This is a genomic window from Fluctibacter corallii, from assembly GCF_025751585.1.
GTDB classification, from domain to species: Bacteria; Pseudomonadota; Gammaproteobacteria; order Enterobacterales; family Alteromonadaceae; genus Fluctibacter_A; species Fluctibacter_A corallii.
Genome location: NZ_JAOWKX010000002.1, coordinates 115343 through 279563, shown reverse-complemented (window position 1 = coordinate 279563; position 164221 = coordinate 115343). Strand labels below are relative to the sequence as shown.

At 44.1% G+C, this 164221-nt stretch carries 136 protein-coding genes, 1 tRNA gene and 1 other RNA gene (1 of these 138 only partly in view); 65 read left to right on the top strand and 73 right to left on the bottom strand.

Going from position 1 to position 164221, the window contains the following annotated elements:
* Window positions 1-124 precede the first annotated feature (124 nt).
* Both OE749_RS04765 and yccX read right to left on the bottom strand, forming a co-directional pair.
* Complete coding sequence (locus OE749_RS04765; protein WP_263711216.1) at window positions 125-1096, bottom strand: NAD(P)H-quinone oxidoreductase; 972 nt, start codon at window positions 1094-1096, stop codon at window positions 125-127.
* On the bottom strand, window positions 1096-1374 hold the full coding sequence (yccX, locus tag OE749_RS04760; protein WP_263711215.1) for an acylphosphatase: 279 nt from the start codon (window positions 1372-1374) through the stop codon (window positions 1096-1098). The genes OE749_RS04765 and yccX overlap by 1 nt, the downstream gene beginning before the upstream one ends.
* Window positions 1375-1428: 54 nt before the next feature.
* Here yccX and OE749_RS04755 point away from each other — a divergent pair, with 54 nt between their 5' ends.
* Window positions 1429-2616 (top strand): class I SAM-dependent rRNA methyltransferase, encoded by a 1188-nt coding sequence (locus OE749_RS04755; protein ID WP_263711214.1) that lies wholly within the window; start codon window positions 1429-1431, stop codon window positions 2614-2616.
* A 107-nt stretch (window positions 2617-2723) separates the two neighbouring features.
* Here OE749_RS04755 and OE749_RS04750 read toward each other — a convergent pair whose 3' ends face one another.
* From OE749_RS04750 to OE749_RS04720, 7 genes are all read right to left on the bottom strand, one after another.
* Window positions 2724-3959 carry a lipoprotein-releasing ABC transporter permease subunit gene (locus tag OE749_RS04750; RefSeq protein ID WP_263711213.1) on the bottom strand — a complete coding sequence of 412 codons (1236 nt, stop codon included), beginning with the start codon at window positions 3957-3959 and terminating at the stop codon, window positions 2724-2726.
* Entirely contained in the window at window positions 3956-4642 is a 687-nt protein-coding gene (gene lolD / locus OE749_RS04745) for a lipoprotein-releasing ABC transporter ATP-binding protein LolD (protein ID WP_263711212.1), read from the bottom strand. The genes OE749_RS04750 and lolD overlap by 4 nt, the downstream gene beginning before the upstream one ends.
* Window positions 4643-4665: 23 nt before the next feature.
* Window positions 4666-5727, bottom strand: a complete 1062-nt coding sequence (locus OE749_RS04740; RefSeq protein ID WP_263711211.1) for a CNNM domain-containing protein — start codon at window positions 5725-5727, stop codon at window positions 4666-4668.
* Window positions 5728-5732: 5 nt separating this feature from the next.
* On the bottom strand, window positions 5733-7793 hold the full coding sequence (locus OE749_RS04735) for an alpha/beta hydrolase family protein (protein WP_263711210.1): 2061 nt from the start codon (window positions 7791-7793) through the stop codon (window positions 5733-5735).
* 108 nt (window positions 7794-7901) lie between these two features.
* Window positions 7902-9275, bottom strand: coding sequence for a M14 family zinc carboxypeptidase (locus tag OE749_RS04730; RefSeq protein WP_263711209.1), 1374 nt, complete (start codon window positions 9273-9275; stop codon window positions 7902-7904).
* 3 nt (window positions 9276-9278) lie between these two features.
* The gene (locus tag OE749_RS04725) at window positions 9279-10595 is read right to left on the bottom strand and encodes a catalase family protein (protein WP_263711208.1); all 1317 of its coding nucleotides are present in this window, start codon (window positions 10593-10595) and stop codon (window positions 9279-9281) included.
* On the bottom strand, window positions 10595-12730 hold the full coding sequence (locus tag OE749_RS04720; RefSeq protein ID WP_263711207.1) for a di-heme-cytochrome C peroxidase: 2136 nt from the start codon (window positions 12728-12730) through the stop codon (window positions 10595-10597). Before OE749_RS04720 ends, OE749_RS04725 begins: the two co-directional genes overlap by 1 nt.
* Window positions 12731-13249: 519 nt before the next feature.
* Between OE749_RS04720 and OE749_RS04715 the strand changes: the two genes are divergently transcribed.
* Both OE749_RS04715 and OE749_RS04710 read left to right on the top strand, forming a co-directional pair.
* Window positions 13250-15145, top strand: coding sequence for a sensor domain-containing diguanylate cyclase (locus tag OE749_RS04715; RefSeq protein ID WP_263711206.1), 1896 nt, complete (start codon window positions 13250-13252; stop codon window positions 15143-15145).
* A gap of 229 nt (window positions 15146-15374) precedes the next feature.
* Window positions 15375-16610: a patatin-like phospholipase family protein gene (locus tag OE749_RS04710; protein ID WP_263711205.1), complete on the top strand. Its 1236-nt coding sequence runs from the start codon at window positions 15375-15377 to the stop codon at window positions 16608-16610.
* Window positions 16611-16760: 150 nt separating this feature from the next.
* Here OE749_RS04710 and OE749_RS04705 read toward each other — a convergent pair whose 3' ends face one another.
* From OE749_RS04705 to ftsH, 9 genes are all read right to left on the bottom strand, one after another.
* Window positions 16761-18362, bottom strand: coding sequence for a sensor domain-containing diguanylate cyclase (locus tag OE749_RS04705; RefSeq protein WP_263711204.1), 1602 nt, complete (start codon window positions 18360-18362; stop codon window positions 16761-16763).
* Between the two features lie 134 nt (window positions 18363-18496).
* A complete protein-coding gene (locus OE749_RS04700) occupies window positions 18497-18793 on the bottom strand; it encodes a DUF1244 domain-containing protein (RefSeq protein ID WP_263711203.1) in 297 nt (98 codons plus the stop codon).
* Between the two features lie 61 nt (window positions 18794-18854).
* Window positions 18855-20978, bottom strand: a complete 2124-nt coding sequence (gene pnp, locus OE749_RS04695) for a polyribonucleotide nucleotidyltransferase (protein WP_263711202.1) — start codon at window positions 20976-20978, stop codon at window positions 18855-18857.
* 278 nt (window positions 20979-21256) lie between these two features.
* A tRNA-Leu gene (locus tag OE749_RS04690) sits at window positions 21257-21342 on the bottom strand.
* 7 nt (window positions 21343-21349) lie between these two features.
* Complete coding sequence (gene secG, locus OE749_RS04685; protein ID WP_263711201.1) at window positions 21350-21682, bottom strand: preprotein translocase subunit SecG; 333 nt, start codon at window positions 21680-21682, stop codon at window positions 21350-21352.
* Window positions 21683-21706: 24 nt separating this feature from the next.
* A complete protein-coding gene (gene tpiA / locus OE749_RS04680; RefSeq protein ID WP_404828135.1) occupies window positions 21707-22462 on the bottom strand; it encodes a triose-phosphate isomerase in 756 nt (251 codons plus the stop codon).
* Between the two features lie 90 nt (window positions 22463-22552).
* Window positions 22553-23893: a phosphoglucosamine mutase gene (gene glmM, locus OE749_RS04675; RefSeq protein ID WP_263711199.1), complete on the bottom strand. Its 1341-nt coding sequence runs from the start codon at window positions 23891-23893 to the stop codon at window positions 22553-22555.
* 11 nt (window positions 23894-23904) lie between these two features.
* A complete protein-coding gene (folP, locus tag OE749_RS04670; RefSeq protein WP_263711198.1) occupies window positions 23905-24726 on the bottom strand; it encodes a dihydropteroate synthase in 822 nt (273 codons plus the stop codon).
* 94 nt (window positions 24727-24820) lie between these two features.
* Entirely contained in the window at window positions 24821-26758 is a 1938-nt protein-coding gene (gene ftsH / locus OE749_RS04665) for an ATP-dependent zinc metalloprotease FtsH (RefSeq protein WP_263711197.1), read from the bottom strand.
* A gap of 541 nt (window positions 26759-27299) precedes the next feature.
* On the opposite strand from ftsH, the gene yhbY reads away from it, so the two are divergent.
* Window positions 27300-27596 carry a ribosome assembly RNA-binding protein YhbY gene (yhbY, locus tag OE749_RS04660; RefSeq protein WP_263711196.1) on the top strand — a complete coding sequence of 99 codons (297 nt, stop codon included), beginning with the start codon at window positions 27300-27302 and terminating at the stop codon, window positions 27594-27596.
* Window positions 27597-27641: 45 nt separating this feature from the next.
* On the opposite strand, the gene OE749_RS04655 is transcribed toward yhbY, so the two are convergent.
* Complete coding sequence (locus OE749_RS04655; RefSeq protein ID WP_263711195.1) at window positions 27642-28124, bottom strand: FKBP-type peptidyl-prolyl cis-trans isomerase; 483 nt, start codon at window positions 28122-28124, stop codon at window positions 27642-27644.
* A gap of 78 nt (window positions 28125-28202) precedes the next feature.
* Window positions 28203-30593: a Lon protease family protein gene (locus tag OE749_RS04650; RefSeq protein ID WP_263711194.1), complete on the bottom strand. Its 2391-nt coding sequence runs from the start codon at window positions 30591-30593 to the stop codon at window positions 28203-28205.
* A 145-nt stretch (window positions 30594-30738) separates the two neighbouring features.
* Between OE749_RS04650 and OE749_RS04645 the strand changes: the two genes are divergently transcribed.
* Window positions 30739-31275 (top strand): SRPBCC family protein, encoded by a 537-nt coding sequence (locus tag OE749_RS04645; protein WP_263711193.1) that lies wholly within the window; start codon window positions 30739-30741, stop codon window positions 31273-31275.
* A gap of 14 nt (window positions 31276-31289) precedes the next feature.
* Here OE749_RS04645 and OE749_RS04640 read toward each other — a convergent pair whose 3' ends face one another.
* Window positions 31290-31769, bottom strand: a complete 480-nt coding sequence (locus tag OE749_RS04640; RefSeq protein ID WP_263711192.1) for a zinc ribbon-containing protein — start codon at window positions 31767-31769, stop codon at window positions 31290-31292.
* Between the two features lie 257 nt (window positions 31770-32026).
* Between OE749_RS04640 and leuS the strand changes: the two genes are divergently transcribed.
* The 14 genes from leuS (at window position 32027) to lipA (ending at window position 46008) form a co-directional block, all read left to right on the top strand.
* Window positions 32027-34630, top strand: a complete 2604-nt coding sequence (gene leuS / locus OE749_RS04635) for a leucine--tRNA ligase (RefSeq protein WP_263711191.1) — start codon at window positions 32027-32029, stop codon at window positions 34628-34630.
* A gap of 27 nt (window positions 34631-34657) precedes the next feature.
* Window positions 34658-35218: an LPS-assembly lipoprotein LptE gene (locus tag OE749_RS04630; protein ID WP_263711190.1), complete on the top strand. Its 561-nt coding sequence runs from the start codon at window positions 34658-34660 to the stop codon at window positions 35216-35218.
* A 19-nt stretch (window positions 35219-35237) separates the two neighbouring features.
* On the top strand, window positions 35238-36260 hold the full coding sequence (gene holA / locus OE749_RS04625; protein WP_263711189.1) for a DNA polymerase III subunit delta: 1023 nt from the start codon (window positions 35238-35240) through the stop codon (window positions 36258-36260).
* Entirely contained in the window at window positions 36260-36892 is a 633-nt protein-coding gene (gene nadD / locus OE749_RS04620) for a nicotinate-nucleotide adenylyltransferase (protein WP_263711188.1), read from the top strand. The genes holA and nadD overlap by 1 nt, the downstream gene beginning before the upstream one ends.
* 45 nt (window positions 36893-36937) lie before the next feature.
* Window positions 36938-37255 (top strand): ribosome silencing factor, encoded by a 318-nt coding sequence (rsfS, locus tag OE749_RS04615; protein WP_263711187.1) that lies wholly within the window; start codon window positions 36938-36940, stop codon window positions 37253-37255.
* Window positions 37256-37263: 8 nt separating this feature from the next.
* Window positions 37264-37734, top strand: coding sequence for a 23S rRNA (pseudouridine(1915)-N(3))-methyltransferase RlmH (rlmH, locus tag OE749_RS04610; RefSeq protein WP_263711186.1), 471 nt, complete (start codon window positions 37264-37266; stop codon window positions 37732-37734).
* 5 nt (window positions 37735-37739) lie between these two features.
* The gene (gene mrdA, locus OE749_RS04605) at window positions 37740-39644 is read left to right on the top strand and encodes a penicillin-binding protein 2 (RefSeq protein WP_263711185.1); all 1905 of its coding nucleotides are present in this window, start codon (window positions 37740-37742) and stop codon (window positions 39642-39644) included.
* Window position 39645: 1 nt separating this feature from the next.
* A complete protein-coding gene (rodA, locus tag OE749_RS04600) occupies window positions 39646-40764 on the top strand; it encodes a rod shape-determining protein RodA (RefSeq protein WP_263711184.1) in 1119 nt (372 codons plus the stop codon).
* 30 nt (window positions 40765-40794) lie between these two features.
* On the top strand, window positions 40795-41787 hold the full coding sequence (mltB, locus tag OE749_RS04595) for a lytic murein transglycosylase B (protein WP_263711183.1): 993 nt from the start codon (window positions 40795-40797) through the stop codon (window positions 41785-41787).
* Between the two features lie 11 nt (window positions 41788-41798).
* Complete coding sequence (locus OE749_RS04590) at window positions 41799-42629, top strand: septal ring lytic transglycosylase RlpA family protein (RefSeq protein ID WP_263711182.1); 831 nt, start codon at window positions 41799-41801, stop codon at window positions 42627-42629.
* A 296-nt stretch (window positions 42630-42925) separates the two neighbouring features.
* Window positions 42926-44095 (top strand): serine hydrolase, encoded by a 1170-nt coding sequence (locus tag OE749_RS04585; RefSeq protein WP_263711181.1) that lies wholly within the window; start codon window positions 42926-42928, stop codon window positions 44093-44095.
* A gap of 30 nt (window positions 44096-44125) precedes the next feature.
* Window positions 44126-44389: a DUF493 family protein YbeD gene (ybeD, locus tag OE749_RS04580; protein WP_263711180.1), complete on the top strand. Its 264-nt coding sequence runs from the start codon at window positions 44126-44128 to the stop codon at window positions 44387-44389.
* Between the two features lie 10 nt (window positions 44390-44399).
* Window positions 44400-45053, top strand: a complete 654-nt coding sequence (lipB, locus tag OE749_RS04575) for a lipoyl(octanoyl) transferase LipB (protein WP_263711179.1) — start codon at window positions 44400-44402, stop codon at window positions 45051-45053.
* Window positions 45046-46008 (top strand): lipoyl synthase, encoded by a 963-nt coding sequence (lipA, locus tag OE749_RS04570; RefSeq protein WP_263711178.1) that lies wholly within the window; start codon window positions 45046-45048, stop codon window positions 46006-46008. The genes lipB and lipA overlap by 8 nt, the downstream gene beginning before the upstream one ends.
* A 121-nt stretch (window positions 46009-46129) precedes the next feature.
* Here the strand turns inward: lipA and OE749_RS04565 are convergent, their stop codons facing one another.
* From OE749_RS04565 to clpS, 3 genes are all read right to left on the bottom strand, one after another.
* On the bottom strand, window positions 46130-46732 hold the full coding sequence (locus tag OE749_RS04565) for a M23 family metallopeptidase (protein ID WP_263711177.1): 603 nt from the start codon (window positions 46730-46732) through the stop codon (window positions 46130-46132).
* 183 nt (window positions 46733-46915) lie between these two features.
* Window positions 46916-49195: an ATP-dependent Clp protease ATP-binding subunit ClpA gene (gene clpA / locus OE749_RS04560; protein WP_263711176.1), complete on the bottom strand. Its 2280-nt coding sequence runs from the start codon at window positions 49193-49195 to the stop codon at window positions 46916-46918.
* 17 nt (window positions 49196-49212) lie between these two features.
* Complete coding sequence (gene clpS, locus OE749_RS04555) at window positions 49213-49533, bottom strand: ATP-dependent Clp protease adapter ClpS (protein WP_263711175.1); 321 nt, start codon at window positions 49531-49533, stop codon at window positions 49213-49215.
* A 203-nt stretch (window positions 49534-49736) separates the two neighbouring features.
* On the opposite strand from clpS, the gene cspD reads away from it, so the two are divergent.
* On the top strand, window positions 49737-49955 hold the full coding sequence (gene cspD, locus OE749_RS04550) for a cold shock domain-containing protein CspD (protein WP_263711174.1): 219 nt from the start codon (window positions 49737-49739) through the stop codon (window positions 49953-49955).
* Window positions 49956-50509: 554 nt separating this feature from the next.
* Here the strand turns inward: cspD and OE749_RS04545 are convergent.
* Window positions 50510-52741, bottom strand: a complete 2232-nt coding sequence (locus OE749_RS04545; protein WP_263711173.1) for an NADP-dependent isocitrate dehydrogenase — start codon at window positions 52739-52741, stop codon at window positions 50510-50512.
* Window positions 52742-53234: 493 nt separating this feature from the next.
* Here OE749_RS04545 and OE749_RS04540 point away from each other — a divergent pair, with 493 nt between their 5' ends.
* From OE749_RS04540 to OE749_RS04515, 6 genes are all read left to right on the top strand, one after another.
* Window positions 53235-53825: an rRNA large subunit pseudouridine synthase E gene (locus OE749_RS04540; protein ID WP_263711502.1), complete on the top strand. Its 591-nt coding sequence runs from the start codon at window positions 53235-53237 to the stop codon at window positions 53823-53825.
* Between the two features lie 149 nt (window positions 53826-53974).
* Window positions 53975-55093: a tRNA 2-thiouridine(34) synthase MnmA gene (gene mnmA, locus OE749_RS04535; RefSeq protein ID WP_263711172.1), complete on the top strand. Its 1119-nt coding sequence runs from the start codon at window positions 53975-53977 to the stop codon at window positions 55091-55093.
* A 2-nt stretch (window positions 55094-55095) separates the two neighbouring features.
* Window positions 55096-55713 carry a high frequency lysogenization protein HflD gene (gene hflD / locus OE749_RS04530; RefSeq protein ID WP_263711171.1) on the top strand — a complete coding sequence of 206 codons (618 nt, stop codon included), beginning with the start codon at window positions 55096-55098 and terminating at the stop codon, window positions 55711-55713.
* 27 nt (window positions 55714-55740) lie between these two features.
* The gene (gene purB, locus OE749_RS04525; RefSeq protein ID WP_263711170.1) at window positions 55741-57111 is read left to right on the top strand and encodes an adenylosuccinate lyase; all 1371 of its coding nucleotides are present in this window, start codon (window positions 55741-55743) and stop codon (window positions 57109-57111) included.
* Between the two features lie 293 nt (window positions 57112-57404).
* Complete coding sequence (locus OE749_RS04520) at window positions 57405-60539, top strand: efflux RND transporter permease subunit (protein ID WP_263711169.1); 3135 nt, start codon at window positions 57405-57407, stop codon at window positions 60537-60539.
* A 13-nt stretch (window positions 60540-60552) separates the two neighbouring features.
* Window positions 60553-61623: an efflux RND transporter periplasmic adaptor subunit gene (locus OE749_RS04515; protein WP_263711168.1), complete on the top strand. Its 1071-nt coding sequence runs from the start codon at window positions 60553-60555 to the stop codon at window positions 61621-61623.
* 89 nt (window positions 61624-61712) lie between these two features.
* Here the strand turns inward: OE749_RS04515 and OE749_RS04510 are convergent, their stop codons facing one another.
* The 5 genes from OE749_RS04510 to OE749_RS04490 form a co-directional block, all read right to left on the bottom strand.
* A complete protein-coding gene (locus tag OE749_RS04510) occupies window positions 61713-62372 on the bottom strand; it encodes a hypothetical protein (protein WP_263711167.1) in 660 nt (219 codons plus the stop codon).
* Between the two features lie 185 nt (window positions 62373-62557).
* Window positions 62558-63322, bottom strand: coding sequence for an SDR family oxidoreductase (locus OE749_RS04505; protein WP_263711166.1), 765 nt, complete (start codon window positions 63320-63322; stop codon window positions 62558-62560).
* Window positions 63323-63338: 16 nt separating this feature from the next.
* Window positions 63339-64100, bottom strand: coding sequence for an SDR family NAD(P)-dependent oxidoreductase (locus tag OE749_RS04500; protein WP_263711165.1), 762 nt, complete (start codon window positions 64098-64100; stop codon window positions 63339-63341).
* A 2-nt stretch (window positions 64101-64102) separates the two neighbouring features.
* The gene (locus OE749_RS04495) at window positions 64103-65104 is read right to left on the bottom strand and encodes an NADP-dependent oxidoreductase (RefSeq protein ID WP_263711164.1); all 1002 of its coding nucleotides are present in this window, start codon (window positions 65102-65104) and stop codon (window positions 64103-64105) included.
* A 15-nt stretch (window positions 65105-65119) separates the two neighbouring features.
* Window positions 65120-66922: an acyl-CoA dehydrogenase gene (locus tag OE749_RS04490; RefSeq protein WP_263711163.1), complete on the bottom strand. Its 1803-nt coding sequence runs from the start codon at window positions 66920-66922 to the stop codon at window positions 65120-65122.
* A 150-nt stretch (window positions 66923-67072) separates the two neighbouring features.
* On the opposite strand from OE749_RS04490, the gene OE749_RS04485 reads away from it, so the two are divergent.
* The 3 genes from OE749_RS04485 to OE749_RS04475 all read left to right on the top strand — a co-directional run bounded on the left by OE749_RS04485 (window position 67073) and on the right by OE749_RS04475 (window position 71134).
* Window positions 67073-68056 (top strand): GlxA family transcriptional regulator, encoded by a 984-nt coding sequence (locus OE749_RS04485; RefSeq protein ID WP_263711162.1) that lies wholly within the window; start codon window positions 67073-67075, stop codon window positions 68054-68056.
* Window positions 68057-68340: 284 nt separating this feature from the next.
* A complete protein-coding gene (locus tag OE749_RS04480) occupies window positions 68341-70509 on the top strand; it encodes a TonB-dependent receptor (RefSeq protein WP_263711161.1) in 2169 nt (722 codons plus the stop codon).
* Between the two features lie 346 nt (window positions 70510-70855).
* A complete protein-coding gene (locus OE749_RS04475) occupies window positions 70856-71134 on the top strand; it encodes an RNA recognition motif domain-containing protein (RefSeq protein WP_263711160.1) in 279 nt (92 codons plus the stop codon).
* 383 nt (window positions 71135-71517) lie between these two features.
* Here the strand turns inward: OE749_RS04475 and OE749_RS04470 are convergent, their stop codons facing one another.
* The 4 genes from OE749_RS04470 to OE749_RS04455 form a co-directional block, all read right to left on the bottom strand.
* Window positions 71518-74676 carry an efflux RND transporter permease subunit gene (locus OE749_RS04470; protein ID WP_263711159.1) on the bottom strand — a complete coding sequence of 1053 codons (3159 nt, stop codon included), beginning with the start codon at window positions 74674-74676 and terminating at the stop codon, window positions 71518-71520.
* Window positions 74676-75890 (bottom strand): efflux RND transporter periplasmic adaptor subunit, encoded by a 1215-nt coding sequence (locus OE749_RS04465; RefSeq protein ID WP_263711158.1) that lies wholly within the window; start codon window positions 75888-75890, stop codon window positions 74676-74678. Before OE749_RS04465 ends, OE749_RS04470 begins: the two co-directional genes overlap by 1 nt.
* 307 nt (window positions 75891-76197) lie before the next feature.
* Window positions 76198-77124: an electron transfer flavoprotein subunit alpha/FixB family protein gene (locus tag OE749_RS04460; RefSeq protein ID WP_263711157.1), complete on the bottom strand. Its 927-nt coding sequence runs from the start codon at window positions 77122-77124 to the stop codon at window positions 76198-76200.
* Window positions 77124-77873, bottom strand: coding sequence for an electron transfer flavoprotein subunit beta/FixA family protein (locus OE749_RS04455; protein ID WP_263711156.1), 750 nt, complete (start codon window positions 77871-77873; stop codon window positions 77124-77126). Before OE749_RS04455 ends, OE749_RS04460 begins: the two co-directional genes overlap by 1 nt.
* Before the next feature lie 247 nt (window positions 77874-78120).
* On the opposite strand from OE749_RS04455, the gene OE749_RS04450 reads away from it, so the two are divergent.
* The 5 genes from OE749_RS04450 (at window position 78121) to fldA (ending at window position 82110) form a co-directional block, all read left to right on the top strand.
* Window positions 78121-79755 (top strand): electron transfer flavoprotein-ubiquinone oxidoreductase, encoded by a 1635-nt coding sequence (locus OE749_RS04450; protein WP_263711501.1) that lies wholly within the window; start codon window positions 78121-78123, stop codon window positions 79753-79755.
* A gap of 114 nt (window positions 79756-79869) precedes the next feature.
* Window positions 79870-80268, top strand: coding sequence for an H-NS histone family protein (locus tag OE749_RS04445; protein ID WP_263711155.1), 399 nt, complete (start codon window positions 79870-79872; stop codon window positions 80266-80268).
* A 170-nt stretch (window positions 80269-80438) separates the two neighbouring features.
* Window positions 80439-81233: an alpha/beta fold hydrolase gene (locus OE749_RS04440; RefSeq protein ID WP_263711153.1), complete on the top strand. Its 795-nt coding sequence runs from the start codon at window positions 80439-80441 to the stop codon at window positions 81231-81233.
* Between the two features lie 84 nt (window positions 81234-81317).
* Complete coding sequence (locus OE749_RS04435) at window positions 81318-81542, top strand: DUF2788 domain-containing protein (RefSeq protein ID WP_263711152.1); 225 nt, start codon at window positions 81318-81320, stop codon at window positions 81540-81542.
* 43 nt (window positions 81543-81585) lie between these two features.
* Entirely contained in the window at window positions 81586-82110 is a 525-nt protein-coding gene (gene fldA / locus OE749_RS04430) for a flavodoxin FldA (protein WP_263711150.1), read from the top strand.
* A 70-nt stretch (window positions 82111-82180) separates the two neighbouring features.
* Here fldA and OE749_RS04425 read toward each other — a convergent pair whose 3' ends face one another.
* Window positions 82181-82684, bottom strand: a complete 504-nt coding sequence (locus tag OE749_RS04425; RefSeq protein WP_263711149.1) for a lactoylglutathione lyase family protein — start codon at window positions 82682-82684, stop codon at window positions 82181-82183.
* A 111-nt stretch (window positions 82685-82795) separates the two neighbouring features.
* Here OE749_RS04425 and OE749_RS04420 point away from each other — a divergent pair, with 111 nt between their 5' ends.
* Entirely contained in the window at window positions 82796-83689 is an 894-nt protein-coding gene (locus OE749_RS04420) for a LysR family transcriptional regulator (RefSeq protein ID WP_263711148.1), read from the top strand.
* Window positions 83690-83710: 21 nt separating this feature from the next.
* On the opposite strand, the gene OE749_RS04415 is transcribed toward OE749_RS04420, so the two are convergent.
* Complete coding sequence (locus OE749_RS04415; RefSeq protein ID WP_263711147.1) at window positions 83711-85717, bottom strand: methyl-accepting chemotaxis protein; 2007 nt, start codon at window positions 85715-85717, stop codon at window positions 83711-83713.
* A 268-nt stretch (window positions 85718-85985) separates the two neighbouring features.
* On the opposite strand from OE749_RS04415, the gene fur reads away from it, so the two are divergent.
* On the top strand, window positions 85986-86408 hold the full coding sequence (gene fur, locus OE749_RS04410) for a ferric iron uptake transcriptional regulator (RefSeq protein ID WP_318527864.1): 423 nt from the start codon (window positions 85986-85988) through the stop codon (window positions 86406-86408).
* Between the two features lie 135 nt (window positions 86409-86543).
* Here the strand turns inward: fur and alr are convergent, their stop codons facing one another.
* From alr to OE749_RS04385, 5 genes are all read right to left on the bottom strand, one after another.
* The gene (alr, locus tag OE749_RS04405) at window positions 86544-87644 is read right to left on the bottom strand and encodes an alanine racemase (protein ID WP_263711146.1); all 1101 of its coding nucleotides are present in this window, start codon (window positions 87642-87644) and stop codon (window positions 86544-86546) included.
* Window positions 87645-87677: 33 nt separating this feature from the next.
* Window positions 87678-88535 carry a D-amino acid aminotransferase gene (locus OE749_RS04400; RefSeq protein ID WP_263711144.1) on the bottom strand — a complete coding sequence of 286 codons (858 nt, stop codon included), beginning with the start codon at window positions 88533-88535 and terminating at the stop codon, window positions 87678-87680.
* 66 nt (window positions 88536-88601) lie between these two features.
* The gene (locus tag OE749_RS04395; protein ID WP_263711143.1) at window positions 88602-89564 is read right to left on the bottom strand and encodes a 5-oxoprolinase subunit C family protein; all 963 of its coding nucleotides are present in this window, start codon (window positions 89562-89564) and stop codon (window positions 88602-88604) included.
* Window positions 89557-90273: a 5-oxoprolinase subunit B family protein gene (locus OE749_RS04390; protein ID WP_263711142.1), complete on the bottom strand. Its 717-nt coding sequence runs from the start codon at window positions 90271-90273 to the stop codon at window positions 89557-89559. The genes OE749_RS04395 and OE749_RS04390 overlap by 8 nt, the downstream gene beginning before the upstream one ends.
* Before the next feature lie 5 nt (window positions 90274-90278).
* Window positions 90279-91001 carry a 5-oxoprolinase subunit PxpA gene (locus tag OE749_RS04385; protein WP_263711141.1) on the bottom strand — a complete coding sequence of 241 codons (723 nt, stop codon included), beginning with the start codon at window positions 90999-91001 and terminating at the stop codon, window positions 90279-90281.
* 34 nt (window positions 91002-91035) lie between these two features.
* Here OE749_RS04385 and OE749_RS04380 point away from each other — a divergent pair, with 34 nt between their 5' ends.
* From OE749_RS04380 to OE749_RS04350, 7 genes are all read left to right on the top strand, one after another.
* A complete protein-coding gene (locus OE749_RS04380) occupies window positions 91036-91920 on the top strand; it encodes a CvfB family protein (protein ID WP_263711140.1) in 885 nt (294 codons plus the stop codon).
* 9 nt (window positions 91921-91929) lie between these two features.
* On the top strand, window positions 91930-92328 hold the full coding sequence (locus tag OE749_RS04375; RefSeq protein ID WP_263711139.1) for an OsmC family protein: 399 nt from the start codon (window positions 91930-91932) through the stop codon (window positions 92326-92328).
* A gap of 294 nt (window positions 92329-92622) precedes the next feature.
* Entirely contained in the window at window positions 92623-93696 is a 1074-nt protein-coding gene (locus OE749_RS04370) for an efflux RND transporter periplasmic adaptor subunit (RefSeq protein WP_263711138.1), read from the top strand.
* 14 nt (window positions 93697-93710) lie between these two features.
* Entirely contained in the window at window positions 93711-97022 is a 3312-nt protein-coding gene (locus OE749_RS04365; protein WP_263711137.1) for an efflux RND transporter permease subunit, read from the top strand.
* Window positions 97015-100080 carry an efflux RND transporter permease subunit gene (locus OE749_RS04360; RefSeq protein WP_263711136.1) on the top strand — a complete coding sequence of 1022 codons (3066 nt, stop codon included), beginning with the start codon at window positions 97015-97017 and terminating at the stop codon, window positions 100078-100080. Before OE749_RS04365 ends, OE749_RS04360 begins: the two co-directional genes overlap by 8 nt.
* Window positions 100081-100251: 171 nt before the next feature.
* Complete coding sequence (locus tag OE749_RS04355; protein ID WP_263711134.1) at window positions 100252-100767, top strand: RNA methyltransferase; 516 nt, start codon at window positions 100252-100254, stop codon at window positions 100765-100767.
* Between the two features lie 244 nt (window positions 100768-101011).
* Window positions 101012-102187, top strand: a complete 1176-nt coding sequence (locus OE749_RS04350) for a hydroxymethylglutaryl-CoA reductase (protein ID WP_263711133.1) — start codon at window positions 101012-101014, stop codon at window positions 102185-102187.
* Window positions 102188-102252: 65 nt separating this feature from the next.
* Here OE749_RS04350 and OE749_RS04345 read toward each other — a convergent pair whose 3' ends face one another.
* On the bottom strand, window positions 102253-103167 hold the full coding sequence (locus tag OE749_RS04345; RefSeq protein ID WP_263711131.1) for an alpha/beta hydrolase: 915 nt from the start codon (window positions 103165-103167) through the stop codon (window positions 102253-102255).
* 167 nt (window positions 103168-103334) lie between these two features.
* Between OE749_RS04345 and OE749_RS04340 the strand changes: the two genes are divergently transcribed.
* From OE749_RS04340 to OE749_RS04325, 4 genes are read left to right on the top strand one after another with little or no spacing between them, the layout of a single operon-like run.
* A complete protein-coding gene (locus OE749_RS04340; RefSeq protein WP_263711130.1) occupies window positions 103335-104633 on the top strand; it encodes an efflux RND transporter periplasmic adaptor subunit in 1299 nt (432 codons plus the stop codon).
* A 29-nt stretch (window positions 104634-104662) separates the two neighbouring features.
* Window positions 104663-105364 (top strand): ABC transporter ATP-binding protein, encoded by a 702-nt coding sequence (locus OE749_RS04335; protein WP_263711129.1) that lies wholly within the window; start codon window positions 104663-104665, stop codon window positions 105362-105364.
* A gap of 10 nt (window positions 105365-105374) precedes the next feature.
* A complete protein-coding gene (locus OE749_RS04330) occupies window positions 105375-106691 on the top strand; it encodes an ABC transporter permease (protein ID WP_263711128.1) in 1317 nt (438 codons plus the stop codon).
* 6 nt (window positions 106692-106697) lie between these two features.
* A complete protein-coding gene (locus tag OE749_RS04325) occupies window positions 106698-107924 on the top strand; it encodes an ABC transporter permease (protein WP_263711127.1) in 1227 nt (408 codons plus the stop codon).
* Between the two features lie 650 nt (window positions 107925-108574).
* Here the strand turns inward: OE749_RS04325 and modC are convergent.
* The 9 genes from modC to OE749_RS04280 form a co-directional block, all read right to left on the bottom strand.
* Complete coding sequence (modC, locus tag OE749_RS04320; protein WP_263711126.1) at window positions 108575-109633, bottom strand: molybdenum ABC transporter ATP-binding protein; 1059 nt, start codon at window positions 109631-109633, stop codon at window positions 108575-108577.
* A complete protein-coding gene (gene modB / locus OE749_RS04315; protein ID WP_263711125.1) occupies window positions 109630-110340 on the bottom strand; it encodes a molybdate ABC transporter permease subunit in 711 nt (236 codons plus the stop codon). Before modB ends, modC begins: the two co-directional genes overlap by 4 nt.
* Entirely contained in the window at window positions 110337-111089 is a 753-nt protein-coding gene (gene modA, locus OE749_RS04310; RefSeq protein WP_263711124.1) for a molybdate ABC transporter substrate-binding protein, read from the bottom strand. Before modA ends, modB begins: the two co-directional genes overlap by 4 nt.
* 9 nt (window positions 111090-111098) lie before the next feature.
* On the bottom strand, window positions 111099-111761 hold the full coding sequence (locus OE749_RS04305; RefSeq protein ID WP_263711123.1) for an SDR family oxidoreductase: 663 nt from the start codon (window positions 111759-111761) through the stop codon (window positions 111099-111101).
* A gap of 27 nt (window positions 111762-111788) precedes the next feature.
* Window positions 111789-112550 (bottom strand): 3-deoxy-manno-octulosonate cytidylyltransferase, encoded by a 762-nt coding sequence (gene kdsB, locus OE749_RS04300; protein WP_263711122.1) that lies wholly within the window; start codon window positions 112548-112550, stop codon window positions 111789-111791.
* A gap of 1 nt (window position 112551) precedes the next feature.
* A complete protein-coding gene (locus OE749_RS04295; protein WP_263711121.1) occupies window positions 112552-112752 on the bottom strand; it encodes a Trm112 family protein in 201 nt (66 codons plus the stop codon).
* 8 nt (window positions 112753-112760) lie between these two features.
* Entirely contained in the window at window positions 112761-113771 is a 1011-nt protein-coding gene (lpxK, locus tag OE749_RS04290) for a tetraacyldisaccharide 4'-kinase (RefSeq protein WP_263711120.1), read from the bottom strand.
* Entirely contained in the window at window positions 113771-115525 is a 1755-nt protein-coding gene (gene msbA / locus OE749_RS04285) for a lipid A export permease/ATP-binding protein MsbA (RefSeq protein WP_263711119.1), read from the bottom strand. Before msbA ends, lpxK begins: the two co-directional genes overlap by 1 nt.
* Window positions 115526-115637: 112 nt before the next feature.
* The gene (locus OE749_RS04280; protein WP_263711118.1) at window positions 115638-117923 is read right to left on the bottom strand and encodes a DNA internalization-related competence protein ComEC/Rec2; all 2286 of its coding nucleotides are present in this window, start codon (window positions 117921-117923) and stop codon (window positions 115638-115640) included.
* 50 nt (window positions 117924-117973) lie between these two features.
* On the opposite strand from OE749_RS04280, the gene OE749_RS04275 reads away from it, so the two are divergent.
* Window positions 117974-118504, top strand: coding sequence for a DUF2062 domain-containing protein (locus tag OE749_RS04275; protein ID WP_263711499.1), 531 nt, complete (start codon window positions 117974-117976; stop codon window positions 118502-118504).
* A gap of 185 nt (window positions 118505-118689) precedes the next feature.
* Here the strand turns inward: OE749_RS04275 and OE749_RS04270 are convergent, their stop codons facing one another.
* The 4 genes from OE749_RS04270 to smc form a co-directional block, all read right to left on the bottom strand.
* Window positions 118690-119013 carry a DUF3392 domain-containing protein gene (locus OE749_RS04270; RefSeq protein WP_263711117.1) on the bottom strand — a complete coding sequence of 108 codons (324 nt, stop codon included), beginning with the start codon at window positions 119011-119013 and terminating at the stop codon, window positions 118690-118692.
* Between the two features lie 26 nt (window positions 119014-119039).
* The gene (gene ligA, locus OE749_RS04265; protein WP_263711116.1) at window positions 119040-121064 is read right to left on the bottom strand and encodes an NAD-dependent DNA ligase LigA; all 2025 of its coding nucleotides are present in this window, start codon (window positions 121062-121064) and stop codon (window positions 119040-119042) included.
* Window positions 121065-121202: 138 nt separating this feature from the next.
* Window positions 121203-122546, bottom strand: coding sequence for a cell division protein ZipA (gene zipA, locus OE749_RS04260; protein WP_263711115.1), 1344 nt, complete (start codon window positions 122544-122546; stop codon window positions 121203-121205).
* Window positions 122547-122567: 21 nt separating this feature from the next.
* Window positions 122568-126071 (bottom strand): chromosome segregation protein SMC, encoded by a 3504-nt coding sequence (gene smc / locus OE749_RS04255; protein ID WP_263711114.1) that lies wholly within the window; start codon window positions 126069-126071, stop codon window positions 122568-122570.
* Window positions 126072-126318: 247 nt separating this feature from the next.
* Here smc and cysZ point away from each other — a divergent pair, with 247 nt between their 5' ends.
* Complete coding sequence (gene cysZ / locus OE749_RS04250) at window positions 126319-127068, top strand: sulfate transporter CysZ (protein WP_263711112.1); 750 nt, start codon at window positions 126319-126321, stop codon at window positions 127066-127068.
* Here cysZ and OE749_RS04245 read toward each other — a convergent pair.
* The 3 genes from OE749_RS04245 to nlpI form a co-directional block, all read right to left on the bottom strand.
* Window positions 127036-128730 carry an EAL domain-containing protein gene (locus OE749_RS04245; protein ID WP_263711111.1) on the bottom strand — a complete coding sequence of 565 codons (1695 nt, stop codon included), beginning with the start codon at window positions 128728-128730 and terminating at the stop codon, window positions 127036-127038. The two genes, cysZ and OE749_RS04245, sit on opposite strands and share 33 nt — an antisense overlap.
* 169 nt (window positions 128731-128899) lie before the next feature.
* Complete coding sequence (locus OE749_RS04240; protein ID WP_263711110.1) at window positions 128900-130393, bottom strand: tetratricopeptide repeat protein; 1494 nt, start codon at window positions 130391-130393, stop codon at window positions 128900-128902.
* Complete coding sequence (gene nlpI / locus OE749_RS04235; protein ID WP_263711109.1) at window positions 130390-131292, bottom strand: lipoprotein NlpI; 903 nt, start codon at window positions 131290-131292, stop codon at window positions 130390-130392. Before nlpI ends, OE749_RS04240 begins: the two co-directional genes overlap by 4 nt.
* A 240-nt stretch (window positions 131293-131532) precedes the next feature.
* Between nlpI and cdd the strand changes: the two genes are divergently transcribed.
* From cdd to OE749_RS04215, 4 genes are all read left to right on the top strand, one after another.
* Complete coding sequence (gene cdd, locus OE749_RS04230) at window positions 131533-131922, top strand: cytidine deaminase (protein WP_404828125.1); 390 nt, start codon at window positions 131533-131535, stop codon at window positions 131920-131922.
* Between the two features lie 93 nt (window positions 131923-132015).
* A complete protein-coding gene (locus OE749_RS04225; RefSeq protein ID WP_263711108.1) occupies window positions 132016-133218 on the top strand; it encodes an adenylate/guanylate cyclase domain-containing protein in 1203 nt (400 codons plus the stop codon).
* A 4-nt stretch (window positions 133219-133222) separates the two neighbouring features.
* A complete protein-coding gene (locus tag OE749_RS04220; protein ID WP_263711107.1) occupies window positions 133223-134344 on the top strand; it encodes a cupin domain-containing protein in 1122 nt (373 codons plus the stop codon).
* A 45-nt stretch (window positions 134345-134389) separates the two neighbouring features.
* Window positions 134390-134848 carry a GNAT family N-acetyltransferase gene (locus OE749_RS04215; protein ID WP_263711106.1) on the top strand — a complete coding sequence of 153 codons (459 nt, stop codon included), beginning with the start codon at window positions 134390-134392 and terminating at the stop codon, window positions 134846-134848.
* A 62-nt stretch (window positions 134849-134910) separates the two neighbouring features.
* On the opposite strand, the gene OE749_RS04210 is transcribed toward OE749_RS04215, so the two are convergent.
* Together OE749_RS04210 and ydiJ are read right to left on the bottom strand one after the other, a co-directional pair.
* Window positions 134911-135318 carry a DUF4826 family protein gene (locus OE749_RS04210; protein ID WP_263711105.1) on the bottom strand — a complete coding sequence of 136 codons (408 nt, stop codon included), beginning with the start codon at window positions 135316-135318 and terminating at the stop codon, window positions 134911-134913.
* A gap of 15 nt (window positions 135319-135333) precedes the next feature.
* Window positions 135334-138375: a D-2-hydroxyglutarate dehydrogenase YdiJ gene (gene ydiJ / locus OE749_RS04205; RefSeq protein WP_263711497.1), complete on the bottom strand. Its 3042-nt coding sequence runs from the start codon at window positions 138373-138375 to the stop codon at window positions 135334-135336.
* A 168-nt stretch (window positions 138376-138543) separates the two neighbouring features.
* Between ydiJ and OE749_RS04200 the strand changes: the two genes are divergently transcribed.
* Complete coding sequence (locus tag OE749_RS04200; protein ID WP_263711104.1) at window positions 138544-138768, top strand: PGPGW domain-containing protein; 225 nt, start codon at window positions 138544-138546, stop codon at window positions 138766-138768.
* Between the two features lie 226 nt (window positions 138769-138994).
* Here the strand turns inward: OE749_RS04200 and ppsA are convergent, their stop codons facing one another.
* Window positions 138995-141370 carry a phosphoenolpyruvate synthase gene (gene ppsA, locus OE749_RS04195; protein ID WP_263711103.1) on the bottom strand — a complete coding sequence of 792 codons (2376 nt, stop codon included), beginning with the start codon at window positions 141368-141370 and terminating at the stop codon, window positions 138995-138997.
* Between the two features lie 225 nt (window positions 141371-141595).
* Between ppsA and ppsR the strand changes: the two genes are divergently transcribed.
* Window positions 141596-142408: a posphoenolpyruvate synthetase regulatory kinase/phosphorylase PpsR gene (ppsR, locus tag OE749_RS04190; protein ID WP_263711101.1), complete on the top strand. Its 813-nt coding sequence runs from the start codon at window positions 141596-141598 to the stop codon at window positions 142406-142408.
* 69 nt (window positions 142409-142477) lie between these two features.
* Here the strand turns inward: ppsR and OE749_RS04185 are convergent, their stop codons facing one another.
* From OE749_RS04185 to OE749_RS04175, 3 genes are all read right to left on the bottom strand, one after another.
* Window positions 142478-142969 carry a GAF domain-containing protein gene (locus OE749_RS04185; RefSeq protein WP_263711100.1) on the bottom strand — a complete coding sequence of 164 codons (492 nt, stop codon included), beginning with the start codon at window positions 142967-142969 and terminating at the stop codon, window positions 142478-142480.
* Between the two features lie 77 nt (window positions 142970-143046).
* On the bottom strand, window positions 143047-143385 hold the full coding sequence (locus tag OE749_RS04180; protein ID WP_263711099.1) for an RnfH family protein: 339 nt from the start codon (window positions 143383-143385) through the stop codon (window positions 143047-143049).
* Window positions 143382-143813: a type II toxin-antitoxin system RatA family toxin gene (locus tag OE749_RS04175; protein ID WP_263711098.1), complete on the bottom strand. Its 432-nt coding sequence runs from the start codon at window positions 143811-143813 to the stop codon at window positions 143382-143384. The genes OE749_RS04180 and OE749_RS04175 overlap by 4 nt, the downstream gene beginning before the upstream one ends.
* A gap of 121 nt (window positions 143814-143934) precedes the next feature.
* Between OE749_RS04175 and smpB the strand changes: the two genes are divergently transcribed.
* Window positions 143935-144414, top strand: coding sequence for an SsrA-binding protein SmpB (gene smpB, locus OE749_RS04170; protein ID WP_263711097.1), 480 nt, complete (start codon window positions 143935-143937; stop codon window positions 144412-144414).
* 54 nt (window positions 144415-144468) lie between these two features.
* Here the strand turns inward: smpB and OE749_RS04165 are convergent, their stop codons facing one another.
* Window positions 144469-145707 (bottom strand): NADH:flavin oxidoreductase/NADH oxidase family protein, encoded by a 1239-nt coding sequence (locus OE749_RS04165; RefSeq protein WP_263711096.1) that lies wholly within the window; start codon window positions 145705-145707, stop codon window positions 144469-144471.
* Window positions 145708-145812: 105 nt separating this feature from the next.
* Between OE749_RS04165 and OE749_RS04160 the strand changes: the two genes are divergently transcribed.
* Window positions 145813-146262 carry a MerR family transcriptional regulator gene (locus OE749_RS04160; RefSeq protein ID WP_263711095.1) on the top strand — a complete coding sequence of 150 codons (450 nt, stop codon included), beginning with the start codon at window positions 145813-145815 and terminating at the stop codon, window positions 146260-146262.
* A 12-nt stretch (window positions 146263-146274) separates the two neighbouring features.
* Here OE749_RS04160 and OE749_RS04155 read toward each other — a convergent pair whose 3' ends face one another.
* Window positions 146275-147420 (bottom strand): acyltransferase family protein, encoded by a 1146-nt coding sequence (locus OE749_RS04155; RefSeq protein WP_263711094.1) that lies wholly within the window; start codon window positions 147418-147420, stop codon window positions 146275-146277.
* A 508-nt stretch (window positions 147421-147928) separates the two neighbouring features.
* On the opposite strand from OE749_RS04155, the gene OE749_RS04150 reads away from it, so the two are divergent.
* Window positions 147929-148447 carry a DUF6538 domain-containing protein gene (locus OE749_RS04150; protein ID WP_263711093.1) on the top strand — a complete coding sequence of 173 codons (519 nt, stop codon included), beginning with the start codon at window positions 147929-147931 and terminating at the stop codon, window positions 148445-148447.
* 81 nt (window positions 148448-148528) lie between these two features.
* Window positions 148529-149674, top strand: a complete 1146-nt coding sequence (locus tag OE749_RS04145; protein ID WP_263711092.1) for a site-specific integrase — start codon at window positions 148529-148531, stop codon at window positions 149672-149674.
* 38 nt (window positions 149675-149712) lie between these two features.
* Here the strand turns inward: OE749_RS04145 and OE749_RS04140 are convergent, their stop codons facing one another.
* Window positions 149713-150279, bottom strand: coding sequence for a hypothetical protein (locus OE749_RS04140; RefSeq protein WP_263711091.1), 567 nt, complete (start codon window positions 150277-150279; stop codon window positions 149713-149715).
* Between the two features lie 269 nt (window positions 150280-150548).
* Here OE749_RS04140 and OE749_RS04135 point away from each other — a divergent pair, with 269 nt between their 5' ends.
* Window positions 150549-151211 carry a hypothetical protein gene (locus OE749_RS04135; protein WP_263711090.1) on the top strand — a complete coding sequence of 221 codons (663 nt, stop codon included), beginning with the start codon at window positions 150549-150551 and terminating at the stop codon, window positions 151209-151211.
* 280 nt (window positions 151212-151491) lie between these two features.
* Here OE749_RS04135 and OE749_RS04130 read toward each other — a convergent pair whose 3' ends face one another.
* The 3 genes from OE749_RS04130 to OE749_RS04120 all read right to left on the bottom strand — a co-directional run bounded on the left by OE749_RS04130 (window position 151492) and on the right by OE749_RS04120 (window position 156641).
* Window positions 151492-152457, bottom strand: a complete 966-nt coding sequence (locus OE749_RS04130) for an IS481 family transposase (protein WP_263711089.1) — start codon at window positions 152455-152457, stop codon at window positions 151492-151494.
* Between the two features lie 196 nt (window positions 152458-152653).
* A protein-coding gene (locus OE749_RS04125; protein WP_404828124.1) for an IS3 family transposase occupies window positions 152654-153741 on the bottom strand; the annotation gives its coding sequence in 2 pieces (ribosomal slippage) (window positions 152654-153471 and window positions 153471-153741; 1089 coding nt in all).
* A gap of 203 nt (window positions 153742-153944) precedes the next feature.
* On the bottom strand, window positions 153945-156641 hold the full coding sequence (locus OE749_RS04120; protein WP_263711087.1) for an ATP-dependent DNA helicase: 2697 nt from the start codon (window positions 156639-156641) through the stop codon (window positions 153945-153947).
* A gap of 228 nt (window positions 156642-156869) precedes the next feature.
* On the opposite strand from OE749_RS04120, the gene ssrA reads away from it, so the two are divergent.
* Window positions 156870-157232: a transfer-messenger RNA gene (ssrA, locus tag OE749_RS04115) on the top strand.
* Between the two features lie 48 nt (window positions 157233-157280).
* Here the strand turns inward: ssrA and OE749_RS04110 are convergent.
* Window positions 157281-157454: a hypothetical protein gene (locus tag OE749_RS04110; RefSeq protein ID WP_263711086.1), complete on the bottom strand. Its 174-nt coding sequence runs from the start codon at window positions 157452-157454 to the stop codon at window positions 157281-157283.
* A 158-nt stretch (window positions 157455-157612) separates the two neighbouring features.
* On the opposite strand from OE749_RS04110, the gene OE749_RS04105 reads away from it, so the two are divergent.
* The 3 genes from OE749_RS04105 to OE749_RS04095 all read left to right on the top strand — a co-directional run bounded on the left by OE749_RS04105 (window position 157613) and on the right by OE749_RS04095 (window position 161007).
* Window positions 157613-158446, top strand: coding sequence for a YkgB family protein (locus tag OE749_RS04105; protein WP_263711085.1), 834 nt, complete (start codon window positions 157613-157615; stop codon window positions 158444-158446).
* Between the two features lie 71 nt (window positions 158447-158517).
* A complete protein-coding gene (locus OE749_RS04100; protein WP_263711084.1) occupies window positions 158518-160041 on the top strand; it encodes a methyl-accepting chemotaxis protein in 1524 nt (507 codons plus the stop codon).
* 72 nt (window positions 160042-160113) lie between these two features.
* Window positions 160114-161007, top strand: a complete 894-nt coding sequence (locus OE749_RS04095; protein ID WP_263711083.1) for an NAD(P)-dependent oxidoreductase — start codon at window positions 160114-160116, stop codon at window positions 161005-161007.
* A gap of 82 nt (window positions 161008-161089) precedes the next feature.
* Here OE749_RS04095 and OE749_RS04090 read toward each other — a convergent pair whose 3' ends face one another.
* The gene (locus OE749_RS04090) at window positions 161090-161776 is read right to left on the bottom strand and encodes a hypothetical protein (protein ID WP_263711082.1); all 687 of its coding nucleotides are present in this window, start codon (window positions 161774-161776) and stop codon (window positions 161090-161092) included.
* A gap of 231 nt (window positions 161777-162007) precedes the next feature.
* Between OE749_RS04090 and OE749_RS04085 the strand changes: the two genes are divergently transcribed.
* Entirely contained in the window at window positions 162008-162721 is a 714-nt protein-coding gene (locus OE749_RS04085) for a transglutaminase-like domain-containing protein (protein WP_263711081.1), read from the top strand.
* Window positions 162722-162913: 192 nt separating this feature from the next.
* On the opposite strand, the gene OE749_RS04080 is transcribed toward OE749_RS04085, so the two are convergent.
* Window positions 162914-164221: the 3' portion of a putative bifunctional diguanylate cyclase/phosphodiesterase gene (locus tag OE749_RS04080; RefSeq protein ID WP_263711080.1), read on the bottom strand. It continues 477 nt past the right edge of the window; 1308 of the gene's 1785 nt are visible here — the last part of the coding sequence; its start codon lies off the right edge, out of view; it ends in the stop codon at window positions 162914-162916.

Sequence of the window (164221 nt, the reverse complement as noted above, 5' to 3'; positions counted from 1 at the left end):
CCACTATCTTCGCCGTGATGCTCTTCTCATGCCGAGTCAATTGCCCACCTCACCTTGCGCAAACGTACACTGAAGCTTCGATGTCGCACTTTGCGCTCCACTATCTTCGCCGTGAACGTTTGCACTACCACGTAACAATCAATTTTCCCATTGTGTCGTTGGATTCTAGGCGTTGGTGTGTGGTGGCAATATCTGTTGCTGGGTAAATGGCGTCAATGTTCGGCCTGACTTTGCCATTTTTTAATAAAGGCAGCACCATTAAACTGAAATCTTCAATCAACTCTGTTTTGTACTCATCACTTTGATTTCTAAGTGTTGAGCCTGTAATGGTCGCGCGTTTACCCAATAATAACGCCATGTCTAACGATGTATGTCGGCCAGCTAACATGGCCAAATACACAATATGCCCATCTTGATTAAGTACCTTGAGGTTTTTATTCAAATACTCTCCACCCACAAAATCAAGGACATGGTCAACGCCGCCAAGTTGCTCCCTCACAACCTCAACAAAATCTTCTTGCTCGTAGTTAATGAGAATATGTGCACCGTTTTCTTTGCAAATCGAAAGCTTATCTGCTGACGATGCTGTCACCGCGATATTCGCGCCAATCACGTTAGCAATTTGAATTGCGGCTAATCCCACACCACTTGCACCCGCGTGGATAAGAATATTGTCTCCTTGCTCTACATTCAAATGCCAAACGAGTGACTGAAATGCAGTTAAAAATACTTCGGCTACACCTGCCGCATCAGTGAATCCAAGGGAATCGGGCTTGCGCATCACGTGCGACGCATCAACCGCCACAAATTCGCCGTAGCCACCACCAGGCACTAAACCAAAAACTGGATCACCGATACTAAATTGAGTAACGTCATTGCCTATGTCTTCGATAACACCCGCCACTTCCAATCCAAGAATGTCACTTTCCCCTTCGGGTGACGGATATTTTCCCTGACGTTGGAGTGTATCGGCCCGGTTAACGCCAAATGCTTTCACTTGAATCAACACTTGATGATCTTTGATCTCAGGTTTTGCCATTTCAGCTATCGACATTGCTGAGGGAGCAGCGCCCTCTTCGTAGGAAATAAAACGCATCAGAGTACCTTAAATACTTGTTCTTGAATTGAACCACATTCGCTATCTTCTACAGATACCGAGGTAACTTGGCTGTCGGGCGAGCCTTTCAGTAACCATTGCATTAGCTGCATGACGTTTGATGACTCACCGCAGGCGAGTACTTCAACGGAGCCGTCTGCCACGTTTTTAGCATAGCCTACCAAAGCCAATTGACGAGCTTCTGCTTGCGTGTATTTTCTGAAAAATACGCCCTGCACCTTGCCCTTTACCGACGCTTTCTTGCAAATCTTCGCCATCTGCTCATTCCTTATGTACAATTCAGCCAATTTTATTTATGAGAACACAAAATTATGTCCGCCACGGTTATTTTGCAACCTAAACGCGAAAAATCCTTATTACGTAAACACCCTTGGGTATTTGAAAGTGCCATCAAGCAAATTAAAGGCAAACCTCGTAAAGGGGACACGGTTGATGTTGTGTCTAGCGATGGTACTTGGTTAGGTCGCGGCGCGTACTCTCCTGCCTCGCAGATTCAAGTCCGCATATGGACATTTGACCAATCTGAAGTGGTAGATAATGGATTTTTCTCCCGAAGAATTGCCACCGCACAGGCAGGCAGAGAACATTTAATCAACAAGCATAAATTAACTGGCTATCGGCTTGTTGCTGCTGAGTCTGACGGCTTACCCGGCGTGACGATAGACCGATACGACAATGTGCTAGTGTGCCAATTACTTTCTGCTGGTGCAGACAAGCACCGAAACAAAATAACATGGGCACTTAAAAAACACTTTCCAGAATGCGCCATTTACGAGCGAAGCGACGTAGCGGTGCGTAAAAAAGAAGGGTTAGAAGAGCTGACACAACTATTAGACGGTGAAGTTCCAGACGAAATCACCATTACGGAAAATGATGTCAAAATACTTGTAAATGTAAAAGAAGGCCACAAAACGGGCTTTTATTTAGACCAGCGAGACAACCGTTTTATCGCGGCAAGTTATGCAAAAGACAAAGAGGTATTGAATTGCTTCTGTTACACCGGCACTTTCGGTAGCTATGCCCTAAAAGCCGGCGCAAAATCTGTAACGAACCTTGATGTGTCTGATCTTGCACTTGAAACGGCTAAACGAAACGTAGAGATAAATCAGCTGGATTTGAGTCAATGCCACTTTGAAAACAAAGATGTATTTCAAGCACTGCGCGACTACAAAAAAGCGGGAAAGACATTTGATTTAATCATTCTAGATCCGCCTAAATTCGTTGACAGCAAAGCCTCTTTAAATCGAGCTTGTCGCGGGTACAAAGACATCAACATGTTAGCCATGCAAATTCTCACCCCTGGGGGTACGCTATGTACGTTTAGCTGTTCGGGATTAATGCCATCAGACTTATTTCAGAAAGTCGTTGCAGATGCCGCTCTGGATGCTGGCAAATCAGTACAATTTCTTGAGAGACTGGGCCAAGCGCCTGATCACCCTGTTTTGTCTACTTACCCAGAAGGGTTCTATTTGAAAGGATTAGTTTGCCGCGTTATATGACGTTTTCTTTTTATAGCAATTCGCCGCAATAGGGTTGCAACACTGATGTCCATTGCGCTTCAATCGCATAGTGGGGAGATAATCTCCTCACTATGTGTTGATAGACATCAATGATTTAATGCGGATGCAGGTTCGATTTTCGCAGCTCGTCTGGCTGGGTAAATCGTTGCTAATATCGTAAGTATCATGGCTATGGTAGCGGTAAACACCACTTCTTCGACTCTAACAACCGACGGCAGAAAGTTAATAAAGTAGATGTCACCAGACAGAATTTTAGCGCCAATCATCTCTTCGATTGCCACCGCAATATCAGATAAATTACTTGCCACGAGTACGCCTGATAGAACGCCGAACACCATTCCAACGATGCCGTTAATCAACCCCTGTATTACAAACACCATGGTGATCAGGGTGTTAGATGCCCCCATGGTTTTAAGCATGGCGATTTCACCTTGCTTTTCATTCACCGATAAAACTAACGTTGACACGATATTAAAACTGGCAACGGCAATCACCAATGTCAACGCAATGTACACCACCAGCCTCACTAGCTGAATATCTTGATATAGGTGTCCCTGCGTACGCGTCCAGTCAGACATATACAGATGTTGCATCACATTTTGCCCAAATTTTCGTGTTTTGAACTGTGCCATAAAAGGGTCATGGTAGCGGAGACGTATGCCGTGCGCACCCTGGGCAATTCCCATAACATCTGCCGCTTTCTTTAGGCGCATAAATGCCAAATGGTTGTCTAGTTCACCACCAATACTAATGATACCCGAAACCGTAAGCCAAACAGTTTTCGGCGGTTTTAACGACAGATCATCACTGGCTTGGGGTAACAACAACTTTACTCGCTCTCCAACTTCAATACCCAGCTTTTCACTCACACCTTCACCCAGGATGATGCCTTGTGCATCCGATTCAAAGCGCGCCCATACATCCTTTTCAATTAACGCGCTTAAGGCATTATTTTGCGAATATTCAGGGGATAATCCAACCACTTCAATCGCTTTTAAATCACGTTTAAACTGCAACATTCCCGTCGCTTTAGCGTAAGGTTCAACCGATACAACGGATGGATCTTGTAAAATTGAAGCCGTGAGCGATGACCAATCTTCTAACCCATCAGGCGATACCGCCCACAATTCACCATGAGGTATTACAGATAGAAGTCGATCTTTTAGCTCCTTTTCAAAGCCATTCATGAGAGATAGCAGCACAATCAATACAAAACATCCCAATCCTACCCCAATGGTTGAAGAGGCAGAGATAAAGGATGTAAAGCCTTTAAGTTGTTTACTATTTCGAAAACGCCAAGCGAGTAGCAGCGCGAGATTCATCGAGCTACCTCATCAAGTTTACCCTGATGAAGTAACAATGTGCGATCAAGCTTTGCTGCGAGCTGATTATCATGCGTTACCACGACAAAGCTAGTTTGCATAACCTCTCTTAATTCACTTAATAATGCATAAATACTTTCGCCCGTCTTGTGATCGAGGTTGCCTGTAGGCTCATCTGCCAGCACAATTTCCGGCTCGTTCACTAACGCACGCGCAATGGCAACGCGTTGTCGCTCCCCGCCACTTAACTGAGACGGCTTGTGGGAGATTCGATGTGATAACCCTACTTTTTCAAGCATGATTTCAGCGCGCGCTTTCGCATTTTCTGCACCCATTTTTCCAATCAGCAGCGGCATGGCAACATTCTCTAATGCAGAGAACTCCGGTAATAAATGATGAAGCTGATACACAAAACCCAGTGACTGATTGCGAAACTGCGCCTGCGCTTTAGCAGAAAAAGAAAAGATGTCTTTCCCTTTGAATAGCACGGTGCCTGAACTCGGTCTATCCAATGCGCCAAGTAAATGCAACAATGTACTTTTACCTGACCCTGAACTGCCTAAAATAGCCACTTGCTCCGACGCATGAATAGTAAATTCTACGTCGGTCAAAACAGAAGTCCTGTTATCGCCTTCCTGATAGTATTTGCTCAGACGTGAACAGGATAATAGAGGTAATTTCATTAAAAAATAGTTCTACTTAATATTTATGATGGCGTGTTACTTTGATTATTTTGACGCTCTTTTTCACGTTTACGCCACATAACACGTGCTAGTTTCTTCATGCTCACCGCTTTGTCTTTCTCGTCGACAATTTCTAGTCCAAGCATAGCTTCGAGCACATCTTCTAAGGTTAAGATACCCTCAAGCCCGCCGTACTCGTCTACTACAAGCATCATATGAGAACGACTTTCAAGGAACTTAGGCATTGACTCCGCCAGAGGCATTGAGCTTAGCAACGTCATCATATCTTTTCGATATTCTTTAACCTGACGCTGCGAGTTCCCTCTTGCCTGAGCAAGCAGAAGGTCAGATTTGATTACAAAGCCAGACACTTTCTCAGGATCATCTTCTTCATAAATAGGAATTCGAGTGAAGGGCTTATCGTCATATTTGTGAAAGAAGGTTTCAACCGTTGTCTCTTCGGAAATAGAAAATACAACGGTGCGATGTGTCATTGCATCACGAATACTCAATTCATTGAAATTAAGTAGGCTCGTTAACAGATCAGCTTCTTCTTGTGCAAGCTGACCTTCTTCTTTAGAAAGTTCAGTCATAGCCAGCATTTCAGTTCGGCTCATACCTTTAAGGGGGCTGTCACCTTTAAATCGACGAGTCAGGTACTCCGACATTATTACGAATGGATAAAGCACTCGTATTAAATAGTGTAAAAAGTACGCGGTGGCTGGTGCAAGTTGTCGCCAATAAGTTGCACCTAGTGTTTTTGGAATAATTTCAGAAAATACTAAAATTAATAAGGTCAGCACCGCCGACGCTAAACCAAGATATGCATCGCCGAAGACAACGGCCGCTTGCGCACCAGCGCCGGCAGCACCCATTGTGTGAGCAACAGTATTCAGGCTTAAAATGGCAGCCAACGGGCGGTTAATATCATCATATAAGCGCTCAAGAATGACACCCGAGCGCTTTCCACTTTGTTTTTGAACTGATATGTAAGCAGTAGACACACTTAATAAAACCGCTTCTGCAACGGAGCATAAAAATGAAAAGCCTAGCGCTATTACTACATACGTGATTAACAGGATCATGCCTGTTATTTACCTCTCTTGTTTTCGGATTTTTTTCCGTATTTTTCAAACCACCAGAGAATATACTCCACCTTAGCCATAAGGTGACTTGGTCGCTTGTAAATACCATGAGACGCGCCAGGTATTCTTACCATGGCAGTGTCAACGCCCTGAATTTTCAGCGCTTGATAATATTGTTCTGTTTCTGAGATAGGCGTCCGATAATCATTCTCTCCGGTTAACAACATGGTTGGCGTTTTTACATTGCCGACATAACTAATGGGCGAATGTTTCATATATTGCTCTGAATCTTCCCACGGCTTCTTTGTAAACCAATATTGATAGACATACGGGTAGAAATCAGCGGTAAGCACGAAACTGTACCAGTTTATCACTGGCTTAGCGACTACTGCAGCATTAAATCGATCAGTATGGCCAACAGTCCACGCGGTCAATACGCCACCGCCTGAGCCACCAGTAACATACAATTGATTGGCATCGACAATGCCTTTTTCAATCAGTGTATCAACACCCGACATTAAGTCATCATAATCTTGGCTCGGATAATTCTTATTAATCGTTTGAGCAAAGGCTTTTCCATAACTCGAGCTCCCTCTTGGATTCGTGTATAGAACAACATAGCCAGCCGCTGCAAACAACTGTACTTCCATCGAGAAGTGAGGACCATAGGCCGTCACTGGCCCACCGTGAATCTCTAAAATCAGTGGGTACTTCTTCCCCTTTTCATAATTCGGTGGGTAAGCGATCCAGCCTTGAATCTCTTTACCGTCAGCACGAGATTTATAAACAATTTCTTCAATCTTTGCTAGCCGCTTGTTAGCCAGCAAATCCTCATTAAGTTCGGTTAACACACGCACTTTGCCCTGATGAATCACGGCAACATCGGCAGGGCGTGACGGTGTCGAATAAGTAAATGCGGTAATACCACTTTTACCCAATGAAAATTCGGCATTGGTATAAGGTCTGCCATAGGACTTCCCACCAAGCGAATCAGTTAAAATAGTGCGCTTATCACCATCAATCAGTGATTGTCTTGCTAATACGGTTTTACCGTGATCATCATAACTAATCAAAATAAACTGACCATCTTGCGACCAAGCAAAATCAGAAATACTTCTGTCTAATCCATTAGAGACCAAGCGCACATCTTGGCCCTCAATACTCATCAGGTACAACTGCGTATTTTCATAATTGGTTTTGAAGTCATCATAGCCTAGATACGCTATATACTTGCCATCTGGTGACACTTTCGGCGCATAATCTGGCCCCACTCTGTCGGTGAGCGTGATTATTTCCAATGATTCCACATTGAGAGAATGAATATTGGGATCAAGCGGTTTCATTACCTCAGGCGCATGACGGTTGGCGGAAAAATAGATAAATTTTCCGTCGTTTGACCAACTCACCTCACCGCCATTGTCATAGTCATCATTAGTCAATTGTCGTGGCGTACCGCCTTGTGCAGAGAGGAGAAATAATTCCGAACTTCCTTTATTGCTATAACCCCCACTATCACTACGATAATAAACATCATCAATGAACTTAGCGGGCTCAGCCCATTCCGCGCCTTTCGGTTTCCCTTTCAGTGACACGGGTGGAGCGACTGGCTTTTCAATAAACATACTGAATGCCAATGACTTTCCATCAGGCGACCAAGATAAATTCGAGGGTGTGGAAGGAAGATGGCTAATGGCTGCTGATTTGAGCGTATCTAGCCAAAGCATATAAATTTGCGGCTTACCCGATTCCGTTGAAACATAAGCTAGCCTGTCACCAGAGGGAGATAACGCTAAAGAAAACGCGTTGTGCAGACCATTTGTTAAAGGACGCAAGTCAGATGTTCTGGTATCTACTTTCCATATATTTCCACGCTTTTTGTCGGCGTTAATATCCATAAAATGTCTTACAAAATAAACCGTTTTTCCATCAGGACTTACGGTCAAGTCAGACGCATATTCAAGGCCAAAAATATCCTGAGATTGCAAAATTGGGTATGGCGTATCTTGCAACTTATCATCCACTGCATAAGCACAAGGCGTGGCTAAGAGAATCAGCATTGCTGACATTACCGAATAACACCGCATCTTCATGTATAAAATCCCTCTAATGGTTTTAAGGCTGATTCGCTTCGTTCAATGATAAGTTTTGCCTTTACTTGTGTTTAGTAACAAATATCAAACGAACAGAGGTGTTATACTCTCTTGCAATGAATAGGGCCTGCCATGTAACACAACGTAACGAACAGTACATTCATCGCAAAGTAAAAAGTTCACCTGCTTTTTATGACGCTTAGGCAAATTGTTATCTTTATTCAATTGACTCAACGTCAATACAGGTAAGCACGTTTGTATCTCCATTACATTCTCGGGATCGTGAAAAAATAACACCCCGCGCAATAGAAACGAAAAGTAGACCGAATCACTTAGCGTAAATGGCTCGACGACATTGAATACCTGACCCGTTTGATACGCTAACTCGCTGGCTTGAATCGTAATAAAGCCAGCGAGATCACCTAAATCTCCCAGCTCGCGGATACAGCCCGTATTGTGGCGCTGGAAATCGATAGCCATATCGAGTGAGAACATTTTGCTACCCGCTTTAACCTTCACGCCTTTAATAAGCAAATCGGTCATGTGATCTTCAGCATTTTGTGGAAGATTCAAGTACGCCCGCGTCGAATACTGAGTACTTGTATTGTTCACCCACTTGAGTGTTTGAAACAGTAACCATACGTTTAAACGTCGAGCAAGTTCCCGTTTGTCAGACGTATCATGCGCTCCGCTTTCAATAAGAATACAGCTTGCACCTGATTGGGTCGCATAATCCCCAAAAGCAATCGGCGAGTATGTATCATCATATCGGCCCATACACTCTGGTATAAGGTTGGTTAGCCTGTTCACATAGTGGCTAATCAACGCCATGGCACGTTCTCGATGAGGAGGACACTGGCGCCCCGCATCCATCGGTGGCGCTAAAAAAGACAATATCGCGGGTTTTCCTCGTTTACCCGCCCCATAATAAGGGCTTTGATCATGCAAATTAAATGCATAATCTGGCGAAAACCGATTGAGAAGAGAATGAAGCAACCTCCCTTCTGGCGATTGAAGATTGCGGGCATCTCGATTGATATCAATGCCTTGCGCATTATATCTTGTATTAACTTCAGCGCCATCAGGGTTGAGCATAGGCAGAAAATGAAAGGTAACCTCGTCCAAACAGGCTTTTCTTTCATTCTCTGGCAGTGCATTAAGCATAAAAAGAAAATCAAATATGCTTGCCGTAGCGGTCGATTCATCACCATGCATTTGAGACCATGCAAACAAAGATGTATTGCCACTGCCAACCGTAACCAAATAAATCGAACGATCGCTAAACGACTGTCCAACCTCTTCTACTTGCACCCAAGACCAATTTTTTATCTCCGCTATATGTGTTTCAATATTAACATGACGGACACGCGGCAATGCAATGCGGTTGGCAAAATGACTTTCATACAACGCATCAAATGCTTGATACGAAAAGTCGTCGTGCATGGGCGCGTGTTTCATTTTTTAACTCTCGTTGTGTTTGGTATTCCATGTCCCTTCTGGGCATTGACTGGTAACGTCTTGGTCATCAGTTGGAGATAAGTGCTCATCAAAACACCGTGGCAGTGGCCAAGTCGGCTTTGTCTCATGAATAAATTCATGCTGGTCACATTCACCAGATTTATTCATACACCAATTGACAGGTTCAAAGCGCGTTACCTGATTCATTTTATGACGGAACGCTGAAACTGCGTTATACACCACCCTTCTCGCTCTATTCAGGCTACCTAGCGGTTCCCATTGTCCGACACCATGCCAAGGGTTCATCGACAGATTCTCACAGAATGTCATTTGCTCAGGACTTGAAAATGACTGCGGCGGAATATTCACTCGAGCAATTGGAATAAACGGCGACTTCTTTTCAGACCAAATGACTGTGGCATCGTCAATTGGCATATTTGCACCCGATTTCTTTTCCTGCACCATAAAATCAAAACACGCACCGCCATTGGCAAGCTGTTTTTGCATCACTTCGGTAAGAAAGTCTGCGTCTTTTTTATTCTCAGGTAATTCAAAGGTCATGCCCGGACAGGCTTTGGTTGAGAACTTCAATTCATTCTCGCCCAATCTGTAAGGCAGCATAGAAAAGTATTGTGGCTGTAACGGATTATCTATTTTTGGCGAGACAGTTTGTATTGCCCGATAGAATTCTTTCGGGTGAAACCTTAATGGGAACAAGCTAATAAAATATTTGGTGCGTTGTAGCTGCGACAAATACTTCATGTCTTCTGTGTAATCATAAATGTTTCGATTAAAAAATGCAGGAACATTCGTCATGACAAAGTCATGAGTAGTCGCCCCTTTGAGTTCAGGTGCAATCTTTTCACCTTCAAGCCCCAGAAGCTTGATGGCCATTCCGCGCGCATCGCCTTTTCCATCAGGCTGTACAATCATGTCTCCATTAGAAAAACGAATCCAAGCCTGGTATTCCTGTCCAGGGTCAGAAAACACGCTATGCTGAAATCGCTCAGGGATATCACCGTTTACTGAGAACGTGGCACGCACACAACCTGTTGCCTTAGCATGCGCGTCGCGTCGATATGGCAATCCATTAATGGCCGTTGCACGCTTGCTGAGTTCTTGCGCATAACGCATAGACTTTTTAATCTGCTCAACTTCGTTGTCGTCTATCTCCATCCCCAACGACTTGACACTAAAGTCGATGTATTCATCTATATTATGTGATTGTCCAGCCTCAGATTCATATGCCGTAGCACTTGATACTGCGAATGTTTGACCGATTAAAAGGCCCAATAGGGTCATGGTTTTTGCAAACTTCATTATCTATCACTCCCTGAACCCACCAAGGCTAAATTCTTTTTATATTGGTTGTACGCTTCTGGCGCAGAGTTATAACACGCATCATCCATCATTTTTTCAGGCAAACCTTCTTTATACAAAGACCAATTTTGCGGATCTCCCCCTAGCCTTTCAGTAAAGTCTGGATTGCCCATCACTTTCAGGTATTCCATCAAATCATAACGCTCACGCTCTGTTAATAGACGCCCGATGCGGCCTTTCATATCTACGTCTGTAAATAAATGCCCAGTATTATGATTACCCGCAATCGTGGTATCCGTTTTGAAAGCACCGGCGGTTTTTTTGGTGATATAACCCAATCGCTGAGGATTGTACTCACGATTTCCAACATAGAACGTGCTTGGGCGCGCGCGCAATGGGGAAAGTAAATCGTAAATGGTGGGAACAGAGCCATTATGCAAAAACGGTGGCGTTGCCCATACGCCATGCAAAGGGCGCGCTTTGTATGCTCGATGATTTTGAATTCTAAACGGCACATTGAGGCCATCATAAAGTGCAATTTCCTCACCCGCTTGTATGTTACGATTTTCATACATTTGCGGAATAAGCACATTCAGTAATAACTGAAGTCCGTCACCCGCATTGACTTTCGTGTCCTCACCCGTCAATTTTGACGCGTCATACAAGTTATCCATATAGTTATCGGCAAGTTTAGAGTCAGTGCCAATCACATCGGTTGAGATCCAAGGCACGGACCATATACGCTCTCTAAAATCTTGTCTGACCTTTTTCCCATCAACATCTGTCACTACACCATCGAGATCCCACTGATAGTTAACATTATGTTGCCCATCTGGATGTTGATCTGGTCCCGTTGCCAGCTCCCACTGGTAGGAATTACTCTCATGTGGGCCGTGGCAGAACTGACATTGATCAGCAAATAGCGTCTTTCCTCGTTTTGCACTTTCGATATTCACCTTACCCAAAATATCTTCAGGCCATTTGGGCGGCTTCAGTTTTCGCAACACGCCCTCTACACAAAACATACCATCGAGGTTGATCACTTCATCTTCAATATCTTCTGGTTTTCGAATGTTGCCGTTTTCATCCAATAATTTGACAGGTGCTAAAACGCCTAAGCTTTCACCAACATTTCGCGCCATTGCCTGATTGGTGAACCCTGTGTACTGCACCCAATCGAATCGCCAAATGTCCCAAAGGAAAGGATAGCTAGCTGGCGCATCAGCGACTTTGTAGTTTTCAGGTACATCAATGTCATACCCAAATACAACGTTGCCAATTCGGCCTACCGCATCGGTTCTGCCTCGCCCCTCTGTAACAGGGTATAACGAATGTGCGCCTGGCCCTTTTACGAAGTCCTTGATGTGGGTTAAGAAACCTGAAAATTCGTCACGCAATGTATCACGTTCATCTTCATTGTTGTCGCCAACAACCCGTGTGGCAAAGCGATCCCATTTGAATGGGTTGTAGTAGGTTTCAAAGGCTGCCGCAGCCAAGGTAACAATGAATTCTCCCTTACCTAGCGTAGGAACACTTTGCATAGACTGTCCGCCATCTACACGAAGCGCCGTCCCTTTGTAATGTAACTCGCCCGTATGACACATTGCACATCCCAAATCCAGATTCAGACGAGATTGATGATCATAATGATAGGTAAAACCTACCGGCAAATTACCCGGATTATGTTTCGTAGGTTGCTGACTTGGGGACATAATAAATCCCCACCCTCGCATGTTCTCTTCAGATGCCAATTGTTCTCGGGATAACGGTTGCTCAAGATTAACAAACCAGCTGTATTGCAAACCTAATAGTTCGGTTCCCTGCGGAGTATAGTAATAGCGTTGTCGGTCTTCATCTGTCCAGCCTTCATTAAGATAATGAACTTGATAGATATTTTCGTGCGTTATGTTAGGCGCTAATACACCCCTTAAAAAGAAGAATCCGCCAATAAATACAATAAGTAGCACGAAGACGACGCGTAGCCATTTAGGGCCAAGTGCGCACCATAAATTGTGAAGCGCTTTAATCAACCCTTTAACCCAGTTGAAAATACCTCTGATAAAGCGTCTTATGACATGAAATACTGCATCGAGTATATCGAGCATCAAATCGATCAGTCGCCTAAAAAATCCCATTTTGGTTCCTTTGCTTTATTGTTTTTCTGCTTGTCGCGCGTATTGGTTTTCGTCTCGTACCAGTATAACTTTAGCGTTCTTACGAACTTATTATCCGCTAATAACTCGAAACATGTTCCTCATTGGCCAGTAGCCAACCTAATTATAAACGTTACAATAAAATTAGTTGGCTTGCATTTAAAACAAGCGTAAGCATATGAATTTACTACCTTATTGATGAAATTAAATACATTCTTCGTCCTGCGTTCTTGAAATTACCGTTCTACCAATAGGTACTGATCTCTATACCAATTTAAAGGTGACCTCATGCTTCGCCCTCTCTCGCCAACACTTAATCAAACCATACGCAACTGAATCACCGTCTTGTGTATGCAAAAAAATACACGGTTTTGATGCTAATTGAGTGTAATTATAGTACGCTAAGGCGGCTACAAGGTTGGGAAGAAAAATAGCTGCACTCATACCCTTTAATTGAGTGAACAAAGCTGTTGGTATTCAAAAAACATAACAAGAATTAAGATGTTTGAATCAGAACTATCCATAGCAGCAACCTCTTGTCAAAAGAGAGTGCTGGAACGCTATACGTTTAATATGCTTAAAATCGCTTTACAATCTCTGCTATTGATCTGCTTGCTAATCGCAGGCAGCAATGCTTTGGCAGTAGATACGATTCCGGTTCAAGGAGATGAAAACGGTAAACGAATGACGGAGAAGTATCTGCTTTGGTATGATGCGAGTAGTCAAGTGAACGTTGACGAAGTCGCTAAAAAAACTAAAGAAGGGTTATTTATTCCGCTCAACTCAATGGGTTCAACTGGCCTAAAACCGGGTGCGATTTGGTCATGGTTCAAGCTAAAAAATGTGCAAGATTATCCTATCACATTGCACATTGAATACGTCGACCATCAGCTCATTGGTCTAGAAGCCTTTGAAATGCACGCTGAAAATGAGGGCTTCAACTTACTAGCGAATCTAGGCTTAGATCGGCCGTTTAGCGAGCGCTCATTACCCCACCACCGGTTTATATTTGAAGTGACACTTCTACCAAAAGAAACCCATGAATTCTTAGTTAAATTTAAATCAGATGGAATGGGTTTCGTATTTCCAGATATGCGCATTTGGACACCCTATAATTTAAGAGAATCTCAAACCGTAGAAACGAGTGGGTTCGCTTTTCTTATTGGGGGCTTCTTCCTAATGTCAATGTTTGCCTTTGCAGGCGGCATTGCCAGTAAAGAAAAAATCTTTTTTGCCTATAGCGTCTATGCACTATCAAAAATTGCCGTATGGGCGACCGTGATGGGCTTTACTCATCAGTTTGTTTTGCCAGATAAGTTCCATTGGAGCTATATGTCTATGAGCGGTGCAACCTCTATTTTATGCGGCTTGTTCTTCGCTCGCCTGTTTTTGCAGACAGCGAAATATACGCCTCGCCTTGACGCTATTTTGCTCTTTATGATGGGAAATGCGCTATTTTTGCTCACCTCTGCCATTTTCAAGCTCACTACACTGTCTGTGATTTCAATTACCCTTGCGCTACTGTTATATCCAGTCGTCTCTATTGCTGCGCTTGTTCGTTGGTATCAAGGTTCGAAAGAAGCAGCAGTGTTTGCTGCCGCATGGACATTTTTAGTCGCGGGGCTATTTGTTCAGGCACTTCGAGATTTGGGCTTTGTTGAGCACAATTTCTTTTATTACTACTGGCCGCCTTTTGCTTCATTTACCGAGATGGTAGTTATTTTGTTTGCGATGGGAATGAAAATAAACCGCCTTCATAAGCAGAAAGATGAAGCCGAGCTCAAATATACAATGCAACTTGAACGCTCTAAAAATGAACTAGAGGAGCTGGTTCTTGATCGAACCCGTGACTTGTTGAAAGCAAAATCAAAAGCTGAAGTCGAAGCCAGAACAGATTCACTCACAGGTACTCGTAATCGGCGTAGTTTCTTTGACGAATCATCTCGCCTATTGGCGGAATCTCGTAAGCGAAGCCATTCATTTAGTTTGCTCATGTTCGACATAGACAATTTTAAATCAATCAATGACACCTATGGGCATAAAATTGGCGACGATGCACTTAAACTGTTTGCAAAAACCATTCAGGCAAAAATTAGAGAGTCAGATATATTCGGCCGTCTCGGTGGCGAAGAGTTCTCTCTACTTGTGTGCGATACACCTGAAAACACCCAGTTGTTGGCGGAGCGACTTCGTGAAGAAGTGGCCAGATTACACATTGAAACCCCGCTTGGCCCAGTGAAATTCACGACCAGTATTGGTATTGCCCACGTTGAAAAAGGCATGGTCATTGATGAACTGCTCACCCTCGCGGACCGAGCTTTATATCAAGCGAAGCGCAACGGAAGAAACCGTGTTGTCGTCAGCACGGAAGAAGCTGACGAAACTGAACTAGGGTAATATTTAAATTATCGGTGGCGGGAAATACCCGCCATTAAAACATCGCATCACGCATCACGCATCACCTCAAAGCGTAATAAGCCATACCTTATGAATTGCATCTTTCATTGGGTTTTTCTCTCCCGATACGCAAAGCGCCGCCCTTCTACATTGCTATTTTAAGATATTGAATATCCTGATATTGACACGCATACTTACTAAATTATAGGAAGCTAACTGCGATCACATAGTGAAAACATCGACGTTTATACACCATCCTCGTGTTTGCGAGCTTGTGTCAGAAATTAACGACATGGCGAGAGATAAACGTTTTTCCGATGTCATCGACAAAGAGGGTAATCAGTACATTGATATTGTTATGGAAGGAGGCGGCGTTCTCGGCATAGCATTAGTGGGTTACACTTACGGCTTAGAAGAAGCAGGCATTCGATTTCGCTCCACTGGCGGAACATCCGCAGGGGCAATCAATGCGCTATTGTTGCAAGCATTGGGAACACCAAACGAACGTACTAGCGAGCGTATGTTAGACTACCTCGCAAATATGCCCATGACTAAATTTCAAGATGGCGGGTGGCCCGCAAAATTTTTTGTTAAAACGTTTTTACGGAAGAGTCGCCTCAAATGGGTCTCTTGGTTAGGTGTTGTGCCAAGTCTATTGTTTCATATTGGCTTTCATCCTGGCGAGCAATTCCATCGTTGGCTGACAAACATTCTCAAGGCCCACTCTGTTGATTCATGGCGATTCTTAAAATACCGTATGCGGCGCTTACCATCAGGTTTAGTTTACGCCCCTAAGGGTGAGGATTCGCAACCATTAACTGAAACAGAATTTTCTCCCAAACTAAAAATTGTCAGTGCCGAGCTTACTACCACAACCAAGGTGGTATTACCCGAGCGGGACGGTGCGCTTATTTATAAAGTCCTAGATGAAGCTAACCCAGCAGATTTCGCCAGAGCCTCTATGTCTGTACCCTTCTTTTTTAGGCCGTTTCGCGTAAAATCACTACCAAAGTCAGACGTTTCAATTAAAAAATGGCGGAAGTTAGGCTATTTGGGGAAAATTCCAGAAGAAGCCATTTTTGTAGATGGTGGCATTGTATCCAATTTTCCCGTTAATCTTTTTCACGTTAAGGCAGGCATACCTAAAATGCCAACGTTTGGAGTCAAGTTAGGCGTAGACAGGGACGCGCCGAGGAAAATTGAAGGGCCACTTTCTATCAGCGCAGCAATGATTAACGTAATGCGATTTGATTCCGATTCAGAATATATCCGCAACAATTCTGACTTTAAACAATTAGTCAAAGAGATTAATACTGGGCACCATTTCTGGCTCAACTTCGAGCTTTCTGAATCAGACAAACTAGACTTATTTATCAAAGGATTAGAAGCCGCGCGTGACTTTTTGCAAGAATTCAATTGGGACAAATATAAAATCAGCAGGAAGTTAGCAACGAGATATCAGTAAGACTCCATTCTTAACAATATCGCCACCTCAATATTCACATAAGCGAAAGCACTTCTCATCTCGCTTTAAACTACGGCAAATTTGGCAAATCCGTAGACATTTTCGCTTCGTTGTTGATATCAAGCAATCACTTTGGGTACGTAGAAAAATCTAACCACTCGCATTCACCACACAGTTTTTACCGCTACGCTTGGCTTCATACAGTGCGTTGTCCGCTCTATTAATTAAGCGTTCTTCCGCCAATTCCGCTTTATTGAGTGAGCTTGAGCAGGCTACACCTGCGCTAATGGTCACGCGTTTCAATGGGCTAAATTCGTGCACAATCGCAGCATCAAATACGCGTTTACACAGTGTATTGATCACGGTCATACCCTCATCAAGCGAGGTATCTTTCAGCAAAACAATAAATTCTTCGCCACCATAGCGCGCTAACACATCACTGACACGCTTGGTATTGTCCATCAAGATTTTTGAAATGGTTTTAAGCACCCGATCTCCTTCAAGGTGACCATAGTTATCGTTAAACAATTTGAAATAATCAATATCAATTAATGACACACAGAATGGAGAGTGTATGTGGTTGTTTTCTATGTATCGTGCCAGTTGATGATCAAAATACCTTCGGTTGTATAACTTGGTTAAACTATCACGCTCGCTAATTTCCGACAGTAGTTTATTTTTTTCTGAAATCAACCGTTCATTTTCTGCTACGTAAGCCATCAGGTGATTGAAGGAGCGACTTATTTCAGTGATCTCCTTCCCTTGTTCAGTGTCAAATCGCAATGAAAAATCCCCCGTTGAAACGATTTCTCGCATTTTTTCTTGCCAACGCTTAATGGGTCTTATCAATTTCACATGCACGAACCAATACAGCAATGCTGTACTAACAAATGCGAATAGTATGGCAATCAGTATAGACACATCAAAAAGAGAGTTCGCATAAGGCCATTTAGTAGCCTCGAATCTAACAAAGTAAGGCGTACGGTTATCGCGGGTATAGAGCACGTTCACCAAATACCCATCCATAGCATCTGGTGAAATGATTTCCTCGGTATTGAGCAATGAAAGCAGCCTTTCATATTCATGCTCTGATGGCCAAATAAACTCAAGATCGATGGCCGCCAAATCAGATAGCCTCACTTCATCCTGGTGCAGAATTTGACTGACAAAAAGCATGGTGCCTCTTGGAATCCCCACCCCAGTGCTGGGTAAGATAGAAGAAGCGGCAAACACAAAAGGTTTGTTTCCGACATAAATAATGCCTCGTCGTACAATATTGTCGAACTTATTGGCTTTGCGCTCGTCGGACTGAGTGATAATTTTATCTAGAAAAGGGTTATCTATATTAACAAAATAGGGAAACGCAACGGTATTAGTGCTTTCTCTGTCAAAACCTTCCCCCCATACTAGCTCTTTTTCCATATTGAATATGTAAACACCACTGAGGCGCAAGCTCTCGTATGTTTCGGGAATAAAATTGGTGTCGATATAGTCTTCAACTTTATCACTAACAAATGCATAACTGTCATCCCAAACGGCATAGTCGTACGTCATAACGGCAAGTTCATCTACTCGATTCTCGATTACGTTATGCACGCGCGCCAAGTCTTTTTCATTGGCCAGACGCTCGACAGCTTTTAGCTGCGGCAACGTCCATAGATAGCGAACCACCAAAATAACAAACAAAACAATGAGAACGAACATCATATGCACGAACACGACTTTATGTTCTACCGATACTTGGGTTTTCACTACTTAGCCTTTACGCAGTCACGACGTTTTAAAAGTATATGCGGAAACTATAATTTTTGTGGCTAAGTGATTCAGATAAAGGAAGGAATGCGCTACAAAGTAGGCGAGTATTGCAGCGCAGATGATTCAATAAGTTAAGATTTTTTTTGCTTTGCTTCAAATGCTGCCATTTGCTCGGGTGTCGCTGGTTTCTGGAATTTGTCTTTCCATTCACTGTACGGCATGCCATAAATCACTTCTCTGGCCTCTTCATATGACACGTCTTCTCCCCTTTCCTTTGCTTCTGCGGCATACCACTTACCTAAACAATTGCGGCAAAAGTCAGCGAGAATCATTAGGTCTATATTTTGCACGTCTTTATTATTATCAAGATGAGCAAGTAAGCGTCTAAATACAGCAGCTTCAATTTCTGTTTTTTTTGCGTTATCCATTATGTGTCTCCTTAAAAGAAAAAAGGGAGCGACTGCTCCCTTTTATAATACACCGAGGTGATTATTCACCTTGAGATTCTTCAGACTTCTCTTCTGCTTTTGGCTTTTCAAGTAGTTCTTTGATGCTCAAACGGACGCGGTTTTGACGGTCAATTTCCATTACTTTCACGTCAACCATTTGGCCTTCAGATAGGTAATCAGACACCTTATTCACACGCTCGTGAGAGATTTGAGAAATGTGTACCAAGCCTTCTTTACCCGGCAGAACTTCTACAAATGCACCAAAATCTACAATACGTGTTACTTTACCGTTGTAGGTTTTACCGACTTCGATTTCAGCCGTTACGCTTTCGATTTTCGCAATTGCAATTTCAGCTTTTGCTAATTCAGTTGCAAAAATCTTGATCGTACCGTCATCTTCAATTTCGATGTTTGTTTCTGATTCTTCAGTGATCTGACGAATCATAGCGCCACCTTTACCGATAACATCACGAATCTTGTCTTGGTCAATCTTCAACGTATAAATACGTGGTGCAAAGTCAGACAACTCTTCACGGTGAGTATTGATTGCCTGGTCCATTACGCCCAAGATATGCAAACGAGCTTCTTTTGCTTGTTTCAGCGCGATTTGCATGATTTCTTGCGTGATACCTTCAATTTTGATGTCCATTTGAAGCGCTGTGATACCGTTTGTTGTACCCGCTACTTTAAAGTCCATATCACCCAAGTGATCTTCATCACCCAGAATATCAGACAGAACAACAAAATTGTCATCGCTCTTCACCAAGCCCATTGCGATACCTGCAACAGATGCTTTGATTGGAACACCTGCATCCATCAGCGCAAGTGATGTACCACAAACAGACGCCATAGATGAAGAACCGTTAGATTCTGTGATCTCTGAAACAACACGCACAACATACGGGAATTCTTCCATAGACGGCATAACCGCTTGAATACCACGCTTAGCTAAGCGACCGTGACCAATTTCACGACGCTTAGGTGAGCCAATCATGCCCGTTTCACCTACACAGTATGGAGGGAAGTTGTAGTGCAACATGAAGCGGCTATTAGTTGTGCCACTGAGTTCATCAATCATTTGTGCGTCACGCTCTGTACCCAAGGTAGCAGCAACAAGTGCCTGCGTTTCACCACGAGTGAAAAGGGCAGAACCGTGTGTACGAGGAAGAATCCCTGTGGCTACGTCTAGCGCACGAATCATATCTGGTTCACGACCATCAATACGTGGCTCACCCGCTAGAATACGAGAACGCACAACGTCGCTTTCAAGATCGTGAAGTAAGTCCAATACTTCTTTTTCTTCTTGCTCTTCATTTTCAGCAAGAATCGCGTCTAACGCTTTTGACGTTGCCGCTTCTACTGCTTCTTTACGCGCCAGCTTATCAGATATTTGATATGCAGCTGTCATGTCTGCTTCAGCAAGGGCTTTAACTTTGTCCTTCAGCGTTGTATTTTCAGCTTCAGGTGACCAGTCCCACTTCTCAGTGCCAACCATTCCTGCAAATTCATTAACAGCATTAACAACAGCTTGGCTTTGCTCGTGACCGAACATAACCGCACCTAGCATAACGTCTTCGGAAAGCACTTCTGCTTCTGACTCTACCATCAGTACCGCGCTTTCAGTACCTGCAACAACCAAATCAAGTTGACTGGTTTCTTGCTCTGACGCACGTGTGTTAAGAAGATACTGGCCGTCTTTGTAACCTACACGCGCTGCGCCAATTGGGCCATTGAATGGAATGCCTGAAATAGCTAGTGCCGCAGACGTACCAATCATAGAAATAATGTCAGTTGGAATTTCTGGGTTTGCAGATACCACAGTAATAACAACTTGAACTTCGTTTTTGAATCCTTCAGGGAAAAGTGGGCGGATTGGACGGTCAATCAAGCGAGCGATAAGCGTCTCGCCCTCAGAAGGACGTCCTTCGCGCTTGAAGAAGCCACCAGGGATTTTACCCGCAGCGTATGCTTTTTCCTGATAATTTACTGTTAGAGGAAAGAAATCCTGATCAGGCTTTGCTTCTTTCTTGCCAACGACGGTAACAAGCACAGACGTGTCGTCCATACTTGCCATTACTGCTGCAGTCGCTTGACGTGCAATTACACCTGTTTCCAAAGTGACAGTATGCTGACCATACTGAAAAGTTTTAGTAATAGGAGTCACTATTTATCCTTTGATTTATTTAATAATCTTTTCGCTTTTAAACGCGGCGCATAGTATAGCGTCTCATGCTGAGGATAAACAGGGTTTTTGTTGGATTTTATCTTAAGAAAACGACACTTGGCGAATGCGGTAAGCGTGTAAAATCAAGCGAAACAACCAAGTTATTTTTATAGAACGATTGAAACAAAACAGGAAGTGTTAAAACCCCGCCGTTAAAACAGGCAAAACTGGGGAGTTCAGAACGAAAAAAGCGCCTTAATAGGCGCTTTTAAACAATTTGGTGCGGAAAGCGGGACTTGAACCCGCACGAGCTATGCTCACCACCCCCTCAAGATGGCGTGTCTACCAATTCCACCACTTCCGCGTATATATTAGTTAGGAACGTCTGACTCTTGCTGCTTTTCAGCTACTGGAACGTCAGCGTCTGCCGCAGATTGTTCAAGCTGCTCCCACTGATCAACCTTCTTTTCCGTTTCAGATGTTTGATTACCCAAAATCAAACTAATCACGAAAAACAACGTTGCTAAAATGGCTGTAGTACGTGTCATGAAGTTACCTGACCCGGTCGAACCAAACACCGTGTTTGAACCACCGCCACCAAATGACGCGCCCATGTCTGCACCTTTACCTTGTTGAATAAGCACCATGCCGATTAGCATCAAGGCTACAATTAGGTATACAACAATGAGTATTTCGTAAAACATACTATTCCTCTTCGCTTTTGCCGTTTATGCAATTTCTGCTGCTGAGCGACAAATGCTAATAAAACTTTGTGGGTCTAAACTTGCCCCACCAATTAAGCCGCCATCCACATCAGGCTGGCTAAATAATTCAGTCGCATTGTCAGCTTTAACACTGCCACCGTAAAGAATTCTTATTTTCTGCGCAACCTCTTTGTTACGCGTTGCTAAGAAGTCACGGATAAAACCATGTACTTCTTGCGCTTGCTCAGGGGAAGCAGTTTTTCCTGTTCCAATAGCCCAAATAGGTTCATACGCTATAGTTAACTGAGCAAATGCGTCTATTCCCACTTTACTCACGACCGCATTTAATTGTGCGCTGAGAAAATCGAATAAGTCGCCGGCGTCTCTTACATCTTCGGGTTCACCGATACATAAGATTGGATGTAAACCGTTTTTTAATGCTATGTCTACTTTGTCTGCCACAAGTCCATTGGACTCAAAATTATCGACACGACGTTCGGAGTGACCAACAATAACATATTCACATCCGGCATCTTTCAGAATATCTGCTGATACCTCGCCAGTGTGTGCACCAGAATCAAACTTGCTGATATTCTGCGCTCCCACTTTTACGCTTTCTTTGGATAGTTGCGTTAATAAAGGAAAAGGAGGACAAACAATGACTTCAACATTGTTAAAGTGTTGATTATCAAAAGCTTGACTCATTTCTGAAGCCAAGGCTTTGTTACCATTCATTTTCCAATTACCAGCAACGACTGGGCGACGTAACGTATTCATTATGTTTCCTTAGCCCCTCGAAAGCGGGCGAGATATTATCTAACCCATTGACAATATACAAGTAGTCAACAGCAAAATTTCTTAAAATTGTGTTTAACTGGTTACTTTGCGCACAACGTCAGCTATCGTTTCTGACCATTTTGATGAATCTTGCGGGTCATGCGCCTCTACCATCACGCGAATAAGAGGCTCAGTGCCACTCTTTCGCAGTAAAACTCGACCATTCTTACCCATCGCAGCTTCGGCTTCTTTCACTGCCGCCTTAACATCGGCATGTTGAAGAGGATCATCATTCGCTTCAAACCTAACATTTACGAGATTTTGAGGGAACATTTCCATCCCTTGACACAAGTCATAAAGGCTCATTTGTGAGCGCAACATGGCAGTAATAACCTGTAAGCCAGCAACAATACCATCTCCTGTAGACGTCACATTCAGGTTCAACACATGTCCTGAATTTTCACCTCCAATTGCCCAGTCTCGCTCTTGCAGCATTTCCATGACATAACGGTCCCCTACTTTACTTCTCGCAAATGGAATACCCAATTTACCAAGCGCTATTTCAAGGCCTAGGTTACTCATGAGGGTACCGACGACACCACCATTTAAGCGCCCTGACTTTAATGCATCACGGGCGATAACATAGACAATTTGATCTCCATCGATGATGTTGCCTTTCTCATCAACCATCATAATGCGATCACCGTCACCATCCAACGCGAAACCTAAGTCTGCATTGTGTTCAAGCACTGCATCGCGAATCGCTTTCATCGACGTTGCGCCGACTTTGTCGTTAATGTTGGTGCCATTAGGTGATGTACCAATTTCAATGACTTCAGCACCCAACTCACCTAATACGTTTGGCGCGATGTGATAGGTGGCACCGTGGGCACAATCGACAACAATCTTCATTCCTTTGAGAGATAAATCAGAGGGGAAAGTCCCCTTACAGAATTCAATATAGCGACCAGCAGCATCGTCAATTCGATAGGCTTTTCCAAGCTTATCAGAGGCGACACATGTCATGGGCTTATCCATTTGGCGCTCTATCGCTAACTCAATATCGTCGTCCAATTTAAAACCGTTGGCCGAGAAGAATTTAATGCCATTATCATAATAGGGGTTATGAGAGGCGCTTATGACTATACCGGCTTCTGAGCGAAAAGTTTTAGTCAGATAAGCAATGGCAGGTGTCGGCATTGGTCCCAACAAACCAATGTTAATACCCGCTGCTGACAATCCAGCCTCAAGCGCAGATTCGAGCATGTAGCCTGATATGCGCGTATCTTTGCCAATCAATACTTTATTCGTGCCCTGCCCTGCGAGTACTTTACCCGCAGCCCAGCCCAGCTTTGTAACAAACTCAGGATTAATTTGGCTTTCTCCGACTTTGCCGCGAATGCCATCAGTACCAAAATATTTTCTGTCACCCATGATTTTTTTCCTTATAGGGTTTGCATAGCAGTTACTACACTAACTGCATCAACAGTTTCTTTTACGTCATGAACTCGGATTACACTCGCACCATTTAACGCACACAGCGTTGCCCCTGCGATGCTACCAGCCAGTCTTTCATCGACATCACGCTGTGTAACCGCTCCTAACATAGACTTTCTCGACAACCCCACCAGTAACGGACATGCCAAACGGGAGAATTGCGCCAAGTGTTTTAGTATTTGATAATTGTCTTCTACTCGTTTTCCGAATCCAAATCCCGGATCCAGTAATATCGACTTATCGTTAATACCAGCTTTCACACACGCTTCAATGCGAGAGCGCAAGAAAAGCATGACATCTTCGACGACATTTTCATAAGACGGGGCGTTTTGCATAGTTCTCGGCTGGCCCTGCATATGCATCAAGCAAATCGGTACATTCGCTTCGGCTGCTGCACGTAAAGCACCTTCTTCCTGGAGTGCTCGCACATCATTAATTAACCCTGCACCGGCCTTGACTGCTTCTCGCATTACGTCAGCTTTACTGGTATCGATAGAAACGATCACATCTAGCGACGTGGTTATCTTTTCAATAACGGGAATAACACGATCAAGCTCTTGTTGCAGAGATACATCAGCTGCACCAGGACGAGTAGACTCTCCACCCACGTCGATAAACACCGCGCCTTCGCTCGCCATTTTTTCAGCATGTTTGATAGCCATATCTAGCTGCTTATAATGACCACCGTCTGAAAACGAATCTGGGGTAACGTTAAGAATACCCATCACTTTGGGCGTAGAAAGGTCGATAACTGTGTCTTTAAATTGCATGCAATGTCGTCGTTATTATTCTGACGAGAATTATATACAAAAAAAGGCCGAGTTAAATGCTTAACTCGGCCTTAGTTGAAACAAAATTAGTGTTTTAGCTCGTAACGTCACCAGGTTTTCCAATGCCCGGCTTTTTATCGTCCGGATCTTGGCTGACAGTCGCCCCGCCTGTTGGCTTATCGTTATCATTCTTCTTAGAATCATCCCAATCAGCCGGAGGTCTAACGTCTTTACGCTCCATTAAATCATCGATTTGCTTCGCATCAATGGTTTCGTACTTCATCAGTGCGTCTTTCATTGAATGAAGGATATCGATATTGTCTTTAAGAATGGTTTCAGCACGTTCGTAGTTACGATCAATTAATGATTTGATCTCTGCATCTATTGCTCGTGCAGTGTCGTCAGACATATGCTTGGCTTTAGACATGCTGCGGCCCAAGAATACTTCACCTTCCTCTTCTGCATAAAGCATTGGTCCCATCTTGGTAGATAAGCCCCACTGAGTTACCATTTTACGGGCAATATCCGTTGCTCGCTCAATGTCATTTGACGCACCCGTCGTGACCTTATCGTCACCATAAATAATTTGCTCAGCAATACGCCCGCCAAACAGGCTCGAAATCATGCTTTCCAAATGCTGTTTACTGTGGCTTACGCGATCTTGCTCTGGCAAATACATCGTAACACCAAGGGCGCGCCCACGTGGAATAATCGATACCTTGTAAACGGGGTCGTGCTCTGGCACTAAGCGACCAACGATAGCATGGCCAGCTTCGTGATAAGCGGTCATGGTTTTCTCGTCTTCAGACATCACCATAGACTTGCGCTCAGAGCCCATCATAATTTTGTCTTTTGCTTTATCGAATTCTTCCATCGACACCAAACGTTTGTTTGAGCGCGCAGCGAACAACGCGGCTTCATTAACTAAGTTAGCTAAATCTGCACCTGAGAACCCCGGCGTACCACGCGCAATAACAGATGGGTCAACGTTGTCAGCAACAGGTACTTTACGAATGTGCACCTTAAGAATTTGCTCACGTCCACGAATATCGGGTAGACCTACAACAACCTGACGATCAAAACGACCAGGGCGAAGCAATGCAGGGTCAAGTACATCAGGGCGGTTTGTCGCCGCAATTACGATAATACCTTCATGGCCTTCAAACCCGTCCATTTCTACTAGCATTTGGTTCAAGGTTTGCTCACGTTCATCATGACCACCACCTAAACCCGCGCCACGTTGGCGGCCTACGGCGTCAATTTCGTCGATGAAAATAATGCAAGGCGCAGACTTTTTGGCTTGCTCAAACATATCGCGTACACGCGATGCACCTACACCAACAAACATTTCCACGAAATCTGAACCAGAAATAGTGAAAAACGGCACTTTTGCTTCACCGGCGATCGCTTTAGCCAACAAGGTTTTACCTGTTCCTGGAGGACCTACCATCAGCACGCCTTTCGGAATTTTACCGCCAAGCTTTTGGAATTTGGTTGGGTCACGCAAGAAGTCTACCAATTCGACCACGTCTTCTTTTGCTTCGTCGCAGCCAGCGACATCAGCAAATGTCGTTTTAATTTGGTCTTCGCCTAATAGGCGCGCTTTACTCTTACCAAACGACATAGCACCGCGGCCGCCCCCGCCTTGCATTTGACGCATGAAGAATATCCACACACCAATAAGCAACAACATTGGGAACCAAGAGATAAAAATGGTTGCTAGCATTGACTGCTTTTCAGGCGGCTCACCCTTAATTTTTACGTTCTTGCTAACCAAATCTGATATTAGCTGATCGTCGAAATAAGGAATGTACGTGACAAAGGTGTCTCCGTTGGTTTTTACACCACGGATTTCACGTGCCTCGCTATCAATATGAACCTCTTTTACCATGCCTTGATTAGCTTGGTTCAAGAAGGTGGTATAATCCGTTGCTACTCGTGACGATTCACTCGGAGAAAAACTCTGAAAAACCGACATCAAAACAACGGCGATCACTAACCAAAGTATTAAATTTTTTGCCATGTCGCTCAACGCTGATAACCTCTATGTTTACAATTCTGTTCTAACTGATGGCTTGTCTAACAAGACTACTACAGTTTAAAGCCCGTCGCTACAAGATATACTTCTATTCAACGTGCTTTTAATCAATCTGAATTACGGATATTACTTATAGAAAACGTTCCCGTAACACTTTGATAAATTTATCAAACCCTTCACTATGCAAGGCTTTGACAGCAAAACTATGATTTGGTTTACGTGTTGTTGGTCACTCAAATTGCACCTCAACACTTTACTACAACAGACAAAGTGTATTCATTCGAACATTTTGTCTTTATTGATTGTTATGACTACATATGTTCCTCTACGGATTACGCGCCAAATTTGTTCACAACCATGCCATTACATCTACTTACCCCAAATGATGAAAAAGCACCTAACCCAAGCGGTTTACGTTCAATTGATTGCTTTTTTGTCATTTATTTACTAAGAAAATAGGCATATGTGCAAGATGGCGTTAGAATAGCGGTTTTCAACCTTAAACTTTTAATTATTTTGTAAGAAAAATTTCTGAATGAAGTTATCCAACAAACAAAAACAATACCTAAAGGGCCTAGCCCATTCGCTTAAGCCCGTTGTACAACTGGGTGGAAATGGTTTGACCGAAGGCGTTCTTGCTGAAATCGACAGTTCACTTGCACATCATGAGTTAATCAAGGTGAAAGTGCCGACTGACGACCGTGAAGAAAAAACCCTGATCATGGACGCCATCGTACGTGAAACAGGCGCAATCAAACTTCAGGTCATTGGTCATGTTCTCGTGATCTTCCGCCAAAGCGAAGACAAAAAAATCACCATCCCAAAACTGTAATGGCACCGAAAGGGGGAGCCATCCCCCTGCCCGCCATTTAATTCGTTAATGTTGATGACCACCCACGCCATGCGCGTGACCATGAGAAATCTCATCTTCTGAAGCCTCTCTTACGTCAGTGACTTCCAAATCGAAAATCAACGTTTGTCCTGCTAATGGGTGATTCAAATCGACTGTGGCCATAAACTTACCCATTTTCATAATTGTTACCTGACGCTGACCTTGATCAGTGTGAACAATTGCAGTCATGCCCGGTGCCCATTTCTCTGCGCCCGTTAAGTGCTTAACGGGAACACGTTGGCTTGCATCTTCGATACGTTGGCCAAAGGTCACTTCTGGCGCAAGCTCTCCCGTGACCTTATCTCCTTTTTCTTTCCCATCCAGCAAGCTTTCAATGCCTTCCATCATATTACTATGGCCATGCAAATACAGGGCGGGATGTGAATCGTAGCTTGATTCTAGCTCATTGCCTTCTAAGTCAGTTATTTTGTAATGGAACTGAACGACTGAATCTTTAGAAATTTTCATACATTACTCTGTTGCGCCTTTTGAGGGCATGTTATTAACGATACATTTCGATAGGATAATTTGAGCAACACCATGGTGTTACTCGTCATCATGCCCACCATTTACAATGGATGCGATACCATACAAGCGATTCACTGCCAAAGAATTGATACTTCCTTTCGGGTAACGGCCTTTACTATTAAGCTCTCCCGCTTCTTTTTCCATCAATAGAGACAAAGCTTCATCGACTGTTTCAACCGCATAAATATGAAACTTACCCAGTTTTACCGCCCGTATTACATCGCTATGAAGCATCAGGTTGATCTTATTGGATTTAGGGATAATCACACCTTGCTTGCCCGATAGCCCGCGGGTTTGACACAGGGTGAAAAAGCCTTCAATTTTCTCATTCACCCCTCCAACAGACTGCACTTCACCGTATTGGTTAATCGAACCAGTAATAGCCAAATCTTGTCTGGCTGGCAAATTGGTGATCGCAGAAATCAGCGCAGCCAATTCACCTAACGAAGCGCTATCACCATCAATGTGGCCGTAAGACTGCTCCAAAGCGATATTCGCCGACAACGTCAACGGAAAATACTGCGCGTACTTATGCCCCAAATACCCCGTTAGCAGCATAACGCCTTTTGAGTGAATAGGTTGCCCTAGCTCCACTTCTCGTTCGATATCTACAACACCATTGGAGCCAGCATACACCGTAGACGTAATCCGAGCAGGTGTACCAAACACAGAATCACCGACTTCAAGCACGGTTAACCCATTCACTGTGCCTACTGCCAATCCATCTGTTGCAATCAGCGTTTGGCCTTGTTTTATATCCTCAAGCAATGCTTGGCTTACGCGGCCTGTGCGATGGGTTTTAGCTTTCAACGCCTCCTCAATATGCAGCGCGTCAATTTCCAATGTTTGGTGCTGGCGACAAAAGAATACCGCTTCATTTAGCAATTCAAGTACATCTGAGAATCGCGCCGATAAATGATGTTTATCCTCGGCTAGACGAAGGCTGTATTCAACAAGTCGATACATGCCTTTGGGCGTAATCGCAGCAAAGCCCAATTCTCGCACTTTCGCACGAACTTTGCCGACAAAGTCCGTTAGGTTTTTGTTCGTGAGCGGTATAACATGATCAAAGTCCACCAGCACCCGGAACAGCTCGTCAAACTCTTCATCATAATCTTGCAAGGTGTAATACAAATCGCGCGAGCCGAGCAGTAAGACCTTAACTTTTAGTGGGATGGTATGGGGATTCAATGTAACGGAATTCACCATCCCAACTTCATGTTGCGGGGTTTCCATTTTCAGTTCATTAAACTTGAGCGCCAGCTTGAGTGACTCCCACACGAAAGGCTGCTCGATCATTTTATCTGCATCAAGCAATAAATAACCGCCATTCGCCTTGTGCAACGCACCTGGTCTTAGCATTCGGTAATTGGTAAATACAGAGCCTTGCACATTGGTATATTCAATGCGTCCAAACAAATTCTGATAGGTTGGATTAGGTTCATACACAACAGGTGCACCACTATTGAGTTCGTGGCTCACTACCATGTTTGGAAGGTATTGCTCTTCCAGAATGGCGCGCTTGTCTAATTCGTCTGTTTTTTCTTCTTTACTTTCTTCAGCAAGGATTTCAACGACAGTGTCAATCAAGTGTGGCTTGAGTTGATGTAAAAATTTAACGATACCCAAGTCAGATGCATATTTGTGCTCTAACTCTTTCAACAGTGGTCGAATGCCCTGCTCTGCGGTATCACGTTTTAATTGGCGTAAGCTTTCAGACGATGCTCGTTTCCACTGAGGTAACTCAATTAACGCTTCGCTCAATCGGCTTTCTAACGTATCAATTAAATCATAATAGTGTTTGCGCTGCTCGTCTGTCAGTTTTGCAAATTCTGCATCATTGATAGGTTTGTCGTTTACAATAGGAGAAAAGCTAATAGTGCCGCCTTCTTCAAACATCGCTACACCCTGACTTTGGGCGAAGAGCTCGACGTCATCTATCGCTTTATCGTAGCGTTGGTCGAATTCTCGCGTGATGGCGGCCTTTTTACGTTGGTAACCTGGATTATCAAATGCTGCTGGAAACGTGTCTAGCAGCTCATCAATGAGGGCTTCCATTTCCTTGTGTAATTTTTTGCTTTCGCCCGGCGGCAGTCTTAAAACAAAGGGCTCCCGCTCTTCTTCAAAATTATTAATGTAACACCAGTCATCGGGTGTCGGTACATTTTGCACATGTTTAGAAATGTACTCATGCACTAATGTATACCGCCCAGTGGCATGCTCTCCCATCACATACAAATTATAACCGTTGGCATTAATACCCAGTCCAAATTCAAGTGCGTCTCTTGCTCGCTCTTGTCCGATAAACGTCGCTGTTAGCGCATCATCGTTTTTTAATGCCTGATTAATTATTCTTCGGCTGGGTTTCGCAGACAGCTCTTCAAGTGTTAGCGCGTGGATATCGGTCATAGTAAGCACGTTTAGTATTTTTGCACAGTGAAACCCGATTGCGATGTTGTGTCAACCAAAGGACAATCGTTTGCCCAATAGTTGACCTTTTCTCAAAATCACTTTTATTCTTATAGCTACATAAAACAAATTGGACAATTAACAAATGCGTAAAAGCTGCGGCCTTTCACTGTGGATATCTGCGATTTTGCTAACTATGCTTCCCTTTGCACACGCAGAGGTCAAATGGACGCAGCCCCATGGCTTTAAAATCGTGAACAAAGCGGTTATAAACGCGCCACCAGAAACAGTGTGGTATGACTTTGTAAATAATATTGATGCATGGTGGCCGAAAGATCACAGTTGGTGGGGAGAGAAAGGAACATTTTCACTCACCCCAAAAGCCGGTGGCTGTTTTTGCGAAGTCAGCGGTGATAACTCAGCCGAGCACATGCGCGTTGTATTTGTAGCAAAAGAGACCCAACTTACGATGGTGGGAGGCTTAGGTCCTTTACAAGGGATGGGCATGTACGGTGCACTAAATTGGCAATTTAATCCGAAAGAAACAGGGACAGAAGTCACGTTGACTTATACTGTTCAGGGCGCAGATAAGAATGCGTTTGACAAACTTGCGCCGATTGTAGATGAGGTGCAAGGGATTCAATTAAGCGGTTTGATTAACTATACCTCAAAGGCACAGTGATATTGCGCCTATAACTAGTCAGAGAAACGGCTAAAATGGCTATGGCCGCACTGTGTACATGGTTGAATTGTTTCAGGAAAGTCGACAGGGTGTCGATGTCCGCACGCTAAACACACCAATTCACCTAACGCCACGATTTCGCCGACACTGTATTCACCATGGTGATCTAAGTCTTGTTTAAACTCAAACGCTTGTACGGCTGAGTGATCGGTCATGTCTGCGAGTAATTCGGAAAATTTATCTTTTAAGGAATGTACCCATATCGATTGATCAGCCTGCTTATTCAGTTGCTCAATGAAAGCTTGATAGTCGCGCATAAAAAACTGCTCCATAGTATCAATTTCATCTTTGCCCAATTGACCTGCGGCTTTAAAGTACGCTTTCGCGTCTTCCATCGCTTCAAATAATGACGAAGCGGTGCGATCAGCGGCTTGCTCAAAAGATGAATACACCTTTTCTACATAAATTTCGTATCGGGTCGGCTTTTTTGGCATTGCATCACCTTCATTATCACGTTTGTGCGCTCACTTCTTTTTAACGGCACCCATTAAGTATAGCGAATTTTCATTATTGAATTGGGCACTTTATTGGTGCAAATATAGCCAAAATCTGAATTCTACATTATCCATCGCTTTCTTTTCCCATCAAAAGCCGCAATTTCCTCATTCAGCTATTGTGGCTAATAGCCCGCCTGAGGTATTCTAAGCGGCTAATCATTTCAACCTACATTAACCAGCGGAAAGCGTTATAAATGGCTGATAATCAGTACAACCCGAAAGACATAGAACAGAGTGCTCAGCGCTACTGGGAAGAGAACGAATCATTTAAAGCAACAACAGATGAGAGCAAAGAAAAGTTCTACTGCCTCTCAATGTTCCCCTACCCCAGCGGCCGACTCCATATGGGACACGTTCGTAACTACACAATCGGAGATGTAATCAGCCGTTACCAGCGAATGCAAGGTAAAAACGTGCTTCAACCTATGGGTTGGGATGCATTTGGTCTACCTGCCGAGAATGCTGCTATCAATAATAATACAGCGCCAGCCAAGTGGACTTACTCGAATATTGAGTACATGAAAGGCCAACTTAAATCGCTGGGTTTTGGCTACGATTGGGATCGTGAAATTGCGACGTGTAAACCCGATTACTACAAATGGGAACAATGGTTCTTCACCCGCTTGTATGAAAAAGGCTTAGTTTATAAGAAAAATGCCACAGTAAATTGGGATCCTATTGACCAAACCGTATTGGCTAACGAACAGGTTATTGATGGTCGAGGTTGGCGTTCAGGCGCTATTGTTGAGCAAAAAGAAATTCCACAGTGGTTTATAAAAATCACCGACTACGCAGAGGAATTACTCAACGACCTAGAAACACTGGAAGAGTGGCCAGAGCAGGTTCGCGCCATGCAGAAAAATTGGATTGGCCGTTCAGAAGGTGCTGAAATTACCTTTGAACTGGTCGACGCTGCAGGTGATATTACGCACTTTGATGTGTACACTACGCGACCTGATACCTTGTTCGGTGTGACATACGTTGGCATTGCCGCAGGCCACCCCATCGCGCTTCATGCTGCCAAAGCGAATTCTGAACTTGCCGCGTTCATTGAAGAATGTAAGAACACAAAAGTTGCAGAAGCTGATTTGGCAACCATGGAGAAAAAAGGCTGTGCAACTGGCTTGTATGCCTTACACCCTCTTACAGGCGACAAAGTCCCCGTATGGGTCGCTAACTTTGTATTAATGGATTACGGCTCGGGCGCTGTCATGGCTGTGCCTGGTCACGATCAACGAGACTTTGAATTTGCGACAAAATATGCGTTGCCAATTAAGCAAGTGATTAAACCCACCGATTCTGCCGAAACAGAATGCGATTTGTCTGTGCAAGCATTCACCGAAAAAGGGGTGCTTGTCAATTCGGGCGAATTTGATGGGTTAACCTTCGAAGAAGCATTTAGTCGGATTGCTGACACGCTTGAAAAACAAGGAAAAGGCAAGAAAACGGTTAACTACCGCTTACGCGACTGGGGTGTTTCAAGGCAGCGCTATTGGGGTACGCCTATTCCTATGCTAAATCTTGAAAACGGCGAATCAGTACCAGTTCCAAGCGAAGAATTGCCAGTCAGATTACCAGAAGACGTTGTCATGGACGGTGTAACATCGCCGATCAAGGCCGATCCTGAATGGGCCAAAACACAATTCAATGGTGATCCTGCACTTCGTGAAACAGACACTTTTGATACCTTCATGGAGTCAAGCTGGTATTACGCACGTTATACCAGTGCCATGAGCGGCGACGCGATGCTAGATCCAACAGAAGCCAACTATTGGTTGCCTGTTGATCAATATATTGGTGGCATTGAACATGCTATTTTACATTTGTTGTACTCTCGCTTCTTCCACAAACTATTGCGTGACGAAGGCCTAGTACAAAGTAGTGAGCCATACAAACGCCTGTTATGTCAGGGGATGGTATTGGCGGATTCATACTTCCGTGAAGATGCCGCAGGCAAAAAATCGTGGTTCTCACCCGCAGATGTAGATGTTGAAAAAGACAGCAAAGGACGTGTGACTCGCGCCATTCTTAAATCAGATGGTCAACCGGTCGAACATGGCGGAATGACCAAAATGTCTAAGTCTAAAAACAACGGTATCGATCCGCAGCAGGTTATCGATGTTTACGGCGCAGATACGGTTCGTTTATTCACGATGTTTGCTGCGCCACCGGAGCAAACACTGGAATGGGTTGACTCGGGCGTTGAAGGCGCCAATCGCTTCTTGAGACGCGTTTGGAAGCTTGTTCAGGAGCATATCGAAGCAGGCGATGCGGATGAACTGAATACAGCAGAGCTTACTAATGATCAGAAAGCATTGCGTCGTGAAGTGCATAAAACTATTGCCAAAGTATCTGATGATATTGGTCGCAGACAAACTTTTAACACAGCGATTGCAGCGGTTATGGAGCTTTTGAATAAACTACAAAAAGCCCCGCAAACATCAGCGCAAGATGTTGCCATCATGCGTGAAGCAGTCAATGCACTATTGCTGCTACTGAACCCTATCACGCCACACATTTGCCATACATTATGGAAGGCCTTAGGCCACACAACGGACATTGAGCTTTCTGCGTGGCCAGTAGCCGATGAATCAGCGATGGTAGAAGATGAAAAATTGGTGATTGTTCAAGTAAATGGAAAAGTTCGCGCTAAAATCACAGTTGCAGCAGATGCTGCACAAGATAGCGTGGAAACATCTGCGCTTGAGCAACCAAATGTTCAGCAATTTGTTGAAGGTAAAACGGTGCGCAAAGTCATTTACGTGCCGGGTAAACTTGTCAACATTGTTGCTAACTAAATCATAACTGAAGGAGGCAGCCATTTTATGATGACGCACTACGCACGCCTGGTTTACACATTTCTGATCTTGTCGTTGCTAGCAGGATGTGGCTTTAAACTACGGGGTGAACAACCTCTTCCACATGGCATTAAACAAGCGTCTGTGGCTGCTCCTTTTGATCACTCCCCCATGCTTAGAGCGCTAAAAAAGCGCTTTAAGCTCTATCAAATTCCACTGGTTGAGTCGCAAGAAGAATTATCAAGTGACACCGTTCATATTCAACTCATCTCTGACCAGCTTGACAGAAGATTATTATCACTATTCTCTTCAGGGCAAGTGGCAGAGTATGAGCTTGTTTTTACTGTACAGTATGCGATTTCATTTTCTGAAAGAGAGCCGATGATACATTCAGTGGAAGTTACGCGAGAATATCAAGACGATCCCGATGCAGTATTAGCAAAATCACGCGAACTAGAACTGGTATTAAGTGAGATGCACCGTGAAGCATCAGACAGAATCATTCGCTTAATGACCAACCAGCGAGAACTAGCACCGTTGCGAGATTCACACGCATTAACGAACCAGCCTAGCGCTAATACACTCTAGACAAACTCTCGTTTTTGCCATGCAGATTTACCCTAATCGTTTACATTCACAACTGTCTCAAGGTCTCTCACCATTTTATTTAATATTTGGTGAAGAGCCGCAGCAAAAAATGCAAACGCTTCAAGCCATTCGAGACCAAGCGAAAAATGAAGGGTTCGATGAGCGACAAAGTCTGGCGGTTGATAATCAGTTTGATTGGCACACTTTATTAGAAGCAACACAGTCTTTATCTTTGTTTGCGTCAAAACAGCTAATAGAGCTTCACCTGCCTTCCGGCAAGCCCGGCACACAAGGCAGCAAGTTATTGACAGACATCGCTTCACAGGCGCTTAGTGACACAATATTAGTTATTCATGGCGATAAAGTCGGGCGTGATGTCACCAACAGCAAGTGGTTCAAAGCACTAGATAGTCGTGGGGTGTACGTTCCGTGTTATCCGCTTGAAGGGAAAGCACTGCACCAATGGCTTTCGCAAACGATACATGATGCTGGCCTTAAGGCCACGCAAGAGAGTATTCGCATGCTTGGAGAGCTGTGTGAAGGAAACTTACTCGCAGCAAAACAAGAAATAGACAAACTCGCTCTGCTATTTCCTGGCCAAACGATTGAAGTCGAAGCGCTAAATAGCGTAACCGTTGATCAATCCCGATTTAATGTTTTTCAACTTATTGATGTATTGCTCAGTGCAGATGCAAAAAAAGCCGTCAAAATGCTATATCGCCTCGAAAGTGAAGGTCTCGAACCGACTATTGTCCTGTGGGCTTTAACACGAGAATGGCAAACGTTGCGTCAGATAAAAGATGCCCAGCAACAAGGCCAACACGTTAACTGGAATCAATTTAAGATCTGGAAAAATCGACAAGCTATGTATCAACACGCACTCGCTAGAATGCAAGATACTCAATTAAGTCATATTCAACAAAAACTGGCTATTTTAGACAGTAAGTTCAAACAAGAATCGGTTTCACGCCCTTTTATTGAATTGGCTCACATTTGTTTGCTGTTTATGGGAATTCCGCTTGACGGAGTACCGCTAGAATAATGTCGAAAAACAAACTCGGTATTTTTGGCGGGACCTTTGATCCTCTTCACAATGGTCATCTTCTAGCCATAACAGAGACCATGAGTGAAGTGTCTTTGAGTGAGGTCACCCTTGTACCTTGCCACGTTCCCCCTCATAAAGCAGAGCCTACAGTGACGCCAGCCCACCGACTGGAAATGGTAACGCGTGTCTGTGAGCAAACATCGGGCTTATCGGTCAACGATTGGGAAATAACTCAGTCTACCCCTTCGTACACCGTGGAGACGTTATCTCATCTAACGTTGTTGCACCCGAACACCACCCTGTATTTTTTTATGGGAATGGATTCGCTGTACCAATTTACCACTTGGCACAAGTGGGAGCAGATTCTTGAGCTGGCGCATTTAATTGTATTTAATCGACGCAACTCCGCTGACGACGGTGTTATCCCAGCAGAACTGATTGACAAAATAGTGGCTACGCCCTTGCACCTAAATAACCAAACGCAAGGACTTATTTATATCAGCCAGAGTCAAATTCGAGATATATCATCGACCGATATACGCGCGCGTATTAAAATGGGGCAGCCGTGGCAGCAGCTTGTACCTAGCGCGGTAAGCGAGTACATTCAAGCTCATCATTTATATGCATAGATTTCTGATAAACTTTAGTAAAACATACCTAAATAAGGAGACCCTTTGGACCATCAGCAAATGAAGCAATTTGTCATCGACAAAATTGAAGATTTGAAAGGCAGAGACATCATTGATTTGAATGTTGAAGGTAAGTCAACTGTTACAGACACCATGCTTGTCTGTTCAGGCAATTCTAAACGCCACGTTTCATCAATTGCAGAGCATGTTGTTACCGAGCTTAAACAAGCAGGTCATCCCCCATTAAGTGTGGAAGGTCAAGATACCGGTGATTGGGTATTAGTTGATCTTGGCGATATTATCGTTCATGTGATGCAAGACGAAGCACGAGACTTTTACCAACTAGAAAAACTCTGGGGATAATCAGCGCTGTGCGAATTCAACTCATTGCCGTGGGAACGAAAATGCCAGGCTGGGTCGAAGAGGGTTTTAACGAATACCTTCGTCGCTTTCCCAGTGATATGCAACTGTACTTAACTGAGATACCTGCAGGTAAGCGGGGAAAAAACGCGGATATCAAACGGATATTACAAAAAGAAGGCGAGCTGACCTTAGCCGCTATCCCAAAAGGCAATCGGATTGTCACCCTTGAGGTCACTGGAAAACCTTGGGACACGCCCACGTTGGCAGCACAAATGACTAAATGGCAATTAGACGGCAGAGATGTCAGCCTATTGATCGGTGGACCTGAAGGATTAGCTCCTGAATGTATTGCTGCGTCTGAGCAACGTTGGTCTTTGTCGGCATTAACCTTGCCGCATCCACTTGTACGGGTTATTGTTGCAGAGAGCTTGTATCGAGGTTGGTCTATTAACAATAACCATCCATATCACCGAGAATAAAAATAATGAAGCGTGTTGCGATTAAAGATCATACGGCCGAAGCAAATTTGTTTGCTCGGCGAAGCGTCATTGCACTGGCCATCGTGTCTGTCATGATGATGATGCTAATCAGTAATCTTTACTATCTACAAGTTAAGCGACATGAAGATTACCAAACACGCTCCAACGGTAACCGTATTAAAGTACTTCCCGTAGCCCCTAATCGCGGCCTCATATACGATCGCAATGGCGTGCTTTTAGCTGAAAATAAACCGGTATTCAGTTTACAAATAACACTTGAAGAAGTGGACGAGCTAGACGCTACTGTTGCAGAGCTTGCAGAGTTACTGGATATTTCACAAGAGCAAATAGACGACTTTTACAGAGACATCAAGCGCCAAAGGCGTTTTAAACCCGTCGCCATTATAAATCGCCTCAATCCAATTCAAGTCGCCATTTTTTCAGCCAATCAACATCGATTTGATGGTGTAAGAATCGACGCGCGCCTCACTCGACATTACCCATACGGTGAAGCGTTAACCCATGTGTTGGGATACGTGGCTCGAATAAACAAGAAGGATTTGCAAAAGCTTTCAGTAGACGGCTTAGAAGCCAACTATGCAGCGACCCACGATATGGGTAAGCAAGGAGTTGAAAAGTACCATGAGTCGACATTACATGGCACTGTGGGTTATCAAGAAGTAGAGGTAAATAGCCAAGGGCGAATTATTAGAACACTCGATTTTCAACCCCCCGTTCCTGGGCAAGATATCGTGTTAAACCTCGATATCAACATGCAACTTGAAGCCCAAAAGGCATTGGAAGGCAAACGAGCAAGTGTGGTAGTGATTGATACGAATACGGGTGGAATCCTCACCCTATACAGTAATCCAAGCTACGACCCCAACTTATTTGTGCACGGAATAAGCAGTAAAAATTATCGCGAACTGTTGCAGTCTCCTGACCGCCCGCTGATCAACCGAGCGACGCAAGGTCAATACCCACCGGCCTCTACAGTAAAACCCTTTTTAGCCGTGCTTGGGTTAGAAGAAGGCGTGATAACCCCTGAAAGTCGCGTATTCGATAACGGCAAGTACAAACTGAAAAATGTAAACCATGTATGGCGTGAAATGACACCATGGGGACACGGCTGGACAGACGTTAAAAAAGCCATTGAGGTGTCATGTAACTTCTTCTTTTATGACCTCGCCTATCGAACAGGCATAGACAGAATCAGTGATAGCATGAGCGAATTCGGGTTTGGCGATTACACTGGTATCGATTTATATGAAGAGTCTGATGGGATTATGCCAAGCCGAGGATGGAAGCGTGCCTATAAAAACCAGCCATGGTATATCGGTGACACCATATTAATTGGGATTGGACAAAGTTACTGGACCGCGACGCCACTGCAATTGGCGCATGCGTTATCGACACTGGTTAATAAAGGAACACGTTACATTCCACAAATACGCCAAGGCAACATGACAGCAGAAGGTATCATGCAAGAACCGCCAAAAGAACTACGCCCAATTGTCGTTAAGAACGAACAAAACTGGGACGTAGTACTCGAGTCCATGCATGCCGTAATTCATGGCGAACAAGGCACCGCTAGACGTGCTTTTAAAGATGCGCACTATAACGCAGCGGGCAAAACCGGTACAGCGCAAGTTGTCGGTTATGCACAAGATGAAGAGTTTGACGCAGATAAAGTCACCGATCGCAATCGCGATAACGCCATGTACATTGGGTTTGCCCCATCAAAAAATCCTGAAATTGCCATTGCGGTTGCGGTAGAAAATGCCGGTGGCGGAAGCTCGGCTGCCGCCCCTGTTGCTAGACAGTTGATGGATTACTACTTTAAAGACCGAAAAGATTTGGTTAAAACCGACACACCAGAACAAGAAGAACAAGAAGAACAACTGAATTAGTATGCAGCGCACAAAAATCACCACAGATAAACGCAGCTTTTTAGAGCGTATTCATATAGACGGTCCACTGCTTGTCGGATTATTGGTATTGATGGCTGTGGGATTGGTCACTATTTACTCTGCTGGAGGCCAAGATATCGACCTCATTCACCGCCAGCTTGTGCGCTTAGGGGTTGCTGTAACGGTTATGTTTGCGATTGCTCAGGTACCCGTTCTCGCTTTCAAACGAATTTCACCCTACTTCTATGTTATTGGCATATTGATGCTGCTTGGCGTGCTATTTTTTGGCGTTATGGGTGGCGGCGCCAAACGCTGGCTCGATCTAGGGTTATTTCGCTTTCAGCCTTCAGAGATTATGAAACTCGCCGTGCCAATGATGGTGGCAGGATTTATTTCTCAACATAATTTACCCCCCAAAACACAGCATATTTTTATTGGTTTTATTCTGGTTGCCGTACCCACGCTATTGATTGCAAAACAACCTGATTTAGGTACCTCATTACTGATCGCTTCTTCAGGACTCTTTGTTTTATTTTTGGCCGGCATGCGCTGGAAGCTCATCATGATGATAGGGTTACTCGGGTCGGCATTTACCCCCATCATGTGGTTCTTTCTTATGAAGGAATACCAAAAACAGCGGGTACTCACGTTTCTAAACCCCGAGAGCGATCCACTAGGCTCTGGATACCATATCATACAATCTAAAATTGCCATTGGTTCTGGGGGATTAGAGGGCAAAGGATGGTTACAGGGAACGCAGTCGCAACTGGAATTTTTGCCTGAACGACATACTGACTTTATTTTTGCCGTATTCAGTGAAGAATTCGGCCTGTTAGGCGTAGTTACTCTGCTGGCAATATATGCATTCATTGTGATGCGGGGCATCATTATTGCCATGCGCGCACAAGAAGCGTATGCGAAGTTATTAGCAGGCAGCATCACCCTAACCTTTTTTGTTTATGTTTTCGTTAATATGGGAATGGTTTCAGGCATTTTGCCCGTTGTTGGTGTGCCGCTGCCGCTTGTGAGTTACGGTGGCACCTCTATGGTGACATTGTTGGCAGGATTTGGCATGCTAATGTCAATCAGTACTCAAAAGCGGCTACTTTCCCGAGAATAAAAGCCGTTTCTAACTTATTCAGGTGCGCTAATGCTTGTAAAATCTAGGGCGATATTTGCGTCTTTATTTGTGTCTTTTTCTACACTGTCCTCGGCAAATGCAATGGCTGCCCCTCTTTCTACAGAGGTAGTAGCGTTTGTTGATGAAATGGTCAGCAAACACAACGTCTCACGTGAACGTCTTATTTCAACGCTTGAAAAAGCCAATAAGAATGAGGATGTTCTTTCAGCTATTGCAAGACCATGGGAGGCCAAACCTTGGTATCAATACCGTCCTATTTTTATTACCGATGCGCGTATTGAAAAGGGACTAACCTTTTGGAAAGAGCATCAACCTTTACTGACCGAGATTGAAAAGAAAACCGGCGTCGATGCGGCGATTATTGTTGCTATTATTGGCGTTGAAACCTATTACGGCAAATTTAAAGGAAAATACTCGGTACTTGACGCACTCTATTCACTTGCGTTTCATTATCCCCCCCGAAGTAAGTTTTTTCGATCTGAGCTAGCCCAATTATTCTTATTGACCGAAGAAGAAGATTTATCCATTTTCGAGTTAAAAGGATCCTATGCGGGCGCGATGGGCTGGGGCCAGTTTATTTCTTCCAGTTACCGTCATTATGCCGTTGATCATAACGGTGATGGTAAGCGGGATCTCTTAAACTCACCAGAGGATGCCATTGCCAGTGTCGCAAACTATTTTGTAGAACATGGTTGGCAAGCTAACGCGCCAGTGGCATTTCCTGTCACAGCATTACCCGATGATCCAGCGCCATTATTACGCGATAATCTAAAATACAATCAGCAGTGGAAAGAGTTAAAAGCTAACGGAGTTGATGTTATCGCGCCTTATGCCATCGATGAAAATACCCCCGTAAAACTGTTCAAGTTCGAGCACAAATCTCACGAGGCGTATTGGCTAGGTCTTAAAAACTTTTATGTCATCACACGGTACAACCATAGCCCACTTTATGCCATGGCTGTGTATCAGTTAAGCGAAAAAATCAAAGCAAAAATGCAGTGAGCTAAGTCATCATGAAAGCAGTGTTGATAGTCTGTTTGGTATTATTTTTAACAGCGTGTGTCAGCTCAGGCCGTTACTCGCAGAGGGTCGACTCAAAACCTACACGTATCAGTAAAGACATTGACTTTACTGATGTTCAACCCGCATACGAACCCTATTATCAAGCAAGCTTGCGGCCCTATAAAGTGCTGGGCAAAGTCTATACACCAATGCTGTCAGGTAAAGGGTATTCGGCAACTGGAACGGCGTCTTGGTATGGTCAAAAGTTTCATGGCCACCTTACTGCAAATGGTGAAGTCTATGACATGTTCAAATTGTCAGCAGCACACACTACCTTACCTTTACCATCTGTCGTGCGCGTCACCAATTTAGAAAATGGCAAACAAGCTGTCGTTCGAGTCAATGACAGAGGGCCCTTTCACCATTCACGGATCATTGATTTATCTTACGCTGCAGCCATGAAACTAGGCATGCTCAGTACAGGAACAGCAAAGGTCAAAGTGGATATCATGCATGTTGATGAAACGGGGCAACTCACTGTCGGCAATCAGCCCGCTATCGCCCCACCATTAGCCTTACCAGACGATACCCACGAAGTGTCTGTACAATCGAATACTAACAAGTCTCTATATATTCAAGTCGCGGCATTATCGGATGCTAACAAAATTAAACAAATGGCACGCGGCATTGCGTCTTTATACCAAGTCCCCACATTAGTGCCTAAAGATGGCAACCTATTCCGTCTTCGACTGGGGCCATTCGCAGATGCAACGCACGCTGAATCTATCCTTTCAGAATTGAGAGACAATGGGTACGAAAACGCCTACAGCCTATATGAATAATGGCCTATTAAACTATTGTGACAACAGTAGGAATCTGCCGAGTTTTCATCGCAGATTCCTCCCCGTTAATCGATAGTTTCACCTTAAAGCACTTGTGTTTTCATCTCCCACCCCCACATTGAACGCTGTTTGATAAAACTTTCCTCGTGAAATTCTGTCCAACCAAGGTGATGAAGTTACCTAAGCGACGGTTTTTTGCGCGTTTTTGGTATACTTATCGAAGCAAACGCCGAGTAAAAATGCTATATTACGCGGCGTTTTTGAGAAAAATAATTACACAAATAAATGGTAGGGTAATGCAAAGAATTAAAACGTTACTTATTGCGCTAACTGCAACAGTCACCTCTACAGTGGCTTTTTCCTCTTCAGCAGCGGTTGTTATTCCTCCTCCACCGTCAGTGGCAGCAAAAGGTTTCATGCTCATCGACTACAACACGGGTAAGGTCATCGCTGAGCAAAATGCAGATATTCAGCTCGCTCCGGCTAGTTTAACCAAAATGATGACGAGCTATGTAATTGGCCAAGAAATTGAAATGGGCAATATCAAAGAAGAAGATATGGTAACCATTTCTGAAAATGCATGGGCGAAAAAGTTTCCTGACTCTTCAAAAATGTTTATTGAAGTAGGTAAGCAAGTGTCTGTGGCTGATTTGAATCGCGGTATTATTATTCAGTCAGGCAACGATGCCTGCGTTGCAATGGCCGAGCATATCGCTGGCAGTGAAGACGCATTTGCCAGCATGATGAATGAACACGCAGCATCATTGGGAATGACCTCAACCAATTTTGTTAACAGCCATGGTCTACATGACGCTGACCATTACACCACGCCTCGTGACATGGCGACACTGGCCATTGCTTTGATACGCGATGTGCCAGCCGAATATGATATCTACAAAGAGAAAGAGTTCACTTACAACAATATTAAGCAATACAACCGCAACAGTCTTTTGTGGGACAAAAGCCTAAATGTAGACGGTATCAAAACTGGGCATACGTCAGATGCCGGATACAGCTTAGTGTCGTCTGCCACACAAGGTGACATGCGTTTAATTGCTGTAGTGATGGGTGCAGATAGCGAGCGCGCGCGTAAAATAGAAAATAAAAAGCTGCTTAAATACGGTTTCCGTTTTTATGAGACAGTTACGCCATATAAAGCGGGTGATAGCTTTGTTGCACACAGAATTTTTATGGGTGACAAAGACACGGTTGAACTAGGTATCAATCAAGACACGCACCTAACCATTCCACGTGGTCAAGTTAAGAACTTGGAAGCGAATTTTGAGCTAGATAAAAAGCTAGAAGCACCTCTGGCAAAAGGTGAAGTGGTAGGTAAATTGTACCTACAACTTGACGGAGAAGACATTGCAGAATATCCGTTAGTCACTTTGCAAGAAGTGAGCGAAGGCGGGTTCTTTGACCGTGTTGTAGACTTTATGAAGCTACAGCTGGGTTTTGAGAGCTAATTAAGTAATTGTGTTATCGAGAGAGAGTTAATGGATACACGTTTTGACGAACTATTAGAATTTCCTTGTTTTCAAACGTTTAAGGTGATGGGTGTGGCTGATGAGAGCCTACCAGATCAAATTGTAAGCTGTTTACAGGAACACGCACCTGGCGATTACAACCCTACAGTGAAGCCAAGTTCGAAAGGAAATTATCACTCTGTCTCAATCAGCGTCAAAGTGACCAGTAAAGAGCATATGGAGCTTATTTACACTGAGTTAGCTAAAATCGAACTTGTACGATACGTGCTATAGATTCGACGTTTTGACCACTTCAAATACACTTATTATCAGGCAACTGGGTCGGCAGAGTTATATGCCGATCTGGAAAGCCATGCAGGCCTACACAGATACTCGACAAGCGTCCAACCCTGACGAAATCTGGCTTGTCGAACATGATCCTGTGTTCACGCAAGGCCAAGCAGGTAAAGAAGAGCACCTTTTGATGCCGGGAGACATTCCCGTAGTTCAGGTAGATAGAGGTGGACAAGTCACGTATCATGGCCCAGGCCAGCAGATGCTGTATATTCTTTTGAACATGAAACGCAGAAAAATCGGCGTCAGACAATTGGTCACGGCGCTAGAATCTTGTGTTGTGAATGTGCTAAAAGAGTACGACATAGAGGCATATCCCAAAGCCGATGCACCTGGCGTTTACGTTGACGAAAAGAAAATCTGCTCTGTTGGTTTAAGGATCCGTAGAGGGTGCTCATTCCATGGTCTTGCACTCAATGTGAATATGGATTTATCACCGTTTTTGCGGATTAATCCATGTGGCTATCAAGGGCTCGAAATGGTCGACTGCGCTACGCTGAGTGGACCAACCAGTTTAAATGAAGCAGGTATTAAACTAGTCGACCATCTATGCCTGTTACTTGGCATTACTGTGAAAGAATTTAGAGAAGGTTTCGATGACTAAGGCACGTACTCAAGCCGGCGTGAAGCTGCGCGACGAAGATAAAGTTCGACACATTCCCGTTACCATCATTCCCACTGAAAAAGAGGAAATGTTGCGTAAACCTGAGTGGATTAAAATCAAGCTGCCACGCACAACGGATAAAATTGAGCACATCAAACAAACGCTGCGCAAAAATAAATTACATTCAGTATGTGAAGAAGCCAGCTGCCCTAACCTGGCTGAGTGCTTTAACCATGGCACAGCAACATTCATGATACTGGGCGATGTATGTACAAGACGTTGCCCTTTCTGTGACGTTGCCCATGGTAAACCGCTGCCTCCTAGCGCAGAAGAACCAGAGAAGCTGGCTAAAACCATCGCAGAAATGAAGCTTAAGTACGTGGTTATTACCTCTGTGGATCGCGACGACTTGCGCGATGGCGGAGCACAGCACTTTGTCGACTGCATTAACGCAATACGTGAACACAGCCCTTCAACAAAAATTGAAGTTCTGGTTCCCGATTTCCGTGGCCGTATGGACAGAGCACTAGACATTTTCAAGCAAGGTGCGCCTGACGTATTCAACCATAACCTTGAAACTATCCCTCGATTGTATAGAGAGTGCCGCCCAGGAGCGAACTACAAATGGTCGTTGGAGTTGTTGCGCAAATTCAAAGAGCAGCACCCTGATATTCCAACCAAATCAGGATTAATGATGGGAATGGGCGAAGAAAACGAAGAAATCGCCGAAGTATTAAAAGACTTACGTGCCCATAATGTAGACATGTTGACGCTGGGTCAATACTTACAACCCAGTAAGCATCACTACCCTGTTAAACGCTATGTGCACCCTTCAGAATTTGACGCCTTGGGCGAAACAGCAAAAAGTCTCGGTTTCACCCATGCCGCTTGTGGCCCAATGGTAAGATCCAGTTACCATGCCGATAAACAAGCCGCAGGCGAAGAAGTAAAATAATTAAAAATCCCAGCTTTTGCTGGGATTTTTGTGTTGAGCATTGGCTTTTACTTTGGTCAAGATAGCGTCGTTTTATTTGTAAGTAGTACTCATCGTACCGCTCATTCAACCAGATTGACCGTTATCTTGCTTTGTACTCTACGCCCGCTTGAAGGCCACATTTATGTGAATCCGTGTTTTTAAACGTAACCGGTATGGTTTGCCCACATGGCATCTGATTATAATGGGGCGGTAAATTTGGCCCACATTGCTGCACGTCGAAGTGTAAGTGCGGTCCGCCACTTTGCCCCGTATTACCACTTAATCCGATAACATCTCCCGCATTGACGTTGTCGCCTTCGTTAACGAGTGCGCCATTGTGAGTAAGATGGAAGTATCTCGCGACAGTTCCGTCATCGTGTTGAATGAAAATATAGTTTTCTTCGAGATCTCGGTTGTTTCCGTCTTCAAACTTTTCTCGGACACTTACCACCTTACCATTTCTTGCCGCAAGCACCTTTGTGCCAATCGGCATTTCAAAATCAATGGCATAGGTTCCCACGCCATTGTTGGCGCGACGATAATGCTCTGTCGCAGCGTAAACGGTATAGCTTGTATCTGCCTCGTAGGGCAATATATATAATGATTCTTCCTCAGAGGGGAACACGTCACAATCGATTGTTGGCTTGGCGCATGCACTCAAGGATACAGACAAACATAGAGCGAAAACATACTGTTTTTTCATAGATTTTTTCCTTCAAAGACGATAAGTCGTCAACCATGTAGGAAAGGTTTAAATTCCTTATAGCCGCAATAGGAAAAAATGGTTCTGCCCGATGTAAATACAAAAACGCCTTACGAATTCGCAAGGCGTTTTTTAGCTTTATGCTGTTGGGTAAAAAAGGCGAGTACCCATTAAAAATGACTGTTAGGCTTCACTCGCTTCACGTGTAGCGCCTTTCGCATCACCTTCACAGTCAAACACTAATTTATCGTCTTTCAAGCTTATTTTCACGCTACCGCCATTAATTAGTTTGCCGAATAGTAGTTCGTTTGCTAGCTCTTTCTTCACCTGCTCTTGAATGACTCTTGCCATTGGACGTGCGCCCATTGCTTTGTCGTAGCCTTTGTCCGCAAGCCAAGCACGTGCATCATTACTCAGTTCAAGCGAGACACCTTTCTTATCGAGTTGTACCTGAAGTTCGATAATAAATTTATCAACCACTTGCAGGATCACGTCAGTATCAAGGTGGTTAAACCAAATAATACCATCTAACCGGTTTCTGAATTCCGGTGTGAACACCTTGTTAATTTCAGATAAGGCATCGTGACTATGGTCTTGTTGCTTAAAACCTATAGACTTACGAATCGTCTCTTGAACACCTGCGTTTGTTGTCATCACCAACACGACATTTCGGAAGTCGACTTTTCTGCCGTTGTTGTCTGTTAACGTGCCATGATCCATGACCTGCAACAAAATATTGTAAATGTCGCTATGGGCTTTCTCGATCTCATCCAATAAAACAACTGAATACGGATGCTTTATCACAGCATCTGTAAGCAAGCCGCCCTGATCGAATCCCACGTATCCCGGAGGCGCACCAATTAGGCGACTGACCGCATGGCGCTCCATGTATTCAGACATATCGAAACGGATTAATTCCACTCCCATAATTTTCGCTAATTGCTGTGTAACCTCGGTTTTACCCACGCCAGTTGGGCCGGCAAACATGAAATTTCCGATCGGTTTGGTTTCGTTGCCAAGACCCGAACGCGACAATCGAATGGCATCTGCCAACGTGTCAATTGCATCATCTTGCCCAAACACCACCATCTTAAGATCGCGATTTAGATTCTTGAGCACTTCTTTATCTGATGCTGATACGGATTTCTCAGGAATACGCGCAATCTTTGAGATAATGTGCTCAATATCGCCTACGCCAATCGTTTTCTTCCGTTTGGATTCAGGTAGCAAACGTTGACTGGCTCCAGCCTCATCAATTACATCAATAGCCTTATCGGGAAGATGCCTTTCGCTGATATATTTAGCTGACAGCTCTGCTGCTGCCCTAAGCGCCTTTTGAGTAAAACGAATACTATGGTGTTCCTCATAACGGGATTTTAGCCCCATTAAAATCTTAGTGGTATCATCCACCGACGGCTCAAGTACATCGACTTTTTGGAATCGACGCGCTAGGGCGCGATCTTTCTCAAAAATCCCCTGATATTCCTGATACGTTGTTGAACCAATACACCGTAACTCCCCGCTACTCAGTTTTGGCTTGAGTAAATTAGACGCATCCATCACGCCTCCCGATGCAGCGCCTGCACCGATGATGGTATGAATTTCGTCAATGAAAAGAATCGCATGAGGATCTTTACTTAGCTCTTTGAGAATACCTTTCAAGCGCTTTTCAAAATCGCCACGGTATTTAGTGCCTGCAAGTAAGCCACCCAAATCTAACGAATATACCGTTGCATCAGCAATCACCTCAGGCACCTGCTCGCTCACAATCTTATAGGCTAATCCTTCTGCAATCGCAGTTTTCCCCACTCCAGCTTCGCCCACCAGCAATGGGTTATTCTTGCGTCTGCGACACAAAATCTGAATAGTGCGCTCTAGTTCCAAATCTCGACCAATCAGAGGATCGATTTTTCCCTCTTTTGCCACAGCATTAAGATTCGTAGAATACTTTGCTAATACTGAGGCGCTCTCTTCCGTTTCACCGCCCTCTTCGTCTGATTCAATGTGGCTGGCTTCATCATCTTCATTCTTGGTTACGCCGTGGGAAATGAAGTTCACTACATCTAAGCGAGTGACATCGGCTTTCTTAAGGATGTAAACCGCTTGCGATTCTTGCTCGCTAAAAATCGCCACAAGCACATTTGCGCCGGTGACTTCATCTTTGCCAGAAGATTGTACGTGAAATACGGCACGTTGCAGTACACGCTGAAACCCGAGTGTTGGTTGAGTTTCTCTTTCATTGGCCTGCTCTTCCATAATGAGTGGCGTGGTGTCTTTAACGAACGCGAGGAGCTCGGCTTTAATAGTGTCAATGTTCGCGCCACAGGCCTTCAATGCTTCTTTAGCGGAAGCATTGTCGAGCAACGCCAACAGCAGATGCTCAACCGTCATAAATTCATGGCGGTGCTCTCTGGCAAATATAAACGCCTCATTGAGGGTTTGCTCTAAATCTTTATTCAACATACGCGAACCTCTGCCTGTTATGCCTGTTCCATCGAACACATCAATGGGTGTTGATGCTTTTTGGCATATTGATTTACTTGCATCACTTTTGTCTCTGCAATTTCAGCGGTATAAATGCCACATACAGCCTTGCCTCGGTAATGAACCGTCAACATGAGCTGATTCGCCTTTTCTGCATCCATATTGAAAAAGCGCATTAACACTTCTACAACGAAATCCATTGGGGTGTAATCATCATTATTGAGTAATACTTTGTACATAGATGGAGGCTGAATTTTTTGTTTCAAATCCTCCAGCTGCTTTTGATGATCGATACTAATTGTGTTTTCTTTACTCATACAAAAATAATAGTGCCGTTGTAGTAAAAAACGATTAATTTTTTACAATTTGTATAAATATGCAAATTTGCCTTGACATAGCATGTCTAAAATATCTACATTTTGTATTATGACATTTAGCTAGTACAGTAATTGTCATCTGTCCTACGAAGTATTGTGGGGACAATGAAGTGTGAGTTCAAGGGAAAAGAGGAAGCAGATGTATGGCTGTTGGTAAAGTCAAATGGTTTAACAACGCTAAAGGGTTCGGTTTTATTATCCCTGACGACGGTGGTGAAGATATCTTCGCTCATTATTCTACCATTCAAATGGAAGGATACCGTTCGTTGAAGGCCGGTCAGGAAGTGACATTCGATGTGCAACAAGGTCCGAAAGGACTTCATGCAGAAAACATCGATATCAGCAATGAAGCTGAAAGATGATATAAAAGATAATTCGTTATCTTAATTCCGAACTTAAAAGCAGACCTTTTGGTCTGCTTTTTTTGTTCTAGTTCCGTCGAAAAAATTTACACTCGTTACAGAATATTTCTAGTTTTAATTGGTAACCATTTTTTACCTTATTGAATTATAGTCAGTTTTAATGTCGATTTTTTTTACACTTATATTTCACTCAAGCCTCCTTTAAATTGTCAGCTTTTTTAACACTCTTTATTTTTTCTTCATTATAAACTTAACGTTTTAGGTAATTTAGTGTCTGTACTCATTCCAACTAATCTTAATATTTATTGCTGCGCCCAGAAGCAGCGTGAGCGATTTTTAAATCGAAACATATAGAAAGATTGCCCGAGAACAGAATAACCGCTCAGAATCGCATCAGAGATGCCTGAGCGGAATATGACTTTCAGTCAATCGACGCTTGAAGAACGGTATTATCAGGTAGAAAAGAAATCTTGATGAATAAAGACAGCGAGAAAGTCATAACCAGAATCAAAAACGCCCAGCAATAGCTGGGCGCAAATCAATCAATACCGTCTTTAGCGAGCGGCATTTAGCGCTGCATTCAAGGTATCGCTTGGACACATTGCCTTTGATACTTTTTCAACTTCTGGCATGTAGTAGCCGCCAATATCGATCGGTTGTGACTGTGTCGCATCGATCTCAGCCAAAATTTTAGCTTCATTATCAGCCAATGATTTAAACAATGGCGCGAATTTGTCTGCCAACGCTTTATCTTCGCTTTGTGCTGCCAATGCTTCAGCCCAGTACATCGCCAAATAAAAATGACTACCACGGTTGTCTAATTCACCCGCTTTACGCAGAGGCGACTTACGATTATTCAGCAACTTCTCGGTTGCTTGGTCCAATGCGACTGACAACACCTTCGCTTTTTTATTGTCTTGCTTAATCGCGAGATCTTCGAAAGATACTGCCAATGCGAGGAATTCACCCAACGAATCCCAACGTAAATGTCCTTCTTCTACAAACTGTTGCACGTGCTTAGGTGCTGAACCACCTGCGCCAGTTTCAAACAGGCCACCGCCCGCCATCAGAGGCACAATAGACAACATCTTAGCACTCGTTCCAAGTTCTAAAATAGGGAACAAGTCGGTCAGATAATCACGAAGTACGTTACCCGTTACCGAAATGGTATCCAATCCACGAATCGCACGCTCCATTGAGTAGCGAATCGCACGAACAGGCGACATAATTTGGATATCTAAGCCAGATGTATCGTGATCTTGAAGGTATTTGTTCACTTTTTCGATAAGCTGTCTGTCGTGCGCTCGCTCATCATCTAACCAAAATACCGCTGGCATACCAGATTGACGAGAGCGCGTAACCGCAAGCTTCACCCAATCTTGAACTGGCGCGTCTTTCGTCTGACACATACGCCAGATATCACCTTCTTCAACGTTGTGCTCAATCAGTACATTTTCATCCTGATCGATAATGCGCATCACGCCATCACCCGTCATTTCGAACGTTTTATCGTGTGAACCGTATTCTTCTGCTTTTTGCGCCATTAGACCAACATTTGGCACAGTGCCCATCGTTGTTGGATCAAATGCACCATGGGTTTTACAGAAGTTAATCACTTCTTGGTAAATGGTTGCGTACGTACTCTCTGGAATCACAGCTTTCGTGTCGTGAAGCTTTCCATCTGGTCCCCACATCTGACCTGAGCTACGAATCATCGCTGGCATTGACGCGTCAACGATAACATCAGACGGAACGTGCAGGTTAGAAATCCCTTTATCAGAGTTCACCATCGCAATGGGTGGGCGATCTTGATAAACCGCATTGATATCCTTTTGAATCTCAGCACGTTGCGACTCTGGCAATTGCTGAATCTTGTCGTAAACACTGCCCAAGCCATTATTTGGATTTACACCAAGCTCTTCGAACAAGTCTCCGTACTTGTCGAACAATTCTTTATAGAATACTTTCACGCAGTGACCGAATACGATTGGGTGAGACACTTTCATCATCGTGGCTTTTACGTGAAGCGAAAACAGCACACCTGTGTTTTTCGCATCTTCAATTTGCTCTTCGAAGAACTTACATAACGCGTTCTTGCTCATGAACATGCCGTCAATCACTTCGCCAGCAAGCAGGTCAACACGCGGTTTCAGTACTTTTTTGTTACCTTGCTTATCTTCAAATTCAATTCTTACATGACCGTCTTTTGCCACTGTGACAGACTTTTCACCCGAGTAAAAGTCACCGCCTCGCATGTGTGCAACGTGAGATCGAGAGGCTTGACTCCACTCTCCCATTGAATGCGGGTGTTTCTTTGCGTAGTTCTTTACTGCTGTTGGCGCACGACGGTCAGAGTTGCCTTCGCGTAGCACTGGGTTTACCGCACTTCCTAGCACCTTGCCATATCGAGCTTTAATTTCTTTCTCTTCATCAGACTTTGGCTCTTCAGGATATTCAGGGACGTTGAATCCTTTTGCATTCAATTCTTTGATCGCCGCCTTTAATTGCGGAATAGACGCACTGATATTCGGTAGCTTGATGATGTTGGTATCTGGATTTTGGGTCAACTCCCCTAATTCCATTAACGCGTCACCAATGCGCTGTTCCTCAGTTAGATGCTCAGGGAAATTTGCCAAAATTCTACCTGCCAAAGAGATATCGCTAAGTTCTACGTCGATATCTGCCGCAGAAGCAAACGTTTTAATGATGGGTAGAAGTGAATATGTAGCCAAAGCGGGAGCTTCGTCTGTTTTCGTATAGATAATCTTTGACTTAGATGTAGTCATTGTATACCTCGAGTTTTTTGGCAATTTACAGCCTGATTATTCTGTATCTAATTCTTTGTATTTGCGCACCGTGTTTACTACGGGAAAGCAAAAATAGGATACTCAACATGTGTCGTTGAAAATTTTTAGCTATTCAGTATAGGCTAGCTCTGTACAACAACTATCTGGTCGTACTTGTTGACTGAGCATCGCATTGTTGTTTAGTCGGCTAAAAAAACGATGAGCATGATATATGGGCATTAATGCTAAGTACAAGTCTCGCTTGCATAATTACCGTCACTTATCAGAAAATAGACGCAGCACTCGCGTTGTAAAATGTACAGCTTAATTGACATGAAACCCATATGGCTGTTGAACATCAACACCACGCTACTTTTAACTCGACCTTGTGAAAACAAATGCAATGAAACCCAATGCGGATAAAAAACGTGGTTCACCAACTACTCAGGCCAGAAAATCGGCAGCCAAGCGACCGAGCGCGCAAACACATCGCATGAGCAGTCGCCACACTAAGCGCTCTACAAACGCGCCTACGCGCATTGTTTTATTTAATAAACCCTATGACGTGCTAACGCAGTTTACCGATCAGGAAGGGCGAGAAACATTAAAATCTTACATTCCGATTAAAGACATATACGCTGCAGGCAGATTAGACAGGGACAGTGAAGGCTTATTAGTGTTAACAAACGACGGTAAGTTGCAACACAGGTTGGCGGATCCCAAAAATAAAACCAGCAAAACCTATTGGGTTCAGGTTGAAGGTGACATCAGCGACGAAGCCATAATAGCACTTCGTAATGGCGTCGAGCTCAAAGACGGAATGACTGCACCAGCGCAAGTGGAACGTATTAACGAACCCTCGCTGTGGCCACGCAATCCGCCCGTTAGATTCAGAAAAAATATTCCAACCTCTTGGTTAAGCATGACAATTACGGAAGGTAGAAATCGGCAGGTACGTCGTATGACAGCACATGTTGGTTTCCCTACTCTTCGCTTGGTTCGCTATCGAATTGGTAATTGGACTATTGATGGGATCCCGAATGGTCAGTACGTGGATATTTCTGCACCGAGCAAAAAAATCTAATTACTGTTTTTCACGCTTTCCAATTCGAACACGCGCAAGGATGCGAAGAAAACAGTTTAAAGATGATTTAAAGGCTTGACTCTGGTAGACTTCGCCCCCAATTTTATAAGCCTTCTAACTTACATTTTAGAACTCATTTACAGGTAGATATGTCCGACTTCGAAAATGCGAAAGCAAATGCAGATACAAAAGTTATCGTAGGTATGTCTGGCGGCGTTGATTCGTCAGTATCCGCTTACCTTCTTCAACAACAAGGCTATCAGGTTGAAGGCCTTTTCATGAAAAACTGGGAAGAAGACGATAACGATGAGTATTGTGCCGCTGCGGAAGATCTCGCTGACGCACAGGCTGTCGCTGACAAGTTAGGCATGACCCTACACACCATTAACTTTGCTGCAGAATATTGGGACAATGTATTCGAGTATTTCTTAGAGGAATACAAAGCAGGCCGCACGCCTAACCCTGATATTATGTGTAACAAGGAAATAAAGTTTAAGGCGTTTTTAGAATTTGCTGCCGAGGATCTCGGTGCAGATTACATTGCCACAGGCCATTATGTGCGCAGAGCATACCGCAATGGTGAGTGGAAGATGCTACGTGGCCTTGATGGTAATAAAGACCAAAGCTATTTCCTATATACACTCGGTAAAGAGCATGTTGCTAAAACCTTATTTCCTGTAGGTGAGTTAGAAAAACCTGAAGTGCGTCGTATCGCTGAAGAACAAAATCTCATTACTCACGATAAGAAAGACAGTACGGGTATCTGTTTTATTGGTGAACGGAAGTTTAAAGACTTTTTGTCACGTTACCTTCCAGCTCAACCCGGTGAAATTGAAACTGCTGAAGGTGAAGTTATCGGTCAACACGAAGGCCTTATGTACCATACATTAGGCCAACGAAAAGGCTTGCACATTGGTGGCATGCGCGATTTTGGCGATGAACCATGGTATGTCGTCGATAAAGACGTCGCTAGAAATGTGCTAATCGTCGGACAAGGCGCTGACCACCCGAGATTGTATTCAAAAGGGTTGGTAGCCAACCAGCTTCATTGGGTAAGCAGAACGCCTTTAACATCGCCTCTCAGATGCGCAGTGAAAACCCGTTATCGCCAGCATGACATTGCATGCGAGCTAGTTCCCATTAATGACGATAGCGTTGAAGTGCGTTTTGATGAACCACAAAAAGCCGTTACACCGGGCCAATCCGCTGTGTTCTATCTTAACGATGAATGCTTAGGAGGCGGTATCATAGAGAGTTATATTCGTTAATTATGTATAGTCAAGAACAGGAAAAGGTTGTCGCTCTTGCGGGGGTTTGTCAGGCTGCTGCTTTGGTACAGCATATCGCTCGTACAGGTGGAGCAGAAGATCAGGATTTCGAAGCGAGTATTAATAGTATTATTGTCACCGATCCTGACAACACCGTCAGTGTGTTTGGTGGAATTTCTGGTATCCAGTTAGGTCTCAAAACATTAATTTCGCAACTAGATAATTCCCAAAATAATAAAAATGCTGAGATTACGCGTTACATTGCCAGCATTCTTGGTCTGGAACGTAAACTTTCGGGAAACCGAAACGTCATGAATGAGCTTGGCGAGCGCATAAATCAGATAAAGCGCCAAACTCAACATCTGGATCTATTTGACCATCAAATGATTAATAATCTTGCCAGTGTGTACGGCGATGTTATCAGTCCCGCTGGGCCAAAAATTCAGGTAGCGGGTAATCCTGCCCACCTAAAGCAAATGGCGAATCAACACAAAGTTAGAGCATTGTTGCTTGCAGGTGTGAGAGCTGCCGTTCTATGGCGACAATTAGGTGGAAAACGAAGACATATTTTATTTACGCGAAGAAAGATTCTATCCACAGCGCAAGCCTTGCTGCGCTAAAATAACAATGTGCATTAGGAGCCAAGCATGCAATTATCCGCATTAACTGCGATCTCACCAGTTGACGGACGTTACGGCAGTAAAACCTCAGAGTTGAAAGGCATTTTCAGCGAATTTGGGTTATTGAAATATCGCGTACAGGTTGAAGTACGCTGGTTGCAAAAGTTGGCGAACACCGCAGAGATTCAAGAAGTTCCCGCATTCGATAACAATGCGAACGCACTGCTTGATCACATCGTCGAAAGCTTCAGTGAAGAAGATGCCGCGCGTATTAAAGACATTGAACGCACCACCAATCACGACGTGAAAGCCGTTGAGTATTTTCTAAAAGAAAAAGTTCAAAGTAATGTACAGCTTCATGCCGTAAGCGAATTTATTCATTTTGCATGTACCTCAGAAGATATCAACAACTTGTCTCACGGCCTTATGCTTCTGAATGCGCGTAACGACGTAATCCTGCCTTATTGCGACAAACTTATCAGTGAGCTTGGTCGATTAGCACAAGACTATAAAACAGTTCCCATGATGGCGCGTACACATGGTCAGCCTGCTTCACCCACTACCATGGGAAAAGAGATGGCCAATGTGATGATTCGACTCAAGCGTCAGCGTGAGCAAATCGCAAACGTTGAATTGTTGGGTAAAATCAATGGCGCAGTGGGCAACTATAATGCGCATTTATCAGCCTACCCGGATGTTGACTGGCACCAATTTTCTGAAACCTTTGTGACCAGTTTAGGGTTAACATGGAATCCCTACACAACGCAGATTGAGCCCCACGATTACATTGCTGAATTATTTGATGCCATTGCACGATTCAATACCATTTTGATTGATTTTGACCGTGACGTGTGGGGTTATATCGCGTTAGGCCACTTTAAACAAAAAACAATTGCTGGCGAAATTGGCTCTTCTACTATGCCTCACAAAGTTAACCCTATCGACTTTGAAAATTCAGAAGGCAATTTAGGTATCGCAAATGCATTGTTTAATCATCTTGCTGCTAAACTCCCTATTTCACGTTGGCAGCGTGATTTAACTGATTCAACGGTGCTGCGCAACTTAGGCGTGGGCATCGGCTATTCTGTCATAGCTTATCAGGCAACATTGAAAGGCATCAGTAAGCTTCAAGTAAATGAACAAAGCTTGCTAGATGAACTAAACGACAATTGGGAATTGCTGGCAGAGCCGATTCAAACGGTAATGCGTCGCTACGGCATTGAAAAGCCGTATGAAAAATTGAAAGAGCTCACTCGCGGCAAAAAAGTCAATCAGGACATTATTGCTGAATTTATCGACCAACTCGCGTTACCCGATTCAGCTAAGGCACAACTTAAAGCAATGACACCAGCCAATTATATTGGTCGAGCCATTGCTTTTGTTGATGAGATTAACTAACCAAGCTGAATTTACCGTCATCTGCACGCTCTCATGCTAGGAGAGTGTGCATTTTCGCAACCCATTGAATTTACACTATTTTAACGTCTCTAACTTTAACGCATGTAAGCGTATTTTTCTCCGGTTAATTATCTAACCCACCGATTCGTGCTAAATGTAAACAAATATGAATTACGTGCTATTGAGCGTAAAAAAGCCCCTTATAAACGTAAGTGATTAGCGCCGATGTCATTCATCGCATAGCATCCAACCATATCCATCTGCTGGCTCCCGGCCAATATGAGAGACAAGGAATGAACTTAACTCGCGCTTCGATTAAAAATCCAGCGGCGATTGTTGTTATTGCGATATTGTTGCTGCTATTTGGCATCATCTCGCTGTTTAAACTCCCGATACAACTGACGCCCGATATTGAGCAACCACAAATTTCTATTGGAACGGGCTGGCGCGCAGCGGCTCCTGAAGAAATTGAATCGGTGATCATTGAGCCCATCGAAAATGTAGTCAAAAATACGCGTGGCGTGACAGACGTCACCACCACGATCAATCGTGGTTTTGGTAACATCACGCTGACATTTGATGTGGGCACCGACATGCAACAAGCAATGCTTGATGTGCTTAATAACCTAAATCAAGCACCGCCTCTGCCTCTTGATGCTTTCGAACCTTCTGTATCTGCTGGCGGCGGACGTGGAGGCCCCAACGCAGCGTCACTTTTAGTGCGTCCCATTCCAGGTAGTGATTTAGATTCACTCGAAAACCACCAGAAACTTATCGAAGATGTCATTGAGCCTCGCTTGGCACGTATTCAAGGTGTTGGCCGAGTTAATCTCAATAGTCAGCGCCCTAGGGAACTTAGAATTACCTTCGATCCCTATCGTGCCGCTGCTCTTGGCATCACCATGGGTCAGATTGCAAACACGGTATCAAGGGCAACCGATGTATCAGGTGGTTTCGCTAACGTAGGGCGACGCCAATATACCGTTAGATTTGCAGGTCAATACGATGTATCAAACCTTCAGGACATGATCATTGCATACAGCGGTGAGCGTCCTGTGTACTTACGCGACATTGCGACTGTTGAAGATACACTGGTAGACCGCTTTGGATTTACGCTCAGAAATGGTGCTCCTGCCTACTACATCACTCTGACCAGAGCAAACGATGCAAACACTGTAGCTTTGTTAGATGACGTAAACCGAGCCATAAAAGAATTAAACGAAGGGCCACTGGCAGATGCTGGCCTCATGCTAGATTTGAGCTTTGATTCTTCAGTTCATATCCGAAACGCACTGACCTTAGTTAAAAGTAACCTTGGTTTAGGCGTTATGCTTGCACTTGCCATTTTGTGGTTCTTTTTGCGCGGTCTAAAAGCCACTCTCATTATCGGCATGACTATTCCGCTTTCGGTCATGGTGGCATTTCTGGCACTTAGCGTACTAGACCGAAGTTTAAACGTGATTTCTTTGGCAGGCTTAGCCTTTGCTGTCGGCTTGGTACTTGATGCTGCCATCATCGTACAAGAAAACATAGTAAGACTTAGGAGCGAAGGGGTAGATAATCGAAAAGCCGTATTAAAAGGTGCTGGTCAAGTCACAGGTGCGCTATTTGCGTCAACAGCTACAAGCGTCGCGATATTTTTGCCTATTCTTTTTATGGAAGGCATCGAAGGCCAATTGTTTTCAGATTTGGCGTTAACCCTGAGTGTAGCCGTAGTGGCATCGATGGTGACAGCAATTACTATTCTGCCCGTCGCCAGTTATGTTGTACTCAAACATGTTCCAAACACTGATCCATTTTCAACATATTGGTTTAGGTTAACCGCCTTTATATCAAAGCTTACTAGCACACCAACACGCCGTGTGGGTTGGATAGCAGGCTTACTGACCGCATCCTTTGCTATTACTTGGTTATTACTGCCAAGAACAGATTTTATGCCCCGCGCACCCACTGATGGTTTCTTCTTTTCATTAAATTTACCGCCTGGCGGTAATATTCATTTTCTTGATGAAGAATTAGCCCAACGCGTTAAGTCTCGCATCGAACCTTACCTCAGTGGCGAGAAACAGCCGAAAATCAAAAGTTATAACTTCTACAGTTATGGGCCGGGTTCAACAGGTGGATTCATCTATTCCGACGATCCTACTCGCGTTGAGGAACTCATGGATGTTGCACGAAATGATTTCCTTGCGGGGTTACCCGATACACAAGTGTTCTTGTTCCGAGGCTCAATGATCAATGTAAGTGGTAACAACGGACGTTCTGTTAACTTAAATATTCAGGGGCCAGACATGAACGTGTTGATGGCCGCAGCCAAAAAAGGCATCGCAGCAGTTCAAGAACACATGCCCAATACCTCGGCACAACCATCGCCAGCACTGGATATGGCTGAGCCTGAAATTCAACTTAGGCCAGATGATCGTCGTATTGCACAAGCCGGTTTAACACGGTTAGACGTCGCTAATGCTGTTCGCGCATTTACAGGAGGCATGTTCATCACAGAGTACTTCGATGGTAATGACCGAATGAATGTGATTCTACGTGCTGATGCATGGCAGTCTCCTGAACAGCTGGGTGCTACCCCAATTCACACACCATTAGCAGGCATTCAACCCCTAAGTGAACTCACCGAAGTAGTAAGAACGGTTGGACCAACGCAACTACGACGAATTGATGGGCAACGAACGGTCAGCCTGATTGTCAGACCGCCAGAAACCATGTCGCTAGAGGAAGCCATGGAGCATCTTGATGCGCATGTGATCCCTGTAATTCAACAGGAACTCACCGGCCAATCCAGTATCAATGTGGCTGGCAATGCAAATAAAATGAACGATGCCATTACAGATATGATCACCAATTTTATGTTAGCCGTTGTCATACTCTTTTTACTGATGACCGCTTTGTTCAAGTCAGCCAAAGACAGTCTGCTCGTACTCACGGTAATGCCTCTTGCCCTTGGAGGTGGTGTGCTAGCGCTTTGGGTACTCAACCTATTTACTTTCCAGTCGCTTGATTTGCTGACCATGATTGGTTTTATTATTTTGCTCGGGCTTGTGGTTAACAATGCCATTTTATTAGTGGACCAAACCCGTGTTGCTGAACGAGAAGGGTTGCATCGAAGCGATGCTGTTGCCCAAGCGGTGCGACTGCGTGCCAGACCCGTTTATATGAGCACCCTCACCTCTTTATTTGGCATGTTGCCCCTGATGATCGTGCCGGGTGTTGGCGCCGAAATATATCGAGGCCTCGCCACAGTCATTGTTGGAGGAATGGGCATCAGCGCACTGTTTACGTTGGTTTACCTGCCCGCATGGCTTCGCATGGGAGAAAATAAGAAATCCTTGCAACACGTAGCTGGCATACCAGACCCCGCACTGGCAACCGCGAGCCCAGCATCTTCACAAAACGTTGTAAATTTAACCAAGTAATAGGACGAATCACGTGAAAAAAACAACCCTATTTCAGAGCTTATTCCTGTCAGGATTGCTCATGCTTAGTGCCAGCACTGTGGCTCAGCAAGCTGGTGTTGATTCACGTCCCGTAGAAGTACAGGAAGTGAAGCAAACACTCTTTTCGCCCACTGTGGATATTGTGGGTACGGTTTATAGTCGACATAATGTAAAACTTACAGCAGGCGTCAATGGACGTATTGATTATGTGGCCGAGCCTGGCAGCATCGTGCATAAAGGCGATGCGGTAGCCCGAATTGATCCGTTGCCGCTCACTCTGCAAAAAGCTGAGCAGCAAGCGGAAATCAAGCGCGCACAAATAAACATACGCTATCTAGAGCGCGAAGTTAATCGGCTCACGGCGCTGCGCCAAACCAATGCCGCCTCTGCGTTTCAGCTTGACCAAACCCAATCACAATTTGAACTCGCCAAAGCCGATTATGACATTGCCACCCTAAGGCTAAAGCAAATTGACGACCAATTGACTCGAACTACGGTTGTCGCGCCCTTTACCGGTGTGGTCACCGAGCGCTTGAGAGAAGCGGGAGCAGACGTTAACCGCAGTGAGATTCTGGTAAACTTTCTAGACACAGAAAACCTTGAAGCACGAATGTTTGTGCCCGTTAAGTACATTCCATTTATCCGTCACCACAATACGATTCTTGTTACCAGCGATCTAGGGCAAGTGAATGCGACGGTCAAAGCGATTATTCCTGCCGCCGATACGCGTTCACAGTCTTTTGAATTACGCGTGTCATTGCCTGTAGAAGCAAATAGTACGTGGACAGCCGGACAGTTAGTCAGAGCCAGCCTTCCCGTACAAGCACCACAAGAGCAGCTCACAGTCCATCGAGACGCATTAATTCTTCGCCAAGATGGCACGTATGTGATCATTATTGACAGCGAGAACAAAGCTCACCGTCTAAAAGTCACTGTAGGTGAAGGAATGGGCGAATACGTAAGCATCACTGACACAACACTTCAGGTCGGTGATCGCGTCGCAACACGAGGAGCCGAGCGGTTACAAGAAGGGCAAACTGTCACGATTGCTAACCAAGTGTAACCATAGGCCACCCTTTCCAGAGGCGGAGTGTCGCCTCTGGGTATCGGCACTCTTGATCACCTGCTACGCGTAATTGCTTCGCGCCTACTTTACGCAAGGCATTGATTTTCAGAACGCAGTATTGTGCTAACGATTTCTTGCTCCCACTTTTCTCGCTCAATCTCATCACTATTGGTTGATAACGGATTCATAAAGCCATGGTGAGCGTCGACGCATTCACTATACATACCTTGCTGAGTAAATTGCGCCTTTAGCGCATGTTCATCAAAATGAGATTCACGAGCTAACACAATACGCATTGTTACATCTCGCCCAATGCTAAATGTTCTGATTAGCTCAGGATAATGACGAAGTTGCCCAGGATAAAACAGCGTGATGCTTTTCAACATGGACATAGCGTTAGGCTGTTTTCGAGTATGCTGATATTGGTGAGATTGAGTCAAGGCAAGAAATGCACTACTCGCCCCTGCACTAAAACCAATAACATGAGAAATTCGCTTTTTTGCCACTTTGTCTTGTAAACGCCCAATATAGCTATCGATTCCTCCCACATGCTTAAAATGGGTATAAGCAGCCGCCTCTTCTGTGAAAGAGATCGCGCTATCGTAAGGAGAAACATATTCTACCTGTTGACGTGTTTGTTTATATAACCAACTGATAAACCTGTGAAATGACGATGTTGCGCCAAAAATATCACTGCATACCAGAATGCACCTGTCATTGAATGGCAAAGTTAAGTTTTTTTTCATTACTGAAAACTATACATATTACGTGCTTGTTGCATTTCGATTGTGCGATGTTTCCAATCACACAGTTCACTATTTTACATAATGTCACGTAAAATTTTGCGGTGATATATGTAAACACGTCTGCAAAGCCAACGCTTGCAGACGTTTACATTGTTAAGCCCATAAAAAGTTACAGGAGTGCGGGTTTAGGCCAACATGCCGCCATCGACAATAACACTTGCGCCCGTCGTGTAGCTAGACGCATCTGAAACCAAATACAATACGGTACCCGCCATTTCATCTGGGTCGGCAACCCGTCCCAACGGAATGACTTTTAGGGCCTTATTGAGTATGGCTTCATTTTGAGTTAACGCTGAAGCAAACTTGGTGTCAGTTAACCCTGGCAGAAGAGCATTAACGCGTATATTTAATGGGCCGCATTCTTTAGCAAAGGCTTTGGTCATACTAATCACTGCCGCTTTCGTCACTGAGTATATGCCTTGCATATCGCCGGGCGTTACCCCATTCACAGACGCCGTATTTAAAATCACACCACCGCCATTGTCTTTCATTAGCTTTCCAGCTTCGACCGACATGAAGAAATAGCCGCGAATATTTACATCAACGGTTTTCTGGTAAGCAGCGAGATCGGTATCAAGAATGTGACCAAAAAACGGATTGGCGGCAGCATTGTTCACTAATATATCCAAGCGTCCATGTTGAGCTCGGATGGTCTCAAATGTGTGTTGAATTTGCTCCATTTCTCCCACATGGCAAGCTAGCGCTTCAGCGCTTCCACCGCTGTCTCGAATACTGCTTGCAACTGCTTCACACCCTTCTACTTTTCGGCTAGACACTATCACATGAGCGCCATACTGTGCCAATAAACGTGCAATCGACTCGCCAATACCGCGGCTTGCACCCGTGACTAATGCAATTTTGCCACTTAAATCAAAAAGATTGTTGTTCATAACTCTTCCAACTGGCTTACGCCGTTAAACCGCCGTCTAGCACCACAGAGTGACCCGTCATAAAACTCGACTCATCTGTGCACAACCAAGCTATCGCGCCAGACACTTCATGGGGTTCCCCCAACCGCTTAAAGGCATTGGCACGAATAATTTGCTGCTGATTTTTTTCCGGTAACCGAGACAACGTGCGAGTCACCATCGGCGTATTCACAAAACTAGGGCACACCGCATTGATACGAATATTCGCTTTAGCGTACTCCAATGCTGTGGACTTCGTTAGCCCGATTACCGCATGCTTTGACGCACAATAGGCAGAAATCATTGGCGACCCTTTGATCCCCGCAACCGATGCTAAATTAATAATATGGCCTTGCTGACGCGGCAACATATTGGCAAGTAACGCTTTCATACATAACCATACCCCTTTTACATTCACTGCATAGTTAATATCTAATGCCTCATCGGGTAATTCATGCATAGCGGCTGGAAAATGGTCGATACCCGCGTTATTTAAGCCGACATCGATATCTCCATAACGCTCAATAGCGCCTTGGTAGAAGGTCGTTACAGACTCTGAATTGGTGACATCAAGTGGGATAAAAGCAGCCTCAGCGCCCATCGCAACAATATGCGAAGCGAGTTTTTCCCCTGCTTCTGCATTTAGGTCGCCAATCACCACCTTTGCTCCGCGCTCTGCCACTAACTGCGCAGTGTCAGCGCCAATGCCTGACGCGCCTCCCGTGATAACAATATGTTTGTCTTGTAATGGTAAGTGCATGACTATGAATCCACTTTCAACACTAGTTTGCCAAAGTTTTCTCCTTCAAACAGCATCATGAGTGTTTCAGGAAATGTCTCTAACCCTTCTACAACATGTTCTTTCGCTTTCAATTTACCTTGCGCTATCCAACCCGCCATCTCTTGGGCAGCTTTACCGTAATGTTTAGCATTATCAAATACGACGATGCCTTCCATACGCGCTCGGTTTACGAGTAATGACAAATAGTTGGAAGGCCCTTTTACTTCTGTTGTGTTGTTATATTGACTAATTGCACCACAAATAACGATACGGGCGCGTAAATTAATGCGTGTTAATACGTCATCTAAAATATCTCCACCAACATTGTCAAAGTACACATCCACACCGTCTGGACAGGTTGATTTTAGGCCATCTTTTACGCTTTCATTTTTGTAATCTATTGCAGCATCAAAGCCTAATTCGTTAATCAGGTAATCACACTTTTCTTTACCGCCCGCAATACCTACTACGCGACACCCTTTGATTTTTGCGATTTGTCCCACGACAGAACCCACAGCCCCCGCCGCGCCAGATACAACAACCGTCTCCCCGTCTTTGGGCTGACCCGTTTCCAGCAGGCCAAAATACGCTGTCATGCCAGGCATGCCAAGTACGCCTAAATAGCGAGGCAGTGGCGCAAGATCTGGGTCAACTTTATGAAGGCCTTGCGTAGAGATTTTTGCCACCGCTTGCACACCTAATTGGCCGTATACATAGTCTCCCGCACTGAAGTTTGGATCTGTCGATTCAATCACTTTGCCCACACCACCTGCGCGCATAACTTCACCAATTTGAACCGGCTCGATGTAAGACTTTCCTTCATTCATCCATCCGCGCATGGCTGGATCCAATGAAATGTACTCAACGTTAACAAGTACTTCGTTATCTCCCAATCCTTCAACTTCAGTTTCAGCATACTCCCAGTTTTCACGAGTGGGTTTACCGACTGGGCGAGAAGCAAGAAGATATTGTCTGTTTTTCATCATGTTTTCCTTAATTTAAAACCATTCCTGCTGCATGTCTGCGCAGCAAGAGTCGAAGTGTGTCAGAATGTTAAGATCACGCTTAATCAGCGGTAGCTCCCAACGAATGAAATATTTAGCCGCTTGAAGCTTGCCTTGGTAAAAGTGCAAATCATCTTCACTGGTTGCCCTTGTCAGTGCATTTGCAGCCGTATTCGCCTGTCGAATCCACATCCAACTCACAAGTAACGTTGAGAATACATTCAGCATACAGGATGCATTCGCCAGCGATGCGGGCAAGCGCGTGTCGCCTAACCCTTTAGCAGCATTGGGTAAAATTGAAACAAATTGAGCCAAATATGGTGATACGGCATGCACTAACGCCTTTACATCATCCGACGAGACTTTGGCAAAATCGGCCTCTATGCGTGCTTGCAATAACCCTAGCCCCATTCCTCTGTTTTGCCATAATTTTCGAGTTAATAAATCCAGCGCCTGAATACCGTTGGTTCCCTCATGGATCGGGTTAAGGCGATTGTCTCGCCAACATTGCTCAACGGGGTATTCACGCGTGTAACCGGCACCACCAAGCACTTGAATGGCGAGATCATTTGCTTTCACTCCAAACTCAGAGGGCCAGGCTTTGATAGCGGGCGTAAGCAAATCTAATAGTTCAGTACTTTCTTTACGTGCATTTTTGTCTTCAAGTGTGTGAATATCATCAACTAACCTTGCACCATAAAAACACAGCGCCATTGCACCTTCTACGTAGGCTTTTTGCGCCAACAACATTCGCTTCACGTCGCCATGTTCAATGATAGGCACTTGCGGATCAGACGGTGCTATATTTGGTGCAGCACGCCCTTGTAGCCGATCTTTAGCATAAGCCAGCGAATATTGATAACCTCGATAACCAATCATCGCAGCGCCAAACCCAACACCTAATCTTGCTTCATTCATCATCTGAAACATGTATTTTAGGCCGACATTTTCCTCGCCGATAAGATATCCCAAACAATCGTCATTGTCGCCAAAACTCAGTGCCGTAGATGTGGTTCCGCGATAGCCTAACTTATGAATTAAACCCGCCAGCGCCACATCGTTTTTATCCGCAAGTTCGTTATTACTATCAAGCCGATATTTCGGTACGGCAAACAACGAAATCCCTTTTACGCCATCAGGCGCACCGTCAATTTTCGCTAGAACTAAGTGAATAATGTTTTCGCTCAACTCATGCTCGCCTGCCGAAATATAGAGTTTGCTCCCTTTGATCCGATACGTGCCATCATCTTGCTTGACCGCGCGCGTTTTAATATCTGCCAGCGAGGAGCCTGCATGCGGCTCAGTTAATGCCATCGTACCGGTATACGTCCCCTCCAACATACGTGGTAAAAATGCGGATTTAACAGCATCGCTGGCAAATGTACGGATCACGTTCGCAGCTGCGACAGTCAGAAATGGATATGCAGTGGTACTTGGGTTGGCTGCCATAAAATAGCCTGCACATGCAGTCATTACGGTTTCGGGAAGTTGCATTCCTCCCTCCTCATAGTCATAACGACCAGCAATAAAACCCGCTTCGTTGTACGCATCTACGGCTGATTTAACTGCATCCAGCATCGTCACTGATTGTCCATTAAACTCAGGCTCAGCTTTATCGGCAAGTGTGTTGTGAGGAGCAAACTTGTCAGTCGCGATGCGTTCTGCTGTGTCTAGCACGGCGTTGAAGGTATCACGTGAATGTTCGAAAAACCGTGCTCTTTGACATAACGTTTCGGTGTCTAAACACTCATATAGTTGAAAATCTAATTCTTTGCGTTTAATTAACGGTAAATCCATCTTGCGTACCTAACGTGACCTTTGCATTTAGCTTCGCATACCCGTACTCTTCACATAATTGTCATTTACGACATATTTATGGTCATATTCGCCAACTATCATTATTGCGAATAATCATCTAATCAAGTTATCAATAAAGGATGGATTTTTGTGCACACAGTCACGATTCTTGGATTTGATCAGGCCTATGCGAGCGCCATCACGGGCGCACTAGACCTCTTTTCTCTCACAGGCGTGACGTGGGAGCGCATGCAACACGCTGCGATAAGCCCTAAATTTAACGTTCAGCTTGCCTCGAAAGGCGGCTTGCCTATTAAGTGTATCAATGGCATTACCCTTGAAAGTCACATTGCAATTGAAGACGTTATGCAAACCGACGTGTTGTTAATTCCGACCATTGGTGGCCATATTGATAATGTATTGTCAGAAAACAAACGCTTAATGCAATATATTCGCCATCACTATTTGGCTGGCGCAGACATCGCCAGCAATTGCAGCGGCGCATTCTTTCTTGCCGAAGCGGGTTTGCTGACCGACAAAGAGGCAACAACCCACTGGGGCTACGCCGATGTGTTTCGCTCTCGCTATCCAGACGTTAATTTGCTGGAAGAACAAATGATCACGCAAAGCGATAGGTTATTTTGCTCAGGTGGCGGCATGGCATGGTTTGACCTAGCTCTGCTACTGATTGAGCGCTACTGCGGCTATCAGGTTGCATCGCAAGTTGCTAAGTCTCACATATTAGAAATCTCACGCGGCACACAAGCGGCTTATGCCCACATACGCAGCAAAAAATTTCATCAAGATGAAGAAATTTTGCAAGCACAAGAGTACATCGAGGCCCATTACAGTCATGCGCTTCCACTATCGTTACTACCAGAAAAACTCAATTTAGCACCAAGAACGTTTTTGCGAAGGTTTAAACAAGCGACACGCACAACGCCCTCTGACTATTTAAAGACGGTACGTTTAGAAGCTGCCAAGAAATTACTTGAGTTTTCATCCGATTCTACAGAACTCATTGTTAATCAAGTTGGCTACGAAGATGCGAGTTCATTCATCAGGTTATTTAAGCGCCACACTGGCTTATCGCCAGGCCAATATAGAAAAAAGTTTCAACGATTAGCACGCTAATTTGTTAAGCAACTGTGATGACCGACCGTGTACCGTGTAATCATTTTGTAAAATTTCGCATAGAACATAAAAATTACCCATTAAAATAGCTGCATATCGTCAATTTCTTGTTATCATAGAGGCTTGAATTGGTTGACATTAACGGACTAATCTTTGCTCCCCTTAGATTTTTGAACAAACTGTTACAAAGCAGTGTGACAAAAATGCTAACTCGGGATAGCAAGGGATTGTTGCCCCATTCATATTTGGAAAACACACACAATTAGTCACTTACTGGTGAACACATGAAACAACTCAATAAAGCAGTGCTAGCAGTTTGCATTCAATCAGCACTTATGAGCAACGTTGCATTCGCACAAGAAGACAACGCCAACGAACAACCATCAGGCCTTGAAACCATTACCGTTACAGCGCAAAAACGCAGTCAAACGATTGCCGAAGTGCCTGCACAAGTCAGCGCAATTACCGGTGAAGCAGTCAAAGATTACATGGGTGCGGCTGAGAACATCCGCGCGTTAGCAGGCCGTGTACCGAGCTTACAAATTGAATCATCTAATGGCCGCCAATCTCCACGTTTTTACATTCGTGGTTTAGGAAATACCGACTTTGATGTAAATGCTAATCAGCCCGTGTCTATGGTGCTAGATGAAGTGTCACTAGAAAATGCAGTACTGAAAAGTATTCCTATTTTCGACCTAGAGCGCGTTGAAGTGTTAAATGGCCCTCAAGGCACCTTGTTTGGCCGCAACACACCAGCGGGTATCGTTAAAATCGACACTGCAAAACCTGAGTTTGACGATTACGGTTACGTCTCAGGCGGTTTTGGTAAACGTGATACATGGTTTGTTGAGTCAGCCTATAACACAGAGCTATCTGAAAACTTTGCTGCGCGTGTATCATTAAAGTACCAAGAGCGTGATGCTTGGATTGATAACATCGCAAGAAACGAAGAAGTCGGTGGTTTTGAAGAATTAGCATACCGTCTTCAGCTACTTGGTGACTTTGACGATACGCGTGTATTGCTGAAGCTTCACGGCTTCGATCAAGATGGTGATATGCCGCAAGTATTCTACGGAAATGCACTGGAAAGTGAAAAAGAAGGGCTACCTGATGGATTTAACCCTGCCATCATTTCTCATAACAGCGCTTCAGGTTTCGAACTTGATCACATTGGTGGATCATTAAAAGTCGAACATGACTTTGGAATGTTTGATTTTACCTCTATTACAGGTTACGACGAACTAGAGAGCTTCAGTTTTGCAGATATCGATGGTTCGCCAATTCAAATCTTAGCGACCGGAGATGGCTTATCTGATCACTATCAGATTAATCAGGAATTCCGCATTTCTAAATCATTGGACAACGTTTTCTTCCAAGTTGGACTGTACTTCTTCGATGAAGACATAACCGTAGACAGTAACGTTTTTGACGGTACAGACGCCACGGTGGCGTTTACACAAACTGACCAACGCACAATTTCTCGCGCTGTATTCGGCCAGGTTGAAGTGGAAGCCAGCGATGACCTAGCGATTACTGCAGGGTTACGTTACACCGAAGACGATAAACAACTTGATATTCGTGAAGGTGGTACCAACAACATTCTGCATGAAATCAACAAAGATGATAATTATGTAAATTGGGATTTGTCTGCCAGATACACTATCGATGATAACTTCACTACATTTGCGCGTGTAGCAACTTCATCACGTGGCCCTGTTACTATTGGGCGTTTTGGTTTCCCAAGCTCAGCAGAAACAGAAACGCTCACGTCTTACGAGGTAGGTTTGAAAAGTGAATTGCTCGACCGCAGTGTGCGTTGGAACATCACCGCCTACACCTACGATATTGAAGATCATCAGCTAACGGCTACAGGTGGTGAGGCAAATACCAACTCATTGCTGAATGCAGACAATACGAGTGGTCATGGTATTGAAACAGACATTGAAGCTATCATCACAGACGAGCTTCGTGTATCGGCCAATTTAAGCTACAACCATACGGAAATTGAAGACGATACGCTTGGTGCAGAGCTCTGTGGCTCAACGCCCAAATGTAAGAGATTGGACCCTCCATTAAACCCAGATCAAGTTGATCCTGTTAAAATAGTATCGGTAGATGGCAATCCTCTCCCTCGCGCACCAGAATGGTTAGGTAACGTAAATATCAGCTATGAAATTCCATTCAATGACGGCTATATGTATGCCCAAACAGATTGGAACTACCGTAGCGACTCAAACATTTTCCTATATGAGGCTGTTGAATTTGTAGCAGAAGCGCGCTGGATTGGCGGTGTAAGAGCTGGCTATAAAAATGATGACGGGTTTGATGTTGCGATCGTTGGCCGTAACATCACTGATGAAATCGTTGTTGACGGTGCACTTGACTTCCTAAACTTAACGGCGTTCGTTAACGAGCCACGTTATTGGGGAATTGAAGCACGTTACGCGTTCTAATCACGCATCGTCATTTACTCGGTAAAATGAAAAGCACCTTCGGGTGCTTTTTTCTGTTGTGCTTTACACCCCATCATTACTGTCAATAGTTCGCGAAATTTACTGGCGTTTACGGCTTTTTCTTACACAATCCCCGCATATAAAAGGCGTTTTCCTTTTGTTGATTATGGTTGTAAAAAAAATTTAAAGTAAAAATTGCAATATTCTATTGCTTGAACAAGTTTTATACTTCAAACTATCATGGATTCTGTGAGATGCATTGGCGTGTCTCACACGACTTCGGGGTTGATTCTGGCTGTTGGCTTCCCGTTGGCGTAGATTGACAACAGCCTTGAGAAACTTTGAAATGAAACTATATGTAGGAAACCTGTCATACCAGATGACAGATGCCGATTTGGAATCCACGTTTGCAGCATTTGGCGCGGTAAATTCAGCCAAAATCATCATGGACCGTGAAACAAATCGCTCTAAAGGCTTCGGCTTTGTAGAGTTTGATGCTAAGGAAGAAGCAGAGTCTGCAATCGAAAATCTGAACGGTAAAGAAGTTTCCGGTCGATCTATCGTTGTAAACGAAGCGCGCCCACCGAAACCTAGAACTAATCAAGGTGGCAGAGGCCGTTTCTAACCCACTACCTGATTCTATTTAAAAGGCTCCTTTATGGGGCCTTTTACGATTCAGCGACTGGTCAAAATCAAATTCACTAGCTGGTCTTCTCGCTGGCGTTTACGTTACTCACCTCTAATCCAGTACTGTCTTAACACGCTAATCCTTTTCAACTATGCACAACCAAAGCCTCCCGATGCTTTTCCTTGGTTCTTTATACACCCCATACACTTGCTCTGAATCGTGGTTTCATCCTATCAGACAACCACGAAAACGTTACAAACCTGAAATGTGAGATACGTTAGCACCCGACAAAATTCGGGTACAAAAAAAGCTGACGGTACTTTAGGGCGTCGTCAGCTTAGTTGGTTTCAAATATGGGAGTTTGGCTACTCCCTAATTTATTAACGTACCAATTCAGGGTCTTCGGTTGTTGTCACTGGCGGTTGCGGTTTTTTACGAGAAAATACCTTACGGATATCATCCAGAATCACATACAACGAAGGCACCAATAACAGCGTGATCACCGTCGCAAACAATATACCAAACGCTAGCGATATCGCCATAGGAATCACTATTTGCGCCTGTAAGCTGCGTTCAAATATAATCGGCAACAACCCCATAAATGTAGTCAAAGACGTCAAGACAATCGCTCTGAAGCGCTGTGTACCTGCTTGAATGGCTGCATCAACGGTATTTAACCCTTCACGTCGAGCACGGTTAACAAAATCCACCATTATCAAGCTGTCATTCACCACAACGCCTGTTAGGGCAATGATGCCGCAAATGGAAAGTACGCTGACGGCATGCCCAAGCAACAAGTGCCCCACGATAGCTCCCACAATACCAAACGGGATAACAGACATGATAATAATAGGCTGCGAATACGACTTTAAAGGAATCGCCATCAACGCGTAAATAGCAAATAAGGCAAACACAAAGCCTTGTGCGAGGCTAACAAGTGCCTCCCCTTGCTCACGTGACGCGCCCTCAAGACGAAAACTCACTTTGGGATAGGTTTCCAGTAATGTTGGAATAAAATTATCCCTCACATTTGTCGCTACTTCATTCGGATCCACTCTTCCCTTATCGGCTTTCGCTGATACTGTAATTGAACGGTTCCCATCGACACGGATAATAGAACCATACCCTTCAGCCATTTCTAGCTCGGCCACTTCAGAAAACGGTATATCCTGACCAGACTGCGTTCGAATGCGCATTTCTTCTAGGTGGCCAATTGAAGATCGTTCGTCTTTTGGATAGCGCACCATCACTTTTACTTCTTCATCGCCGCGCTGAATACGCTGTGCTTCGGCACCGTAAAATCCATAACGTACCTGACGCGCTAGCGCATCTAAGCTTAGCCCCAAAGCCTCCGCTTCAGGTTTAATGTGTAAGCGGACTTCATCGCTTCCTCCACTAAACGAGTCATTAATATCAGCGATACCGTCAAATTCGTGCAAGTGACGCTTCAACTCATCGGTTGCCAGCCTTAATTGTTGCAAATTCTCACTGCTAAACTCGAACGTCAGATCTGCACCGCCGCCCGGACCACCGCCTGGCGCACCGATGTCTACAGACTTCACACCGGGAATCTCGGGCATCATCTCACGCCATTTATCCTGTATGGCGAAGGCGTCAATGTCGCGAGTCTCGCCTTTAGTCAATTCAGTAAACACTTGCCCCGACAGATTGCCGTTATCGAAGGCAATAGAATGCTTAACAACAGGCCCTCCATGATTTTCTTCCATAAATGCATTCATGTCATTCAACGACTGCATAAGCTGTTCTAATGCTGCATCCCGCTGCGCGATAGACGAGCCAGGTTCCATCTCTACCGTTCCCATCATAAAGTCGTTAGGAATGTTTGGGAAAAAGACAAATCTGACCAATCCACCGCCAAACAATCCAACGGTAAGAATCATCATGGCCAGAAAAGAAGCCAATGTGGTATAACGGTTACGTATCGCTTTCGTGACAAAAGGTTGGTACTTCTTACGAATGAAGGTTTTGATCCCCTCACTAAACAGATCTCTAAACCTTTGAAACTTGTTCGCTTTCTCTGGGTTATATGGCCTGTCTTTCATGTGTGCTAAGTGAGCAGGCAATATCAGTTTGGATTCAATCAGTGAAAAAATTAAACAAATTATTACAACCCAACCGATGGTTTTCCAAATCACGCCAAATGTACCTGGTACCATCAACATCGGGGTGAATGCCGCAATAGTCGTAAGCACACCGAAGGTTGCAGGCATGGCCACTTTTTTTACGCCGGCTATTACATTATCGATATTGTGGCCTTTTTGATCGATCTCAGTATATGCGGACTCCCCCATAATAATGGCATCATCAACCACAATACCTAGCACTAATATAAAGCCAAAGAGACTTATCATATTAATAGAGAGGTTAAAGAACTCTAAAGGCATGAACAGGAGTGTACCTAAGAAGCACACCGGTAGCCCTACCATTACCCAAGCGGCCAAACGAAACTTCAAAAACAACGATAAAACCAAAAATACCAGCAGTGCACCAAAAAACATGTTGCTGAGCATCATGTTCAATCTATCTGCTAAATAAAAAGAGCTGTCTCCCCACGTATCGGCCTGAATATTCGGTGGCATGCTTGCTTTACGTTTGTCTAAAAACGTATTCACCGCGTCTGAAATATCTAGCGCATTTTGGTCACCAACAGATTGAATACGAATATTCATAGCAGGCTTGCCATCAAAAATGGCAAAACTATTTTCTTCAACAAAACCATCTCGTATTGTAGCGATATCGCCCAGTAGTAAACGCGTTCCGTCTTGCCTCGACACCAGTACGAGATTTTCAAAATCAAACCCAGTATACGCCTGCCCTTTCGCACGCAATAGAATATCGCCGCTATCGGAACGTATCGAACCACCAGGTAGATCAATAGATGAACGTCGCACGGCGTTGACCAATTCGTCGAAGGTTAAATTGTACTCTTGCAGCTTAACTTCAGAGATTTCAATCGCCACCTCGTAATCACGCGCCCCCAACACCTGTACCGCTGACACACCAGGCAAATTAGCGATTTCGTCACGTAAGTCTTTCGCGTATTCCTTAAGCTCTCGCTCCGAAGCATCGCCATACACAGAGACCCAAAGCACATCTTGGGTAGCCTTTTGGCGATATATCACGGGCTTTTCTGTGTTATTTGGAAACGTAGGAATAGCATCAACCTGAACCTTGACTTCATCAAGCACAATCTGAGGATCATAATCATCTTCAACCTCAATGTTGACTCTCGCCATACCCTCTGTAGCGGTTGATGTGACTTTCTTGATGCCCTCCAAGTTCTCAATGGCTTCTTCAATTTTAATAATAACGCCTTCTTCCACTTCCTGTGGCGCCGCCCCTAAATAAGGCACGCGAACGACAATATTATTCAACTCAAACGTCGGGAATACCTGTTTTTGAATTGATGCCGCACCAAATAATCCACCAATGATTAAGATCCACATCAGTAAGTTGGCAGCGACGCTATTTCTGGCAAACCAAGCAATTAAGCCTTTGTGGGTGTCGATTTTACTCATTAGCGCTCTCCTGAGACAGCTAACTCCGTCTCTGTCGCTTCGTCCGTTGACTCATTCTGCTCAGCATCATCTTCGGGCAAACGTACTACCATGCCATTATACGGGTTTGGAATAGCGCTCGTGGTGACAAGCTCGCCGCTGTCTAAGCCCGATACAATATAATGATACTTTTCGTCTGAACGCTGAATAGTCACGTTTCTTAGTTCGATTTCTCGGTTGTCAGTGACCACTAATACAGTTCCATCTAATCTCACCACTTCGCGGGGTAATACCACAACATCGGTGCCTTTATTTCCACCTATTGACGCTTGAACAAAACGCCCAAAATTCAGAACATTCCCTTCAGCACCCGCTTTTCTGAGATAAGGGTCTTCAACCGTTGCAACGACATAAAGTACACGACGCTGTTCATCTAGCACTCCTTCGCTTCGAGCCAACTTCGCCGTCCATGCAGCATCACGGCCGGCGACGCGCGTTGTCAGTGTCACTTCTGTCTGGTTGTTGTTTACCAAGTTTAGGTCCAGATAAGCCAAATCTTTGTCGGTCAGTGGCAACCTCACTTCAGCCAGCTCAGTACCGAAAATACTACCCAGTTGGCTTCCTGCAGTCACAAACTGACCTAAATCAACCAACTTCGATTTGACTAACCCATCGTAAGGTGCACGAATCGTTGTTCTCTCAAGATTACGTTTTGCTCGCTCCAATTGTGCTTCAGCGGCGCGAACGTTGGCCATTTCTTTCGCCAACTGCGGCTTACGTAAGCCCAATTCAGGCGCAGGACTGCTCTTCACACTGCGCCACTCTTCTTCTGCGACCTTGCCTCGTGCCTGCTCTTCTTCAAGTGCCGCTTTCGCTCTGGCAAGTTCAGCCTCAGCAGCCTTTAAATCTGTGGTGTAATCTGACTGCTCAAGCTGCACCAATACATCACCTTTACGAAACATGCCACCTTCGATAAAGGTATCCGACACTTCGACCACTTTTCCGCCGACTTGTGTGCTTAATGTGGTCGCCACTTTGGGTTTTACTGTTCCCTGAGAGTTAACGGTATAGGTTAAGTCTTGTTTCTCAACAGGCGTGGCTTGAACAAGAAATGCTTTTTCTTCAACGTCTTTCTTTTCGGGAGGCGCTTTGGACGAAATCATGACAGCAGCTATGACGGCCGCAATTGCCACGATAAGTAGCGGGATTCCCCCTCTTTTTAGTGCGTTACTCATTAGTTGTTCCTTGAACGTAAACGTATTCCAATTCTATTCTACTACTGAATTAACCAGGTATAACATATGACAAATGTTAGATTTTGTTACGTATCCCTCAGTGCCCGTCATACACGGAATATCTAGATGCGCATTCCAATCAATTAAAGTACAAAATAAGACAAAACCAGAAGCCGGAGAACAGGCAAATTATAAGCTGTCGAATGAGATTTCAAGAAAAGAAAAAGACAATCAGATATGCAACAGAAAAAACGCTCACCTGAACAGTGAGCGTCGATTTGTGTTAAGAAATGTTATGACAAAATTATTAAAGTGAAGACTCTAATTCAGGCAGCACCTCAAATAGATCGCCCACCAAGCCATAATCTGCAACCTGGAAAATAGGCGCTTCTTCATCTTTGTTAATTGCCACAATGATCTTTGAATCTTTCATCCCAGCAAGATGCTGAATGGCACCCGAAATTCCAACAGCAATGTAGAGTTGAGGTGCGACAATTTTACCCGTTTGTCCTACTTGCATATCATTCGGCACAAATCCGGCATCTACAGCTGCACGTGATGCGCCAATCGCAGCACCTAATTTGTCTGCAATCCCTTCAAGTAATTTGAAGTTTTCACCATTTTGCATGCCACGGCCACCCGAGATAATCACGTCTGCAGCAGTCAGTTCTGGACGCTCCGATTCTGTCAACGACTCGCTAACAAAGGCAGATTTCTCGGCTAGCTTTACCGTTTCAACGTTCTCGATAGGTGCACTACCTTCAGCGCTTGCTGCATCAAACGCCGCCGCACGCACAGTCACCACTTTTATTGCATCTGATGTTTTCACTGTCGCAATTGCATTGCCCGCGTAAATCGGTCTTACAAATGTGTCGTCACTTTCTACATCAATGATGTCAGATATTTGTGCAACATCTAAAAGTGCAGCCACGCGCGGCATGAAGTTCTTACCCGTTGTCGTCGCAGCAGCAAGAATATGCGAGTATGCTTTGCCAAGTTCCAGCACCAAATCAGCGATATTTTCCGCCAATTGGTGCGCGTAAGCATTGTTGTCAGCAACAATCACTTTTGCCACGCCAGAGATTTTTGCAGCGTCTTGTGCAATGTCACCAACATTTTCGCCAGCAACAAGAAGGTGAATATCTCCTCCCATTTTTTGCGCAGCGGTGATCAATTTGCTGGTTTCAGACTTTAAGTGCTGATTATCGTGTTCTGCGTATACAAGAATCGCCATTAGATCACCTTCGCTTCATTTTTTAACTTTTCAACCAACTCAGCAACATCCGCCACTTTAATACCACCTTCACGCTGTGGTGGAGGCGTCACTTTAATCACAGAAACATGCGACGTTAAATCGACACCAAAATCTGCTGCACTTTTTACGTCTAACGGCTTACGCTTGGCTTTCATAATATTCGGAAGTGAGGCGTAACGCGGCTCATTTAAGCGTAAATCAGTCGTGACAACCGCTGGAAGCGTCAGTTGCACGGTTTGCAAACCACCGTCAATTTCACGGGTAACATTCACCTTGCCGTCATCAACATTCACTTCTGACGCAAACGTGCCCTGAGGCATGCCCGTCAAAGCGGCTAGCATTTGACCAGTCTGGTTGTTGTCTGAGTCAATTGACTGCTTACCTAAAATCACCAACTCTGGTGATTCTTCTTCAACCACCTTTTGTAAAAGTTTGGCGATTTGAAGCGAGTCAAGCTGTGCGTCAGTGTCAATTTGGATACCGCGATCAGCACCCAGTGCTAATGCAGTTCGAATTTGCTCCTGACAGGCTTTGTCACCAATAGACACCACAACTATTTCAGTTGCAACGCCCTTTTCCTTCAATCTAACCGCTTCTTCCACTGCAATTTCGCAAAATGGATTGATAGACATTTTTGTATTCGTAAGGTCAACCGCCGAATTGTCAGGTTTTACTCTCACCTTAACGTTGTAATCGATGGCGCGTTTAACCGGCACAAGTATTTTCATTTTCACCTCTATGCTTAGGCGTTTTACAATATAATACCGAGACACAATCATAAACTGCCTGATATGTCTCAGGTAGGGTAATACGGTTTTACCGCTCGGGTGGCGTCAATGTACTTATAGTTGACGTGAGCGTCAACCAACACTACCCTTTTGACCTTCATTAAATTTACTTATTTTTGACAATGGTCAAAATTTCTTTAACTAATAGTTTACTATAACAAAGGAGAAACCAGTGGAACGCGAATCTATGGAATTTGATGTCGTCATAGTCGGAGCAGGACCTGCTGGGCTCTCAACAGCTATTCGACTCATGCAGCTTGCCAACGAAAAACAACAAGAGCTGATGATATGCGTTGTTGAAAAAGGCTCAGAAGTCGGTGCACATATTCTATCTGGTGCAGTATTTGAACCAAAGGCGTTAAACGAGCTCATTCCAGATTGGAAAGAAAAAAATGCGCCGCTCAATACCAAAGTGTCAGAAGACCATATTTATCTGCTAAATGACGACACGCGCGCCCAGAAGCTTCCTAATGCCATCACCCCAAAAACCATGCACAATGAAGGCAACTACATTGTGAGTATGGGCAATGTTTGTCGCTGGCTTGCTGAGCAAGCAGAACAACTGGGGGTTGAGATATTTCCAGGCTTCCCCGCCGCTTCATTGATTGAAAACGAAGATGGCAGTATTGGCGGAGTCATTACAGGTGATATGGGTATTGGGGCTAATGGTGAACAAAAAGATTCCTATATGCCCGGCATGGAGTTACGTGCCAAACAAACTATTTTTGCCGAAGGTTGCCGTGGCCATTTAGGTAAACAACTTATCGAGAAATTTGGCTTGGATGAAGGCAAGTCACCTCAACATTATGGCATTGGCTTCAAAGAGATTTGGGATATCGATCCTGAAAAGCATCATGAAGGCCTAGTCGTTCACTCTGGTGGCTGGCCACTTACTGACTGTAATGGCGGTAGTTATCTCTACCACGCTGAAAACAATCAAGTCTTTGTTGGGCTAATTATCGATTTAAATTACGACAATCCACACCTAAGTCCATTTGACGAATTTCAGCGAATGAAACACCACCCAGTGTTTAAACAATACCTCGAAGGCGGAAAGCGCGTTTCTTATGGTGCACGAGCAATCACTAAAGGTGGATTTAATTCCCTTCCCAAGATGACCTTCCCTGGCGGTATGTTAGTGGGTTGTAATGCGGGTACGTTGAATTTCGCGAAAATTAAAGGCAACCATACGGCAATGAAGACAGGCATGCTAGCGGCTGAAACCCTCTTTACAGCCCTGTCGGAAGAGCGTGCTGAGGGTAAAGATTTAACAGAATTTGAGGAAGCATTTAAGGCATCTTGGGTTTATGATGAACTTTATCATTCCAGAAATTTTGGTCCTGCGATGCACAAGTTTGGGAGCTTTTGGGGAGGTGTATTTAACACAGTTGAGCAAAATTTCTTTGGCGGAAATATGTTTGTTAATCTTCAAGACAACCACAAAGATTATGCGCAATTAAAGGACGCATCGTCATGTGAAATGATTGCATATCCAAAACCTGACGGTGTGTTAAGTTTTGATAAACTGTCTTCCGTATTTCTATCAAATACGAATCACGAAGAAGATCAGCCTTCTCATTTAAAATTAAATAATCCCGATATACCCATTAACGTAAATCTTCCTAAATACGCTGAACCCGCGCAAAGGTATTGCCCTGCTGGCGTATACGAAGTAGTGGAAGATGAACAAGGAAATAAAGTTTTTCAAATTAATAGTCAGAACTGTGTTCACTGCAAAACCTGTGATATTAAAGACCCGAGTCAAAATATCACTTGGGTCACACCTGAAGGTACAGGTGGGCCAAATTATCCAAATATGTAGGTATTGATTTGTAAATTAATTAAGAAAAAGCGGCATTAGTCGCTTTTTTTTTGATTAAATTAAGTTAAACTCCAATTTAGATTTGCAAACCACATTATATTTTAGGTACCAAGAATGAACGAGTTTTTATCTATTTTAACTCACGGAAGACGTCTTCAAGGCGCAGTTAAGGATTTATCTTTAGAAGAATTGACAGAAGTTGCAGATAAATTAAATAAAATTATCGAAACGCGCCGCGTTAAAGAAGAGGAACTTAGAAAGGTTGAAAAAGAAAAGCTCGATAAGATAGATGCGATTTGTAAGCAATTAGAAGAAGCAGGGCTAGCACTTGAAGATCTTCAATCAACTGATGTCGCGAAAAAGCTAAGAAAAACCGGTTCAAAACGCCCTGTTAAATATATTCTTCGTGATAAAGACGGCTCTGAGCATACTTGGACGGGCATTGGTAGAATGCCGAAAGTCTTTTCTCAAGCATTGGCCGACGGAAAAGATTTAGACGATTTCTTACTATAATCACTAAATCAAGATAAAGGTCACTCATGTGGCCTTTACTCTTTACCCAATTCTATTTCCTACTACATAACCATATAGCCATCACGCTGAAATGGGCTTTTTCTTACCTTGACTTGAAATGCGTAGTTTCGCCCCAATACTTTTAGCAAAATTATTCGTAATGGCGTTGTATGACTTTACACTATCAAATTTCACATTTTCCTGCAGATGAAGCCCATGCAGACGGCCAATCTCGCGCTCCACTCGTGTTGATCCACGGTTTGTTTGGAAGCTTAGAAAACCTAGCTCTAGTGAGACGTGAATTTGAATCAGAACGCAGTGTTATTTCTATTGATTTACCCGATCATGGTAAATCTACGCACTCGAATACGTTTTCATTTTCTGATTACGCTAAGCAGATCGTGGAATTGCTAGATTCATTGTCATTCGATTCTTACATCCTCTTAGGTCATTCACTCGGAGGGAAAGTCGCAATGCAAGTCGCTTTAGAAGGCGCAATAAAAATAGAAAGATTAATTGTGGCTGATATTGCCCCTGTCGCCTATGAAGCAAGACATCAATCGGTTTTTCAAGGTTTAAATAACGTTGATTTGACATCTATCAATACACGATCAGACGCCGATGCTATGCTAGCCGAGTGCATATCAGAAACGGGCGTCAGACAATTTCTATTAAAAAGCCTTTATCAAGAGAACGGACAATGGCAATGGCGATTTAATTTACCCATGCTAGAGCGTAACTATGATACGCTGTCCGGAGCATTGCCTGTTAAGGGCACATTTGATAACCCAGTACTTTTTGTCAAAGGAGGACGATCAGATTACATTAAACCAGCGTATAAAGAGCGAATTCTCGCATTGTTTCCAAATAGTCAGGCAAAAGTGATTGGAAGCGCAGGACACTGGTTACATGCAGAAAAACCAGCAGCCTTCAATCATATTGTCAGAAATTTTATTAATGACTAACGTGTGCGAATAAGAGTCATTAGCATTCGATTAATGACTGATATGTGATATAGTTCGCGCCGTTTCACACTTCGATGAACTAAAATGCTAAATGAATATTACGAGCAAATTGAAGCAATCATCTTAAATTTGGCCCTTGCAGGCCTGTTTGTCTTGATGGGATTTGCGATCCACGATGTGCTGAAAAAGAACGATGTTCCTATGTTCGGTCGCGCAATTGCGTATCTAGTACTCTTTTTAGGTGCGGCCGGCTTTATTGCCAAAGGGCTCATTCAAGTCTTCTGGCAGTCTAGCGGAGTAACCGGATAATTAGGTTATTTCTTTGATTTATAAACTTGAGGTGTCTTAAAAAATGGCAAGTGTAGGTCTGTTCTTCGGAAGCGACACTGGCAACACCGAGCATGTTGCCAAAATGATCCAAAAAGAGCTGGGTAAAAACCTGATTGAGGTTCACGACATCGCCAAGAGCAGTAAAGAGCAAATTGCAGACTTTGACCTGCTAATCTTTGGTATTCCCACCTGGTATTATGGTGAGGCTCAATGTGATTGGGACGATTTCTTTCCTGAATTGGAAGAAATCGATTTTGCAGATAAGTTAGTGGCTATTTTCGGTTGCGGAGATCAAGAAGATTACGCAGAATATTTTCTTGATGCGATGGGCATGATCAGAGATATTGTTGAACCTAAAGGTGCAATTTTAATCGGTCAATGGCCAACAGAAAGCTACGATTTTGAAGCATCAAAAGGCATGGCTGACGAAAATCATTTCGTGGGTTTGGGCATTGATGAAGACCGTCAACCTGAACTAACAGATAGCCGTGTTAAAGCTTGGTGTAAGCAGCTCCACGAAGAGATGTGCTTAGCCGAATTAGCTTAAGCTTAGGTAGTATTGAGCACAAAAAGGAGCCGATGGCTCCTTTTTCAGTTTTATACTCTTTAGAAGCGATTTAATACGCGCCCGCACTGTAGATTAATTCGTAGCTGTGGCTATAAATTTCTACGATATTACCGAAAGGATCTTCCATATAAATCATTCTGTAGGGCTTTTCACCTGGGTAATAATAACGAGGTTTCTCCATACGTCGCTTGCCCCCCGCTGCGACTATTTTCTCGGCTAACCCTTCAACATCTGGGTCCTGCACACAGAAATGAAAGACACCCGTTTTCCAGTATTCAAAATTATTGTCTGGGGTTTGCTGATTCGGGAACTGAAATATCTCTACGCCTACTCTGTCACCTGTTGAAAGATGCGCGATCTTAAAACTTCCCCAACCTTTGCCGAAAACATCAGTGCACATTTCTCCTATTGCAGAATCGTCCTCTTCTATCGTCGTTGGCTCCATTATAAGGTACCACCCCATAACGCCAGTGTAGAATTTGACTGCTTCTTCAAGATCGGGAACAGAAATACCAATATGCGAGAAGGTTCTCGGATAAACAGACTTTGTCATTTCGCCTCCAGTGATTACATGAATATGAATGAATGTTCAACCAATACAGTTTACGCCAGCCAAATAATTACGTTAAATTATCATTAATAATCACTTAAATAATAAATTATTATGATAAATCCGATATTTCTCAAAACGTTTTGCGTCTTGTACCGAAACACACATTTCACTCAAACCGCTCAGGTATTACATATGACGCAACCTGGCGTAAGCCAGCACATACACAAGCTTGAAGAGCAACTCAGCGCACAACTTTTCATTCGTAAAGGCAAGCACATCATCGCTACGGAAGCAGCAAAAACGCTCTATGAGCACGCAATAGCTATTTTAGATACCCTAGAATCGCTACCATCCGAAATTAAAAAGGATAGCCCATATGAAGGAGAAGTCAGTATTATGTCGCCTGGCGGAGTAGGATTATTGCTTTATGAAAGATTGCTCCATGAGCAAAGGACTCATCCACAGCTATCGATTCAATTTCGTTTTGCTCCCAACACCGACACAGAACGTGCTATCAGCCAACGAAAAGCAGATATTGGTATAGTGACACTGCGCCCAACTTTAGCAGACATCACCAGTTTAAAAATTGGAAACGATCCTCTTTTGCTCGTGTTGCCATCAAAATACAAAGAGCCTACTTGGACGGCAATCGAACAGCTCGGCTTTATCAATCACCCCGATGGTGAATTGCATGGAACGTCACTACTAGCAGAAAACTATTCAGAATTTACGAGCATCTCCTCAATAAAGCAGAGCGGCTTTTCAAATCAAATTAGTTTGATTCTTGATCCCGTTAGTTTAGGGTTAGGATTCACTGTACTTCCTAAGTCAGCGGTACTGGCTTACCGAAATCAGGCATCAATATCAGCGTTTAGCTTAGAAAATCCCGTTTTAGAACCGATTTTCTTGATTCACAATACAGTGGCGCCCCTGACAAAACGCGCTAAATTTATCTCAGACGTGATTAAAAACAAAATTGTTGATGTGTCAGAAAGTGTAGGGTAAGAAAAAATACTTCTAACAATGCTACACCGTAAATTTAGATACAGACTCTCGCATTTGATGCATCATTTTATCTACGTGATGTGTTGCTTCGTTAGACTGTTGAGTGTAAGTGGCATTCTGTTTTGCTAGCTGTACAATTTGAGCTAACTCACGTGTAACTTCATCAAGTAAGCGATCTTGTGTTTCGGTGTCTGTCACTATGTGCTGGTTAACCTCAAACAGTTTATCAATAATTGATTGAATATCTGCCACTTGTTCGTTCACCTGCGTGATTAATGCAACGCTCTCTTGGCTTTGTTTTGCTCCCTCATTAATTGCATGAACTGCTTGTTCAGAATCTTTTTGCAAAGCCGCAATCATCGTCTCGATTTCTTCCGTAGAATCATGTGTTCGGTTTGCTAACGTTCTAACCTCATCTGCAACAACAGCAAAGCCCCTTCCCTGCTCTCCCGCCCTTGCAGCTTCGATGGCTGCATTTAATGCGAGTAGATTCGTTTGCTCTGCGATCGTTTTAATCACATCTAGAATACTGCCAATCTTAATACTGTTATCTGCTAAACGCTGCATAATTTCTGACGACGTATCTGAGTGCTTGGCAACCAAGCTAATTTGCTGACGGCTCTTGGTCACAAGTTGGCTAGCCGAAGACGATTGCGCTCTCACATTGTCAAGCTGCTCCATCGCAAAACGAATTTGCTCAAGGGTAGACTGGCTGGTTTCTTTTACTGTTTGTGTATTATTTGACGCGACATTCACCTTATCACGCTGCATATCGACTTGCTGAAGGGTTTTCTCACCCAGTTGAGCACTTTCTTTGGTAGCACTTTCAAGTTGATCAGCTTGAACCCGCATTTGTCCGACAACAGCATGGAGACTTTGAGAAAGTTGGTTAACGTTTTGCGCAAGGACAGAAAACTCATCTTGGCCTTGCGTGTCAGCAAGGTGCGTTAGATCGCCATTACTAATAATACTTAGGCTATTTTGAATTTTAGTTAACGGGCGCGAGATAATTCTGGCAACCAAGGTCGCGCTAACAGCAATAAAAATAAACGCCACAATCATCACGAAAACAGAAGTAAGAATATTGCTCTCGACTACCTCTAATATATCCCGTTGTCCGGCTTTCGCATCTTCGTTCACCTGTTCAAAAATGGCTGAGAACACATCAATGGCTTGTATCTGTGCATCTTCTGCTGCTTCCATTTGCTGTTGGGCTTCTTGTAGCAATGCAATTTTGTTACTTTGTAATGCAAAGAGCCCTGATTCAGACATCACCATAGACTGAACATTCGCAAATTGTTCGTTAAACATATCAACCACGCCATCGGTGTCTACTTCTTCCGCAAGACGATTGAGATAGTCTTTATCGACAGCAACATTACTCAACACAAATTCAATGTCTCCTTTTATCGTGTCACTCAACTCAGGATCTGTTACCGACACATATTCTTTTACTGAATTAAGCATGGGCAGTAACTTGTTGTCGATATTGGTGCCAGTGCCGATTAAGGTATCGAGCTGAGGCGAGTCGCTTTCTATGTATGACAAATCCATCATCAACGCACTCGCTTCATCAGTACCTCTGAGTATCTGTTGAGCAAGCGCGTCTATTTGGGAGTCTAGATTGAGTTGTTCCTTTCGGGTCTGATACATTTTTTCGCTAAGTGAAAGATAGGTATTTGATTGACTGACACCCTTCTCAAATTGTTGCCGGTTTACCACCAACGAAGCAACACCAGCAATGTATCCTTGGAGTTTATCAGAGAGCGTACCAAAGGCTGCGTGACTCTCATTCACGCCCTCAAGCGATTGTTTGTAATATCCGCTGGTGGATTCCTTCGCCAATGTGAGCAGTGTATTTTGAACCTCTAACATCCTCTCTTGGATGGGCATCTTTTCGTTTACAACCACTTCTGCTGATTGCTTAATTTCATTCAATCCAAAATATGAAATTACATTTGTGAAAAGTAACAAACAGCCTAGAGCCACAAAGCCCAATACCAACTTGGTAACTACATTCAATTGCATGTCCAGAATCGCTTATTTTTTCTTTTATATCGTCAAAGGGTAAATAATATTTAAGGTCAATCGCGTCCTTATTGACAGCTCAAATACCATTTTTTTACATTTATTACACTAGTGTAACAGCTGGTACGATGACTTGGCTACGTATAAATCCTAAAAAGACGAAATAACTATCAACAAGTACAGTTTTTAACGAGTTGGAAGATAAACGCTTTTAAAACTCATTTACTCCCCTATAATAGTGCCAATATTTAGCAGACCAGAATGCATAATGGATCAGAACAAAGAACTAAAGAAAGCAGGCCTCAAAGTCACATTGCCACGCCTAAAGATCTTAGAAATACTTCAAGAGCCAGAAAATCAGCATATTAGCGCCGAAGACGTGTACAAAATCCTGATCGAGCAAGGCGAAGAGATTGGTCTGGCAACAGTTTATCGTGTTCTTAACCAATTCGACGATGCCGGCATTCTGAACCGCCACCACTTTGAAGGCGGTAAGTCTGTATTTGAAATTAGCCACAAAAAACATCACGACCATTTAGTATGCTTAAAATGCGGCAAAGTGATCGAGTTTGAAGATCCCGTTATCGAGCAACGCCAAGAAGAGATTGCCAAAGCAAACAATATGAAACTTACGCACCATAGCTTATACCTGTATGGCGAATGTACAGACGGTTCATGTGACGAAAATTAGTGAAATATACGCTATTTCGGATTTATCATAATCCGAGATATTCTTCTTAAAAAAACGGTGTCAACAGACACCGTTTTTTATTTCGATATTGTAATTAAGCCCTGAAGCGGTCGTACCGATATTCGAACGTGTTATTCAGCCCAAAAATGTTTTTGGCGTTCTCGTTGGCATGCGCGTCACTAATTCATAACTACTCGAGTCTGACCAGTGTGCAACTTCGTTGGCATTCAGATTTTGCCCCCATAACTCAACCTCATCACCAATATTTATCTCTTTGAGGTCTGTCACATCGGCCGTTATCATGTCCATGGAAACACGTCCTGCGAGTTTAGCACGCTGACCATTGATAAGGATCGGTGTACCTGATTTGGCATTTCTTGGGTACCCATCGCCGTATCCTGCGGCAATAGTCGCAATTCGGGAATGTCGCTGCGCCTGCCAAGTATTGCCATACCCTACATATTCTCCAGGTTCGATATCTCTCACTGCTATAACGCTTGATTGGAATGTCATCACGGGCTTTAACTGATCAGCGATGGCATGGGTACCATTAAACGGAGATAGTCCGTACAGCATGATACCTGGCCTAACAAAATCCCCGCAGCTTTGTGGTATCGACATCAGCGCAGCAGAATTAGCTAAACTGGTTGAAAAGATAGCGTCTGGCGATGCTTCATGAATGTCTTGTTTCACCGCCATAAAGCGATGTAATTGGCGAGCATTTAATTCATTTTTTATTTCATCGGCACTGGCAAAATGCGTCATTAATGTACTCACCGTCACATGTGGAATAGCCGACAAACGCGCCCAAAGCGCAAGGGCATGTTTAGGCATTACGCCTAATCTATGCATACCTGTGTCTATTTTTAGCCAAATATGTATAGGCTGGCATAACGTCACCGCTTCGAGGTGAGCAACTTGAGTTTCGCAATGCACAACGACGTCAATACCGAGCGTCTCACAGGTGGTGTACTCATCAGCGCTAAAACATCCTTCGAGGAGTAATAGCGGTACATCAATGCCTTCTTCACGAATATGTCTGGCTTCCTCTAAACAAGATACAGCAAAGCGCGCAACTTCCGACTGAAGCGTTCGAGCAACCTCGACACTGCCATGACCATATGCATCCGCTTTAATTGCTGCAACGATTTGACTATCTGGCGCAGTCGCTTTGACCAGTTGGCAGTTATGTTTTAACGCGTTTAAATCGATACGGATTTGAGTAGGGCGACTCATGAAAATAAGGTTCTCTGTTTCACTGGTTGTACATCAATAGTCGAACTGGTGTGCCAAATATAATCGCTGCACCACTTTTGCCAAGTCCCCCGGCACGCCTTTCCCAACTGGGTTGCCATCAATGCTTGTCACTGGTGCAACCCCTTTGCTTGAACTAGTCAGCCATACCTCATCGGCATCGAGCAATTCATCAAGCAAGACAACCCGTTCCTGAATTTCGAAGATACCTTCTTTATTCAACATATCGAGTAAAATCTGACGCGTAATGCCCGGTAGTAGCTGATTATTCAGTTCAGGCGTGGAAATCACATCATTTTTAACGATAAACACATTGCACGCAGCCGCTTCCGTCACTTCATTCTTGCCATTGTATAGCACCACTTCATTGGCGCCCTCATCTTGACTAGACTGGAAATGCAACACATGCCCCAGCAATGACGTAGATTTAATATTGCACCGTTTCCAGCGCAGATCTTCGGCAGTCGTGATTGCCAACCCTTTTCCAGAACATTGATCAATGGGTTGTTGTGGGGGAATTTCAAACGCGTAAGCAAACACCGTCGGTTTGGTATTTTTGGGAAAACCATGAAAACGCTTAACATCCTCACCACGGCTCACATGAATATAAATTCCTGCATTTTCATACTTATTTTGACTCAGCAATGTCGTGGCAATGTCTCGCCAATCACGCTCTGCCATCGGCAGGCTTAGCGCAATTTCGCGCAAACTGTTTTGAAGACGGGCAATATGCGGACCAAATCCCACTAATTTCCCTTGGTAGGAGGGGATCACTTCATAAACTCCATCACCGAACAGAAAGCCTCTGTCCATTGGCGATATTTTCGCATTTTCAGCCGGAATAAACTCACCGTTGAGATATACAATTCCCATACATGTCCTGTTAGCCGATTTGACTCAGCAGTCGATAAGTAAAGTGCATTAAAAATTATGTTTATCTTACTCTGGTATGGGCAATAGGTGAATGTTTCTTTGTGCAAAAGCACGTAAATTGAGTAAGTTATGCGCATTCTCAATCGAGATAGGAGAAAACACTACCAAATCACCAGGACGGCATTGAGCCAACTTGTCTACATCATGACTAAACACGCTACCCAATTTAGGGTATCCCCCTATCGTCTGATACTCTGCCATCATCACAATAGGTTGGCCATTCGGTGGAATCTGCACTGCACCACGGGTTATTCCTTCGGATACCAGCCCCCGTTTATCCCATCCGATTTGTGCGCCTTGTAACCTCACGCCCATTCGGTTTGCATCAGGCGTGACAGTATAGGTTGAGGCGTAGAATGTAGCACGCGACACGGGGGAGAATTCATGAGCCTGAAACCCCTCTACCACTCTCAATGTAATCGGTGCAGATGTAAGTGATGTAGACGTTAGCGATTCTTCGTGCAAAGGCATCCGATACAGTCTGCGAACACTGCCTACTTGCGCCGATAACGGAAGCTTATCCCCGGCTTTTAACAGGCTTCCGACACTATCTACTCCCCCCAGTTTCTCTCGCTGCGATGTGGTTGGGCTGCCAAATATAGCGGGTACATCAAATCCTTCTGATACCGCCAAATAGGCTCGCATGCCCAACGTTGGGCATGCAATGTCAACTCGGCTTCCAGCGTCAAGTTGCACCGTTCGATTCATCGCCACAGCAGTGTGATCTTTATGTATGTCAGACATAGCACCTGTCACTGCAATAAAACACGTTTTGTGGGCAATAAAAGACAGCGAACCAAATAAAATCTCAATGCCTGCTGAATTAGCATCGTTGGAACAAAGCCTATTAGCAAGATTAAAGGCAGTTTGATCTGACGCTCCAGCAGCGGTTATCCCCATAGACGCAACACGTTCTCTCTGTGCTCCGACAATTAATGCTTGGCCTGAAACCGATATTATCTCAATCACGCTCCACCTCTGCACATTGCGCTTCGTAGGTAAGCAGATCGATAGCCGTAAAGCTCACGCTGTCGCCTACCCTAAAGCGATTTGGCTGCGGCGATGTGGCACAAAATAATGGCACCGCGGTACGACCAATCAAATTCCAGCCGCCGGGAGACGACGATGGATAAATAGCAGTTTGTGACTCTGCTATTGCAAGGGCTCCCGCTGGTACATGTTTTCGTGGCGAATCTAAACGTGGTACGCGCAAAGCGTCAGGCAAGGTTCCTAAGAAGCCAAATCCTGGCGCAAAGCCAAGGGCGAATACCCGAAACGTACATGATAAAAATGCATCTAAATAATCTGACTGTGACAACCCGGTCACATGAGACACCCTTAGCCAGTCGAGTTCGTCGGGCATACCAAAGTAAACCGGAATTTTATGGTGTCGCATTGCTTCAGATTTCCCACACTGGGCAATTGTACTCACCTCTTGAAGCAAAGACTTCACCGCAAAATGATCAGTGATAAGTGGGTTGTAACGCACCAATATTGAATGGTAAGACGGCGTAACATCGCGCAACCAGCAAGACAATTCTGCATGATGCTCGTCCCTCTCTGGGTAGAGTAAGTATTGAGCAATCTGGCCAATTAACTGATTGGCACATATACCATCTGTATCTTTTACATACACTATGAGAGCATCTTCTGATGCGGGAAATATATCAATTTGCATTGTGACTACAGTAAGGAACGAATCTGTTGAATCGCCTGCAAGGCGTCCGTCGAATCACCATGCACACACAATGTATCTGCCTCTAATGCCAACCATGAACCGTCAGACGCTTTTACTCGCCCGTCCTTAATTAACATTTTAGCTTGCTCTACCATTTCTTTGAGGCTTAGCACTGCGCCTTGTTGCTCACGAGGAGTGAGCTGACCACTTGGCATATAACGCCTATCGGCAAACGCTTCATAACGCAGCGTTACTCCGTTTTTAGACGCAATTTGCTGATACGCAGAGTTGTGTAGTCCCGCTTGAATCACCAACTCAATCGGTCGATAAAACGAAGACGTCGCCTCAACAACAGTCTGAAATACACCGAAATCTTTCATCATATCGTTGTACAGTGCACCGTGGGGTTTCATATAGGTGACAGCCCCTTCTACACACTGCGCAATTCCGTCTAATGCGGAAAGCTGATATATCAACATGGCGTGAAGTTCTTCTGCGGGCAAACGCATGCTACGTCGACCGAATCCTTGCAAATCTGGATAAGAGGGATGCGCACCAATTTCTACCTGATTTTCTATGGCTGCCACGACAGTATTACGCATGACCATTGCATCACCGGCATGAAAACCACATGCAATATTCGCCATATCGATCAACGGCAAAATGGCTCGGTCATCTGCCATTTTCCAGATCCCATAACTTTCACCTAAATCGCTATTGAGTTTCATTATCCCTACCGCAGTAAAATCAGATACAATAGCTATGTTACTTAAATTAAGAAAAAAGTCAGAATTTATGCTCAATATTGGCCAAATAAATCGCCTCCTTGTGTCGGATGCTTTTCCTTTCGGGTTTTATTTAAAACATTCACTCGAAGACAGTCCAGAAGATGCGGTATTACTGCCTCTCGAAGATGCGCCCGATCCTTGTGAGATTGGCATGGCATTAGACGTATTCGTTTATCACGATAGCGATGATCGTCTGGTCGCTACGTTAAACACGCCCAATGCAATGTTAAATGATGTGGCATTCATGCGAGTGAAACACGTTACGGGTGTTGGGGCTTTCTTAGATTGGGGATTAAAAAAAGATCTATTAGTACCTCATTCCGAGCAAGCCAAGCCACTTCAGGAACGCCTTGGCTATGTGGTGTTTGTTTATCAAGATGAGGAAACCGATCGCCTTGCGGCATCGACAAAACTTCATCGCTTTCTGGACGAGACAAATGAACAGCACTTTCGTGCTAAACAGCCAGTAAAATTGCTTATTTACGGTAAAACTGAGCTTGGTTATAAAGCCATTATCGACGGCAGTCACCTTGGACTTATTTTCAAAGATGAAGTTATCTTTCCATTGCGTGTAGGCGACACCGTTGACGGATTTATTAAACGTATTCGCAGCGACGACAAAATCGATCTGTGTTTTCAGTTTCATGATGACAACGCGCGTGCTAGCTTGGCAGACCAAATCCTAGACGATTTAGAGGCACATGGTGGAATCTCAACACTAACAGACAAAAGCCCAGCAAATGAAATTAGCCAGCGTTTTGGCGTAAGTAAAGGTGCCTACAAAAAAGCCTTAGGCGCGCTTTATAAGCAAAAGCGTATCGTGCTGGAAAAAGACAAAATTACACTTATCAGCAAATAAGGAGCAAGTATGAAAGCGCATGTGAAATGGCAAGGAGATATGACGTTCTCTTGCGAGACATCAACCGGCCACACCGTATTAATGGACGGCACGAAAAAAAATCCGACACCAATGGAAAGCGTGTTGTTGGCAGCAGGCGCCTGCTCCTCAATTGATGTTGTGGAAATTCTTAAAAAAGCCAGACAAGACATCACGGATTGCCAGTGCGAGTTAGTTGCCGAGCGCGCGAAAACGCCCCCTATGGTATTCACTGCAATTCATGCCAAATATGTTGTGACGGGACACGATATCAGCGAAAAACAAGTCCAACGCGCCGTATCTTTAAGTGCCGAAAAATATTGTTCTGTGATGCTGATGCTCAAAGGCAATGTAGACATTACTACCTCATACGAAATTAAACCTGCGTAGTTTCGTTATTAGTTAACATGGTCAGGAGCACTCATTGGCTCCTGAACCTTGTTCTACCCACCCTGCTCTATCATTAGTGAGCAAACTCACGACTATTTAGCCTTTTTCACTAATTTTCAAAAAACAGACACACTCCCTTACAATTACACACAGTTAAATTACTGTTTTTAAAGTAAATTTATTCATGGCACGCGGAATGCAGTCTCTGCAACTACATCACTAATTTACGGTAAGTCTGGCGTAAAAACCCAAAGAGGAAAACACAGACTTCTGCCACGCTGAGGGGATAAGAATATGGAATTACGGAAATCAACACTACGCACTTTGATGTTGACCAGCGGACTATTGCTAACAACTTCGCAACTATCGGGGTGCTTTGATGCAGAAGCCACTAATCAACAAGACGTTGCTGTTCAAGAAATTGCAATTCCCGTTGAAGTCGGCCACACATCAATTGGCGCAATATCTTCCAACTATGCCACAACTGCGATTCTGGAAGCCAAGGAAGAAGCCTTTGTCGTTGCGCGAGCATCGGGCATTATCGAGAAAATTCTGGTGGAAGAAGGCGACTACGTAGAAAAAGGACAGGTGCTAGCGCAACTTGACCCTCAGCGTTACATTCTAAGCCTGCGCCGCGCAAAAGCTGACCTTCAAGGCATCGAAAAAGAGCTCGCCAAAATCAATAAGGTATACGACAAGAAACTCGTTAGCGACGACATTTATGACAAACTGACCGCCCAATACGAAGCGGCACAAGCTACATTGAAATTAGCCGAACTAGACCTCAAAGAAGCCACGATTGTTGCCCCTATCTCGGGCTATATTGCCGAGCGAAATGCGAAAGTAGGTAACCTCACCGAGTCTTTCCAACGTGAACGCATGTTTCATATTGTGCAGCAAAAAGATTTATACGGGATTGTCCATTTGCCAGAAAAAGAGCTCGCAAAAGTTCACGCCAATCAACGTGCATCTTTGCGCTTAACAGCACTGTCGAATGCAACCGTGACGGGCTATGTTGAGCGGATCAGCCCTGTAATTGACTCACAAACAGGTACATTCAAAGTCACTTTACGCATCCCTAATGAAGACAATCAACTAAAAGCCGGTATGTTTGCTCAGGTCAATTTAAATTACGACACGCGAGAACAAGCCACTTTGTTACCGCGCCGTGCTCTGCTATCAATTGACAATGAAAACAACGTTTTCGTTATCGAAGAAGGTAAAGCCAAGCGTGTGAAAGTCAATATCGGTTACGAGGAAGATGGATTCGTAGAAATCCTCGACGGGTTAAAAGCCAATCAACAAGTGGTGATCACCGGACATCAAAACCTGAAAGATCAAGCGCCTGTTGACATTGTAAACGGTTAACAGGAGAACGCGTTATGAGCTTTGTAAAAACGTCGGTTAACCGACCCGTCACCGTGTGGATGATCACCTTTGCCGTCTTATTGTTTGGCATGGTGTCATTGTCAAGATTGGCCATCAATCTTTTACCTGATTTGTCTTATCCATCACTAACAATACGCACCGATTACGCTGGCGCTGCGCCAGCGGAGATTGAACAGTTGGTATCTAAACCGATCGAAGAGGCGGTTGGGGTTGTAAAAGGTGTACGGACTGTTAAATCGGTTTCAAAGGCTGGCCGTTCTGATGTACTCCTGGAATTTGAATGGGGTACAGAAATGGAATTTGCCAGTCTGGAAGTACGCGAAAAACTCGATGTAATCAACCTACCTTTAGATGTAAAAAAGCCGCTGATACTGCGTTTTAACCCCAGTTTAGATCCCGTTCTCCAATACGGTTTTGGTGGAAATACCGAGGCAGATGCGCTCACCCCAACTGCACTTAAACGCATGCGCACATTTGCTGAAGAAGAGATTAAACGCAAGCTAGAATCGGTTGATGGCGTGGCATCAGTACAAGTGGGCGGTGGGCTAGAGTCCGAAGTACACGTATTAATTGATCAACAAAAGTCTAGTCAACTCAATATTCCTATCAGTGACATTGTCACCCGGTTAAAAGAAGAGAATATCAACGCTGCGGGAGGACGTGTTGAAGACGGTTCCCAAGAGTATCTGGTACGTACCCTTAATCAATTCGATAGCCTTCAAGATATGCGCAACGTGTTTATTGCAACACGCCAGGGACGCCACATTCGTTTGGGCGACATTGCAACCATCACCGATGCGCATAAAGAACGTAGTAGTGTTACCCGCGTAAACAGCATAGAAGGTGTAGAAATTGCCATTTATAAAGAAGGCGATGCCAACACCGTTCATGTTGCGAAACAAGTAGAAGCACGCCTTCAACAATTACACGAATCCCTGCCAGAGGAGTATTCGTTAACACTAATACGTGACCAGTCGCAATTTATCGGCAATGCGATTAGCGAGGTCAAACGCGCTGCGATTATCGGTGGTGTGTTGTCTATGTTTGTGCTGTATTTATTTCTTCGTAATATCTGGCCAACACTGATTATTTCTATCTCTATTCCTGTGTCTATCATTGCCACATTTAACCTCATGTACGCCAACGATATCAGCCTAAATATCATGAGTTTGGGCGGTATCGCACTGGCCATTGGTCTTCTAGTAGACAACAGTATTGTTGTTTTAGAGAACATTGACCGTCATAAGCAAATAAATCCAGCGATTAAAGAAGCGGCAACCCAAGGTACCAAAGAAGTATCCATGGCGATATTCGCATCAACGTTAACTACAATGGCGGTGTTTTTTCCGCTGGTGTTTGTGGAAGGGATTGCTGGCCAGTTATTTAGTGATCAAGCTCTTACTGTTACATTTGCGCTTGCCGCGTCTTTAATTGTCGCCCTATCCCTTATTCCTATGTTGGCAGCAAGAGAAAAAGTTAATGCACACACGGATGCTGCCACTGCAACCCAACAGGAGGTCGACCCGAGTTTATTGTCGCGTCAGTACACGCCAACGCATCCGGTTAAAAAAGCGCTGTATTTATTCACTTGGCCCGTGCGTAAACTCTTTGTGGTGATGTTCTATTACCTGCCTCTCATGTTAACCACCACAGTGCAGTTTCTTGTCACTATTATCGGCAAAGGACTATCTGTCATATTTCGTCCAGTTACAGGCGTATTTAACTGGATATATACACGCTGTGAACGTGGCTATAGTTCAGCGTTACTCAAAGCAATGCAAGCGAAATACATCGTTATTGGTGGTGTCGTTACACTGTCTTTGGCGTCACTTTTGCTGTTGCCACGTCTGGGCATGAATTTGTTGCCAAGTTTATCTCAGGGTGAGTTCTTCGTTGAAGTCAATATGCCCACTGGTAGCCAATTACAAGTCACTGATACGGTATTAAAGGATCTTGCTACCTACGCAGAGACTTTGGAGGGCGTAGATCGTACTTACTCGCTCGCAGGAACAGGTAGTCTGATGAATGCGTCACCCTCACAAGGGGGAGATGATTGGGGCAAGCTTAATATTGTTATGGCGGACACAGCGACGCCAGCCCAAACAAGCAATGCAAAAGCCGCATTACGCCAATATCTCCAAAACAAACCCGGCGTGATCAGCCAGTTTGGTCAACCCGAACTGTTCAGCTTTGCGACACCACTAGAGATTCACGTTGTTGGGTACAACCTCAAACAATTACAAGCACAAGGAGATAACATCGTTGAGCGTCTGTCTGAAAACGCGCGTTTTGCCGATGTATCTTCCAGTTTGCAAGCGGGCAAGCCTGAGTTGAAAGTTGTGTTCGATCACAGTCGCTTAGCCCAACTTGGATTGACGGCCGCTGATGTGTCCAATCACATTGCGAGTCAGGTGGGAGGCGAAATAGCAAGCCGTTATAACGTGAACGACCGCCAAATTGACATTTTAGTCAGAGCAATCGATTCACAACGCGACTCAGTGGCAGACATCAACAGCCTGATTATTAATCCAGGACAGCAACCACCTATTCCCCTTTCAGCTGTGGCAGACGTGTCGAAATCGATTGGTCCGAGTGAAATCACCCGTGTAGGCCAACAACGTGTCGTGATTATTTCTAGTAACCTGGCTTACGGTAATTTGGGTGAAGCGACTGAAGAGGTAAAAGCATTGCTCGCCGATGTTGAGCTACCACCAAATTTGAGCCTAACGATTACTGGACAAAGTGAAGAAATGCAGAACAGCTTCCAGTCTTTACAATTTGCATTGTTACTGGCTGTGTTCATGGTATATCTTGTGATGGCTTCACAATTTGAATCATTGCTACACCCATTTTTGATTTTGTTTACTGTGCCACTGGCATGTGCAGGCTCGATTTATGGCCTTTATCTTACCAATACCAGTTTGAGTGTGGTGGTCTTTATAGGTCTAATTATGTTGGCGGGTATTGTGGTTAACAACGCTATCGTACTCATTGATCGCATCAATCAGCTTCGAGCTAACGGCGCAGAAAAACACGCAGCCATTATCGAGGCCGCGCAATCTCGTCTTCGCCCAATCATGATGACAACATTAACCACCACACTAGGCCTTTTACCCATGGCTATTGGCTTAGGCGATGGTGCTGAAATGCGAACGCCGATGGCCATTACCGTGATATTCGGGTTGCTGTTTGCCTCAATATTGACGCTATTTTTTATACCGGCGATATACAGTGTGTTTGATCGCAAACGCTATGAAGGTGCGCAGCCAGATACGACAAAAATCGAGGAGCCAGTTTATGGATAAATTCGCTCATAGCGGTGCGCAGCTCGCGTCTTTCGCTTTGCGTCGCCCTGTCACCGTTTGCATGTTCTTCTTTTCTTTGCTGATAGTGGGATTGGGCGCGAGCCGCCTTCTTCCCCTAGAGCGGTTTCCCGGCATTGAAATACCAGAGTTGTATGTAAATATTCCTTATTACAATGCAACGCCTGCCGAGGTTGAAAAAATGATCACCCGCCCTGTTGAAGAGGCGCTAGCGACCATGTCAGGTATAAAACGATTACGGTCACGCTCAAATGAAGACAGCGCAGAGATCATGCTTGAGTTTGCTTGGGGCGAAAATATCAAAGCCAAGAGTGTCGAAGCCAGAGAAAAAATTGATGCCATTCGTCACCTGCTTCCTCAAGACATCGAACGCATATTGGTCTTTAAATTTAACACCAATGATATGCCCATCGTACAATTGCGTGTATCAAGTCAGCGCGATTTATCTAATGCCTATGACTTGCTAGAGCGCAACTTAAAAGCACCAATAGAGCGTGTAAAGGGCGTATCGCGCGTGACGCTGTATGGGGTATTGAAAAAAGAAATATCTATTCGACTAAATGCCGAAAAGATTGCCGCATTGCACATCGACACGGCACAACTGGTTCAACGCTTACGGGCTGAAAACTTTTCGATGACAGCTGGCAGCTTCTACGACCAAGCGCAAAAAATTACAGTTAATCCAGACGGCGAATTTAGAACAAAAGAAGAAATTGGTGATGTTTTAATCACGCCTAGCGTTAGGCTACGAGATATCGCAGATATTATCTATGAAACACCGCGTCGCGTTGAAGGACGCCATTTAGACCAAACCTATGCTGTAGGCTTAGACATCTTTAGAGAGTCAGGGTCCAATCTGGTTGAAGTATCAAAAGGGGTGCTAAACGTCGTTAATGACGCAAAACAGAATACGGCTTTCAACGGTATTAACTTATTTGTGATGAACGATGAAGCAGACAGCGTCACCTCTAGTTTGCGTGATGTGCTCAATGCGGGCCTTATTGGTGCATTACTGTCGATTGGTGTGCTATACCTGTTTCTGCGCAATATTACTACCACGCTGATTGTGGTGTTGTCTGTGCCATTTTCAATTTGTATCACCCTCGCTTGCATGTATTTTATGGGCTACAGCTTGAATATTCTGTCACTCATGGGGCTGATGTTGGCGGTAGGTATGCTAGTTGATAATGCCGTTGTAGTAACGGAGAGCATTTTTCATGAACGAGAAACCAACGCCGATACGATTGACGCAACCAAAAAAGGCGTTGCTAAAGTCAGCTTAGCGATTATTGCCGGCACAGCGACAACCGCGATTGTGTTTCTTCCCAATATTGTCGGTGTTAAAGTCGACATAACCGTATTTCTTGAGCACGTAGCGGTTGCCATTTGTATTTCGTTGTTTGCGTCACTTTTGCTAGCACAAACGCTAATACCGTTACTTGCAACAAAGGTCAAACGTCCACCCGCGACAAAAACACAAACAAAGTCTGCATTTTACCAACGTTACGGCCGCACATTAACGTGGATGCTACGCCACCAGAAAAAGAGTGTCGCTATCGCACTTGCCATTTTAGTTAGCACAGCCGTGCCAATAAGCGTTGTCAGCAGCGACGATGAAGGTAACAATCGCGCAGATCGCTTGTTCATTAACTACCATATTCAAGGTAGCTATAGTTTGGAAGAGGTAGAAGAGGAAGTCACACGGGTAGAAAACTATCTGTATGACAACCAAGACGCATTCCATATAGAGCAAGTATATTCTTACTACACGCCTGGCCGTGCAAATAGTCGAATCGCCTTAAAGCCAGATTTACCCTTCAGTGTGAGCGAACTAAAAGAAAAAATACTTGAGAATATGCCAAAGCTTGCGCGCTCTCGCCCTAGCTTCCAGTGGGAAGAAGGTAATGGTGGTGGCGTAAAAATCACTTTGTTAGGAAATGCATCAGAAACGCTAATGAGTATTTCTGACAATATCCTGCCCATTCTGCGAAATATCGAGGGATTGGAAGACGTAAATACCGAACTTGATGGCACCAAGTTTGAATTACAAATTAACGTTGATCGCGTTAAAGCTTACCGATTCGGATTGAGCGCAAAAGACGTCGCGGACATTGTCTCTGTTGCACTACGCGGCTCGAATTTGCGTACATTCCGCCACGGAGATACTGGCGAGATTGGTATCAAACTGTTGTTCGATCAGGATCTACAGCACTCATTGGAAAAAATGCGTCAGTTAACCATTATCCGAGATGGCACTAAAAATATCACGCTAGATATGCTCGCAGACATTAAGGTTGCACCTCGATTGTCACAAATTGAAAGGTCGTATCGCCAAACCTCTCTCACTATTGGTGCAAACCTCAGTGAAGACACCACAATGGAGCAAGCCAGAGATCGTATTGAAAGCGCCATGTCTCACGTCAATCTGCCAACGGGCTACAGTTGGACACTAGACGGTGGATTTCAACGTCAAGACGAAGGACAAGCCATTATGATCACCAATATGCTGTTGGCAATCTGCATGATCTACGTAGTAATGGCGGCATTATTTGAGTCGTTACTACTGCCTACGTCGGTAATCACGTCCCTGCTCTTTTCCTTTACGGGTGTCTTCTGGGCCTTTTTCGTGACCGGAACCCCTATGTCAGTAATGGGCATGATAGGTATGTTGATTCTGATGGGCATCGTAGTGAATAACGGGATTGTATTAGTGGACCGAATCAATCAGCTTATACATCAAGGATCCAACCTGCATGACGCAATCGTAAATGGGTGCCTAGACCGTATTCGCCCGATATTGATGACAGTCGCCACCACAGTATTAGGGTTACTTCCTCTTGCGCTTGGCAATACGCAGTTAGGTGGTGATGGGCCATCATATTCGCCAATGGCCATTGCCATTATTGGTGGCTTAATTGTATCCACGTTAACGAGCTTGTTTTTAGTGCCGTTGTTTTATTTATTGTTATTGAAGCTACGTCATAGAACGCTAACGATGGTTCGTACCAGCCGTTTTATGGTACGAAAGGTGCTGCCTTAACATACTGATGCGGTAACTCAATGCGGGCTGTTAAGTGAGGAAGCTAACGCCCGCATGTAACTTGAAGCGCACACCAACTTGCCCAAAATAAATTTTCACGTACAATCGCCGCCATCGTGGCACTATTTTCCTTTTCGTTGTATGTCAAATTCTCAGTCTTTGAAAAATCAGATGTTAAATCAAGTCACACTGGGGGTCATCAACCCTAAAAGTGCCAGTAACATGGGCAGCATACTGCGCGCCTGTGGTTGCTATGGTGTTAGTAGCGTTTTTTATACTGGCCAGCGCTATGGCTATGCTAAGCAATTTGCAACGGATACCAAAAATGCAAGCCAATCTATTCCCACCATTGGTTGTGCCGATTTGAAAGAAATGCGCCCTAAAGGGGCAAGAGTCGTTGCCGTTGAGCTAATCGAGGGCGCAACGCCCCTTCCCCACTTTGAGCATCCCGACAATGCATTTTATCTATTTGGGCCCGAAGATGGCTCCATCAGTCAACAGGTATTAGATTGGTGTGATGATGTGGTTTATGTACCAACAAAAGGCTGCATGAACCTCGCTGCCACCGTTAATGTGCTGTTATACGACCGACTTGCGAAACGACCTGACACGGTTTATTCCGACGAACACATCGTAGCTAACCGAGATACCAACAACCGCGCGAAACATACCAAAAACAATAATTAAACAACTTTTTAACCCACCCATAAGAGGTAAATATAATTACCTCATTTTTCTATCACTCATTTTGATATTTGTTCATAATTTAAACTTTTCCTTTGTCATCTTCTCGTAACCGTGGTTAGATTGAATTAACGGTTAGCCAGGCAGTAACATACTGACCGTGCTTCGATACTGTCAGCAGTTCAGACAGGATGTATTCCCTGTTTGCTCATCGTCAAACAGGTGATTGGGATGAGGAAGATGAAAGATGGCAAATGAAAATCGTATACCTAGAAACGCAATGGACGACCACACCAATGAAATGGCGCGTGAACGTCGACACTATTTACAAGAAAAAACAGGCGCTGAGCTGAAGTATACTGGCGACTACACTATCGACCCTGCCGTCTTACCCGGAAACATAGAAAACTTTATTGGCATCGTACAAATGCCAGTAGGCGTGGCGGGTCCTGTACAAATTAACGGCGAACATGCTAATGGTCTTTTCCATGTTCCTCTTGCTACGACAGAAGGCACGCTCGTTGCCAGCTACAGCCGTGGCATGCGAGTCATCAACGAATGCGGAGGTGTTAAGACCACAGTTGTTGAACAGGCGATGCAACGCGCACCGGCGTTTATATTCAATGACGCTCGTGAATCTCGCCAGTTTGGGCAATGGGTAGAAGAGAATATGGAGCATATTCGCGAAGTCGCACAGAGTACCACTACCATTGGTAAACTGATTAATATACAGCAATGGTCTGTCGCTAAAATTCGCTATCTGCGCTTTAACTACACCACTGGCGATGCCGCTGGCCAGAATATGGTCGGTAAAGCCACATTGGCTGCATGCGAATGGATCAAAGCATATTACCCTCACGGATGTGAATATTTATTGTCAGGCAACATGGATACCGACAAAAAACACTCTCATCTCAACATGTTGCATTCTCGCGGTAAGCGCGTCATTGCAGAAATCGTGTTGAAGAAAGACGTGATGGCAAAGATTATGAAAGTAGACACCGCACTGATGGCAAAAGCATCGGTTCTTGCCAATACAGGCGCTATGATGGCAGGTGCCGCATACAATGGCCCTCATTCTGCAAATGGTATTGCATCTCTGTTTATTGCTACAGGTCAAGATGAAGCGAATGTCGTGGAATCTCATGCAGGATTACTCTCTCATGAATTGCTTCCCAACGGCGACTTTTACCTCGCGGTTACCTTGCCTTCATTAATTGTTGCAACCTACGGCGGCGGTACAGGCCTTCCCACACAACGTGAATGTCTGGAGATGTTGGGGTGTTATGGCAAAGGTAAGGCAAATAAGTTTGCTGAAATCGTAGCGGCCACTGTACTAGCGGGCGACATTTCCCTTGCTTGTGCCGTTATCGCAGGCCATTGGGTTAGCAGTCACGACAAATACGGTCGTAATCGACCATAAACGGCTGGTGTAAATACTAGTACCCTGTCCGCCACACTGTTGTGGCGGATGTCGGTATCAACTATTCACCGATTAATTTGCTCAGCAACAAATTCAACACAAGCCTGTCCTGATTCACTAATGCCTGACAATTGGAAGAAGCCATGTATGACGCCTAAAAAACGCTTGCAGTGTGCGTCAACACCATGAGAAATCAATAGTTCATGCAACCGCTCCCCCTCATCTCTAAGAGGGTCAAATTCTGCGGTAATAATGACCGTCGGAGGCAAATCTGAAAAATCAGACGTGAGAAGATCTAATTCCGATAGCGCGGAATTATTTTCGCTACCTTGCGCATACAATGCAAAACCAGAAAGCAACATATCAGCCGTGATGAGATAGTCAGTTCCATACACAGAGTAACTATCGGATTTTCCGAAGGGGTCTAGCATTGGGTATATCAAGATCTGCTTACGTGGTAACCATGATTCTGTGCTTTTGAGCTTGAGTGTTGTAGCTAAGGCTAAATGCCCACCAGCACTATCTCCTATAAACGTTATGTTTTCTGTATCACCACCATACCGCGAAGCAACCTCTTTAATTCCTAGAGCCGCTTGGTAAACATCTTCATGAGCGGAGGGATAAACATATTCTGGCGCTAGCCGATACTTAATACAGATAACCACCGTATTCGCTAACATAGCGACCTGTCTCATTTGAACGTCATGTGTTTCAAAACCGCCACTAACAAAGCATCCCCCATGAAAATATACCGTTACAGGTAATTGGGTTTTATTCGCGGGTTTATACACTTTTACACTAACACCGTTCACTTCATCTAAACACTCACTATGGACGACTGGACTCTTGCCTGCCAACTCTGTGCTTGCTAAGTAACCCGCTCGTCTTTGCGGAATAGTTTGCTTGCTGGGACATGGCTTTCCACTCTCATGATACGCCTCTACAAGCTCTCGAATACCCTTTTCTAAGCTAGATAACATGTTATTTCTCAATCGCTAAACACTAAACCATCATAAACCAATAACATGAGCACTGTATATACATACAGGTTAAATATTTACATAAAAATATTTTACTTCTTCTTTAAACCTTTTATTAATTCCTCGCGACTTACTCCTTGATTGTTCTTATTTTCAGGGAAACGACTGTGACAATTTCAGACACAAGCGGACAGGATGTTGTACTGTCCAAACCTTCAAAACGTAAACCCATGCTGATTGCATCCGGCGTCATTGTTGCCAGCATTGCACTTGCCGTCATGGTAGCCCCCGCGATCAGCAGCTGGTCAAGTTCGGATGCGAGTGTATCGTCTAGTAGAGTCAGATTGGCGACTGTATCGCAAGGCGACTTTGTTCGAGATTTATCAGTGCAAGGGCGTGTTGTAGCTGCGGTCAGTCCCCGCCTCTACAGTACAGGTCAGGGCACAATCACCTTTCATGTTGATGCAGGTGACGAAGTAGAAAAAGACCAAGTTCTGGCCACCATCGACAGTCCAGAACTCACCAACCAACTTCAACAAGAGCAGGCTTCGCTACAAGAACTGCAAATGTCTCTGGACAGACACAAAATTCAGGCGAAAAAGCAAGCACTTGAAAATCAAAAGTCGGTTGATATGGCGAAAGTCGCTTTAACCGCAGCAGACCGGGAAAAACGCCGTGCTGACAAAGCTTACTCAAGTAACTCCATTAGCCAGATTGATTTTGAGAAGGCACAAGATGAGCTTGAAAACGCCAGGCTGGTTCACAAACATGCAGTGAAAGACGCTGAACTAAACAAAGAAAGTCTGGCCTTTGAAATTCAAACAAAACAATTACAGGTAAATCGTCAATCACTGCTAGTAAATGAACTCGCCAGAAAGGTTGACGAGCTGGAATTACGCTCACCTGTAAACGGCATTGTTGGTAATCTTGCGGTACAGCAAAAAAATCAAGTAGCGAAAAATCAGCCCATATTGAGTGTGGTTGATTTGTCAGAATTTGAATTAGAAGTTGATATTCCCGAAAGCTACGCTGACGATTTAGCCATCGGCATGGATGCTAACGTTACCCTCAACGGTGAAATGTACTTAGCAAACCTTATCACTATCTCACCTGAAATTGAGAACAATCAAGTGACTGGGCGAGTACGTTTCGCCACCCATAACACCGTGGGTGAACCCCTTACATCACCTTCTGGCCTGCGCCAGAATCAACGTTTAACCACGCGTATTCTGATGGAAAATAAAGCCAATGTGCTCATGGTTGAGCGAGGCCAATTTCTAGAAAGCGGTGGGGGTCGATATGCCTACATTGTTAGAGATGGCATCGCAGAAAAAACGGCTATCCGCACAGGCGCGCGCAGTCTGGCAAACGTCGAGATCCTATCAGGGCTGGCCGCGGGCGATACCATCATTGTATCAAACACAGAACAATTTCAGGACGCAGAACGCGTACTGATTACACAATAATCACCCCAGTCTGGCGGGAAGGAAAAATCATGTTAAAAATGACTAATGTAAAAAAAGTATTTCGCACCGATCTTGTTGAAACCCATGCACTGCGTGACTTTAATTTAGATGTAAAAGAGGGAGACTTTGTCGCAGTAACAGGCCCATCTGGTTCAGGCAAAACAACATTTCTCAACATCGCTGGCCTACTCGAAACCTTTGATGGTGGGAGCTACCAGCTTGACGGTAAATGTGTCAGCAACCTCTCTGACAGCCAACGTAGTAAGTTACGGAATGAAAAAATCGGTTTTATTTTCCAGAGTTTTAACTTGATCCCAGATTTAGATCTGTTCGATAACGTAGATGTCCCCCTTCGATATCGAGGTTTTAATCGGGCCGAGCGCAAAGCCCGTATTGAGCAAAGCTTAGAAGTGGTTGGTTTAGCCAATCGCATGAAACACCTTCCGTCTCAATTGTCTGGTGGACAACAGCAACGTGTCGCCATTGCACGGGCCCTAGCGGGAGAGCCTCGCTTTTTATTGGCCGATGAACCGACGGGAAATCTAGACACCAAAATGGCACATAGCGTGATGGAATTGCTACAAAACATCAACGCCCAAGGTACCACTATCGTCATGGTGACTCACGATCAAAAACTCGCCAAAGAAGTTCAGCGTAACATTTTTGTGCGAGATGGCCAGGTGAGTGAGTTGCACTCAGTTGGCGACATCCCATCAGCAGCGATGGCGTAAGGACCCTACTATGTTTTCATATTACTTGAGACTGGCTTTCAAAAGTATGGGAAGAAACCCTATTTTATCAGCCTTGATGGTGGCAGCCATCGCATTGGGTATTGGCGCGAGTATGACTACGATTACAGTCAATTACATGATGTCGAGTAACCCAATACCCGAAAAAAGCGAACAGCTTTTCTATGTACAAGTCGATAATTGGAGCCCACACAATCCTTATGATGATGAGACTGGCTTCCCACCTACCCAGCTCACGTGGCGTGATGCCAACAATTTATACAACGCGCAACAAGGGACGCGACAAACCATCATGGCAAAATCCGGTGGTGTAGTCCAACCAGACGACCAAGACGTCAAGCCTTTCGAAGCAGCCTTTCGTTTAGCCACTAACGAATTTTTCGCCATGTTCAATGTCCCATTTTTATTTGGCTCAGGCTGGGACACACAAGCCGATAAAAACCGTGAACACGTAGTAGTGATTACAAAACAAATCAATGAGCGTGTATTTGGCGGAGACAACTCGGTTGGTCGAGAGCTCACAATTGCTGGACATACCTTCAAAGTCATTGGCGTCCTTGATACTTGGCAACCCATACCTAAATTCTACGACGTGGAAAACGGTGCGTTTGAAGATATTGAAGACGTATTTATGCCCTTTTTGCTGAAAGAAGAGCTGGAGCTACCAAGCTGGGGCAATACAAGTTGTTGGAAACCGCGCGAAAGTGATGGTTTTCATGCCTTTCTTAATTCGGAATGCATTAACTTTCAAATGTGGGTGGAACTACTTGATGCTAACGCCGAATCAGGTTACCTCGCCTTTCTTAACAATTATGTGAATGAGCAAAAATCGTTGGGCCGCTTCCCTCGCCCGCTAAATAACAAACTCAGTCACGTCATGGAGTGGATGGAAATCAGCGAAGTGGTGGAAGAAGACGCAAAGGTCATGATGTGGTTGTCTCTCATGTTCCTCACTGTGTGTTTACTCAATACCATAGGTTTGCTACTAGCAAAGTTCTCTAGTAAATCCTCTGAGATCGGCTTAAGACGAGCCGTGGGTGCTTCGAAGAAAGATTTATTTTATCAACACACGGTCGAAACCGCCTGTATTGGCTTGCTGGGTGGCCTATTAGGATTAGTTCTCGCTCTGTTGGGCCTTACTGGCATTAAATCATTATACGGCGACTTTGCCACTAAAGTAGCCAATTTTGATTTTACATTGGTCCTACTCGGGTTACTCCTCGCGTTGATATCTAGCATTGCCGCAGGCCTCTATCCGACATGGCGCGCATGCAATATTCAACCCGCCAGCCAACTTAAGAGCCAGTAGGAGACCATGATGAACCCTTTTAAAGACGCGGGCCCGATTTTACGGGCGCTATCTAGAAATAAAATTGGTGCAGTGCTAATTGCATTACAAATTGCCATGACCATGACCATCATCGTCAATTCTGTTTACATCATTAATGAACGATACGCTAAGATGCACCGTGACAGCGGCATTGACGAAGCCAACAGCTTTTATCTCAGAAGTGTTGGTTTTGGAGAAAACTTTAACAACCAAAGCACCATAGAAGAAGATATTCGTAACATCTTGGCAGTACCTGGCGTGAGAGCAGCCATGCAGATAAACGCCATTCCGCTCAGTGGAAGCGGCTGGTCAATGTCTCTTCAACGTGAGCCTGGCGCAGACGCTGAAGACTTCGGAACTGCGGTTTATTTTGTAGATGAAACTGCCTTAGAGGTATTTGATCTCGAGCTTGTCGCTGGCGAATTCTTCAGTATGACAGACATCAATTGGCGACAAGCTGGGCAATCTAACTGGTCAGATAAAGTCGTAATCTCTCAAGCACTCGCCGAGCGGCTATTCGGGGATGAAGACTGGCCTCAGGGTGTTGGAAAAACGGTCTACATTGAAGACAAAGAGCCGATGGTCGTTGTGGGGATAGTTGATAAAATTCAAGCACCATGGTCTGGCTGGGACGATCTGGATCAGGTCATGCTGTCTCCTGAACAACTGGATTATAAATCGGTACGCTACTTCATCCGTGCGGAAGAAGGAAGGCGTGACGAAGTGATGCAAAAAGTAGAATCGATGCTTGCTGAAAATACGCAGCGGGTCATTCGTCAAGTCCGCACCATGGAGGAGACACGCGAGCGGAGTTATCGCTCAGACAGTGCCATGATTAAAATCCTTACTACGGTGATGATAACCCTTACCATTGTCACGGCTTTAGGTATAGTGGGATTGGCAAGTTTTAGCGTTAACCGCCGTAAAAAACAGATTGGTACACGCCGGGCCTTGGGTGCGACGAAATCAGATATCTTGAGATATTTCATGCTGGAAAACTTTTTGATCAGTACCATCGGCGTTGTGATTGGGGCTGGGTTAACCATGGGTTTAAACATAGTATTAGTGAATACCTTTGGTATGGATCCAATGCAATGGTATTACATCCCAATTGGCATGGTCGTACTATGGTGTGTGGGTCAACTGGCCGTGTTTGGCCCTGCTCAGCGTGCAGCAGGCACACCACCCGCTATTGCCACTCGAACGGTATAAAACAGCGGCAGGGCTAATCGGCATAGCATCAGGCCAGCAGTATCACGCTCACCTGGTGCTATCTCTATGAGCTCGACGTTCTTTTGAAGCAGCACCAAAGGTCCTTTTCATCAGAAGAAAAAACCTGATTAGCCATCATGGAGTTATAACCGGGAAGCTTGCGACTGAACCAACGATTTAATCGACGCCGGTTCAGCCAATCAGCTGGAATTTCAACAGTTTTGTCTTGTTTTAGCCGGACAATCCACACAGTTTCAACATATTGTCCTAGGTCATCGAAGAGTGCTTCGCGCCTTTCCAACGAAACCTCCTGAATATGGGACGCCCTGATAATGATAGAACGAAACCGCGATATAAAGTTAAGGTACGAGTCGCCTAGAAATAAATCAATATAGTCATGTGGGCGCGTTCTAATATAATAGATTATACTCAATAGAGCCCATACGGTTATGAGCATAAGCATATTATTCACGCTATCAAAACCCACGCGAAACCAACCCGTAGTCATCACAAAAAGCATCAATACAGTTGCTTGCGTCAACCAAAATCGGTAATTCATTTGTGAAATACGAAGAAAACGTAGCATGTGTTAAACCTTACTCGTATTGATGGCATAGCAGCAAATATGTATTAAAGAGAACGTTTATTGTTTAATTAAACACATGAACAGCTATGCCCTTTATTTGTGCATAGACACAATCGTTGGAACACAAATTCAAGCGCTTAACCGAACGCTTTGTAATATTTGCTAGCAATTCGGTTCCACCAACCCTCAAAACAACTAGGGTATCACTATTCTGCGGCGTAAGTTTCACTACCTGTGCGGATAAGATATTCAAAATGCTAGAATGCGCAGGAAGCATTTTAACCAAACTGACATCGTCGGCCCTGATATACAGGCGTATTGCGCTACCGATGGTCGCGTTAACCTGCTTAACCCAAATATCCCCGATATCAGCGCGCACAAGTGACAATCTATCTTCTTCGTCATGTTGAACAACAAGGCCTTCGCATACTGAAAATGGGGAAGCGAATGTTGCTTGAGTGAAATTATTATGATGAACAATGTGTGCAACCGGGCCATGTTCTATAACTCGTCCCTCATCAATGAGTAGAACGTTGTCAGCCAACTGTGCAACCTCATGAGGGTCATGACTTACATACAATACTGGGATCGCAATCTCTGAACACAGGCGCTGAAGAAAAGGAATAATGTGTTTTTTCGCATGTCCGTCTAAAGATGCCAAGGGTTCGTCCATCAGCAACACACGAGGTTTTGAAGCCAGCGCTCTGGCTATGGCTACACGCTGCTTTTCACCACCTGATAGATGCGTTGTACGCCGATTTAGCAAAGGCGACAACGCCAAAATATCAATCAACGCATCCACATTGGCGCACTGGCGCTTGCCGTGTGTGTGAGAAAACATGATATTTTCTAAAACGGTTAAATGGGGAAATAAAGTAGGCTGTTGAAATACATAGCCCAATGCGCGTTGGTGCGTGGGCACAGTTAGACTGCCATCAAGCCAGCAATCTTCGTCTACGTAAATACTGCCATTTTCAGGCTGTTCTAAGCCAGCAAGAATGCGTAGCAGCGTGGTTTTTCCACTGCCAGAGCGACCGTAGAGTGCTGTTATCCCTTTATCAAACTCCGCATTTACAGACAGCGAAAAATGAGCAAGACGTTTGTCTACATTAATTCGAATCATACCGCGCTGTCTCTATCAGCAGAAGATGACAACGAACTAAGCCCTATTTTGTTTCTGTTCAATAGAAACAACGCCGAAAGCATCGCGAGTGCAATGATAATTAGGATACCCGATAAATAGTGTGCGCTAGCATAATTTAATGACTCAACATGTTCGTACACGGCAATCGACGCAACGCGGGTTTCGCCCGGAATATTGCCACCAATCATAAGTACCACACCAAACTCACCCAGCGTGTGGGCAAAACCCAAAATAGCCGCAGCAATTACGCTGTCTTTCACCATTGGTAATTGAACAGTAAAAAAGACACGTAGCGGTTTTGCCCCAAGTGTTGCAGCCACCTCTTTGATCGGTTGTGGAATTCTGCGAAAAGCCGTCACCATCGGTTGTACAACGAAAGGAAGTGAGTAAATACATGAACCAATAACCAGCCCATGAAAACTAAACGCTAATGCACCAAGCCCCGTAACATGATAAAACCAAGCTAATGGTCCAGTTGACGATAATAGCATGAGCAAATAAAAACCAAGCACTGTGGGAGGTAACACCAATGGCATCGCAACGAATAGATGCACCATCGTTTTCAGACGAGAATGCGTATTGGCTAACCAGTACGCCAACGCTCCACCCAACACCAACAGCACCGATGTTGACACCAAGGCTAACTTAAGCGTAACCCAAAGCGCATCAAAATCTTCTGGCGTCACGGTAAATTGTATCCCGCTTGCTTGATGATATTTTGCCCCTCAGGAGAGCGTAAATAGGCAACAAATTCTCGGGTCACTTTTCTTTGGTTAAGCGCTACGCCAGCTTGCTTTATTGGCCTATGAAAATCGTTATTAATAGGGAAAACATACAGTTGATGTGATCTCTCATACATTTTAGCTAGAGACAGAGAAACGATGCTAACAGATGCGCCACCAGCGTCGGTAAACAACAACGCCTGCTGAACGTTTTCAGCAACTAGCAACTGATTTAGCGTGACATTGGGTTCAACCACCTGCTCTAAGTATTCAATTGCTGCTTCACCATAAGGAGCAATACGGGGATTCGCAATGGCGATGGAATGTTTAGAAGACTGACACTCCTGACGCAGATACGTTGACACGTCAGTTGCAATAGGCGAGCGAGAAATCAGCGCTAGCATCCCTATCGCGTATACGAAAGGCGGAGTTGCTTGCGCATTCGAAAAACGCTGATATAACGTGCTCGCCCTTTTCTCGTCAGCCAGTAGCACGACATCATAAGGTGCACCGTGTATAGCCTTGGCCACCAGTTTGCCACTGGCTCCGTAACTTATGCTGACATGCGCTGGATGATTCGATTCAAAAGACGTTTTAAGCAACGCCATCGCCGGACGGAAGTTGCTGGCCACAGCGACACGTAGTGTGTCTGCATGCAAACTCACACTCATCAAGCATAACCAAACACCCACTAGCGCCGTTACTGCTCTCATGAAATCAAGCTACCAAGGAAGTGCGTCACCATTGGCGTGCAAGAATTGCCCAGAGTTATGCAAGTCTAACTCGTCAATACGCTGAGCTAACCCGCTTGCAGAGGCTTCTGGCGAAACATCACCGCCAAAATTAACCATTTCAGTTTGTACAAATCCAGGATGCAATATACCGACCGCAATACCGCGCTCTTTCAAGTCTTTCGCCATCGACACACCGGCAGCATTAAGGGCTGCTTTTGACATCCTATATCCGTAATACCCCCCTGAGCCATTATCTTCCATCGATCCCATACGACTGGTGATCAAGATAATTTTGCCTGGTGAATTCATATTATCAAGTAAGCATTGGGTCACCAGTAGCGGACCTAATGCGTTAACATGAAATTGATGTTGAATGGTAACCGGATCCCACTTATCTAATGTCTCGTTAGCAAAAACACCAGCATTGTTAATGAGTATGTCAATCGGAATATCTTTGAGTTTAGCAAGCGCATCTGGCAAGGTTTCAGGATTGCCCACATCTACTTTATCAATTACTTTGGCACCGGAGCTGTTCAACTCATCAGAGCTATTCCGGCATAGCCCATACACTGTGTCTCCGTTAGCGAGATAATGTTTCGCCAATGCCAGTCCTATCCCTCTGTTTGCACCTGTAATAACGACCGTTGCCATAAATACTCCTAGTTGGTGTAATGTGTGTTACTTTGACGTCAATGTACTTAGCAGCTTTTCTAAATCCTCAGGCGTATCTATGCCTGTAGGCGGTGTAACACGCGCTTTCTCTACATGAATTTTTTCACCATGCCAAAGCACCCGAAGCTGTTCAAGTGACTCAATTTGCTCAATACCTGATGGCGCCATATTTACGTACTGGTTAATAAAACCAGCACGATAGGCATAAATGCCAATATGTCGAGAGTAGTAGTCTCCCACTTCATCTATCGTGTCGGCATCAAGAAAGCGAGCACGATCATAGGGCACCGTAGCACGGCTAAAATACAAGGCAAACCCTAATTTGTCAGTGACAACTTTAACCACGTTAGGGTTAAACACTTCTTCCACCTCAGTTATGGGTACCGCAAGTGTAGCCATTTCAGCTTCTTGATGAGCGTGCAGATTTTCTGCTACCTGAAGAATATTTTCAGGCGGAATAAAGGGTTCATCACCTTGTACATTTACAATCAGCTCATGGGAAAGAATTCCCTCGACATCAATCACTTCTGCTAAACGTTCAGTCCCAGATTCATGGTAAGAGGCTGTCATACAGTACTGACCGCCGAAGTCAGACACCGTTTTAGCAATGCGTGCATCATCGGTGGCCACAATGACCTTAGACGCACCGGCCTCTTTCGCTCTTTCATACACATGTTGAACCATGGGTTTGCCAGAAATATCAACCAACGGCTTGCCAGGAAAGCGTGTAGACGCGTAGCGTGCAGGAATGATGACGGTAAAGTTCATATTATTTGTCGCTCAGTGAGTCCAGTTCTTCAGATGTGATTTCCGTTGCTTCATTTTCAAGCATCACGGGAATATCATCTTTAATGGCGTAAACAAGTCTGTCGAAGCGACATACCAACACTTGCTTGGCTTTGACATAATGCAATTTGCCTTTACACGCTGGGCACGCAATGATGTCTAATAATTTTGTATCAAATGCCATAGAGTTTGTTAATCCGATTTAGTGTGTTTGTTGCGATGTACACTCGCTTTTATGCGGGCGATTATCGTCTCTTCAAATTGACTGGAAAGTTTCGCATTTACAGGTAAGTACCACCAATCCTGTTCAGCAAACGTTCTGCACTTCACCGCATCTTTTTCGGTCATCAAAACCGTTCCTGAAGGAATATCTTCTTTCGAAAACGGGTGATGATCACCAAAACTGACACAGTTTTTCAATCTTATCTGTTTACTTTTTAACAAGTCAAAAAATCGTGAGGGATTGCCAATCCCAGCAATAGCCGTTGCAGGACGATTCAGCTCGCTCATCGCCAATGTCTTATTGGCGTATTTTACATTCACAAGCTTACCTGGCTCTAACGTCATAAGGTTTTCGCCACCTTGTGGTGAGCCGCCGTTAACCACGACAAAGTCGACATGTTTGAGCCTAGTAGTCGGTTCTCTTAGTGGTCCCATAGGCAATAAACAGGCGTTGCCATGACGACGTTGACCATCTACAACGGCAATTTCGATATCCCGCCCTAGCGCGTAGTGTTGGAGGCCATCATCGCAAATAATGACATCGCATTTGAATTGTTCAATCAGGTGCTGAGCTCCACGGGCGCGAACCGGATCCACCACTAGCGGGCACGCCAGGTGCTGCCGCATGAGTACAGGTTCATCACCGACCATGGCGGGATCACTGTCTTTTTTTACTACCAGCGGATATGCAGCGTGCTTGCCACCATACCCTCGGCTCACAATACCTGGGTGGTATCCGTGCTGGCGAAGCAGGCTGGCTAATCGAATAACCAATGGGGTCTTGCCGTTTCCGCCTACCGAAATGTTGCCGACAACAACGACCGGCACAGCTACTTTGTTACGCTTAAAAATGCCCTTCTGATAAGCCCAAAAACGTGTTCGACTGATAGCCCAGAAAATCACTGTGAGTGGTAACAGCAACCAGCACAGAGGTTGAGTTAACCACGGCGGACGAAACCAGACCTTCTCAATATACCGCATTAAGACGAAACCTTTGTTTCGCCAAACTGCATTTTATGAAGTTGAGCATACATGCCATTTTCTGTTAAAAGTGATGCGTGATTGCCTCGCTCCATTATCTCTCCTTGCTCTACTACAAGAATTTGATCCGCCTTTTCAATCGTAGACAGTCGATGCGCCACAACAATACTGGTTCGATTCTGCTGCAATTGCTCCAACGCATCCTGAATGAGTTTTTCCGATTCGGTATCCAGCGCTGATGTCGCTTCATCAAGAATCAAAATGGGTGCATCTAACAAAATGGCTCGGGCAATCGCAATTCGCTGACGCTGACCACCAGATAACGTGAAGCCATTCTCACCAACCATCGTGTCGTAGCCTTCTGGTAAAAGCGCAACAAACTCTTCCACATGTGCAATCCTTGCGGCATTGATCACCTCTTCTCGAGACACGCTGCCCGCTACACCATATGCAATGTTGTTGGCTATCGTATCGTTGAATAAGGTAACCTGCTGCGATACAAGGGCAAACTGCTTACGTAATTCAGTTAATGGCATATCCTGAATAGGAACGCCGTCAATAAGGATGTCGCCAGACTGATGGTTGTAAAAGCGCGTAAGCAAGCTTGAGATAGTAGACTTGCCACTTCCTGAACGCCCCACTAACGCACATGATTGCCCCGATTTTACATGGAAGCTAACATCATTTAAGGCTTTTTGTTCTTTGTTGGGATAACTAAATGATACGCCTTTAAACTGAATTTCACCTTTCACTTTCTTTACTTCGCGCTCACCACAATCCTCTTCATTTTGTTCATCCAGCACTTCAAAAATACTTGCACAGGCAGCCATCCCTCGCTGAAATTCACTGTTGATTGTCGTCAACTGTTTAAGTGGCTTTAATAACATCGTCATGCACACCACCACGTTTGTAAAAACCCCTGGTGTTAATTGATCGACCCAATTCGGCATGCTGGAAATAAACAAGACCACCGCCAAAGCCACCGACGCAATAACCTGAATAGTTGATACACTCAGTATGCGCGCCACGACTAACTTCATATTTTGTTGGCGGTTATCATTATTTTTGTGTGCAAAACGTTCTTGTTCACGGTCTTGTCCGCCAAACATTAAAACGACTTTGTGCCCTTTAATCACCTGCTCTACAGAGGAAGTTAGATTTCCCATCGCTTGCTGAATGTTTTTACTGACCTGACGAAAGCGTTTGCTTACGACAGAAACAATCACAGCAACGACCGGACCAATAAACAAAAACACTAACGACAATTGCCATGAATAATAAAACATGACAATCAACAACCCGATAACCAAAGCGCCTTCACGCACAAGGGTGAGCAATGCTTTTCCCGCTGCATTACTGACTTGCTCAGTATCGTAGAGTACCTTAGAAATTAATGCACCAGATGCATGGTTGTCATGAAAAGCCACAGGCAAGTGAATATACTTTTTAAATAATTCTTGCCGCATTTTCATCACCACCATATTGCCAATCCATGACAAGGTGTACGTTCCCATGAAATTAAATAGCCCTCTTACGATAAAGATAGGCACAACCAAATACGCTGCCATGCGTAAATATTCGAAATTCCCTTTTCCCAGACTCTCGTCAATAGCGGGTTGCAACTGCGCAATCACGAATGCATCTATAGCCGAATAGCCAATCATGCCAAGGATCGCCACAACGAATGCCAGTTTGAATTCTTTCAAATAAACACTGAACCGACGAAAGATAGAGGAAGTAGAATCGTTCTGCATTGAATAAATTTAGCTATGTATTTTTTGTGAATCGGCCGCCATTGTACCTTTATAGGAGAAAATCCCCAACAATCAACGCGCTAATAAGATAAAAAACAACCAATTAGGTGAATTATTGTCTATACCAAAGAGGGTTGATGTCTTTTCTATACCCTTTTACCATCAATGAATCTGGATACTGCGGATGAAATTCAATCGAAATCTGCCCCTCTTCAGAGGTAGAAAGTAGTTTTGCTTCTGGTGCACCCCTGACATATCGCTCTATTACAGACTGTCTCGGAAAATCCCAACGATTCCAAAATCCCTGACTGAAAACAACAATATCAGGTTTAACTGCCGAGATAAATCGACTGCTTGAGGAGGTATTACTGCCATGATGGGGCGCGATAAGCACGTCACTGCGTAAGTCATCGAGATACTCGTTTACCAGTAGATATTCAGCAAGTAAGTCAATGTCTCCGGTAAGCAATACCTGATTATGACCATCAGAAATACGCAACACGCACGATGTGTGATTATTAATGACCACTACGGGATTGAGTGGCCATAACGCTTCAATTTGCAACCCCTGCCACTGCCAAACCTGACCCGCTACACAGTGATCTGCACTAACTATTATTGTTTGTTCACTATGCTTCCACTGAATATAAGGCAAGCTTCCAGCATGATCGTTATCTAGGTGACTCAGAAAAATCCTATCTGGCGGTAACAAACGATGAAACGCATAGAAAGGATGAATAACGGCATCCGCCATGTTAAATCCTGTGTCAAAAGCCGCTCCTACATCATAGAGAATTGAACGATTATTTTTGCGGATTACTACACTCAGCCCCTGCCCCACATCTAATACATCTATCTGCCATGTATCTTGCTTCTTAGGTTCATAGGCGTGTGTCACTATCGGTAGGAGTAAAATACTCGCCACGCCGACACTCAGGATTGAGCGAAGTATGACGATACCGAGTATTGCTACTGCAAACATTACCCACACATACCAAGGCATAGCCTCAACAGGTGAAGCAGCAAACGGTTGTACGGATATCCAATTTATCACTATCAAGGCATATGCAAATATGTCATTTGCTAGTGTGAGTACGGTGTCGCCTAATGAAAAATAAAACATCATTAGCAACACACCTATCAAGCAAAGTGGAAGCAAGATAAACGTAAATACCGGAACCGCAACAATATTGACTAGCGGTGCGATTAGAGAGATATGTTGAAAAAGCACGGCAACAATTGGCAACATCATAAGGTTCAACATAAACTGACCTCCGACGGCATGCACGACTCGTTTACCTATCCTGGCATCAGCTTGGCCTGCTTGAGTAAACACCACCTGATAGACCATCAACACAGAGCATAACGCGATCACGCTTAACCAAAAACTACCGCTTAACATGCCAAGCGGTTCAACTAAAATCATCGCGAGTAATGACAACGATATTATCTGCGATATCCCCACTGTCCAACGAAAGAGGAAAAACAAGCTTACAATACTCATCATAAAACAAGCACGCAAAACTGGCAGCGCAAACCCTGACAACCACGCATAAGCAATACATCCCAACAACACGAGAATGGTCACGCCAACTTTATAGTTTATTGTTTGAGTTAACGGGCTAAAATAGGATATAGAAATTAAGCTCAATCTTGCTAATAACCACATGCCTGAGGCGACCATCGCCAAATGTAATCCAGAAATTGCCACCAGATGAGAAAGCCCTGTGCGCTGAAGCATGTGCCAGTCATCATCTGAAAAATGCGACCGGTCACCCAGCGCCAGTGCGGCAATCCACTTATGTTGACTCAGTTTCAGTGTCTGAAGTTGGTTAAGAATTTTTTCTCGTTTTCCCACAATTGCCTCAACAACATTGCCTGACGCTTTGGATTGAACATATCCCGTCGCCACCCCCCCCTGAGATCGCAGCCATGTATCAAACGCGAACCCTCCTTCATTAGCCAGACCATGAGTAGGTTTTAGTTTCACAGCAACATGAATGTGATCGTGACGAGATAAATCAGTAGGAGGATGCTTCCACACTAGCCGTATTTTAGGCTTGGGTAACCAAAAAGGCGGTGTGTTCGCTAAATCGCTGCTGTGCATAGATATAATGAAAACCGCACGTTCAGGGTGGTGAGAGATATCAACAATTTGCCCTTGAACACGTTGAATAGACGCAATTTGCATGAAAGAAAGTTGCCAAGAGGCCTGTGTATGGCCTACACTCGCCATCCAGAATATACCGCAAAGCAGTCCTGAGAAACCTTTCAGGTGTAATTTGTATGCAATGAGAATTGCCAAAAACAAACAAGGAAGCGTCCACGTTGGGGGGAGCGCAGGCCATAGTAGTGAACTTACTGCGCCTGTAATGAAACTGAAAACCCACCTGTTCATAGTAGTTAGCAATCCTTGCTGTGATTAAAAAGTTAGTAGTTGATGCACGTATGCCGAAAAAGATAATTCAACGATTTTTGCCTGATCACCAAACCATTAAGCAACAAAAATTTTTGTCGCTGTTTGGCTCTGTGTTGCATGATCCTAATCTATGGCATTTAAACCGACGCTCAGCATCTGGCGCGTTTGGTATCGGTTTGTTTTTTGCTTTTTGGCCCGTACCCTTTCAAATGTGGTTGTCTGCGGCTTCTGCGATTCCACTTCGCGTCAACTTACCTTTGTCAGTTGCCACAGTATGGCTAACCAATCCATTCACTATGCCCCCTATGTTTTACGGCGCATACCTGGTAGGTACAGCTATCTTAGGAGCGCCCGCTACTGAGTTTCAGTTTGAACTCAGCTGGCAATGGGTTGTGATGAGTATGGAAACCATCGGCCCTGCGTTCTTGCTCGGCTGCGCGGTCTGCTCAGTATTTTTCGGTTTAGTCGGCTATTTTGGCCTAAATTACCTTTGGCGTTATTCGGTCAAAAAAGCTTGGAAGCTGAGACAACAAAAGCGTCGAGAAAGCGCAATTAACTGAAAGTGCTTCATCCTAAACGTATTCAACGTTAACACCGAATATTAAAAGTCAACGCACTTGGACCTGTTTAGAATCAGCATAACGGGATTTACTCGTGTTAGACAGTCCAGTTTTATTGGCCAATGTGGAAAGAATGTGAGTACCACAAAGCGGTTACCTGTGGTACTAAATCAAAGGAATGAGAATCAAATATAACGACGATTTTCAGCCAAGTAACCCAGTATAAGAAACACTCCCACAATACTCAGGCCTCGGTACATTGAGGGGATCATCGCGATACCTTGCTGAGTAAACGGCGTGACAAATAATATAAATGCACCGTAACCAAATGCACAAATAAGCACAAAGGCCAGCGTGCGTATAACAAAATGATAAGGGGCTAATGCCCGTTTAATGTGCTTGTTAATCACATCTCCGTAAATAACTAGCAAGGTCGCGACTATGGTCATCGCCACTTCCGTCACATAGGGCTTGAAAAGATCCGTTAGCCCCAACAACAATGACTGCATATAATCCCCCTCTTGTTTAAGCAAAATTAGTCGTTAAAAAGTGCAAGCATCTCTTCTTCGGTCATGACACTCACGCCAAGTTCTTGCGCCTTAGTCAATTTAGAGCCCGCTTTTTCACCTGCAACTAAGTAATCTGTTTTTGCTGATACACTGCCAGACACTTTTGCGCCTAAACTTTGCAACTTTGCCTTTGCCTCGCTTCGCCCCATTTGGGATAGCGTACCGGTTAAAACGAAGGTTTTGCCTTCTAGTATCAAGTTTGCTTCATCAGGCTTTTCCACCGCTTTCCATTTCACACCAGCCTGTAACAGCTCGTCTATCACCTTAAGGTTGTGAGGCTCGCGGAAGAAGTGATAAATGTGCTCAGCCACCACGACACCCACATCATCAACTTTTTGTAACCCTTCAATTGACGCTGTTTTTATGTCGTCTAACGTCGCAAAGTGCATGGCAAGGTTATTGGCGGTGGCTTCACCTACTTCGCGAATGCCTAAGGCATATAAAAACCGCGGTAAGGTGGTCTCTCGAGCAGTGTGTAAGGCGTGAATCAAGTTTGCTGCTGATTTGTCTCCCATACGTTCCATACTAGAAATTTGCGCTAGCTCTAATGAGAAAAAGTCCGCTGGCGTTTTGACCAAGTCAGCATCGACCATTTGCTCAATCAGTTTGTCACCCAAACCGTCAATATCCAATGCTTTACGCGACGCAAAATGCTTCATTGCCTCTTTCCGCTGCGCTGGACAAAACAGCCCTCCTGTACATCTTGCTACCGCTTCACTTTCAAGTTTCTCTACCGCAGAATCACACACTGGGCACGTATTAGGGAATGTAATGTCTCGGGCGTTGTCTGGTCGATACTGCACAACAGCTGACACAACTTGAGGAATGACATCACCAGCGCGTCTGATAATAACTTTGTCATTCACTTTAACGCCAAGGCGCTGAATTTCATCTTGATTGTGCAAGGTTGCGTTAGATACGGTTACACCACCAACAAATACAGGCTCAAGTCGGGCAACTGGCGTTATTGCCCCTGTCCGTCCAACTTGAAATTCCACATCTAACAAGGTGGTCATCTCTTCTTGAGCAGGAAACTTCTGCGCAATGGCCCACCTTGGCGCACGGGCCACAAAGCCCAATTCTTGTTGCAGTGCGATATCATCCACTTTAAACACTACACCATCAATTTCGTAGGGTAGGCTATCTCGTTTTTCAGCAATATTTACGTAATATTGAAGACATTCACTGCCGCCTTGGGCGGTAGCGATTTCTTTACAGATAGGTAAGCCCCAGTCAGCCAACTTTTGTAAACGGCCAAAATGACTATCAGGCAGCCAGGTCTTAGCATCGTCAATAAGGCCTACCGAGTAAGCATAAAACGACAACGGGCGTTTGGCTGTAATGCGTGAGTCCAACTGGCGTAAGCTACCAGCCGCAGCATTACGAGGATTCGCAAACTGCTTTTGACCTGCGGCGGCTTGTGCTCTGTTCAGTGCCTCAAAGCCAGCTTTTGGCATAAATACTTCGCCGCGTACTTCTATGCGCGAAGGAATGTGCTCGCCTCGTAATGAGAGCGGCACATTGGCAATGGTTTTCACATTTGCCGTGATATTCTCGCCTACTCTGCCGTCGCCACGGGTAGCTGCACGTACTAATTTTCCTTGCTCATACATCAGGCTAACTGCTAGGCCATCTAACTTAGGTTCACCACAAAATGTTAGTGCAATCGGTCGCTTGAGACGGTCCTTAATACGCTTTTCAAAGGCTAGCAAATCTTCTTCGTTAAACGCATTGTCGAGCGATAACATTGGTACTTCATGTTCTACTTGCGTAAAGGCGGCTAACGGCTCACCTCCCACCTTCTGAGAGGGCGAGTCTGCACGCTTTAGTGAAGGGTGGGCATTCTCTAGCGCTATAAGCTCCTGCATAAGTCTATCGTAGGTGGCATCTGGAATACTGGGGGCATCCAACACGTAATATTGATAATTATGCTCATTAATTTCATCAATGAGCTGCGACATACGCACTTCGATTTGCTGTGAATCAGACATGCATTTCACCCTGGAACAAAAAATCTGAGTGGATTCACTCAGTAAAACTTAAACTGAATACGAAAAAAGAGACTGCCGGCCTGTACGCCGGCAGCTAGCCATACACTTTTATCACAAAAGCAACGGCGTGACGCGGCACTACCTGGCGATCATACGTTGACGCTCGAATTCTCTGATTTTTTCAACGTATTGTTGCAAGCCCTGTTTGGTTAGTACGCTTCTTCGACCATCGAGAACCTGCGCGGAGAATTCATCCGCAAGCTTTCTTGCTGCATTATGCATCATATTGAACACCTGATGCGGATCACCTTCTATAGGTAGTATCATAAATAATGATACGCCTTGTGTGGTAAAGTTTTCTAAGTTATCTATGTCAAACACACCCGGTTTAAACATATTCGCTAAACTGAAAAGAACGGGACCTTTACCGTTGCTATTCACGTGACGATGAAAGATATCTTGGTCGCCAAATTTAAAACCAAGCGTCAACAACATAGGCAATAATGCCGCCCCTTGTATGGGGTTGTCTTCAGCCGCTTTTACATTCAATACAAGTACTTCTTGTGGCACATCAGTCTCTGCCTCAGAAGGCGCTCGCTTGGGTTTATCTGGTCCACGGTCTTCAGTACGTAGAGTGTCGTCTCCCGAGCCTGCACGCATTTTCTGCTCCGCCTCATCAAAATCGATCGAGATTTGATCTTCTCTAACACTGGGTTCACGTCGCTTGCGATTCTGGGTTTCAGCTTTTTTACGTTTCACCAAATTTTTGGCTTGCTCAGTAAAAGAATGGCGCTCGCTCACCGCATCAACAACATCGGCGTGAGCCTCCAGCTCTTCATCTGGAACGGAGAATGTATCAATTCTAAAGTCGGGCTCAATACGGGTATTGTCTTCAGCACTATTTTGTTTAAGCAACGAAATAGGAGGTTCCGGCAAGTCGGGGGCCTGAGAAAGATTGTCGGTCTTACCGTGCTTTGGCGTCATAAAATCTGGTTTAGGCTGTGTTACCACTGAGGCATACATCTTCGGTGCACCCGTTGGCTCAGCGTCAATTTCTTGAGAAGGTTGATGCTCACAGGCTTCCAAAACCGTAGATTCATCGGCTGCGGATAAAGTGTCGCGAGTATCCGTGAGCGGCTCCTTCGCCTTGTTGATATCGGGATCCAAAACGTCATCTCGTTGAGATCGACTCACTACCCTAACTTCACCAATGCCCAGTTCATCAAATTCCTGTGCAGCTGTATGCTGACGCGAGTCACTGAGATCACTGGTCTGTTCTGAAGAGACATCAATAACCTCATCTTCGATGTGTGGTTCGTAACTTTTGGTGAATATTGGTGCGTCATCCTGCTCTAAACGAGCACTACGTGAGCCCGTTTCGTCTTTTGAAGCGTTTTTACGAATGCTCCACCAACCATGAATCAGAATCGCTGCAATTGCAATTCCACCTAAAACCAAAAATGACAGACGTAATTCTTCCATCTAACTACCAATTACCCGTTGTTATGCCTGTGCAAAAGAGACAGCCTCATCAACATCGACAGCAACCATGCGCGAAACGCCTGGTTCCGCCATTGTCACGCCAGTTAAATGCGTGGCCATTTCCATTGCGATTTTGTTATGGGTGATATAAATAAATTGTACACTTTTAGACATTTCAGACACTAACGTACAAAATCGTCCCACGTTCGCATCATCTAAAGGTGCATCGACTTCATCCAGTAAACAAAACGGTGCCGGATTTAATCTAAATATAGCGAAAACCAATGATAAAGCGGTTAGCGCTTTTTCTCCACCCGAAAGAAGATGAATTGTACTGTTTTTCTTGCCAGGTGGTCGTGCCATAATCGAAACGCCGGTTTCCAGCAAGTCATCATCCGTCAAATCAAGGTATGCAGAGCCACCTCCGAATACTTTCGGAAAAAGCATCTTCAAATCTTCATTAACCCTTTCAAAGGTTTCTTTAAATCGTGTGCGAGTTTCTTTATCTATTTTACGGATGGCGTGTTCTAGTGTATCCAATGCAGACGTTAGGTCGTTGTTTTGTTCATCTAAGTGACGTTTACGTTGCGACTGAACGTCATATTCCTCTACCGCAGCTAGATTCACCGCGCCTAATCGAGTAATGCTGCTTGTCGTGCGCTCAAGGTTTTGTTGCCATACTTGTTCGTCAGCATCATCCGGTAGAGTATCTAACACCGATTTTAGTGTAATATTCATGTCAGCAAGCTGCTCTATCACCGCATTGGCACGCACACTGTAGCCTTCACTTTCCAGTTTTTTCGTTTCAAGGGCCTGACGTTTTACCTGAATTTTGTCTTCTATACCTGCACGGTCTTTTTCCGCATCTGATAACCATGCTTCTACCTCGCTTAGCGCATTTGCGAGCTGCATTTTCTTTTCTTCTAAAGCCACGCGTTCCAGCAGCAATGTTTCCAGTTGTTCAGCTTGTTCCTCTAAGGGTAAACACAACTGAGCTTGTTCTTCTTTTAATCCATTTACACGTTCACGCATTTGTATAAGCTGACGCTGCAAACGAAGATGCCCATCACGAAGACTGGTATATTGGCTACGGGAGGTTTCTAATGTTAGTTTTGCGGTGTGCAGAGACTGAGTTAACCCTTCGACTTGTACTCGGAGTTGCCGAACGAGATCCTGCGCAACTGTTTTTTCATCTTCGAAGGTGAGTTGTTGCTCTTCCAACGCTGCAAGCGCCATTTCTTGCTCTTCAACTTGAGATGACAACAATTCAGCTTCGCACTGTTCGTTGTCGAGCAGCGCTTGCTGCTCACGCAGAGCCTGTTCAAGTTTGTTCTTACGCTGATTGACTTGCTCGTGTTCTTGAATAAGCGCCTGAAGTCTATTTTTAGCCTGTAGCCAGTCAATTTGTGCTTGAGATTCTGCCTCCCGCTTGGCATGTTCCTCTTCACTAGCCTGCTTAAGTGCCTGCTCTGCTGCGGCAAGCTCTGACTTTACTTGCTGCTCTTTTCTTTCAGCGTCATGACTCGCAATTTCTAGTGCCTCAAGTTGACGCCGATACGTCAGTACACCATTTTCTTCGTCACCTAAAAAGCGAATCCAATCTTTACCCAGAACCACACGATGGTTAACCACAATGCTTTCATGGGGTGCTAGTGTGGCGAGCAGGGTTTTCGCTTGCGTCATCGTGTCGACGAGCAATATGGAATTTAGCCACTCAGGCACAGTAATATTGTCTACTTTCTCAGCCAAGCTTCCGCTTCGCTTATCTTTTGTCCAATATTGCGACAAAAATACAGCGCCGCCAGACATATCCGAAGGAATTTGCTCTAAACACTGCATATTTAACGCATCACTAACCCAACTGTCTCGCCAGAACCGGCAGAGTTGCTCAACCGTATTCTCCCACTCGGGATGAACATTCAATGTCATTAATAGCGAGGTGAAATTCTCTAACGGTAAACTCGATGCAGTAGTGTAATGTTGTAATTTTTCAATAAAATCAGATGATTGGGTCTGGGAGGCCAGAACGTTTTTCAAACCCTCTATTTTGGCCTGAAGAGATTGGCGCTCACCAGATAAAGTAAAAGCGTGTTTCTGTTTTTCTGACTGCGCTATCTTCGCCCTGTCAAACGCCGCTCTCGCGCCTTGGTAATGCTCCGTACATTGGTGAAAATAGGCTTTTAACTCCGCAAGTTTCTCCTCGGCCTGTGCAATCTGTTGGTGTTTTTCGATGTCTGAGCATTGCGCAAGATCCGCTGCTATTTCATTTACCCGCTGCTGTGTTCGCAACTGCAAATCCATGTTCATTTGAATATTGCTATGAAGCGATTGCACTTTATGCTTGGCAGTTTGTAAGGCGCTGTCATATTCTCGCTGCTTACGTTCTATTTGTTGAACAGCGTGCTCTGCCTCAGCCAAGCGGGCCTGCCCATCTTCGAGCATACCTTGTTTAATCTCGATTTCGGGTTCAATTGCCGCAATTTGTTCAGCCAGTACCTCGCGCTTTTCATGGTCGTCGGCTTCATGCAGCTCTTGTTCTTCGATCGAATGTTGCAGACTGCGTATATCCTGATCTATTTGCTGCTGACGTTGCTTAGCATGAATTTGATTTTGCTCTAGGCGAGTAATGTCCGTTCCAACTTTAAAGAATGCTTGTTGGGCATTATCCAATGCTTGCTTAAGGTCTTGCTGCTTTTCTTTACGCTCAATGATTCCCCGTTCATCCCCCCGCTGCTGTGCAACGAATGCTTCAATATCAGCTTCTTGCTTAACAATATCTTGTTGTAACTCAGACAAATGGTGGTTGTGTTTAAGCCAGCGAATAGCTGCCAATTGAGATTTCAATTCTCGCTCGCTGGCTTTCAGTGTTTTATATCGTTTTGCCGCCGACGCTTGACGGTGCAGCTTTTCGAGCTGTTGCCCGAGTTCTGCTCTGACATCATCTAATCGTTCTAGATTTTCACGGGTGTGACGAATACGATTTTCAGTTTCTCGACGACGTTCTTTATACTTTGAGATGCCCGCGGCTTCTTCAATGAATACCCGCAACTCTTGAGGTTTAGACTCTATCAGACGCGATATCATACCCTGTTCAATAATGGCGTAGCTTCGCGGCCCAAGTCCCGTCCCTAAAAATAAATCAGTGACATCCCGACGGCGACATTTCGTATTGTTTAGAAAATACGTAGATTGTCCGTCTCGAGTAACAAGACGCTTTACTGATAACTCGTTGTAGTTTGCGTATTCACCTTGAATTCGTCCTGAACTGTTGTCAAACACTAACTCAACGCTACACTGGGACACAGGCTTACGGGCAGAAGAGCCATTGAAAATGACGTCGGTCATTGCATCACCGCGTAAATTCTTAGCCGAACTTTCCCCTAACACCCAGCGCACTGCATCAATTACGTTTGATTTTCCACATCCGTTCGGACCGACAATGGCCGTCATATCGTCAGGAAACGGAATGCTAGTTGGATCGACAAACGATTTAAATCCTGCCAGCTTGATTCGTTTTAAGCGCATAGTTAACGATTAGGTATTCCGGTTGTTTTAAGCTGGCCTCACCATATTATGGTGTTTCAGCCTTATTTTATTGTTATTTCGGGTGACATCTACGTCTGGCATCAGATTTAAACAATTGTAGGATAACTACAACTATCATTCAGCACTCGAATGTATCAGAAGTCACTAAGTGTAACAATTCAGGTTTTACGTTCAAATACTGCAACTTTATAATAGGTATACATTTTTATTAGGAATAATATGTTTTATGTTATCAGGTAATGGCGTCGATTATTTTTTTCGTGGTTTCTCGCTTATTCGAACCAAAGGATTGAAACGCTTTGTTTTCATCCCACTAGCTGTGAATTTAATTTTGTTTGCTACCGCGTTTTATTTCCTGTTCGGTGAGATTGCACTGTGGATACAGGCGCTAGTAGACTGGGTGCCCGATTGGCTCGGCGTGATAAAAACCTACTTATCTTATTTTCTATGGCCGCTCGCGATTATAACAGTGTTACTCATTTTTGCGCTGCTCTTTGGCACGCTAGCCAATTGGATTGCCGCGCCATTCAATGGGCTACTGTCGGAAAAAGTGGAGCGTCACCTTACCGGAAAGCCACTGGGAGATGACGGTGTCATTGATATAATCAAGGACATTCCTAGAACATTGGGACGAGAAGTATCCAAACTGCTTTATTACATTCCCCGCGCAATTGGTTTTTTACTCCTATTCTTCTTTCTCCCTATCATTGGGCAAGTGCTGTGGTTTTTGTTTAGTGCTTGGATGATGGCTATCCAGTACTGCGACTACCCCTTTGACAATCATAAAGTTCCATTTAAAACCATGCGTATGACACTATCTGAAGCAAAAGGGAAGTCATTTAGCTTTGGTATTGCAGTAAGCGTATTTTCGCTTATTCCTATCGTAAACTTCTTAGTCATGCCTGTGGCAATTTGTGGCGCCACTGCAATGTGGGTAGATGACTTAAAGCACCGCCTTGAGAGTGAAGGTATCTAGGTATTCAGTGAACGCATTGGCCGTTACTGCTGGGCTGTATAGGTGACCTTGCATTACGTAACACTGATTGTCTAATAAAAATGCTTGCTGACTTTGCGTTTCAACACCTTCAGCAATCGCCTCAATACCTAAGGTATGGGCAAGTTGAATGATGGCCTGCACGATCACACGGTCGTGTGGGTTGACGTCAATATTACGGACAAATGAGCGATCAATCTTCAACAAGTTAACCGAGCAATGCTGCAAGTAGCGCAGCGAAGAGTATCCTGTGCCAAAGTCATCTAGGGTGATACTAAACCCTGCTGCATCCCATTCTTTTATTTTATTAACTAGGTTGTCGCCATTGTCTTGCAATGTGCTCTCGGTTACTTCGATGCAAATTGCGTCTTTGGGTAACGCATGACGAGCAAGTAAATTGCTGAGTAAATCGAAGGTATTCGACTGATAAAATTGTTTGCTGGTCAAGTTGACTGACAACGGCACTAAGCTTTGTAAAGTTTTGTGCCATTCTCTTAAATGCCCAAATGCCGTTTCAAGTACCTGTTCCATTATATTTGACATAAGCCCGATACGTTTTGCAATCGGTAGAAACGCAACAGGTTCCAATATGCCCTTGTCAGGATGATGCCACCTTGTTAAACACTCGATGCCAACTAACGATTGGGTGCGATGGTCAAGCAAAGGCTGAAAATACGGCACGAATTGTTTTTCAGTTAACGCTTGTCGTAGCTCCATTTCCATCAATCTGGCGTTTTTGAGCTCTTTGTTCAATTCATCGGAAAAATAATAATAGTTAGCTCCACCTTGATGCTTCGCTCTGTACATCGCGACATCTGCATGATGCATAAGGCGCTGCGCATCAACGCCGTTGTCAGGAAATATACTGATCCCAACACTGCATCCAACCTGTACTGTTTGATGTCCGAGGCTCACTGGTTTTTTCACTTGGCGGATCACTTTTTCCACCACGTTTGCCATCGTATCTGAGTCTTTCACATCATGCATAATCACGACAAACTCATCGCCACCTAAGCGCGCAACAACATCGCTTTTACGCAGGGTTTTGCGCATTCTATCAGCCAAAACACACAGCAATGAGTCTCCGCCATCATGCCCTAAGCTGTCGTTCACTTCTTTAAATTTGTCTAAATCAATAAACAGCAATGCAAAACGTTTTTTATCCCTTAACGACTGACTAATTTCATGCTCAAGCAATTGGTTAAACAGCGCCCTGTTCGCCAAGCCCGTTAATTCATCACGATAAGCCATGTCATGTAACGATTCGCTGTGCGCAATGGATGGTTGCTCAATAAAGCGAATAGCAGCACCAATTAGGTGATTTTGATGGAAAATAGGATCGTAAGACAGTGTGACGATAAGAGGCAGCATAGCATCTTTAATGAACTTTGCTTGGCTACACCAATTACTCGCATGTAATAAGCTGCCCTGCGCGTTGCATACGTCTTTCTCACCTTCAAGAATATCAATTTTTACCAATTGAAAGAGCGAGATACCTGACACCGCTTGTTCAGATATACCGTAGTGATTGCAAAACGCGGGGTTTACAGCAACAACATTACGTTGATTATCAACCACTAATATCGGCTCACTCAATACCGAAAAGGCAGCTGAGTATACTGACAAATCCTTCGTCTTTTGCATAACTACTCTCAGACTTCTGTTTGTTCTTATTCTTGGAGCCTGTTATCGACAAACAAGCTGGAAAGTTGAATATGAATAAACAGGTTTCACTCACACCCAACTAGGTTGATTGATTTTTAGCCGAATACTTTATCCCATAAGTTTCGGAAAATGCAATCTCTTTATATTCTTATTGTTCTACAGGCTGACCTTGATACGCGAGGGCTCTCTCTCGCCAAAGTTGGGCTTGAGCCGCATTGCCTCGCTCAGAAAAATACTGAGAAAAATTCACAAACGCGGGGGTAAGGTTACTGCGATTCATCAATTGTTTATGCCATATTTGCAGGTAAAGGGGCGGGATCACGCCATGGTCGTGATATTCCATGAACGTCATAGACTTAACGGGCTTGTACGCTTGATATGTATGATTATTGCAGGTTCTGGCTTTAGTATATTGTTCCGGCTGCACCCCTACTGGCCAATTCAGGGGGGCCCCTTCAGGGAAGGTCTCGGGATCGATAATCTGTAAATTAGGTGCAGAGTCACGATTACAATGCATGTCTGCCATCATTGAGCTTAATGGGTATTCGTCTACAAATCCTGCAAAATGCGCCAACTCATGCACAAATACACTGTAGGTATCAGCTAGATCCAAATACATAATACCGTTGTGTACATTCGCTTTGCCATGTTCTGCAAATACCACAACGTGACTAAAGTCTCTTACATTTGATAGCGCGGCAATATCGCCGATATCACATCCAAGACGCGGTTGATTCTGCCAGTTGTCGTCACATTTGAGGGTTTTAAGCCATACTGGTGGCAATGCACACATGGGTAGCAACGAAAGTCGTTCGTCTTCGTTAAAACGCTGATAGACATTCTTAGCCTGACGAAATGATTCTAAAGAGGTTGCAACAAATTGTGTGGTTATGGCGCAGGCAGGTAAATTAGATTGCGCTGATAACGCGAGAGAGGCTTGCTCAACCAAGCGGCTGTGTCGCTCGGGCTTAGCCGGCAATATCGGCCGTTGACCTTCTTTTATCAAAGCAAGAAAAACACGTGCATCGTCGCTTCCTAGTTCTCTAGCCCGTGTAAACGCAGATGTCGCTATATGTTCGCTGCCTGCACGCCACAAAAGTCTACCATGCAGTAGTGCGCTCTCTGCATCCCTCTGAGCAGCTCTTTTCAAATATGGTTCAGCCGATTCGGTATCTTCGTGTAACAAGTACCATTGATACAACGCAATTTCGGCAGCAAGATATCCGCTATCTGCCGACTTTTGTAGCCAGTACAATCTTGATGCTCTAGTATCGACTAGCAATGCTAACTCGTATTGCGCTTCTGCGTGACCAGATTCTGCTGCGATTTTAAGGTTGTCTAGATGTAAACTGGACTCATTAAGCATGCCCAAGCGAAAATGGGCATCTACATTTCCCATTTGAGCAAGTAAAGAGAGCCAATAAATAGATGTATCATCGCGCGATACCGTTGCCAATAACTTCTCACTTGCATCGACGTTGCCTTGCTTAGCAAGCAAATAAGCATATTGCCGGTATTGCTCGATAGATTGCGCTTTTAGCGCATCAGTCAGCCGCTCTTGAATAAAGCGCTGGCAGGTGGAGCCATTCACGCCTAGTAACAATGGACTAAGCGCGATGAACAGTAATACAACTCGATTCACTGTTGTGCCTGATTTTCCTTATACACGTCTTCTCTTAGCATATTGAGCTCTAACCGTGCATATCGATGTTCAACGTATTCATACACATTCGTGCTCAGCGCCAACTTAAAATAATTCGACGCTCGACCACGATGCCCTCTGGCTGCATGATATTTACCAAGATAAAAATACGCTTCACACAGCCTATCTGTCAATTGTCTTTGATTGGTTACACCAATGGCTAAAGCACCCAATAATTCACTTTCAGAAATATCATCCAGATATAGTTCTACCAGCAATGTCGCCCAATTGCGAGGATCAAGGCGAGTACTGGCTTCACGCAGATGACGTGTTGCTTGTTCAGGGCTAAGTTCATACTCGGCAATAAAAGCCCACAAAGCGCGATAAGGATCATTTTCGTTTCGCTCTAAAAACGCACCTAAGTCTTGTACAGCAAGCTCAGGACGGCCACCGTAATAAAGCGCGATACCTCGGTTTAAAAAGGCAAACTCAAATTCTGGGTCAATTTCTAGAGAAGAATCAAATGCTTCATAAGCTTGGATAAATTCTTGCTGCTGAGTAAAGTGGATGCCGATGGAATTGTACGCTTCTGCCATATCAGGCTTAAGTTTAAGGGCTTGGTTGTAATCGTATTGTGCTAAACCCGATAACCCTACTGAGTCATATAGCATGCCGCGCTGATATAATAGCTCAGCTCGCTCCTGTGCTTGCAATGGCGCTTGAGCTAATATTTGATTGTAACGCACGATGGTCATTTGCGATCGGGCACTGGCGGGAAGGGGTTCGGCAAGCAGAAGATTTCCCATTTGTGACCGAGCTGATGATGACGGCACGCCGGCACAACCACTCAAAATTAGGGAAAATGATACTAACCATAAAATAAAAAAAGATTTTAGCATAATGAGAAAACCGGGATACGTTACTACCGACGTATTCGCGACAAAAGCTCTATTTCCAGTTGTTAGATATATTATAGCGCCCAAGGGTGGCGCATTTGAAAATAAAAGTAAAGACGCGAAAGACAGACATGAGGAATTCGTCGTTGAAATTAAATTGACTACTTGGTCAAAAAAAACTTGTCAAACCCACCACAAATATCGCAAACTTAGCCGTCCCTGAATAACCCGGAGCAAAGGGTATTGGACAAACAAACACAACATCTTCTGGATGCGGCACTGGCGGCCCAGAAAAACTCATATTCACCTTATTCTAATTTCAAGGTCGGAGCGGCTATTTTGGCCAATGACAATACTACGTACCATGGTTGTAATGTTGAAAACGCCTCCTATCCTCTAGGCCAATGTGCAGAAGCAGGTGCCATTTCTTCCATGGTCGCCTCAGGTGCAACAAAAATAGAACAGGTTCTCATTGCGAGTCCAAATAACGCATTTTGCCCTCCGTGTGGTGGATGCCGTCAAAAAATTAAGGAATTTGCCAGCGAATCGACCCTGGTTCACATGGCCACTCAAGATGGACAAATAAAAACCGTTCCATTTAAAGACCTTCTGCCTCTGGCATTCGAATTATAAAAATCCGTCCTAACATCCAGTCGCTTTTTAGATTGCGTAAGTTTACATTGATCACAATCTAAGTCAGGGAGACAGCGCTGGATGAATGGATATATGTCAGCACCCGAGAAACATGCAGTTGACACCTCGCGTTGGTTTTCATCAATTAGAAAACTGGCTTTAGTACAGACCATTGCCGTCGTAGCAATTTGTGTGCTGGTATTACAGGTTCCTCTTGTTACCTTTATATGGCGTGACAATCAAATTGAGAAACTCTTACTACTAACATTGGCCGTTATCGGTATGACGGTCTCTGCCGTTGTCTATAGGCAAAACCATCTCATATCTACATTGCTCCTTGTATATACTTACCTCATGTACATAACGAGCTCTGCGTTCATCTGGCCTTTTTCACTGAATATGCACTATTTTTTGGTCATTGGTGTAGTGTCCCTTCCCTTCATTTTTTCTGCTGAAGAGTCTCCTTATTTTTACGGAACATTATTGGTGTATCTGATCACACTCTTCTTCATTGAGTGGGTTGAATCAGTTACACACACTCATGTCATACTCGCCAATTTCCAACAATTCACTTTGATCAACACGGTATTTTTTCTCGTCAGTCTCGTGCTCTGTTGCCATTATATTCGTCAATACCAAGTGAGCCAATACCGCATACTGAACCAAAAGCATCGTAATTCAAATCGACTTTTGAGGCGCATGTTACCCAGTAAAATGGTGACAACTTTATGTAATAACGAAGGTGCAATTACTGCTCAGTACCACGCTAAAATCACCGTAATTTTCGCTGACATTGAAGGCTTTACTCCGATGTGTGCAAGGATTTCTCCTCACCAGCTTGTTTCAATGTTAAACACTGTGTTTTCAGTGTTTGACCGCACCACCCGGTTATATGGTTTAGAAAAAATCAAAACAAATGGCGATCAATATATGGCCATTGGGGGATTAGACAGTCAAGGAAGAAATGTGGAGCTAGATAGTTGCAGACTGGCTATTGCACTTCATCAACGTTTTGCTGATATAGCAATGCGTTTAAATATAGACCTGAAGCTTCGGATTGGTATCGCTTCTGGACCCGCTATCACAGGTATTATTGGTGAGGATAAATTCAGTTTTGACGTTTGGGGAGACACCGTTAATCTCGCTGCCAAGTTAGAGAAGCATAGCGAAAGCGACACAATACTTATCTGTGAAAAAACGGCCAAATCCGTCAAAAATACGCTTCTCATTAGTGAAGGAAGCGAGATAAATATTGCCGGAATGGGTAAAATCACTCACTACAGAATTAATGTGTAAACGTATGAAAAACCAAATATCAAACTTTGACAGCGCGCTATTTTTAAATGAATACTGGCAGAAAAAACCCGTAGTACTAAAGCGTTTGTTTTCTGATTTTAAGGATCCTTTAGACGAACACGAGCTCGCAGGTTTGGCTCAGGAAGAAGAAGTTGATTCCAGAATTGTTCGTTCAGATGGCAATACATGGCATGTTGAGCATGGACCATTCGACGATTTTGAGACGGTCTGCCAAGATAAGTGGAGCCTACTTGTCCAATCTGTGGATGCATACTTAGATGACGCTCAATCACTCTTAACCCAGTTTCATTTTTTACCATCTTGGCGTATTGACGACTTAATGGTGAGCTTTTCTGTCGCAGGTGCAGGTGTAGGGCCGCACTTAGATCAATACGATGTGTTCATTATTCAGGGCAAAGGCAAGCGCCGCTGGCAAGTCGGTATGCCGGCAAAATATGAAGAAACGTGTCCTCATAAAGATCTCAAGCACGTAACACACTTTGAGCCTATTATCGACGAAGTACTTTCACCAGGCGATGTAATTTACATTCCTCCTGGTGCACCTCACAATGGTGTAGCACTGAGTGAATGCCTAAATTATTCCGTTGGCTTTCGTGCGCCTTCACAAGCTGAACTTCTAGGTGCTTTTGCTGATTACGCATTAGATAATGAAATCTTAACTCAACGATTTACTGATTCGTCGGTCATACAACGCCCTAGCCCATATCACATTACCTCAAATGATATTGAGCGTTTTAAGCAGTTACTCAAAAATGCGATAGATACCGACGACTTCACTGACTTTATGGGCAGCTTTTTAAGCAATAGACATGATCACAACAATGCAATGGCTGAGGAATATTGCGACGATGATGTGAATCAAAACGCTTATTTTATCCCTGCATGCGAATTGAACATTACGGTTATCGAAAAAAGCGAACAAGAAAGCGTGATATATGTGAATAATCAAGGCTTTATCGCACCTACTGAACGGATCAAGGAGTTAATAGAGATCTTAAAAGCTGATTGCTGGCAATTTTTACCTGAAAACCAGAATAAAAATAGTTTATTTTTTAACCAATTCATGCGTAAAATGATACTTGCGGGGTTGTGGAGTCCCGCTTAATGCTTGATTAGTGTTTTAATGGCGTTTTAATTAGGAGAGTTCCCGATGGCGTTTAAAGTGTTAAACGTTGACTGGGGGAGCGAAAAACACAGACTCAGCAAAATAAGAGAGAGGGTATTCGTCTATGAATGGCGTATACCTAAAGATCAGGAGTTCGACACGCTAGATGGTGTCGCATTCCATGTACTTTTGGTTGATGATAACGGTAATGAAGTGGCAACGGGTCGTATTACGCCTGCGGGCGAAATAGGACGCATTGCAGTCATGCCCCATTTCCGAAATCAAGAGGTTTACCAGACTCTCTTTAAAGCACTTTTGAGTATTGCAGAGCAATGTGGTCTAACAGATGTATCAGTGCAATGCGAGTTGGAAGGTGTTGAATATTATCAACAACAGGGATTCCGACCAGTCGGACATGTATATATGGACGCAGGTGTGCCCCGACAAAGGATGTTATGCAACTTAACTGACTTTACTTTGAAAAAAGTAGAATTAACCCACTAGGGCATGGTTAACGGAATAATCCATGCCCTCGGGGCATTTTCAAGTAGTAATAATATCAACACCTACTTCCAAAGGTGCTCCGCCGAGCTGAGTGAATACAAGCCCTCCGCACGTGTGATTAAAGCATTTGCCGAGGCAATTGCATTATGGTCACCTCCCGCTGCTTGTTTTCTATTTTCTGCTTCAACTTGCCAACGCATTGAAAAATGCCTGAGTGCCATTCTCGGATTAGACTCTGTCTCATAAGGTATAATATCCGGCTCCACATCACCTGTAATCACCCAAAACAATGCCCCATCTATCGACTTAATTTTCCATATGGCAACATAGGGAGCAAGATATCGACTCTCGTCAGTGGAAACCGCTTCGAATAAAATGCCTTTTTCAGCTAAAAATTTATTCGCTTTTCGAAACTGTTCTCGCACCCATGCTGACATTTCTTCTGGGCTCATTTGCTGCTGTGTTTCCATAACACGACTACCTCATTAATTCTTTTTATCGTTCGATAGTATCGCAAGCATCGCTTGAATAGGATGCTTTGGCTTAAACTGTTCAAATCTTTGCACTTGGCTGCGGCACGAATACCCCGTCGCCAAAATCTGAGTAGCATTATACTGACCCACGGCATTCTGCCAACTCAAGTCGTATATTCCTTTCGACGCTTTTAAATGTTTTGCCTCATGTCCGAACGTGCCGGCCATACCGCAACATCCTAGTGATACAATATCTAAAGGCGCACCAATATCTGTAAAAATTGACTGCCAAGCTTTTTCCGAAGTAGGCAGAGCGGTTTTCTCAGTGCAATGTGCAAATAAAGCAAAAGGTTTGCCTGAGAAGTTCACCGTAGGTAGGGAAAGAGTTTCCAGCCATTCATGCGCCAACAATACGTTAAATTCGCCGCGTTTGCTTCCTAACGTTTTGGTATACTCATCTCGATAGCAAAGCACTAGAGAAGCGTCTAAACCTACCATAGGAATGTCAAGTTTCGAAACCTGATTCAGAAATTGTGCAGTATCGTTAGCTGTCTTTGCAAACTCTTGTAAAAACCCCTTTACATGCTGTGGCTTACCATTGGGTTTAAATGGTAGAAGAACCGGCGAATATCCAAGTTTTTCAGCTAGCTGTATAAAATTCTCAATCAATTCTGCTTCATAAAAACTCGTAAACGGATCTTGCACTATCAGAACCGTTTTACGTTTTTGTAACTCGTCTAATTTACCTAACGCGTGTAGATCAAACTTGCTCGCGCCATGGCTGTCCATACGTTCATCCAATGTAGGTATAGAGAGCAACGGGCTGTCAACGTAACCGATGTGCTTCCTTAAAATCGTCGACACCCAGTTTTGTTTTAGAAAGAAGTTAACGAGTTTAGGCATCTTCGCTAGGTAAGGTGCCATCACTTCAATGTTCGCCACCAAATGATCTTTCATTGGACGCATATAGCGTTGATGATAAATATTCAGAAATCGCGCCCGAAATCCAGGAACATCGACATTAACTGGACACTGGGTTGCACAGGCCTTACATGCCAAACATTGATCCATGACCTCTTTCACTTCATGAGAAAAATCAGGCGTATCTTTCACCTGTAAGGTAAATCTTAATCGCTCAAACCAAGAGTATGTTTCTTCTTGTTTTTCCAGCGCTTGAATGTCCACATTTTGCTTGCTAAGCAAACGTAACCATTCTCTAACCATACCCGCCCTGCCTTTCGGGCTATGGCGACGGTCGCGGGTGATTTTACTGGATGGGCACATAATCGACTTACTATCGTAATTAAAACACAAGCCATTTCCGTTACAACTCATCGCAGGTTCAAACGAATTGCGCACTTCAATTGGGATTTGTCGGTCAAAATCTCCACGCTTTAAGTCTGACACACGCACCAAAGACGCATCACTGTCTAAAGGTGTGCATATTTTTCCCGGATTCATTTTATTTAAGGGATCAAACGCCGTTTTAATTTTTCGTAATTCAGTAAATAGCACATCACCAAAAAATGCTGGGCCATATTCACTTCGATATCCTTTTCCGTGCTCTCCCCACATCAAGCCGCCATATTTCGCCACCAATGCCACTACTTGGTCAGAGATATCCTGCATCATCTGCTGTTGATCTAGGTCACACATGTCTAAAGCTGGACGCACATGTAACACGCCTGCATCAACATGCCCGAACATGCCGTAGGCTAGCCCTTTTTCGTCTAGTAATGCTCTGAACTCCAAAATAAAGTCAGCAAGGTTTTCGGGAGGTACCGCCGTATCTTCGGCGAACGCTATCGGTTTTTGCCAGCCTTTAGCTTTCCCCAGCAGCCCTACTGCCTTCTTGCGCATCGCATAAATTTTAGAAATATCCTGCGTATCAAACGTCACTTGATAACCGATGACACCGTGCTCTTGCTTTTGAATAAAGGCATCCAATTGTTCAGACAAGGCTGCAATTTTGCTTTCAATGCCTTGCTGGTCGTTGCTATTGTATTCGACCATATTTAGGCCAAGCATATCTTTGCCCGGCACGTCTTCAATCAGACCACTGACTGAGTGCCAGATGATGTCTTCCCGCGCTAAATTAAGTACTTTGCTGTCTACGGTTTCTACCGACGTAGCATTTGCTGCCACCATGTGGGGCGCGTGTCTAAGCGCAGACTCAAATGAGTCATATTTAATATTCACTAAGGCTTTATGTTTCGCTATCGGTGTAACATTAAGTTTCGCTTCAGCAACAAAGGCCAACGACCCTTCAGAACCTGTAATTATGCGACTCAAATCAAACTCAGTAAGGGTTTGATTAAATACGTTTTCTAAATCGTAACCCGTTAGAAAGCGATTGAGCCTTGGGAACGTTTCTAGAATACGTTGGCGGTTATCTCGGCATGACGAAATGACCTGAGACATAATACGCCCAACCGTGTTTGGCTGGGTGGCATGACTTTCAGCCTGCTCAATTGAGGTTTTCTCAGTGTTAAGAATTGTGCCATCAGCCAAAACACTCTTTAACCCCAATACATGATCACTGGTTTTCCCGTAAACGAGAGAACCTTGGCCTGACGCATCGGTATTGATCATTCCACCAATGGTTGCGCGGTTACTGGTTGACAGGTCTGGAGCAAAGAAAAAACCATGAGGCCGTAGGGCATCGTTCAGTTGATCTTTAACGACCCCTGCTTGCACGCGTACCCACCCCTCTTCGGGATTAATTTCAAGTACACCGTTCATATGTCGGGAAACATCAACTACCACGCCACTCGTTAACGACTGACCGTTAGTACCTGTTCCGCCGCCTCTGGGACTAAATTTGACATCTGGGAAATCTACGGAAACACGCCCTACCAAGCTTAAATCTTCGATACTCTTGGGAAACACCACTGCTTGAGGAAGGCGTTGATAAATGGAATTATCTGTCGCTACCGCCAACCGGCTGGAATACGCAGACTCAATTTCCCCAGAAAATCCGTGTTCTAACAAAGCATCAAGGTAAGCGCGATAATTATGTTCTAGCGCTGCATGAGAATCTAAGGCTGGTAACATGAATACAACAATTCCCCATTGGTGAAAGCGCAGTAGTATACCCAAGCATGCCCCTATTTCACCAGCGCTTACATGGTCTAATTTTTACGAATTGTAACAACTCAGACCATCTATCTATGAGAATAGGCTGTTATACTGCCACGAATCATTACTTAACATCATGTACGTATGAAAAAACACGCTCGGATCACCTTAGGCACATTGTGTGTGTTATTTGGCGTTATTCTATTTATTTTACCAGGCTCAATGTTTGTATTGCTGTTTGGGTTATTTATGCTTAGTTTCGATGTTCCCATCGCACGAGTATGGCTACAGCGCTGTCAGAATATGATGAGTAAGAGCGCCCGCCGACTAGACTCCACAATGCTCAAATGGAAGTATCGTCGCTTTTAATCTCTGGCAAGTACATGAGCGAGACACCCCATTATCATTTTCGTCAATGTAAATTCCCGTTACGTGTTCCTTGATACGCCTATTTTTAATACTCGCTCACTCCTGTCAACTAACAGGATCTGACTGTGGCAACAAAACATTCAACCAAATGGCTAAGCGCCATTTAGCACGGTTCATCAAATACAAAAAAAGCGCCTGGTGGCGCTTTTTTTAGCTAATCAACACATTAATTACCGTGTTTTTCGCCAAGGTATAACCACGTTTCAACCACGGTATCAGGGTTTAAAGACACACTGTCTATACCTTGCTCTACTAGCCATGCAGCCAAATCTTCATGGTCAGATGGGCCTTGCCCACAGATTCCAACGTATTTGCCTTTCGCTTTCGCGGCTTTAATCGCCATCGCCAGCATTGCTTTCACCGCAGGGTCACGCTCGTCGAATAGGTGCGCGATTAAACCTGAATCGCGATCTAGACCAAGAGTTAGCTGGGTCATATCGTTCGAGCCTATCGAGAATCCATCAAAGATTTCTAGGAATTCATCCGCCAATAACGCGTTTGAAGGCAGCTCGCACATCATAATTACACGCAAGCCATTTTCACCTTGCTTTAAGCCCTCTTCGGCTAAAAGCTCAATAACCTTACGTCCTTCCTCAAGGGTTCTCACGAATGGGATCATAATTTCGACATTAGTCAGGCCCATCGTATTGCGAACACGTTTTATCGCTTCACATTCAAGCGCAAAACACTCTCTGAAATCTTCAGAGATATAACGACTTGCGCCACGGAAGCCGAGCATTGGGTTTTCTTCGTCTGGCTCATATTGGTAGCCACCTACCAAGTTAAAGTACTCATTCGATTTAAAGTCAGACATGCGCACGATCACGCGCTTAGGCGAAAATGCTGCACCGATTGTTGAAATACCTTCAACAAGCTTTTGAATGTAGAACTCTCTTGGCGATTCGTAACCCGCAATGATGTCGTTAATTTCTTCTTTCAGCTCATCTGGCTGTTCATCAAAATTCAACAACGCCTTAGGGTGTACACCAATCATGCGGTTAATGATGAACTCTAGACGAGCAAGCCCGACACCTTCATGAGGCAAGCGAGCGAAATCAAATGCGCGGTCAGGGTTACCCACGTTCATCATAACCTTAAGTGGTACTTCTGGCATAGAATCGATGCGTGATGTCACCACTTCAAAGTCAAGATTATCGCTGTATATATAACCTGTGTCACCCTCTGCACATGACACCGTGACCTTATCGCCAGTTGCAATAGAGCTAGTGGCATTACCACAGCCAACAACGGCTGGAATACCTAACTCACGCGCAATAATGGCTGCGTGACACGTACGACCACCTCGGTTTGTGACAATAGCAGAAGCCTTCTTCATGATCGGTTCCCAATCAGGGTCCGTCATATCGGTTACCAGCACATCGCCTGGTTGAATTTTTGACATTTCGTCAATCGAGCCCAACACTTTCGCTGTGCCAGCTCCAATCTTGTGGCCAATCGCGCGCCCTTCGCACACGACTTTACCCGAATCCTTCAGGCGGAAGCTTTCAATCACCTGCATGTCTTCGCGGCTACGTACTGTCTCGGGACGTGCCTGAACAATGTAAAGCTTGCCATCAAGCCCATCTTTTGCCCATTCGATATCCATAGGACGCTGATAATGCTTCTCAATAATTTGTGCTTGTTTCGCCAATTCCATGACTTCATCGTCACTAAGAGAAAAACGTTTGCTGTCTTGGCTATCGATATCTACGATTTCAACCTGCTTACCATGGCTGGTGTCAGAAGAGTAAATCATCTTGGTTAACTTGCTACCAAGATTTCGGCGTACAATCGCCGGAAGAGATTTATTCAACGTTGGTTTGTGCACATAAAATTCATCAGGGTTTACCGCACCTTGCACGACCATTTCACCCAAACCAAAAGAAGATGTGATAAATACAACGTCTTCAAAACCTGATTCGGTATCGATGGTGAACATAACACCAGATGATGCGCAGTCGCTGCGTACCATGCGCTGAACACCAGCAGACAACGCTACGCCCTTATGATCATAGCCCTGGTGTACACGGTAAGAAATTGCACGGTCGTTAAATAGCGAAGCAAAAACGTGCTTTATGGCTACCAATACGGCGTCGTAACCTTTTACATTCAAAAATGTTTCTTGCTGCCCTGCAAACGATGCGTCAGGCATATCTTCTGCTGTGGCTGACGATCTCACGGCAAACGATGCGTCACTACCGGCATCAGCCTGTAGTGTTTCAAATGCATCTTTTATGGCACTTTCCAGTGCGGGAGTAAAGGGAGTGTCGATAATCCAAGTACGGATCTCATCACCGGTTTTGGCTAACGCTTCTACGTCGTCTACATCCAGTGCGTCTAGTGCATCATGGATACGTTTTTCCAAACCACTTTGCTCAAGAAATTCATTGAAGGCACTCGCGGTTGTAGCAAAGCCGCCTGGAACTTGCACGCCTGCATTTGCCAGGTTTGAAATCATCTCACCTAACGACGCGTTTTTTCCGCCCACTCTGCCAACATCGTCCATGCCTAAATTCTGATACCAAAGTACATGTTCTTGCACTATCTCATTCTCCAAAAAGAGGTTAATCAATGTGTTGCCGATCTGGGCGCATTACCAATCTGCAGTAAAAGTTTTCGGTGCAAATTCGTCGGAGGCGAAGTACTTTAGATATAGCGTTTTACTGCCCACTGACATTTTGCGCTAAGAATTTTAAAATGACGGTAATAAAAAAGTAAAATTTTATTTCTTTCTGTAATAAATTTACGACATTGTTAAGGAATTGTTGTGCGGACTTCGTTTTATATTTCCGACGGTACAGCCATCACTGCAGAAGTGTTTGGCCACGCGTTACTGTCGCTTTTCACGGTAGAATTTGATCATATCACCCTTCCCTTTGTTGAAACTGAAGAACAGGCTCACGAGGTGAACAGAAAAATCTATGAAAGTTTTCAAGAAACGGGAGAGCGTCCTCTCGTGTTTTATACTATCGTGAATAGTGATGTGCGTAAAATTATTGCCCAATCGGTAGGCATCAACTACAACTTTCTTGATCAATTTGTTGCGCCCCTCGAAAAAGTGCTTGGTGTTCCCAGTAAGCCAGAAAAACACCGTACCCATAGCATCCATGAAACCACGTACGACATTCGGATCGAGGCGGTAAATTTTGCGCTGGCAAATGACGATGGTTCGAACCTGAAAAACTATCATGAAGCAGACATTATTCTGGTTGGTGTGTCACGTTCAGGCAAAACGCCAACTAGCCTTTATCTTGCGCTGCAATATGGAATAAAAGCTGCCAACTACCCATTTACCGAAGAAGACATGGGCGATGTGTTAAAACTGCCGCCTATGTTGAGGCGGTTCAAAGACAAATTATTCGGCCTGACTATTAATGCAGAGCGTTTACATCAAATTCGTTCTGAGCGCAGAGCAAATAGCCGCTATGCGTCAATGCAACAGTGCCGCATGGAATTAAGAGAGGTTGAAAACCTGTATCGAAAAGAAAAAATACCGTTTCTTAACAGCACCAAGTTCTCAATTGAAGAAATGTCGGCAAAAATCCTGTCACAGACCGGATTACAGCGGAGAAAATATTAACGCTTTAGCGGACGGTTAGCGTTGCACATATGCCTTTTGACAGCTGATCTACGTTATTAAAAATGTGAATTAGCTTTCATCACTATGGAGTTCGGCTTCGACAATACGAGCCAGCTCCATCAATACTTCCTTGTCACTGTCTACAAAGACACGAGGAATCATATCAACCACACACAGCGAACCAATTTTTTCTCCAGTAGGGGCCGTAATGGGAGCGCCCATGTAGGTTCTAATATGCGGAGGCTCGATCACTTGCGGGTTACGCTTAAATGCCTCATGTAATTGCGCATCAGGCACATAAAGGACATCGTCGTGCACAATGGTATGTGCACAAAATGCAATATCTCGCGGTGTTTCAGTATTGTCTATTCCAATTTTTGACTTAAACCACTGTCGATGTTCGTCGATAAAGGAAATCACGGCCACCGGCACTTGGAAAAAGCGCTGGGCTTGCTCGGTGATTTTATCGAAACGTTGCTCTTGCGGCGTATCGAGAATGTGCAAACGATAGAGCGCTTGTAAGCGGGCGGTTTCATTTTTCGGAATAGGAGGCGTTTTCACTGTTTTGTTAGCCTGCTCACCATAAGATTGGTTTAGCTTAGACGCGCTCTTTGTTCTCTACAAGGCTCGATGCTATGTCACCCTAAGGATTTGGGTCTTCCACCCGTTACCTTATCTGCGCGTCCTTCTAATTTTGCTTTTTCCGCTCTGCGACGACGTACTTCTTTCGGATCGGCAATCAACGGTCTGTATATTTCAATTCTGTCGCCTTCTTTTGGAATATCACTTAACTTACATGTGCGATTCCAAATACCCACTTTGTTTTTAGTTAGATCAATTTCTGTGTAACGTTTCATAATACCCGAGGCAGATATTACGTCTTCCACTGTCGCACCCGATTCAACCACAACTTCCAATAAACTCTGCTTTTCAGGCCGCGCATATGCCACCTCAATTGAAATCTGCTTTTCTGTCATAGATAGACCTCTTTCGCTCGCTGCGTAAACGCCGACACCATATTGGTAGCAATACTATTAAAGATTCGTCCAAAAGCCATTTCAGCCAATTTACTGGAAAATTCGAATTCTAGGCTTAATTCTATTTTACACGCATCTTCTGCCAGTGGCGTGAATGTCCAGCCTCCAGATAGATGTGTAAACGGACCATCCACCAACTTCATGTGAATAAACTTCCCACGCTCAAGTGTATTGTGCGTAGTGAACCACTGCTTAACGCCTGCTCTAGCAATCAGCAACGAAGCTCGCATTTCGTGTTCATTTTCAGACTCAACGTTAGCATCAGCGCATCCGGGTAAAAATTGAGGATAAGCGGCAATATCGTTAACCAAGTCAAACATTGACTCAGCACTAAACGCAACCAGCGCATTACGGCTAATTTGCGGCATCGACTCTCCCATCTAGAAAAACTCATTAAACAGCAGCAAAGTGTAACACGATTTACAAGCTTCTGTTCAATCTGAGAAATTTTGATTTTCAAAGTCAACATTGCTGGTATACTACGCCGCCATGAGCAAGAAGAAGTCAAAATCCAGCAATAGCAATACGATTGCATTGAACAAAAAAGCCCGCCACGAGTTTCACCTTCAGGACAAACTTGAGGCTGGTTTAGAGTTACAAGGCTGGGAAGTAAAAAGTATCCGTGCAGGCAAGGTCAATTTGTCTGACACTTACGTGCACCTAAAAAATGGCGAAGCATTTCTATTAAATGCGACAATCAACCCTCTTAACCAAGCATCATCGCACGTGGTCTGTGATCCAACTCGGCCTCGTAAGCTGTTACTTAAAAAGCGTGAAATTGATCGTCTGATTGGTGCGAGAGAACGCCAAGGCTTTTCGATTGTGGCTACCGCGATGTATTGGAAGCAATGCTGGGTAAAGCTAGAAATCTATTTGGCTAAAGGCAAGCAAGCCCACGATAAACGTGACGCAGTAAAAGACCGAGACTGGGCACGCCAAAAAGAACGCATGCTCAAACACAAAGGGTAAAATGACTACACTCAAATAAGGCAGTGACTCACTGCCTTATTTTGAAACCTTTATCTATTTGACTTGGTTTGCATATCGTTTTCTGTAGCGCTTAGTTAGCGAGGCAGAACGTAATTGCTCAGTAAACAGCGTAAACGCTGGATTAAGATTCAACTTTGGTGTTTTGCCCTTCCCCATTTGCCTTAGCTGGCGCTTAACCATCGCCATAACAGCAAGCCCACTGAGCGTTTTATCTTGCCAGTTAACGCGAGGAATACTCCCCAAGGTTTCAGGCGCAGATTTCCAACGATTAGGTAAATCTGGCCTACTCGCCAACGCGCTTGCCATTCCGACCATTGCAACTCCGCTAGCCAGCACACGCTCTACTGTCTTTAATTTTGTGATCCCACCTGTCGTCATAATTGGCAATGATGTTTTATTGGCAATGACTTCAGCAAATTCTAAGAAGTAAGCCTCTCGGTCAAGCGTGCGCTGGTCTGCCGTGCGCCCTTGCATCGCGGGTGCTTCGTAGCTCCCGCCCGAAAGCTCAACAAAATCGACATGGCGCTGAGCCAATAAAGAAACCACTTGCTGGGCATCTTCTTCAGCAAATCCGCCACGCTGAAAATCGGCGGAGTTTAGTTTCACTGACACACTAAAATCGCTACCGCAGGCTTCGATAATGCTATCGACAACGGCCAGTAAAAGTTTTGCTCGATTTTCTAACGAACCACCCCACGCATCTTGACGTTTGTTAACCAGTGGCGATAAAAATTGAGAAATCAGATATCCGTGGGCGGCGTGCACCTGTACACCATCAAACCCAGCGAGTTTTGCCTGCACTGCCGTATGTGTAAAACGGTCAATCACATCTTGAATTTCCGCCTCGGTCATCGGTTTAGGTTGCCCAAATAACCCTGAATGTTTGCCCATATTCAGCGCTACATCGGAAGGAGATAGCACTTTTCCTCCCATTTTTTTAAATACTTGTCTGCCAGGGTGGTTAATCTGCATAATAGCGCGCGTACCTTCATGTTTAGCAGACTTTGCCCACTGACTAAACGCCTGCAAATCGGTATTTTTTTCTAGTACAACACCGCCTGGGCCAGTCATAGCAAGATGGTCCACCATCACATTGCCTGTAATAATTAACCCCACTCCACCTTTTGACCAGGCCTCATACAAGGTTCTCAGGGTTTTTCCTGGTGTTTGTTCAGCGGTAGCAAGATTTTCTTCCATCGCTGCTTTAACCATTCTATTTTTTACTGTTAGGCCACTTTTAAAACTGATTGGCTGAAATGCATCTGATGACATATTCGTTCTCATTAAGTTGATGTTTTGTGTTACTCTAACCTTAAAGTAAAGTTTAAGGTCAACCCTCTTTTTCAATGAAATGAAAAGTGCAGTAAGGAAGAAATTATGCGTATTGGTGAATTAGCAAAACTCAGCGGCATACCCACAAGTACCATTCGGTTTTATGAGCAATCTGGTTTGTTGCCTCCCGCTAAAAGGCTAGCAAGTGGTTATCGAGATTATGATGAACGCGCCCTTGATCAAATTAATCTCATACGATTTTGCCAAGGATTGGGGTTCTCTTTACAAGAATTACCTGAATTAATGGGTGGGTGTGAGGACGTTGATCATCTCGCTATTATGGACAGGCTCACTACTAAGCTCGAAGAAAGTGATGAAGTTATTCGTCAACTGACCGACAATCGAAATCGTCTGGCTGGCTTCATTCATCGCCTCAATGATCTATGGTCGAGTGGTCAATGCATGTCATCAGAAGAGTTTGGCAGTCTGCTGGCCGAGTCTGACGTAAAAATTGCCGTAAAAGCACCGCTTAAGCCAAAACGGAACTATGGTTGAGATGACTTGAGACTACACGTTGACCAGCCAACACCGTTTAAACATGGCGTGTAGCACCAACCACTGTACAGAAACGAGTAAAATAACTGAGATAAGCAATTGATGCTGTTTCGGAACGAGCTGCAAAGCGTGGCCAAAAAGACTATCAATCAAGTACTGCCAACTCACGAGACTAGTAGCAAGATAAATAAACAACGCATTGCAACCAATAACAGCAAATACAACGCCGATTCTTCGGCTTCCCTTGACTTCTATAATCCAGTAGAACAGCAATGTGATAAGTGTGCTGACTCCGATGCTTAATATTCCAAAGGTGGATGTCCACAAAGTTTTGTTCATTGGATAGTAAGGATGGAGCACGTAAGCTGCCACTATTAACCCCAAGTTCATTACGACAATGTACGTAATCTGTCGATGATCTGGCTGCCTCTGCCAACAGCGGATGCGTGTGCCCAACCATAATCCTGCTATGCATGTCGCAATTGCAGGGAATGTAGACATCACACCTTCAGGATCAGGTGTTTTACCCTGATAAGCCACGCCTGGCAATACTTGCATATCGAGCCACCTATTCCAACTATGTAATGGCGTTACCGAGGGGGAGCCGAGATCCGGCACAGGCAGAAATAAATGAAACCATCCGTTAATGGCTAATAAACACATGGCGAAAACGACAATAGCGCGTATGGGAAGAACCCAAAATAAACATGCTGTCACATACCAAGTAATACCAATTCGCGCTAATACGCTTGCATAGCGAATGTCAGAAGGATTTGTAGGTATGCCACTCCCCCAACCGTGGTTATACATAATGCCAAGAATAACAAGCAGCGCCAGACGGCGTGTTGCAGTTAAAATGGCACTTGTGTTTTTTCGTTTGTCGCCAGCCAATTGCCGTGACACTAGCCCGATAGTGACGCCTGACAAAAAGATAAACAAAGGAAATATCAAATCATAGGCAGTGACACCGTGCCATTCACTATGCGTCATTTGACGATCTAAGGCATGAAATATCGTCCAATTGGTCGTTAAGAATACGCCGAAAAACAGTTTATCAGCACCCAAAATCCAAACCATATCAAACCCGCGTAGCGCATCTAAAAATACCCAACGTTTGCTAACATTATGTTCTTTTCCAACTGCGCTCTTCTCATCCATACCTGACATCCTTATTCACTTTACGTTGGATAACAAAATCACTGCTAAACGCTATATAACGCTACATTTTTAACGCCATCATGTTTGAAATACTGCACAGTTAAATAAATGACAACGCTGTCACCGGGTGTATTTTTTATAGCATGATTTATGACTTAAGCAAACATGACCCATCGCTTAGTTATTCAGCAATCAAAACGAATATTCTCAGTATCTCATTCACAGACTTATATTTTTCATGATATGATGGCGTCACTAAACACCTTATTCGGGGCTGATTTAGAGTTTACACCATGCAGTAAACACCAATAAAATTAAGCCTTGTGTGAAAAACACTCACTTTTTACCACAATATTTACCACACTGACTCCCCTCCTAACTCTTGGAGGAAAAATGAACAATCTATCTATAGCTTCTAAACGGCCTATTTTTCGTTATTGGTCATTGCATTTAATGCAATGTCAAAACCATCCAAGCTCTTTATTTTGCGCATAAGTAAAGACAAAGCATGACCGCTTTAAGAAAGGTCAATTCTATTTACTATGTCCGAGCTCGCCTTCCAAAGCATTTGAGTTTCGACAGGAGCGAAATTTGTTTTAGCTTAGGAACGCGCGACAAAGGCAGAGCTGCCATTGCTGCATCCATTTTTAAATCGTTGTTAGCAAGGCCTCTGGAAACTAATTCGGCATGGTTAAAAGAAGCGACTTTAAAATTGTTTAGAGCTGTAGAACGACAAGTTGAAAGATCACTTAGTGAGGAGTTGATACCGTCATTGGTATCGGCTGCCTATCCTAATGATCTTTTGTCGACAGCTTTTGATAGAACAGAAATGGATATTAGCCATCTAAAGTTAGCGATTGACCAGCGATGTCCGGACTTCATACGAGAAAACAACGTTAATTTTGAGCCTAACAGTAAGGAGCTTGAGCTATTAAAGCAAAAAGTTATGGGGATCGAATTCGCGATGCTCAAGTTCGCTGGCGCACGTAATGCAGGTGATATCGAAGCTCAAATGAAGTATCAATAGTCGCTTGCAAACTTTGAAGCTCAGAAAGCCACAGCTCATCCTATAGCATTTACACAGCTTGAACTCCCTAAGTTAACAGAAATGATGGACACGTTTCTTGAAGAATGGCGAAATCCCGATGATGGAAAGCCATGTTCTGAAGATCGTAAAAACAAATTCATTCAAACCTTCAATGAGTTGATTTTCTTTGTAGGTAACAAACCTGTAAATTTGTATACAGAGCAAGATATCCAGCTACTGTTCGATTACTTCGCTAAGACTCCTAAAGCACGTAAAAAGTATCATGCACGAAAGAGCATTCAAGAGTTATTAGAATTAAAGCCTACCGAGGAGAAACTTCAAACCTACGAGAATAAGGTCAAGCATAGGCAAAGACTAAGGCAGTTCTTCGATTGGGTTGTCGAACAGGTCGAGGATAGCGACGAACCGCTAGCCAAATCTTTGGAACTCGTAAACCCATGCGACAATATTAAGATCCGCAAAAACGGTAAAGCGACTAAGCGCACTTATTTCACCAACTTAGATGAAGATGAGTTGTTTAACCGAAAATTGTATTTAAAGCGTTCTATCAAGGATGGCCTTCCTGTTGTACGGGAAGATCACCAGTACTGGGGAAGCATAATATTACGCACTACGGGGGCTAGGCCAAATGAGCTGTTCCAGTCAGAGCTTCGAAATTGGGAATTTGATCGAACTATAAATACTTGGGTGTTATGTACAAGCGATAGAGGCGATGACCAACACATTAAGAACACAGGTAGTATTAGACCAATACCTATGCCCACCATCGTAATGGACAAAGGTTTCGATGAATATATTAGACAGAAAAAAGCGGAACAAGCTGAGACATCAAAGCTTTTTAGCGAGGTTAAGCCAAGAGGTTTCTACTACTCCCCTGCTTACACAACATGGTTTAACTATGTATTAATGGCTGAGGCCAAGATAGACAAACGAGACCAACTTGGCAGAAGAAAATCAGCGTACAGTTTACGGCATACCTTTATTACTAGAGCAAGAAAAGGTGTAGCTAGATTCGATGTTGTTAAACAGTATGTTGGACACTCCGTTAAGCAGGAACTTGGCGTGACATCTGATTACTTCGGCGGCTACGATGTTAATGAAATTTTTGACCAGTTAGATCATTTATCTTTTCCAGTGTTAAACGATGTACCTAATTACGATATTTGGAAAGCAAACCTCATGGGCTACCTCATTGATGATAGCTAACCTAAATCACATAGATATGTTGGGGCATTCACTTTAGATTACTCCATCATGTAAGCCATGATGTCATTCAGCCTAAAAAGATCTTGCTGAATTGGCGCATGAGGCACGGCGTTCCCTACAGTGAAATAAAAGCCTGGGCTTGTTGAGTTTAGCTTCAAAAAAACATTATACATGTTTACCAGATATAGCGCTGATAGTGACTCAAGCACATTTTGAAGCGATGCTTTAGAGTAATGTTCATCTCGGTTATGCTTTACCTCATTGTAACTGCGCCACCACTCAGGAGACTTTTTGTCTACCCAACTGTTCCAAGGCTGAAAAGATAAATTAAACCTAGAACAGACAACGTGCTGTTCTTCAAAACCATCGATATCTTTACATATAAGCTTTTGATATTGGGCAATATTATTAGCTTTGCTATTCTCGTCTAGCTGAGCACATATTTGTTTTAAAACAACATCTATCTCAGAACAAGTTGACAAAAGAATTCGCAGTAATTCGATAGAATAGACCCCGAAATTTTTTCTATCGAATTCTATGTATCTAGACAGATTGATAACGTCAGCTTCCAACGAAAAATAGAACGGCCAGTTGGTATTACTCATTCAAAAATCATCCTTACTTTTATATCGTAACACTCAGCATTCTACCTCATTGAATGGATATCTAGATAGCATACGTAAGTTGATTTATTTCGAACTGCTTGACCTTGTTAAAAAAATTGATTATTTTTCGTCTTGCATTTGACAGTGAGTGCGCCGGTCGCAATGGCAAAGATTTGAGAAATCAACTGTCCAATCTACCTATATTTGTTTTTTTAATGACATCTTGAATTGAGCGACCCAATCTGGATTAAACATTAGGAAAACTAAATATGAACCTTCAACATATCCCTCATTACCAAGTACTGAAGAACCTTGTAAATGAAATAAAGCAACTTGCTAAAAGTGATAATAAGGCAAGCAGTAACGGATATATGCGCTCGAGAGTCTCAAGATTGAGTAAGCTTGGATTTTCTTCTAGTCATGACTTCGATAAATGGTGTAAAGCGCAAAGAACATCATTTGATTCAATACTTGAAGATGATATGCGCATAGAAGCACTTGAGCGCATTCCTGAAAGTACCGATAAGAAGAGATATTATTACTTTGATTGTCCAATATCGCTAATGCCAGATTTGAAATCCGACAAACCGAAGTGGCCTTTAACGATATGTCCAGACTTCATAAAGCCGAGACCATTAATGAGTATATGGGTAGCCCATGGGGAGACGCCTAGGCAAGAAATAAGAAGACCTTCAAACGATGTTGATGCAAAACGAGTACACGCTCGACATAGAGAAAATGGAGAACCAATCTACGTTATTACAAACCTATTTGAGTTTAGTCGATGGCTCGTAATGTGGGGAGGAAAAGCAATGATTGAAGATTGGCTTTTTACAGAAGATTATGCAGGTAGTTCATTTCTCAAAGAGTACGAGGTTGAAAATCCAATATCGAAACAACTAGCCAAATCGCAATACTCTTTAGACCTATAGACAGAGGGACCTAACAGTTCTATCTGCTCTTCGCGACAACAAATGAATGAGTCTCTACTCACTATCATAGTTAGTTTGAAAATGAGCTGTTTTCTGCAATATATCGCAGGATAGCTAAGTCTCGGCAAGACCGCAGAATGAATAAAATCCTGCGAGGAATAATATGCAGGGTTGATTGTTAGGTGTTTTTTGACAGAGTTGTAAGTCAGAGTATTCTCCCGATATGAATACATCTCCAATCAAAATATACAACTCACCTAAGGTGTGTGATTCATAGACATCATTTCACTTTCCGCAGTTGAAGATCACGCTGATAATTCGATAGCTGAATACGCTCATTTTCAGTTTCGTAGTTAGCGTGAACGTCCTCCCAAAGCGGTGTTTTTTCAAGGCGTTCACATACTACATCCATTGGAGCTTTACCTTTGAATGAGCCGTGAGCGCGTTGCCAATTGTAGTAATGCTGCCACTCAGGTAACGTTTCATTTTTGAGTTCTTCCAAATCCAAATTAACGGTCGAATAAAACTCTTCTTTGTCAGTTCTTTGTGACCTTTCAACTTTGCCGTTTAAGTGAGGTGAGCCTGGCTTATTGGGGCGAAATTTAATGCCATGCTCCATCAATTTGAGCTGTACTTTCTCGGCAAAAAACTCCGTTCCGCGATCAGTTTGGACTCGCTGTATCGGGAATGGCATTTCTTCTATTACCTTATCGATGAAGGTTAGAGTATTCGCTGCTGTTCTGCGTTTAAAAACGTCTAACACGCGATATCTAGAGCAATCGTCAACAGCAGTATATTGATAAATCCCGGGGGCGATTTTGCATGTATCCATCTGAACTCGGTCACCTGGAATCGGCCTTTGGTATCGAATGAAGTCTTTTTTCTTCCGCTGAAAAACTATTGGTTTTACTTCATGTTTGGTCAGCACTTTGTGAATTGAAGCAAGCGATAGCTGAAAATTATGCTCGCGAAGAAGCTCATTTTGAATTCTTCTGGCACCAAGTTTTCTATCTTTTCTGAGTTTGAGAATCCACTCTTCAATTCGATTATTAATTTTAGTGTTCGGGGAGCTGTGCGGGCGTCTAGAAACGTCCTGTAGACCGTCCAGTCCTTTCTCTTTGTATCGCTTGTACCACTTTCGAAGAGTGGGCCTAGATATTCCACACCGACGACAAACTAGGCCCGCATCATTGGTCTCTTCGTAAAGCTTAATCCACTGTAAACGCTGTTTAATTTCTTTGTTCATAGAGTCATAGTATATTGAAACGATCTCTATGAATCACACACCTAAGGTCGCCGATTTATGGCGAATGAAAGAAGAATGCCACGAGTACTATGCAAACTGCCTTAACCGTTTTAAAAGCGGGGAGCAGTTCTATCCACATGGATTTGCTCGAACTGACGGTAATCCCCCCATTTTTAACCGAAGTTAAAAGTAGAGGTTAAGCTGCCGGTGGTAGATTACCTAAGCTTTCATGCGTTCTTTCTTCGTTGTAATCCAGCCGCCAGAACCAAGACATCTCTCTGACTTGAGTGATGCTTTCAAACAGATATACATCCAAGAACTCTAGTCTGAATGAACCGTTAAATCTCTCAATAAAGCCGTTTTGCTGTGGTTTACCCGGTTGGACATACACCAATTTTACCTTTTGTTCTTCGCACCAATCAGTTAAACATGCTGATATCGGCTCCGGACCGTTATCGACGCGGATCTGATTAGGTAATCCTCGCTCAGCTTTTAATTGCTCCAATGTTCGCACAACACGGTCTGCAGGTAATGACGTATCCTCTTCGATAGCGAGGCATTCTCGCGTACCTTCGTCAACGATGTTAAGCGTTCTGAGCCGCTTACCGCAGTAAAGCGTGTCATGCATAAAATCCAAGACCCACTGATGATTCACTTTCTTAAGCACCGTTAGCGGCTGCGCAATGCGTTTGGGCAGCACTCGTTTTGCTCTGCGTTTCAGGTTCAGGCCCATCTGACAATACACACGATACACACGCTTGTGGTTGAACGTGAAGCCTTTAAATCGCATACGACCAAAACACTTCCAGAAACCAGCTCGTGGCAATTTTTTTATCTCCGCATTAATTGCATCAATGACAGCAGAATCTACTTTGCGCCAATCTCGTGTGGGTCGGTAGAAAGTTGAACGGCCAATCTCAACAAACAGACAGGCTTTTAGTATGCTCATCCCGGACTCAATAAGTATCTTGGCGCAATCGCGTTTCTCTGCTGTCACCAGCCCTTTTTTGCAAAGAGCTCCTTAATTGCACGGTTTTCCAGGCTGACATCGGCATACATCTTTTTCAGCTTGGCATTTTCTTCTTCAAGTTCTTTTAGTCGCTTAACATCAGACGCTTCCATACCACCGTACTTGGACTTCCAGTTGTAATACGTTGCGTTGCTTATCCCATGTGTTCGGCACACATCATCTATCTTCATTCCAGAATCGACTTCTTTTAGAACTGCGATGATCTGTGATTCGGTAAACGTGATTTTTTCATTGTGGTCTCCTGCATTAATCATTGCAGAAAACTCCAATTAAGTCTGTTTCATATTAGGGGAAGCTGACACTATGTTTGACGATGAACCTAAAGAGCCTCATTATATCCTGACACGCCGAAAGCTAGGGTACAGACTAATTGCCTCTGTCAGTAGGTTTAATGGAAACACCAAAGAGACTCAATCAATAGCCTATACCTCTAATTATTCACTTGAGAAAAGATCAACTATCTCGGCATTAAACGACGATTTCTAATTAGGTGTACGTCCCTAGCTCTATTCCCTCTTTTAAGCTTATTTAATACGTGTTGTTGAGTCTCTGGCGTCCAGAATATTTTAAGTGACTCCCTCGCTCTAGTAACAGCGGTGTAAAAAATAGAGTGAGATATGTCGTCCTCGTTGGCGTCAGTGATTACAATCTTAACTGAATCGTACTCTAAACCCTGAGCTTTATGGATAGAAACGGCGTAAGCAACTTGAAACGGTATTATAGTTGTAGAAGACTCGTCATCTTCATCACTAGTGTTTGGATCGTAATCGAAAACGACTAACCTTACGGTAGAATCCCCCATCCACTCCAATTCGTGACACGCCATTACATCTAATTCAGTTAACGGTCGATCTAACTTAATATCAAACTGTATCCACCCCGGAGCCTTTTCGATATGCTTAATCCAACCTTTAAGATTATTGAAAATCACAGGCCTGAAACGTTCGGAGTCAGTAAATAGTACTGGATCGTTTACTTTAAAACTATTTGCCCGCCATCTTACTTCAGGGTTAGGGTTGCCTGCTTGCAGAAAGCGATTTACATTGTTAATTCCATATAAACCATCGTAGTTAAGACACAGTATAATTTCATCCCGAGCCATTGATTGAAAGAGAGTGTTGTCTAAAACAGCAGAATAACCATTTCTGGCTATTGACTCTGCAATATCATCCTCACACTGACGTACTTTGTCCCAAAATGCCAGTAATGACTCGTTAGTGGTCCGATATGGAGTATTAAGTTCAAATACTGCCGTATTGGGGACGAAGTCCTTAATAATTTCAAACCAATTACCAAACTGGATAGATTCTATCTGGTATATGTCACCAACCAATACCAGTAATTCAAATGGAGTTTTTTCAATTACATTTAGGATATCGGTATTACAGACTGTGCTGCACTCATCAATAACCAATAAATCATAATGTTGGAGACCCACACCATTTGACAAATGACTTCTGATGGTGCTGAACTCCGAATTCTGCGCTGAAATCTTCCGCTTTAGATTATCGGTCGCAGGATTGGTATGAGCTAAAAATAATTTCGACCTGTCATTGAACATATGAGCTAGGTGGCTCAGCATGGTGGATTTGCCTGTTCCTGCCGCACCGTAAATAAGGGCAACCTTGGATTCTGAAAAAAGCTTTTCGATCGCACTGAGTTTAGCTTGATCATCAATTTGAAATGGTGTTTCACCTAACCATTCTGTAACAAAGGGCTCATATCCTCTAAGCCCACCGTCAGCACAGCTAATTAATTTTTCAATAATTTTAACAGTGTCATTTTCATAGCCCGTAATAAATAAGTGTCCTTTGTCATGCACCAAATGCCGATCTGTGTGCGTTCTATGGACTTTTCTATTGTATTTCTGAGAGAGCTCTAGAATGTTTCCTAGCTCCTCTAGTTCACCAACAGGGGTATATAAATTACCTTCTCGCTCAATATTATTCTTAATTCGTCTAGCCAAAACTTCATGTAATCGAGTTGAGGCGTCCAAACATTCAAATAGATCACCAATACGTGGGTTATGCCCCGGCAAAGATGAACAAAACGGCATATCATCAAATGGTATGCACCCAAAATGTAACATTAGGTCAGATAAAATGTAGCAACCGTCTTGGTTATACTGTTGTTTCAATATTCTATTGTTCATATGCAACAGAAGATACCTAAGCACGTTACTTCCGCGGCAATTAGCTTTAATCAGCGCTCGGGTTTTATCCAGCACCGGAAATATTCTAGGGCTTACTACGTTCATGACGGCAACTTCTCGGTATGCCGCATATCCTTCATCTGACATATCAACGATATCAAGTAGACTATCGAAAGATTCAGTTAGGCACTGCATCAGGTAAGTATATTCATTCCAAGTAGTGCTGGTTTTAATATTAAAACCAAGTAAACGAGCATAGTTATCTAATTCACATGGCCGAATAGATACTTCCCACCTAAGAATTAGTAAAATAGGCATGTTAAAGCCAAGCACATCAATTGCTGAGCGTTGCACCGTGAGCTCTGCTGCGTATTTATCGGCAATGTCTATTTTGGTAAACCCGATAATCCTATCGAATTTGTTTACCTTGTTCTGTGCAGGATAAAATGTAACCTCATAAAAGACTTCACCGTTATTGAAGAATGGTTTGGTTTTATGAATGTAGTAACGTTCCTTTGTAGCATCTTGTCCAATCGCATTCGTCTGCCTTATTCTATCGGCTATCTTCTGATGATACTCTCTTAAGGATGGATCTAGATCGATGGGGAACACCTCTAAGTTTTCTAAAATAGTGACCCCTAATTCATTTCGAACCAGACTCCTCAGGCGATAAAGGTATTCGTAGTATTTCAGCATAAGTCTCTCTGAGTTATCACCGTCAAGACTGTAATGAGAAGTACTCTTTTGAGTAAGCGCATGGAATTGAGAGACTATTCGATACTTAGCCCTTGAGCCTACATACTGAAGTGCGGGATTGACCATGTGGTAGTCAAAGCAGAGATTGGGATCATTTTGGTGGATGTAAACTGCCACCCCTTCAAGCAGGTTTCGGATCTGACCCAAAATTATCTGAGACAGCAGTCCTCTTTGCCCTTGACTATTATTGATGCTTTGGCTGATGACTTCGTTTGAACTGATGACTTGTGAGTATATCGTTCGCATACCTAACTCCTTGTATTGGCGACAGAAACAACTATTGCATGAATATACTATTGCGACAAGCGGACGATTTATGTAATTCGTCTTTTACCACAATTTTTACCACACTCACTTTTTAACCAGTTAGAACGCTTCATCTTCCAATAACACAAAAAATGCTTTACCATGGCGATGTTAAACACTTTCGGGGATATCCAGTTTATCTGTGGTTACCGCTGAGAAAATTTTCTCGGGGCTGATTTTGGATTCGACAGGATTCATGAGGCTTGAGGTGCATGCAGAGGTTGCGGTTGGCCTCTTAAAAAAACCGCTTTTAAAATAGTCGCAAACGACGAAAACTACGCACTAGCCGCTTAATAACCGGTATAGGCCCTTCCACTTCAGCCGTTGTCTATTCGTGAAGGTTCGGAAGGTCATACTAATAGACTAGCGAGGGAACCTTGTCTGAGGGTGAACCGCGAAGTAGTATCAGGCCAGCTACAAGGAAATCCTGTTTGTCGGAGTTCCAAGTAGTTAAATAGAAGACAAACTAAGCATGTAGTACCGATGGTTGACGCTTTCTGGACGGGAGTTCGACTCTCCCCAGCTCCACCAATAAAAAAGGCTTGCCACTTGGCAAGCCTTTTGTCTTTCTAAAAACAATTATCTTTGCCCGTCTTCCCAATTACTGCCACCTGTGCGGTCTTCTTTGCGGGTGCGAGAATCAATTTCGGCCTCTCTTCGCGATTGATCTTTTGGGGTATTGTGCGCATCTTGATGATGTTTACGCTTATATTCATCAGATTGATGCGGCTTTTTTGAAGATTTATCTTCCATACATTACTCCTCGGTCTACAGGTATATTGAAATGCCCTACACTACGTAGTTAAGCGTAGATAAGTCGACTCATATCGCCAAGCAGATAGTGTGAATTTTTTTGCAGCATTGTCCGGTCTAGTCATGCACGTCACATCTAAAACGAGTTAATAGGTACAATGCAATCTACAGAACGAGTCATTAAAGTATTGGTAGGTATAAGCACCACATTGCTTGGGCTGTCATTCTTTTTTGGTGCGAATACCAAGGCAGTCTCAACGTTACTAGAGTTTTATCAGCTACATACCATAATCATCGGCGCTGAAAAAATTATTGGAGCCGTTTTCGTGTTATTTGCTGTTACAGTGTGCTTCTCAAAGCGGCACCATGCGATGCAAACTATCGCAGTGATAAGTGGGTTATTCATTGCCATTATTCCACTGTTAAGTTTATTAAGTGCGTCGCGCTGGATAGCCGCTGAAGGCGGATTTCCCGTCATTGGCTCGGGCCAGGGCATCATCAAATATGCCGCTTTAATCCCACTGCTTTTATTTCTTTTTTATAAGCAACACTTCAGTAATAGACAATTGATTTGGCTAAATGTAGCTCCTGTTGTCATGGTGCTAGTATGGATAGGGGGAATGAAATTTCTTCGCTTAGAAGCAGAAGCCATTGCGCCTCTGATAAGTAGCTCACCGTTTATGTCTTGGCTGTATGACCTCTTCGACATCATGACAACTTCTTACCTCATTGGCGTGTACGATATTGTGTTTGCATTCGCCTTAATGGTGGGTATTTACCTTTCTAACCGTATTTTATTTTTTACTGCTTTTGCTGCCTGTTTCGCGGTATTTATTACGACGCAAACATTTTTGTTCTCTATGCCAAATGCGTTGAGTGCTGACACCGTATTAACGGGCGTTGGACAGTTTGTCATTAAGGACCTTTGGTTTATCGCCAATATGTTAGTGATTTACTCTTTGACGAAGTCAGAAATGAAAAACAGCAGATAAACCGCCTGAAATTTGGTAGTCCGCTCACATAACGCTATGCTAATCAAATAAATATAAATCAGACTCTTAGCATGACGACAGAGCGAAATACACTTGATTGCTTCATATTTGAAGCACAACAACGCGCTGAAATCCCCCTAATAGGGATGTTATGGGGTCTATTCATTGTTGGTTTAGTGTTAGCGTTTGTCACTGACACATGGGGCCCACCTGTTTTTGTGCTTTTTCCATTTGCGCTAATAAGTACCTTATTTTCCAGAAGCAATCCTGGTGCAGAGCTTACTCGTTACGTCATCATGATTTGCTTAAACCTTTGTGCATTCACCCTAATTTATCAATCAAAAGGCCTAGGATTTACCCACGCCCTCCCCGTTCTCGTTTCAGCAAGCACGGTATTATTGAATGACCGGCGCGTGACAGGAATTTCCTTCATATTCGCAATCTGCCTGACGGTGCTTGCTTACACTTTTTCGTATATGGGGGTGTTTGTCTATACATTGAACCCTAGCTGGACAACCCTGTTGGGTGATTTGGTCATACTTATTTTGGGTGGCGTGATGTTTTCCGTATTAAGTGAACAGCATTATCGCGTGTCTCGAGCAGACGCTGAATTAAAAAGTATGTCTGAATATTTTTCTGATCATACATCGGTCTTATCACTTCATCACTTTCCCCGCCATGGCGAATGCGAAGCCGCCGACACCATTCATTCTCAAATACATAAGTTAACGCCCCACATTCAAACGCTAAGAGACACGCTCAACGAAGTTGAATCCTCTGCACGCGCATCTAGCCAACGACATCGCGAAATACAAGAAAATTTTCTAACAACCATACAACTAATGGAAAATAATCTTCAACACCTACAATCGATGTTAGATACCGAACTTGATTTGGTTGAATCATCGGTATCTTCACTTGCCACTTCGGAGACGTCACCCAATGGTTTAACGAGTTCTTCGCCATTTGATTCAGGCCAACGTGCTGACAACCAGACAGCCCATCATCTTTCAAATACGATGAACCAATTGTTAGAGAGTGTTGACTCACTGCAAACAAATACCTCAAACATTATCGCGGCACTACAAGACATTGACGGAATAGCAGAAAAAACAAATCTTCTTGCGCTAAATGCCGCAATAGAGGCTGCCAGAGCAGGTGAAACAGGACGCGGTTTTGCTATTGTTGCTGAAGAAGTGGCAGCTTTAGCAATGCAAACACAAACAAGCACACAGCACATTCACGCAACTGTTAAGCAATTAGAAGGCCTCGCTACCTCGGTCAACGCAAATGTTGCTGCGTTACAAGACAGTCAGCATGAAACATCAGCGGCGGAATCCACACGGTTAGTGTCCTCCACAATATCGAATGAACGAGACGAAAATGATGAAGACATGCAAGCCCCCTCCTCTATAGCCGGAGACCTCACTCAAATCAGACGAGAAGCAACCGGTATCATTTCTGCCATTCAAAGCAACTTAAACGACATAAATCACATAATGAATAACGCGCAATCAGTCAATGATATGTCCACGCTTAAACACGCTATTCTTCCGCTTTTACAAGCACTTGGCGTTAACAACTCTGGCGATTAGAAGCACCTGATGGCATTATACGATGCCTGAGTTCTACATGATTCTTTTTCGCTATATTTAGAAGGAATAACTATGGCTAAACACGTTGCATTTATCGGTTTGGGCGTTATGGGATATCCCATGGCTGGGCATTTAGCGAAAGCAGGCTATACAGTGACTGTTTATAACCGCACCGCCAGTAAAGCTGAAAAATGGGTAAATGAGTTCGGTGGTCAAGCCGCTACTACACCAGCTAATGCTGCAAAGAATGCCGACATCGTTTTTGCTTGCGTTGGAAACGACGACGACCTGAGCACGGTAACGCTGGGTAAAGATGGCGCTTTTTCCACCATGACGCCAGGCTCCATTTTTGTGGATCACACCACAACATCTGCCAATATCGCACGCACGCTTGCAGACGCTGCCGAAGCAAAAAAGATAGGTTTTTTGGATGCACCTGTTTCTGGTGGACAAGCTGGCGCTGAGAATGGTGCTTTAACGATAATGATTGGCGGTAAGACAGAACATTATACCAATGTCAGCAGCGTTATTTCGACCTACGCGAAAATGCAAAAGCACCTCGGCGACGTTGGCGCAGGGCAACTAAGCAAGATGTGCAATCAAATTTGCATTGCCGGTATTGTACAGGGTTTATCGGAAGCCCTTCATTTTGCTCAAGCAAGCGGACTTAATGCAAATGATGTCGTAGATGTGATCTCTAAAGGCGCTGCACAATCTTGGCAAATGGATAATCGCGCGCATACCATGATAGACAACAAGTTTGATTTTGGTTTTGCTGTCGATTGGATGCGCAAAGATTTAGGCATCGTTTTGAATGAGGCTCGCAATAACGGTGCACATATTCCCCTCACTGCTCTTGTCGATCAGTTTTATAGTCAAGTTCAAGCAATTGGTGGCGGACGCTGGGATACCTCTAGCCTTATAACCCTTCTAGAAACAAATCGAACACCGACTTCAAAAAACTAGTGCGACTATTTACTTGCTTCGGGGCACAGCTTGCGCCCCGATTCACTTCTCTAAAGCGCAATCGCACCTTATTCCTTTCGCTTTATTGCAGAAAGTCTTCAAATTCTAAATAGTGCAATGTGTTTAATTGCAGCTGCTGAGATTCAAGATATAAAGTTGCATTTGCACGTGTAAGCGGGATGCCCTTGTTCAGTTTAAGGGTGCTTACTTGATTTCGCTTTACACTTCGACGGTCTATCACGCTCACAATTTGATCAAAGCTTGGAAGCTTACCAATTCTATGTATCAGCAATCCATGTCCCTTCGACACAGGTACAAAATAGTAACTGCCATTAGCGCCAGCATGCGGGTGGGCATGTACATGCTGATCGAGTAATATCTCTTCAACGTGAATGGTAATTGGATTAAAAAGTGTTTTACCGCCTCGTTCAAAATGCCCGTCTACCAGCCGCCCCTCAAAGGAAGTCAATGTTCCTTGACGAAGCGCCGTCAGCGAAAAGATTTCTGGTTCTAACGTAATAAGCTTTTGCATAGAGGTGAGCTTTAATACGTTTTCATGTTGCGGTGAATCTAATCGCATTGCTAACAGCACTTGATGAGCATGTTTAGAATTTACTAAAGGTAAATGTGAGGCGATTAGTTGGTCACCAACGGCAAACACCACCATTCCGTGAACGCCCAGTGAGGGGTCTTTTTGCCCCTTGGCATGCACTAGGTGTAACTGAGAAATTAACATTAAAAATGAAAAAATAAGTAATCGTCTTTTCAAGAGTATATCCGCCCATCCGATTGCGACTGCTTTGAATGCTATAATAACGAAAGAAAAAACCTACGCCTCTTAGCGTGGTGTGCCACTATACGCGTTTCGGCGAAACGTAAACAGTATTGATGTTGTATTTCTATACAAATTCAAACTTTTAAACCTCAACCACAGAACGTTCATTCAATCATTTATTCGTGATAGAGTTAACTCCTCCGATGAGTCAATTTTCTTAATTACATGACAAAAACACATATTGCCACGCCTGAGCAATTTCTTACATCCGGCAAATATATTAATGTTGAACATGACAGCGTGCAGAAATGGGTTATAGGTTTACCCGAAACCAATATTACCGAGCGCGTCGTGGCCCTTTATTATAGAATTAGAGATCAAATTCGCTATAACCCTTACACCTTTGTAGAAGGTGAGGCTACTCTGTACGCCAGTTTCGCCGCTGATAGAGGCGACCTTTCCCGCGATGTATCAGAGGGTGCCTACTGTATACCCAAGGCAGCGTTAATGGTGGCGGCGTGCAGAGCAATTGGTGTTCCGGCTCGTCTTGGATTAGCCAATGTACGAAATCACCTATCAAGCCAAAAATTGTTAGACTGGTTAGGCACTGATCTTTTTGTCATGCATGGATACGCCGAAGTGTATTTGAATGAACGGTGGGTTAAATGTACCCCTGTTTTTAATAAAGACTTATGTGAAAAATTTGGTGTTGTCCCGCTGGAGTTTGACGGCACGTCAGACTCTGTATTTCATTCTCATACTCAAGACGGTAGTAAGCATATGGAATATGTGAAAGATCACGGTACGTTCGAAGATGTGCCTGCTACTTTAATTTTGAATGCTGTGCGTTCAACTTATCCTCATATTGACGTCGGACAATCAACCGTCAATCAGCTACCACATTATGCTTCACTTGAGTCTGACGTGGAAGTGTCATAGCGAGTTAAGCAAAATAATGCTAAAGAACTTACTCAGTATGCCGATAAAAGAAAACCTTAATGCCTATCGACATTAAGGTTGCAATGGCGTGCCGTACTCCTGTCGCTCTCACGACTGACACATGGAGAATGGGCGGCTGTCAACCGCTTTTGTTTTAGTTGTAAACATCGCTTGTTCAGACAAGAGTGACGGCTACGCCACCCTACTGGTCAATTTGTTACCATTCTTATTTATACACGTGTCCCAATCATTTTTAAATTGTTTTCCGATAAACTGCTGAATTTCTTCTTTCGGTCTAGCTGGGCTAAAGAGAAAGCCTTGAATCAAACCACACTGATTTTTTCTAAGAAAATCAAATTGTTCTGATGTTTCAACGCCCTCTGCAACTACGTTAAGTTTGAGTTTTTGTGCCAGTGTTAAAATTGCACTCACGATAGCGCCTTCGGTCGTGTCATCGCCAATATTTGAGATAAATGAGCGATCAATCTTAAGCGTACTAATGGGTAACTGTTTTAAGTACGCCAATGACGAATATCCCGTGCCGAAATCATCGACGGCAAGTTCGATACCAAGACGTTTTAATTTCAATAACTTGCCAATGTTCTCTTCTGCGTCACTCATAATGATGCTTTCAGTCAACTCTATTTCTAAATGCTTCGGAGGTAGCTTTGTTTCGCGCAGCACGCGTTTAACATTGTTCAGAAAATCATGTTTATTAAATTGATATGCAGAAACATTTACCGCAATTCTATGAATATGTTTGCCTTCATCTAGCCATACTTTTGCTTGCTTACAGGCAGTTTCTAACACCCAGTCGCCAATCGGTACAATCAACCCCGATGCCTCGGCAATCGGTATAAAACGATCTGGTGCGACCATGCCTAGTAACGGGTGCTCCCAGCGACACAAGGCTTCTACACTGCTAATCTTACCAGAGACTGCATCGATTTGAGGTTGATAATGCAGAGTCAACTGGCCTTTATTAAGGGCATCTCTAAGGTCATTTTCCAGCAAAAAGCTAGACTCATCTGCCAAGTTCATTTCTTGACGATAACAGGTAAAACAGCCTCCTCCTCGCTCTTTGGCGATATACATGGCCTTTTCTGCATTTTTCATTAACGTATCAACATTCTGACCGTCGTGTGGATATGTGGCTACGCCCAAACTGGCGGTCAGCACGACATTTTGACCACGCAGTTCAAGCGGTTGACTCACCGCCTCAATGCAACGGTTAGCGATAGTCGTCGCGTTATCACCATGACCAATATCTTCAACGAACAAAATAAATTCGTCACCACCTAATCGCGCTAACCCCTGTTCTGACAGGACATTTTGTGCGTCTCGCATAATAAAATCAGAACTGCGTAAACTATTGAGTAAGCGATTGGCTACCTGTTGCAAAAGCCCGTCACCGTATTGGTAGTTAAAAGAACTATTGATTCGCTTAAAGTTATCAACATCGATATGAAACAGCGCGCTCACTTTCCCGCTATCAAGTGT

What these genes read in the sequence shown, in the direction of transcription:
- OE749_RS04765 (WP_263711216.1), bottom strand. Translation starts at nt 1,096, where the DNA reads ATGCGTTTTATTTCCTACGAAGAGGGCGCTGCTCCCTCAGCAATGTCG.
- yccX (WP_263711215.1), bottom strand. Translation starts at nt 1,374, where the DNA reads ATGGCGAAGATTTGCAAGAAAGCGTCGGTAAAGGGCAAGGTGCAGGGC.
- OE749_RS04755 (WP_263711214.1), top strand. Translation starts at nt 1,429, where the DNA reads ATGTCCGCCACGGTTATTTTGCAACCTAAACGCGAAAAATCCTTATTA.
- OE749_RS04750 (WP_263711213.1), bottom strand. Translation starts at nt 3,959, where the DNA reads ATGAATCTCGCGCTGCTACTCGCTTGGCGTTTTCGAAATAGTAAACAA.
- lolD (WP_263711212.1), bottom strand. Translation starts at nt 4,642, where the DNA reads ATGAAATTACCTCTATTATCCTGTTCACGTCTGAGCAAATACTATCAG.
- OE749_RS04740 (WP_263711211.1), bottom strand. Translation starts at nt 5,727, where the DNA reads ATGATCCTGTTAATCACGTATGTAGTAATAGCGCTAGGCTTTTCATTT.
- OE749_RS04735 (WP_263711210.1), bottom strand. Translation starts at nt 7,793, where the DNA reads ATGTCAGCAATGCTGATTCTCTTAGCCACGCCTTGTGCTTATGCAGTG.
- OE749_RS04730 (WP_263711209.1), bottom strand. Translation starts at nt 9,275, where the DNA reads ATGAAACACGCGCCCATGCACGACGACTTTTCGTATCAAGCATTTGAT.
- OE749_RS04725 (WP_263711208.1), bottom strand. Translation starts at nt 10,595, where the DNA reads ATGAAGTTTGCAAAAACCATGACCCTATTGGGCCTTTTAATCGGTCAA.
- OE749_RS04720 (WP_263711207.1), bottom strand. Translation starts at nt 12,730, where the DNA reads ATGGGATTTTTTAGGCGACTGATCGATTTGATGCTCGATATACTCGAT.
- OE749_RS04715 (WP_263711206.1), top strand. Translation starts at nt 13,250, where the DNA reads ATGTTTGAATCAGAACTATCCATAGCAGCAACCTCTTGTCAAAAGAGA.
- OE749_RS04700 (WP_263711203.1), bottom strand. Translation starts at nt 18,793, where the DNA reads ATGGATAACGCAAAAAAAACAGAAATTGAAGCTGCTGTATTTAGACGC.
- secG (WP_263711201.1), bottom strand. Translation starts at nt 21,682, where the DNA reads ATGTTTTACGAAATACTCATTGTTGTATACCTAATTGTAGCCTTGATG.
- glmM (WP_263711199.1), bottom strand. Translation starts at nt 23,893, where the DNA reads ATGGGTGACAGAAAATATTTTGGTACTGATGGCATTCGCGGCAAAGTC.
- folP (WP_263711198.1), bottom strand. Translation starts at nt 24,726, where the DNA reads ATGCAATTTAAAGACACAGTTATCGACCTTTCTACGCCCAAAGTGATG.
- yhbY (WP_263711196.1), top strand. Translation starts at nt 27,300, where the DNA reads ATGAAGTTATCCAACAAACAAAAACAATACCTAAAGGGCCTAGCCCAT.
- OE749_RS04655 (WP_263711195.1), bottom strand. Translation starts at nt 28,124, where the DNA reads ATGAAAATTTCTAAAGATTCAGTCGTTCAGTTCCATTACAAAATAACT.
- OE749_RS04650 (WP_263711194.1), bottom strand. Translation starts at nt 30,593, where the DNA reads ATGACCGATATCCACGCGCTAACACTTGAAGAGCTGTCTGCGAAACCC.
- OE749_RS04645 (WP_263711193.1), top strand. Translation starts at nt 30,739, where the DNA reads ATGCGTAAAAGCTGCGGCCTTTCACTGTGGATATCTGCGATTTTGCTA.
- OE749_RS04640 (WP_263711192.1), bottom strand. Translation starts at nt 31,769, where the DNA reads ATGCCAAAAAAGCCGACCCGATACGAAATTTATGTAGAAAAGGTGTAT.
- leuS (WP_263711191.1), top strand. Translation starts at nt 32,027, where the DNA reads ATGGCTGATAATCAGTACAACCCGAAAGACATAGAACAGAGTGCTCAG.
- OE749_RS04630 (WP_263711190.1), top strand. Translation starts at nt 34,658, where the DNA reads ATGATGACGCACTACGCACGCCTGGTTTACACATTTCTGATCTTGTCG.
- holA (WP_263711189.1), top strand. Translation starts at nt 35,238, where the DNA reads ATGCAGATTTACCCTAATCGTTTACATTCACAACTGTCTCAAGGTCTC.
- nadD (WP_263711188.1), top strand. Translation starts at nt 36,260, where the DNA reads ATGTCGAAAAACAAACTCGGTATTTTTGGCGGGACCTTTGATCCTCTT.
- mrdA (WP_263711185.1), top strand. Translation starts at nt 37,740, where the DNA reads ATGAAGCGTGTTGCGATTAAAGATCATACGGCCGAAGCAAATTTGTTT.
- rodA (WP_263711184.1), top strand. Translation starts at nt 39,646, where the DNA reads ATGCAGCGCACAAAAATCACCACAGATAAACGCAGCTTTTTAGAGCGT.
- mltB (WP_263711183.1), top strand. Translation starts at nt 40,795, where the DNA reads ATGCTTGTAAAATCTAGGGCGATATTTGCGTCTTTATTTGTGTCTTTT.
- OE749_RS04590 (WP_263711182.1), top strand. Translation starts at nt 41,799, where the DNA reads ATGAAAGCAGTGTTGATAGTCTGTTTGGTATTATTTTTAACAGCGTGT.
- OE749_RS04585 (WP_263711181.1), top strand. Translation starts at nt 42,926, where the DNA reads ATGCAAAGAATTAAAACGTTACTTATTGCGCTAACTGCAACAGTCACC.
- ybeD (WP_263711180.1), top strand. Translation starts at nt 44,126, where the DNA reads ATGGATACACGTTTTGACGAACTATTAGAATTTCCTTGTTTTCAAACG.
- lipA (WP_263711178.1), top strand. Translation starts at nt 45,046, where the DNA reads ATGACTAAGGCACGTACTCAAGCCGGCGTGAAGCTGCGCGACGAAGAT.
- OE749_RS04565 (WP_263711177.1), bottom strand. Translation starts at nt 46,732, where the DNA reads ATGAAAAAACAGTATGTTTTCGCTCTATGTTTGTCTGTATCCTTGAGT.
- clpA (WP_263711176.1), bottom strand. Translation starts at nt 49,195, where the DNA reads ATGTTGAATAAAGATTTAGAGCAAACCCTCAATGAGGCGTTTATATTT.
- clpS (WP_263711175.1), bottom strand. Translation starts at nt 49,533, where the DNA reads ATGAGTAAAGAAAACACAATTAGTATCGATCATCAAAAGCAGCTGGAG.
- cspD (WP_263711174.1), top strand. Translation starts at nt 49,737, where the DNA reads ATGGCTGTTGGTAAAGTCAAATGGTTTAACAACGCTAAAGGGTTCGGT.
- OE749_RS04545 (WP_263711173.1), bottom strand. Translation starts at nt 52,741, where the DNA reads ATGACTACATCTAAGTCAAAGATTATCTATACGAAAACAGACGAAGCT.
- OE749_RS04540 (WP_263711502.1), top strand. Translation starts at nt 53,235, where the DNA reads ATGAGCAGTCGCCACACTAAGCGCTCTACAAACGCGCCTACGCGCATT.
- mnmA (WP_263711172.1), top strand. Translation starts at nt 53,975, where the DNA reads ATGTCCGACTTCGAAAATGCGAAAGCAAATGCAGATACAAAAGTTATC.
- hflD (WP_263711171.1), top strand. Translation starts at nt 55,096, where the DNA reads ATGTATAGTCAAGAACAGGAAAAGGTTGTCGCTCTTGCGGGGGTTTGT.
- purB (WP_263711170.1), top strand. Translation starts at nt 55,741, where the DNA reads ATGCAATTATCCGCATTAACTGCGATCTCACCAGTTGACGGACGTTAC.
- OE749_RS04520 (WP_263711169.1), top strand. Translation starts at nt 57,405, where the DNA reads ATGAACTTAACTCGCGCTTCGATTAAAAATCCAGCGGCGATTGTTGTT.
- OE749_RS04510 (WP_263711167.1), bottom strand. Translation starts at nt 62,372, where the DNA reads ATGAAAAAAAACTTAACTTTGCCATTCAATGACAGGTGCATTCTGGTA.
- OE749_RS04505 (WP_263711166.1), bottom strand. Translation starts at nt 63,322, where the DNA reads ATGAACAACAATCTTTTTGATTTAAGTGGCAAAATTGCATTAGTCACG.
- OE749_RS04500 (WP_263711165.1), bottom strand. Translation starts at nt 64,100, where the DNA reads ATGCACTTACCATTACAAGACAAACATATTGTTATCACGGGAGGCGCG.
- OE749_RS04495 (WP_263711164.1), bottom strand. Translation starts at nt 65,104, where the DNA reads ATGAAAAACAGACAATATCTTCTTGCTTCTCGCCCAGTCGGTAAACCC.
- OE749_RS04490 (WP_263711163.1), bottom strand. Translation starts at nt 66,922, where the DNA reads ATGGATTTACCGTTAATTAAACGCAAAGAATTAGATTTTCAACTATAT.
- OE749_RS04480 (WP_263711161.1), top strand. Translation starts at nt 68,341, where the DNA reads ATGAAACAACTCAATAAAGCAGTGCTAGCAGTTTGCATTCAATCAGCA.
- OE749_RS04475 (WP_263711160.1), top strand. Translation starts at nt 70,856, where the DNA reads ATGAAACTATATGTAGGAAACCTGTCATACCAGATGACAGATGCCGAT.
- OE749_RS04470 (WP_263711159.1), bottom strand. Translation starts at nt 74,676, where the DNA reads ATGAGTAAAATCGACACCCACAAAGGCTTAATTGCTTGGTTTGCCAGA.
- OE749_RS04465 (WP_263711158.1), bottom strand. Translation starts at nt 75,890, where the DNA reads ATGAGTAACGCACTAAAAAGAGGGGGAATCCCGCTACTTATCGTGGCA.
- OE749_RS04460 (WP_263711157.1), bottom strand. Translation starts at nt 77,124, where the DNA reads ATGGCGATTCTTGTATACGCAGAACACGATAATCAGCACTTAAAGTCT.
- OE749_RS04455 (WP_263711156.1), bottom strand. Translation starts at nt 77,873, where the DNA reads ATGAAAATACTTGTGCCGGTTAAACGCGCCATCGATTACAACGTTAAG.
- OE749_RS04450 (WP_263711501.1), top strand. Translation starts at nt 78,121, where the DNA reads ATGGAATTTGATGTCGTCATAGTCGGAGCAGGACCTGCTGGGCTCTCA.
- OE749_RS04445 (WP_263711155.1), top strand. Translation starts at nt 79,870, where the DNA reads ATGAACGAGTTTTTATCTATTTTAACTCACGGAAGACGTCTTCAAGGC.
- OE749_RS04440 (WP_263711153.1), top strand. Translation starts at nt 80,439, where the DNA reads ATGACTTTACACTATCAAATTTCACATTTTCCTGCAGATGAAGCCCAT.
- OE749_RS04435 (WP_263711152.1), top strand. Translation starts at nt 81,318, where the DNA reads ATGCTAAATGAATATTACGAGCAAATTGAAGCAATCATCTTAAATTTG.
- fldA (WP_263711150.1), top strand. Translation starts at nt 81,586, where the DNA reads ATGGCAAGTGTAGGTCTGTTCTTCGGAAGCGACACTGGCAACACCGAG.
- OE749_RS04425 (WP_263711149.1), bottom strand. Translation starts at nt 82,684, where the DNA reads ATGACAAAGTCTGTTTATCCGAGAACCTTCTCGCATATTGGTATTTCT.
- OE749_RS04420 (WP_263711148.1), top strand. Translation starts at nt 82,796, where the DNA reads ATGATAAATCCGATATTTCTCAAAACGTTTTGCGTCTTGTACCGAAAC.
- OE749_RS04415 (WP_263711147.1), bottom strand. Translation starts at nt 85,717, where the DNA reads ATGCAATTGAATGTAGTTACCAAGTTGGTATTGGGCTTTGTGGCTCTA.
- fur (WP_318527864.1), top strand. Translation starts at nt 85,986, where the DNA reads ATGGATCAGAACAAAGAACTAAAGAAAGCAGGCCTCAAAGTCACATTG.
- alr (WP_263711146.1), bottom strand. Translation starts at nt 87,644, where the DNA reads ATGAGTCGCCCTACTCAAATCCGTATCGATTTAAACGCGTTAAAACAT.
- OE749_RS04400 (WP_263711144.1), bottom strand. Translation starts at nt 88,535, where the DNA reads ATGGGAATTGTATATCTCAACGGTGAGTTTATTCCGGCTGAAAATGCG.
- OE749_RS04390 (WP_263711142.1), bottom strand. Translation starts at nt 90,273, where the DNA reads ATGCAAATTGATATATTTCCCGCATCAGAAGATGCTCTCATAGTGTAT.
- OE749_RS04385 (WP_263711141.1), bottom strand. Translation starts at nt 91,001, where the DNA reads ATGAAACTCAATAGCGATTTAGGTGAAAGTTATGGGATCTGGAAAATG.
- OE749_RS04380 (WP_263711140.1), top strand. Translation starts at nt 91,036, where the DNA reads ATGTTACTTAAATTAAGAAAAAAGTCAGAATTTATGCTCAATATTGGC.
- OE749_RS04375 (WP_263711139.1), top strand. Translation starts at nt 91,930, where the DNA reads ATGAAAGCGCATGTGAAATGGCAAGGAGATATGACGTTCTCTTGCGAG.
- OE749_RS04370 (WP_263711138.1), top strand. Translation starts at nt 92,623, where the DNA reads ATGGAATTACGGAAATCAACACTACGCACTTTGATGTTGACCAGCGGA.
- OE749_RS04365 (WP_263711137.1), top strand. Translation starts at nt 93,711, where the DNA reads ATGAGCTTTGTAAAAACGTCGGTTAACCGACCCGTCACCGTGTGGATG.
- OE749_RS04360 (WP_263711136.1), top strand. Translation starts at nt 97,015, where the DNA reads ATGGATAAATTCGCTCATAGCGGTGCGCAGCTCGCGTCTTTCGCTTTG.
- OE749_RS04355 (WP_263711134.1), top strand. Translation starts at nt 100,252, where the DNA reads ATGTTAAATCAAGTCACACTGGGGGTCATCAACCCTAAAAGTGCCAGT.
- OE749_RS04350 (WP_263711133.1), top strand. Translation starts at nt 101,012, where the DNA reads ATGGCAAATGAAAATCGTATACCTAGAAACGCAATGGACGACCACACC.
- OE749_RS04345 (WP_263711131.1), bottom strand. Translation starts at nt 103,167, where the DNA reads ATGTTATCTAGCTTAGAAAAGGGTATTCGAGAGCTTGTAGAGGCGTAT.
- OE749_RS04335 (WP_263711129.1), top strand. Translation starts at nt 104,663, where the DNA reads ATGTTAAAAATGACTAATGTAAAAAAAGTATTTCGCACCGATCTTGTT.
- OE749_RS04330 (WP_263711128.1), top strand. Translation starts at nt 105,375, where the DNA reads ATGTTTTCATATTACTTGAGACTGGCTTTCAAAAGTATGGGAAGAAAC.
- OE749_RS04325 (WP_263711127.1), top strand. Translation starts at nt 106,698, where the DNA reads ATGATGAACCCTTTTAAAGACGCGGGCCCGATTTTACGGGCGCTATCT.
- modC (WP_263711126.1), bottom strand. Translation starts at nt 109,633, where the DNA reads ATGATTCGAATTAATGTAGACAAACGTCTTGCTCATTTTTCGCTGTCT.
- modA (WP_263711124.1), bottom strand. Translation starts at nt 111,089, where the DNA reads ATGAGAGCAGTAACGGCGCTAGTGGGTGTTTGGTTATGCTTGATGAGT.
- OE749_RS04305 (WP_263711123.1), bottom strand. Translation starts at nt 111,761, where the DNA reads ATGGCAACGGTCGTTATTACAGGTGCAAACAGAGGGATAGGACTGGCA.
- kdsB (WP_263711122.1), bottom strand. Translation starts at nt 112,550, where the DNA reads ATGAACTTTACCGTCATCATTCCTGCACGCTACGCGTCTACACGCTTT.
- OE749_RS04295 (WP_263711121.1), bottom strand. Translation starts at nt 112,752, where the DNA reads ATGGCATTTGATACAAAATTATTAGACATCATTGCGTGCCCAGCGTGT.
- lpxK (WP_263711120.1), bottom strand. Translation starts at nt 113,771, where the DNA reads ATGCGGTATATTGAGAAGGTCTGGTTTCGTCCGCCGTGGTTAACTCAA.
- msbA (WP_263711119.1), bottom strand. Translation starts at nt 115,525, where the DNA reads ATGCAGAACGATTCTACTTCCTCTATCTTTCGTCGGTTCAGTGTTTAT.
- OE749_RS04280 (WP_263711118.1), bottom strand. Translation starts at nt 117,923, where the DNA reads ATGAACAGGTGGGTTTTCAGTTTCATTACAGGCGCAGTAAGTTCACTA.
- OE749_RS04275 (WP_263711499.1), top strand. Translation starts at nt 117,974, where the DNA reads ATGCCGAAAAAGATAATTCAACGATTTTTGCCTGATCACCAAACCATT.
- OE749_RS04270 (WP_263711117.1), bottom strand. Translation starts at nt 119,013, where the DNA reads ATGCAGTCATTGTTGTTGGGGCTAACGGATCTTTTCAAGCCCTATGTG.
- ligA (WP_263711116.1), bottom strand. Translation starts at nt 121,064, where the DNA reads ATGTCTGATTCACAGCAAATCGAAGTGCGTATGTCGCAGCTCATTGAT.
- zipA (WP_263711115.1), bottom strand. Translation starts at nt 122,546, where the DNA reads ATGGAAGAATTACGTCTGTCATTTTTGGTTTTAGGTGGAATTGCAATT.
- smc (WP_263711114.1), bottom strand. Translation starts at nt 126,071, where the DNA reads ATGCGCTTAAAACGAATCAAGCTGGCAGGATTTAAATCGTTTGTCGAT.
- cysZ (WP_263711112.1), top strand. Translation starts at nt 126,319, where the DNA reads ATGTTATCAGGTAATGGCGTCGATTATTTTTTTCGTGGTTTCTCGCTT.
- OE749_RS04245 (WP_263711111.1), bottom strand. Translation starts at nt 128,730, where the DNA reads ATGCAAAAGACGAAGGATTTGTCAGTATACTCAGCTGCCTTTTCGGTA.
- nlpI (WP_263711109.1), bottom strand. Translation starts at nt 131,292, where the DNA reads ATGCTAAAATCTTTTTTTATTTTATGGTTAGTATCATTTTCCCTAATT.
- OE749_RS04225 (WP_263711108.1), top strand. Translation starts at nt 132,016, where the DNA reads ATGTCAGCACCCGAGAAACATGCAGTTGACACCTCGCGTTGGTTTTCA.
- OE749_RS04220 (WP_263711107.1), top strand. Translation starts at nt 133,223, where the DNA reads ATGAAAAACCAAATATCAAACTTTGACAGCGCGCTATTTTTAAATGAA.
- OE749_RS04215 (WP_263711106.1), top strand. Translation starts at nt 134,390, where the DNA reads ATGGCGTTTAAAGTGTTAAACGTTGACTGGGGGAGCGAAAAACACAGA.
- OE749_RS04210 (WP_263711105.1), bottom strand. Translation starts at nt 135,318, where the DNA reads ATGGAAACACAGCAGCAAATGAGCCCAGAAGAAATGTCAGCATGGGTG.
- ydiJ (WP_263711497.1), bottom strand. Translation starts at nt 138,375, where the DNA reads ATGTTACCAGCCTTAGATTCTCATGCAGCGCTAGAACATAATTATCGC.
- OE749_RS04200 (WP_263711104.1), top strand. Translation starts at nt 138,544, where the DNA reads ATGAAAAAACACGCTCGGATCACCTTAGGCACATTGTGTGTGTTATTT.
- OE749_RS04180 (WP_263711099.1), bottom strand. Translation starts at nt 143,385, where the DNA reads ATGACAGAAAAGCAGATTTCAATTGAGGTGGCATATGCGCGGCCTGAA.
- OE749_RS04175 (WP_263711098.1), bottom strand. Translation starts at nt 143,813, where the DNA reads ATGCCGCAAATTAGCCGTAATGCGCTGGTTGCGTTTAGTGCTGAGTCA.
- smpB (WP_263711097.1), top strand. Translation starts at nt 143,935, where the DNA reads ATGAGCAAGAAGAAGTCAAAATCCAGCAATAGCAATACGATTGCATTG.
- OE749_RS04165 (WP_263711096.1), bottom strand. Translation starts at nt 145,707, where the DNA reads ATGTCATCAGATGCATTTCAGCCAATCAGTTTTAAAAGTGGCCTAACA.
- OE749_RS04160 (WP_263711095.1), top strand. Translation starts at nt 145,813, where the DNA reads ATGCGTATTGGTGAATTAGCAAAACTCAGCGGCATACCCACAAGTACC.
- OE749_RS04155 (WP_263711094.1), bottom strand. Translation starts at nt 147,420, where the DNA reads ATGGATGAGAAGAGCGCAGTTGGAAAAGAACATAATGTTAGCAAACGT.
- OE749_RS04150 (WP_263711093.1), top strand. Translation starts at nt 147,929, where the DNA reads ATGACCGCTTTAAGAAAGGTCAATTCTATTTACTATGTCCGAGCTCGC.
- OE749_RS04145 (WP_263711092.1), top strand. Translation starts at nt 148,529, where the DNA reads ATGATGGACACGTTTCTTGAAGAATGGCGAAATCCCGATGATGGAAAG.
- OE749_RS04140 (WP_263711091.1), bottom strand. Translation starts at nt 150,279, where the DNA reads ATGAGTAATACCAACTGGCCGTTCTATTTTTCGTTGGAAGCTGACGTT.
- OE749_RS04135 (WP_263711090.1), top strand. Translation starts at nt 150,549, where the DNA reads ATGAACCTTCAACATATCCCTCATTACCAAGTACTGAAGAACCTTGTA.
- OE749_RS04130 (WP_263711089.1), bottom strand. Translation starts at nt 152,457, where the DNA reads ATGAACAAAGAAATTAAACAGCGTTTACAGTGGATTAAGCTTTACGAA.
- OE749_RS04120 (WP_263711087.1), bottom strand. Translation starts at nt 156,641, where the DNA reads ATGCGAACGATATACTCACAAGTCATCAGTTCAAACGAAGTCATCAGC.
- OE749_RS04110 (WP_263711086.1), bottom strand. Translation starts at nt 157,454, where the DNA reads ATGGAAGATAAATCTTCAAAAAAGCCGCATCAATCTGATGAATATAAG.
- OE749_RS04105 (WP_263711085.1), top strand. Translation starts at nt 157,613, where the DNA reads ATGCAATCTACAGAACGAGTCATTAAAGTATTGGTAGGTATAAGCACC.
- OE749_RS04100 (WP_263711084.1), top strand. Translation starts at nt 158,518, where the DNA reads ATGACGACAGAGCGAAATACACTTGATTGCTTCATATTTGAAGCACAA.
- OE749_RS04095 (WP_263711083.1), top strand. Translation starts at nt 160,114, where the DNA reads ATGGCTAAACACGTTGCATTTATCGGTTTGGGCGTTATGGGATATCCC.
- OE749_RS04085 (WP_263711081.1), top strand. Translation starts at nt 162,008, where the DNA reads ATGACAAAAACACATATTGCCACGCCTGAGCAATTTCTTACATCCGGC.